This window comes from Crossiella sp. CA198 (genome assembly GCF_052078295.1).
In the GTDB taxonomy this organism is placed as follows: domain Bacteria; phylum Actinomycetota; class Actinomycetes; order Mycobacteriales; family Pseudonocardiaceae; genus Crossiella.
In genome coordinates, this window is the sequence record NZ_JBQJIM010000022.1 from 1 (window position 1) to 190886 (window position 190886).

179 protein-coding genes and 1 riboswitch are annotated in these 190886 nt (G+C 71.3%); of the genes, 83 read left to right on the forward strand and 96 right to left on the reverse strand.

Features of this window, described 5'->3' with window-relative positions:
* The first annotated feature begins 178 nt into the window (after positions 1 to 178).
* From ACTOWY_RS31860 to ACTOWY_RS31875, 4 genes are all read left to right on the forward strand, one after another.
* Entirely contained in the window at positions 179 to 1915 is a 1737-nt protein-coding gene (locus tag ACTOWY_RS31860; protein ID WP_441313310.1) for an Rv3212 family protein, read from the forward strand.
* 50 nt (positions 1916 to 1965) lie between these two features.
* Positions 1966 to 2847 carry an alpha/beta fold hydrolase gene (locus ACTOWY_RS31865; protein WP_441313457.1) on the forward strand — a complete coding sequence of 294 codons (882 nt, stop codon included), beginning with the start codon at positions 1966 to 1968 and terminating at the stop codon, positions 2845 to 2847.
* Between the two features lie 201 nt (positions 2848 to 3048).
* Positions 3049 to 3897, forward strand: coding sequence for a HipA family kinase (locus ACTOWY_RS31870; RefSeq protein ID WP_441313311.1), 849 nt, complete (start codon positions 3049 to 3051; stop codon positions 3895 to 3897).
* Complete coding sequence (locus ACTOWY_RS31875) at positions 3894 to 4280, forward strand: DUF3037 domain-containing protein (protein ID WP_441313312.1); 387 nt, start codon at positions 3894 to 3896, stop codon at positions 4278 to 4280. Before ACTOWY_RS31870 ends, ACTOWY_RS31875 begins: the two co-directional genes overlap by 4 nt.
* Here ACTOWY_RS31875 and ACTOWY_RS31880 read toward each other — a convergent pair.
* Positions 4277 to 7072: an ATP-binding protein gene (locus ACTOWY_RS31880; protein WP_441313313.1), complete on the reverse strand. Its 2796-nt coding sequence runs from the start codon at positions 7070 to 7072 to the stop codon at positions 4277 to 4279. The genes ACTOWY_RS31875 and ACTOWY_RS31880 overlap by 4 nt on opposite strands.
* Before the next feature lie 232 nt (positions 7073 to 7304).
* Here ACTOWY_RS31880 and ACTOWY_RS31885 point away from each other — a divergent pair, with 232 nt between their 5' ends.
* On the forward strand, positions 7305 to 8135 hold the full coding sequence (locus ACTOWY_RS31885) for an NAD-dependent epimerase/dehydratase family protein (protein WP_441313314.1): 831 nt from the start codon (positions 7305 to 7307) through the stop codon (positions 8133 to 8135).
* Here the strand turns inward: ACTOWY_RS31885 and ACTOWY_RS31890 are convergent.
* From ACTOWY_RS31890 to ACTOWY_RS31910, 5 genes are read right to left on the reverse strand one after another with little or no spacing between them, the layout of a single operon-like run.
* On the reverse strand, positions 8132 to 8440 hold the full coding sequence (locus ACTOWY_RS31890) for a hypothetical protein (RefSeq protein ID WP_441313315.1): 309 nt from the start codon (positions 8438 to 8440) through the stop codon (positions 8132 to 8134). The genes ACTOWY_RS31885 and ACTOWY_RS31890 overlap by 4 nt on opposite strands.
* Positions 8437 to 9273, reverse strand: a complete 837-nt coding sequence (locus ACTOWY_RS31895) for a RecB family exonuclease (RefSeq protein ID WP_441313316.1) — start codon at positions 9271 to 9273, stop codon at positions 8437 to 8439. The genes ACTOWY_RS31890 and ACTOWY_RS31895 overlap by 4 nt, the downstream gene beginning before the upstream one ends.
* A gap of 51 nt (positions 9274 to 9324) precedes the next feature.
* The gene (locus tag ACTOWY_RS31900; protein WP_441313317.1) at positions 9325 to 10182 is read right to left on the reverse strand and encodes a PHP domain-containing protein; all 858 of its coding nucleotides are present in this window, start codon (positions 10180 to 10182) and stop codon (positions 9325 to 9327) included.
* 19 nt (positions 10183 to 10201) lie between these two features.
* Positions 10202 to 10762: a PH domain-containing protein gene (locus ACTOWY_RS31905; protein WP_185000006.1), complete on the reverse strand. Its 561-nt coding sequence runs from the start codon at positions 10760 to 10762 to the stop codon at positions 10202 to 10204.
* A gap of 19 nt (positions 10763 to 10781) precedes the next feature.
* Positions 10782 to 10943, reverse strand: a complete 162-nt coding sequence (locus ACTOWY_RS31910) for a hypothetical protein (RefSeq protein WP_185000007.1) — start codon at positions 10941 to 10943, stop codon at positions 10782 to 10784.
* A gap of 140 nt (positions 10944 to 11083) precedes the next feature.
* On the opposite strand from ACTOWY_RS31910, the gene ACTOWY_RS31915 reads away from it, so the two are divergent.
* Positions 11084 to 11533 (forward strand): NUDIX domain-containing protein, encoded by a 450-nt coding sequence (locus tag ACTOWY_RS31915; RefSeq protein WP_441313318.1) that lies wholly within the window; start codon positions 11084 to 11086, stop codon positions 11531 to 11533.
* Here the strand turns inward: ACTOWY_RS31915 and ACTOWY_RS31920 are convergent.
* The gene (locus tag ACTOWY_RS31920) at positions 11530 to 12621 is read right to left on the reverse strand and encodes a DUF2332 family protein (protein WP_441313319.1); all 1092 of its coding nucleotides are present in this window, start codon (positions 12619 to 12621) and stop codon (positions 11530 to 11532) included. The two genes, ACTOWY_RS31915 and ACTOWY_RS31920, sit on opposite strands and share 4 nt — an antisense overlap.
* Before the next feature lie 5 nt (positions 12622 to 12626).
* Positions 12627 to 13130, reverse strand: coding sequence for a MaoC family dehydratase (locus ACTOWY_RS31925; protein ID WP_441313320.1), 504 nt, complete (start codon positions 13128 to 13130; stop codon positions 12627 to 12629).
* 297 nt (positions 13131 to 13427) lie between these two features.
* Between ACTOWY_RS31925 and corA the strand changes: the two genes are divergently transcribed.
* The 3 genes from corA to ACTOWY_RS31940 all read left to right on the forward strand — a co-directional run bounded on the left by corA (position 13428) and on the right by ACTOWY_RS31940 (position 17113).
* Positions 13428 to 14510, forward strand: coding sequence for a magnesium/cobalt transporter CorA (gene corA / locus ACTOWY_RS31930; RefSeq protein ID WP_441313321.1), 1083 nt, complete (start codon positions 13428 to 13430; stop codon positions 14508 to 14510).
* Positions 14511 to 14514: 4 nt separating this feature from the next.
* Positions 14515 to 14916, forward strand: a complete 402-nt coding sequence (locus ACTOWY_RS31935; RefSeq protein WP_441313322.1) for a hypothetical protein — start codon at positions 14515 to 14517, stop codon at positions 14914 to 14916.
* Positions 14917 to 15037: 121 nt separating this feature from the next.
* Positions 15038 to 17113: an MMPL family transporter gene (locus ACTOWY_RS31940; RefSeq protein ID WP_441313323.1), complete on the forward strand. Its 2076-nt coding sequence runs from the start codon at positions 15038 to 15040 to the stop codon at positions 17111 to 17113.
* On the opposite strand, the gene ACTOWY_RS31945 is transcribed toward ACTOWY_RS31940, so the two are convergent.
* Positions 17070 to 18254, reverse strand: coding sequence for an MFS transporter (locus ACTOWY_RS31945; protein ID WP_441313324.1), 1185 nt, complete (start codon positions 18252 to 18254; stop codon positions 17070 to 17072). The genes ACTOWY_RS31940 and ACTOWY_RS31945 overlap by 44 nt on opposite strands.
* Positions 18255 to 18319: 65 nt before the next feature.
* On the opposite strand from ACTOWY_RS31945, the gene ACTOWY_RS31950 reads away from it, so the two are divergent.
* From ACTOWY_RS31950 to ACTOWY_RS31960, 3 genes are all read left to right on the forward strand, one after another.
* Positions 18320 to 19132 (forward strand): alpha/beta hydrolase, encoded by an 813-nt coding sequence (locus tag ACTOWY_RS31950; protein WP_441313325.1) that lies wholly within the window; start codon positions 18320 to 18322, stop codon positions 19130 to 19132.
* A 135-nt stretch (positions 19133 to 19267) separates the two neighbouring features.
* Positions 19268 to 21022, forward strand: a complete 1755-nt coding sequence (locus ACTOWY_RS31955; RefSeq protein ID WP_441313326.1) for a fatty acyl-AMP ligase — start codon at positions 19268 to 19270, stop codon at positions 21020 to 21022.
* The gene (locus ACTOWY_RS31960) at positions 21019 to 27540 is read left to right on the forward strand and encodes an SDR family NAD(P)-dependent oxidoreductase (protein WP_441313327.1); all 6522 of its coding nucleotides are present in this window, start codon (positions 21019 to 21021) and stop codon (positions 27538 to 27540) included. Before ACTOWY_RS31955 ends, ACTOWY_RS31960 begins: the two co-directional genes overlap by 4 nt.
* A 69-nt stretch (positions 27541 to 27609) precedes the next feature.
* Here the strand turns inward: ACTOWY_RS31960 and ACTOWY_RS31965 are convergent, their stop codons facing one another.
* The 6 genes from ACTOWY_RS31965 to ACTOWY_RS31990 all read right to left on the reverse strand — a co-directional run bounded on the left by ACTOWY_RS31965 (position 27610) and on the right by ACTOWY_RS31990 (position 34207).
* Positions 27610 to 28314 carry an MgtC/SapB family protein gene (locus ACTOWY_RS31965; RefSeq protein WP_441313328.1) on the reverse strand — a complete coding sequence of 235 codons (705 nt, stop codon included), beginning with the start codon at positions 28312 to 28314 and terminating at the stop codon, positions 27610 to 27612.
* Positions 28311 to 29576, reverse strand: a complete 1266-nt coding sequence (locus tag ACTOWY_RS31970) for an ABC transporter ATP-binding protein (protein ID WP_441313329.1) — start codon at positions 29574 to 29576, stop codon at positions 28311 to 28313. Before ACTOWY_RS31970 ends, ACTOWY_RS31965 begins: the two co-directional genes overlap by 4 nt.
* 17 nt (positions 29577 to 29593) lie before the next feature.
* The gene (locus tag ACTOWY_RS31975) at positions 29594 to 31315 is read right to left on the reverse strand and encodes an ABC transporter permease (protein WP_441313330.1); all 1722 of its coding nucleotides are present in this window, start codon (positions 31313 to 31315) and stop codon (positions 29594 to 29596) included.
* Positions 31316 to 31510: 195 nt separating this feature from the next.
* Positions 31511 to 32596 (reverse strand): DUF2332 domain-containing protein, encoded by a 1086-nt coding sequence (locus ACTOWY_RS31980; protein ID WP_441313331.1) that lies wholly within the window; start codon positions 32594 to 32596, stop codon positions 31511 to 31513.
* Positions 32597 to 32688: 92 nt separating this feature from the next.
* Positions 32689 to 33618 (reverse strand): superoxide dismutase, encoded by a 930-nt coding sequence (locus ACTOWY_RS31985; RefSeq protein WP_441313332.1) that lies wholly within the window; start codon positions 33616 to 33618, stop codon positions 32689 to 32691.
* A gap of 91 nt (positions 33619 to 33709) precedes the next feature.
* Positions 33710 to 34207: a hypothetical protein gene (locus ACTOWY_RS31990; RefSeq protein ID WP_441313333.1), complete on the reverse strand. Its 498-nt coding sequence runs from the start codon at positions 34205 to 34207 to the stop codon at positions 33710 to 33712.
* 70 nt (positions 34208 to 34277) lie between these two features.
* Between ACTOWY_RS31990 and ACTOWY_RS31995 the strand changes: the two genes are divergently transcribed.
* Together ACTOWY_RS31995 and ACTOWY_RS32000 are read left to right on the forward strand one after the other, a co-directional pair.
* Positions 34278 to 34955 carry a metallophosphoesterase family protein gene (locus ACTOWY_RS31995; RefSeq protein WP_441313334.1) on the forward strand — a complete coding sequence of 226 codons (678 nt, stop codon included), beginning with the start codon at positions 34278 to 34280 and terminating at the stop codon, positions 34953 to 34955.
* Positions 34945 to 35790: a chromosome partitioning protein ParB gene (locus ACTOWY_RS32000; RefSeq protein ID WP_441313335.1), complete on the forward strand. Its 846-nt coding sequence runs from the start codon at positions 34945 to 34947 to the stop codon at positions 35788 to 35790. Before ACTOWY_RS31995 ends, ACTOWY_RS32000 begins: the two co-directional genes overlap by 11 nt.
* Here the strand turns inward: ACTOWY_RS32000 and ACTOWY_RS32005 are convergent.
* The 3 genes from ACTOWY_RS32005 to ACTOWY_RS32015 all read right to left on the reverse strand — a co-directional run bounded on the left by ACTOWY_RS32005 (position 35759) and on the right by ACTOWY_RS32015 (position 39844).
* Complete coding sequence (locus ACTOWY_RS32005) at positions 35759 to 36514, reverse strand: STAS domain-containing protein (protein WP_441313336.1); 756 nt, start codon at positions 36512 to 36514, stop codon at positions 35759 to 35761. The genes ACTOWY_RS32000 and ACTOWY_RS32005 overlap by 32 nt on opposite strands.
* A 223-nt stretch (positions 36515 to 36737) precedes the next feature.
* The gene (locus ACTOWY_RS32010) at positions 36738 to 39068 is read right to left on the reverse strand and encodes an ATP-binding protein (RefSeq protein WP_441313337.1); all 2331 of its coding nucleotides are present in this window, start codon (positions 39066 to 39068) and stop codon (positions 36738 to 36740) included.
* Between the two features lie 41 nt (positions 39069 to 39109).
* Positions 39110 to 39844 (reverse strand): MerR family transcriptional regulator, encoded by a 735-nt coding sequence (locus tag ACTOWY_RS32015; protein ID WP_441313338.1) that lies wholly within the window; start codon positions 39842 to 39844, stop codon positions 39110 to 39112.
* Positions 39845 to 39925: 81 nt separating this feature from the next.
* Between ACTOWY_RS32015 and ACTOWY_RS32020 the strand changes: the two genes are divergently transcribed.
* From ACTOWY_RS32020 to ACTOWY_RS32040, 5 genes are all read left to right on the forward strand, one after another.
* Complete coding sequence (locus ACTOWY_RS32020) at positions 39926 to 41032, forward strand: CaiB/BaiF CoA transferase family protein (protein ID WP_441313339.1); 1107 nt, start codon at positions 39926 to 39928, stop codon at positions 41030 to 41032.
* A 158-nt stretch (positions 41033 to 41190) separates the two neighbouring features.
* Positions 41191 to 42333, forward strand: coding sequence for an acyl-CoA dehydrogenase family protein (locus tag ACTOWY_RS32025; RefSeq protein ID WP_441313340.1), 1143 nt, complete (start codon positions 41191 to 41193; stop codon positions 42331 to 42333).
* Positions 42334 to 42349: 16 nt separating this feature from the next.
* Positions 42350 to 43201: an oxygenase MpaB family protein gene (locus ACTOWY_RS32030; RefSeq protein WP_441313341.1), complete on the forward strand. Its 852-nt coding sequence runs from the start codon at positions 42350 to 42352 to the stop codon at positions 43199 to 43201.
* Positions 43202 to 43298: 97 nt separating this feature from the next.
* Entirely contained in the window at positions 43299 to 44513 is a 1215-nt protein-coding gene (locus ACTOWY_RS32035) for an acetyl-CoA C-acetyltransferase (RefSeq protein ID WP_441313342.1), read from the forward strand.
* Between the two features lie 14 nt (positions 44514 to 44527).
* Positions 44528 to 46699, forward strand: a complete 2172-nt coding sequence (locus tag ACTOWY_RS32040) for a 3-hydroxyacyl-CoA dehydrogenase NAD-binding domain-containing protein (protein WP_441313343.1) — start codon at positions 44528 to 44530, stop codon at positions 46697 to 46699.
* 324 nt (positions 46700 to 47023) lie between these two features.
* Here ACTOWY_RS32040 and ACTOWY_RS32045 read toward each other — a convergent pair whose 3' ends face one another.
* The 9 genes from ACTOWY_RS32045 to ACTOWY_RS32085 form a co-directional block, all read right to left on the reverse strand.
* Positions 47024 to 48214: an ABC transporter ATP-binding protein gene (locus ACTOWY_RS32045; protein WP_441313344.1), complete on the reverse strand. Its 1191-nt coding sequence runs from the start codon at positions 48212 to 48214 to the stop codon at positions 47024 to 47026.
* A gap of 8 nt (positions 48215 to 48222) precedes the next feature.
* The gene (locus ACTOWY_RS32050; RefSeq protein ID WP_247755874.1) at positions 48223 to 49065 is read right to left on the reverse strand and encodes a carbohydrate ABC transporter permease; all 843 of its coding nucleotides are present in this window, start codon (positions 49063 to 49065) and stop codon (positions 48223 to 48225) included.
* Positions 49065 to 49964 carry a carbohydrate ABC transporter permease gene (locus ACTOWY_RS32055; protein ID WP_441313345.1) on the reverse strand — a complete coding sequence of 300 codons (900 nt, stop codon included), beginning with the start codon at positions 49962 to 49964 and terminating at the stop codon, positions 49065 to 49067. Before ACTOWY_RS32055 ends, ACTOWY_RS32050 begins: the two co-directional genes overlap by 1 nt.
* Positions 49964 to 51244, reverse strand: coding sequence for an ABC transporter substrate-binding protein (locus ACTOWY_RS32060; RefSeq protein WP_441313346.1), 1281 nt, complete (start codon positions 51242 to 51244; stop codon positions 49964 to 49966). The genes ACTOWY_RS32055 and ACTOWY_RS32060 overlap by 1 nt, the downstream gene beginning before the upstream one ends.
* Before the next feature lie 221 nt (positions 51245 to 51465).
* Entirely contained in the window at positions 51466 to 51987 is a 522-nt protein-coding gene (locus ACTOWY_RS32065) for a general stress protein (protein WP_185000038.1), read from the reverse strand.
* A gap of 83 nt (positions 51988 to 52070) precedes the next feature.
* Entirely contained in the window at positions 52071 to 53267 is a 1197-nt protein-coding gene (locus tag ACTOWY_RS32070; protein ID WP_441313347.1) for an acyl-CoA dehydrogenase family protein, read from the reverse strand.
* A 101-nt stretch (positions 53268 to 53368) separates the two neighbouring features.
* Positions 53369 to 53533: a hypothetical protein gene (locus ACTOWY_RS32075; RefSeq protein WP_247755870.1), complete on the reverse strand. Its 165-nt coding sequence runs from the start codon at positions 53531 to 53533 to the stop codon at positions 53369 to 53371.
* 98 nt (positions 53534 to 53631) lie between these two features.
* Positions 53632 to 57012, reverse strand: a complete 3381-nt coding sequence (locus ACTOWY_RS32080) for a patatin-like protein (RefSeq protein WP_441313348.1) — start codon at positions 57010 to 57012, stop codon at positions 53632 to 53634.
* 111 nt (positions 57013 to 57123) lie between these two features.
* Entirely contained in the window at positions 57124 to 58083 is a 960-nt protein-coding gene (locus tag ACTOWY_RS32085; protein ID WP_441313349.1) for an HpcH/HpaI aldolase/citrate lyase family protein, read from the reverse strand.
* A gap of 115 nt (positions 58084 to 58198) precedes the next feature.
* Here ACTOWY_RS32085 and ACTOWY_RS32090 point away from each other — a divergent pair, with 115 nt between their 5' ends.
* Together ACTOWY_RS32090 and ACTOWY_RS32095 are read left to right on the forward strand one after the other, a co-directional pair.
* Positions 58199 to 58534, forward strand: a complete 336-nt coding sequence (locus ACTOWY_RS32090) for a hypothetical protein (protein WP_441313350.1) — start codon at positions 58199 to 58201, stop codon at positions 58532 to 58534.
* The gene (locus ACTOWY_RS32095; protein WP_441313351.1) at positions 58531 to 59427 is read left to right on the forward strand and encodes an aminoglycoside phosphotransferase family protein; all 897 of its coding nucleotides are present in this window, start codon (positions 58531 to 58533) and stop codon (positions 59425 to 59427) included. Before ACTOWY_RS32090 ends, ACTOWY_RS32095 begins: the two co-directional genes overlap by 4 nt.
* Here ACTOWY_RS32095 and ACTOWY_RS32100 read toward each other — a convergent pair.
* Positions 59424 to 60263 (reverse strand): PhzF family phenazine biosynthesis protein, encoded by an 840-nt coding sequence (locus ACTOWY_RS32100; protein WP_441313352.1) that lies wholly within the window; start codon positions 60261 to 60263, stop codon positions 59424 to 59426. The two genes, ACTOWY_RS32095 and ACTOWY_RS32100, sit on opposite strands and share 4 nt — an antisense overlap.
* Positions 60264 to 60313: 50 nt before the next feature.
* Between ACTOWY_RS32100 and ACTOWY_RS32105 the strand changes: the two genes are divergently transcribed.
* On the forward strand, positions 60314 to 61609 hold the full coding sequence (locus tag ACTOWY_RS32105; protein WP_441313353.1) for a magnesium transporter MgtE N-terminal domain-containing protein: 1296 nt from the start codon (positions 60314 to 60316) through the stop codon (positions 61607 to 61609).
* Entirely contained in the window at positions 61602 to 62168 is a 567-nt protein-coding gene (locus ACTOWY_RS32110; RefSeq protein WP_441313354.1) for a DUF1003 domain-containing protein, read from the forward strand. The genes ACTOWY_RS32105 and ACTOWY_RS32110 overlap by 8 nt, the downstream gene beginning before the upstream one ends.
* Positions 62169 to 62189: 21 nt before the next feature.
* Here the strand turns inward: ACTOWY_RS32110 and ACTOWY_RS32115 are convergent, their stop codons facing one another.
* A complete protein-coding gene (locus tag ACTOWY_RS32115) occupies positions 62190 to 62681 on the reverse strand; it encodes a MarR family winged helix-turn-helix transcriptional regulator (RefSeq protein WP_247755861.1) in 492 nt (163 codons plus the stop codon).
* 121 nt (positions 62682 to 62802) lie between these two features.
* Between ACTOWY_RS32115 and ACTOWY_RS32120 the strand changes: the two genes are divergently transcribed.
* Positions 62803 to 63948 carry an Mrp/NBP35 family ATP-binding protein gene (locus ACTOWY_RS32120; RefSeq protein ID WP_441313355.1) on the forward strand — a complete coding sequence of 382 codons (1146 nt, stop codon included), beginning with the start codon at positions 62803 to 62805 and terminating at the stop codon, positions 63946 to 63948.
* 27 nt (positions 63949 to 63975) lie between these two features.
* Here ACTOWY_RS32120 and ACTOWY_RS32125 read toward each other — a convergent pair whose 3' ends face one another.
* Genes ACTOWY_RS32125 through sigE form a run of 4 tightly spaced genes read right to left on the reverse strand, consistent with a single transcriptional unit; the run spans position 63976 to position 67185 of the window.
* On the reverse strand, positions 63976 to 64374 hold the full coding sequence (locus ACTOWY_RS32125; protein WP_441313356.1) for a sec-independent translocase: 399 nt from the start codon (positions 64372 to 64374) through the stop codon (positions 63976 to 63978).
* Between the two features lie 36 nt (positions 64375 to 64410).
* Positions 64411 to 65919, reverse strand: coding sequence for a trypsin-like peptidase domain-containing protein (locus tag ACTOWY_RS32130; protein ID WP_441313357.1), 1509 nt, complete (start codon positions 65917 to 65919; stop codon positions 64411 to 64413).
* Positions 65920 to 65977: 58 nt separating this feature from the next.
* Entirely contained in the window at positions 65978 to 66595 is a 618-nt protein-coding gene (locus tag ACTOWY_RS32135; protein WP_441313358.1) for an anti-sigma factor family protein, read from the reverse strand.
* Positions 66592 to 67185 (reverse strand): RNA polymerase sigma factor SigE, encoded by a 594-nt coding sequence (gene sigE, locus ACTOWY_RS32140; RefSeq protein WP_185000052.1) that lies wholly within the window; start codon positions 67183 to 67185, stop codon positions 66592 to 66594. The genes ACTOWY_RS32135 and sigE overlap by 4 nt, the downstream gene beginning before the upstream one ends.
* Positions 67186 to 67478: 293 nt before the next feature.
* Here sigE and ACTOWY_RS32145 point away from each other — a divergent pair, with 293 nt between their 5' ends.
* On the forward strand, positions 67479 to 68129 hold the full coding sequence (locus tag ACTOWY_RS32145) for an O-methyltransferase (RefSeq protein ID WP_441313359.1): 651 nt from the start codon (positions 67479 to 67481) through the stop codon (positions 68127 to 68129).
* Between the two features lie 113 nt (positions 68130 to 68242).
* Here the strand turns inward: ACTOWY_RS32145 and glgC are convergent, their stop codons facing one another.
* Complete coding sequence (gene glgC / locus ACTOWY_RS32150) at positions 68243 to 69457, reverse strand: glucose-1-phosphate adenylyltransferase (RefSeq protein ID WP_441313360.1); 1215 nt, start codon at positions 69455 to 69457, stop codon at positions 68243 to 68245.
* Between the two features lie 28 nt (positions 69458 to 69485).
* Here glgC and glgA point away from each other — a divergent pair, with 28 nt between their 5' ends.
* The gene (gene glgA, locus ACTOWY_RS32155; RefSeq protein WP_441313458.1) at positions 69486 to 70664 is read left to right on the forward strand and encodes a glycogen synthase; all 1179 of its coding nucleotides are present in this window, start codon (positions 69486 to 69488) and stop codon (positions 70662 to 70664) included.
* Between the two features lie 1421 nt (positions 70665 to 72085).
* Here the strand turns inward: glgA and ACTOWY_RS32160 are convergent.
* Complete coding sequence (locus ACTOWY_RS32160) at positions 72086 to 73441, reverse strand: MFS transporter (RefSeq protein ID WP_441313361.1); 1356 nt, start codon at positions 73439 to 73441, stop codon at positions 72086 to 72088.
* Positions 73442 to 73507: 66 nt separating this feature from the next.
* Between ACTOWY_RS32160 and ACTOWY_RS32165 the strand changes: the two genes are divergently transcribed.
* Positions 73508 to 74425 carry a LysR family transcriptional regulator gene (locus tag ACTOWY_RS32165; RefSeq protein WP_441313362.1) on the forward strand — a complete coding sequence of 306 codons (918 nt, stop codon included), beginning with the start codon at positions 73508 to 73510 and terminating at the stop codon, positions 74423 to 74425.
* Here the strand turns inward: ACTOWY_RS32165 and ACTOWY_RS32170 are convergent.
* On the reverse strand, positions 74416 to 75963 hold the full coding sequence (locus ACTOWY_RS32170; RefSeq protein WP_441313363.1) for a leucyl aminopeptidase family protein: 1548 nt from the start codon (positions 75961 to 75963) through the stop codon (positions 74416 to 74418). The two genes, ACTOWY_RS32165 and ACTOWY_RS32170, sit on opposite strands and share 10 nt — an antisense overlap.
* 138 nt (positions 75964 to 76101) lie before the next feature.
* Complete coding sequence (locus ACTOWY_RS32175; protein WP_149848953.1) at positions 76102 to 76269, reverse strand: DUF3117 domain-containing protein; 168 nt, start codon at positions 76267 to 76269, stop codon at positions 76102 to 76104.
* A gap of 162 nt (positions 76270 to 76431) precedes the next feature.
* On the opposite strand from ACTOWY_RS32175, the gene ACTOWY_RS32180 reads away from it, so the two are divergent.
* Complete coding sequence (locus ACTOWY_RS32180; RefSeq protein ID WP_441313364.1) at positions 76432 to 77205, forward strand: PaaX family transcriptional regulator; 774 nt, start codon at positions 76432 to 76434, stop codon at positions 77203 to 77205.
* A gap of 25 nt (positions 77206 to 77230) precedes the next feature.
* Positions 77231 to 78013 carry an enoyl-CoA hydratase-related protein gene (locus ACTOWY_RS32185; RefSeq protein WP_441313365.1) on the forward strand — a complete coding sequence of 261 codons (783 nt, stop codon included), beginning with the start codon at positions 77231 to 77233 and terminating at the stop codon, positions 78011 to 78013.
* Between the two features lie 64 nt (positions 78014 to 78077).
* Here the strand turns inward: ACTOWY_RS32185 and ACTOWY_RS32190 are convergent, their stop codons facing one another.
* Genes ACTOWY_RS32190 through ACTOWY_RS32220 form a run of 7 tightly spaced genes read right to left on the reverse strand, consistent with a single transcriptional unit; the run spans position 78078 to position 82003 of the window.
* A complete protein-coding gene (locus ACTOWY_RS32190; protein ID WP_441313366.1) occupies positions 78078 to 78644 on the reverse strand; it encodes a DNA-3-methyladenine glycosylase I in 567 nt (188 codons plus the stop codon).
* Complete coding sequence (locus tag ACTOWY_RS32195; RefSeq protein WP_247755849.1) at positions 78641 to 79090, reverse strand: SRPBCC family protein; 450 nt, start codon at positions 79088 to 79090, stop codon at positions 78641 to 78643. Before ACTOWY_RS32195 ends, ACTOWY_RS32190 begins: the two co-directional genes overlap by 4 nt.
* Complete coding sequence (locus tag ACTOWY_RS32200) at positions 79083 to 79394, reverse strand: DivIVA domain-containing protein (protein ID WP_247755848.1); 312 nt, start codon at positions 79392 to 79394, stop codon at positions 79083 to 79085. The genes ACTOWY_RS32195 and ACTOWY_RS32200 overlap by 8 nt, the downstream gene beginning before the upstream one ends.
* A gap of 34 nt (positions 79395 to 79428) precedes the next feature.
* A complete protein-coding gene (locus tag ACTOWY_RS32205) occupies positions 79429 to 80079 on the reverse strand; it encodes a hypothetical protein (RefSeq protein WP_441313367.1) in 651 nt (216 codons plus the stop codon).
* Positions 80076 to 80414 (reverse strand): PadR family transcriptional regulator, encoded by a 339-nt coding sequence (locus ACTOWY_RS32210; protein ID WP_086783113.1) that lies wholly within the window; start codon positions 80412 to 80414, stop codon positions 80076 to 80078. Before ACTOWY_RS32210 ends, ACTOWY_RS32205 begins: the two co-directional genes overlap by 4 nt.
* A gap of 28 nt (positions 80415 to 80442) precedes the next feature.
* Positions 80443 to 81375, reverse strand: coding sequence for a glucosyl-3-phosphoglycerate synthase (locus ACTOWY_RS32215; protein WP_441313368.1), 933 nt, complete (start codon positions 81373 to 81375; stop codon positions 80443 to 80445).
* A gap of 10 nt (positions 81376 to 81385) precedes the next feature.
* Positions 81386 to 82003: a hypothetical protein gene (locus ACTOWY_RS32220; protein WP_441313369.1), complete on the reverse strand. Its 618-nt coding sequence runs from the start codon at positions 82001 to 82003 to the stop codon at positions 81386 to 81388.
* Between the two features lie 132 nt (positions 82004 to 82135).
* Between ACTOWY_RS32220 and ACTOWY_RS32225 the strand changes: the two genes are divergently transcribed.
* The 3 genes from ACTOWY_RS32225 (at position 82136) to ACTOWY_RS32235 (ending at position 84807) form a co-directional block, all read left to right on the forward strand.
* Positions 82136 to 83713 (forward strand): CocE/NonD family hydrolase, encoded by a 1578-nt coding sequence (locus ACTOWY_RS32225; RefSeq protein ID WP_441313370.1) that lies wholly within the window; start codon positions 82136 to 82138, stop codon positions 83711 to 83713.
* A gap of 31 nt (positions 83714 to 83744) precedes the next feature.
* Complete coding sequence (locus tag ACTOWY_RS32230) at positions 83745 to 84185, forward strand: VOC family protein (protein WP_441313371.1); 441 nt, start codon at positions 83745 to 83747, stop codon at positions 84183 to 84185.
* A 73-nt stretch (positions 84186 to 84258) separates the two neighbouring features.
* Positions 84259 to 84807 carry a hypothetical protein gene (locus ACTOWY_RS32235; protein WP_247755842.1) on the forward strand — a complete coding sequence of 183 codons (549 nt, stop codon included), beginning with the start codon at positions 84259 to 84261 and terminating at the stop codon, positions 84805 to 84807.
* Here the strand turns inward: ACTOWY_RS32235 and ACTOWY_RS32240 are convergent.
* The 4 genes from ACTOWY_RS32240 to ACTOWY_RS32255 form a co-directional block, all read right to left on the reverse strand.
* Positions 84795 to 85349, reverse strand: a complete 555-nt coding sequence (locus ACTOWY_RS32240) for a TIGR00730 family Rossman fold protein (protein WP_441313372.1) — start codon at positions 85347 to 85349, stop codon at positions 84795 to 84797. The two genes, ACTOWY_RS32235 and ACTOWY_RS32240, sit on opposite strands and share 13 nt — an antisense overlap.
* A 1-nt stretch (position 85350) precedes the next feature.
* Positions 85351 to 86136, reverse strand: coding sequence for a TIGR00730 family Rossman fold protein (locus ACTOWY_RS32245; protein WP_441313373.1), 786 nt, complete (start codon positions 86134 to 86136; stop codon positions 85351 to 85353).
* Positions 86137 to 86212: 76 nt separating this feature from the next.
* Entirely contained in the window at positions 86213 to 87061 is an 849-nt protein-coding gene (locus tag ACTOWY_RS32250; protein WP_441313374.1) for a hypothetical protein, read from the reverse strand.
* Positions 87058 to 87993 (reverse strand): ABC transporter ATP-binding protein, encoded by a 936-nt coding sequence (locus ACTOWY_RS32255; protein WP_441313375.1) that lies wholly within the window; start codon positions 87991 to 87993, stop codon positions 87058 to 87060. The genes ACTOWY_RS32250 and ACTOWY_RS32255 overlap by 4 nt, the downstream gene beginning before the upstream one ends.
* A 135-nt stretch (positions 87994 to 88128) precedes the next feature.
* Here ACTOWY_RS32255 and ACTOWY_RS32260 point away from each other — a divergent pair, with 135 nt between their 5' ends.
* Both ACTOWY_RS32260 and ACTOWY_RS32265 read left to right on the forward strand, forming a co-directional pair.
* Positions 88129 to 89268: a sensor histidine kinase gene (locus tag ACTOWY_RS32260; protein ID WP_441313376.1), complete on the forward strand. Its 1140-nt coding sequence runs from the start codon at positions 88129 to 88131 to the stop codon at positions 89266 to 89268.
* The gene (locus ACTOWY_RS32265; RefSeq protein WP_441313377.1) at positions 89265 to 89927 is read left to right on the forward strand and encodes a response regulator; all 663 of its coding nucleotides are present in this window, start codon (positions 89265 to 89267) and stop codon (positions 89925 to 89927) included. The genes ACTOWY_RS32260 and ACTOWY_RS32265 overlap by 4 nt, the downstream gene beginning before the upstream one ends.
* 105 nt (positions 89928 to 90032) lie before the next feature.
* On the opposite strand, the gene dapE is transcribed toward ACTOWY_RS32265, so the two are convergent.
* Entirely contained in the window at positions 90033 to 91112 is a 1080-nt protein-coding gene (gene dapE, locus ACTOWY_RS32270; protein ID WP_441313378.1) for a succinyl-diaminopimelate desuccinylase, read from the reverse strand.
* Positions 91113 to 91202: 90 nt separating this feature from the next.
* On the opposite strand from dapE, the gene dapD reads away from it, so the two are divergent.
* Both dapD and ACTOWY_RS32280 read left to right on the forward strand, forming a co-directional pair.
* Positions 91203 to 92192 carry a 2,3,4,5-tetrahydropyridine-2,6-dicarboxylate N-succinyltransferase gene (gene dapD, locus ACTOWY_RS32275; protein ID WP_441313379.1) on the forward strand — a complete coding sequence of 330 codons (990 nt, stop codon included), beginning with the start codon at positions 91203 to 91205 and terminating at the stop codon, positions 92190 to 92192.
* A gap of 10 nt (positions 92193 to 92202) precedes the next feature.
* Complete coding sequence (locus ACTOWY_RS32280) at positions 92203 to 93102, forward strand: CHAD domain-containing protein (protein ID WP_441313380.1); 900 nt, start codon at positions 92203 to 92205, stop codon at positions 93100 to 93102.
* Here ACTOWY_RS32280 and dapC read toward each other — a convergent pair.
* The 8 genes from dapC to ACTOWY_RS32320 form a co-directional block, all read right to left on the reverse strand.
* The gene (gene dapC / locus ACTOWY_RS32285; RefSeq protein WP_441313381.1) at positions 93091 to 94197 is read right to left on the reverse strand and encodes a succinyldiaminopimelate transaminase; all 1107 of its coding nucleotides are present in this window, start codon (positions 94195 to 94197) and stop codon (positions 93091 to 93093) included. The genes ACTOWY_RS32280 and dapC overlap by 12 nt on opposite strands.
* Complete coding sequence (gene fdxA / locus ACTOWY_RS32290) at positions 94194 to 94514, reverse strand: ferredoxin (protein ID WP_247755832.1); 321 nt, start codon at positions 94512 to 94514, stop codon at positions 94194 to 94196. The genes dapC and fdxA overlap by 4 nt, the downstream gene beginning before the upstream one ends.
* Before the next feature lie 172 nt (positions 94515 to 94686).
* Positions 94687 to 95142 carry a hypothetical protein gene (locus ACTOWY_RS32295; RefSeq protein WP_441313382.1) on the reverse strand — a complete coding sequence of 152 codons (456 nt, stop codon included), beginning with the start codon at positions 95140 to 95142 and terminating at the stop codon, positions 94687 to 94689.
* Positions 95139 to 96017, reverse strand: a complete 879-nt coding sequence (gene mshB, locus ACTOWY_RS32300) for an N-acetyl-1-D-myo-inositol-2-amino-2-deoxy-alpha-D-glucopyranoside deacetylase (RefSeq protein WP_441313383.1) — start codon at positions 96015 to 96017, stop codon at positions 95139 to 95141. Before mshB ends, ACTOWY_RS32295 begins: the two co-directional genes overlap by 4 nt.
* Positions 96018 to 96133: 116 nt before the next feature.
* Positions 96134 to 97930: an ABC transporter family substrate-binding protein gene (locus ACTOWY_RS32305; protein ID WP_441313384.1), complete on the reverse strand. Its 1797-nt coding sequence runs from the start codon at positions 97928 to 97930 to the stop codon at positions 96134 to 96136.
* A 110-nt stretch (positions 97931 to 98040) separates the two neighbouring features.
* Complete coding sequence (locus ACTOWY_RS32310) at positions 98041 to 99810, reverse strand: ABC transporter family substrate-binding protein (RefSeq protein WP_441313385.1); 1770 nt, start codon at positions 99808 to 99810, stop codon at positions 98041 to 98043.
* A gap of 186 nt (positions 99811 to 99996) precedes the next feature.
* Positions 99997 to 101913 (reverse strand): translational GTPase TypA, encoded by a 1917-nt coding sequence (gene typA / locus ACTOWY_RS32315; RefSeq protein ID WP_441313386.1) that lies wholly within the window; start codon positions 101911 to 101913, stop codon positions 99997 to 99999.
* Between the two features lie 389 nt (positions 101914 to 102302).
* Positions 102303 to 102611, reverse strand: coding sequence for a YciI family protein (locus tag ACTOWY_RS32320; protein ID WP_185000083.1), 309 nt, complete (start codon positions 102609 to 102611; stop codon positions 102303 to 102305).
* 315 nt (positions 102612 to 102926) lie between these two features.
* Between ACTOWY_RS32320 and trpS the strand changes: the two genes are divergently transcribed.
* Positions 102927 to 103898, forward strand: coding sequence for a tryptophan--tRNA ligase (gene trpS / locus ACTOWY_RS32325; protein ID WP_441313387.1), 972 nt, complete (start codon positions 102927 to 102929; stop codon positions 103896 to 103898).
* A 3-nt stretch (positions 103899 to 103901) separates the two neighbouring features.
* On the opposite strand, the gene ACTOWY_RS32330 is transcribed toward trpS, so the two are convergent.
* Genes ACTOWY_RS32330 through ACTOWY_RS32340 form a run of 3 tightly spaced genes read right to left on the reverse strand, consistent with a single transcriptional unit; the run spans position 103902 to position 106834 of the window.
* Positions 103902 to 104732 (reverse strand): (deoxy)nucleoside triphosphate pyrophosphohydrolase, encoded by an 831-nt coding sequence (locus ACTOWY_RS32330; protein WP_441313388.1) that lies wholly within the window; start codon positions 104730 to 104732, stop codon positions 103902 to 103904.
* 30 nt (positions 104733 to 104762) lie between these two features.
* Positions 104763 to 106136, reverse strand: coding sequence for an ATP-binding protein (locus ACTOWY_RS32335; protein WP_441313389.1), 1374 nt, complete (start codon positions 106134 to 106136; stop codon positions 104763 to 104765).
* The gene (locus tag ACTOWY_RS32340) at positions 106136 to 106834 is read right to left on the reverse strand and encodes a response regulator transcription factor (protein WP_247755824.1); all 699 of its coding nucleotides are present in this window, start codon (positions 106832 to 106834) and stop codon (positions 106136 to 106138) included. Before ACTOWY_RS32340 ends, ACTOWY_RS32335 begins: the two co-directional genes overlap by 1 nt.
* Before the next feature lie 144 nt (positions 106835 to 106978).
* On the opposite strand from ACTOWY_RS32340, the gene ACTOWY_RS32345 reads away from it, so the two are divergent.
* Genes ACTOWY_RS32345 through ACTOWY_RS32355 form a run of 3 tightly spaced genes read left to right on the forward strand, consistent with a single transcriptional unit; the run spans position 106979 to position 109982 of the window.
* Positions 106979 to 108124, forward strand: a complete 1146-nt coding sequence (locus tag ACTOWY_RS32345; protein WP_441313390.1) for a LolA family protein — start codon at positions 106979 to 106981, stop codon at positions 108122 to 108124.
* Positions 108125 to 108147: 23 nt separating this feature from the next.
* Positions 108148 to 109107 (forward strand): ABC transporter ATP-binding protein, encoded by a 960-nt coding sequence (locus ACTOWY_RS32350; protein ID WP_441313459.1) that lies wholly within the window; start codon positions 108148 to 108150, stop codon positions 109105 to 109107.
* Positions 109104 to 109982, forward strand: a complete 879-nt coding sequence (locus ACTOWY_RS32355; protein WP_441313391.1) for an ABC transporter permease — start codon at positions 109104 to 109106, stop codon at positions 109980 to 109982. The genes ACTOWY_RS32350 and ACTOWY_RS32355 overlap by 4 nt, the downstream gene beginning before the upstream one ends.
* Here the strand turns inward: ACTOWY_RS32355 and ACTOWY_RS32360 are convergent, their stop codons facing one another.
* Genes ACTOWY_RS32360 through ACTOWY_RS32370 form a run of 3 tightly spaced genes read right to left on the reverse strand, consistent with a single transcriptional unit; the run spans position 109983 to position 113607 of the window.
* Positions 109983 to 111014 (reverse strand): ABC transporter ATP-binding protein, encoded by a 1032-nt coding sequence (locus tag ACTOWY_RS32360; RefSeq protein WP_441313392.1) that lies wholly within the window; start codon positions 111012 to 111014, stop codon positions 109983 to 109985. It abuts the gene before it with no gap.
* A complete protein-coding gene (locus ACTOWY_RS32365; protein WP_441313393.1) occupies positions 111014 to 112624 on the reverse strand; it encodes an ABC transporter permease in 1611 nt (536 codons plus the stop codon). The genes ACTOWY_RS32360 and ACTOWY_RS32365 overlap by 1 nt, the downstream gene beginning before the upstream one ends.
* On the reverse strand, positions 112600 to 113607 hold the full coding sequence (locus ACTOWY_RS32370; RefSeq protein ID WP_441313460.1) for a thiamine ABC transporter substrate-binding protein: 1008 nt from the start codon (positions 113605 to 113607) through the stop codon (positions 112600 to 112602). The genes ACTOWY_RS32365 and ACTOWY_RS32370 overlap by 25 nt, the downstream gene beginning before the upstream one ends.
* Before the next feature lie 44 nt (positions 113608 to 113651).
* Positions 113652 to 113764, reverse strand: a riboswitch (TPP riboswitch).
* A 54-nt stretch (positions 113765 to 113818) separates the two neighbouring features.
* Here ACTOWY_RS32370 and ACTOWY_RS32375 point away from each other — a divergent pair.
* Positions 113819 to 114115 carry a 4a-hydroxytetrahydrobiopterin dehydratase gene (locus ACTOWY_RS32375; protein WP_247756263.1) on the forward strand — a complete coding sequence of 99 codons (297 nt, stop codon included), beginning with the start codon at positions 113819 to 113821 and terminating at the stop codon, positions 114113 to 114115.
* On the opposite strand, the gene ACTOWY_RS32380 is transcribed toward ACTOWY_RS32375, so the two are convergent.
* Complete coding sequence (locus tag ACTOWY_RS32380; RefSeq protein ID WP_441313394.1) at positions 114112 to 115272, reverse strand: alkaline phosphatase PhoX; 1161 nt, start codon at positions 115270 to 115272, stop codon at positions 114112 to 114114. The two genes, ACTOWY_RS32375 and ACTOWY_RS32380, sit on opposite strands and share 4 nt — an antisense overlap.
* A gap of 179 nt (positions 115273 to 115451) precedes the next feature.
* On the opposite strand from ACTOWY_RS32380, the gene ACTOWY_RS32385 reads away from it, so the two are divergent.
* Positions 115452 to 115910 (forward strand): NUDIX domain-containing protein, encoded by a 459-nt coding sequence (locus ACTOWY_RS32385; RefSeq protein ID WP_247755818.1) that lies wholly within the window; start codon positions 115452 to 115454, stop codon positions 115908 to 115910.
* Here the strand turns inward: ACTOWY_RS32385 and ACTOWY_RS32390 are convergent, their stop codons facing one another.
* The 5 genes from ACTOWY_RS32390 to ACTOWY_RS32410 form a co-directional block, all read right to left on the reverse strand.
* Positions 115911 to 118850 (reverse strand): BTAD domain-containing putative transcriptional regulator, encoded by a 2940-nt coding sequence (locus tag ACTOWY_RS32390; RefSeq protein WP_441313395.1) that lies wholly within the window; start codon positions 118848 to 118850, stop codon positions 115911 to 115913.
* A gap of 190 nt (positions 118851 to 119040) precedes the next feature.
* A complete protein-coding gene (locus tag ACTOWY_RS32395; RefSeq protein ID WP_441313396.1) occupies positions 119041 to 119736 on the reverse strand; it encodes a CHAP domain-containing protein in 696 nt (231 codons plus the stop codon).
* Positions 119737 to 119999: 263 nt separating this feature from the next.
* Positions 120000 to 121136: a Fic family protein gene (locus ACTOWY_RS32400; protein ID WP_441313397.1), complete on the reverse strand. Its 1137-nt coding sequence runs from the start codon at positions 121134 to 121136 to the stop codon at positions 120000 to 120002.
* 71 nt (positions 121137 to 121207) lie between these two features.
* Positions 121208 to 122287: a redox-regulated ATPase YchF gene (gene ychF / locus ACTOWY_RS32405; protein WP_441313398.1), complete on the reverse strand. Its 1080-nt coding sequence runs from the start codon at positions 122285 to 122287 to the stop codon at positions 121208 to 121210.
* An 11-nt stretch (positions 122288 to 122298) separates the two neighbouring features.
* Positions 122299 to 122697 (reverse strand): MerR family transcriptional regulator, encoded by a 399-nt coding sequence (locus tag ACTOWY_RS32410; protein ID WP_441313399.1) that lies wholly within the window; start codon positions 122695 to 122697, stop codon positions 122299 to 122301.
* Positions 122698 to 122743: 46 nt separating this feature from the next.
* On the opposite strand from ACTOWY_RS32410, the gene ACTOWY_RS32415 reads away from it, so the two are divergent.
* On the forward strand, positions 122744 to 123325 hold the full coding sequence (locus ACTOWY_RS32415) for a class I SAM-dependent methyltransferase (protein ID WP_441313400.1): 582 nt from the start codon (positions 122744 to 122746) through the stop codon (positions 123323 to 123325).
* A gap of 1 nt (position 123326) precedes the next feature.
* Here ACTOWY_RS32415 and ACTOWY_RS32420 read toward each other — a convergent pair whose 3' ends face one another.
* Positions 123327 to 123827, reverse strand: coding sequence for a methylated-DNA--[protein]-cysteine S-methyltransferase (locus ACTOWY_RS32420; protein ID WP_441313401.1), 501 nt, complete (start codon positions 123825 to 123827; stop codon positions 123327 to 123329).
* Complete coding sequence (locus ACTOWY_RS32425; protein ID WP_441313402.1) at positions 123824 to 125185, reverse strand: DNA-3-methyladenine glycosylase 2 family protein; 1362 nt, start codon at positions 125183 to 125185, stop codon at positions 123824 to 123826. The genes ACTOWY_RS32420 and ACTOWY_RS32425 overlap by 4 nt, the downstream gene beginning before the upstream one ends.
* 119 nt (positions 125186 to 125304) lie before the next feature.
* Here ACTOWY_RS32425 and ACTOWY_RS32430 point away from each other — a divergent pair, with 119 nt between their 5' ends.
* On the forward strand, positions 125305 to 126066 hold the full coding sequence (locus ACTOWY_RS32430) for an alpha/beta fold hydrolase (RefSeq protein ID WP_441313403.1): 762 nt from the start codon (positions 125305 to 125307) through the stop codon (positions 126064 to 126066).
* Here ACTOWY_RS32430 and ACTOWY_RS32435 read toward each other — a convergent pair.
* Positions 126056 to 129013, reverse strand: coding sequence for an AAA family ATPase (locus tag ACTOWY_RS32435; protein ID WP_441313404.1), 2958 nt, complete (start codon positions 129011 to 129013; stop codon positions 126056 to 126058). The two genes, ACTOWY_RS32430 and ACTOWY_RS32435, sit on opposite strands and share 11 nt — an antisense overlap.
* A complete protein-coding gene (locus ACTOWY_RS32440) occupies positions 129010 to 130155 on the reverse strand; it encodes an exonuclease SbcCD subunit D (protein WP_441313405.1) in 1146 nt (381 codons plus the stop codon). Before ACTOWY_RS32440 ends, ACTOWY_RS32435 begins: the two co-directional genes overlap by 4 nt.
* A 57-nt stretch (positions 130156 to 130212) precedes the next feature.
* On the opposite strand from ACTOWY_RS32440, the gene ACTOWY_RS32445 reads away from it, so the two are divergent.
* The 3 genes from ACTOWY_RS32445 (at position 130213) to ACTOWY_RS32455 (ending at position 133372) form a co-directional block, all read left to right on the forward strand.
* A complete protein-coding gene (locus ACTOWY_RS32445; protein ID WP_441313406.1) occupies positions 130213 to 131169 on the forward strand; it encodes a DNA recombination protein RmuC in 957 nt (318 codons plus the stop codon).
* Between the two features lie 178 nt (positions 131170 to 131347).
* Positions 131348 to 132241: a DUF6542 domain-containing protein gene (locus tag ACTOWY_RS32450; protein WP_441313407.1), complete on the forward strand. Its 894-nt coding sequence runs from the start codon at positions 131348 to 131350 to the stop codon at positions 132239 to 132241.
* Positions 132242 to 132436: 195 nt separating this feature from the next.
* On the forward strand, positions 132437 to 133372 hold the full coding sequence (locus ACTOWY_RS32455) for a DUF4436 family protein (RefSeq protein ID WP_441313408.1): 936 nt from the start codon (positions 132437 to 132439) through the stop codon (positions 133370 to 133372).
* A gap of 70 nt (positions 133373 to 133442) precedes the next feature.
* Here ACTOWY_RS32455 and ACTOWY_RS32460 read toward each other — a convergent pair whose 3' ends face one another.
* Positions 133443 to 134417: a 4-hydroxy-3-methylbut-2-enyl diphosphate reductase gene (locus ACTOWY_RS32460; RefSeq protein WP_247755799.1), complete on the reverse strand. Its 975-nt coding sequence runs from the start codon at positions 134415 to 134417 to the stop codon at positions 133443 to 133445.
* Positions 134418 to 134557: 140 nt separating this feature from the next.
* Between ACTOWY_RS32460 and ACTOWY_RS32465 the strand changes: the two genes are divergently transcribed.
* The 5 genes from ACTOWY_RS32465 (at position 134558) to glpX (ending at position 138312) form a co-directional block, all read left to right on the forward strand.
* Positions 134558 to 135202 (forward strand): lipid droplet-associated protein, encoded by a 645-nt coding sequence (locus ACTOWY_RS32465; protein ID WP_441313409.1) that lies wholly within the window; start codon positions 134558 to 134560, stop codon positions 135200 to 135202.
* Positions 135199 to 136464, forward strand: a complete 1266-nt coding sequence (gene xseA, locus ACTOWY_RS32470; RefSeq protein ID WP_441313410.1) for an exodeoxyribonuclease VII large subunit — start codon at positions 135199 to 135201, stop codon at positions 136462 to 136464. Before ACTOWY_RS32465 ends, xseA begins: the two co-directional genes overlap by 4 nt.
* On the forward strand, positions 136445 to 136879 hold the full coding sequence (locus ACTOWY_RS32475; protein ID WP_185000107.1) for a hypothetical protein: 435 nt from the start codon (positions 136445 to 136447) through the stop codon (positions 136877 to 136879). Before xseA ends, ACTOWY_RS32475 begins: the two co-directional genes overlap by 20 nt.
* A complete protein-coding gene (locus ACTOWY_RS32480) occupies positions 136876 to 137103 on the forward strand; it encodes an exodeoxyribonuclease VII small subunit (RefSeq protein WP_441313411.1) in 228 nt (75 codons plus the stop codon). Before ACTOWY_RS32475 ends, ACTOWY_RS32480 begins: the two co-directional genes overlap by 4 nt.
* A gap of 171 nt (positions 137104 to 137274) precedes the next feature.
* Complete coding sequence (gene glpX, locus ACTOWY_RS32485) at positions 137275 to 138312, forward strand: class II fructose-bisphosphatase (protein WP_441313412.1); 1038 nt, start codon at positions 137275 to 137277, stop codon at positions 138310 to 138312.
* A 52-nt stretch (positions 138313 to 138364) separates the two neighbouring features.
* Here glpX and ACTOWY_RS32490 read toward each other — a convergent pair whose 3' ends face one another.
* Positions 138365 to 138580: a hypothetical protein gene (locus tag ACTOWY_RS32490; protein ID WP_441313413.1), complete on the reverse strand. Its 216-nt coding sequence runs from the start codon at positions 138578 to 138580 to the stop codon at positions 138365 to 138367.
* Positions 138577 to 139848 (reverse strand): protein-glutamine glutaminase family protein, encoded by a 1272-nt coding sequence (locus ACTOWY_RS32495; protein ID WP_441313414.1) that lies wholly within the window; start codon positions 139846 to 139848, stop codon positions 138577 to 138579. The genes ACTOWY_RS32490 and ACTOWY_RS32495 overlap by 4 nt, the downstream gene beginning before the upstream one ends.
* Before the next feature lie 245 nt (positions 139849 to 140093).
* On the opposite strand from ACTOWY_RS32495, the gene ACTOWY_RS32500 reads away from it, so the two are divergent.
* From ACTOWY_RS32500 to ACTOWY_RS32510, 3 genes are all read left to right on the forward strand, one after another.
* Complete coding sequence (locus tag ACTOWY_RS32500) at positions 140094 to 140861, forward strand: S1 family peptidase (RefSeq protein WP_441313415.1); 768 nt, start codon at positions 140094 to 140096, stop codon at positions 140859 to 140861.
* Positions 140862 to 141048: 187 nt separating this feature from the next.
* The gene (locus ACTOWY_RS32505; protein WP_441313416.1) at positions 141049 to 141819 is read left to right on the forward strand and encodes a S1 family peptidase; all 771 of its coding nucleotides are present in this window, start codon (positions 141049 to 141051) and stop codon (positions 141817 to 141819) included.
* A gap of 172 nt (positions 141820 to 141991) precedes the next feature.
* Complete coding sequence (locus ACTOWY_RS32510; protein WP_441313417.1) at positions 141992 to 142630, forward strand: L,D-transpeptidase; 639 nt, start codon at positions 141992 to 141994, stop codon at positions 142628 to 142630.
* A gap of 285 nt (positions 142631 to 142915) precedes the next feature.
* Here the strand turns inward: ACTOWY_RS32510 and ACTOWY_RS32515 are convergent, their stop codons facing one another.
* On the reverse strand, positions 142916 to 143911 hold the full coding sequence (locus ACTOWY_RS32515; RefSeq protein WP_441313418.1) for an NAD(P)/FAD-dependent oxidoreductase: 996 nt from the start codon (positions 143909 to 143911) through the stop codon (positions 142916 to 142918).
* 99 nt (positions 143912 to 144010) lie between these two features.
* On the opposite strand from ACTOWY_RS32515, the gene ACTOWY_RS32520 reads away from it, so the two are divergent.
* Positions 144011 to 145408 (forward strand): class II fumarate hydratase, encoded by a 1398-nt coding sequence (locus ACTOWY_RS32520; RefSeq protein ID WP_247755787.1) that lies wholly within the window; start codon positions 144011 to 144013, stop codon positions 145406 to 145408.
* Here ACTOWY_RS32520 and ACTOWY_RS32525 read toward each other — a convergent pair.
* Complete coding sequence (locus ACTOWY_RS32525) at positions 145347 to 146273, reverse strand: DMT family transporter (protein ID WP_441313419.1); 927 nt, start codon at positions 146271 to 146273, stop codon at positions 145347 to 145349. The two genes, ACTOWY_RS32520 and ACTOWY_RS32525, sit on opposite strands and share 62 nt — an antisense overlap.
* Positions 146274 to 146321: 48 nt before the next feature.
* Between ACTOWY_RS32525 and pdxR the strand changes: the two genes are divergently transcribed.
* The 7 genes from pdxR (at position 146322) to ACTOWY_RS32560 (ending at position 152834) form a co-directional block, all read left to right on the forward strand.
* On the forward strand, positions 146322 to 147752 hold the full coding sequence (gene pdxR / locus ACTOWY_RS32530) for a MocR-like pyridoxine biosynthesis transcription factor PdxR (protein WP_441313420.1): 1431 nt from the start codon (positions 146322 to 146324) through the stop codon (positions 147750 to 147752).
* Positions 147734 to 149236 (forward strand): ATP-dependent DNA ligase, encoded by a 1503-nt coding sequence (locus ACTOWY_RS32535; RefSeq protein WP_441313421.1) that lies wholly within the window; start codon positions 147734 to 147736, stop codon positions 149234 to 149236. The genes pdxR and ACTOWY_RS32535 overlap by 19 nt, the downstream gene beginning before the upstream one ends.
* A gap of 13 nt (positions 149237 to 149249) precedes the next feature.
* Positions 149250 to 149573 (forward strand): hypothetical protein, encoded by a 324-nt coding sequence (locus ACTOWY_RS32540; RefSeq protein ID WP_441313422.1) that lies wholly within the window; start codon positions 149250 to 149252, stop codon positions 149571 to 149573.
* A 55-nt stretch (positions 149574 to 149628) separates the two neighbouring features.
* On the forward strand, positions 149629 to 150054 hold the full coding sequence (locus ACTOWY_RS32545; RefSeq protein ID WP_441313423.1) for a DoxX family protein: 426 nt from the start codon (positions 149629 to 149631) through the stop codon (positions 150052 to 150054).
* Positions 150051 to 150371, forward strand: a complete 321-nt coding sequence (locus tag ACTOWY_RS32550) for a DUF4288 domain-containing protein (protein ID WP_441313424.1) — start codon at positions 150051 to 150053, stop codon at positions 150369 to 150371. Before ACTOWY_RS32545 ends, ACTOWY_RS32550 begins: the two co-directional genes overlap by 4 nt.
* Before the next feature lie 137 nt (positions 150372 to 150508).
* Positions 150509 to 151348: an NAD(P)H-binding protein gene (locus ACTOWY_RS32555; protein WP_441313425.1), complete on the forward strand. Its 840-nt coding sequence runs from the start codon at positions 150509 to 150511 to the stop codon at positions 151346 to 151348.
* A 46-nt stretch (positions 151349 to 151394) separates the two neighbouring features.
* Positions 151395 to 152834: a GuaB1 family IMP dehydrogenase-related protein gene (locus ACTOWY_RS32560; RefSeq protein ID WP_441313426.1), complete on the forward strand. Its 1440-nt coding sequence runs from the start codon at positions 151395 to 151397 to the stop codon at positions 152832 to 152834.
* Between the two features lie 48 nt (positions 152835 to 152882).
* Here the strand turns inward: ACTOWY_RS32560 and ACTOWY_RS32565 are convergent, their stop codons facing one another.
* The 6 genes from ACTOWY_RS32565 to ACTOWY_RS32590 form a co-directional block, all read right to left on the reverse strand.
* Positions 152883 to 154112, reverse strand: coding sequence for a cytochrome P450 (locus ACTOWY_RS32565; protein ID WP_441313427.1), 1230 nt, complete (start codon positions 154110 to 154112; stop codon positions 152883 to 152885).
* A gap of 157 nt (positions 154113 to 154269) precedes the next feature.
* Complete coding sequence (locus ACTOWY_RS32570) at positions 154270 to 154455, reverse strand: hypothetical protein (RefSeq protein WP_441313428.1); 186 nt, start codon at positions 154453 to 154455, stop codon at positions 154270 to 154272.
* A gap of 145 nt (positions 154456 to 154600) precedes the next feature.
* Positions 154601 to 155884, reverse strand: coding sequence for a PhoH family protein (locus ACTOWY_RS32575; RefSeq protein ID WP_247756261.1), 1284 nt, complete (start codon positions 155882 to 155884; stop codon positions 154601 to 154603).
* A gap of 397 nt (positions 155885 to 156281) precedes the next feature.
* Entirely contained in the window at positions 156282 to 157169 is an 888-nt protein-coding gene (locus tag ACTOWY_RS32580) for a PfkB family carbohydrate kinase (protein WP_441313429.1), read from the reverse strand.
* A 7-nt stretch (positions 157170 to 157176) separates the two neighbouring features.
* A complete protein-coding gene (locus ACTOWY_RS32585; RefSeq protein WP_441313430.1) occupies positions 157177 to 158412 on the reverse strand; it encodes a DUF885 domain-containing protein in 1236 nt (411 codons plus the stop codon).
* Between the two features lie 29 nt (positions 158413 to 158441).
* Positions 158442 to 159221 (reverse strand): isoprenyl transferase, encoded by a 780-nt coding sequence (locus ACTOWY_RS32590; RefSeq protein WP_308300957.1) that lies wholly within the window; start codon positions 159219 to 159221, stop codon positions 158442 to 158444.
* 40 nt (positions 159222 to 159261) lie between these two features.
* On the opposite strand from ACTOWY_RS32590, the gene ACTOWY_RS32595 reads away from it, so the two are divergent.
* Together ACTOWY_RS32595 and trhA are read left to right on the forward strand one after the other, a co-directional pair.
* Positions 159262 to 159678, forward strand: coding sequence for a CoA-binding protein (locus tag ACTOWY_RS32595; RefSeq protein WP_441313431.1), 417 nt, complete (start codon positions 159262 to 159264; stop codon positions 159676 to 159678).
* A 62-nt stretch (positions 159679 to 159740) separates the two neighbouring features.
* Positions 159741 to 160421 (forward strand): PAQR family membrane homeostasis protein TrhA, encoded by a 681-nt coding sequence (gene trhA, locus ACTOWY_RS32600; RefSeq protein WP_441313432.1) that lies wholly within the window; start codon positions 159741 to 159743, stop codon positions 160419 to 160421.
* Between the two features lie 54 nt (positions 160422 to 160475).
* On the opposite strand, the gene ACTOWY_RS32605 is transcribed toward trhA, so the two are convergent.
* Positions 160476 to 160997, reverse strand: coding sequence for a hypothetical protein (locus ACTOWY_RS32605; RefSeq protein WP_185000133.1), 522 nt, complete (start codon positions 160995 to 160997; stop codon positions 160476 to 160478).
* 117 nt (positions 160998 to 161114) lie between these two features.
* Here ACTOWY_RS32605 and ACTOWY_RS32610 point away from each other — a divergent pair, with 117 nt between their 5' ends.
* The 5 genes from ACTOWY_RS32610 to ACTOWY_RS32630 all read left to right on the forward strand — a co-directional run bounded on the left by ACTOWY_RS32610 (position 161115) and on the right by ACTOWY_RS32630 (position 164918).
* Positions 161115 to 161771, forward strand: coding sequence for a hypothetical protein (locus tag ACTOWY_RS32610; protein ID WP_441313433.1), 657 nt, complete (start codon positions 161115 to 161117; stop codon positions 161769 to 161771).
* A gap of 126 nt (positions 161772 to 161897) precedes the next feature.
* Positions 161898 to 162239, forward strand: a complete 342-nt coding sequence (locus ACTOWY_RS32615) for a hypothetical protein (RefSeq protein ID WP_441313434.1) — start codon at positions 161898 to 161900, stop codon at positions 162237 to 162239.
* Between the two features lie 90 nt (positions 162240 to 162329).
* On the forward strand, positions 162330 to 163049 hold the full coding sequence (locus ACTOWY_RS32620; RefSeq protein ID WP_441313435.1) for a hypothetical protein: 720 nt from the start codon (positions 162330 to 162332) through the stop codon (positions 163047 to 163049).
* A 40-nt stretch (positions 163050 to 163089) separates the two neighbouring features.
* Positions 163090 to 163803, forward strand: a complete 714-nt coding sequence (locus ACTOWY_RS32625) for an ESX secretion-associated protein EspG (RefSeq protein WP_441313436.1) — start codon at positions 163090 to 163092, stop codon at positions 163801 to 163803.
* Complete coding sequence (locus ACTOWY_RS32630; RefSeq protein ID WP_441313437.1) at positions 163800 to 164918, forward strand: hypothetical protein; 1119 nt, start codon at positions 163800 to 163802, stop codon at positions 164916 to 164918. The genes ACTOWY_RS32625 and ACTOWY_RS32630 overlap by 4 nt, the downstream gene beginning before the upstream one ends.
* Here the strand turns inward: ACTOWY_RS32630 and ACTOWY_RS32635 are convergent.
* Both ACTOWY_RS32635 and ACTOWY_RS32640 read right to left on the reverse strand, forming a co-directional pair.
* Complete coding sequence (locus ACTOWY_RS32635) at positions 164871 to 166898, reverse strand: thioredoxin domain-containing protein (RefSeq protein WP_441313438.1); 2028 nt, start codon at positions 166896 to 166898, stop codon at positions 164871 to 164873. The genes ACTOWY_RS32630 and ACTOWY_RS32635 overlap by 48 nt on opposite strands.
* 30 nt (positions 166899 to 166928) lie before the next feature.
* Positions 166929 to 168431, reverse strand: a complete 1503-nt coding sequence (locus ACTOWY_RS32640) for a PucR family transcriptional regulator (protein WP_441313439.1) — start codon at positions 168429 to 168431, stop codon at positions 166929 to 166931.
* A 90-nt stretch (positions 168432 to 168521) separates the two neighbouring features.
* Here ACTOWY_RS32640 and ACTOWY_RS32645 point away from each other — a divergent pair, with 90 nt between their 5' ends.
* The 6 genes from ACTOWY_RS32645 to ACTOWY_RS32670 are packed head-to-tail and all read left to right on the forward strand — an operon-like array spanning position 168522 to position 176608.
* Complete coding sequence (locus ACTOWY_RS32645) at positions 168522 to 169832, forward strand: amino acid permease (protein ID WP_441313440.1); 1311 nt, start codon at positions 168522 to 168524, stop codon at positions 169830 to 169832.
* Entirely contained in the window at positions 169829 to 171169 is a 1341-nt protein-coding gene (gabT, locus tag ACTOWY_RS32650; protein WP_441313441.1) for a 4-aminobutyrate--2-oxoglutarate transaminase, read from the forward strand. Before ACTOWY_RS32645 ends, gabT begins: the two co-directional genes overlap by 4 nt.
* 42 nt (positions 171170 to 171211) lie before the next feature.
* Positions 171212 to 172612 carry a 3' terminal RNA ribose 2'-O-methyltransferase Hen1 gene (locus tag ACTOWY_RS32655; RefSeq protein ID WP_441313442.1) on the forward strand — a complete coding sequence of 467 codons (1401 nt, stop codon included), beginning with the start codon at positions 171212 to 171214 and terminating at the stop codon, positions 172610 to 172612.
* Positions 172609 to 175143 (forward strand): polynucleotide kinase-phosphatase, encoded by a 2535-nt coding sequence (locus ACTOWY_RS32660; protein ID WP_441313443.1) that lies wholly within the window; start codon positions 172609 to 172611, stop codon positions 175141 to 175143. The genes ACTOWY_RS32655 and ACTOWY_RS32660 overlap by 4 nt, the downstream gene beginning before the upstream one ends.
* Entirely contained in the window at positions 175140 to 175832 is a 693-nt protein-coding gene (locus ACTOWY_RS32665; RefSeq protein WP_441313444.1) for a nucleotidyltransferase domain-containing protein, read from the forward strand. The genes ACTOWY_RS32660 and ACTOWY_RS32665 overlap by 4 nt, the downstream gene beginning before the upstream one ends.
* Positions 175829 to 176608: a nucleotidyltransferase domain-containing protein gene (locus ACTOWY_RS32670; RefSeq protein WP_441313445.1), complete on the forward strand. Its 780-nt coding sequence runs from the start codon at positions 175829 to 175831 to the stop codon at positions 176606 to 176608. Before ACTOWY_RS32665 ends, ACTOWY_RS32670 begins: the two co-directional genes overlap by 4 nt.
* A 1-nt stretch (position 176609) precedes the next feature.
* Here ACTOWY_RS32670 and ACTOWY_RS32675 read toward each other — a convergent pair whose 3' ends face one another.
* Together ACTOWY_RS32675 and mca are read right to left on the reverse strand one after the other, a co-directional pair.
* Complete coding sequence (locus ACTOWY_RS32675; protein ID WP_441313446.1) at positions 176610 to 176924, reverse strand: hypothetical protein; 315 nt, start codon at positions 176922 to 176924, stop codon at positions 176610 to 176612.
* Positions 176921 to 177802, reverse strand: a complete 882-nt coding sequence (gene mca, locus ACTOWY_RS32680; protein ID WP_247755758.1) for a mycothiol conjugate amidase Mca — start codon at positions 177800 to 177802, stop codon at positions 176921 to 176923. The genes ACTOWY_RS32675 and mca overlap by 4 nt, the downstream gene beginning before the upstream one ends.
* A gap of 193 nt (positions 177803 to 177995) precedes the next feature.
* On the opposite strand from mca, the gene ACTOWY_RS32685 reads away from it, so the two are divergent.
* Both ACTOWY_RS32685 and greA read left to right on the forward strand, forming a co-directional pair.
* Positions 177996 to 178367, forward strand: a complete 372-nt coding sequence (locus ACTOWY_RS32685; RefSeq protein ID WP_441313447.1) for a DUF4307 domain-containing protein — start codon at positions 177996 to 177998, stop codon at positions 178365 to 178367.
* A 179-nt stretch (positions 178368 to 178546) separates the two neighbouring features.
* Complete coding sequence (greA, locus tag ACTOWY_RS32690) at positions 178547 to 179032, forward strand: transcription elongation factor GreA (RefSeq protein WP_374205616.1); 486 nt, start codon at positions 178547 to 178549, stop codon at positions 179030 to 179032.
* A gap of 52 nt (positions 179033 to 179084) precedes the next feature.
* Here the strand turns inward: greA and ACTOWY_RS32695 are convergent, their stop codons facing one another.
* Genes ACTOWY_RS32695 through ACTOWY_RS32705 form a run of 3 tightly spaced genes read right to left on the reverse strand, consistent with a single transcriptional unit; the run spans position 179085 to position 180797 of the window.
* A complete protein-coding gene (locus ACTOWY_RS32695; RefSeq protein WP_441313448.1) occupies positions 179085 to 179918 on the reverse strand; it encodes a CPBP family intramembrane glutamic endopeptidase in 834 nt (277 codons plus the stop codon).
* Between the two features lie 23 nt (positions 179919 to 179941).
* The gene (locus ACTOWY_RS32700) at positions 179942 to 180289 is read right to left on the reverse strand and encodes a hypothetical protein (RefSeq protein WP_441313449.1); all 348 of its coding nucleotides are present in this window, start codon (positions 180287 to 180289) and stop codon (positions 179942 to 179944) included.
* Positions 180290 to 180305: 16 nt separating this feature from the next.
* Positions 180306 to 180797, reverse strand: coding sequence for an Lrp/AsnC family transcriptional regulator (locus tag ACTOWY_RS32705; RefSeq protein ID WP_407645106.1), 492 nt, complete (start codon positions 180795 to 180797; stop codon positions 180306 to 180308).
* 196 nt (positions 180798 to 180993) lie between these two features.
* On the opposite strand from ACTOWY_RS32705, the gene hppD reads away from it, so the two are divergent.
* Together hppD and ACTOWY_RS32715 are read left to right on the forward strand one after the other, a co-directional pair.
* Positions 180994 to 182154, forward strand: coding sequence for a 4-hydroxyphenylpyruvate dioxygenase (hppD, locus tag ACTOWY_RS32710; protein WP_441313461.1), 1161 nt, complete (start codon positions 180994 to 180996; stop codon positions 182152 to 182154).
* Positions 182155 to 182271: 117 nt separating this feature from the next.
* Entirely contained in the window at positions 182272 to 182517 is a 246-nt protein-coding gene (locus ACTOWY_RS32715) for a hypothetical protein (RefSeq protein ID WP_247755754.1), read from the forward strand.
* Here the strand turns inward: ACTOWY_RS32715 and ACTOWY_RS32720 are convergent, their stop codons facing one another.
* From ACTOWY_RS32720 to ACTOWY_RS32735, 4 genes are all read right to left on the reverse strand, one after another.
* A complete protein-coding gene (locus ACTOWY_RS32720; RefSeq protein ID WP_441313450.1) occupies positions 182518 to 183816 on the reverse strand; it encodes an erythromycin esterase family protein in 1299 nt (432 codons plus the stop codon).
* A gap of 85 nt (positions 183817 to 183901) precedes the next feature.
* Positions 183902 to 185041 carry a cystathionine gamma-synthase gene (locus ACTOWY_RS32725; RefSeq protein ID WP_441313451.1) on the reverse strand — a complete coding sequence of 380 codons (1140 nt, stop codon included), beginning with the start codon at positions 185039 to 185041 and terminating at the stop codon, positions 183902 to 183904.
* Between the two features lie 88 nt (positions 185042 to 185129).
* Positions 185130 to 186263, reverse strand: a complete 1134-nt coding sequence (locus tag ACTOWY_RS32730) for a hypothetical protein (RefSeq protein WP_441313452.1) — start codon at positions 186261 to 186263, stop codon at positions 185130 to 185132.
* Between the two features lie 90 nt (positions 186264 to 186353).
* Positions 186354 to 187724: a cystathionine beta-synthase gene (locus ACTOWY_RS32735; RefSeq protein ID WP_441313453.1), complete on the reverse strand. Its 1371-nt coding sequence runs from the start codon at positions 187722 to 187724 to the stop codon at positions 186354 to 186356.
* A gap of 176 nt (positions 187725 to 187900) precedes the next feature.
* Here ACTOWY_RS32735 and ACTOWY_RS32740 point away from each other — a divergent pair, with 176 nt between their 5' ends.
* The 3 genes from ACTOWY_RS32740 (at position 187901) to ACTOWY_RS32750 (ending at position 190720) form a co-directional block, all read left to right on the forward strand.
* On the forward strand, positions 187901 to 188329 hold the full coding sequence (locus tag ACTOWY_RS32740; protein ID WP_441313454.1) for a hypothetical protein: 429 nt from the start codon (positions 187901 to 187903) through the stop codon (positions 188327 to 188329).
* A 183-nt stretch (positions 188330 to 188512) separates the two neighbouring features.
* A complete protein-coding gene (locus ACTOWY_RS32745; protein ID WP_441313455.1) occupies positions 188513 to 189466 on the forward strand; it encodes an SGNH/GDSL hydrolase family protein in 954 nt (317 codons plus the stop codon).
* A gap of 33 nt (positions 189467 to 189499) precedes the next feature.
* Positions 189500 to 190720, forward strand: coding sequence for an acetyl-CoA C-acetyltransferase (locus tag ACTOWY_RS32750; RefSeq protein ID WP_441313456.1), 1221 nt, complete (start codon positions 189500 to 189502; stop codon positions 190718 to 190720).
* Positions 190721 to 190886: the final 166 nt, after the last annotated feature.

Consider the following 190886-nt stretch of genomic DNA (forward strand, 5'->3'; position numbering starts at 1 on the left):
ACTGGCACGCCAGCGTCGATCATCCTCAGCAGCGTGTCACGGTGCTGGTGAAGGTCCTCCGAAAACGACATGGTCGTTGCAACCCCTCAGATCGAGGTGTTGCAACGACCACGTGAACCCGCCAACGGGGAGGGCCGTTCCGCGTACCCGGGCCGCCGAGGGGACTACGGTGGTCCCCGTGCCGCCCGAGCAGAACGCCGCGCCCGAGGACCCCGCCGCCAGCGACGCCGCCCAGGCCCAGCCGGAACAGCCCGGCACCCCGGCCGACACCGAGCAGCCGAGCGCCGGGCCGGGCGAGCCCGCCGCCGAGGCCCCCGCCGTCCCGGCCGAACCCGCCGCAACCCCGGCTGAGCCCGTGGCCGCCGCGATCCCGGGCGACACCCCCGCCGAGCCACCGACTGCCGTGGCCGAGCCCGAGGCCCCGGCAGCGAAGGCCGAGCCGGGCGAGCCCGCGACCGAGGCCCTCGCCGAACCCGCTGCCCTCCCGGCCGAGTCTGCGTCCGCCGAGGCCGTCCCGGCCGAGCCCGAGCCGCTGCTGGCCGCTCCCCTGCTCCCCGGCGCCCTGCTCGCCGAGCCCGCGACCACCCCCGGCGAGGCCGAACCCCCGCCCCCGGTCTCGCCCCGCTCCTTCGTCACCCGCTGGGACCTGATCGCCACCGCCGTCATCACCGTCACCCTGCTCGTCGCCGGCCTGCTCGTCTGGACCTTCAGCGACGCCCGCGCCACCGTCTCCCAGACCAGCAACCCGCCGCTGCCCATGCTGGACGGCCCCACCGCGCTGCCGCCCACGCTGGCCGAGGTCTGGCGCTCGCCCAGCACCGCGACCCAGAACGCCGTCACCACCAGCCAGGTCGTGGTCACCGCGGACAACGGGGCCGTGGTCGGCCGCGATCCGCTCAGTGGCCAGGAGCGCTGGCGGTATCAGCGCGATCTGCCGCTGTGCACGGTGGCCCCGGCCTTCGGCCAGATCCTGGCCGTCTTCCAGCGCGGGGACACCTGCAGTGAGGTCACCGCGCTGGATCCGGCCACCGGCAAGCGCGGGGCGCAGCGCAACGGGGATGCCGAGGCAGGCACCCGGCTGCTCGTGGACGGGGTGCACCTGACCGCCACCGGCAAGAAGTACCTGGAGGGCTGGCGCTCGGATCTGGTCAAGACCCAGGAGTACGGCCAGGTCAGGGCCATGGTGCAGCCGGGAAAGCAGCTGCGGACCGGGTGCGCGTACGGCTCGGTGGCGGTGACGCCCAACCGGGTCGGCGTGATCGAGCGCTGCCCGGACGACCCGGGTGACCGGCTCACCGTGTTCAAGCCCAACCCCAAGGACTTCGACAAGCCCGAGGCCTCGATGAGTGTGGTGCTCAGCGGCGCGGGCGCCCGGGTGATCGCGCTCGGGCCGGACCGGGTGGCCGCGGCGCTGCCCGACCCGGCGCGGCTGGCCATCTACGACGGCAACGGCGCGCCAGTCTCCGAGGTGCCGCTGAACCTGCCCGCGAGCGACCTCCAGGGTGATCCGGACGGTGGCGTGGCGCCGACGACGACCGCGTTGAGCGCGCGCTGCTCGGACGGCACGGCCACCCCGCTGACCTTCGCCGCGAACACCACCTGCCCGAGCGGGGAACCGGCCGCCACGGTGCCGACCGTCGTCTACTGGTGGACCGGCTCGCGGACGATCGCGCTGGCTTCGTCGACCATGACTCCACTGTGGACGATGGAGAACACGCTCGGCCCCGGCACGCTGTACGCGGGCAGGCTGATGGTGCCCACCCCGGCCGGACTGTCCGTGGCGGACCCGAACACCGGCGCGCTGCTGGGCCGGTTGCCGCTGAACCGGGAGGGCTACCGCGGGCTGGTCACGCTGGCCAGTGCCGGGCCGGTGCTGGTGGAACAGCGCGGCGGCACGCTGGTGGCGCTGCGCTGAGCAGGTTTCGCGATTTCCGGGCTTCGGTGAGGCAGACTCAGCACGTGAGCGTGCCGCCCTACTCCCAGCTCAGCCCGCACCGGGCCCGTCGCGTCGACCTGGCGGGCGACTACGGGCCGATCGCCGCCCTGCACGCGATCCCGGCGGCCGAGGCCGACCGGGGTGCGATCGCGGTGCTGCTGCCCGGCTACACCGGGTCCAAAGAGGACTTCGCGCCGTTGCTGGACCCGTTGGCGGCGGCGGGTTTCACCGCCTACGCCATCGACCTGCCCGGCCAGTACGAATCGCCGGGCCCGGACGACCCGCACGCGTACCTGCCGGCCGCGCTGGGCGGGGTGATCGCCAAACTGCTCACCCAGCTCGCCGCCGGTGGCCGCAAGGTGCTGCTGCTCGGCCATTCCTTCGGCGGCCTGGTGGCCAGGGGCGCGGTGCTCTCCGGCGTGCGGGTGGACGGGCTGACGCTGCTGTCCTCCGGCCCGAACGAGCTGCCCGAGGGCGAACGCCGCCGCTCGCTGGAGGCCGGCGAGCCACTGCTGCGGACAGGCGGGGTGCCCGCCGCCCAGCAACTCCGCGAGGCCCGCGACGCCGCCTCGGCGAACTGGGAGAACACCCCCGAGTCGCTCAAGGAGCTGTTCCGGGTCCGGTTCCTGGAGTCCAGCGCGGCCGGTCTGCTCGGCATGGCCGAGGGCCTGCGCCGCGAACCGGACCTGGTGGGCAGGCTGGCCGCGGCATTGCGCACCGGCGGCACCCCGGCGCTGGTGGTCTGCGGCGAGCACGACGACGCCTGGTCGGTGGCCACCCAGCGGGACATGGCCGACCGGCTGGACGCCGATTTCGCCGTGGTCGCCGACGCCGCGCATTCAGCCAACACGGAGAACCCCGAGGTCCTGCTGGCCACCCTGCTCCCGACCTGGCGGGCCTGGCTGTGTTGAATTGGCGTGCTCCGCACGCTGGATTTTTCGCTCCTAAGTCGCCTCGTCGTGTACCCGCCGCACGCGAAGCAAGCTTCGGATGCGTCGGGCACACGACAAGGCAACGCGAAAAATCGGTACCCCGCCGCTAGTTAAGGGCTCGCCGTGTCGCTGCGCGCCACGCCTTTTCGCGAGCCGTGAAGTGAGCCGTAGGCTGCGACCGTGCTCCGCCACGTCACCGCGACTCGTTACGTCATCCCACTGCGCGAGGGTGGTTCGCTGCCCGGCCTGATGGAGGCCGATGACCTGGGCACCTACGTGGTGAAGTTCCGGGGCGCGGGCCAGGGCCGCAAGACGCTGGTCGCCGAGGTGATCGTCGGCGAGCTGGCGCGGGCGCTGGGGTTGCCGGTGCCGGAGCTGGTGACCGCGCAGGTGGACCGGGCGATGGCGCCGAGTGAGCCGGATGAGGAGGTCCAGGACCTGCTCAAGGCCAGCCACGGGCTGAACCTGGGCATGGACTTCCTGCCGGGCGCACTGGACTTCGACCCTGGCGCGTTCACCGCCGAGCCGGACTTCGCCGGGCGGGTGCTGTGGTTCGACGCGCTGACCGGCAACGTGGACCGGTCCTGGAAAAACCCGAACATGCTGTACTGGCACGGAAAACCGCAGCTGATCGACCACGGCGCGACACTGATCTTCCACCACAACTGGCCGGGCGCGGCGGCCTCGGCGGCCCGCCCGTACAACGCCGCCGACCACCTGCTGATCGAGTTCGGCCCGGATGTCCCGGCCGCCGACGCGGCGCTGGCCCCGCTGGTCACCACGGAGTTGCTCACCGGGGTGCTGGCCAAGGTCCCGGACGACTGGCTCGCCGACGAACCCGGGTTCGACAGCCCCGACGAACTGCGCCGGGCCTACGTCACCCAGCTCAGCGCCCGCCTCGCCGCCCGCGAAGCCTGGCTGCCCGGCTTGGTGGAGACCGCGGTGAACCGGGGAAACGACCGGGTGGTCCCGGAACGGGGCCGCAACCGCCCGGAGTGGCTCAAGCACCTGCCGGGGGACGTGCGATGACCGAGCAGCGCTACCCGTTCGAGTACGCCGTGCTGCGGGTGATCCCGCGGGTCGAACGCGGTGAGTCCATCAACGCGGGCGTGCTGGTCTACTGCCACCGCCTGGACTACCTGGGCTCCCGGGTGCACCTGGACCCGGACCGGCTGCGCGCGCTGGATCCCACCGCGGATCCGGCGGCGATCACCTCGGTGCTGCACTCGGTGGCCGGGACCTGCTCGGACCCGGCGGTCGGCCCGGCGGCGGGACAGAGCCTCGGGCAGCGGTTCCGCTGGCTGACCGCGCCGAAGAGCACGGTGATCCAGCCCGGCCCGGTGCACACCGGCCTGACCACCGATCCGGCCGCGGAGACCGAACGCCTGCTGCGCCTGCTGGTGCTGCCCTAGCCACCCAGTGCCGCGGTCAGTTCGGTCCGGCCGGACACGCCGAGCTTGCGGTAGGCATTCGTCAGGTGCATCTCCACCGTGCGCACGCCCACGGTCAGTTCGGCCGCGATCTGCGGATTGGACCGGCCGTCCGCGGCCAGCGCCGCCACCCGCCGTTCGGTGCCGGTCAGCGCCGCCGGCCCGGTGTGCTCGGCCCGCCGCTGCCGTCCACCGGCCGCCCGCAAACCGGCCCTGGCCCGGCGACCCGTCGCGATCGCGCCGCACTGCTCGGCCACGGCCAGCGCCCGGCGCAACGTCTCCCGCGCCGACTGCTCCGCGCCCAGCCGGTGCCGCAGCAACCCCAGCTCGGTGAGCACCTCCGCGTGCACCAGGCCCACCTCGGCCTGCTCGACCACGGCGAGCGCCTCGGCCAGCAGGGCCTCCCCGGCCCGGCCGCCGGTGACCGTCCCGGCGATCCGCAGCACCGTGCCCAGCGTCCACGGCAGCCCCCACTCCCTGGCCGCGGCCAGCTCGGGTTCGAGCACGGCCAGCGCCTCGGTCCGGCGGCCTGCGGTGTGCAGGGCGAGGGCCTGGTAGCCGCGCCAGGGGATCACCGCCGGGTTGCGCACGTCCCAGGAAGCCAGCCTGCGGCCGCATTCGGTGAAGTCGGCCAGCGCGCCGTCCAGGTCGCCCATGGCCAGGCGCAACCGGCCGCGGACGTCCAGGACCTGGTTGAAGTGCCAGAGTTCCGGGAGTTCGCCGTCCAGTTCCATCCGGTAGAGCAGTTCCAGGGCGTCGTCGGTGCGGTCCAGGGCGAGCAGCACGTCCAGGTAGTGCGCGTAGCGGTGCGCGGCCAGGGGCTGCCAGCCGGGATCGCGGTCGCCGATGGACTCCTCGGCGTCGGCCAGCGCCAGGTCGAGCCTGCCCTGACGGAGCCGGACCTGCACGCGCAGGCAGGTGGACAGGGCGTAGCGCAGGAAGGAGCCCTGCCGCCGGGCGTGCGTGACCGCCTCGCTGGTCACCGCGGCGGCCCGGTCCAGGTCGTCGCAGCGGATCAGGGTCATCACCGCGGACATGTGCGGGCCCCAGTGCTCGGTGTAGAGCGCCGGACCGGCCAGCGCCCGCCGGGCCTGGGCCAGGGCCAGCACTGGCGAGCCGAGCCGGAAGACCTCGTGGCAGGAACGCAGGCCCAGCAGGCCGGACTCGTCCGTCCCGTCCACCTTGGCCAGCCGCCGGGTGATCATCGGCGCGGTGCCGCTGTGCTGCCAGCCCAGGAAGTACAGCTCGCTCTGCAGGTAGCCGTGCGTGGTGCTGCCCTCGGCCGCGGTCACCGCCGCGGTGATCAGGGACAGGCCCTCGGCGCCGCGGCCGACGGTGAGCAGTGCCCTGGCCAGGTCCACGGTCAGCGCCGGGCGGGCGGCGGCGTCGGCGCGTTCGTGCGCGATACCCAGGGTGCGCACCGCGGCCAGTCCGTCGAAGTGCAGCTGCGCCCGTCCCAGCTCGGCGTACAGCTCCGGCTCGACCTCCGGGCCCTCCTCGATCGCCCGGGCCAGGTAGGCGGCACTGGTCTCCGGCGCGCCCCTGGTCCTGGCCACCGCGGCGGCCGCGCGCAACGCGGTCACCCGCCAGGCCACGCCCGCGGGCGCCACCGGCAGCAGGTGGGTGGCCACCTGGTCCGGCCCGGCCCGCTCGAATCCGGCCGCGCGGGCCTGCATCAGCCCGGCCACCCGCTCGTGCAGCGCCGAGCGCGCCCCGGTCGGCAGATCCCGGTAGACCACCTCGCGCACCATGGGATGCACGAACTTCGGACCGTCCACCACGAACAGTCCCAACGCGACCAACCGCCGCACGCAGGCCCGCACCTGCGGCCCGCCCAGCCCGGTCAGCCGCTCGACCTGGGCGAGGGTGGCCGCGGGCCCGAGCACCGCGACCGCGTCGGCCACCTGGCCGGTCTCCGGCGGGCACCGGCGCAGCCGCCCGAGCACCCCGGTGGCGATCGCGGCCACCCCGAACTCCGGCACCAGCCCGGTCTCCTCGGCCGCCCCGGTGACCCGGTGCGCGCGCAAGCCGCGGAGCAATTCGGTCAGCAGCAACGGATTCCCGCCGGTGGAGTCCACACAGGCCGCCGCGAACTCGGCCGCCACCGGCCCGCCCAGCTCGACCCTGGCCAGGTCCCCGGCGGCCGTCGCGGTCAACGGCTCCGGCCGCAGCACCTGACACAGTGGACTGGCCAGGATCTCCTCCACCGCCCGCGGATCAGCGGGCGTCTCGCCCGCGCGCACCGCGAGCAGCAGGCCCACCGGCAGCCCGTCCAGCCGCCGGGCCAGGTAGGCCAGCCAGCGCAGCGAGGACAGGTCGGCCCAGTGCACATCGTCGACCAGGACCAGGAACGGCCCGTGGTCGGCGAATCCGGCCAGCAGCCAGTACAGCCCGTGCAGGGCCGCGCCGAACGCGTCCGCGGGCACCGCGTCCACCGGACCGGGCGCCTCCTCCAGCACCGGCCGAGCGAATCGGGCCGGGCCGGTGAACCACTGCTCCCGGCGGGCCGCCCCGGCCGCGGCCAGCCGCGGTTCGATCAGCTGGCGCACCACGCCGAAGCCGAACTGCCGCTCCAGCTCGCTGCCCACCCCGGTCACCACCGGCAGCCCGGCTGCCTCGGCCCGCGCCCGCACCGAGCGCAGCAGCGTGGTCTTGCCGATCCCGGCCGGGCCGTCGAGCACGACCAGCGCCGAGCCCCCGTCCCGCACCCGGCGCACCAGGTTCTCGAGCACGGCGAGTTCGGCCCCCCGTTCCAGCACGGTCCGTTCCGGCATGCGCTCCCCTCGGCTTTGTGCCGATGCTAGTGAGCCGCCGCCGGTGAGGCCGATCACATTCGTTTTTCGAGTCACCACCCCAACCGAAGGACTTACCGAAGGGATAGACCGCCGCCGCAGGTAGGCGCGGCCGCCTGCCGTCCCGGCGAAACCCGTTGTGCCACCGGCAAACCCCACGGTTGCCCTGGCCGGTCGCCGGTGCCTGGATGGAGGCGGCGGAAAGGACGTGCCGGTGCGAGTGGCGGTGATCGGGGGCGCGGGGTTTATCGGCGCCCGCCTGCGCACCGAACTGACGGCCAGGGGCCACACCGTGCTCAGCCCGGCGGCCCGCGGGATCGAGATCCTCTTCCTCACCGCCCGGCTCAGCCCGGCCATCCTGCGCCGGATCCTGGCCTGCGCGCCACGCCGTCTGGTCTGCCTCAGTTCGGACGCCGCGGTCCAGTACGGCCGGCCCTTGGTCAACGCCACCGAACTGACCCCGCGCCAGCCGCGGTCGCCCTCACCCCTGGCCGCCGCCACCGCCCGCGCCGAAACGACGTTGCTGGCCACCGGCCTGGACACGGTGCTGATCCGGCCGCGATTGCTGTGGGGCGCGGGCGATCCACGCACGCCCCGGCTGCGCGCGGCGGTGCGCGCGGACCGGTTCCGCTGGATCGGCGGCGGTTCCCAGCTGACCGACACCACGCACGTGGCCAACGCGGTGCACGCGCTGCTGCTGGCCGCCCGGCGTGGCCGTCCAGGCGAGAGCTACTTCGTCACCGACCACGATCCGGTGGCCTACCGGCACTTCATCGCCGACCTGCTCGCCGCCGACGGCCTGACCGCCCCGACCAGGACCATCGGCTACGGCCGGGCGCACGCCCTGACCGCGCTCAGCGAGACCGCCTGGCAGGCACTGCGCCTGCCCGGCCCACCGCCGCTGGACTACCTGACGCTGTGGCGCGCGGGCCTGGAAGGCACCCTGGACATCAGCAAGGCCCGCGTCCAGCTCGGCTACGAACCGGTGCGCACCCGAGGTCAGGGGCTGGCCGAGCTACGCGACGACCTGGCCTGCGCGGTCTAACTCCACCACCACAGCCACAACGCCGCTCCCGCCACCACGAACACGCCGATCCCGGCGGCCCAGGCACCGGCCCCGGTCCGCCGGTCGGCGAAGAACTGCAACAGCACCGCCAGCACCGCGGCCACCACGTGCCCGATCACCGCGATCCAGCCCGGACCGGCCCAGGACTCGGTGGCGGCGAAGATCTGCGCGCCGATCACCAGCACCGCCAGCAGCATCACCGCGGCCGCCACCGACCCGCTCAGGCCGCGCAGCACCGCTCCCAGCCGGACCCGGCGCGGCGTCTCCTCCAATGCTCCGGTCATGGGGCCAGCATCGCCCACGGCTCAAGCTCCGGTGCGGCCGCCCGGCCTTCCGGGCAGTGCCTGCGGAAATCGCACCAGGTGCAGTGCCGTCCGGTCACCGGCGGGAACAACGCCTCCCGGTCGCCACCGGCGGCCAGCTCCTCACCGGCCGTGGCCAGCTCGTCGGCGGCCTCCTCGGCCCGGCGGACCTGGCGGGCCAGCGATTCGTCGCTGTGCTCCCAGGACAGCACCTGACCCGTCGGCAGGTGGTGCAGTTCGACCTGGTGGCAGGGCCGCCGCAACGTCCGGGCCGCGGCCAGCGCGTAGAGCGCCAGCGCCTGCGAGCCCCTGGCGTCATCGGTGGTCAGCGCGTGCCTGCCGGTCTTGTAGTCGACGATGACCAGCTCGCCGTCCCGCTCGTCGATCCGGTCCACCCGGCCCTCGGCCACGATCCGCCCGGTCGGCGCGGACACCCAGCGCTCCAGCCCGACCGGCTCGATGCTCACATCCGCGTTGGCCACGTACTCGTGCACCCAGCCACGGGCCCGCTCCCGGTAGATCCCGGCCTGCTCACCGTCCTGGAACCCGTCGCCCTTCCAGTGCCGGACCACCAGCGCCTCGGCCTGTTCCGGGGTGCGCCGGGCCACCGGCAGGTCGAAAAAGGCCCGCAGCGCGTTGTGCACCACCGCGCCCAGCGTGTTGTGCGCCCAGGCCCCGCCACGCGGCAGCGCCGGGCGGTCCAGATAGCTCATCCGGTACCGCCGCGGGCACCCGGTCCAGGTGGCCAGCTTCGCCGGCGTCACCCGCACCAGCTTGCGCGGCATGCCTTCCAGTTCCAGTCCAAGCTGACCCACGACGCCCACGGTACGCACCTCCACCGACACTCTCCGCGTCGGCGGTCACACTCAGCCGAGTACCGGCACCGCGCTCGCCTTGGCCACCAGCGCCTCCAGCTGCTCCGGCGCGGTGGTCTCGGCCGCCAGCCGGACGGTCTTGTTGGTGCCGTGATAGTCACTGGACCCGGTGATCACCAGGTTCTCCGCCTGGGCCAGCGCGCGCAGCTCGTCCCGGTCGGCGGGCTCGTGGTCGGGGTGGTCGACCTCCACCCCGGTCAGCCCGTGCCGGACCAGGTCCCGGATCACCTCGGCCTCGACCACCGGACCGCGCCGGCGGGCGAAGGGGTGCGCGAACACGGTCACCCCGCCCGCCTCGGCGATCATCTCCACCGCGCGCCGCACCGGGGTGTCGGTGCGCGGCAGGTAGTAGGCCCCGCCATCGCGCAGGTACTTCGCGAACGCCTCGTCCACGGTGTGCACCAGCCCGGCCTTGACCAGCACCCTGGCCAGGTGCGGGCGGCCGACCGAGGCGTCAGGGGCCAGCCCGGCGAACATCGCGTCCGGGTCCACCGGCACCCCGTCGGCGGCCATCCGCTCGGCGATCAGCCGCAGCCGGGTGCGGCGCTCGGCACGCAGCCGGGTCTGCTCGGCCACGATCGCGGGCGCGTCCGGGTCGAACAGGTAGGCCAGCAGGTGCACGGTCACCCGGCCGCCGCGGCCGTCCGGCGCGATGCAGGACAGCTCCGCGCCCCTGACCACGCGAAGGCCGGCCGGGCGAGACTGCTCAGCCTCGGCCCAGCCTGCCGTCGTGTCGTGATCGGTGATGGCCACCGCGTGCAGTCCGGCGGCCGACGCCGCGGCCATCAGCTCGGCCGGGGTGTCGGTCCCGTCGGACGCGGTCGTGTGGGCGTGCAGGTCGATGAGCACACCCACGAGTGTGAACCATTCAGCCGATGATCTTCTTACCGGCTGTTTGCTTCTTGGCCTTCATCATGGTGAAGCGCTCGGCCTGGGCCTTCTTGTCACCGAACACCAGCTCGGAGATGGCGTCGTTGATCTGCTCCGGCTTCGGCAGGTACTCGATCTTGTTGAGCGCCTGGATCTGACCGGCCGACTCGACCACGATCGTGCCGTAACCGAGCATCCGCCCGGTCATGGTCCGCTCGAAGGTCAGGTCGGTCACCTTGGTCACCGGCATCATGGCCACCTTGGTGGTGAACACACCACTGGTGATCATGAAGCGCTTGTCCGTGATGACCAGTCGTTCGACCCACCAGTCGATGACGATGTAGGCGAACCGGAGCAGGATGACCAGCGCCGCGTACCACAGGAGGTTCTGGATGATCCAGGCATCCGGTGGCAGCAGGTAGGAGATCATCACTGCTCCGGCGAGCAGCGCCATCGCCTCGAAGATGTCCCAGAGCAGACTGGCCCAGTGCCGGCGCACGCGGATGACGCGTCGCTCGGTGTCGAGCAGGTACTCGTCTGAGTCACGAGGCGAGAACACGTGTGGCTACCCCCGGCCGCTAGTTGAACAGCGACCGGACGAAGGTGATGATCGACTCTGCCGCGCCACGAAGCGTGCCGAGGATGCCGGTGACGCCGTCCGCTGCCTGCGTTGGCTGTGTAACGAGCAAGAAGAGAACCAGAGCAACACCTGCGAAGATCAGGATCTTCTTCAAGTTCATGTAAACCAACCCCGTCCGCTAACGGCCTTGTTGGCGCCTGCGGAACCGTTGTACCGCACTCCGCCGCGCTATGGCAGATTTGTACCGCACTTGGGGCAGCGGATCACGTGGCCTTCCCAGGTGAACTACTCTCCGTGGTCATGCCGGAGGCCCAGGACCAGCGCGTCCGCTGTGTCGGCGCAGTCGTCTTCGACCCGATCGGACGCATTCTGTTGATCCGTCGAGGCCAGCCGCCCTCGGCCGGTTCCTGGTCCATCCCCGGGGGCCGGGTGGAGCCTGGAGAAGATGATCACAGGGCTGTGATCAGGGAGTTGTCCGAGGAGACCGGGCTGACCGGGGCGATCGAGTACTGGATCGGTTCGGTGGAGCGGCCGTCACCGACCGGCGTTTATGTGATCCACGACTACGCCGTACGGGCGAACGCCGGGCTTATCCGGGCTGGTGACGACGCTTCGGCGGTGGCCTGGATCGACGGTGTGATCTTCGACGCACTGCACAGCGCAGGGTCCCTTTCGCCCGGTTTGGCGGAGGCGCTCGCCGAGTGGGGAGCGCTCCCCGCCGGCGCCAGGGCCGGGACCTCGCCCGGCTAGTTCGGACCGAGCCAGGTGAGTCCGTGGGTCAGCCGATCGGCGGTAGCCAGTCTGCGCACCCGGACCGTGCCGTCGACCCAGTTGATCACGCTCAGCACCCGGTCAGCCTCGGCCAGGTGAGTCGCCTCCGCGCGAAGTTCGGCCGGGAAGGCCGGGTAACTCTCCTGGCTGACCCACCACAGTGGACGGTGACTCGCCAGCGTGCGCAGCGCGTCGACCCAGGCCGTCGCGAAGTCCCCGGAACGACCGTCGAGCAGGCCGCAACTGGTGACCACCAGGGGGTTTTCCGCCGGAATCCGGGCCGCGGCGTCCGCCAGTCCGGTGACCGGGTCGGCACGGAGCAGGGGTGGCTTGGCCGCCAAGACCTCGTCCGCGGCCAGCCGGAGCAGCCGCAGCCGCCGGGGCTGATCGGGCCGGACACAGGCCTCCAGCCAGGTCAGCTCGTCCTCGTCGGCCACGTCCACCGGGTCCGCGTCCAGGCCCACCCGCTCGGCGATCACGGGGAGTTTGGCCTGCTTGCCGAAGGCCTCGGCCGGTTTGCCCGCCCGGTCGATGACCTGGCAGTCCAGCACCAGCCGGGCCGTTTTCTTGCCGCGGCTGATGTCCGGTCCGCCGCCCTCGACCGAGTAGCGGAAGCCGTAGCGGTCCAAGACCAGCCGGAACCCGGCCCCCGCCCCGGCCTCGACCAGGCCGATCGGGGTCTTGCCAGCCTCCTTGGCCACCACGGCCAGGCCCGGGTAGAGCAGCGCGGCCGGGCGGACCAGCTCCTCCCGCACCGAGCGCTCGGCCAGCAGCGGGCGGATCGAGTCGGCGCGTTCGAGCACGAAGGAGCGGAACAGCGGCCACAGCTCGCCGTCCGGACCGTCGGCCCCGCCCAGCGCCGGGTAGTAGCGGGTCAGGGCGTGCCAGGGCTCGCGGAAGAGCACCCGCTGGGCCGCGGCCAGGAACAACTCCGGCGAGGACTCGCCCACCAGGGCGGTCACCCCTGCGTCCTCGGCGGCGCCCGCGGCCAGGCATTCATACAGCGGGGAGGCGGCGGACTGCGCCGCCGCGAACTCGCGCAGCCGCTCGGCGGCCGGTGCGCTCATCGGGCTCAGACCTTCGGCTCGGGGCGGCCGGGCTGCTCGCCGCCGCGGGCTTCGCCGTAACTGCGCTTGGGCACCATCACCTTGCGCCGGAACACGCACACCACGGTGCCGTCCTGCTTGTACCCCTTGGTCTCCACGTAGACCACTCCCCGGTCGTCCTTGGACTTGGACTCGGTCTTGTCCAGCACCTCGGTCTCGCCGTAGATGGTGTCACCGTGGAAGGTCGGCTTGATGTGCCGCAGCGACTCGACCTCCAGGTTGGCGATGGCCTTGCCGGAGACATCGGCCACCGACATGCCCAGCAGCAGCGAGTAGACGTAGTTGCCGACCACCACGTTCTTGCCGAAGTCGGTGGTCTCCCCCGCGTAGTGCGCGTCCAGGTGCAGCGGGTGGTGGTTCATGGTGATCAGGCAGAACAGGTGGTCGTCGTACTCGGTGACCGTCTTTCCCGGCCAGTGCTTGTAGACCGCGCCGACCTCGAACTCCTCGAAGTACCGCCCGAACTGCACGCTGCCTCCCAAGGGTGGTGTCCGATCCAGCAAGACCGGGGAGGACAGTCTTGCCTTGGTACGGGTAGTCTCGACAACCGGTCTGTGAGCGAATCCACCGTTCCGGCCACGGCCCCAAGGAGGTGAGATGCGATGAGTACGGACAGCAACCCTCCCAGTACCGACCGCGTCCTCACCGGTGGGCCTGTTACAACGAGGTAGGGCCCATCGACCGGTCGGGACGCGCTCTCGTGCCGGAACCCCAGCCAGGTTCCGGCCGCACACCCGTGTTCGCGTCGCGTTCGACTGGAGCCTTCCATGTCCGTTCTGCCCACGCTCGGCCTGCGCGGCCGTGTCCCCCGTAACGGAAGTGCCATGCCGCAGCAGATTCCCGTGCCGCTTTCCGCTTATGTGGTGGACTGCGGTGTCTACGTAGACGGCAAGCGGTTGCCCGGCCGCTGGACCCACACCGGCGCGGTGGAGGAGGTCCGCAAGCGCGGCACCGGCTTCGTCTGGATCGGCCTGCACGAGCCGGACGAGCAGCAGATCCAGAGCATCGCGGAGACCTTCGGGCTGCACGAGCTGGCCGTGGAGGACGCGGTGCACGCGCATCAGCGGCCGAAGCTGGAGCGCTACGACGACAGCCTGTTCATGGTGCTCAAGACGGTGCGCTACGTCGCGCACGAGTCGCCGACCACGGCGAATGAGATCGTGGAGACCGGCGAGGTGATGGTCTTCGTCGGCCGCCACTTCGTGATCACCGTCCGGCACGGCAAGCACCAGGCGCTGGCCGGGCTGCGCGCCGAGCTGGAGCAGGATCCGGCCAAGCTGATGCTCGGCCCGGCGGCGGTGCTCTACGCCATCGCCGACCACGTGGTGGACACCTACCTGGAGGTCACCAGCGCGGTCGAGGACGACATCGACACCCTGGAGGTGGAGGTCTTCGACCCGCGCAGCGCGGTGGACCCGGAACAGATCTACCTGATGAAGCGCGAGGTCATGGAGCTGCGCCGGGCGGTGGGCCCGCTGGCCACCCCGCTGCGGCGGCTGGCCGAGGGCTACATCCCGCTGGTGCCGGATGAGGTGCGCACCTTCTTCCGGGACGTCGACGACCACCTCACCACCGTGCACGACCGGATCGTCACCTTCGACGAGATGCTGACCACGCTGATCGACGCGGTGCTGGCCAAGATCACCATGCGGCAGAACAACGACATGCGCAAGATCAGCGCCTGGGTCGCGATCATCTCGGTGCCGACCATGATCGCCGGTATCTACGGGATGAACTTCGACGTGATGCCGGAGTTGAAGTGGACCTACGGCTACCCGATCGTGCTCAGCGTGGTCCTGGTCGCCTGCACCGTCCTGTACCGCATCTTCCGCCGCAACCAGTGGCTGTGACGACATGATCATCAAAGCCGTGCGCAGCCTGCGCACCTGGATCGTGCTCTTCGGCATCGTGTGGATCGCCGCGATCATCCTGATGATCTCCAACCGCCCCGAGCGCGGCACCCAGACGGTCGAGGAGCTGGCCGGCCGGGTCACCGAGGCCCTGCGGGCCGCCGACTCGGCCGAGCTGGCCGACCTTGTCTCGCTGAAGTCCGGCGCCGACGAAGCCGCCCAGGCCACCGTGGCCGGCTTCGCCGAGGCCGGGATCACCGATATCTCCGCCCGCTCCGAGCTGATCAGGGGGCGGGTGCAGCTGACGATCAGCTACCAGCGGCCGGAGGGCTCCCGGGGCACGCTGCACGTGCCGACGGTGCACCTGGACGGGCGCTGGACGATGACGCCGGTGTCGCTGCCCTGATCCTGGGGTGATCCGGCGGGCTGTGTGACAGGACACCGGGCGCACCCGACCTTCGGCTGGTCAGCGGGCCGGTGACGGCGTTCATCATCGGGATTCCTCGCCCAGCCGCCAGGGGGTCCCGGTGTCCCGTCTTCGCCTTGTGCTGCCCGCGTTCGCCCTGCTCGCCTGGATCGTGATCGGCGCGATCGGCCTACCTGACCTGGGCAAGCTCTCCCAGGTCCAACGCAATGACAACGCCTCATTCCTGCCGGCGAGCGCGGAGGCGACCAGGGCGGCGAACGAGCAGAAACTCTTCACCGAGGCCGATGTGCTGCCCGCGGTGCTGGTCTTCGAACGCGATTCCGGGCTGACCACAGCGGATCAGGACGCGATCGCGCGGTCGGTGCGGCGGGCGTCCACTGTGGACGGCCTCAAAGGACCGGCGTCGCCGGTGGTTCCGGCCCCCGACGGCAAGGCGGCGCAGGCGCTGGTGCCAGTGGACGGCAGCGACGGGTTCCGGGCCGGGGAGACGGTCAAGGCGTTGCGGGACAAGGTCCGCGAGGGCCTGCCCGTCGGGCTGAGCGCGCACGTGACCGGACCGGCCGGGATCGTCGGGGACTTCGCGGCCACCTTCGGCGGCATCGACGGGTTGCTGCTGGGGGTGACCGCAGCGGTGGTGGCGCTGATCCTGGTGCTGGTCTACCGGAGTCCGCTGCTGCCGGTGGTGGTGCTGGCCACGGCCGGACTGGCGTTGCTGGGCGCGGCCGCGGTGGTCTACCGGCTGGCCAGGGACCAGGTGCTCACGCTGAACGGGCAGAGCCAGGGCATCCTGTTCATCCTGGTCTTCGGCGCCTCCACCGACTACGCGCTGCTGCTGGTGGCTCGGTACCGGGAGGAGCTGCGGCAGGCCGGGCCGCGACTGGCCATGTGGCGGGCCTGGCGGGCCTCCCTCGAACCGATCTGCGCCTCGGCCGGGACCGTGGTGCTGGGCATGCTGTGCCTGCTGTTCAGCGATCTCAACTCGAACAAGGGCCTCGGGCCGGTGGCCGCGATCGGCATCGTCGCCTCGCTGATGGCCGCGCTGACCTTCCTGCCGCCCGCGCTGATGTTGCTGGGGCGTGGTGCGTTCTGGCCGCGGAAGCCGGTGGCGGCCAAGGACGGGATCTGGGGCCGGGTGGCGAACCTGGTGGGCCGCAGGCCGCGCTGGACCTGGGTGCTGACCACCGCGGTGCTGTTGTTCGGGGTGGCCTTCGTGCCACAGCTCAAGGCGGACGGGGTGGCCCAGACCGAGGTGTTCCTGTCCACTGTGGACTCGGTGTCCGGGCAGCAGGCGCTGGGACGGCATTTCCCCGGCGGCAGCGGCTCGCCCGCGGTGATCGTGACCGCTGCGGACACGGTGGAACCGGTGCTGGAGGCGGCGCGCGGGGTGGCGGGCGTGGCCGAGGCGGCGGCGTTGCCGAAGGTGGTGGACGGCCGGGTGGAGATCAACGCCACCCTGCGCTCGGCCGCGGACAGCGAGGCCGCGATCGAGGCGGTGCGTGCGCTGCGCACCGCGGTGCACGCGGTGCCGGAGGCGGCGGCGGTGGTGGGTGGGCCGACCGCGGCCCAGCTGGACGTGCAGGACACCGCGTTGCGGGACCGGGCGCTGATCATCCCGTTGGTGGTGCTGGTGATCCTGGTGGTGCTGGCCCTGCTGCTGCGCTCGCTGCTGGCCCCGCTGCTGCTGATGCTGACCGTGGTGCTCAGCTTCGCCGCGACGCTGGGCGTGTCCGCGCTGGTGTTCAACCACGTCTTCGACTTCCCCGGCGCCGATCCCGGGGTTCCGTTGTACGCCTTCGTGTTCCTGGTCGCGCTGGGCATCGACTACAACATCTTCCTGATGACCAGGGTGCGCGAGGAGGCCGCGCGCCTGGGCACCGAGGCCGGCACCCTGGCCGGGCTGTCGGTGACCGGCGGGGTGATCACCTCGGCCGGGGTGGTGCTGGCCGCGACCTTCGCCGCGCTGGCGGTGCTGCCGATCCTGTTCCTGGCCCAGATCGCCTTCCTGGTCGCCTTCGGCGTGCTGCTGGACACCCTGGTGGTGCGCTCGCTGCTGGTGCCCGCGCTCGCGGTGGACCTGGGCCGGGCGATCTGGTGGCCCAGCAGGCTTTCCCGGCCGCGACCGGTGTCGGTGCTCAGTGCCGCCGCAGCAGCACGGCGAGCGGCGCGCTCAGGATGACGGCGGCCGCGGCCACCAGCACGGCCAGCTGCATCCCGTGGGTGAAGTCGCGACCGCCGTCCAGGATCGAGCCCAGCACGGCGATCCCGGCCAGGCCGCCGAGTTGACCGGCCACCTGCTGCACCGCCGAGGCCAGGCCCGCCTCCTCGGGTGGGGCGGCGGCCAGGATGGCCTCGGTGGCGGCCACCAGGGCCAGTCCGCCGCCCAGACCGAGCGGGCCGGTGGCCAGCGCGACCTGGGCCGCGCCGGAGTGCAGGTCCAGGGTGGCCATGGCGCCCAGTCCCACCGCGACCAGCAGCAGACCGGCGATCGCGGGCGGCATCGGGCCGTACCGGCGAGTGAGCGCTCCGCCGAGCGGGGCGCTGAGCACCACCACGCCGGTCACCGGGACCAGCCAGAGCCCGGCGGTCACCGGGTCAAGGGACTTGAGCGTCTGCAGGTAGAGCGTGAGCAGGAACAGCACGCCGAACAGCGCGCCGAAGTTCACCGCGACCAGGGCCACGCCGACCCGGAACTGCCTGGGGCGCACCAGGTTCAGCACGGTGCGCAGCCGGAGTGCCTGTCCGGAGCGGGATTCCCGGACGAAGGACAACGTCAGCGTGATGGCGAGCAGGCCGACCGGCAGGTTGACGTAGAAGATCGCCGACCAGCCCCCGGCCGCCACCAGCAGACCGCCGAGCAGGGGTCCGGCGGCCAGGCCGAGTGCGGCCACCGCACTCCACACACCGATCGCCGGACCCAGTGTCCTGGTGGGAAAACCGGCCCGGATCAGGCCGAGCGCCGCCGGTTGCAGCATCGCGCTGAACACGCCTTGCAGGGCGCGCAGCGCGATCACCAGCCACACCTGGCCGGACAGCGCGATGGCCAGCGAGGTCAGGGTGAATCCCGTTACCCCGCAGAGGAAGACCGCGCGCCTGCCGTAGCGGTCGGCCAGCGCGCCCGCGGGCAGCAGGGCCAGTGCGGTGGCCAGCAGGTAGGCGTTGGCCACCCACTGCAGGTCGGTGATGGAGGCGCCCAGGTCGATGGCCAGGTCCGGGCCCGCGATGGTGAGCGCGGTGCCGTCCACGCCGGTCATCACCGAGCCCACGGCCACCGCGGCCAGGGTCAGCCAGGGCGATCGAGTCAGTTCCGCGGTATTCACGTATTTATCCCTCACCATGAATGGAGGCTGGTGGCATGCCCAGTGAACGCTGGCGTGACGAACGAGTGGTCGACATCCAGGTGAAATCTTCCGCACTCCGGCGGGAGACGGAACTCACCCTGCTCGTTCCCAAGCAGTGGCGAAAGAGCACGCATAGCTGGCCGACGCTGTACCTGCTGCACGGCGCGGGCGATGACCATACCTGCTGGCTGCGCTGGACAGATATCCTTCGGTTGGCCGACGAGGCGGGGATCCTGGTGGTGATGCCACCGGGCGGCCGGGTCGGACTGTACAGCGACTGGCTCGCGCCGGATCGGATGGGAACGGTCCCACACTGGGATGAATTCGTTTTCAGCGAACTTCCCGCGCTACTGGAAAAGCATTACCGGGCCAGCGAGGTGCGCGCCGGGGCCGGGGTGTCGATGGGCGGTTACGGCGTGCTGCGCGGCGCCCAGCGGCATCCCGGCTTCTTCCGCGCGGTCGCCTCCTACAGCGGACTGCTGCACACCACCCGCCGCGGCATGCCGGCCTTCGCCCGCGCGATGCTCCGTCGCGAGGGGGAAAAGACCAGCTCACTGTGGTCCTCGCGGGCGAGCTGGCTGGCCGAGGATCCCTACCGCAACGCCGAGGCGCTGCGCGGCACCCCGCTCTACCTGAGTACCGGGGACGGTCGGCGCGGTCCGCTGGACCGGCGATTCTCCGGCGGTTCGGTACTGGAATGGATCATCGGCCCCGGCACCCTCGACCTGGCCGCGCGACTCACCGAGCTGGGCATTCCGGCGACCGTGCACGCCTACGCCGGAACCCACACCTGGCCCTATTGGCGACGGGAACTGAACACTTCCTTTCCTTTTCTGCTGGAGGTACTACGAAAGTAGGGTCTGCCGCGTGCGGGGGTTCACATACCCAAGCATCTTGCCATCCACGAAATCCGTTCGACAATGGATTCACACCGGCCATTCGACGACGCGCGGCCAGTACTCCTGCCTCCCTTCCCGAAAAGGGTGACCCCGATGACTCCCATCGAATTCGCCGTGCCCGAACAGCACGACTTCACCGGGTCGATGCCGCTCACCGGATTTCTGCACCGCAACGCCGACAGTGACCGTCCGGCATTCACCTTCGTCGACTACAGCGCGGACCGGGCCGGGATCGAGCACACCCTGACCTGGCGCGAACTGGACGTGCTGGCCAGGGCACTGGCCGCGCAGCTGCGCCAGACCACCGCGCCCGGCGCCAGGGTGGCCATCCTGACCCCGCACGACCTCAACTACGTGGTGGCCTTCCTGGGCTGCCTGTACGCGGGCGTGATCGGGGTGCCGCTGTTCGCGCCCGAGGTGAGCCTGCACGGCTCCCGGCTGGTCGGTGCGCTGGCCGACTGCGATCCCGAGGTGTGGCTGGCCACCGAGCACGCGCTGCCCCAGGTGCGCAAGCTGCTGGACGGCGAACTGGCGCCCAGCCCCAAGCAGGTACTCGCGGTGGACAAGGTGGATCCGCTGGCCGCGGTGGGTTTCCGGCCCGCGGTGGTGGCCATGGACGATCCGGCCTACCTGCAGTACACCTCCGGTTCCACCCGCGCGCCCAGCGGCGCGGTGATCACGCACCGGAACCTGGTGGTCAACTCGGCCCAGATCGCCGCCGCCTACGGCATGGACCAGAGTTTCACCTGCTCCGGCTGGATCCCGTTCTTCCACGACATGGGCCTGATGTCGATGCTGGCGGTGCCGGTGCTGCTGGGCGCGCGCGGGGTGTTCTGCACGCCGTTCGCCTTCCTGCAGCGGCCGGAGCGCTGGCTGCGGCAGCTGGCCGCGCACCCGAACACGCTGACCGCCGCGCCCAACTTCGCCTTCGACTACGCGGCCGCGCGCAGCAGCGCGGAGTTCAAGTCCACTGTGGACCTGTCTCGGGTCAAGGTCATGATCAACGGTAGTGAACCGGTGCGGGCCAAGACGATCGAGCGGTTCAACGCCGCCTTCGGCCCGGCCGGACTGCGGCCCGAGGCGCACCGCCCGTCCTACGGCCTGGCCGAGGCGACCGTGTACGTGACCGCCACCGGCGCGGCCGGACCGACCGTGCTGCGGGTGGACCGGACCGATCTCAGCGCCGGGCGGCTCACACCGTCCACTTCGGACACCGCACTGGCTTTGGTCGGCGCGGGCAGCGGGATCGGCTTGCGGGTGCTGGTGGTGGATCCGGCCACCGGCGGTGCGCTGCCCGAGGGCACGGTGGGCGAGGTGTGGGTGCACGGGCCGAACGTGGCCAACGGGTACTGGCAGAAGCCCGAGGAGTCCGCGGAGGACTTCGACGGCCACCTCACCAACGGGCCGGAGTCGGCCCCGCGCCGCGGCTGGCTGCGCACCGGGGATCTGGGCGCCTTCCACGACGGCGAGCTGTTCATCACCGGGCGGGCCAAGGACCTGATCATCATCGACGGCAAGAACCACTACCCGCAGGACATCGAGGGCACCGTGCACGAGGCGCACCCGGCGGTGCGGCGAGACTACGTGGCCGCGTTCGCGTTGTCGGACAACGATTCCGAGCGGGTCGTGGTGATCGCCGAGTACTCCAGGCACGCATCGGAGGAGGACCGCGATCCCGATCTGGTCGGACTGGCCGTGCGGCAGGCGGTCGCGGCCCACCACGACCTGCGGCTGGCCGATTTCCGGCTGGTGCCGCCCGGCAAGGTGCGCCGCACCTCCAGCGGCAAGATCGCCCGCAACGCCACCCGCGAGCAGTACCTCGGCGGGGTTTACGGGGAGCGGCTATGACCACCCAGCGGCAGCTCCAGGACTGGTTGCTACTCCGGATCGCGGAGGCCACCGGCCGCCCGCCCGAACAGCTCGACATCCACCAGCCCCTTGACAGCTATGGCCTTTCCTCCCGGGACGCGGTCGCGCTGTCCGGGCAGCTGGAGGAGCACCTCGACCGCAGTCTTCCGGCGACGCTGGTCTGGGAGTACCCGACGATCGCCGGAATCAGCGCGGCCCTGCTCGGTGTGGCCGCGCCGAAGGCCGCTGACGCCGCCCCGCCCGCGGCGTCAGCGGCCCCCCAGCACACCGAACCGATCGCGGTGGTCGGCCTCGGCTGCCGTCTGCCCGGCGGGGTGCACGGCCCGAAAGCCTTCTGGGACCTGCTTTCCAGCGGCCGGGAGGCCATTTCCGAGGTACCCGAACAGCGCTGGGCCGGGCACGCCGGCTCGCCGGAGGCGGCCGAGGTGCTGGCCCGCACCACCCGCTGGGGCGGCTACCTGGACGACATCACCGGTTTTGACGCCGACTTCTTCGGCATCAGCCCGCGCGAGGCCGCCGGGATGGACCCGCAGCAACGCCTGCTGCTGGAGGTGAGCTGGGAGGCCCTGGAGCATGCCGGCATCGCGCCCGCCGGGCTGCGCGGCAGCCGGACCGGGGTGTTCGTCGGGATCAGCGGCAACGAGTACGGGCAGCTGGCGATCAGCGAGGCCGAGCGGATCGACGCCTGGAGCGGCACCGGGGCGGCGCTGAGCATCGCGGCCAACCGGCTCTCCTACGTGCTGGACCTGCGCGGACCCAGTGTGGCGGTGGACAGCGCCTGCTCCTCCTCGCTGGTCGCGGTGCACCTGGCCATGCAGAGCCTGCGCGCCGGGGAGAGTGCGGTGGCGCTGGCCGGGGGTGTGAACCTGTTGCTCTCGCCCGGTGTCACGGTCAATTTCGACCAGATGGGCGTGACCTCGCCGGATGGCCGGTGCCGGGCCTTCGACGCGGCGGCCAACGGCATGGTGCGCGCCGAGGGCGCCGGAGTGGTGGTGCTCAAACGACTTTCCGACGCCCGGCGGGACGGGGACCGGGTGCTCGCGGTGCTCCGTGGCTCCGCGGTCAACTCCGACGGCCGCTCCAACGGCATCACCGCGCCCAACCCCGAGGCCCAGGAAGCCCTGCTGCGCACCGCCTATGCCAACGCTGGCATCGAACCGTCCGAAGTGGACTATGTGGAGGCGCACGGCACGGGTACGTTGCTCGGAGACCCGATCGAGGCAGGCGCGCTGGGTGCGGTGCTCGGCGCGGGCCGGGATCCGGCGGCGCCGCTGCTGATCGGGTCGGTGAAGACCAACGTGGGCCATCTGGAGGCCGCGGCTGGCATCACCGGGCTGATCAAGGTGGTGCTCGCGCTGGCCAACGACGCCATCCCGGCCAGCCTGCACTTCACCGAGCCCAACCCGCACATCCCGTTCGACCGGCTGGGCCTGGCGGTGGCCAGTGATTCCCGGCCGTGGCCGCGTCAGGACCGCCCTGCCCGCGCCGGAGTCTCCGGCTTCGGTTTCGGCGGCACCAACGCGCACGTGATCGTCGAGGAGGTAGCCGCGACTGCCTCCACTTCGACGGCGGAGGGGCCGGACGGCTACCTGTTGTCCGGCCCCTCTCCAGAACGCATCCGGGACACCGCGGGCAGTCTGGCCGAATGGCTGGTCACCGCCGAGGCCGATCTGGGCGCGGTGCGGCACGCGCTGCACCGCCGGTTCGCCGGACCGAGCCGGGCCCTGATCACCGCCTCGGACAAAGCAGAACTCCTGGCCGGACTGCGTACGCTGGCCGCGGGCCGGGTCGCGCCGAACATCGCCGCGGGCCGCGGGGACCGGCTGGGCGCGGGTGTGGTGTGGGTGTTCTCCGGGCACGGCTCGCAGTGGGCGGGCATGGGCGCGGAACTCCTGGCCACCGAACCGGCCTTCGCCGACGCACTGTCCGAAGTGGACGAACTGGTGCGGGAGCTGGCCGGGTTCTCGCCGAAACGGCTGCTGCTGGACCGGGCCGAGCTGGACGGTTTCGCCGTGGTGCAGCCGACCTTGTTCGCCGTGCAGGTGGCCCTCGCCGAGCTGTGGCGCTCTTACGGTGTGCGGCCGGACGCGGTGATCGGGCATTCGGTGGGCGAGGTGGCCGCCGCCGTGGTGAGCGGCGCGTTGTCGCTGGCCGACGGCGTGCGAGTGGTGTGCGCCCGGTCCCGGCTGGCCGCGGAACTGGCCGAACCCGGCGTGATGGCGGTGCTGGAACTGCGCGCCGAGGAGGTCGCCGCGGTGGCCGCCGGACTGTCCGATGTGGACATCGCGGTGCACAACGCGCCGGAGCAGACCGTGGTGGCCGGACCGGCCGGGTCGGTGGCGCGGCTGGTCGAGCGAGTCGAGGCGAGTGGGCGGATGGCCCGCCTGGTCAAGGTGGACGTGGCCAGCCACTCCGCCAGGGTGGAACCGGTGCTGCCCGCACTGGCCACCGAACTACGCGGGCTGCGCGGTCGCACACCGGAGATCCCCTTCTACAGCACGGTGTCCGAGCGGCCCGCCTTCGACGCCGGGTACTGGGTGGCGAACCTGCGGCAGCCGGTGCGCTTCGCCGACGCGGTGACCACGGCGCTGGCCGCGGGTTACGGGGTGTTCCTGGAGATCGCGCCGCATCCGGTGCTGGCCCAGGCGATCACCGAGACCGCGCGGGCGCACGGGTCCGAGCCGGTGGTGCTGGCCAGTCTGCGCCGGGACGAACCCGAACGCGCGCAACTGCGGCACGAACTGGGCCGGTTGCGCCTGGCCGGACATCCGTTGCCGCGCACCAAGGGCACGCCTGCCGAGCTGCCGACCACGCCCTGGCGGCATCAGCCGTACTGGGTGGCGCCAAGCCGCCGCCGCGGCGCGCTGCCCGCCGGACACCCTTTCCTGGGCACCCACCTGGAACTGCCAGAGGACGGTCGGCACCTGTGGTCGGCCGAGATCGGCCTGGAGGCGTTGCCCTGGCTGACCGATCACCGGGTGGACGAGGTCCCGGTGCTGCCGGGCGTGGCCTACGCGGAGATCGCGCTGTCCGCGGCGAGTGCGGCCTTCGGCCTGCCGGTCAGCCAGGTGCAGGCCAGCGACGTGGCCCTGCACCGGCCGCTCGCCCTGGGCGCGCGCACCGGGCTGACCACCGTGCTCATCCCCGGCGGCGACCTGCGTGGCCTGGTCAACATCTACAGCCGGGCCGAGGACGACGCCTGGGTGCTGCACGCCACCGCCAAGGTCGCCGCCGCCGAACCAGTGTCCAGTGTGGACATCGAACCCTTTGACGGCTCGGATGTGCTTGCCGGGGAGGGCATCGAGCGGGCCGAGCTGTACCGGCGGCTGCGGGCGCTCGGCCAGCAGCACGGACCGGCCTTCGCCGGGGTCACCGAGGTGCACGCCACCGGCGACGGTTGCGCGGCGGCCAGTGTGGTGCTGCCCGAACAGGCCCCGCCCAACCCGCGCTTCGCCGCGCACCCGGCGGTGCTGGACTCCTGCCTGCAGGTGCTCGGCGCGGCGCTGCCCCCGGCCGCGGACAACGAGTTGCACCTGCCGATGGAGTTCGGCGCGATCCGGGTCTACGGCGAGGTCGGCCGGGGCGGGCTGTGCCAGGTCACGGTGTCCGGCGAGGGCGGCGGGGTACTGGCCGACGTACGACTCAGCGATCCGGACGGCAGGCTCGTGCTGGAGATCAACGGCGTGTTCGTGCGCCGGGTGCGACGCACCGAACTGACCGTGCCACTGGGTGAGCTGCTGCTGGAAACCGTGTGGCAGCGCGCTGATCCGCCACCCGGCCCGGTCGCCGAGACCAGCGGGACCTGGCTGGTGATCGGCGAGGACGACCGGCTGACCTGCGACCTGTCCGACGGCCTGCTCGCCGCGGGCAGGCACCCGATTCTGCTGTCCACTATGGACACCACTCCCGAACTGCTGACCAGTGTGCTCGACCAGACCACACCGGCCGGGATCGTCCTGGTGCAACCGGAACCGGACGGTCCCGAGGGCCTGGACGCGGCACTGCGGCTGACCGTGGCCGCCTCCACCTTGGTCGGCGCGCTCGCCGACCGCGGACGCACGCCCCGGTTGTGGCTGCTCGGCGCTGGCGGCGCGGATGTGGTGGGCGCGGAACTGGTGCGCCCGGCCGCGGCCGCGCTGCGTGGTCTGGCCAGGGTGCTGGCCTTCGAACAACCGGCGCTGCGGGCGAGCTGGGTCGACGTGGACGCCACCGCCGCCGTGACCGAGTTGCTGACCGAACTGCTCGGCGGCGGCACCGAGGACGAGGTGGCCTGGCGCGGCGGGATCCGTTACGCGGCAAGGCTGCGGCGGGCCACCCTGCCCGAACCGGGCGAGGCCCCGGTGGTGCGTTCCGGCGGCGCGTACGTGGTCACCGGCGGACTCGGCGGGCTGGGCCTGGTGCTGGCCCGCTGGCTGGTCGAACGCGGCGCGGGCAAGGTCGTGCTCAACGGCCGGTCCAACCCGAACTCAGCCGCCCAGCAGGTGATCGCCGAACTCCGCGCGCACGGCGCGCTGATCGAGGTGGTCACCGGCGACATCGCCGATCCCGGGGTGGCGGAACAGATCGTGGCCACCGCCCAGGACGGCGCCAGCCTGCGCGGCGTGGTGCACGCGGCCGCGGTGCTCGACGACCGGGTGCTGGGCAGGCTGGACGCGGACAACGTGCGCCGGGTGTGGCGCCCCAAGGCCTATGGCGCCTGGCGATTGCACGAGGCCACCGCCGGACTGCCGCTGGACTGGTGGCTCGGCTTCTCCTCCGCGGCCGCCCTGCTCGGCTCCCCCGGCCAGGCCGCCTACGCCGCCGCGAACGCCTACCTGGACGCGATCACCGCCCGCCGCCGCGGCGAGGGCCAGCCCGCCGCCACCATCAACTGGGGCACCTGGGCCGAGGTCGGCCTGGCCGCGGACCGCGAGGTCGGCGCGGTCGCCCCGATCACTCCGGAGCAGGGCCTGACCGCTCTGGAGGCGGTACTCGCCTCCGGTCGCGCGGCCACCGGCGTGCTGCGCCTGGACGTCCGGGCGCTGGCCGAACTGTTCCCGGCGGCGGCCCGCACCCCGTTCTTCGCCGACCTCATCCCGGCCGCCCCAGCCGCCACCCCGGACTGGCCCGGCGTCGCCGCACTGTCCACAGTGGACCCATCCGAGGCCCGCCGGATCGCGGGTGGCCAGTTGCGGGCCCGGATCGCCGGACTGATGGGCTTCGCCGCCGAGGCGCTGCCCACCGACACCCCACTGACCGGGCTGGGCCTGGACTCCCTGCTCGCGGTCCGGGTGAAGAACGCGGTACAGCACGACTTCGACCTGACCCTGGCCACCGCGCTGCTGCTGCGCGGGGCGAGCCTGGCCGAGCTGGAAAGCTGGCTGTTCACCGAACTCGCCCTCGGCGCAAGGGAATCCGGCCCGGTCAAGCCGGTGCTGGTGCCCCCGAGGGACGCGGCGGAACGCCTGGTCGGCGCGGTGTGGCAGGAGGTGCTGGTACGCCCGGTCGGCGTCACCGAGACCTTCGAGGCCGCCGGCGGCACCCCGGTGCAGGCCGAGCGGATCGCCGCGCTGCTGGCCGAACGCAGCGGTCGCACGCTGCGGGTGGACGAGCTGTTCGCGGTGCCCACGGTGGAAGGCATGGCGCGCTGGGTGCGGGAGCGGGAGGTCGGCAGCGGCCAGTCCCCCCTGCGGGTGCTCCGCCGCGACGGCGGCCAGCCCCCGCTGTTCTTCTTCCACCCGGCAGGCGGCGACACGGCCGTGTACCGGCAACTGGTCGACCTGCTCGACGCCGATCAACCCGCCTACGGCCTGGACCGCGTCGACCACGTACGCGAGCTGACCGAGAAGGCCGGGTGCTACCTGGACCACGTCCGCGCGGTGGCGCCACACGGCCCGTACCGGCTCGCGGGGTGGTCACTGGGTGGATTCCTCGCCTACGAGGTAGCCCAGCAACTCACCGCGGCCGGTGCCGAGGTGGAGCTGGTGGCGATGATCGACTCGCTGAACCCGCTGCCGCTACCGGCGGGCCTGGACGAGGTGCGGCTGGCCGAACTCCGCTTCCGCCGTTTCGCCGACTTCCTGGAAACCAGCTACGGCAGGCGGATCGAGCTGCCCTACGACGTGCTGGCCAGACTGGGCGATGAGGAGCAGATCGACCTGCTGATCGACCAGATGACCACGCACGAGCTGGTCAACGTCGAGGTCAGCACCGCGATCCTGCACCACCAGCGCACGTCCTTCCTGGACACCAGGGTGCTGGAGCGGTATCAGCCGGAGCTGTATGACGGCCGGGTCGTGCTCTACAGTGCCGCGGAGAAGACGCCTGGGGGGTTGAAGGATCCGCGCTTCGACCGGGATGACGCGCCGTTGGGCTGGGACGAATTCTGCCCCGGCCTGGAAGTGGTCCGCGTCCCCGGCCACCACCTCTCAGTCCTCGACCCACCCAACGTCGAGGTCATCGCCACCCACCTCCGCGACCTCCTCCGCTCCCTCACCCCAGCCCCCCACCACCCCTGACGCCGAGTTGGCCCAACTGGTACAGCCAGTTGGGCAAACTCGCCGTACCAGTTGGGCCAACTGGGCGGGCTACAGCTCTGGGTCGGACTCCACTACTCGCCAGCTCACCGAGCTGATGCCGGGTTCCAGGCTCAGGCGGCTGACCGCGCTCTCCAGCTCGGTGCCCTGTTTGCCCTTGCCGGACAGTCTCGCGGTGACCTCGACCTTGCCGGAGGCGCCCAGGTCCTCGCTTTCCAGGCCCTGCAACACAAATCCGGCCGAGGTCACCGACTGGACCACCAGGGCCCGGATGTGGGCCTCCTCGGCGTCGCGGCAGACCGCCTTGAAGTCGTACAGGTAGCGGCGATCCGTTTCGGACTGGGTGCGGTCCACCTTGCGGGCCAGGGAACGCAGGACCACGTTGGCCAGCACGATCGCCACTGCGCCTGCCGCGGCGATCGGGTACAGGCCCGCGCCGGAGAGGCAGCCCACGCCCGCGGCGCCCCAGATGGTGGCGGCGGTGTTGATGCCGCGCAGGCTGACGCCGTCTCGGATGATCACGCCGGCGCCCAGGAAACCGATGCCGGAGACCACCTGGGCGGCGATCCGGGTGGGGCTGCCCTCTCCTGGGGTCAGCACGCTGAGCAGGACGAACAGCGCCGCGCCGGTGGCTACCAGGGCGTTGGTGCGCAGGCCGGCCATCCGGGCCCGCCACTGCCGCTCCAGGCCGATCATCGAACCGAGCACCAGGGCCGAGCCCAGGCGGGCGCCGACCTCCCACCACAGCAATGTCATGACCGCTCCCCGTCCGCCAGCACCAACTCGTGTGCGACCGCGTCGAAGTCGAACAGCTCGCCGTAGCGACCCCAGTCCACCGCCACGGCGAGTTGCCGCATCGCCTCCTGTTGGGTGAATCCGCGCCGCAGCAGATCCAGGAAGAAGGTCTGCCGCAGGCGGCCGGTGCGGCTGGTGCGCAGGGCGTGCGTGATCATGCCGATCAGCGGGGCGTTGGCCTCGGCGAGTTTGGCGAACTGGCGTTTGCTGTCCGGGATGTTGGCCTCGGCCCAGGCCTGGCCCTCCAGGGTCAGGTGCGCGCCCGCGCCCGCCACCTGGACCAGGCCGAGCATGCCTGCCGCGTCCACCAGTGGCATCAGGTCGTCGACCTCGAAGGACAGCTTGGCGGCCAGCTCGGGCAGCTCGGCCCGGCCGCCGCTGCCCGCCACCAGCTCGACCAGCCCGGCCAGGCCGCCGACGGTCGCCTCGGGCAGTGGGCGCATCAGCGGGGTGCGCGGGTCCGGGATCGAGCGGCCCGCGGCCGAGCCGGTGAGCGCGGTGTAGATCTGGTCCACCACGGCCAGGAAACCGGCGCCGCGCCGGTCCCTCGGCCTGCTCAGCGGCACGGTGATCTCCGCGGTGATCCGGCCAGGGTTCGCGCCCAGCACCAGCACCCGGTCGGCCAGCAGCACCGCCTCCTCAATGTTGTGCGTCACCACGCAGATCGCCCTGGTCGGGAACTTCGCGCTGCCCCACAACGCCATCAGCTCGCTGCGCAGATTCTCCGCGGTGAGCACGTCCAGCGCGGAGAACGGCTCGTCCATGAGCAGCGCGTCCGGCTCCAGCACCAGCGCACGGGCGAAGCCGACCCGCTGCCGCATGCCGCCGGAGAGTTCCTTCGGGTAGGCCCCGGCGAACCCGTCCAGCCCGATCAGGTCGATCATCTCCTCGGCCCGCCGCCGCCGTTCCGCGGGCGCGACGCCGCGGGCCTGCAGGCCGAGTTCGACGTTCTCCCGCACGGTCAGCCAGGGCAGCAACGCGAAGCTCTGGAACACCATGGCGGTGCCAGGGTTGGCCCCGCGCAACTGCTCGCCGCGGTAGCTGACCCGGCCGCTGCTGGGCTCGATGAGTCCGGCGATGGTGCGCAGCAGGGTGGACTTGCCCGAACCGGACTTGCCCAGCAGCGCCACCACCTCGCCCGCACGCAGTTCCAGGTTGATGTCGGCCAGCACGGGCAGGCCGGTGAAGTTCTTGGAGACGTGCTCCAGCGCCACGATGGTCATCTCGGTACTCCTTGTGCTCAGAGGCGGTAGCGGCGCTGGGCGTGGGCCTGCAGTGGCCGCCAGCAAAGCCGGTTGAGGGCGACGACGTAGACACTCATGACCACGACGCCGATCAGGATGTGCGGCTGGTTCCCGCCTTCGGTGGCGGTCTTGATGTAGGCGCCGAGGCCGGTGGCGGTGAGCGTGTCCCCGCCGTAGGAGACGTACTCCGAGACGATCGAGGCGTTCCACGCCCCGCCCGCCGCGGTCAGCGCGCCGGTCACCCAGGCCGGGAACACCCCGGGCAGGATCAGCCGCCGCCAGCGCAACCAGCCGCGCAGCCGCAGGTCCGCGGCGGCCTCGCGCAGGTCGGCCGGGATCGCGCTGGCCCCGGCGATCACGTTGAACAGCACGTACCACTGCGCGCCCAGGCTCATCAGCAGGATGCCGCCCCAGTCCAGCGTGACGCCGGTGCCGATCAGCAACGCGGTGACGAACGGGAACAGGAAGTTGGTCGGGAAGCTGGCCAGCACCTGCACCACCGGCTGGGCCAGCCGGGACACCCTCGGGTGCAGCCCGATCCACACCCCGATCGGCACCCACACCAGCGAGGACACCGCCACGATCAGCAGCACCCGGCCGAAGGTGACCAGCCCCAGCCAGGCAGCCTCACCGACATCGGCCCAGCTCGCGGTGCCGGAGAGGTAGCCGACCGCGGACACCGTGCCCCAGCCCAGCAAGGCCAGCACCGCCACCAGCAGCAGCGCGTCCCCGAACCGGCGGCGACCCGGCGCCACCGACCAGTCCGCCCGCGGCCTGCCGAACACCCTGGCCACCCGGTCCAGCCCCTCGCCGAGGGGCCGCGACAGCGCACCCAGACGGCGGGGCAGGCTGGAGCGGCGCAGCAGGTCCAGCACCAGGCTGCGTGGTGCGGTCGCCGCCTCGGCCTCCTCGATCCGGAACCGCTCGGCCCAGGCCGTCAGCGGCCGCCAGAACAGCAGGTTCACCGCCAGCACCAGCAACACCATCGCGCCGATCGCGAGCAGCAGCCGGTCGTCCTGCGCGCGTTCGGTGGCCGCGGCCACGTAGGAGCCGATGCCGGGCAGCGCGCAGGTCTGGTTGAGCACGCTGATCGCCTCTGCGGCCACCACGAAGAACCAGCCGCCGCCGAAACTCATCATTCCGTTCCACAACAGCGGAATCACCGTGCTCGGCGCGTCCAGCTTCCAGAACCGTTGCCAGCGGGTCAGCCGCAGCATTGTCGCGGCCTCACCGAGTTCCCGCGGCTGGGCACGCAATGCCTGATACCAGGCGAAGGTCATGTTCCACGCCTGCGAGGTGAAGATGGCGAAAATCGACGCGCATTCCACGCCCAGGGTGGAACCGGGAAAAAGCCCGATGAAACCGGTGATCGTGATGGACAGGAAGCCCAGGATCGGCACCGACTGGAGAATGTCCAGCGCGGGCAGGATGACCCGCTCGGCCCGCCGGGACCGCGCCGCCAGCGTGCCCACCACCATGGTGAAGGCCAGCGAGAGCGCGAACGCGGCGAACATGCGCAGCAGCGTGCGGCCGGCGTAGTAGGGCAGCACCGCCGGATCAGTGCTGATCTGGGCCAGTGAGTGGTCGGCGGGCAGCGGGTCGAGGGTGCCGGCGCCGAGGCGGATGGCGAGGTAGAGCAGCAGGCCGACGCCGAGTGCGACGGCGGCGTCAACCAGGACGGTACGACGGCGTGCGGGCACGCCAAGGACTGCGAACATGACAGAGTTCCGAACTGTGCGAAAGCCGGAAAAGGGCAGCAGAAGTCACCGGCTACGCCAGCTCAGGGCGCACCGGGAAATAAGGAAAGAAAGAAGTCAGAAGCGACTACTAGGAGGATCACCGAGAGTCATGGGCGATCACCTCCTAGCGCGCGAAATCGAGCAAACCTTCAGCAGGCTAGCAGCGATTCCGCATCAGCTCCAGCGTTGCTCGTCCCATGTGAACGGGATCCCATGTCCGGACCCGCTGCCCAGGTGCAGAGAAATTCCGGCTGGCCACAACCGCAACAACAGGTCGAACCGGAACAATCCGCCCACCCGTTCCCTGGGTTCGTAGACCAGCAGCGCGAGTGGACTCTCCGGCGTGGCCTGTGCGGCCGCCTCGGCCAGCACGGTCCGCCCCTGCGCACGCTGCGCCGGCGAGACGTACTGCCACACCACCGAATGCCAGACCACGGTGAGCACGCCCGGTCGCGGCTGGGCCAGATGCCGCCGCAGCCAGTCCGGTCCGGCGGCGCGTTCCACCTTCACCGGATCGTCCACGGCCAGCCGCATCGCGCGCTGCAACCGGCGCCACCGATCCAGCTGATCCGGCCAGACGAAGGAGGAGAGCTGCCGCTGGCCATCCAAAGTGGACACATCAACCGGTGTGAGGTCACAACCGGCGCGCTCGACGAGTTCCAGCGGCACGTCCAGGTCGGTGGGCGGCAGGCCGGTCCACTCCGGGTCCAGCTGCAACCGGCTGCGCTTGTCCCCGAGCACCCGGCCGTCGGCCAGCCGGTAGCCAACCCGGTGCGGGCGCAGGTTGAGCCCGCCGCTCGCGCCGATCTCCAGCAGCCGCACCGGATACGGCTCGGTGCGCCCGGCGGCCTTGGCGGCCCGGCCCGCGGCCACCAGCAGCCCGCCGTAGAGCGGGGCGGTGCGGCCGGGCTCGTTGGTCTGCACGACCGTGGAGCGCACCAGGCCACGCAGTTCGTCGGCGTACTCGGCGAGCACCGGTTCGGCGTCCGACCAGAGCTTGCCCAGATCGGTGGCACCGCCGACGCTGGGGTAATGCTTTGCCAGGCCGGGGGCCTTGCCCTCCAGCACCAGCCGATGCAGTGAGCCTGCGAATCGCAGACCGGGGACAGTTCCGCGGCGGTCCCGCTCGGATCCGGCCATCACCGACGCCGTGACGCCACCGGCGGCCAGATCTTCGGCAGCGGCGGTCAGCAAGGCGTGGTTGAGCGGACTCCGCTGGCGGCAACCACGGGCGGCATCCTGGAAAAGCTCCACGAGCACAGAGGCGAGGCTAGTCCCCCGGCGCGCTGATCGGCAGTCCCCCCAAGGGTTTTCACCCTGCTGCCCAGCGTCACCGGGGGTGCCGTTGATCACTACCGAATGTCGACCGCGACCGCGTTGTAGGGCGTGGTCGGAGTAGGCGGAGTGGTGAATCGGGCGTTCGGCAGGTACAGCCGGTGACCGAACTGGGCGACGGTGGCCGGCACGTCGAAGCGCGGGTCGGTGATCGAACGGGTCAGCTTGCCGCTGCCGCCGTCGGCGGCGAGCCTGAACTCGGTGACCACGTTGAGCCGGTTCTGCACCACGTAGAGCGTGCGGCCGTTACGCAGCAGGCCGTCGCCGTTGGTCAGCAGCGCACCACCCAGGTCCACCGTGCTGGCCACGCCAGTGCGAGGGTCGACCCGGAACAGCTTGCCGGTGTTGGACTGCACCACCAGCAGCGCGTCCCCGGCAGGCGTGGTGACCAGGCCGTTGGCGTTGACCCCCTCGCCGACCTGGGCGAACTCCCCGGTCAGCGGGATCTTGGTGATCTTGTCCGCGGCGGGCAGCGCGCCATCGCGACCCAGCGGGAGCCGGTACAGCGCCGGGTTGCGCGAGTCGGTGAAGTAGGCCGCGCCCGGGGTCAGCACCACGTCGTTGATGAAGCTCTTGCCCGCCTCGGCGAAGGCGTAACTGGCAAGGACCTTGCCGGTCCGGGTGTCCACCACCCGCGCGTCCCCACCGGTGCCGCCGGAGACGAACAGCCGTCCGCGCCAGTCGGTCTTGAGACCCAGCGAGGGCGTGCCCGGCCCCTTGCTGAACACCGCGCCCTTGCCACTGGCGAGATCGACCCGGTAGATCGAACCGTCCACTCTGGACCCGAAGTAGGCGCTGGCCCCGCCGATGGCCACGCCCTCCGGCTGGAACCCGTTCGGTAGCGCGAACTCGGCCGGGAAGGGCGCCGTTCCGGCCACCGCGACCGGCGCCCCGGCCAGCGCGGTCACCACCACCGCGGTCCCCGCCAACAGTCTCCGCACGCGCATCGCTGGTTCCTCTCACCCATGGCGAAACCTGACGACTGGACCCTGTCGGACCCACCTGATGATCCGCTGAAGATGGTGGCGCGACGGCGATTCAGGGGTTCATGGTGCGCGGTCCGTTGCGTGGAACGACACCCCGCCGGAGGGAATCCTCATGGGTCAGCCGGATCCACAACCGCACCCGAGGACGGCTGAGCAGCACCAGCACCGCCACGCACACCGCGAGCATGACGAAGGTGCCCAGCGCGGGCAGCAGGCCGACCGAAATGCCCCGCATCAGCGAACGGACCAGGCCGATCGAGCAGATCAGGATCGGCAGCGCGGTGGCCAGCTGGGACTGCTGGAGGTTGGGGAAGTCCTGGTGCGCCAGGGAGAACGCGCCGAGCAGGTTGAGCAGGCCGGGACCGGCCACGATGACCGCGATCGGGATCATCACGACCAGACTGCCCTCGCCGCCGATGCTCGCGGCCAGGATGACCGCGCCGAAGGCCAGCATGCCGAGCGCGAGCAGGTAGTTGAGCCCGATCGCGAGCGAGACCTCGCTCGGGCGGTTCGCCTGTCCTGGAAGGACCCGGTAACCCGGCTGCGTCATCGTCTCCCCCTGACTGGACTGCCCCGGCAAGCTACCGCACCCGGCGGCCGAACGGCCTACCCTCGGCCCCATGACGCGGGTGCTGGTGGTCTCCGACGAGGTGGTGGCGCAGCTGTGGACCGAGCAGGTCCGCCAGCACCAGGTCGACCTCATCCTCGGGGCAGGCGACCTGCCGTTCGACTACCTGGAATACCTGGTCAGCGCACTGGACCGGCCGTGCGTGTTCGTGCCGGGCAACCACGATCCCGACCTGTCCGGCTACAGCAACGTGCGCGGGCTGTGGACCAGGGACGGCATGCCCGCGCGCTGGCCGGGCCCGGCCGGGGCGGCCAACATCGACGGCGCGGTGGTGGACGTGGCCGGGTTGCGCATCGCCGGGCTGGGTGGCTCGATCCGGTACAACACCGGGCCCAACCAGTGGACCGAACGCCAGCAGGCCCGGCGGGCCCGGCGGCTGGTCCGGCAGGCGAACTGGCGCAGGCTGCGCGACGGCAAACCGGTGGACCTGCTGCTCACCCACTCCCCGCCGCTGGACTGCGGCGACCGGGACGATCCGCCGCATCGCGGCTTCGCCTGCCTGCACGACACCGTGCACCGGCTGCGCCCACGGCTGCTGCTGCACGGCCACATTCACCCGCACGGTGAAACGACACCCGATCGTCGGCTCGGCGACACGCTGGTGCGCAACGTGGTGGGCTATCACCTGCTGGAGATCGGATCGACCGAGGAGGTTCGGCGTGCGCGGTGACACCGGTTTCCCCCGGGCCGACGCGGAGAACGACTTCCTGCGCGCCCGGCGGCGGCAGGTGCTGTCCCGGCTGGCCGCCTGGCTGCGCCGGGAGCCCGACGACGTGAACATCATGCTGCCATTCGACGAGGTGGTGGCCGCGCTGGGCAGGCAGAGCCAGCGGCGGCTCGGGCTACAGGTGATCCGGCTGGACTCGATCGTCGGCAGCGTGGACCGGACCAGGGATTTCGACCGCCGGTTCCGGCCGACCTCGGCCAGGGTGCGGGAACGGTGGGAGCGGCTGGCGCTGGCCCAGCGGCGCGGGGAGAGCGTGCCGCCGATCGAGGTCTACCGGATCGGCGACCTGCACTTCGTCAACGACGGGCACCACCGGGTCTCGGTGGCGCACGCGCTGGGCCTGCGCACCATCGAGGCCTACGTGACCGAGGTGCGCACCACACTGGATCCCTACGGCGTGCGGCACCGCGGCGACCTGATCGTCAAGGACTACCGGCGGATCTTCCTGGAACGGGTGCCGCTGGTCGGGCAGGCGCGGGCCGCGGTGGTGATGAGCGATCCGTGGGACTACGCCGAGCTGGGCGAGTCGATCGAGGCCTGGGGCTTCCGGCTGATGCAGGACGAGGGCAAGTTCAGCGACCGGGCCACCATCGCGCAACGCTGGTTCGCCGAGGAGTTCACCCCGGTGGCAGGCATGCTGCGGCAGGCCGACCTGGTCGGCGAGCGCACCGAGGCCGAGGCGTACCTGGTGGTCAGCGGCGAGCGCTACCGGCTGATCCGCACGCACCGGTGGAGCGATGAGGTGGTCAACGCGCTGCGGGACCGGATGCGGTCCTAATCGTCGCCCAGGCGACCCGCCTGCCGTCACCGGTGGGCGTGTAGCCCCAGGTGTGCGCGACCGCGGCCAGCTCCCGGCCGCGGTCGAAGCCGCCGCCGAGCTGGGGCAGGAACGGGTCGTCCACCCGCACCGCCACGGTGAGCAGCCCGTCGCACAGCTCCACCCGCAGCAGCAGGCCATCGCTCCAGGAGGCGTCCCCGGCCAGCGCCTCGAAGATCAGCCGCTCGGCCACCGCGGTCGCCGGCCCCGCGGCCTGCGGCACACCCCAGTTCTGGCACACCTCGCCGACCACCTCGGCGATCCACTGCGGGCTGACCCGGCGCACCGGCACGCTGAACCGCACCCGGTCGCGCGGCGCCGTGTCCAGCACCGAGGCCAGCGCCCGCGCCACGGTCGGGAACACCGGCACGAACTCCAGCACGGTGCTGCGTTCCATCACCGCCCGCAGCTCCGGACCGGGCTCGGCCAGCAGCAGCGGCACGCCCGGCCAGCGGGCCACGGACAACCGGACCACGGCGAAGACCGACAGCGGCGCCGGCGTGTGCGCGGCGAGCCCGGACAGGTCGACCACCAGCGCGTGCGGGGCCGGATCCACCGCGTGCAGCAGCACATCGCGCAGCTGCGGGTAGGAGCTGGAATCCAGCAGGCCCCGCACCCGCAGCACCGCGGCGGTGCCCCGGGTTTCGATCTTGGTCGCCAGGACGCTGTCCTCGACCGACATCATCTCCAGCCTCGCTCTCAGGGCGGCCCGCGAGGACTCTGATCAGGGATTAGTGGCGGTGGCGTCGATTCGAGGGGGGAGTTCGGACATCGACGCCACCCGCCTCCGGCACGGCCACGCAGGGGTCAGCAAACGCGTCGCGCCGGTCCAGAAGGCTCCCGGGGGGGTGGAACCCTCTGCCTGACATCGTCGGTCCCGCGCGCCGCCGAAAGGACGGGATAAATACCTATCTTTGGCCCGAACCGCCGGATTGACTACGCCGTTGCGCCACCCAGGCCGCGATCCGGGCCCGCGAGCTGAAGCCCAGTTTCTGCAGGATCCGCTCCACGTGGCCCTCGGCGGTGCGCACCGCGATCACCAGCCGGTCGGCGATCTCCTTGTTGGACAGGCCCTCCGCGACCAGCTCGGCGACCTGCCGCTCCCGCCTGGTCAGCACGCTGGGCTCGGCCGTCCGATCCGGCCGGGGCCGGGCAGGCGGGCGTTCGCCAAGGGCCAGGTCGATGGCGGCCTCGGTGGTCAGGTCCCGGCCGCGTTCGTGCGCGGCGGTGAAGGCGGCCGCGCTGACGGCCGCCCTGGCGGTGTCCGCGCACCGGGCGTGCGGTTCGGTGAAGTAGCGCGAGCCGAACAGCGGGTAGCCGACCGCGCCCCACTGCGCCTCGGTCGCGCCCAGCAGCGCCGCGGCCCGCTCCGGCTGGCCCTGCGCGGCGGCGACCCAGGCCAGCAGCTCCACCGCGAGCACGATGCCGAGCAGGTCGTGGAAGTCCCGCTTGGCCCGCAGCGCGGCACAGGCGCCCTCCCGCGCGGCGGCCAGGTCGCCGCGGCAGAAGTCGACCAGGCCGAGGCAGAAGGTGGCGTAGGCCTGGGCCCAGCGCTCACCGGCCGCGGTGCTCAGCGCGCAGGCGGCGTGGCACAGCTGCGCGGCGCGGTCGAACTCGCCGCGGAAGGCCAGTGCCACGGCCAGTTCGACGTAACACATCAGCACGTGCCCATCGAGCAGGTCGAGCCGGTGGTAGTGCGCCATCGCGGTCTCGAACAGTTCGACCGCCTGGTCCAGGTCGTCGCCGATCAGGCTCAGGCAGCCCTGCCGGTGGATGGCGTAGGCCAGCACCACATCGTCGCCGTCGGTCTCGGCCAGCGCCCTGGCCTCGGTCAGGGCGGCCACCGCGAGGTCCACCTTGCCCTGCAGGGTGGCCACGTAACCGTTGACCCACAACGCTTTGCGCCGGGCCGGGTGATCCGCCGGGCTCAGCTCCAGCGCCCGGCCCAGCCAGTAGCCGCCCTCGGCCAGGTAACCGCAGCCCGCCCAGTAGCACCACAGCGCCCCGGCCAGGCGCAGCCCGTGCTCGGTCCGGTCCGCCTCGGTCAGGCAGAACTCCAGCGCGGCCCGCAGGTTGGCGTGCTCGGACTCCAGCCAGCGGAAGGTCTCCAGCTGCCGCGGCCCGAACCACTCGTGCTCGGCCCGCTCGATCAGCCGCAGGTAGTGCCCGCAGTGCTTGGTCCGCACCGTGGTCTGGGCGGCCGCGCCCAGCTTCTCCCTGCCGAACTCACGCAGCGTCTCCAGCAGCCGGTAGCGGGCGCCGCCGGGATGGTCCTCCCGGCACAGGATCGACTTGTCCACCAGCCCGGCGACCAGGTCGAAGACCTCCTCCACCAGCAGCCCGTCGCCACTGCACACCGCACCGGCCGCGGCCAGGTCGAAGGTGCCCGCGAAGACCGAGAGCCTGGCCCACAGCAGTTGCTCGCGCGGGGCGCACAGCTCGAAGCTCCAGTCCACGGCGGCGCGCAGGGTCTGGTGCCTGGGCAGGGCGGCCCGGCTGCCGCCGGTGAGCAGGCCGTAGCGGTCGTGCAGGCGTTCCTCGATCTCGCCGACGGTCAGCGCGCGCACCCGCACCGCGGCCAGTTCGATGGCCAGCGGCAGGCCGTCCAGCTGCTGGCACAGCCGGGCCACGGTGGGCCGGTTCTCCGCGGTCAGCGCGAAGTCCGGGGCCACCGCGGTGGCCCGTTCGGCGAACAGTGTCAGCGCGGTGTCCGGTTGCGCGGCCGCGGCCGGATCGGGCACGACCAGCGGTGGCACCGGCCAGACCTGTTCCCCGGCCACGCCCAGCGGTTGCCTGCTGGTGGCCAGCACCCGCAGCCCCGGCGCGGCGCGCAGCAGCCGGGCGGCCAGTGTGGCGCAGGCGTCGAGGAGGTGTTCGCAGTTGTCCAGCACCAGCAACAGGGTCCGGGCCCGCAGTTGTTCGGCGAGCACCTCAAGGCGGTCCCGGCCGGTGTCGTCGTGCAGGCCGAGCGCGGTGGCCACCGCGTGCGGCACCAATTCCGGACCGGTCAGGTCGGCCAGTTCGACCAGCCAGACCCCGTCCCGGAAGGAGCGGCGCAGTTCGGCGGCGGCCCGGGCGGCCAGCCTGGTCTTGCCGACCCCGCCCACTCCGGTCAGGGTGAGCAGTCTGGTGCCGCTGAGTTGTCGTTTGACCTCGGCGATATCCGGACGGCGCCCCACCAAGGTGTTCACCTCGGCCGGCAGGTTCCCCGCCGGTCGCGGTGACAGCGCGCTCCCCACGTGACGACCCTAGGTTGCCAGGGGTAGTCAATCAACCACGGTCAGCGTGGTGCGCCCGACCGGTCCACCGCTTCCTTGATCGCCCGGTCGACCGCCTGCTGGAACGCGGTGACCACGGCCCGGGTGGTGGCCGGGCGTAACTTGCGCAGGGCGACGATCAACTGCTCGCGTTCCTCGGGCAGTCCGCCGTGCTCCCGGTAGGGCCGCAACACCCGGTCGGCGAACAGCTTGCGCAGGTCCAGCGCGATCCGGTCGGCGTGCTTGTTGATCACCTCGCCGGCGTCCATCAGCAGCTCGAACGGCATCGGCAGGTCGACCAGCTCCAGTGCCAGGGAGAACTCCACCGCGCTGGCCACCCGGAATCGGCCCGCGCCCAGGTCCTCCAGCACGTGCAGCATGACCAGCCTGCCCAGTTCCGCGTCGGTGAGCCGCCGCCCGGCCCGCCGGTCGACCGCGTCCCGGTCCATCTCCTCGTACTCATCGGCCGCCCAGGGCGCCACCAGCGCGCCGTGCAGGGCGATGTCCTGCACGGTGGCATCCGGTTCCAGCCGGGCCATGTAGCGCTCGACCGCGGCCAGGGTGAAGCCCAGGTTCTGCAGTTCGCGGATCAGGTCCAGCCTGGCCAGGTGCTCGGGGCCGTACAGACCGACCCGGCCGCGCAGTTGCGGCGGCGGCAGCATGCCCTTGCCCGCGTAGAAGCGGACCGTGCGCACGGTCATCCCGGCGCGGGCGGCCAGCTCGTCCACGGTGAGCATCGGATCGGCGGCGTTGAGCACGGATTGGACAATACACCCCTGTTGGTGTGACAGTGATGATGTCACACTCATCACGGCACATTGACCTGATGGAGGTACGGCATGGCTGGCCCGCTGAGCGGGATCCGGGTGGTCGAGCTGTCCGGGCTCGGTCCCGGCCCCTTCGCCGGCATGCTGCTCGCCGACCTGGGCGCCGATGTGGTGATCGTGCAGCGTCCTGGCGGCACCGCGCTCACCGGCGGCGGCGGCCGCTACGACCTGCTCAACCGCGGCAAACGCTCGGTGCTGGCCAACCTCAAGGACCCGGCCGACCGGGACACCGTGCTCGATCTGGTCGAACGCGCCGACGTGCTCATCGAGGGCTTCCGCCCCGGCGTCACCGAACGCCTGGGCCTGGGTCCCGAGGACTGCTGGTCCCGCAACCCCAAGCTCGTCTACGGCCGGATGACCGGCTGGGGCCAGGACGGCCCCTGGTCGGCCATGGCCGGCCACGACATCGGCTACATCGCGGTGACCGGCGCGCTGGGCGCCATCGGCCGCGCCGACGGCCCGCCCCAGGTCCCGCTCAACCTGCTCGGCGACTTCGGCGGCGGCGGGATGTACCTGGTGGTCGGCGTCCTGGCCGCGCTGCTCAACGCCAAAACCACCGGCCAGGGCCAGGTGGTGGACGCCGCCATCGTGGACGGCACCGCCCACCTGTCCACCCTCATCTTCGGCATGCTCGCCAGCGGCGGCTGGCAGGACCAGCGCGGCGTCAACATGCTCGACACCGGCGCCCCGTACTACGACGTCTACCCAACCGCGGACAACCGCCACCTGGCCGTGGGCGCGATCGAACCCCAGTTCTTCGCCGAGCTGCTGGCCAAACTCGACCTCACCGACACCGCCCCGCCCCAGCACGACCCGGCCCGCTGGCCGGAACTCCGCGGCCAGATCGCCACCGCGATCGCCGCCCACCCGCTGTCCCACTGGACCAAGGTCTTCGACGGCAGCGACGCCTGCGCCGCCCCCGTCCTGACCCTGTCCGAAGCCCCCAGCCACCCGCACCTGGCTGCCCGCGACACCTTCACCACCCGCGACGGCGTCCCCCAGCCCGCCGCCGCCCCCCGCTTCTCCAAGACCCCCAACACCCCCACCGCCGCACCCCCCACCCCCGGCCAGCACACCGAGGAAGTCCTGTCGGACTGGGGCGTCCCCCGCCATGCCTGACCCCGCCAGCGCCGAGTTGGCCCAAGTCGTACGCATAGTTGGCCCAACTGGCCGTCCCACTTGGGCCAACTCGACGACCCAGCGGCCCTGGGCCCCACACCACGCCCCTGACACCACTTCCGGCCGCACCGCCGCGGCCGCACCGACTGGAGGGTCCGATGCGCCGCGAGATCTTCACCAGCGAGCATGACGAGTTCCGCGAGCTGGCCCGCACCTTCATCGCCAAGGAGATCGAGCCGAACCACGCCCGCTGGGAGGACAACGGCATCGTCGACCGCGAGGCCTGGCTGGCCGCGGGGCGGATCGGGTTGCTTGGCATGGCCGTGCCCGAGGAGTACGGCGGTGGCGGTGCGCTCGACTACCGGTTCAACACCGTGCTGGCCGAGGAACTCGTGCGCGCCGGCGCCAGCGGGCTGGCCCTGCCGCTGCACAACGACATCATCCTGCCCTACCTGCTGAACCTGGCCACCGAGGAGCAGAAACGCCGGTGGCTGCCCGGGTTCTGCTCCGGCGAGCTGATCAGCGCGATCGCGATGACCGAGCCCGGCACCGGCAGTGATCTCCAGGGCATCGCGACCACCGCGGTGCGGGACGGGGACGACTACGTCCTCAACGGGCAGAAGACCTTCATCAGCAACGGGATCCTGGCCGACCTGGTGATCGTCGCGGCCAAGACCGACCCGGCCGCCGGAGCGCACGGAGTCAGCCTGCTGGTGGTCGAGCGCGGCATGACCGGGTTCAGCCGGGGACGGAACCTGGACAAGATCGGGCAGAAGGCGCAGGACACCGCGGAGTTGTTCTTCGACGAGGTCCGGGTGCCCGCGGCCAACCTGCTGGGCGAGCAGGGCAAGGGCTTCGTCTACCTGATGCAGAACCTGCCGCAGGAGCGGTTGTCCATCGCGGTGGCCGCGGTCGCCGGGGCCGAGCGGGTGCTGGAGCTGACCAAGCAGTACTGCAAGGACCGCGAGGCGTTCGGGCGACCGATCGGCAAGTTCCAGCACAACCGGTTCCTGCTGGCCGAACTCGCCACCGAGATCACCATCGCCAGGGTGTTCGTGGACCGGTGCGTCAGCGAGCACAACAACGGCGCGCTGGCCATCGACGAGGCCGCGATGGCCAAGTGGTGGACCACAGAACTACAGACGAAGGTGGCGGACCGCTGCCTCCAGCTGCACGGTGGGTACGGCTACATGACCGAGTACCCGGTGGCGAAGGCATTCCTGGACGGCCGGGTGCAGACGATCTACGGCGGCACCACCGAGATCATGAAAGAGATCATCGGCCGGACGATGGGGTTCTAGCGGGAAGGATCGCACCATGGGGCGTTACCGGCGGCTGGAGATCATCCGAAGTCTCGACCCGGTCGAGGACCACTGGGAGATCTACCGCCTGTCCGCCAGTTTCGAGTTTCCCTGGGACTACCGGAAGGCGCTGGAGTTCGCGTTGTTCCGCACCTACGCGGTGCCGAGCATCTCCGCGCTACTGGACCGGACGCGGGAGTTCGCGCAGCGCCCGCAGCGGCGCTACGACGACACCCTGCTGCTGATGGGCGCGCTCACCGAGCACGGTTACGACTCCGCGTCCGGCCGGGCCGCGCTGCAACGGATCAACCAGATGCACGGCCGCTACGAGATCAGCAACGAGGACATGCTCTACGTGCTGTCCACCTTCATCTACGAGCCGATCCGGTGGCTGGCCAGGTACGGCTGGCGCGCGTTGCACGAACACGAGCGGCTGGCCGCCTTCCACTTCTACCGCGAGGTCGGCAGGCGGATGGGCATCAAGGACATTCCCACCGGCTACGGCAAGTTCGAGACCTTCAACCGGGACTACGAGCGCGAGCACTTCCACTACCGGGACACCAATCAACGGGTCGGCACCGCCACCGTGGACCTGTTCTGCTCCTGGTACCCCGCACCCGGCAGGCCCGCGGTGCGCCGCGCGCTGTACGCGGCCATGGACGAACCGCTGCTGCGCGCCTTCGGCTTCCCGCGCCAGCCCGCCTGGCTGGAGAAGGCGGTCGAGCGCGGGCTGGCCGGACGTGGCCGCCTGGTGCGGCACCTGCCGGTGCGCCGCCACTCGCGCAGCGCGCGGGACCCGGGCAACCGCACCTACCCTGGCTACCCCGAGGGCTACCGGATCACCGATCTGGGGGTACCGCCCCAGTGAGTTGGGTCTCACCGGCCTCCCGGGGCTACCATGACATCATTACTGTCACATCACCAGTGCACGATTCACGAGCCGCGATCAGGGAGGCTCCCCGCCGATGACGTCAGAGGCCTTTGTCTACGAAGCCGTGCGCACCCCGCGGGGTCGCGGCAAGCAGAACGGATCGCTGCACGGCACCAAGCCGATCAGCCTGGTCGTGGGGCTCATCGACGAGCTGCGCGCCCGGCATCCGAACCTGGACCCGAACTGGATCTCCGACGTGGTGCTGGGGGTGGTCTCGCCCATCGGCGACCAGGGCTCGGTCATCTCCCGCATCGCCGCGCTCAAGGCCGGCCTGCCCGACACGGTGGCCGGGGTGCAGATCGACCGGTTCTGCGGTTCCGGCCTGGAGGCGGTGAACCTGGCCGCGCAGAAGGTCCGCTCCGGCTGGGAGGAGCTGGTCATCGCGGGCGGTGTGGAGTCGATGTCCCGGGTGCCGATGGGCTCCGACGGCGGGGCCTGGTTCCACGACCCGGAGACCAGCTACGCGGTGGACTTCGTGCCGCAGGGCATCAGCGCGGACCTGATCGCCACCATCGAGGGCTTCAGCCGCGATGACGTGGACGCCTTCGCGGTGGAGTCGCAGAGCCGCGCGGGCAAGGCCCAGGCCAACGGGTACTTCGACCGCTCGGTGGTGCCGGTGCGCGACCGCAACGGGCTGACCGTGCTGGAGCGGGACGAGTTCCTGCGCCCCGGCACCACCCCGCAGGCGCTGGCCGGACTGCAGCCCTCCTTCGCCGGGATCGGCGAGCTGGGCGGCTTCGACGCGGTGGCGCTGCAGAAGTACCACTTCGTGGAGAAGATCAACCACGTGCACCACGCCGGCAACTCCTCCGGCATCGTCGACGGCGCCGCGCTGGTGCTGGTCGGCTCCGAGCGGGCGGGTGCCGAACTGGGCCTGACCCCGCGCGGGCGGATCGTCTCGGCCGCGCTCAGCGGCGCGGACACCACGATCATGCTCACCGGTCCGGCCCCGGCCGCCCGCAAGGCGCTCGGCCTGGCCGGGCTGACCGCGGCCGACATCGACCTGTTCGAGATGAACGAGGCATTCGCCGCGGTGGTGCTGAAGTTCATGCGGGACCTGGACATCCCGCACGAGAAGGTCAACGTCAACGGCGGCGCGATCGCGCTGGGCCACCCGCTGGGCGCGACCGGCGCGATGCTGCTGGGCACCGTGCTGGACGAGCTGGAGCGGCGCGGCGGCCGGTACGGCCTGGTCACCCTCTGCATCGGCGGCGGCATGGGCGTCGCGACCATCATCGAGCGACTCTGAGAGCGGAAGGCGACATGTCGGAACACACCTCCACCATCCGCTGGGACGTCGACGAGGACGGCATCGTCCTGCTCACCCTGGACGACCCGGAGCAGAGCGCGAACACGATGAACGAGCGGTACCACCGTTCGATGGCCGAGACCGTCGACCGGCTGGAGGCCGAGCGCGAGCAGATCACCGGTGTGGTGATCACCTCGGCCAAGAAGACCTTCTTCGCCGGCGGCGACCTCAACGATCTGCGCCAGGTGACCCCGGCCCACGCGCAGCGGTTCTTCACCGGGCTGACCGAGATCAAGGCGCAGCTGCGGCGGCTGGAGAAGCTGGGCCGCCCGGTGGTGGCCGCGCTCAACGGCACCGCGCTGGGCGGTGGCCTGGAGATCGCGCTGGCCTGTCACCACCGCATCGCCATCGACGACGGCCGCAGCAAGTTCGGCCTGCCCGAGGTCACCCTGGGCCTGCTGCCCGGGGCCGGTGGCGTCACCCGCACCGTGCGCATGCTCGGCATCGCCGACGCGCTGCTGAAACTGCTGTTGCAGGGCCAGCAGCTGCGCCCGGCGCAGGCCAAGGAGACCGGCATCGTCGACGAGCTGGTGAGCAACCGGGAGGAGCTGATCGCCCGCGCCAAGGAGTGGGTCAAGGCCAACCCGGACGCGGTGCAGCCCTGGGACGTCAAGGGACACAAGATCCCCGGCGGCACCCCGTCGAACCCGAAGTTCGCGGCCAACCTGCCCGCGTTCCCGGCCAACCTGCGCAAGCAGCTCAAGGGCGCGCACTACCCGGCGCCGCACAACATCCTGTGCGCCGCGGTCGAGGGCAGCCAGGTCGACATCGACAACGCGCTAGTGATCGAGAGCCGGTACCTGACCGAGCTGGCCGCCGGGCAGATCTCGAAGAACATGATCAAGGCGTTCTTCTTCGACCTGCAGCACATCAACAACGGCGGCTCCCGCCCGGCGGGCGTGGCCAAGTACGAACCGCGGAAGGTCGCGGTGCTCGGCGCGGGCATGATGGGTGCCGGGATCGCCTATGTCTGCGCCCGCAACGGGATCGAGGTCCTGCTCAAGGACGTCTCGCTGGCCGCGGCGGAGAAGGGCAAGGCCTACTCCGAGGGCATCCTGGACAAGGCGGTCTCCCGAGGCAAGCTCACCGCGGAGAAGCGGGCCGAGGTGCTGGCCCGGATCACGCCCACCGACAACGCCGCCGACCTGGCGGGCGCGGACCTGGTGATCGAGGCGGTCTTCGAGGACGTCTCGTTGAAGCACAAGGTCTTCGCCGAGGTGGAGCCGGTGGTCGCACCGGACGCGCTGCTGGCCTCCAACACCTCCACGCTGCCGATCACCGGCCTGGCCGAGGGTGTGTCCCGGCGGCCGGACTTCGTCGGCCTGCACTTCTTCTCCCCGGTGGACAAGATGCCGCTGGTGGAGATCATCCGCGGCGAGCACACCAGCGATGAAGCGCTGGCCAAGGCATTCGACGTGGTGCTCAAGATCAAGAAGACCCCGATCGTGGTGAACGACAGCCGCGGCTTCTTCACCAGCCGGGTGATCGGCACCTTCCTCAACGAGGGCGTGGCCATGCTGGCCGAGGGCGTGCCCGCGCCCAGCATCGAGCAGGCATCGGCCCAGGCGGGTTACCCAGCCCCGGTGCTCCAGCTGATGGACGAGCTGACCCTCACCCTGCCCCGCAAGATCCGCAACGAGACCAAGGCCGCCTTCGAGGCCGCGGGCCAGACCTGGGTGTCCCACCCGGCCGAGCAGATCATCGACCGCCTGGTCGAGGAGTTCGACCGCAAGGGCAAGTCCAGTGGCGCCGGCTTCTACGACTACGCCGACGGCAAGCGCACCGGCCTGTGGCCGGGCCTGGCCGAGCACTTCCCGGCCACCCCGAACGAGCTGCCGTTCACCGACCTCAAGGAGCGAATGCTCTTCATCGAGGCGATCGAAACGGTCCGCTGCTTCGAGGAGGGCGTGCTCACCTCAGTGCCGGACGCCAACATCGGCTCCATCTTCGGCATCGGCTTCCCAGCCTGGACCGGCGGCGTGATCCAGTACATCTTCGGCTACGAAGGCGGCGCGGAAGGCTTCGTAACCCGAGCCACCCAACTCGCCGAAAAATACGGCACCCGCTTCACCCCACCCCCCATCCTCTCCGACCCCTCAGCCCGAGAAAAACTCCTCGGCGCCTAACCCGCACAACGGCCAGCACCCCGAAGAGCCCGCAAGCTCGTCGGCGTGTTGGCCGTTGTTGTACGGCACGTTGGCCGTTGTGGGTTGGGGTGGTGCACGAGCGAAGATCAAAGGCACAGAGCAGTGCTCGGTGCGGTTCCCCATCCCCGCTGCCTGTTTCGGGCTTCGCCCGACCGCGACGGCCTACGGCGTGCAACAACGGCCAACGTGGTGTCCCACAACGGCCAACACTCCGTACAACAACGGCCAACACTCCGGAGAGCTTGGCGCCCTTCGGAGTGTTGGCCGATTTGGTACGGCTCGTTGGCCGTTGTTGTACGGGGGTTAGGCCGAGTAGGTCAGGTTTTTGCCGGACTGGGGGTCGAAGAGCTGGAGCTTGTCTGGGTCGAACCAGACTTCCAGGTTCTGGCCTTCGGTGGCGGTGGAGGCCGCGGACAGGCGGGTGATGATGGCGCTGCCTTCGGCTGAGCTGGAGCCCAGGTCGGTGAGGCCGGCGTCGGCGGCCAGTTCCTCCAGTTCCGCCGAGCTGGCCCGCTCGCCGGAGACGGTGAAGTAGGCGTACTTGTCCGAGCCCATCGACTCCAGCACGTCCACGTGCGCGGTGAACACCGCGCCGCGGGCCTTGGCGGTCGGGTCGACGACGGCGGCGTCCTCGAAGTGCTCGGGGCGTACGCCCATGATCACCTCTCGGCCCGCGCCCGCCTGTTCGACCAGCCGGCGGACTCGGTCGGACAGTGGGATCTTGCCCAGTCCGCTGCAGGCCCGGCCCTCCTCCAGCCTCGCCGGGATGAAGTTCATCGCGGGCGAGCCGATGAAACCGGCCACGAACAGATTCGCCGGGTTCTCGTAGAGGAACTGCGGGGCGCCGATCTGTTGCACCAGGCCGCCGCGCATGACCACGACCCGGTCGCCGAGGGTCATCGCCTCGGTCTGGTCGTGGGTCACGTAGACCATGGTGGTGCCCAGCTTCTTCTGCAGCCGGGAGACCTCGGTGCGCATCTGCACGCGCAGCTTGGCGTCCAGGTTGGACAGTGGTTCGTCCATCAGGAACGCCTTGGGGCTACGCACGATCGCCCGGCCCATCGCCACCCGCTGCCGCTGGCCACCGGAGAGGTTCGCCGGTTTGCGGTCCAGGTGCTGACCCAGGTCGAGCACCTCGGCGGCCTCGTTGACCTTGCGGGTCACCGTGGCGTTGTCCACCTTGGCCAGCCGCAACGGGAAGGCCATGTTCTCCCGCACGGTCATGTGCGGGTAGAGCGCGTAGGACTGGAACACCATCGCGATGTCCCGGTCCTTGGGCGCCCGTTCGTTCACGCGCTCACCACCGATGCGCAGTTCGCCGGAGGTGATGTCCTCCAGCCCCGCGATCATGTTCAGCGTCGTGGACTTCCCGCAACCAGAGGGACCCACCAGGATGATGAACTCGCCGTCGGCGATCTCGACGTTCACCTCCGAGACGGCGAGCGCGCCGTCCGGGTACTTCTTGGTCACCTTGTCCAACACGATGTCGGCCACGACTCACCTCACCCCTTCACGGCGCCGGACGTCAGTCCGGCGACGATGCGGCGCTGGAAGAACAACACGAACAGAATGATCGGCACGGTGATCACGACCGCGGCCGCCGACGTGGACCCGGTGGGGTCCTCGAACTGCGAATCGCCGGTGAAGAACGCCAGTGCGGCTGGCACGGTCCGCGAGGTCTCGGTGGAGGTCAGCGAGATCGCGAACAGGAAGTCGTTCCAGCAGAAGATGAACACCAGGATCGCGGTGGTGAACACGCCGGGCGCCGCCAGCGGCGCCACCACCTTGAAGAAGGCCTGGCTCGGGGTGGCCCCGTCCATCTTGGCCGCCTTCTCCAGCTCCCAGGGGATCTCCCGGAAGAACGCCGAGAGCGTGTAGATCGCCAGCGGCAGGGAGAAGGTGATGTACGGCAGGATCAGGCCGGGCCAGGTGTCGAACAACCCGAGCGAGCGCTCGATGTCGAACAACGGCGAGACCAGCGAGACCTGCGGGAACATCGCGATCAGCAGTGAGACGCCCACCAGCAACCGCTTGCCGGGGAAGTCCAGCCGGGCGATCGCGTAGGCGGCCATGGTGCCCAGCACCACGGCGATGGCGGTCGCGATGATCGCGATGCCGATCGAGTTGAACAGCGGCCGGAGGAACCCGGTGCTGCCGAAGATCGCGCTGTAGTTCGCCAGCGTCCACTCGGTCGGCCACAGACCACCGTCGGCCAGCGCCTTCTTGGTCTTGAACGAGAGCGACACGATCCACAGCACCGGGAACATCGCGTACACCACGACAATGGTGTTGATCAGGCCCCAGCCCCATTTGCGGCCGGTCGTCACGGCTCCACCGATAGCCATCAACGCCTCCCCTGCGGGTCGCTGCCGGGTGCCGCGGTGCCGAACACCTTGATGAAGACGAAGGCGATGATCGCCACCGCGATGAAGATCAGCACCGACATGGTGGACCCGATGCCGAGGTTCAACCCCTTGATCAGGTTGTTGTAGGTCAGCATCGACACCGAGGACGTCTGTTGGCCGCCGGCGGTGAGCACGAAGATGTTGTCGAAGATGCGGAACGCGTCCAGGGTGCGGAACAGCAGCGCGACCAGGATGGCCGGCTTCATCATCGGCACGATGATCCTGGTGAAGCGCTGCCAGCCGGACGCGCCGTCCAGCGCGGCGGCCTTGAGCAGGTCATCGGGCACCAGCGCCAGGCCTGCCATCAGCAGCAGGGCCATGAACGGCGTGGTCTTCCAGATCTCGGCCAGCGAGATGATCAGCAGCGACGGCACCCGCTCGGTCAGCGGCGCGCCGTCACCGGCGAACCACTCGGCCAGGTAACCGGTGCCGGGGGTCCAGGCGTACTTCCAGGAGAACGCCGCGACCACGGTCACGATGCCGTACGGGATCAGCGCGGCGGTGCGCACCAGCCCCCGGCCGACGATCGTGCGGTGCATGACCAGCGCGAGCGCCATGCCCAGCACCAGTTCCACCACCACGGTGGCCAGGGTGACGATGGAGGTCACCCCGAAGGCGGTCCACCAGTACGTGTTGCCGAGCACCGCGATGTAGTTGTCCAGACCGATGAATTCCTGCTTGTCCGGGAACTTCAGGTCGAACCGCTGCAGGGACAGCCAGACCGAGTAGATGATCGGCCAGCCGGTGACCGCGATCATCACCAGCGCGGCGGGGGCGCACAGCAGCAGACCCAGCCGCCGCTCAGCCCGTTTTCCTTCACTCAGAACAGCTTTTCCCATTACGGCAGCACCCCCTTCGAGTCGATGGCGTCCTGGATCTCGGTCCGCAGCCGGGCCGCGGTCTTGTCCGGATCGATCGCCGAGGGCGGGGACAGCACGGTGGAGAGCACCGAGGAGACGTTCTGCCAGGACGGCGTCAGCGGCCGGTTCGCCGCGTCCCGCAGTTCCTCGCGGATGGTCTCCTTCATCGGGTACGCCTCGATCATCTCCGGCCGGTCGAAGACCGAGTCGATGGTCGGCGGCACCCCGTCGTTGACCGCGGAGAACAGCTGGTTCTCCGGGCTGCGCAGGCACAACGTGGCCGCGAAGGCCAGCTCGGGCTTGCGCGAGTGCTTGCTCACGCCCCAGTTCGCGCCGCCCAGGGTGACCTTGCTCGGCACGCCGGGCACCGCGCCCGGGTAGCGCGCCCACTTGAAGTTCTTGGCCAGCGTCGGGTTGCCCTTCTGCATGGCCGGGTAGACGAACGGCCAGTTCAGCTCGAAGGCCGAGTTCCCTGCCTCGAACTCCCGCTGGATGTCGCCCTCCTCCGAGCTGGTCAGCGAGGCGCTGGCGATACCGGCGGTGGCGAACTCCTTGAGCGTGCGCAGGGCCTTGACCGCGCCCTCGTCCACCACGGCCTTGCTGCCGTCGTCAGAGACGATCTTGCCGCCATAGGAGGCGACCAGGGTGTTGTACTGCACCACCAGGCCCTCGTACTGCTTGCCGGTGATCAGCGCCGTGTGCGGCTTGCCCGCGGCCTTGAGCTGCTTGGCCTGGGCGATCATCTCGTCCCAGGTGGCAGGCGGGGTGGTCACCACGTCATCGCGGTACCAGAGCAGCTGGACGTTGGTGTTCTTGGTGGCCGCGTAGGTCTTGCCCTTGTACTGGGTGGACTGCAGCGGGCCGGCGAGCACCCCGGCCTCGGCCGCCGCCTTGTCCTGGCCGGTCCACTCGCGCAGCCAGCCCGCCTCGGCGAACTCGGCCAGCCAGGGGTTGTCCAGGTAGAGGATGTCCATCTCGGTGTCGTCGGCGGCCAGCCTGCGCACCATCTGCTCACGCTGACCGTCCGCGCCGCGGGGCAGCTTGTTGTACACGATCTGGTACTTGCCGCCCGCCTGCTGGTTGCAGGTGTCGACCACCTTCTGAAAGTTCTGCTCCGGTGCGCCGTAGAGGTTGATGATGTTGCCACCGGACTCGCCGTTGCCGCATGCCGCGAGCACGGGTGCGGCGACCACGGCGGCGGTGAGCAAACCTACGACCCGAGTACGTCTGGACCTAGCGCCTCGCCAGGGGCCATCCATGCGCCCTGCCTCCCTTCCTGCTGAAACCCGGAAGGCAAGCCTGGACCGCGTGCAGACGGCCCGGACCGACAAAGCGAGAAGTCGGGCACCTCGTCGTGCCCTCCGGAGTTGGCACCCGAACCTAGAGCTGCTGATCAGTGGCCGCAACCGGCAAGCAGCAACGATTCAGATACACGGAAGTGGGAAAATTTTCCTACCCGTTCGGCCTAGGAAGTGCCCAGTCATCCGGGCTGCTGCCCCGGCCCGCGCAGGGCGAGCTGGGCCAGCATGTCCCGGCCCTGCTCGGCGTTGCGCGGCGAGCAGAGCACGTCGTAGCGACCGGCCACCAGCTGACTGGCCGAGACGAAGTCCCGCTTGCCGCGCTGGGTGGCGTACCCGGCCGCGGCGAAGATCATGAAGAACACCACGCCGGTGACCAGCGAGATCAGGATCGGCCCCAGCGCGATCCCGTCCTGGTTGAACAGGCTGAGCAGCACACCGACGAACAGGCCGAACCAGGCGCCGGAGGCCGCGCCGGTGCCCAGCACCTTGCCCCAGGTCAGCCGTCCGGTGACGCGCTCCACCAGCATCAGGTCGACGCCCACGATGGTCACGTCCTGCACCGGGAAGGAGCTGTCCGCGAGGTGATCGACCGCGCGCTGCGCCTCCTCGTACTTGACGTAGGAGCCGATCGGCCACCCGGTGGGCGGGGTGGGCAGGCCACCGGGCCGGGCACCGGAGAACGAACTGGTCACGACAAGCACCTCCGCAGGACTGATACCCCAATCCTGCCAAGGTTGCCCGGTTTACGCCGCTCCGACGCGCACGGAACTACCCACGCTGTGTTTCATCCCCTATGGCCATAGTCACGCAACAACCCCCGACTGATGATCGTCTTCTGGATCTCGCTGGTGCCCTCGCCGATGAGCAGGAACGGCGCCTCGCGCATCAGCCGCTCGATCTCGTACTCCTTGGAGTAGCCGTAGCCGCCGTGGATGCGGAAGGACTCCTGGGTGACCTCGACGCAGTACTCGCTGGCGATCAGCTTGGCCATGCCCGCCTCGACGTCGTTGCGCGCGCCGGAGTCCTTGAGCCGGGCCGCGTTGACCATCATCAGGTGCGCGGCCTCGACCTTGGTGGCCATCTCGGCCAGCTTGAACGCGATGGCCTGGTGCTGGGCGATCGGCTTGCCGAAGGTGCTGCGCTGCTGGGCGTAGCTCACCGCCAGCTCGAAGGCGCGGATGGCGATGCCGCAGGCCCGCGCGGCCACGTTGACCCGGCCGATCTCGACCCCGTCCATCATGTGCGCGAAGCCCTTGCCGGACTCGCCGCCGAGGATCGCCTCCGCGCCGATCCGGAAGTCGTCGAAGACCATCTCGGTGGTGTCGACGCCCTTGTAGCCCATCTTGTCGATCTTGCCGGGCACCTTCAGGCCGGGCAGCACCTCGCCGTAGCCGGTGGGCTTCTCCACCAGGAAGGTGGTCAGGTTCTGGTGCGGCTTGGGCGCGCCCTCGTCGGTGCGCACCAGCACGGCGGTCAGGTTGGAGGTGCCGCCGTTGGTCAGCCACATCTTCTGGCCGTTGATCACGAAGTCCTCGCCGTCGCGCACCGCGCGGGTGCGGATGGCGGCCACGTCGGAGCCCAGTTCCGGCTCGGACATGGAGAAGGAGCCGCGCAGGTCGCCGGTGGCCATCCGGGGCAGCAGGTCCTGCTTCTGCGCCTCGGTGCCGTGCTGCTTGACCATGTGCGCCACGATGAAGTGGGTGTTGATCACGCCGGAGACGCTCATCCAGCCGCGCGCGATCTCCTCGACCACCAGCGCGTAGGTGAGCAGGGACTCGCCGAGCCCGCCGTAGGCCTCGGGGATGGTGAGCCCGAACAGGCCCATCTCCTTCATGCCCTCGACGATGTCGGCTGGGTAGCTGTCGCCGTGCTCCAGGGCCTGCGCGTGCGGGATGATCTCCTTGTCCACGAACGAGCGGACGGTGCTGAGGATCTCCTGCTGGATCTCGGTGAGACCGGCGGTCTGGGCAAGCCTGGCCACGACTTTCCCCTCTCTCTACAGCACTGTAGGCGCGGTTTGTTACCGGCGAGTATGGCTGCTGCGGGGTGGTCGCGCGCTGTGAAGGTGCTCACCACAGCGGGTCAGCTGGCGACCAGCTCCAGGCTCGCGCCGCAGTGCCGGCAGGTCTCGGCGAAAACGTGGACCTGGGCGTCGCAATCGCCACAGGGCCGCAGACTGCGTTCCAAAAGATCATCGTCGGTGCGTTTCCGGAAAAAGAACATGCCAGCAGACTCGCTGGTCAGCACCCCCGTAAGGCAAATCAGGTTGCGTTTTCGTGCGCCATCTCACTCATTTCGGCAACAATTAGTATTCGGTCAATTGTGCCGCGTAGTTCGATCATGAATTACCTGGAGAACTCGTGCGGCCGACGCTCCGGCAGCGGGTCGGTGAGGCTGGCCAGCGCGGTGACCGCGTACCCGGCGAGCACCGCGCAGGTGGTGAACCACCACCCGATCGGCAGCGCCTGATCGGCGAAGAGCAGCGCGCCACCGGCGAAAACGGCCGCGCCGAGCAGGGTGGCCAGCACCCGGCGGTCCACCCGCATCCAGCAGGTGGCCAGCCAGGTGGTCAGCGCCGCGCCCACGGTGATCGCGGCCGGGCCGAAGGCCAGTCCGGCCGAGGCCGCGTACAGCCCGCCGACGCCGACCAGCACGGCGAGTCCGGCCAGTTCAGCCGGTCGCCGCACCCCGCCCGCTGACTTACGGCGTACCGCGCGCACCGCGGCCCGCGCGGCCAGGAAGATCACCAGCGCGGTGACCACGACCAGTGCCCAGCGGCCGAAGTCCCAGCTCGTCGGGCCCAGCCGGGTCCACCAGGGGATGTCGATCCAGTCGTCAGGGCGGTGCGCGGTGAGCAGTCCGGCCAGCGCGACCGAGATGGCCAGCAGCGCGCGCTCGGGTGCGGCGAAGAAGAACAGGAAGGCCAGCAGCAGCGGCTTGAACACGGTCATCGCCAGCCGGGTGGCGATCATCGGCACCGTGTAGGACTCGGGTTTGACCGTGCGGTGGGCCAGCAGGCCGAGCCGGATCGCGGTGCGCGCCACCCGCACATCGCCGAGATCCTTGATCTCCTGGTGCCCGACCTCGTACTCGGCGGTCCGCTGCTCCAGCGCGCCCGGCGGCAGCGGCGGCGCGGGCTCGGACACGACCGGGTGCGCGCCAAGCTCAATATCGTCCACAAAGGACAGTTCGGCGGCCAGTACCGCCCACTGCACGCGTTCGGTGAGCGCGGCCCTGGTCTGACGCAACGCGGGCGGCACCGGGTTGGGCGCGAGCACCTCGGCCAGTTCCAGCCGCACCTCCGCCTTGCGGGCCTCGAAGCGCTGGCCGAGGAAACGCCGCCATTCCTTGTCCGGCACCGGATTCGTCGTGCCGAGTTCGGCCGCGCCGGGCGGGGTGGTGGCGATCAGCTCGATGTCGGCGAACAACTCGTCCAGGTCCCGGCCGCGGGCGAACTCGCGCAGCCGGGCCGGATCGGTGAGCAGCGAGACCAGGCTGGCGGCGGCGTCCAGCCTGCCCCACATCCAGTCGTTGGCCCGCCACTTCGCCGAGCAGAACGCGGCGAACGCGCCGAGGTCGGTGCCGCACAGCTTGTCGTCTGGGGTGAGGGTTTCCTTGCCCGCCAACAGTTTCCGGAAGTCGATCGGGGTGGGCGCGTCACTGGCGATGCGCATGAACCTGATCCGGCCGCCCGCGCTCTGCGCCGCGTGCAACGGCGCGGTCAGCGCGACCACCTGGGCCAGCACGATGGGCAGGTCCGGCGTGGTCTCCAGGAGCTGGTGCACCACCGCGTCCAGCTCGTTCTCGGTGCTGCGCGAGCGGCGCGGTGCGGCCTCGGCCAGCCGGGTGGCCGCGGTGAAGACGGCGGGCCAGACCAGGCCGAGCGCGTCCACCGACCGGGGTTCCAGGTCCTCATCCCGCTGTTCGACGCCGTCGGCCTCCAGCTCCTCGGCGAGTTCGAGCAGCCGTTCCTGGAACCGCTTGTTCGCCTCGATCTGCTCCTGCTCGTCGCCGGGATCGGGGGTGAGCGCGGCCTCCAGCACCCAGCCGAGCGGATCGCGCACGCCCGGCCCAAGTTCGCGCTGCGCCTGCCGGTACTCGGTGAACGCGGTCTGCGCCCAGGCCCGCAGGTCGGTCGGCTCGCCGCTCTCCGCAGCGGCCAGCGCGAGCCAGCGCCCGTCGGCGTGATCGGCCAGCACATCGGCGATCTGGCGCAGCCGGTAGAGCACCGCCTTGACCTCGCCGATCGCGGGCAGGTAGTGCTCCTCGGCCCATCGTTCCAGCTCACGGGCCCAGCGAATGCACAGGTCAACGGCCGCGCCCAGGGCGGTGACATCGGTGAAGACGGTCTCCGGGTCCTCGGCGGCCGCGGTGCCGAGCACCTCGGTCAGCCGCGGCGCCAGCGAGCGCCGGGCCTGCGCGGACCAGGCGGCCACCGGATCGTCCTGCAGCGGGGCCCGGCGCAGCAGGCCGGGCGGGCGCTTGGCCGGGTCGAGCAGCACGCCGGTGATCCGCTCGGCGTCCAGGCAGGCCCGCAGGTGCGCGTGCACCGGCCCGACCCGCCCGATGAGTTCGGTGAGCCCGGCGGCGCGTTCGGTGGCGGGCAACGCGGTCAGCGGCGCGAACAGGGCCTGCCGGCGCAGCTCGATCCGGCGCACCTCCCGGTTGTGCGCGTCCAGCTCCTCGATATCGGTGAGCAGCGATTCCTGGTTGTAGCGCGCGGCCAGCGCGGCCAGACCGACCGGCAGCCCGCGCCGCCGCTCGCTGACCGGTTTGGCGGTGGTGCCCACGATCGGTTCCGGATTGAGGTAGACCAGCCAGCGATCGGTCGGCCCGTCCGCGGGCGAGGCCGCGATGGCCTTGATCGCCGCGGCCACCGGGATGTTGTCCAACACCCCACCGTCGATCACTTGGAACGCCTTGCCCTGGGCAGGGGCCGATTCGGAGAAGCAGCCCATCAGGTCGACCTCGCCTGCCGGGGTGTCCGGCTGGGCACGCACGCTCGCGGGTTCGAAGGCCAGCGGGAAGGAGGAGGTGGTGCGGGCGGCCTGGGCGAGCTGGGCCGCGGTCCGCCGCGCCTCGCTGCCGGCGGCGAAGTCCGACAACGGATCCCCTGCCGAACCGCGGTGCCGGAACCGGAACGCGGCCGAGCGCCGCCGCTCCCGGATGGTGGCCAGCCGATCGTCCCAGCGAGTCACCGTCACCGGATCCAGCAACGTCGCGGTCAGCAGCAGATCGACCCGGTCGGCCAGTGGTCCACGCGCCGGTTCGGCGACCAGCTTCTGCAACCGCTGCCGCAGCTCCTTGCCGAAGTACCCGTCACCCTCCAGCAACGACTGCGGCTTGGGCTGGAACATCCGCGGCGTGGCCCGGCACATCGCGTCCAGATCCCCGAGCTGCACCCACAGATCCCGGATAGCGTCGAACCGGAACCCGTACACCAGGCTGGCCGCCATGATCGCGCTGTTCAACCCACCGGCCGAGGCCCCGGTTAGCACGTCGATCCGCACCGACTCATACCCCGCCAGCCCCGCGAGCCCCGCCCACGGATTCCCCGGCTCGTCCGCGGCCAGCGCACACCGCAACCGCGCGATCTCCGAAGCCGCCCCGCCAATCCACACGGCAAGGGACACCCCACCCCGCATGGACAGCGCGAGCCGCAGCTCCTGGCGGTTGTGGCCAGGCTCGGCGGGGACGGTCTCGGCTGCGGGGTCGAGTGGGCCCATGTGGACCAGTGTCTGATCAACGGGACACGTTCGGGTTGCCGCGCGGGAAGTACACACGGTTGGCCGAGCGGGGCCGCGCAGTCGGGTGCCCGATCGGGCAGTGGCAGTGGCTCAGCTCTCCGGCGGCGTCCAGCGATCCGTGCGCGCCATTCCCGCCGCCCGGCCCTTCGCACTGATCACCAGCGCCATCTTGCGTGAAGCCTCGTCGATCATCTCGTCGCCCAGCATGGCCGCGCCGCGCTTGCCGCCCGCTTCCGAGGTGAACCAGTCGTAGGCGTCCAGGATGTTCTCGGCGTGGTCGTAGTCGTGCTGGTTCGGGCTGTAGGACTCGTTCGCGGCGTCCAGCTGGCCGGGGTGCAGGACCCACTTGCCGTCGAAGCCCAGGGCGGCCGAACGACCCGCGACGCGGCGGAAGCCGTCGACGTCCTTGATCTGCAGGTAGGGGCCGTCGATGGCCTGGACGTCGGTGGCGCGGGCGGCCATCAGGATGCGCATCAGGATGTAGTGGTAGGCATCGCCGACGTCGTAGCCGGGGGGTTGTTCGCCGACGACCAGGGACTTCATGTTGATGGAGGCCATGAAGTCGGCTGGGCCGAAGATGATGGTCTCGATGCGGGGGCTGGCGGTGGCGATGGCGTCGACCTCGACCAGGCCCTTGGCGTTCTCGATCTGGGCCTCGATGCCGATCTTGCCGACCTCGTAACCCATGGTCTTCTCGATCTGGGTCAGGGTCAGGTCCAGCCAGGCGATCTGGTCGGCGGTCTGGACCTTGGGCAGCATGATGCAGTCCAGGTTCGCGCCCGCGCCCTCGACCACCTCGACCACGTCGCGGTAGGTCCACTCGGTGGTCAGGTCGTTGACCCGGACCACCCTGGTCTTGCCCTCCCAGCCGCCCTCGTTCAGCGCGGCCACGATGGTCTTGCGGGCCGCCGGCTTCGCCAGCGGGGCGCAGGCGTCCTCCAGGTCCAGGAACACCTGGTCGGCGGGCAGGGTGCGGGCCTTGTCGATCATCTTCTGGCTCGAACCGGGAACGGCGAGACAGGAACGACGGGAACGCCTGCGGTCGACCACTGCGGACCTCCTTGTACCGACCAGTAACAACGCGGTGTGGCCGAATGCTGGCACGCCGATCAAGACTCGGCCACTCCGCTGAGGTCTCTCTCACAACGCGTGCGATGCTGAACCGGTGGAGACCACCCGACTGCTGGACGCGGCCCTCCGCAAAGCGGCCGCGGTGTGGATCGCGCCGCACGGCCTGCGCGCGACCCTGGTGTGGGCATTGTGGCGGGACGGCGCGCTGTGGGTCGCGGTCGGGGGTGGCGAGCAGGAAGTGCCGGGGCTGACCGACGGGGCCGGCTGCACCATCACCGTCCGCTCGCCCAGCACACACTCGCACCTGACCGAGGTGCCCGCCGTCGCCCACCTGGTCGAACCGGATCCGGATCTCCGCGCGGCGCTGGCCGCGGCCCGGCTGAACGCGGAACCGCGCTACACCCAGGTCTTCCGGGTCGAACCGACGTGATCGCGGTACCCGACCGCTTCGCCGCCGAGACCATCGCCAGGCAGGGCGATTCCGCGCGGCTCTGGCTGGACCGGCTGCCCGGGGTGGTGGGCGAGCTGTGCGGGTACTGGGGCGTCGAGCCGGAGGGGCCCGCCACGCACGGCGGGCAGGCGCTGGTGGTGCCGGTGCGCAGCGGCGAGGAGCGCTACGCGATCAAGGTGACCTGGCTGGACGAGGACACCCGGCACGAGGCCACCGCGTTGCAGCGCTGGGCGGGCAATGGCGCGGTCCGGCTGCTCGGCGAGGACCCCGCGCACGGCGCGATGCTGCTGGAACGCCTGGACGAGACCCGGTCGCTGGAACGGGAGCCGCACGACGAAGCCTGCGAGATCATCGGCAACCTGGCCAGGCGGTTGTGGGTGCTGCCCCCGCCGAGCGTGCCCCGGCTGATCGACGAGGCGCTGCTGTGGGCCGCCGACGCGCACCACGAGTGGGACCGGGTCGGCCAGCCGGTGCCGCACCGGCTGGTCGGGCGGGCGGTGCGCGCGCACATCGAGCTGACCTCCGGCGGCTACCGGCCCTCGCTGCTGCACCGCGACCTGGACTTCGCGCACGTGCTGGCCGGCCGCCGCGAACCCTGGCTGGCCATCGACCCGAGACCGATCTCCGGCGACCCGCACTACGAGCTGCTGCCACTGCTGCGCGGCCGGTTCGCCGAACTCGGCGGCGCGGCGGGGCTGCGGCGGCGGATCGCGTTACTGGCCGATGCCAGCGGTCTGGACCTGGCCCGTTCCCGGGAGTGGGCGCTGGCCAGGGCGGTGGACGAGTGGATCAGCGCGGTCGGTCGCGGGCCTGCTGGTGAGCAGCAGGCCGCGGTGGTGCGCACGGTCGCGGAGTGGCTGGCCGAGAGCTAGCCGGGAATCCGGATCCGGCCCGCGCCGACCTCGGCCACCCCGCCCCACACGGTGACCTCGGTGGCCCGGCCACCGGTCGCGGTCACCGTGCAGTGCAGTTCGGACGGACGGCCCACCCACTCGCCCTGGCGCACCAGGTACCCGGCGTGGCCGTCGGCGGGCAGCAGGCCGCGGGCCACCAGCCAGACGCCCAGGCCGAGCGCGGCCGACCCGGTCGCCGGGTCCTCGCCGCCGGTGCCGCGGAACATCCGCACGGTCGCGGTCCGGCCGACCGGATCCCAGGCCACCGGCACGATCCCGCGACCGGCGACCGCGGCGAGCACCTGGTCCGGGCGGGCAGCGGCGGCGGGCAGTTCGGCCGGGTCGGCCAGGAAGTAGTTGAAGTCCAGTCCGCAGCCCGCGATCCCGGCGGCCACCGCCTGCTCGGCCGGGCGCAGGCCCAGTGCGGCGGCCAGCACGGCCGCGTCCAGGTCCGCGCCGAGCGCGGGAGTGCCGCCGGTCAGCCGGGCGCCGTGCTCGTCCACCATCACCGGCAGCAGTCCGGCGCCGCACTCCTGCGTCACCGTCCCGGGGCTGAGCACACCGTCCCTGGCCAGCACCCAGGCCGTGCCCACGCTGGGATGTCCGGCGAAGGGCAGTTCCACCAGCGGGCTGAACGCGCGCAGCCGGTAGTCCGCGCCGGGCTGGGTGGGCGGCAGCGGGAAGGCGGTCTCGGACAGGTTCAGCTCGCGCGCGATGGCCTGCATGGCCGCCGTGCTCAGCTCCTCCGCCCCGTGCACCACGGCCAGCGCGTTCCCGGCGAACGGGGTGCTGGTGAACACGTCCACGAGGTCCATGCGGAGGGTCTTACCCGGTAGTCCCACAGCCCTGACGTTAGCCTGCGGTCATGGCCGGTCCGAACAGGGTTTTCGCCGCACAGCTAGCCGGTTTGACGGTCTTCGGACCGGACGGGGAGTCCATCGGCAAGGTCAGGGACGTGGTGGTGGGCCTGCGGGTGGACCGCTCGCCGCCCCGGGTGCTCGGGCTGGTGGTGGAGTTGATCACCCGGCGCCGGATCTTCGTGCCGATGCTGCGGGTGACCTCGATCGAATCCAGCGCGGTCGCGCTGGCCACCGGCTCGGTGAACCTGCGGCACTTCCACCAGCGGCCGAACGAGGCGCTGATCATCGGCGAGCTGCTGGACGCGCACGTCACGCTGCCCGACGGCGGTTCGGCCGTGGTGGTCGACGCCGGGCTGGAGCCCACCCGCACCCGGGACTGGCTGGTGCAGAAGCTGGCCGTGCGCCAGCGCACCGGCAGGCTCGGGCGGCGCGGGCCGGTGCAGGTGCTGGCCTGGGAGAAGGTCAGCGGACTGGCCCGCGCGCAGATCGCCGAGCAGCCGCAGGGCACCCAGCAGCTGCTGGCCGTCTTCGACGAGATGCGCGCGGTGGACGTGGCCTCGGCCCTGCACGAGCTGTCCACCAAGCGCCGGTTCGAGGTGGCCGACGCGATGGACGACGAACGGCTGGCCGATGTGATCGAGGAGCTGCCGGAGGAGGACCAGAAGTCGCTGCTGCGGCACCTCGGCGAGGAACGGGCCGCGGACGTGCTGGAGGCGATGAACCCCGACGACGCGGCCGACCTGCTGGCCGAGCTGGACGAGACCGACAAGGACCGGCTGCTGGAGCTGATGGAGCCCGAGGAGTCCGCGCCGGTGCGCAGGCTGCTGGAGTACTCCTTCGACACCGCGGGCGGTCTGATGACCCCCGAGCCGATCGTGCTCACCCCGGACGCCACCATCGCCGAGGCGCTGGCCAGGGTGCGCAACAGCGATCTGACCCCGGCGCTGGCCAGCATGGTCTTCGTCTGCCGCCCGCCCAGCGCCACCCCCACCGGCCGCTACCTGGGCTGCGTGCACTTCCAGCGGCTGCTCCGCGAACCACCGTCGGACCTGGTGGCGGGCATGGTGGACAAGGACCTGTCCCGGCTGTCCCCGGCCGCGACCCTCTCCGACGTCACCCGCTACTTCGCCGCCTACAACCTGGTGTGCGCGCCGGTGGTGGACGAGGGCGAGCACCTGCTCGGCGCGGTCACCGTGGACGACGTGCTCGACCACCTGCTGCCGCAGGACTGGCGGGAGAGCGGACTGCCCGACACCGAGGTCACCGAGGATCCGAGCAGGGAGGACCGTTCCCATGCCTGAGCTGCTGCCCCGCCGCAGGCTCGACCAGCCCCGCCAGCCGCGCAGGCTGACCTTCGACGTGGACCCGGAGGCCTTCGGCCGCTTCTCCGAGCGGATCGCCCGGTTCCTTGGCACCGGCACGTTCCTGTTCTGGCAGACCATGCTGGTGATCGTCTGGATCGCGATCAACCTGCTCGCGGTGTCCCTGCAATGGGACCCCTACCCGTTCATCCTGCTCAACCTGGCCTTCTCCACCCAGGCCGCCTACGCCGCGCCGCTGATCCTGCTCGCGCAGAACCGCCAGGACGACCGGGACCGGATCTCACTGGAGGAGGACCGGGCCCGCGCCGAACGCACCAAGGCCGACACCGAGTACCTGGCCAGGGAACTGGCCGCGCTGCGCATCGCGGTGGGCGAGGTGGCCACCCGGGACTACCTGCGCGGCGAACTGGACCGGCTGCGCTCGGACCTGGCCGCGCTCAGCGGCAACGGCGAGCGCAAACCCAAGCGCGACAAGCAGCGGGACAAGACCGCCGACCGGGTCCGCGAGGACCCGCGCTGGGCCGAGGACCGGGTCTAGGGCGAGGCGGCGGGTCTCGCGCTAAGCCTGGGCTCGGCGGTTCGACGCGACTGGTAGCTCGCCGTCGGCGAGCTGGGCGCAGGTGCGGCCCAGTGAGTCCAGTTCCGCGTTGCCCAGCAGGGACACGAAGTGCTTGCTGATGCCGCTCAGGTGGGTGTCCGCGGCCGACCGTAGCCGGTCCAGGCCGCGGTCGGTGAGCACGGCGACCACCCCCCGGCCGTCGCCGTCGGCCCGCTCACGGCAGACCAGCCCGGCTCGCTCCAGGCGGTCGACCAGGCGGGTCACCCCGGAGCGGGAGAGCAGCACGGCTTCGGCCAGCTCGGTCATCCGAAGCTGGCGCTCCGGGGCCTCGGCGAGCTGGACGAGGACGTCGTAGGCGGCAAGGGACAGGCGCTGTTCGGTTATTAGCTCGGCTTCCAGCCAACGGGTGATGCGGGCGTGGGCGCGCAGGAACGCACGCCAGGTCGCCAGCTCGCTGCTGGTGGGTAATCGAGCCGTACCGGGGTCCGACACGATCCACCATGTTACGGAGAGCTGCAAACCGATCGCGGAGTGCCCCGTCAATTCGGTCTGAAAAAGTGGTGGAACCTGCCGGTGGGCGGGGTTGAACTGCCGCTGGACGTAGCATGGACGGGTGACCTCTTCACGTGTCAGCCCGTCCGTCGACGCCATCCGCGAGGCCCTGTCCCACGTCCAGGACCCGGAGATCCGGAAACCGATCACCGAGCTGGGCATGGTCAAGGACGTCGAGGTGGCCGGAGACGGGTCGGTTGACGTCTCGGTCTACCTCACGGTGGCCGGCTGCCCGATGCGCGACAAGATCACCAAGGATGTCACCGAGGCGGTGTCCGCGGTCGCGGACGTCACCGGCGTGCGGGTGCACCTGGACGTCATGAGCGACGCCCAGCGCACCGAACTACGCAAGAGCCTGCGCGGCGGTCAAGAGGAGCCGCGCATCCCCTTCGCCGAACCGGGGTCGCTGACCAGGGTTTACTGCGTCGCCTCCGGCAAGGGCGGGGTGGGCAAGTCCAGCGTGACGGTCAACCTGGCCGCCTCGATGGCCACCAGGGGGCTGTCGGTCGGCATCGTGGACGCCGACATCTACGGCCACTCCATCCCACGCATGCTCGGCGCCACCGGCAAGCCGACGCAGGTGGAAAAGATGATCATGCCGCCGTCCGCGCACGGCGTGAAGGTGATCTCGATCGGCATGTTCACCCCCGGCAACACCCCGGTGGTGTGGCGCGGCCCGATGCTGCACCGCGCCCTGCAGCAGTTCCTGGCCGATGTGTTCTGGGGCGACCTGGACGTGCTGCTGCTCGACCTGCCGCCGGGCACCGGCGACGTGGCCATCTCCGTCGCCCAGCTGGTGCCGAACGCGGAGATCCTGGTCGTCACCACCCCGCAGCAGGCCGCCGCCGAGGTGGCCGAGCGGGCGGGCGCGATCTCGCTGCAGACCCGGCAGCGAGTGGCGGGCGTGATCGAGAACATGTCCTGGCTGGAGCTGCCCAACGGCGAGCGGATGGACGTCTTCGGCACCGGCGGCGGCCAGATCGTGGCCGACTCGCTGAGCACGGTGATCGGTTCCCCGGTGCCGCTGCTGGGTCAGGTGCCGCTGGACCCGCGGCTGCGCGAGCAGGGCGACGCGGGCGAGCCGATCGTGCTGGCCGCACCGGAGACCGCCGCCGCCAAGGTGCTCAGTGGCATCGCGGAAAAGCTGAGCGTGCGTTCCCGCGGCCTGTCCGGCCGTTTGCTCAGCGTCAGCCCCGCTGGTCGCTGAGAGGTCTGATCCCGGGCGCGATCTTTTTCAGGTCGCGTCCGGGTCAAACGGCGGGCGCTCGTTGTAGCCCAGCGGGCGCTGCACTGGCGGCTGAACCACCGGGGCCTGGCCGGACGTGCTGGGCGCGTGGCCGTTGGGCTTGTGCTGGTAGTCGTCTTCCAGGTCGTTGAGCAGGTGCTTGGTGACCGCGCGCCGCGGGTCGAAATCGCGGATCTTGCGCAGGTCCTCCAGCGGCTTGCGGAACTCCTCGAACTCCGGGCCGATCTCGGACTTGAGCTGCTCGCGCGCGCCGGTGGCGTACTCGCGCACCTTGCGCAGTGTCTTGCCCAGCCAGGCCGCGGCGTCCGGGAGGCGTTCCGGGCCGAGGATGAACAGGCCGGCCACGATGAGCACGAGGATCTCGGCCCACCCGATGCTCTCGAACACCCCAAGCCTCCCTAGCCCTTGCCCGACGAGCCCAGACTAGTCGGACTTCAGCGTGACGTTGAGGGTCAGTTGGCGGCCCTGCCTGGCCAGCAGCACCGGCACCGTCTCGCCGATCTTGTGCTGCTGCACCGCGACCAGCAGCTCGTCGGCGTTCTTGATGTTGCGCTCACCCAGCTTGAGGATGACGTCGCCCTCCTGGACGCCCGCGGCCGCGGCCGAACCGTTCTGCACCACGTTCTGCACCTGGGCCCCGCTGACGGTGTTGTTCATCACCGACTTGAGGTTCAGGCCGATGTCCGGGTGCTTGACCGAGCCGCCGCGGATGAGCGCCTCGGCGATGACCTTGGCGTCGTCGATCGGGATGGCGAAGCCCAGGCCGACCGAGCCGCCGCTGCGGGAGACGATCGCGGTGTTGATGCCGATCAGGGCGCCGGTGGAGTCGACCAGCGCGCCGCCGGAGTTGCCCTGGTTGATCGCGGCGTCGGTCTGCACCGCGTTGAAGACCACGTCCTCAATCCGGAACGGCCGGTTGACCGCGGAGACGATGCCCTCGCTGACCGAGCCCGCCAGGCCGAGCGGGTTGCCGATGGCGATCACCTTGTCGCCGACCTGCAGGTCACCGGACTTGCCGATCTGGGCCACGGTCAGGTTGGACACCTCGACCTTGAGCACGGCCAGGTCGTTCTTGGGGTCGCGGCCCACGATCCGGGCCGGGGCCCGCTGGCTGTCGTGGAAGACGACCTCGACCTTGGCGTTCTGCGCGTTAGCCGCCATCTCGACCACGTGGTTGTTGGTGATCACATAGCCCTTGCCGTCGATCACCACGCCGGAGCCGAGGCCGCCGCTGTCGCCGAGGCGGACCTCGATGGAGACCACCGAGGGCAGCACCTTCTTGGCCAGGCTGGCCAGCGAGCCGGGCTCGCGCTCCTTGCCGGGAGAGACCTCGGCCAGGGTGGCGTCCGGGTCGTTGAGCGGGTTGGCGCCCTCCGCGGTGAGCCTGCCGACGATCCCGCCGACCAGGCTGATCACCAGCACGAAGCCGACCAGGCCGAGCAGCGCCGCCGGGGTCAGGCGCTTGCCGAAGGCCAGTTCCCGCAGGCTGAGCCGGGCGCCGGGTCCGGTGCGCACGGGCCGCTCCGACTGCGGCGCGGCGGTGGCCGCGCCGGCGGGCGGGCCGAGCACGGCGCCCGCGGCCGGATCGCGCCAGGCCGGGCCCTCGGGCTGGCCGTTGGCCGACCACAGCACCGGTTCGGGCTCGGGCCGAGGGTCGACCGGTTGATCGCCGGGCGGGCGCTGGAGCAGTTCCGGGGAGCCCTCCGGGCGGCCGAAGGCCTTGCTCAGCGCCTCGGGCGGCGGTGCGGCCAGCCGGATGCCGTTGCCGGGGGTCTCCGGACGATGCGGGTCGAAGGCGCTGGGCACGCCGGTGGGGCGGCTGAACACCGCGGACTGCGCCGGGTCGACGGCGGGACGGTGCAGCGGACGCGGTTCGAGCCGCGGCCGCTCACCCGCGCCGGGCTGACCTGTGCTGGGCTGCTGCTCGCTCATCGTGGTCGAGCCTGCCAAACCGTTGGTGAAGTCCTCGTACGAGGAAGAAGTGTGAGGTTTACCGGCCGGTCAGCTGCGCGGGAATGCCCGCGGGGACCTTGCCGATGAGGCCGCCCTGGGAGGGCTGCTGGTTGACGTCGGCGACCGGCGCGGAGGCGGCCGGGACGGCCAGGGCGAGCGCGCCGAGCATGAAGCCGGAGACGACCATGCCCGCGCCGTTGCGCACCCGGCGGTTGCCGAGACCAAAGCGGCGCTGGCTCCCGAAGGACGGGCCCGCGCCGAACGGAGTGCTCCCACCCAGCACGGGGCCGGAACCGAAACCACTGACCGGGCGGGCCGCGGCGGCCGCGCGGGCGGCGTTGGGCCGCTGCACGGTGACCAGCTGCCCGTCCGCGGTGACCGCCAGCTCATCCGGCATCGCAGGCAGCTCGACCTCCTGCGGGATCGCGCACAGGGAGGCCATCAGGCGGTTGGAGATCCCAGGGGTGCCGGCGGCGCGGACCGCGGCCTGGGCCGAACGCTGGGCGGAGACCTCGGCCGCGCACCGTGGGCACCTGGCCACGTGCGCGGACGCTCGGTCGTGGGCGACCGGCGACAGCTCCCCGTCGACGAACGCGACGATCGCGTCCGGGGTGAGGTGCTGTTCCGACCTGACCCAACCGCGCAGGTCCGTCATCCGTTCTCCTCCAACGAAGCGAGTTCGCGGTGCCGCTCCAGCGCCGCCTTCATTGCCTGCCGGCCCCGGTGGATCCGGCTGCGCACGGTGCCGAGCTTCACGCCCAGCGTCGCGCCGATCTCCTCGTAGGACAACCCCTCGACGTCGCAAAGAACAACAGCGGCGCGAAACTCCGGCGGGACCTCGTCCAGCGCGGCCTGCAGCTCCGGGCTGAGGTGGGTCTCCTCGTAGACCTCCTCCGGCGTGGGGCCGTCGTCGGCGATGCGGTCCTGGTCGTCCGGCAGGCCCTCCATCTTGACCCGCTGCTTGCGCCGGACCATGTCCAGGAACAGGTTGGTGGTGATCCGGTGCAGCCAGCCCTCGAAGGTGCCGGGCTTGTACGCGGTCAGGTGCCGGAAGACGCGGATGAACGTCTCCTGGGTGAGGTCTTCGGCGTCGTGCTGGTTACCGGTCAGGCGGTAGGCCAGCCGGTACACCCGGTCGGCGTGCTCGCGCACCACCTCGTCCCACGTGGGGACCTTCCACTCGGCCACCTCAGCCGGGACGGCGGTCGCCGTGCCGGTGGCCAGGCCTCTCTCCTGGGTACGCATCGTGCGGGTTGGCACCTCCTGCGGGCGGTTGCTCCGCCCTGTCGAGTCAACGCTTCGGGGTTTGTCTTTAGTTCCCAGGACGCGCCACGGGTACTTCTGGTTCACCCTCTGCTTCTTGTTCGACCTACTGTGTCCGAGGCCGGTGAGGGCGGGGTTAGAGCGAGCTGAGAACAGCCTGAGAATCCGCCGGAACCGCCGTCCGGGTGTACTTGCCCGCCGTGCACTGCCCTGATGGGCGTTCGATACGGCGCGTACACCCGCGCGGTGGGTTGCTGCCAGTAACCTTCCCGCTCGTGACACCGGAGACGCCGACCACCTCTGCATCGGCCCTGCGCGACTACGTGGAGGACTACCTCGCCGAGGACGAGGTGCTGGCCGCCGCCCGCGCCCGCGGCCGCGAGCTGGGCTGTATGCCCATCGCGCCCAGCGGCGGCTCGGCGCTGCGCTTCCTCGCGGCCGCCCTGCAGGCCAGGGTGGTGGTGGAGGTCGGCACCGGCGCCGGGGTGAGCGGGGTGTGGCTGCTCCGCGGCATGGCCGCCGACGGCGTGCTGACCTCGATCGACCTGGAGCCGGAGCATCAGCGGGCGGCCCGGCGGGCGTTCGTGGCCGCCGGCGTCAGCCCCGGCCGCACCCGGCTGATCCTGGGCCAGGCCCTTGACGTGCTGCCCCGGCTCACCGACGGCGGCTACGACCTGGTGTTCGTGGACGCGGCCAAGGCCGAGTACCCGCGCTACCTGGAGGAAGGCGTCCGGCTGCTGCGGCCCGGCGGCGTCATCGCCTTCGACAACGCGCTCTGGCACGGCCGGGTGGTCGATCCCGCCTACAAGGACCCGGACACCAACGGCATGCGCGAGGTGGCCCGGCTGGTCCGCGCGGACGAACGCCTAGTTCCGGTCCTGCTCCCGCTCGGCGACGGCCTCCTGCTGGCCGCCAAGACAGGCTGAGGCCCACTTGGCCCAACTCGTACGCCGGGTTGGGCCAACTTGGCGTACCACTTGGGCCAACTCGCCGTGCGACAACGGCCAACACACCGTACGAGTTCGGCCAACACGCGGGGTTAGTCGGCTCGGACGCCCTTGCCTAGGACGACGATGCCGCCTGCTGAGACGGTGTAGCGCTCGCGGTCGGCGGACAGGCTGACGCCGATGCCCGCGCCTGGGGCGACCACCACGTTCTTGTCCAGGATCGCGCCGCGGACCATCGCGCCGCGGCCGATCCGCACGCCGGGCATGAGCACGCTGCCCTGCACCTGGGCGCCTGCCTCGATGAGCACGTCGGAGCTGATCACCGAGTTGCTGACCAGGCCGGAGACGATCGAGCCCGGTCCGACGATGGACTCCTGCGCGGTGCCGCCCTGCACGAACTTGGCCGGGGCCAGTGGCGGGGTGGCGGTGCGGATGGGCCAGGCCTGGTTGTAGAGGTTGAACACCGGGTGGATGGACACCAGGTCCATGTGCGCGTCGTAGTAGGCGTCCAGGGTCCCGACGTCGCGCCAGTAGCCGCGGTCCCGGTCGGTGGCGCCGGGCACGTGGTTGTCGGCGAAGTCATAGACCGCGGCCTGGTCCCGTTCCACCAGCATGGGGATGATGTCGCCGCCCATGTCGTGGTCGGAGTCGGGGTTGACCGAGTCCTGGCGCAACGCCTCCAGCAGGGTCTCGGTGCGGAAGACGTAGTTGCCCATCGAGGCGAAGGTGACCTCGGGGTCATCCGGGGTGCCCGGCGGCTCGCTGGGCTTCTCCAGGAACCGGGTGATCTTGCCACTGGCGTCGGCGTCGATGCAGCCGAAGGCCTTGGCCTCCGCCCGCGGCACCCGGATGCCTGCCACGGTGACCCCGGCGCCGGATTCCACGTGCTGGCGGATCATCTGCGCCGGGTCCATCCGGTACACGTGGTCGGCGCCGAAGACCACGATGTGGTCCGGCCGCTCGTCGTGCACCAGGTTCAGCGACTGGTAGATCGCGTCCGCGCTGCCGGTGTACCAGCGCGGGCCGAGCCGCTGCTGGGCAGGCACCGGGGTGATGTACTGCCCGAGCACGCTGGACAACCGCCACGTGGTGGAGATGTGCCGGTCCAGGGAATGGGATTTGTACTGCGTCAGCACGCAGATCTGGGTCAGCCCGGCGTTCACCAGGTTGGACAGCACGAAGTCGATCAGGCGGTAGTTGCCGCCGAACGGCACCGCTGGTTTCGCCCGGTCCGCGGTCAGCGGGAACAACCGCTTGCCTTCCCCGCCCGCGAGCACGATTCCGAGGACGTGCGGCTGGCCTCTCACGATCACCGACCCTATATGTGACGCTTCGCTGCGACTAGCCTCCCGAAGCGTGCGAGTTGCGTTGCTGACACGGGAATTTCCGCCGGACGTCTATGGCGGGGCTGGTGTGCATGTCGGGTTCCTGACACCGGAACTGCGGTCCATCGTGGAGGTGGACGTGCACTGTTTCGGTGAACCGCGGCCGGATGCGGTCGCGCACTCCGTCCCACCCGGACTGGAACGGGCCAACCCCGCGCTGAGCACGCTCGGCGTGGATCTGTCCATGGTGGACGCGGTCGGCGGCGCGCAGCTGGTGCACAGCCACACCTGGTACGCCAACATGGCCGGGCACCTGGCCGGGCTGCTGCACGGCATCCCGCACGTGATCACCGCGCACTCGCTGGAGCCGCGCAGGCCGTGGAAGGCCGAGCAGCTCGGCGGCGGCTACCGGCTCTCCTCCTGGGTGGAGCGCACCGCCTACGCCGCCGCGGACGCGATCATCGCGGTCAGCGAGGGCATGCGGGCCGACGTGCTGGACTGCTACCCGGAGCTGGACCCGGCCCGGGTGCACGTGGTGCGCAACGGCATCGACAGCGCCAAGTACCACCCGGTCCGCGAGACCGACGCGCTGGAGCGTTTCGGCATCGACCCTGACCGGCCGATCGTGGCGTTCGTCGGCCGGATCACCAGGCAGAAGGGCGTCGGGCACCTGGTCGCGGCCGCGCACCGGATCGACCCGGCCGCCCAGCTGGTGCTGTGCGCGGGCGCGCCGGACACCCCGGAGATCGCCGAACAGACCGCGGCCGCGGTGGCCGGGCTGTCCGCGGTCCGGCCCGGCGTGTTCTGGATCCAGAAGATGCTGGAGCAGCACGAGGTCCGGCAGGTGCTCTCGCACGCCACCGTGTTCGTCTGCCCCTCGGTGTACGAGCCGCTGGGCATCGTGAACCTGGAGGCGATGGCCTGCGGCACCGCGGTGGTGGCCTCGGACGTGGGCGGCATCCCGGAGGTGGTCGACGACGGCGGGACCGGGCTGCTGGTGCACTACGCGGAGGACGAACCCGCGGCCTTCGAGGCCGGGCTGGCCGCCGCGGTGAACGAGCTGCTGGCCGATCCGGCGCGCGCCCGCGCCATGGGCGAGGCGGGCAGGCGGCGGGCCGAGACCGAGTTCTCCTGGGCCACGATGGCCGCGCAGACCGTTGACGTGTACCGACGTGCGCTCGGCCAGTAGTACGCCGAATGGCCGTGACCGTCATCACAGTTTGATCTTTCTGTAACCATACAACCCCGCAACCCGATTCTGCGCCTTAGCCGGTAGAGGGAATTGATCTCCACTACCGGAGGGATTGTCGTGGCGGTGTGTGCCGACGGGGTGCTGCGTACGAGCGTGCTCGCGGTGGTGCTCCTGGGCGCGGGCTGTGCCGCGCCGCCGGAAGCGCCCAAGCCCGACCCCGCGCCGGTGCCCATCGACGTCTCCATCAGCGGCAAGCGGCTCAGCGGCGGCCAGCACCTGCAGGCCGCGGCCGAGGCCTCCATCACCAGGGCGCTGGCCCAGCAGAAGGTGGCCCGCTCCGGGGACGGCAGCGTGCACTGCTGGTTCGCCAAGGTGGACCCGAACACCCAGACCCAGCAGGGCAGGGCGGTCGATGTCACCGACACGCTCTGGTGCGGTCCGGTGCAGGTGCCCGGCACCGGACCGGCGCCGGACTGGATCCCGGTGCCGCTGACCCAGCAGAACGGCCAGTTCGCCGTTGGCGAGCCGAAACTGCCCGAACCGGGCACCTCCAGCACGCCCTCGACCGAGATGGTGCGGGTGGACGGCACCCAGGCCAAGCCCTCCGGGTCCGAGCAGCGCAGCGCCGGTCCCGGCTTCTTCGCGGTGGTCGCGGACAACGGCGGCAAGACCAACGGCGACCTGGGCCTCATCCCGGTGGACGCGATCAAGGTCCGGGACGATTTCCTCAGCGTCAAGGCCACCGGCTGGGGCAACCCGCAGCAGTTCACCCTGCCCGGCGGCGGGGTGCTCAGCCCGGAACCGGGCAGCAGACTGGCGGTGCTGCGCCTGCACAGCGACCGGATCAGCCAGCTGGACCAGGAGCTGACCGAGCTGAGCTGGAGCCGGGGCGCGCCGCCGCGGCCGGAGCTGGCACTGGACCTGCCGGATGGCTGGCACGACGTGCCGGACTCCCAGCTGCCCAACTTCGGCGGCTTCTTCCTGGTCTTCACCCTGCCGGCCAAGGACACCGGCCAGGCCCCGCCGCGGCTGGTGCTGCGCTCCAAACCCAGTCCAGGGGTGGAGCAGCAGATCGAACTGCCCAGCGGCAAGTCGAGCTACCCGCTGCCGGAAGCCCTGCGCCGGGCGGGTTCCGGGGCGGCCCCGACCACCGCCGGTCAGGACCTGACCTTCCAGCACAAAGGCAGCTCCGGCACGGCCCGGCTCACCGTGCAGGGCGTGCGGCTGGGCCTGCAGCGCCCGGTCCTGGACAGTTCGGGACGGCTACAGGTGATCACCGCCGAGCCGGGCAAGGCCCTGCTGGAGATCAGGGTCCGCGGCGAGGGCGCGCTGCCGGAGGCGCTGGGCGGACCGCTCACCGGCGAGCACATCGTGGTGAAGCTGCCCAACGGGACCAAGGCCCCGCTCAAGGGCCTGCGCTACGGCGGGGACGTCTTCCCGACCGCGCTGGTGGTGGAGGTCCCGGCCACCGTGCCCTCGGTGACGGTGGCGCTGTCCTCGGGCACGGTGACCCTGCCCAGCCGCGGCTCGTTCAGCTTCTCCGCGACCAGTCCGGCGATGACCTTGTCCCTGGACTTCTGAGCCAGCCGCAGCCCGCGGTCGGACCGCCAGGCCAGGCCCGCGGCCAGGGCAGCGCCACCGGCGGCCAGCACCCAGCAGCAGGACATGATCACCACGCCGCTCCAGCCGAAGGGCGCGTAGACCAGGCCGCCGAGGGTGCCGCCGACACTGCTGCCCAGGTAGTAGAAGAGCAGGTAGATCGCTGATGCCTGCCCGCGCGCCGCGGCCGGGGCGCGGGCGCCGACCCAGCCGCTGGACACCGCGTGCACCGCGAAGAACCCGCCGGTGAACACGGTCAGGCCGACCACGATCAGCGGCACGTTGTCCGGCAGCGTCAGCAGCAGACCGGTCAGCACGAAGCCGATCGCGCACAGCAGCACCGGCAGCCGGCCACGCCGGTCGGCCAGCTTCCCGGCCAGCGCCGAGCCGCCGCTGCCCGCGGCGTAACAGAGGAAGACCAGCGAGACCACCGCGGGCGCCAGCGAGAACGGGGCGTCGGTGAGCCGGAAGGTCACCACGTTGTGCACCGCGACGAACACCCCGGTCATCAACATGGCCACCGCGTACGGCCCGAACAGCACCGGATCGCGCAGCGCGGTGCGCACCCCGGCCAGCACCGCGGGCAGCCGCAGCCCCGGCCGACCGGCCCGGGAGCGCGGCATCAGCACGATCGCGCACAGGCCGCTGACCGTGGCCAGCGCCGCCGCCGCGGTCAGCCCGCTCTGCCAGCCGCCCCAGCCGGTGGCCAGCCCGGAGATCAGCCGCCCGGACAGTCCGCCGAGCGAGTTGGCCCCGACGTAGCGCCCCATCGCCGCGCCCACCCGGCCCGGTTCGATCTCCTCCGCCAGGTAGGCCATGGCCACCGCGGGCAGTCCAGCCACCGCCAGGCCCTGGGCCGCACGCAGGATCAGCAGCGTGCCGAAGTCCCCGGCCAGCGGGCAGAGCAGCCCGATGGCGATCGCGGTGACCAGCGCGCCGATCATCACCGGCCGCCTGCCCACCGCCTCGGACAGCATGGCCAGCGGCAGCACCCCGACGGCCAGCGCGAGGGTGGCCAGGGTGACCGAGAGCGCGGCCTCCGCCTCGGTCAGCCGGAAGCCGGTGGCCAGCACCGGCAGCACCGACTGCGGCGCGTAGAGCAGCGTGAAGACGGTGAACCCGCCTGCGGCCACGCCGAGGGTCAGCCGGGCCTGCCGCCAGCGCTCCGAGGTCATGGGCCCGACCGTAGGAATCGTTTTCTAATACGTCCAATGTCGGATTGTGCGAGGATCCATACCCTCATGGATGAGTCGACCGAACCGCTGGTCAACGCGCTGGCCCCACGCCTGGAACTGCTGCGCGCACTGGCCGAGCACCGGCATGTGACCCGGACAGCCGAGGCCCTCGGTGTGCCCCAGCCCACAGTGACCCGATGGGTGGCCGAACTGGGCCGCACCCTGGGTGCCCCGCTGGTCACCCGGCAGGGCCGCGGCATCCGGCTCACCAGGGCCGGTCAGCTGCTCGCCGAGGCCGCCACCGAGGCGCTCGCGGTGCTGGAGGGCGGCTGCCGCCGGGCCGCCGAGGAGGTCGATCCGGAACGCGGGCACGTGGCCCTGGGCTTCCTGCACGGCTTCGGCCGCTCGCTGGTGCCGGACCTGCTGCGCCGCTTCCACGCCGAGCATCCCGGCATCCGGTTCAGCCTGGCCCAGGCCGCGCACATCCACATCGTGGCCAAGCTGCTCACCGGCGAACTGGACCTGGTGCTCACCGCCGCCACGCCCAGCGGCTTCCCGGACCGGCTGCACCGGGTGCCGATCCGGCAGCAGCGCCTGGTGGCGGTGCTGCCGGAGCAGCACCCCCTCGCGAGCCGGGCCGAGATCGGCGTGGCCGAACTGGCCGAGGACGATTTTGTGCAGCTCGAACCCGGGTTCGGCCTGCGGCTGATCACCGACGAGCTGTGCGCCGCGGCCGGGTTCACCCCGCGGATCGCCTTCGAGGGGCAGGAGACCGAGACCCTGCGCGGCCTGGTCTCGGCCGGACTGGGCGTGTCCCTGCTACCCCCGGCCGAGCGGACGCCGCCGCCGGGGGTGGTCGAGGTGGAGCTGGCACCCCGGCTGGTCCGGACCGTCGAACTGGTCTGGGCCGCGGGTCAGCGACTGCCGCCCGCGGTCCGCGCCTTCCGGGATTTCACGCTGCGCGCGGCCCCGGCTCAGGCGTAGCCGGCGACCAGTTCCACCAGGGTGCGCGCGGCGAAGCCGGTGGCGCCGCCGGTCACCTCGTCGTAGGCCTTCTCCGCCCGGGCCGGGCCCGCGATGTCCAGGTGCGCCCAGGGCAGTCCGGCGGTGAACTCGCGCAGGAACAGCGCGGCGGTGACCCCGCCCGGTCCCGGCGGGCACTGCCGCAGGTCGGCCAGCTCGCTGCGCACGTCGTCCTCGTGCGCGGCCAGCAGCGGCATCCGCCACCAGGCCTCGCCGACCCGCGCGCCCGCGCCGGTGATCCGCTCGGCCAGGTCCTCGTCGGTGGCGAACAGGCCGCCGGTGCGGGTGCCGAGGGAGACCTTCATCGCGCCGGTCAGCGTGGCCACGTCCACCAGCAGGTCCGGCTGGTGGGTGCTCACGCCGTAGGCGAGCGCGTCGGCCAGCACCATCCGGCCCTCGGCGTCGGTGTTGGTGACCTCGGTGGTGGTGCCGCCGTAGTGCCGGACCACATCACCGGGCCGGTAAGCGGTGCCGGAGACGTGGTTCTCCGCGCACGGCACCAGGCCGGTCACCTTGACCGGGAGCTTGAGCGCGGCGATGCCCAGCAGCGCGGCGATCACCGCGGCCCCGCCGGACATGTCGGTGCGCATCAGGTGCATGCCGGCCGCTGGCTTGATCGAGATGCCGCCGGTGTCGAAGGTGATGCCCTTGCCCACCAGCACCAGGTGCGGCGAATCTCCGGAGCCCTGCTTGCTCAGGGGCGACCCTGATTCGGTGACCTGTTCGGGCCGCCAGGTCAGTTCGACGAAGCGGGGCGGGCGGGATGAGCCGCCGCCGACCGCGAGCACGCCGCCGAAGCCCTGCTTCGCCAGCCACTTCTCGTCCCGGACGGTCACGGTCAGCCCGTCGACGCCCTTGCCCAGCCGGGCCGCGGTGCTCGCCAGCCAGGCCGGGTCCTTGACATCCGAGGGGGTGTTAGCAAGATCACGTGCGATCGAGGTCACCCGGGCGCGTTGCGCGGCGCCGGCGACCGCCGCGGACAGCTCAGGGGCGGCCACGCCCTCGGGCAGCACCAGCTCGACAGCCTTGGTGACCGGGGCCTGCTTGCCGCCGGTGACCTTGAACTTGTAGCCACCCAGCGCGAGGCCGGTGGTGAACGCGGCCACCCGCTCGGCGTCGGCGTCCGAGGGCAGCAGCACCTGCAGCTGCTTGGCCGGGGTGCGGCCGTTCTCCTCATCCGCGGCGGCCCGCGCGTCGGCCGCCCGGACCAGTGCCGCGCCCGCCGAACGCCAGTCTTTCACCGTGCCCGCGCCCAGTCCGAGCACCCAGGCCAGTCCACTGCCGGACTGCGGCACCACCCGGGTCTCGCCTGCCGAACCGGTCAGCGCGAGCGCCTCGCTCCAGCCTGCGGGCAGGTCGAGGGAGTCCGCGCCGGTGCCGACCTCCGGACCCTGTTCGCCCTTGTGCGCCAACACAACCGGCGGCGCGGCCTTACGCCGTTTGCGCGCGATCGTGACTTCGGGCACCGGGCTGGGCGCGGTGGGCACCACGGATGGCACTGAAGGACCTCCAGGGCGAAACGACTGGGAGCGTGCGGCGGAGTTGAACCTTCGCACACCGTCGTGTGAACGTAACAAGTCCCCGGCTTGCGTGACGCAGGCCGGGGACTGAAAGAAAGCGGAACCTGGTGTACGGCGTCAGCCGGCGGCGGCCTTCAAGGCATCGCCCAGGTTGCTTGCCTCCTCCGCCGACATCTCGACGACGAGGCGCCCCCCACCTTCCAGCGGAACGCGCATGACAATGCCGCGGCCCTCCTTGGTGACCTCCAGGGGACCGTCACCGGTCCGGGGCTTCATGGCCGCCATCGCGTGCTCCCTCCGTCAACAACCTTCCCCGCCGGCACATCCCCCGACATACCGGTAGGTCTCCATTGTCCCCCATATGTACGCACCTGCGAAACCGAACCGATCATCTCGTGTCGCGCTCGGGCTGGTCGAGGAGTCTTCGGACTGACAGACTCGGCCGTCGTGCGGGCTCGTTCAGCGTTGTTCGACGTCTATGGCGGACATCTTCGTGCCAGGGGCGGTGCGGCGACCGTCGCCGCGCTGGTCCGGCTGTTGGAGCCGTTGGGTTTCGCCGCTCCTGCCGTGCGTACCGCGGTGTCGCGGACGGTCCGTCAGGGCTGGTTGAAGCCCGTTCGGCTGCACGGGAGCCCAGGTTACGCGCTCACCCCGCGAGCCGAGCGGAGGCTCGACGAGGCGGGTGCGCGAATCTATCGAACGCGTCCGTCCACATGGGACGGCCAGTGGCATCTGATGGTCCTGGAGGAGCTGCCTGCCCGGCCCGAGCGGGCGGAACTCACTTCCTCGCTGAAGTTGCTGGGTTACGGAGAGTTGGGTCCAGTGACTTGGGTCGCACCCCGCTGCTCACCTGAGCTTTCCGAGCTGCTGAGCACCGAGAAGATCGCCGCGCGCACCTTCTTCGCCGCGCATGAGGGCAGCGATGTGGAGCTGGCCGCCAAGGCCTGGGACCTGGGCGCACTGGGTGCGGACTACCAGCAGTTCGTGGCCGATTGGGAGCCCCGACTGTCCGCTGTGGACCCGGCTTCGCCGCCCTCGGCCTTCGCCGCCAGCCAGGAGCTGCTGCACGCGTGGAGAAAGTTCTTGTTTCGTGACCCTGGCCTGCCGCCGCAGCTGCTGCCCGCGGACTGGCCGGGACACACCGCGGCCCGGTTCTTCGACACCAGCACCCAGAAGCTGGCCAGGGGCGCGGTCGCGTTCCTGGAGAGCTGTCTCGACTGACCAACTCAACGCTGAGGAGTCCACTGTGTCGCTGCTCATCGACGATTCCGACGGGGTCCGCACGTTCACCCTGAACCGGCCGGAGTCGTTCAACTCCTTCACCGTGGCGTTGAAGGAGGGTCTGCTGGCCGCCCTGCACGAGGCGGCCCAGGACCCGGCGGTGCGCGCGGTGGTGATCACCGGCGCGGGCAAGGCGTTTTGCGCCGGTCAGGACCTCAAGGAGCACATCTCGCTGCTGGAGCAGGGCGATCCGATGCCGTTGGAGACGGTGCGCAGGCACTACAACCCGATGGTGCGCGCGGTGACCGGGATGCCCAAGCCGGTGATCGCCGCGGTGAACGGGATGGCCGCTGGCGCGGGCGCCTCGCTGGCCTATGCCTGCGACCTGCGGATCGCGGCCGAGTCGGCGAAGTTCCTGATGGCCTTCGCCAACGTGGGGCTGACCGCGGACTCCGGCGCGTCCTGGACGCTGCCCCGGCTGATCGGCTACGGCCGGGCGATGGAGCTGATGCTGCTGGCCCAGCCGATCACCGCGCCGGAGGCCAAGGAGATCGGCATGGTCAACCGGGTGGTGCCCGACGGCGAGGCCCTGTCCGCAGCGCAGGAGCTGGCCGCGCGGCTGGCGGCCGGGCCGACCACGGCCTACGCCATGCTCAAGGAAGCCATGCTGACCGCGGCAGGCGCCGATCTGGAGGCCGCGCTGGAGACCGAGGGCCGCACCCAGGCCGAGGCCGGTCAGACCACCGACCACCGCGAGGCGGTGGAAGCCTTCGTGGCCAAGCGAAAGCCCACCTTCACCGGCCGCTGACCAGTTGGGCCAACTCGTACGCCGAGTTGGCCCAAATTGGCGTACGAGTTGGGCCAACTCGACGTTAGGCGGCGATCCAGCAGTCGGTGAGGTGGTCGTCGACCATGCCGGTGGCCTGCATCAGGGCGTAGCAGGTGGTGGGGCCGACGAAGGCGAAGCCGCGTTTCTTCAGCGTCTTGGCCATGGCGGTGGATTCTGGCGTGATCGCCGGGACCTCCGCCATGGTCTTGGGCCGCGGGCCTGGTGGTGGCGCGAAGGACCACAGCAGCTCGTCCAGGGGCTGGTCGAGTGCGGCCAGCGCGTTGGCGTTGCGGATGGTGGCCAGGATCTTGGCCCGGTTGCGCACGATGCCCGGATCGCCCAGCAGGCGGTCGATGTCGGCCTCGCCGTAGCCGGCGATCAGCACCGGGTCGAACCCGGCGAAGGCGGCCCGGAAGTTCTCCCGCTTGCGCAGGATGGTGATCCAGGACAGCCCGGACTGGAACGCCTCCAGGCACATCCGCTCGAACAGGGCCTGCTCGCCGCGCAGCGGACGGCCCCATTCGGTGTCGTGGTAGTCGAGGTAGTCCGGGGTGGAGGCGCCCCAGGCGCAGCGCAGCCGCCCGTCCGGGCCCGCCACCGCGCCGGTCACGGGCGGCGGTCCCGGCACACCCTGGCGAAGCGGTCCAGCGAGCGCCGCAGACCCCAGGTGAAGGCCGGGCGCAGCAGCGGCCAGCCCGCCTTGCCCAGCGGGCCGTAGGGCAGTTCCAGCCGCTCCCACCAGATGATCTTGGACAGCTGGTCCGTGGTGGGCTCGATCCGGAATCCGCCGAGGCCGCGCAGCAGCTTGCCGGTGTGCCGGACCTCGCAGCTGCGCGGCGGGTCCCAGCCGGTGATCTCCATGGAGTCGAAGAAGCCCAGCCCGGCCACGCCGGTGAAGGCGACCATGGTGGACCCGGCGCTCTGCCCGTCGCCGCCGGTGCGGTGCACCTCGGTGCCGAGCATCCACTCACCCTGGTTGGACCAGTCCGAGGCCACCGCCCAGGCCACCTCGGCGGCGGCGGGCACGGCCACCGTCAGGGTCACTTCCTCACTCACCGGCGACGGCCTCCTGCTTCTGCTCTTCCAGTTCGGCGACCCTGGCCCGCAGCAGGTCCAGCTCATCGGCGGCACGCTGCAGCACCCAGTCCACTTCGGACATCTTGTAACCGCGCACGACCTGCTGGAACCGCACGGCGCGCACGTCCTCGCCGCTGACCTCGCCAGCGGGCAGCTCGGTCGGGGTGGCCCCCGGCGCCAGCGGCGCGAGCTGCTCACCACGGCCGAAGACCAGTGAGGCGACCAGGAACACCACGGCCGCCACGAAGACCATGACGACGAGGTAGATGAGGGCGGTGGTCACGCCTGAGATGGTGGCATGAAGACGCTGTGCTGTCTCAGGCGGCTGACAACACGAAGCAACGGCGGGTCAGATGTACCAGGTAGGCCAGCACGAACGCGGCGGCCAGGGTGGTGAGCAACGCCGAAGGGTGTAGTAGCAGGCCGTCCATGGCCATGCCACCGATCACGATCGGCAACTGCAGCACCAGGTAGCCGCCGAGCATGATGGTCATGAACGCGCCAGCCGAGCGCCCGAGCATCCGGGCCGACACCCAGCGTTGCGCCACCCGTTTACCGACCACCAGGGCGAGCACGGAGAACACCGCGATCAGCACCCAGACATAGTCGATGGCGTTGGTGAGCATCAGGAACCAGTCCGGCGGCAGCGCCCCGCCCTGCCAGAGCGCGCCTTCCCACACCTGGCGGGAGGCCTGGTGGATGACGTGGATCAGCGGGATGGCCAGCAGCAGCGAGCGGATCGCGTGCGTGCCGTGCGCGGCGGCCAGCTCGGCCTGGTATTCGCGGGCGATCATCGGGATCGGGCCGAACTCGCGCACCGCCCGCGCCTCGGCATCGGCGATGCCGGCATCGGAGTACGCCTCGGCGACATCGCGCAGGCTGTGCTCAGCCTCGGCCAGCAGGTCGGCCTTGGCCGCCCGCGGACCGCTCAGTCGCGAGTCCAGCTCGCTCAGGTAGGACTCGATCAAGCCTTTGCAGGCCATGGTCCGCCTCCGAGTACACCCTCGATGGCCGCGGTGAACTCACGCCAGGCGGTGCGTTCCGCGGCCAGTGCCCGCTTCCCGGCGCCGGTCAGCTGATAGGTGCGCCGTTGCCGCCCGGCAACCGTACTCCACTCGCTGCGGACGTATCCGGCCCGTTCCAGCCTGCGCAGCGCCGGGTAGACCGTCCCGGTCGGCAGGTCCAGCGCTCCGCCGCTGAGTAGCTGCAGTGCCTCGATGATCGCGTAACCGTGGAGCTCCCTGCCGTCGAGAGTGGCCAGCAGCAGGGCGTCCAGGTGCCCACGTAGAGCGTCCGACTTCACACGTTGAGTGTAGGGGAGCCTAAGTAGATCAGGTAGCCCCACTACACATGCGATGGATCTCACTCATCGGCGGCCGGTCTACCAGCGCGATCTCGGTGGAATCCGGCAGCCATTCCCCGGCGACCTGGGTGAACTGGATGTAGGGCCCCGCATCCGCTTCCACCTCGCACCGGGACAGCGCGGTGCCCAGGATCTGCCGGGCCATCACGCCGAGCTGGGCGAGCGAGCGGTTGCGGTGTTTGCGCACGCCGAGGTTCACCTGGGCCAGCCCGTTGAGGCCGTACCGGGCGTGCGCGTCCAGCAGCAGACCGATCTCCACGCCGTAGCCGGGGGCGAAGGGCACCGAGCAGAGGAAGTCCCGGCGCGCGGCGTACTCCCCGCCCAGCGGCTGCACGATCCCTGCCAGTTCCGGGCGCAGCGCGTTGAGCACCGGGCGGGCCAGCAGTTCGGTGACCCGGCCGCCGCCCTCGCTCTCCAGCCGCAGCGGGCGCCGGTAGAAGCCCTTGACCAGCGCGACCTCGGGTTCGGTGAGCAGCGGGCCGAGCAGCGCGGGCAGGAAGCCGGGGTCGAAGTCGACCAGGTCGGAGTCCAGGAACACCACCAGGTCGCCGGTGGTGGCGGCCAGCGAGCGCCACAGCGCCTCGCCCTTGCCCGGCCGCGGCGGCAGCTCCGGCAGCACGTCCTCGCGGCGCACCACCCTGGCGCCGGCCGCGGCGGCCACCTCGGCGGTGGCGTCGGTGCAGCCGGAGTCCAGCACCACCAGCTCATCGGCCAGCGGGTGCGGCCCACTGGCCATCGGCAGCAGCGCCGCGACGATCGCGCCCACCGTCTTCTGCTCGTCCAGCGCGGGCAGCACCACGCTCACCGTGCGCCCGGCCTTGGCCGCCACCAGCTCCTCGGAAGTCCACTGTGGACTCTGCCAGGAACGCGCGCCAAACCAGTCCTCGATCCGTTGCCGCACAAGGGTCCTCTCAGGTCAGGGCGCGCAGCACCGCGGCGGGTGGCCGGCTGCCGTGGATGCTGGCGGCCATCTCCAGCGCCTGCCGCACCCTGGGCACCTCGCGGGTGCGGAACACCCGCACCCCGCGCCAGGCGGCCAGCGCCGCCAGTGCCAGCGCCTCGTCGCCAAAGCCGTTGTCCGGCAACGTGATCAGCCGCGGCCAGTCGGTCGACTGGTCGAGCCGCCGGAGCAGGTCAGGCCCTGACGGGCAGTCCAGCAGTACCCCCGCCCTGGGCACCTGCAACCACTGCGACCAGTCGGCCACCTTGGCCGTGGGCGCGATCAGGCCAACGCCGTACTGGGCGGCGGTCTCCGGGATCTCGGTGTCGCCACCGGTGCCGTCGAGCAGGTCGATCCCGGCCTCGCACTGGCCGTACATCTGGCCGGGAGTGGCGGCCAGCACCAGGCGCGGGTGCCGGGCGCGGACCTCGGCGATGAAGTCCGGTTCGGCCGTGCCCAGGTCGAGCAGGTCGGCGCCCTCGGCCAGCGCGGTCTCGACGGCGGTCACGGCCGGGTCGACCACGGCCAGCACCAGCGCGCGGTCGCCCGGCAGATCGCGGTCGGCTGACCCGAAGCGGAGTGGCGTCACCCCTCGATCGTGCCACCCCGCATCGAGTGCGCATTATCGGCGACCTCGCTGTGACTTCAGACACAACAGCGTCACCTTTGTGTCCCCCGTCACTTTGTCCTACTGACCGGTAAGGGTCACTGGAGGTCACACATGCGTCGGTTCGTCCTACTCCTGCTGGCAGCGCTGACCGCGCTGGTGACCAGCGGTTCGCTCGCTCCCGTGGCGAGTGCGGCTCCGGCGGGACCGGAGTTCCTGACCATCACCGGCAAGGACGGGACGAAACTGGGGGCGCACGTCTTCCGCCCGGCCGGGCCCGGACCGCACCCGGCGGTGGTGCTGATCTCCAGCTGGAGCGTCAACAACCTGGAGTACATCGCGCAGACCCGCAAACTGGCCGAGGCCGGTTATGTGGCGCTGAGCTACACCACCCGCGGGTTCTGGGAGTCCGGCGGCACCATCGAGGTGGCCGGTCCGGAGGACATCTCGGACGCCTCCAGCGCGATCGACTGGGTGCTGGCCAACACCAGCGCCGACCCGGGCAAGATCGGTCTGGCCGGGGTGTCCTACGGCGCCGGGATCAGCATGCTGACCGCGGCCAAGGACAAGCGGGTGCGCGCGGTGGCCGCGCTGAGCGCCTGGGCCGACCTGGCCGCCGCGCTGCTGCCCAACCAGACCTGGAGCCAGCAGGCGATCGGCCTGCTCGCGCTGGCCGGCAAGCTCACCGGCCGTCCGGGCCAGAAGCTCAACGACACCCTGGCCGCCTACGACCGCAACGACCGGGTCGAGGCGATGAAGCTCGCGCCCGAGCGCAGCCCCGCCCAGCAGCTGGCCGGGCTGAACGCGAACAAGCCCGCGGTGCTGATCGCCAACGGCTGGTCGGACAGCCTGTTCCCGGCAGGCCAGATCGCCGATTTCTACACCAGGCTCCAGGTGCCCAAGCGGCTGGAGTTCCAGCCCGGTGATCACGCCGTCCCGGAGCTGACCGGCCTGATCGGCCTGCCCAACGACACCTGGACCTCGGTGCACCGCTGGTTCGACCGGCACCTGCGCGGCGCGGCCAACGGCATCGACAAGGAAGCCCCGGTGCAGGTCCGCCCGACCCTGGGCGGCAACTGGAAGGGCTATGACAGCTGGGCCGCGCTGGAGGCCGCGCCGAAGAAGCTGTACCTCTCCGGCCTGACCCCCGTGGTGGACCGCACCGGCGAGCTGACCGGCTCGGCCCGCACCGGCTGGTCGCACGAGATCGGCGCGGGCATCGACACCATCGCCAACGGCGGCACCGCCATCCTCACCGGCGGCGCGGAAGCCCTGGGCATCCCGCAGTTCGCCTGGATCCCCGGCGTGCTGCGCACCAACGCCGGCGTCTGGCAGACCCCGGTGCTCACCAGTCCGGCCACCGTCCGCGGCACGCCGAAACTGCACGTCACGGTGACCCCGAGCAGTGCCCGCAGCACCGTGGTGGCCTACCTGTACGACGTCGGTGTGACCGGCACCGGCCGCCTGCTCACCCACCAGCCGCACACCCTGCTCGACGTGGCTCCTGGCGCCGCCAAGACCATCGACATCGCGCTGGACCCGCTGGTGCACCCGGTGCCGGCCGGTCACCGGATCGCGGTCGTGCTGGACACCGTGGACGGCCTCTACCGCGGCGAGAGCAAGATCGGCGGCTCGGTCACCTTCAGCTCCCCCGCGAACAACCCGTCCCGCCTGGACCTGCCGCTGGGCTGAGGCTGTCGGTGGCCGGGTCTAGCGTCGCGCCATGCCGACCACCTGGAACCTGACCATCGACTGCCGGGACGCGGTCACCATGTCCGCCTTCTGGGAGGTGGCGCTGCGCTACGTGAAGCAGCCACCCCCGGAAGGCTGGGCCAGCTGGCAGGCGTTCTTCGACTTCAAGGGCTACCAGGACACCGACGACTTCTTCGACGGCGCCTACCTGTGCGATCCGGCGGGCAACCGGCCGAACATCTTCCTGCAGCAGGTGCCGGAAAAACATGCCGGGAAGAACTGGATCCACCTGGATCTCAAGGTCAGCGGCGGGCGGACCAGGCCCGCGGCGGAGCGGGCGCCGCTGATCGAGGCCGAGGTGGCGCGGCTGGTGGCCGCGGGTGGCCGGGTGCTGCGGCGGGTGGAGTGGGACGGCGAACTGGACTTCGTGGTGCTGCTGGACCCGGAGGACAACCAGTTCTGCGTGGCCTGAGCAGTGGCCACGCTCCGCCATCAAGGGGGTTCACCCGTCCGGGGAAAGGGCTGGGTTCCTAGAGTGCGGGCCCATGTCGCGCAGCTTCCGGGTGGACATTGAGCTGGCTGAGTCGCGTCACGAGGATGTGGCGCTGAGTTGGGGTGGGTGGTCCTCGCAGCGGCGGCGGGATGTGCCGGGGTTCGGCTGGGATGTCGAGCTGCCGGTGGTGGTGCGGTTGCTGGAGGCGATCGAGGGTGGGCGGACCTCGGCTGCGGAGGCGCGGGCGGAGTTGCTCGCGGCGGCGCGGGCCTGTGTGCCCAACAGCGGGTGCTGTCCACGGTGTGAGGACCGGGCCGAGGGGTACCGGCGGGCGCTGGCCGAGTTCGAGCAGGCGCGGCGGCGGTTCGCGGACGCGGGGCGGTATCCGTTCCTGGTCAACAGCGGGACCCTGCACCGCTGGGACTGCCCGACCGTGCCGGGCGCCGGGCCGACGCATCCTGGGCGCAGCCTGCAGCAGTACGTGCACGAGGCGCGGTACTCCTGGCACCCGGGACAGCGGCGGCTCAGTGACGCCGAGGCGGCCCGGTTGGCGCCGGACCGCCACTGCGTCACCTGCCGACCGCTGAGTCAGCCGGGCTGACCCGCGCCACGCTCGGCGAAGGTCTTCAGCGCGCGCAGCGGGTCCTCCTCGACGAAGACCAGGTCGCGGTACTGGGGCGCGACGAACTCCTCCTCGACCGCGTGGTTCACGAACTCGCGCAGCCGCTGGTAGTAGCCGTCCACGTCCAGCAGCGCGATCGGCTTGCGGTGGATGCCGAGCAGCGCCCAGGTCCAGACCTCGAACAGCTCCTCGAAGGTGCCCAGGCCGCCGGGCAGCGTGATGAAGGCGTCCGAGAGGGCCGCCATCTTGGCCTTGCGCTCGTGCATGTCGGCCACCACGTGCAGTTCGGTGAGCCCGTGGTGGGCCACCTCGCGGTCCCACAGGCCCTGCGGGATCACGCCCTGCACCCGCCCGCCCGCGGCCAGCGCGGCGTCGGCCACCACGCCCATGGTGCCGACGCTGGCGCCGCCGTAGACCAGTTCCACGCCCTGTTCGGCCAGGACCGTGCCGAGCCGCTTGGCGGCCTCGACGTACTTCTCGCCCTTACCCGGGGACGAACCGCAGAAGACGCAGACCCTCATGTCAGTGCGCGTCTTCCCAGGCCTTGTAGGCCTCCTCGACCACGCGTACCGCGTCGTTGATGTCGTCGGTCAGGTGCAGCAGGGCGAGGTCCTTGTCCCCCACCTTGCCGGACTTGGCCACCGAATCGCGCAGCCAGTCATACAGGCCCTGCCAGTACTCGGTGCCGAAGAGCACCACCGGGAACTTGGTGACCTTCTTGGTCTGCACCAGGGTGAGCGCCTCGAACAGCTCGTCCAGGGTGCCGAAGCCGCCGGGCAGGCAGATGAACGCCTGGGAGTACTTCACGAACATGGTCTTGCGGGTGAAGAAGTAGCGGAAGTTGACGCCGAGGTCGACCCAGGGGTTGAGGCCCTGCTCGAACGGCAGCTCGATGCCGAGGCCGACCGACTTGCCGCCCGCTTCCTGGGCGCCGCGGTTGACCGCCTCCATGGCGCCGGGGCCGCCGCCGGTGATCGAGGCGAATCCGGCCTCGGCCAGCGCCTTGCCCAGCTGCCTGCCGGTCTCGTACTCCGGGTGGTCCCTCGGGGTGCGGGCCGAGCCGAACACGGTGACCGCGCGCGGCAGCTCGGCCAGCGCGCCGAAGCCCTCGACGAACTCGGCCTGGATGCGCATCACCCGCCACGGGTCGGTGTGCACCCAGTCGGACGGACCGCGCGAGTCGAGCAGGCGCTGATCGGTGGTGGTGTCCTCCACGCTGCTGGAGCGGCGCAGGGTGACCGGGCCTCGCTGCTTCTCGCGGACATCGACTTCGGGGCTGGACGCGAGGTCCTTGGGGTCGAGCGTCATAGCACACAGCCTAGTGAGACCGGCGAACGCGGACCGGCCCCGGGCGTCCTCGCCCCGGGGCCGGTCTCCCACGGATTCAGCCGACATCCCTACGACGCACCAGCCACACCGTCAGCGCGGCGAAGGCCAGGGTGTACCCGCAGGCCAGACCCACCGCGGGCCAGGCGGTGAGGGTGTCCACCACGCCGGGCGCGCCGCCCTGGGACACCGGGGTCGCGCCGAGCGCGGCCACCAGCGACCCGGCCACCGAACCCGGCAGCACATCGGTGACCGGCGCCAGCCAGTCCAGCGCCCCGGCCACCCCGCGCAGCAGGTTCTCCACCGCGAGCACCCACACCACGCCCAGGCCGACGGCCAGTGCCGGGCTGCGGGACAGCGTGCCGAGGGCGACCCCGGCCGAGGTCCACATGCCCAGCACCAGCAGCGCCCCGGCCACCGCGCGCAGCACCTGACCGATGCCCGGGTACACCAGCTCCTGGCCCTCGGCCAGCGCGACCGCGGTGGAGATGCCCAGGTCCACGACCAGGGTAGTGAGCACGACGGTCAGCACCACCAGGGCCAGCCCGGCCACCATGCCCGCGAGCACGCTCAGCCGGCCGCGGCCCTGGGTGAACACGGTTTTCCAGGTGCCCCAACCGAATCCGCTGCCCGCGGCGAGCGCGCCCAGGGTCAGCATGATCGCGCCGCCGAACATCGGCGTGCCCTGGGCCAGCCCGACCGGCACCCCGGCCGGCAGCAACCGCTCCAGCAGCAACTCCTTGGGCGTGCCCGCTGCGAAGCCGGAACCGTCCACATAGGACAGGTAGTTGAACACATAGACGAAGATGATGTTGAGCACCAGCCAGGCGCCGCCGATCACCCAGACCGCCGGCCACTTGCGCAGCCGGAACAGTTCCGCCCGGCTGGTCGCCACCATGGCGTTCATCGGTTGTCCTCCTTGGTCATCTCGAAGAAGACCTCTTCGAGCGAGCGTTCGGACGGCCGGATCTCGTGCACGTCCACCCGCGCGGTCACCAGCGCGCGGTTGATCTCGGCCGCACGTTGCGGGTCCACCCGCAGCTGCAGCGCACCGTCCACAATGGACACGTTGTGCTCACCGGCCACCCGCATGCCCACGGCCAGCGCGACATCCAGCGGATCGGCCCGCACCAGCAGCCGCCCGGAGCCGCGCAGCTCGCCCACGGTGGACTCGGTGACCAGCCTGCCGCGGGAGATCACCCCGACCCGGTCGCAGATCTCCTGCACCTCGCTGAGCTGGTGGCTGGAGAGCAGCACGGTCTGCCCGGCCGCGGACAGCCCGGCGATCAGCGCGCGCATATCGCTGACCCCGGCCGGGTCAAGGCCGTTGGTGGGCTCGTCCAGGATCAGCAGCTCCGGATCGCCGAGCAGGGCCGCGGCCACGCCGAGCCGCTGCTTCATGCCCAGGGAGTAGGAGGTGAACCGGTCCTTGCCGCGACCGCTCAGGTCGACCTTGTCCAGGGCCGCCTCGACGTGGGCGTCCGGCAGGCCGCGGTGCCGGGCCAGCGCCCGCAGGTTGTCCCGGCCGTTGAGGTAGGGGAAGAAACCCGGCCCCTCGATCAGCGCGCCGATGAGGCGGTTGGCCGCCGGGGTGCCCGCGCGCTCGCCGAGCACGGTCGCCGAGCCCGAGGTGGGCCGGACCAGGCCGAGCACCATCCGCAGGGTGGTGGTCTTGCCGGCGCCGTTGGGGCCGAGGAAGCCGTAGACCTCGCCCCGGCGCACGGTCAGCTCGACCCCGTCCACCGCGAGGTGCGCGCCGTAGCGCTTGGTCAGTTTCCGGGTGCGCACCGCCGGTGTCTCCGGCGGCGCCAGGGTTGGTGCGCTCAGCTGCGTTGTCATGCCGAGAAGCCTGGGCGCGGCGGTGCTGCCGGGTCGTCACCGTGACGGCGGCTGCTCGGCTACGCGGGATCGCGTAGGCCGGGTACGCGCCGGTGGGGACGCCGGATCGGGCCCGCGCTCCTATCGTCTGCTGACGTGAGCACCGAAGCCGACCGGCCGACCCTGTGGGACGTGTGGCCCGCCCTGCCGTTCCTGGCCGCCGGCCTGATCGGCACCCAGGCGGCCGCCTTCTTCCAGCCCGAGGCGGCCAGGCCGGATTTCCTGGCCTACCTGCTGATCGTGCTGGCCGCGGGCGCGCTGGCCGCCCGGCACTGGACCGCGCCCGCGCTGGCGGCCAACGGGGTCGCGGTCACGCTGTACCTGACCCTGGGCTACCCGTGGGGGCCGATCCTGTTCACCGTGCCCGCGATCGTCTGCCTGGTCTCGATCCGCTGGCCGGTCCGGCGCGCGCTGGCCGCGGTGGGCGCCTACCTCGGCGTGCTGATCATCGCGATGTTCACCAAGCACCTGCAGGAGAACACCCTCGGCGACCTGGTCCGGCTGCTCACCGTCACCCTGGTCTGGGTGCTGATCCTGGCCGCCGCGCTGGTGCTGGGCACCGCGATCCGGATGCGCCGGGCCGCCCGCGCCGACGTGCGGGTGGCGCAGGCCCGCCGGGTGGTCTCCGAGGAACGGCTGCGGATGGCCCAGGACCTGCACGATTCGATCGGGCACGGGCTGGCGGTGATCGCCATGCAGGCCGGGGTGGCGCTGCACGTGCTGGAGCGCAGCCCTGGCGAGGCGCGGGCCGCGATGGAGGCGGTGCGCGCGACCAGCCGGGAGTCGCTGGAGAACCTGCGGTTCGCGCTGGAGGCGCTGCGCAGTCCCGGCGCGGCCGAGCTGCGGCCCGCGCCCGGCCTGGCCGACCTGCCCCGGTTGATCGACCGGGTGCTGGCGGGCGGGGTGGAGATCACCCTGGACGGGGCGGCGGGCGAGCTGCCGCAGCCGGTGGACGCGGCCGCCTACCGGATCGTGCAGGAGGCGCTGACCAACGTGCTCCGGCACGCGCTGGGCGCCACCGCGCACATCAGCCTGACCCGGACCGCGGCCGAACTACTGGTCGAGGTGACCGACACCGGCGGCGCGGGCGGCGGGGTCCCGGCAGGCGCGGGCACCGGCATCCGCGGCATGCACGCCCAGGCCGGGGCGCTGGGCGGCACACTGTCCGCGGGCCCCCGCGCGGGCGGCGGCTTCGCGGTCGCGGCGCGGCTGCCACTGGACGGGGAGGGCGTGTGAAGGTCATCCGGGTGGTGGTCGTGGACGACCAGGCGCTGGTGCGGGTCGGCGTGCGCACCCTGCTGGGCAGCGAAGAGGACACCGAGCTGGTCGGCGAGGCCGCGGACGGGATCAGTGGCGTGGCCAGGGTGCGCGAGCTGAGGCCCGATGTGGTGCTGATGGACATCCGGATGCCAGGGCAGGACGGGCTGGCCGCGCTGCGCGAGATCACCGCCGACCCCGCGCTCAACGAGGTCCGGGTGGTCATGCTGACCACCTTCGGGCTGGACGAGTACGTCTTCGAGGCACTGCGCTGCGGGGCCAGCGGGTTCGTGCTCAAGGACGCCGAACCCGAGGAGATGCTGCGCGCGGTCCGGGTGGTGGCCTCGGGCGGCTCGCTGCTCTCGCCCTCGGTGACCAGCAGCGTGATCGCCCGCTTCGCCCGCCCCGGCGGCCCGCCGCGGGTGAGCCACCCCGGCGTGGCCCACCTGACCGAACGGGAGCGCGAGGTGCTCGGCTGGGTGGCCACCGGCATGTCCAACGACGAGATCGCCGCCCAGCTGGTGGTGAGCAGCGAGACGGTCCGCACGCACGTCAGCCGCGCGATGCTGAAGATGCAGGCCCGCGACCGCGCCCAGCTGGTCGTCTTCGCCCTCCAGTCCGGCCTCGGACCGGCCTAGCCACCCTCTCTCCCGCCGACTTGGGCCAACTCGTACGCCAAGTTGGCCCAACCGGGCGTACGACTTGGGCCAACTCGTACGCCCGGTTCGGCGAACCCGGGTGGGTCAGCCGGTGACGAAGCGGCGGAGGACGTCGGCGCAGTGGGTGATCTTGGCTGCGGGCACGTGTTCTTCGGGGGTGTGGGACAGGGACGGGTCGCCGGGGCCGAAGTTGACCGCGGGCATGCCCAGGGCGGCGAAGCGGGCCACGTCGGTCCAGCCGAGCTTGCCCACCGGGTCGGCGCCGGAGGCGGCCAGCAGCTGCTTGGCCTCTGGCGCGTGCAGGCCGGGCAGCGCGCCGGGAGACACGTCGACCACCTCGACCTCGAAGCCGGCGAACAGCTCGCGCAGGTGCGCCTCGGCCTGCTCTGGGGTGCGGTCCGGGGCGAAGCGGTGGTTGATGGTGACCACGCAGTCATCCGGCACCACGTTGCCCGCGACGCCGCCGCCGACCTTCACCGCCTGCAGGCCCTCGCGGTAGGTGCAGCCGTCGATCTCCAGCACCCGCGGTTCGTACCCGGTGAGCCGGTTGAGCACCTCGCTGGCGGCGTGGATGGCGTTGCTGCCCATCCAGGCCCGCGCGGTGTGCGCGCGCTTGCCCCTGGTGCGCACCTCGATCCGGATGGTGCCCTGGCACCCGGCCTCGATCACCGCGCCGCTGGGCTCGCACACGATGGCCAGGTCCGCGGCCAGCCACTCCGGCAGCTCGCGCTCGATCCGGCCGAGGCCGTTGCGGACCGCCTCGATCTCCTCGCAGTCGTAGAAGACGAAGGTCAGGTCGTAGGCGGGCTCGGTGACGGTGGCGGCCAGGTGCAGCATCACCGCGTCACCGCTCTTCATGTCCACCGTGCCGCAGCCGTGCAGCACCAGGTCCGCGCCGGAGCCGGTGCGGCGGTGCGGCACGTTGTCCACGATCGGCACCGTGTCCAGGTGCCCGGCGAAGATGATCCGGGAGGACCGGCCCAGGTTGGTGCGGGCCAGCACGGTGTCGCCGTTGCGCAGCACCTCCAGATGCGGGGCCTGTTCGCGCAGCGCGGCCTCCACGGCATCGGCCAGGGCGGCCTCGTTGCCGGAGACGCTGGGCACGTCCACCAGCGCGGCGGTCAGCTCGATCGGGTCAGCGGCGAGGTCAAGGCGCGTGGTCACGCCCGGCAGGCTACCCAGCGCCGGGTGTCCCGGGCGGTTGCGGACCCCCGGTAAGGACCGCTACCCCGGTGCACCAGTTACCATGCTCCGGTGAGCACCGAGCAGACCACTGATCCGCAGGTCACCGGCGCGTACGGCGTCGGCCTGGCCACCATCGCCGCCGACGGCACCGTGCTGGACACCTGGTTCCCCGAGCCCAAGCTCGGCGAGCCGGGCCAGGGCGGCACTGAACGGCTCTCCGCCGAGGACGCCGCGACCGCGCTCGGTCCCGACGTGGCCGCGCTGCTCGGCCCGGACGCCGCCCGCGGCGTCGAGGTGGTCGCGGTGCGCACCGCGATCGCCAGGCTGGCCGACAAGCCGCTGGACGCGCACGACATCTACCTGCGCCTGCACCTGCTCTCCGCCCGGCTGGTCCAGCCGCACGGGCAGAACCTGGACGGCATGTTCGGGCTGCTGGCCAACGTGGTGTGGACCAACCACGGCCCCTGCCCGGTGCCCGGCTTCGAGGCGACCCGGCTGCGGCTGCGCGGGCGCGGCCCGGTGACCGTGTACAGCGTGGACAAGTTCCCGCGGATGGTCGACTACGTGCTGCCCGCCGGGATCCGGATCGGCGACGCGGACCGGGTCCGCCTGGGCGCGCACCTGGCCAGCGGCACCACCGTGATGCACGAAGGCTTCGTCAACTTCAACGCGGGCACCCTGGGCGCCTCCATGGTCGAGGGCCGGATCTCCGCCGGGGTCGTGGTGGACGACGGCTCCGACGTCGGCGGCGGCGCCTCGGTCATGGGCACCCTCTCCGGCGGCGGCAAGCAAACCATCAGCATCGGCAAGCGCTGCCTGCTCGGGGCCAACGCGGGCATCGGCATCTCCCTCGGCGATGACTGCGTGGTGGAGGCCGGGCTCTACGTCACCGCGGGCACCAAGGTCGCGCTGCCGGACGGGTCCACGGTCAAGGCGGGCGAGCTGTCCGGGTCCAACGGACTGCTGTTCATCCGGGACTCGGTGACCGGCGCGGTGATCGTGAAGGCGCGGAAGGGCACCGGCGTGACGCTCAACTCCGCTTTGCACTCCAACGACTAGCATCGGCCGGGTGCCGAAGATCACACGGAAACCCACGCTCGGGCCGGGCGATCCGGTGCACCTGCACGTGCGGGCGGCACTGGCGGCCCGGCTCGCCGCGTTGCAGGAGCACGAGGCGGGCACCCGCTCCGGGGCCGATGCCGAGGACCTGCACCAGATGCGGGTCGCGGTGCGGCGGCTGCGGGCCATGCTCAAGGCGGCCCGGCCGTTCCTGGACCGCAAGATCGCCGACCGGCTGCGGGCCGAACTGGGCTGGCTGGGCCGGGCGCTGGGACCGGTGCGCGATCTGGACGTGCTCCTCGAACGGCTCACCGCCGAGGCCGAGAACTTCCCGGACGACGAACGCGCCGCCGTGCACACCCTGGTCGCCGGACTGCACGCCGAGCGCGAGCAGGCCCGCGCCGCCCTGCACCAGGCCCTGGACGCCAAGCGCTACCAGCGGCTGCTGAGCGCGCTGGCGGCCGAGGCGGCCAGCACCGAGCCCGGACCACCCGTGGACACGCTGACCGCGCTCTCCGGGCTGGTACGGGGCGAATTCGACCGGCTGGCCCGCGCGGTGGCCAAGGCCGGACCGGATCCGGTCGACGACGTGCTGCACGCGCTGCGCATCGACGGCAAGCGGCTGCGCTACACCGCCGAACTGGCACTGCCCTTGCTGGGCAAGAAGATCCGGCCGCTACTCAAGGCGACCACCGACTTCCAGGACGTGCTCGGCGAGCACCAGGACGCCTGCGTGGCCCAGGACCGGGTGCGGGCACTGCTGGGCGCACACGGCGAGGTGATCGACTTCGACCTGGCCTTCGTGGGCGGCAGGCTGGTCGAACGGGAAGAAGCCCGCCGGGTGAGCCGCCGGGCCGCCTGGTGGACGGTCTGGCTCACCCTCGAACAGACCGGCCGCTCAGCTCTGTAGCCGCTCCGCAGCAGCCGCCACCCGCTCGTCCGAGGCGGTCAGCGCCACCCGCACGTGCTTGCCGCCACCGGGCCCGTAGAAGGTGCCGGGAGCGACCAGGATGCCGCGCCGCGCCAGCCAGGACACCGTGTCCCAGGCGTCCTCGCCACGGGTGGACCACAGGTACAGGCCGGCGGTGGAGTGCTCCACGGTGAACCCGGCCGCCTTCAGCGCGGGCAGCAGCACCTCGCGCCGGGCCCGGTACCGCTCCCGCTGGCGCGCCACGTGCTCGTCGTCGGCCAGCGCCGCGGTGACCGCGGCCTGCACCGGCCGGGGCACCATCATCCCGGCGTGCTTGCGGATCTCCAGCAGCCGCGCCACCAGGACCGGGTCCCCGGTGAGGAACCCGGCGCGGTAACCGGCCAGGCTGGAGGACTTGGACAGCGAGTGCACCGCGAGCAGCCCGTCCAGGCCGCCGTCGCGGACCTCCGGGTGCAGCGCGGAGACCGGTTGCGCGTCCCAGCCCAGCGACAGGTAGCACTCGTCCGAGGCGACGACCGCGCCGACGGCTCTGGCGGCGCGCACCGCCTCGGCGAGCTGGCCGGCCGGCAGCACCCGGCCGGTGGGGTTGGACGGGGAGTTCAGCCACACCAGCTTCGTGCCAGGCGGCGGGGCCTGGCCATCGGCCAGCCGGACCACCTCGGCCCCGGCCAGCCGCGCGCCGACCTCGTAGGTCGGGTAGGCCAGCTCGGGCAGGGCCACCACATCGCCGGGCCGCAGCCCGAGCAGGGTGGGCAGCCAGGCCACCAGTTCCTTGGACCCGATGGTCGGCAGCACCGCCGCCGGGTCAAGGCCGGTCACGCCGAACCGCCGGGCCATCGCGCCGACGGCGGCCTCGCGCAGTTCCGCGGTGCCGTGCGTGGTCGGGTAGCCCGGGATCCCGGCGACCGAGTTCAGCGCGGCCTGGAGCTTCCCGTCAACCTCGTCCACGGGGGTGCCGACGGACAGGTCGACCACCCCGCCCTGGTGCGAACGCGCCTGGGCGGCGTGGCCGGCGAGCGAGTCCCACGGGAAGTCGGGCAGCGTGAAGCGGTCCGGTGTGGCTGAGGTGCTCACTCGCCCCTGGGCTCCAGCGCCTTGATGAAGTCCGGGTCAGCGGAAACCTTGCCGACCTTCGAGGCGCCACCCGGCGAGCCAAGCTCGCTGAAGAAGTCCACGTTGGCCTTGATGTACTGGTTCCACTGATCCGGGGTGTCGTCTTCGTAGTAGATGGCCTCCACCGGGCACACCGGCTCGCAGGCGCCGCAGTCGACGCACTCGTCCGGGTGGATGTAGAGCATCCGGTCGCCCTCGTAGATGCAGTCGACCGGGCATTCCTCGATGCAGGCCTTGTCCAGCACGTCGACGCAGGGCTCGGCGATCACGTAGGTCACAGCAGGTCTCCTGCTCCTTGGTCCGTTCCAGCCACGCTGTCGGGCTCAGCGCGACACCAGGCAAGTATTCCTTGCCCGCCGGTGACAATCACACCTGGTGGGCTCGCTCACAGCGAAATTAGGTGCGCCTATCTTCTGCCGCCAGAAGAACAAAGAGGTGATAGTGCCCAGGTCAGCGGGGCTGCGGCAGGGTAAGCCGGGTGCCTAGGGCGGCCGCTCCGGCCAGCGAACCCACTGACAGAAGAACCAGCGAGCGCCAGTCGTCGGTCAGCAGCACGTCCCCGCCGGGCCCGGCCACGCCGAAGACGACCACCGCGCCGAGCCAGGCCAGGAACGGCAGCGCGACCACGATCATCCGGCTGCTGCACCGGGCCGCGGCCAGCACCAGCCAGGGCGTGGTGACCGCCGCGATGAGGATGGTCACCGGCAGCGGCCAGTTGTAGGCACGCGGCACATCCGGCCAGAAATCCCACACCCGCAGCGGCAGGAAGAGCAGCTCCAGCCAGGCCAGCAGCACCGCGTCCAGGATGAGCACCACCAGCACGACCGGGTTGGCCAGCACGGCCACGCGTTCGAGGAGCGGCCGTCGTGCGCGCTCTTCGACCGGTAGCTCCTCGACCTCGGTCACCGTGTCCCGCCTCCGTCCGTACCGGGTGCACCTCCCCCGCCGAAGAGGTCGGTGGCGATCCCCTCGGCGCTGCCGCGGGCCAGCACGAACTGCTCGGTGGCCAGCACCGGCTGGGCGATGCCGTTGGACAGGGCGTACGCGGCCGCGCCGTCGTTGCCCTGCCACACCTGCACCTGGGTCGCGTGCGCGCGCAGCGCACTGAGCTTGGCAGGTACGTGATCGGTGATGTCCACCGAGGTGGTGATCAGCGCGTCGTCCACCGCGGGCAGCTCGCCGTCCGCTGGCAGCCGGAAGGGCAGGCTGTCCAGCTCCTTCAGCCCGGCCACCCCGAGGTCCAGGTGCGCCCGCGCGGTCACCGTGTGGAAGACCCGGTCGATGCCGGGCACCTCGGCGGTGGCCGCCATGGTGACCTCGTGCGCGCGGATGTGGTCCGGGTGGCCGTAGCCGCCGAAGCTGTCGTAGGTCACCACGACCTGCGGCTTCACCTCGCGCAGGATCGCGGCCAGTGCCGTGGTCTGCTCGTCGAGGTCACCGGCGACGAAGCTGCGCGGGTGCTTGTTGGCCGCGGTCCCGGCCATGCCGGAGTCCCGCCAGCGGCCCATGCCGCCGAGGAAGCGGTGGTCGATCACGCCGAGGGCGGCGCAGGCCCCGCGCAGTTCGCCGACCCGGTAGCCGCCGAGCTGGTCGGCGGCCTCCGGACCCAGGCCGCGCAGGCCTTCGGGGATGACCTCGCCCTCTTCGCCCAGGGTGCAGGTGACAACGGTCACATGCGCGCCATAGGCGGCATAACGGGCGATGGTGCCGCCGGTCCACAGGCTCTCGTCGTCCGGATGAGCGTGTACCAGCAGCAACCGTGGTGGGGCGGTCAGTGTCACCGGAATAGCCTAGTGGCTCAGAGTTGAACCGTTTTGCCAGATGTCACCACAGCGCGGTAACTCTTCAGTGTGACGCTGCGCGACATTCAGCCATCAGGGTGCGGCCGGTACGCCACCTAGTCGCTGACTTCCCACTCGGCCACGTTCCAGGTCACGCCCAGCCGAGGGTGGTAGGTGACCTTGTCGATGGTGTCCCGGTAGCCGACCATCGTGGGCACCTGGAACAGCGGCAGCGAGGTGATCTCCTCGGCCAGCGTGCGGTCCACGTGCTGGAGCAGGTCGGTGCGCTTGGCCGCGTCCAGCTCGAAGCCGACCTGGTTCAGCTCGGCGTCCACGGTCTGGTTCGACCAGCCGCTCCAGTTCTGCCCGCCGGTGCTGGCGTACATGCCCTTCTTGTCCGACTTCCACTGGGTGCCCACCCAGCCGAAGAGCGCCACGTCGTAGTCGCCCCGGCTGTTGCGCCCGTCCAGGAAGGCCGGATCGGTGTCATCAACGATCTTGATGCCGGCCAGTTCGCAGGAGGACTGGATCAGCTCCACGGTCTGTTTGCGCCGGGGCAGCCCGTTGTGGCTGATCCGGATCTCCAGTGTCTTGCCGCCCTTGTCGAAGTACCGGCCGTCCCGCCGCCAGCCCGCGGCCAGCAGCGTCTTCACCGCCTCCTCCGGGCTGTCCAGCATGAAGTTGCCGTAGTTGTCCCGGTAGCCGTCCTCGCTGGGCAGGAACAGCAGGCTGTTCAGCGGTCTGGCCGAGGGGTCGACGCCGCGCACGACCTTCTGCACGATCTCCCCGCGCCGCACGCACTGGGCGAAGGCGTGCCGGACCGCCTTGTCCTGGAACAGCGCCCGCCGCCAGTTCAGGTCAAGGTGCTCGAAGGTGAGCCCGCCGCCCGCGGAGTACTTCACGCCCTGGGCGCCCAGCCCGCGCAGGGTGGCCGCGGTGTTCGGATCCGGCTGCGGCGCGATCACCTGCATCTTGTTCTCCTGCAGGGCGCGCACCTGGTTGGCCGGATCGGCCTCGCTGCGCAGCACCACCGAGGCCGGGCCGCCCCGGTTGCCGATCCACTTCTCGTTGCGCACCAGCCGGACCTGTGAGCCCGGCTGCCAGCTCTCGATCCGGTACGGCCCCGAGCCGGGCATCAGCCGCGGGCTGAACCCGGTCCAGCCGGTGTTCCAGAACTTGGACACCTTCTCCAGCTCGGCGTCCGGGGAGTTCGGGCCGACCTTGGTGATGTCGGCGATGCCGGTCTCCCGCTCCAGCACGTGCGCGGGCATCAGGTGGGTGGCGTCGAAGCGGCTCTTGTAGTCAGGGAAGGGCTTGTCGTAGGTGGTGACGAAGGTCAGATCGTCCTTGCACCGCGGGGTCATCAGCTCATAGCCAGTGGTGGCCGCCGGCCGGAAGTACTTGGCTGGCTTGCCATCCGGGCCGGAGACGGGGGCGCCGGTGGCGTCGTTGCGCACCGCCTTGCCGCTCTGGGCCAGCCAGGCCAGGTAGAAGTCGTCGCAGTCCCACGGCGCGCCGTCGGACCACTGCACGCCCGGCCGGATCCGGTAGGTGACCACCTGCGGGGCGGTGGAGGTCAGCTCCACGCTGAGCATCACATCGGTGTTGAGCAGCGGCAGCAGCGTGTCCTCGTGCACGAACGGACCGGCCAGCACCGGGGTCAGCGCCAGGGTGTTGTTGAAGTTGCCCGCGTCGGCGACCTGGTTGTTGAACACGGTGTAGGGCAGGTCGTGGCCGATGACCACCTCGCCGCCGGAGCGCACCGCGGGCAGCTTGTAGCGGTCGGCGCCTGGCTCGCGGCCCTTGGCGCCGGTGCGCTGGCTGTCGCCGTTGAGGCCGGCGTCGTCCGTCGCGGAGGAACAGGCGCCCGCGACCAGCGCGAGGCAGGTCAGGACCGCCACAAACGCGCGCACGGGTACTCCTACCGTTGACAGGGACACGTGCGGAGGTTATGGAGACCCGCAGCGGCGGTCACCATCAGGCCACGGATCGTGACCAAAGGGTGATGCCGTTATGCGGAGCGTTACTTGGGCAGGTTGCGCTTCCAGGTGTTGGCCGTGGTGAACGGACCGGCGAACGGCGGGCCAGGGTCCACCCCGGTGACCTCGGTCCCGGTGGCGAGCACGTCGGCGAGCTGGAACAGCGGCACCGCGATCACCTGCTGCCACAGCGTGGTCTCGATCCCTGGCAGCACCTGGGCCAGTGGCGCGGCCCCGGTCAGCGCGGAGTCGATCACCGGTTGCAGGGTGCGGTCGCAGAACCCGGCCGGGTTGGCAGGCGGATCCGTCTGCACGGCGGGGCAGCCGAAGCCGGAGGCCAGCACGGTGGCCGGATCGCCGTCCACCACCTGCGGCACCACCGCCAGGTCGACCACGCCCGCGTCCACGCTGGGCGTGCCGGTGGCCGAGGTCGGCGGGGCGCTGGTGCTGCTGCTCGGCGCGGTGGTGCTGGTGGCCGTGGGCGGGGTGCTGGGCAGCATCTCGCCGAAGAGCTGGTCGCCACCCGAATTGGTGATCTTGGCGTCGATGCCGAAATCGGCCAGCTGCCGCCGGATCAGGCCGGCCAGCGAGGCGTAGGGCTCGCGGTCGGTCGGCGCGCCGATGGTGATGCCCAGCGGCCGTCCCTCCCTGGCCCACTTGCCTGCCGCGTCCCGCCGGTAACCCAGTTCGGTGAGCAGCGCGTCCGCCCGGCCGTGATCCGGCCGCGCCGCCGGGCTGTCCGCTGGCATGGTCGGCGCGTAACCGGCCTGCACCGGCCCGTAGACCTGGGCGTCGGCCCGCTGGCTGGCTGCCGGGCCGTTGCCGGTGCCCGCGGCGATCAGCGCGTTGCGGTCGATCACGCTGACCAGCGCGGTGCGCATGCGGACATCGGCCAGCACCGGGCTGACCGGGCGCAGCAGCAGCTGCACCGTGCTGCCACGCGGGATGGTGGTCAGCTTGGCCACCGGTCCGAGCGCGGCCAGCTGCTCCATCGCGGCCTGGTCGGGGGTGAGCACCAGGAGCTGGTCGTTGCCGCTGCGCAGCGCCCCGGTCAGACCGGGCACGTCGGTGCGGCGCAACACGATCCGGCCCAGCGTGGCCGGGGTGCCCCAGTAGCGGTCGTTGCGCTCCAGCGCCACCTCGCCGCGGACCAGGTCGAGCTGCCGGATGGAGAACCGGCCGCCGGAGGCCGGGAAACTGGTGTCCAGCACCGCGTTCCAGCCGCCGAAGGCGTCCTTGAGCAGATGCGCGGGCAGCAGGTTGCGGAACAGCGAGCGCCAGCCGGGGTAGGGCTTGCTGAAGACCACCTCGACCGTCTTGCCGCTGTCCCTGGAGACCACGTTGCTGATCAGCCGGTAGCCAGCCGGGTTCACCGTGCCCGGCTGGGTGGTCATCTGCCGCCACAGGTAGTCGAAGTCCTCGGCCGCGATCGGCCCGCCGTCGGACCAGGAGGCGTCCTTGCGCAGCGAGTAGGTGACGGTGAACGGCTCGCTCTTGGTGACCTGGGCGCTGTTGAGCACCGCCGGATCGGGCCGCGGCACGCCGTCAGGGCCGGGCCGGAAGGCCGAGGGCAGGATCAGCGTGGCCAGCGCGGTGGTGGCCACCGACTGGTCGGCCAGCACGTGCGGGTTGAACCCGCGCGCCAGCCGGTCCACCCCGACCAGCACCTCGTTGACGTCGATCACCTTGGTCGGCGCGCCCTGCGCGCCGGAGGTCACCAGCGGTGGCGGCGGGGTGCTCGTGCAGGCGGCCAGCACGCTGACGCCCAGCAGGACGAAAGCGCAACGCCGTGTCCTGGATGCGGCCGAGCCCACTCGGCACTCCTCCCTAGATGATCACCCCAGCCAACGCCAGGCTGGTGGTGCAGAGGCTCCCAGACCGTAGCCGAAGCCCTGTGAACGGGACGTCTGAACCCCGGTTCAGGTTGTGCGGGATGCCCTTCGAAAAGCGGACGCCCCCGCGAACAGCGGCCCGCGGGGGCGTCCGGTCAGACTTTCAGATCACGCCTTGTCGCGAGTCTTGGCGCGGGAGCGCTCGCGGCCGCGCAGGGTCGAGTCCAGGATCAGCTTGCGGACGCGGATGACCGAGGGGGTCACCTCGACGCACTCGTCGCTGGAGCAGAACTCCAGGGCCTCTTCCAGGCTCAGCTTGCGGGGGCGGGCCAGCCGCTCCAGCTCGTCGCCGGTGGAGGAGCGCATGTTGGTGAGCTTCTTCTCCCGGCAGACGTTGACGTCGAGGTCCTCCGAGCGCGGGTTCTCGCCCACGACCATGCCCTCGTAGGCCTCGGCGCCCGGCTCCACGAAGAAGGTGCCGCGGTCGGCCAGCTGGATCATCGCGTAGCTGGTGACCGCGCCGGTGCGGTCGCACACCAGCGAGCCGGTGTGCCGGGTGCGCAGTTCGCCCACCCACGGGAAGTAGCCCTCGAAGACGTGGTTGGCGATGCCGGCGCCGCGGGTCTCGGTGAGGAACTCGGTGCGGAAGCCGATCAGGCCGCGCGCCGGGATCACGTAGTCCAGCTTGATCCGGCCGGAGCCGTGGCCGGACATGTTCTCCATCCGGCCCTTGCGGTTGGCCAGCAGCTGGGTGACCGAGCCGAGGTGCTCCTCGGGGGTGTCCACGGTCAGGCGCTCGAACGGCTCGCAGAGCTGGCCGTCGATGGTCCTGGTGACCACCTGCGGCTTGCCCACGGTCAGCTCGTAGCCCTCGCGGCGCATCTGCTCGACCAGGATGGCCAGCGCCAGCTCGCCACGGCCCTGCACCTCCCAGGTGTCCGGACGCTCGGTGGGCAGCACCTTGATCGAGACGTTGCCGACCAGTTCGGTGTCCAGCCGGGCCTTGACCAGGCGGGCGGTCAGCTTGTCGCCGCCGTTGCGGCCTGCCATCGGGGAGGTGTTCACACCGATGGTCATGGAGATCGCGGGCTGGTCCACGGTGATCCGGGGCAGCGGGTCCGGGTTGTCCAGGTCGGCGAGGGTGTCGCCGATGGTGATCTCCGGGATACCGGCGATGGCCACCAGGTCACCGGCGGAGGCGAACTCGGCGGGCACCCGCTCCAGCGCCTCGGTGATCAGCAGCTCGGTGATCTTGACTCGCTGCGTGGTGCCGTCCTCACGGCACCAGGCCACCCACTCGCCCTTGCGGATCTGGCCAGCGTGGATGCGGCAGAGCGCGATCCGGCCGAGGAAGGCGGAGGCGTCCAGGTTGGTGACCAGGGCGCGCAGCGGGGCCTCGGCGTCGCCGGTGGGCGGCGGCACGTGCTCCAGCAGCACGTCGAAGAGAACGTCCAGGTTCTCCGCGTCCGGCATGCCGCCGTCGGCGGGCTGCTCCAGGCTGGCCTTGCCCGCGCGAGCGGAGGCGTAGACGACCGGCAGGTCCAGCACGGCCGACATGTCCAGGTGCTCGACGCCCTCGGCGTCCAGGTCGGAGGCCAGCTCCAGCAGCAGGTCGTGGGTTTCCTCGACCACCTCGGAGATGCGCGCGTCCGGCCGGTCCACCTTGTTGACCACGAGGATCACCGGGAGACCGGCGGCCAGGGTCTTGCGGAGCACGAACCGGGTCTGCGGCAGCGGGCCCTCGCTGGCGTCCACCAGCAGCACCACACCGTCGACCATGGCCAGGCCGCGTTCGACCTCACCACCGAAGTCGGCGTGGCCGGGGGTGTCGACCACGTTGATGGTCATGACCCCCTCGGGGGTGAGTCGCTTCACGGCGGTGTTCTTGGCGAGAATGGTGATGCCCTTCTCGCGCTCCAGTTCACCGGAGTCCATGACGCGGTCGACCAGCTCGGCGCGGGCGGCGAAGGCCCCCGACTGCCGGAGCATCGCGTCGACGAGAGTGGTCTTGCCATGGTCGACGTGCGCGACGATGGCGATGTTGCGAAGATCGGTCCTGACGGTGGCCGGCGCGGCGGTGGGCACGCGAAACTCCTCGGAATCTGCCTGTTGGGAGATGGCCACCGGCTTCTGCGCCGCTTCGTAGCCCACCCCATGCTATCCGCCCGGAAGCACCTCGCCGGACGGATCCCCTAGTTGATCAGGTAAGCCTAACCTACTATGAGGCAAACCTAGGGGAGTGGGAGCCGCCGCGTGGGCAAGGTCAAGAAGAAGTGCTGTCGCTCAAAACCGCGTTGTAAGCGATGTCCGGTACTGGCTCTCAAAAAGGCCAAAGAGAAGTTAAAGAAATAGCAAGAAACATGGAGTTGTGGCCCCGCCGGGCACAGCGGACAGGAATACCTGCCGGGGGCTGCCGACGGGAGCCGGCGAATGGTGGACGTAGCGGTGTGACGGGCCGCAACGGACTGCTGAACTCAGCTCGCGAGCAACTCGTTGTAGGCGAGCAGTGCGGGCGCGGTGCGGGAGGCTTCGAAGTCGATCACCTCGTGGCGGACCACTCGGCGCAGCTTGAAGGGGTCGGTGGCCAGGATGGCGTCCAGGTGACCGCGCACCATGGGACGGGTGACGATCAGTCGGTCATGACGGGCGCCCAGGGTCCGGCAACGGCCGGAGAGCAGGAAGTTGCCTGCCGCGTACTGCCGGTCGAGCCACGCTGCATGCTCCGGCAGTACCAAATCGACCTCGTCGGTCGAGACGGTGTAGTTCAGCAGCACGATGTACATAACTTGAAAATACGCCCGTGCACCGAGTTTGGATCACATGGCCATTTCGACTTATACGCTTTCTTAACACCCCCCGGCCGGGGTACTACCACCGTGTCGGCGAGCACGATGTGTCATCGGACACGTTCGGCCGAACCGTGATGGTCTAGGATGCTCCTCATGCGCTTGATGTCCAGTCTCTGGCGGGCCGCCCACCGGCGGCCCTAGTCACGCGCACCCATCCTGACCACAGGCCGCCGCTGCGAGGCGGCCTGTGGTGTATGTGCAGCACATCCGGTCCCCGCGGCGGCGCACGAACCCGCGAGGAGACCCTCGATGACCCAGTTCTCCGGCATCCAGCCAACCGGCCTGACCCACCTCGGCAACTACCTCGGCGCGCTCCGGCAGTGGGCTGCCCAGCACGGTCCGGATGATCTTTTCTGCGTCGTTGACCTGCATGCGATGACCATTCGACACAACCCGAACGTGTTGCGAGCCCGTGCCAGAGAGCAACTGGCGATGCTCCTGGCGGCCGGCGTGAATCCGGACATCGCGTGTGTTTTCACCCAATCGGACCTCATCGAGGAGCACGGCGCCCTGACCTGGGTGCTGGAGTGCGTGGTGTCCTACGGCGAGCTGGCCCGGATGACCCAGTTCAAGGAGAAGGCCAAGGGCCAGGACGGGGTGCGGGCCGGGTTGTTCACCTACCCGGTGCTGATGGCCGCGGACATCCTGCTGCACGGCGCGGACGAGGTGCCGGTCGGCGATGATCAGCGGCAGCACCTGGAACTGGCCCGCACGCTGGCCAAACGCTTCAACTCCACCTATGGCGAGGTGCTGACCGTGCCCAGGGCGGTGACCCCGCGAGTGGGTGCCAGGGTGGCCGATCTGGCCGCGCCGGAGAAGAAGATGTCCAAGTCCAGCGGCGACCAGTCCGGCACCGTGCTGGTCATGGATCCGCCGGAGCTGGTGCGCCGCAAGATCACACGCGCGGTGACCGACCAGTTCGGCGAGGTCCGGCACGACCCGGCGAACCAGCCGGGCGTGACCAACCTGCTGGACATCCTCGGCGCCTGCACCGACCGGGATCCGCGGCAGCTGGCCGGGGAGATCCGGGGCTACGCGGAGCTGAAGGAGCAGACGGCGGAGGCGGTGGTCGAGGCATTGCGGCCGGTGCGCGAGGGCACCACCGCGTTGCTGGCGGATCCGGCCGAGCTGGACCAGATCCGCGCGCACGGCGCGGAACGGGCCAGGGCCCGCTGCCGGCACCGGCTGGACGCGGTGCTGAAGGTCACCGGCCTGCGCTGAAGGTCACTGCTGGTCCGCGCTGACCTGCTCGGTCAGCGCGACCAGGGCGGGCACCAGCACCCGGTCGGCGGCCACCCAGTCGAGTCCGGCCAGGTGCGCCGCCGCCACCCAGCGCACCGCCCGGTGCTCCACCGCGCGTGGCTGGACGTCCGCGGCGTCCAGCCACGCGGTGTGCGTGCGCAGCAGGCCAACCCCGGGCAGCGGGATGTCCGGGCCGAGCCTGCCCAGCGGGCGCACCACCACGCCCATCTCCTCGTGGCACTCCCGGACCAGCGCCTCGACCTCGGTCTCCCCCGGCTCGACCCGGCCGCCGGGCAGTTCCCACTTGCCTGCCAGGCTCATCGGGTAACTGCGTTGCTGCACCAGCAGCTTGCCCTCGCGCACCACCGCGGCGGCCACCACGATCTTCGCCGCGGCCAGCTCCAGCGAACGCAGCTCCACCTGGGTGCGGTGCGCGGCCAGCAGGCGCAGCACCAGCCTGCGGAACATCAGCAGATCGCCGAGTTTGCCCAGCGGGTTGTTCCAGCTCAGGCTCTCGGTGACGAGCACGCCGCCACCGGTGTCGGCCACCCGCACGGTGACCCCGCCGCCGTTGTCGGTGACCAGGCTCAGCCCGTGCTCGTCCACGTGGTCCACCCGCAGCCGCTGCGCGGGCAGCAGCGGGAACCCGCACTTCAGCTCATCCCCCAGGACCAGCAGCGCACCCTCGGCGTTGACCTGCAACCGGCCACCGGCGGCGGCCACCGCCTGCCCCCAGGTCGTGACCTCCCGCAGCGCCGCCGCTACCGTCCGCACCGGCGCGTCGATGAGGACCGTGGACCGCAACACACCCATGCCCGAATCCTGTCAGCCGCGCCTGACAGGTCAGGGTTTGGGCCAGCGGATCTCGAACCGGGCGCCGCCCTCCGGGGAGCCCGCGGCCCGCACGGTGCCACCGCGCCTGCGGACCAGATCGGCCACCAGGGCCAGCCCGAGACCGGCTCCGCCGCTGGCCCGGTCCCTGGCCTCGTCCACCCGGTGGAAGCGGTCGAAGACCTGATCCCGGTGGTCCTCTGGCACGCCGGGGCCGTCGTCCTCCACCAGCAACCGGCCCTGCGCGCCCGCGGGCAGCACCAGCACCCGGACCAGGGCGCGGGCGTAGCGGGCGGCGTTGCGCAGCACGTTGTCCACCACCAGCTCGACCTCGCGGGGGGCGGCCAGCACCAGCACCGGGGTTGGCGCCTCCACCCGGACCACGATGCCGCGCTCGCCCAGCCGGGCGGCCGAGGCCCTGGCCACCGCGACCAGGTCCACCGGCTCGGCCTCGGGCAGGTCCACCGCGTCCGCGCGGGCCAGCATCAGCAGATCGTCGACCAGTGCGGAGAGCCGCTCGGCCTCCACCGCGATATCGGCCAGCGTCTCCTGGGCCAGTTCCGGATCGGGGTGGGCCACCGCGACCTCGGCCTGCACCCGCAGCGAGGCCACCGGCGAGCGCAGCTCGTGCGCGGCGTCCCCGCTGAACCGGCGCATCCGCTCGGTCGCCTCGTCCCGCCGGGCCAGCAGCGCGTTCAGCTCCTCGGCCAGCGCGCGCAGCTCGTCCCTGGCCTCGGGCACCGGCAGCCGCTGGCCGGGTGGCAGCGCGCCCGCGGCGGCCCGCATCCGCTGCACCGGGCGCAACGCCAGCCGCACCGCCACCCAGGCGGTGCCCGCCACCGCGAGCATGGACAGCAGCGCGCCGGGCAGGAACCAGTAGCCCGCGCGCTCGAAGACGCTGAGGTAGGCGGTGAACTCGGTGCCGACCACGACCAGCCGCTGCACCCCGTCCGGCCCGCTGACCACCTTGCCGACCCAGCGCACCGCGGGTCCGAACCGCTCCTCGCCCTCGGCCTCGTCCTCATCCGGGCTGAAGAAGCCGGGGAAGACCGACACGCCCTGACCCGCGCGCAGCTGCCGGACCTGCCAGTCGTGCAGCAGCACCGGCGGCAGGCCGTCGGCGGCGCCGCCGGAGGTGTCCAGCACCCGGATCCGCTGGTCCCGCTGTCCGGCCCCGGCCGGGCGGCCCGCGGTGATGTCGGCGGAGACGCTGTCCAGGGTGGCCCGCAGCTGGCCGTCCACCTGGTCGGTCAGCGCGGAGGCGAAGATCGCCGAGGTCACCTGGGCGATCCAGCCGAAGACCAGCAGCGCGACCGCGGCGACCACCATGGTGATCCGGGCGCGCAGCGTGCGCCGGACCCACCACTGGCGTATCGCCCGGAACATCACGCCTCCCGCGGGGCTTCGGCGCTGGCCAGGTAGCCGTGCCCGCGCACGGTGCGCACCAGGTGCCCGGCGCCCACCGCCTCCAGCTTGCGCCGCAGGTAGCCGACGTAGACCTCCACCGCGTTGCGGGTGGCCGCCTGCTCATCGCCCCAGGCCGCGCGCAGCAGCTCGTCCTTGCTGACCACCACGCCCGGCCGCCCGGCCAGGGTGGCCAGCACCGCGAACTCGCGCGGGCTCAGCGCGACCGGCGCACCGGCCCAGCTCACCTCGCGCACCGCCCGGTCCACGATCAGCTCGCCCAGCCGCAGCACGTCGCGGGGTCCGCTGTCCGCGCCGCTGCGCCGCAGCAGCGCCTTGACCTGGGCCACCAGCACCACGAAGGAGAAGGGTTTGACCAGGTAGCCGTCCGCGCCCAGGTCCAGCCCGTCGGCCTGGTCGACCTCGCCGTCCTTGGCCGAGACCATCAGCACCGGGGTGCGCACGCCCTCGGCGCGCAGCCGCTCCAGCACCCGGTAGCCGGACAGGCCGGGCAGCATGATGTCCAGCAGCACCACGTCGAAGGAGCCGGTCAGCGCCGCGCGCAGGCCGGAGTTGCCGTCGGGGGCGGTCACCACCTCCATGCCCTCCGCGCGCAGGCCGCGTTCCAGCGCCCGGCGCACCCCAGGTTCGTCGTCCACCACCAGCACTCGTGCGCTCACCGGGCAAGCATGCCGGTGTTCGCGCAGGTCGTGCGGGAGGCTCTCAGTGCTCTCTCAGCGAAAGGGCGGCATTCTCAGTGGTGTCTCAGCAGGGCGGGGCCAGTCTCGGCTGCACGGGACGACCCCGATTCGCAAGGAGGAGACATGGACCGAAGGAAGGCCACAGTCACGGCGGCCACGGCCGGCGCGATGGCCGGTGTCGTCGGGCTCGCGCTGCTGGCGCTGCCCGGTGGGGCCGGCGCCGCGCCGACGTTGCCGTCGGTGGCCGCCGAGGACCTGGTGCAGTCGGTGCTGACCACCACGCCGCCCGCGCTCGGGGGCACCGTCGAGGTCACCAACAACCTCGGCCTGCCCGCGATCCCTGGCGCGCCCCAGGTGGCCACGGGCAACAGCAAGCTGCGGGTCTGGACCGACGGAGCGGGCAAGAGCCGGGCCTCGGTGCCGGACGGCCAGAACGAGAAGACCATCGTCCAGGACGGCACCACCGTCTGGAGCTGGGACTCGGCCGAGCGCAAGGTGACCAAGTCCAGCGTGGACGCCAAGACGCTGGAGCAGAAGAAGGCCGAGTTCGACAAGGACAAGAAGGTCCAGCCCACCGATCCGGCCAGTGCCGCCCGGGAGCTGGTGAGCCTGGTCCGCCAGCAGAGCGACCTGTCCGTGGACGGGACCGCCGAGGTGGCCGGGCGGCCAGCCTACGAGCTGGTGCTGACGCCGAAGCCGAACGAGCGCACGCTGCTGCGTGGCGTGCGGGTCGCGGTGGACGCGGAGAAGCGCATCCCGCTGCGGGTGACCGTGCTGACCAACGGCACCGACGCCCCGGCACTCCAGGTGGGCTTCAGCCAGCTCAACGTGGGTCCGCAGGACGCGAACCTGTTCAAGTTCACCCCGCCGGCCGGGGCCACCGTCGAGGAGCGCAAGCTCGACGACAAGGTCAAGGAGCACAAGGCTCCCACCCCGGCTGAGCTGGACAAGGCCAGGAAGGAAGCCGAGAAGGCCTTCCAGGTCGTCGGCGAGGGCTGGGACACCACCATCGTCGGCAAGCTGCCGGAGCAGGCGCTGAAGCAGGCGCCCAAGCCGGCCGAGGGCAGCCGGGGTCAGCGTGGCGGCAACGCCGCGGGCAACCCGCTGGACCTGGTCAAGCAGCTGGGCAAGGAGGTCAACGGCTCCTGGGGTTCGGGCTGGGTCATCGAGACCAAGGTCGGGACCGCGCTGGTCACCTCCGATGGCCGCTTCGCGGTCGGCGCGGTGCCGCAGCAGGTGCTCACCGAGGCGATCGGTCAGGTGAAGTGACTGCCGGACTGGCGGGCACGGAGATCGGACAGGCGGGGGTGGCTCCGGCCGCCCCCGCCCCCTCCGGCACCCTGGCCGCCCGCACCAGGGGACTGCGCAAGGTCTACGGCAAAACCGTCGCGGTGGACCGGGTCGACTTGGACGTGCCGCAGGGCGCGGTGCTGGGCATGCTCGGCCCCAACGGCTCCGGCAAGACCACCACCATCCGGATGCTGCTCGGCCTGGTCCGGCCCACCGCCGGTGAGGTGGAGCTGCTGGGGCACCGGATGCCGGATGGCTCGACCGCGGCGCTGGCCCAGGTCGGCGCGCTGGTCGAGGGACCGGGCTTCCACCCGTTCCTGACCGGCCGGGACAACCTGCGCAGGCTCGGCGCGGCCGAACCGCTGCTGGAGACCAGGGCGATCAAGGGCGCGGTGGCCGACGCGCTGGAGCGGGTGGGGCTCGCGCACGCCGCCGACCGCAAGTTCCGCGGTTACTCCCTTGGCATGAAGCAGCGCCTCGGCCTGGCCGCCGCGCTGTTGGTGCCGCGCAGGCTGGTGGTGCTGGACGAGCCCACCAACGGCATGGATCCGGCCGGTACCAGGGAGATCCGGAAGGTGATGGCGCAGCTGCACGCGGTCGGCACCACCGTGGTGGTGTCCTCGCACCTGCTCGCCGAGGTCGAGGCGACCTGCACGCACGTGGCCGTGCTGCACCAGGGCACCGTGGTCGGGCAGGGGCCACTGGCGGATCTGCTGGAGGCGGGCGCGCCCACGCTGACGGTGTCCACGCCGGACATCGCCGACGCGGTGGAAGCGTTGCGCTCGGCCAGGATTCCCGCGCGGGCCGCTGACGGCGGTGTGCGGGTGGAGCTGACCGGCGCCGAGGCGCCGAAGGTGATCGAGACCCTGGTTCGGGCGGGGGTCTCGGTGCACGAGGCGCATCGGGAACGCACCGGTCTTGAGGAGCTGTTCGCCCGGCTCACCGAGGAGGACGGGGCATGACCGCCACACTCGCCGAACCGACTCCCGCGGCCACCCCGGTCGCGGTGCACACCGGCCCCAAGCAGGCTTCCGCCTGGCGGCTCTACGCCTCCGAACTGCGCTGGATCCTGCGCAGGCCGCGCACCATCGTCGCGCTGGTGCTGATGTCGCTGGTGCCGATCGCACTCGGCATCGGGGTCACCGTGATCGGCGGCAGCATGCCGGGCCGCGGGCCGGGGATGATCATGGCGGCGGTGGGCAACGGGATGGTGCTGCCACTGGCCGCGCTGACCATCTCGATGACCATGCTGCTGCCGCTGGTGGCCACCATGTCGGCCGCGGACGCGCTGGCGGGCGAGGCATCCCACGGCACGTTGCGCGGGCTGCTGATCGCCCCGGTGAGCCGGGTGCGGCTGGTCGCGGTGAAGGCCGCGGGCGTGGCCACCGTGATCGTGATCGCGGTGTCGCTGATCTCGCTGCTGGGCATGCTCACCGGGGTCATCATCGTGGGCGGCACCGAGGTGGTCTCGATCTCCGGCACCACGCTGCCGATCGGGGAGGCCATCGGCAAGATCGGCCTCGCCACCGGCTGGGCCGCCTTCCAGATGATGGCGCTGGCCGCGATCGCGCTGGCGGTCTCCGCGCTCACCGAACACCCGCTGGTGGTGCTGGCCGCCACCCTGGGCGGGCTGATCGTGGTGCAGGTGCTGGGCGCGATCCCTGGCATGGAGTGGCTGCAGCCGTACCTGCTGCCCAACGGCTGGACCGCGGTGGCCGATGTGCTGCGCGATCCGATGCCCTGGGACGGTCTGCTGGACAGCACGGCCAAGGCCGCCTGTTACCTGGTGATCGGGTTGTCGCTGACCTTCCTTCGCATGTCCACAAAGGACGGATGATCAGGCGGGCAGCACCGCGACCGCCTCGGGATCCAGGCGCAGCCGCACCGGATCCCCGGCGGGCGGTGCACCGAGCACCGGCCCGACCGCCTCGACCTCGCTGATCTCCGGCAGATCGGCGAGGTCGAGGCGTACCACCAGGCGGATGTGGTCGGTGCGGTGCACCCGGCGCACGACCAGCCCGCTCAATGGCCCGTCGGCGTCGGTCCGCAGCGCGGCCGCGCGCAGGCCGAGCCGGGCCGGGCCGTCCGGGAAGTCCTGTGCGGCAACGGATCCGACCGCGGAGTCGGCCACGCCGTCGCGCACCAGCGCCGGGATCAGCGTGCCGCAGCCCAGGAACCGGGCCACCTCGACATCGGCGGGCGCGCGCCAGACCGATTCGGGGGTGCCGAACTGGCGGATCCGCCCGGCCGACATCACCGCGACCCGGTCTGCCAGGGTGAACGCCTCGTCGTGGTCGTGCGTGACCACCAGCGCGGTCGCGCCCGCCTTGCGCAGCAACGTGGCCAGGTCCATCGCCAGCTGCTCGCGCAGGGCCCGGTCCAGCGCGGAGAGCGGTTCGTCCAGCAGCAGCAACCGGGGCCGGGGCGCCAGCGCGCGGGCCAGTGCCACCCGCTGCGCCTCACCGCCGGAGAGTTCGGTGACCCGCCGCCCGCCGTAGCCGCGCAGCCCGACCAGTTCCAGCAGTTCCTCGATCCGGACCCGCTGCTCGGCCCTGGGCACCCCGTGCATGCGCAGGCCGAAGGCGATGTTGCCCGCGACATCGCGATGCGGGAAGAGCTGGCCGTCCTGGAAGACCAGGCCGAATCCGCGCCGGTGCACCGGGATCGGCGCCAGGTCGTCGCCGTCCCAGCAGACCGTGCCCGCGGTGGGTTGTTCGAGTCCGGCGATGGCGCGCAGCAGGGTGGATTTGCCACAGCCGGACGGACCGAGCAGGGCGAGCACCTCACCCTCTGCAATGGACAGATCAACCCGGTCCACCGCGGTGGTCGCGCCGTAGGTGACGGTCATGCCGTCGACAGTGAGACCCATCAGAACTCCCCGGTGCCGACTCTGAGCTTCTCGATCACCAGCACCGCCAGGCCGGTCACCACCATCAGCAGGGTGCAGGCCGCGTAGGCCATCGCCTCGTTGAGTTCGCCGGGCCGGGCGATCAGCCGGGCGATGGCCACCGGCAGGGTGGGCGCCTCCGGCCGGGCCAGGAAGCTGGTCGCGCCGAACTCGCCCAGTGCCACCACAAAACCGAACCCGGCGGCGGCCAGCATGGACCGCAGCGCCAGCGGCAGGTCCACCTCCCGCCAGACCCGCAGCGGCCCGGCGCCCAGCGTGGCGGCGGCCTGGCGCAGCCGGTCGTCGATGGCCCGCAGCACCGGCAGCACCAGCCGCACCACCAGCGGGGTGACCACCAGCGCCTGGGCCAGCGGGACCAGCAGCGGCGAGGTGCGGAAGTCGCCGGGCAGGGCGTCCATGGTGACCAGGTAGCCGAAGCCGACGGTCACCGCGGACACACCCAGCGGCAGCATCAGCACCAGGTCGAGGGCCTCCCCCGCGCCACGGCGGCGCACGCGGGAGAGCACGATCGCCGCCAGCAGGCCGATGACCAGCGCGAGCAGGGTGGCGTCCCCGGCCGCGCGCAGCGAGTTGAGCGCGGCCTCGAATCCGGACACGGCCAGCGTGCCCTGGGTGCCGCCGGTGGCCAGCGCCCGGTAGCCGTCGAAGCTCCAACCGTCCGCAGTGGACAGTGAGCGGAGCAGCAGGCCGAGGATCGGCACCAGCAGGGCCAGCACCACCAGGGCAGCGCCCGCGACCACGAACCACTCGCCGCCGTGCGGCTTGCGCAGGCTTTCCTCGGCGGCGCGCAGTTTCAGCTGTGCCTCCCGGCGGCGGCGCGCGACCGCGCCGATGACCAGGGCGGCGATCACCGCGGCGAGTTGCAGCAGGGACAGCGCGGCCGCGCCGGAGAGGTCGAGCAGGTTGACCGTGCGCAGGTAGATCTCGGTTTCCAGGGTGCGCAGCCGGGAGCCGCCCAGGATCAGCACCACGCCAAAAGCGGTGGAGCAGAACAGGAACACCACCGCGGCGGCCGAGCCGATGGCCGGGCCGAGCGCGGGCAGGGTGACGCTGAGGAAGGTGCGCCAGCGGGAGGCGCCCAGCGCGCGGGCGGCGTCCTCGGCCCTGCGGTCCAGGTGCGACCACAGGCCGCCGACGGTGCGCGCGACCACGGCCACGTTGAAGAAGGCGTTGGCCAGCACGATGCCCAGCGCGCCCGCGTCGCCGAGCACCGCGCGGAAGGCCAGGCCCACCACCACGGTGGGCAGCACGAACGGAATGGTGATGGCCAGCCGGACGAAGCCGCGCCCGCGCACCTGGCAGCGGGCGAGCAGGTAGGCCACCGGCATCCCGGCCAGCAGCGCGACCGCGGTGGCCGCGGCGGCCTGGCCAAGGGTGAAGGCGACCAGGTCCCAGGTCGCCGGGTCGGCCAGGGTCTTGCCGACCCCGGTGCGACCCAGCCCCAGCCCGATGATCGCGGCCACCGGCCAGGCGAAGAAGACGGCCAGGAAGCCCAGCGGCACCGCCGCCGCGACACTGAGTCCGATGCGGGCCGCCCGCCCCGTAGCTAGCCCTGAACGAGCTTGCGCCACTGCTCCACCCAGCGCTCCCGGCCCTCGGCGATCTTGGCCGCGGGCAGCGTGGCGGCCGACTGCGGCTGCGGCGCGACCTGCTGCCACACCGCGGGCAGCGCCACACCCTCGCGCGCCGGGTAGACATACATCTGCTCGGCGACCTGGGCCTGGAACTTCTCGCCCAGCAAGAAGTCGACCAGCTTGCGCGCGGCCTCGGGCTGCTTGGCGCCCTTGAGCACGCCGGTGTACTCGACCTGCCGGTAACAGGTGTCCAGCAGCGCCTTGGTCTTCGGCTTGCCGTCCGGCCCGACCTCGGCCGCGGGTGAGGAGGCGTAGGAGAGCACGATCGGCCGGTTTCCCTTGCCGCCCACCGAGAACTCCTGCTTGTAGGCGGTCTCCCAGCCGTTGACCACCTTGACCCCGTTGGCCTTCAACCGGTTCCAGTAGCCCGGCCAGCCGTCCTCGCCGAACTTGGCCACCGTGTTGAGCAGGAAGGCCAGGCCGGGTGAGGAGGTCGCCGGGTCGGAGACCACCAGCAGGTCCTTGTACTTCGGGTCGGCCAGCTCGTCCAGGGACTTCGGCTCGGCCAGCCCCTTCCGCGCGAAGTAGGCCAGGTCGACGTTCATGCACACATCGCCCAGGTCGACCGCGGACAGCGCGCCGGAGCTGTCGGCGGCGTAGCGCTGCGGGCCCTTGGCCGCCTCCGGGCTCTGGTAGGACTCCAGCAGGCCGTTGTCGATGGCCCTGGAGGCGAAGGTGGAGTCCACGCCGAAGACCACGTCGCCGAGTGGGTTGGCCTTGGTGAGCACCAGCTGGTTGGTCAGCGCGCCCGCGTCGCCCAGCGCCCGCTGCTCCACGGTGATGCCGCTCTGCTTCTTGAACTCGGCGAACAGGCCCTCGCTGACCGCGAAGGACTCGTGCGTGAGCAGCACCACCTTGGTCTCGCCGGGTGGGGCCGGGGTGGTCCCGGAACCGCCGATCAGCGAGCAGCCGGTGAGCATGGCAAGGGTGGTGACCAGCGCGAACGCGGTCGTGGTGCGACGCAAAGTTCCTCCTGACGCAATCCCTACACCGGCATGATCCGGATCAGGTGCGGACGGTCGAGAGCTGACCGCTCTCCTCTCAGCCCGGCTACACCGGACTCCCGTGGCATCTAGGGGCTAGACCTTACGCCGGGTCGCGCGCGGGCACCCGCACGAGGACCATGAAGGCATGGCCGAACTGCTGAGCGATGACCAGATCCACGACCACCTGCTCCGGCTGCCGCAGTGGCTGGCCGAGGGCACCGCACTGGTGCGCACGGTCGAACTGGACAGCTTCCCGCAGGCCATCCAGGTGGTGAACCGGGTGGCGGAGATCGCGGAGAACGACAACCACCACCCGGACATCGACATCCGCTGGCGCACCCTGACCTTCCGCTGCTCCACCCACTCCAAGGGCGGCATCACGACGCTGGACGCGGCCCTGGCGCAGGAGATCGACGGTGTGATCGAGGCGATCGCGGGCTAGCTCCGGAACGGCCCGGTGACCTCGTAGGTGATGCCACCGCTGCTGGACCCGCTGGTGCCGCGCTGGGAGGAGAAGTAGAGCCGGTTGCCCGCCGGGCTGAACGCGGGTCCGGTGATCTCCGACCCGCTCTGCCCGGTGATCCGCAGGAACGGCGCGACGATGCCTGCCGGAGTGATGAGGCAGATCTCCATGTTGCCGCCGTCCTCGGCCACGAACAGGTCGCCGCTGCTGGTCCCGGTGACGTTGTCCACCCCGGTCAGCGGCGCGGCGCCGCCGGTGACCAGGTTGTCGTCGTAGGTCAGGCTGATCGAGCTGGTGCCGGCGTGGTACGCCCAGACCCGGTTGTCGCCCTTGGTGGTGAACCAGCAGGTGCCGCCCGCGTAGTAGCAGCCCTCACCGCCGTTGAAGCGTTTCGCGCCGACGACCTGGTTGCGGGTCGCGGTCGGGCTGCCGTCGACGTCGCCGACAACACCCCAGGTCACCGGGCCACTGGTCTGCGAACTGGTGCCCTTGAGCACCTCAAGGGTGCCACTGGAGAGGTCGCCCCAGGTGGTGGGCTTGAAGCGATAGAAGCAGCCGTCCGGCACGTCCTCGGTGAGGTAGACGTAGCCGTGGTCGGGGTCGGCGGCGCAGGCCTCATGCTTGAACCGGCCCATCGCGGGGCGGCGGATGGCGGCCTTGACGCCCCACGGGTCGGTCTCGTAGACGTAGCCGCGGTCGACCTCCTCACAGGACAGCCAGGTGTTCCAGGGGGTGGCGCCCCCGGCACAGTTGACGTTGGTGTTGGCCAGCGTGCGGTAGGCCCCGGTGATCTGGCCACTGGCGTTGAACTTGACCGCGCCGACCCCGCCGGTGCTGGACACCTCGCTGTTGGAGACGTAGATCCAGCCGCTGCCGTCGACGAAACAGGCCCCGCCGTCCGGCGCCGGGTGCCAGGTGTAGCCGGTCCCGGCCACCTGCTGCCCGGTCCGCGCGATGACCCGGCTGGTGAAGCCCTGCGGTAACTGGATGCCGTTGCCGTCCGCGGCCAGCAGTGGACCGTACGGACTGGCCCCCGGCTGCGCGCCATCGGCGAAGGCGTCCCGCCAGGCCGCCCCGCCAAAGGCGGCGGCCGCGGCGCCGACCACGGCGACCCGCAAGAAGTTGCGTCGTTGCACGGTGAACTCCCGTCAGTTCGGGTGACACTCAGGAGTCTTGCGAGCGCCAAGGGTCACCGGTACCGGCAAAAGTCCGGTGAACGAAAGGTGAAGCGCGACACAAGGATGGCCGTCGGCGAAGCACTGTCCACAGTGGACACAGGGGGACAGGCACGCCGAGTTTGGCTATGGTCGTGGACGTGTCTGAACCCGAGCGTCAACTCGTCAGGCCCACTGTCCACGCGGTCGTCCTGCACGGCGACCGCCTACTGGTGCGGCGATCCAGTGATGCCCCGGAGGGCACCGGCTACGCCTTCATCGGCGGCCAGTGCGCCCCGGGCGAGACCTTCGAAACCCGGCTGCGCCAGGCGATCGACGAGCAGACCAGCACCCGGTTGGTCCAGTCCGAGTACCTGTTCGTGGTCGAGCACTTCTTCACCGAGGCGGACCAGCCCGCGCACGCGGTCGAGCACTACCTGTGGGCCTCGGTGGACCGGGTCGCGGTGAGCGGCCGCACCCCCGGCCACGACTACGAATGGCTGCCACTGGCCACCCTGGCCGAGTCCGACCTGGCCCCGCACCCGGTCCGCGACCTGATCGCGGCCGGCAGGCACCGGGACCCCAGGCACCTGGTGGTCCGGGACGGCGAACTGGCCTGATCAGTTCACGCACGGGCAGGCCCAGCGGCGATGCCAGTGCGGGGCCTCGGCCGACTCCCGGATGCCGAGCCGGTCGAAGACCTCCCTGGCCTCCCGCCAGGCCCGGTGCGCCGCGGGCTGGTCGCCTGCCGCCGCGTGCGCCGCGCCCACGTCCCGCAGGGTCCGGGCCCGCCACGCCGGCAGCCGCAGCTCCGCCCAGCCCGTCAGCGCCAGTTCCAGGTAGCGCAGCGCGGGTTCGACCTGGCCCTGGGCCAGCCTGCTCTCGCCAAGGGTGCGGTGCAGCAGGGCCAGGCCGAAGGTGTCGTGCAGGGCCTGGCTGGTCTGGGCGGCGCCGAGCAGGGCGGCCTCGGCCTGTTCGGGGCGGTGCTGGCGGATCCAGACCTTGGCCAGGGCCTGGGTGGTGTAGCAGCAGAGCAGGTCGTCGGCGACCGCGCTGACGATGCGGTGGCTGCGGCGGCAGTACTCCTCGGCCTCGTCCCAGCGGTCGGCGGCGCGGTGCACCAGGCCGATGCCGCGCAGGGCCAGCGCCTCGCCGCGTTCGTTGCCCGCGGCGCGGTAGGAGCCCGCCGCGGCGGTCAGGGTGTCGATGGCCTCGGGGTCCTCGCCGAGTTCGCGGTGGGCGTAGCCGATGCCGTACAGGGCGTGCGCGACGCCTTCCTCATCGCCACTGGTGGCCAGCATGTCCCTGGCCCGGCGCAGGGCAGGCAGCGCGGCGGCGTGGTCGGCGAGTTCGCGGCCGACCATGCCGATGCCGTTGAGCGCGACCGCCTCGCCCCTGGTGTCGCCGACCTCGGTGAACAGCGCCCGCGCGGTGCGGAAGTGGGTGCGGGCCAGTTCGTAGCGGTCCCGTTTGTAGTGCAGCTGGCCCAGGCTGCACTCCAGCGCGGCCTCGCCCCTGCGATGGCCGGTGCGGCGCAACGCGCTGATCGCGGCCTCGTGCGTGCGGGCCCAGCCGTCGTAGCGGTTGCGCACCGCGAAGAAGCTGAACACCAGCGCCTCGGCCAGTGCCGCCGCCAGCTCGGCCAGGTCCAGTTCGGCGGCCCTGGACACCGCGGCCACCAGCGCGGGCTCCTCCTGCTCGAACCAGCGCTCGGCGCCGGTGATCCGCGGCCGGGGCTGGCTGCTCAGGTCGGTGTGGCAGAGCCGGGGCACCGCGGGCGGCAGCGGCTCGGCCAGCTCGTCCACCGCGGCCAGCAGCGCGGTCACCGCCCTGCGCACCGCCTCCCGCCGCTCCCCCGCGGTGTCCTCCAGCTCGGCGCGTTCCCTGGCGTGCAACCGGACCAGGTCGTGCATCCGGTAGCGCAGCGGCTCGGCAGGCGCGCTGCTGACCTCGATCAACTGGGCGTCCACCAGCTGATCGAGGACGTCCTCGGCGGTCTCCTCCGGCTCGCCCAGCAGCGGCGCGGCCAGCCAGCCCGGCAGGTTGCCGTAGCCCAGCGTGCCCAGCAGCCGGTACGCGCGCCTGCTCGGCTCGTCCAGGCCCAGGTAGCTCACGGCCAGCCCGGTGCGCACGGCCAGATCGCCGACGGACAGCTCGTCCAGCCGCCGCTGCTCGTCCCGCAACCGGCCCAGCAGCCGGGACACCGGCCAATGCGGGCGGGCGGCCAGTTTCGCCCCGGTGATCCGGATCGCCAGCGGCAGGTACCCGCACAGCTGCGCCGCCTCGGCCACCGCCGCGGCCTCGGCACTCACCCGCTCCGCGCCCAGCAACCGCGTGAACAGCTCCCGCGCGTCCACCGGCGGCAGCACGTCCAGCGCGACCCGGCGCACCCCCTCCAGCCCGGACATCCGGTGCCTGCTGGTCACCAGCACCAGGCAATCCGCGCCGCCGGCCAGCAGCGGCCGGACCTGGCTGGCCCGGGCGGCGTCGTCGAGCACCACCAGCATCCGCCGCCCGGACAGCTCGGCCCGCCACAGCGCGGCCCGCTCCCGCAGCCCCTCCGGAATCCGCTCACCCGGCACCCGCAGCGCGCGCAGCAGCGCGTCCAGCACCTCCTCCGGCGCGAGCGAGCCCAGTTCGACGAAGAGCTGCCCGTCCGGGTAGCGCGGGGCCAGCCGGTGCGCGGCCCGCACCGCCAGCGCGGTCTTGCCCACCCCGGTCGGCCCGTCCAGCCACCACACCGGCAGCACCCCGGAGTCCCGGCCACCCACCGCGCACAGCCGGGTCAGCTCGGCGGCGCGGCCGGTGAAGTCCGGCACATCACGCGGCAGGTGGTTGCGGCTGACCGGCGCGGGAGCGGACGCGGGACGGGGTTCGGCGAGCAGTTCGCGGTGCAGTCGTTGCAGTTCCGGGCCGGGTTCCACGCCGAGTTCGGCCACGGTCAGCGCGCGGGCCTCGTGGAAGACCCGCAGTGCCTCGGCCCGCCGTCCGCCGCGGTGCAGCGCGGTCATCAGCTGGGCGCGCATCCGTTCCCGCAGCGGGTGTTCGGCGAGCAGCGCGGGCAGTTCGGTGACCAGTTCGGCGTGCCGGCCCAGCCGCAGGTCCGCGTCCATCCTGGCTTCCAGGGCGGCCAGCCGTTCCTCTTCCAGCCCGGCGAAGAACCGCTCCCGCATCCGGTCCGAGCCGATGTCGGCCAGTGGCCTGCCCCGCCACAGCGAGAGCGCCCGGCGCAGCAGGATGCCCGCCTGCTCGGGATCGGACTCGCGCCGGGCGGCCGCGGTCCAGGCCCGGAACCGGTGCAGGTCAACCTGATCCGGCCGCACCGACAACACGTAGCCGGGCGGACTGTGCCGCAGTGGCACGGCGAGCAGCTGACGAAGGTGCGAGATGTGCACCTGGAGGGCCTTGCGCGCGTTCGGCGGCGGCGACTCGCCCCAGACCGCGTCGATCAGCCGGTCGGTCGGGGTGATCACGCCGGGGTTGAGCAGCAGCAGGGCCAGGATCTGCCGGGCGCGCGGCGGCGGCTGTTCCTTCGGCAGCCCGGATGACCAGATCTCCACCGGACCGAGAATGCGAAATTCCTCCACCATTGGCCCCCGGCGCAGACGGCTGAACGGCCATTGTTGGGCCCGATTCAACCGGTTGTCTGCCCCCGAGGGTCGCCCCGCGCACTCAAGAACCTGATATCGAAACGATCAGCCGGGCGGATTCGAGACCCCAGCCGCCCGGCTGACCATTCCCGCGCTGCCCTTACGGCCTGGTGCCGCCGTAGAAGGTGCTCCCGCTGAGCGTGCGGGTGACCCGGCGGACCGCGTTCTGCTGATTGCCCTCGATCATCTTCACCGTGCTGCCGGAGCGGGATTCGATGATGCCGATGTGCGTGCTGGTGGACGGGGACGACGGTCCCGTCCCGAACAGCAGCACATCACCCTTGACCGCCGAACCCAGGTTCGCCTTGCTGTAGGACTTGCCGTTGCGCTGGCCCCACTTGTAGACGTCACCGGTGAACGGGTACTGCGGGATGCTCACCCCCGCCTTGCGCCAGACCCAGGTGCTGAACAGGGCGCACCAGGCCACACACATCGAGGAGTACTTGGTGCAGTTGCTGCCCGCAGGCCGTTCCCCATTGCCCAACTCGGCGGCGGCGAACCGGATGATCTGGTCCCGGTTCGCCAGCGTGCCCGCGGGCGCGGCGGCCACCGGCACGGTGTCAGGCTGGGTGGCCGTCGTCCTGGCCGCGTCCTGGGCCAGAAACTCCCGCAGCGCCTCACCGGTGAGCGGGCGGCCGTCCAGATCCTCGACCGCGAGCACGGCGGGCGCCACGGTGTCCGGATCCTCCGCCGCGATCGCCGGGCCGGTGACCACGGACGAGGCCAGCACCAGGCTGACCCCGACCCCCAGTACGGTCAGACCGCGAACGAGGCGCCGCGGGATGATCTTCTCCATGGCAGGTTTCCCCTCATCGGCATCACCGCGCTTTCCGCGGCGAAGTCAGGGTCGACCAGCCCGCCTAATACCCAGCAAAGAAACGGTTAAGCTCCCGTTCGGGTGAGGCCCGGCAAGTTTGCGCACTGAAGAAGGACTGGCACTGAGAGCGCTCCCCAACGATTCGCCCACGTGTGCCCGCCGCCGCCTTTCGCCGAGGTCGCGCTGAGCACGTTCTGCTCGCTGGATGGGTGGCTCAGACGTTGAACCGGAACTCCACGACGTCAGCGCTTGTACGGATCGATCAGTGTCAGTGGTGTCCGGGCTGATTCCAGGGCTGAAGCCGGAAAAGCGGAGCCGACGGTGTAGAAACGGGCGCGGGTACGACCGACCGGTGTCAGGATGCCTGCCATGACCAGGTCCCGCAGGTCACGTTGGGCTCGCTGCAACCCCAGGTCCTCGGCTCGTTCGTAGCGCGTCCGGCGCACCCGGCCCGACATCGCCACGTCATGCAGCGCCGACACCACCCTCTGCTCCAGCCCTCGGGCCTCCGCGAACTCACCGAGCAGAACCCACACCCGGCTCGAACGATCCAGTCGGCCACGCACGGTCTGCGCCTGCTGGTGATACGCGGTGAGATTGAAGCGGACCCAGTCAGAAACGTCCTGGCCGGGGAGGTAGGTCGCCCCTCGGTGCTGCAGTTCGCGGTAGTACTCCCAGGTATTGCCAGGCCGCCCCAGCCAAGCCTCGATTGAGGAGAACTCAGGGGCCAGTTCTCCCTCTCTCGCGATCATGAGTGTTTGGAGGGACCGGGACATGCGGCCGTTGCCGTCCGCCCACGGGTGAATGGAAACGAGATGCAGATGCGCCATGGCAGCCCGTACCAGCGGATGGCTGCCGTCATCCGTGTTCAGCCACTCGACCAGCTCACCCACCAACGACGGCACGTCGACCGCATCCGGCGCCGTGTACACCGCGATGCTGGGGTCACGCGCGTCCGTCACGTACACCGCACCATGGCGCCATTGCCCGGCCGGCTTCCGCCGAGTGTGCCGGTGCCCCTGCAGCATCCAGTGGAGCGAGTTGAGGAACTCCTTGCCATAACGGAAGTCCGAGACATCGTGAAGCGTCTGAATGTAGGTCATCATCCGCTGATAGGCGAGCGTCTCGTCGCGATCTTCCTCGGAGACGTCGACGTCCCGCTCGCCCTCCAGGAGGTCCTCGACATCGACCGTGGACACTTTGAAGCCCTCGATCGAATTGGAGGCCGCAACCGCGTCAGCTGTCAAGAACTTGCGCAACCCCTCAGCCCATTTGGCCGGAGTGTTCCGCACCTGCTGGTGCAACGAGCGACGAAGGCCGTCGATCTCCCCAAGGACGCGCTGGTCCTCAGCGTTGAGAGCAGGTGTGGGGTAAAGCATGCCCCAACGATAGATTGACGCAATCATTACGTCAATGCGTCAGGCCGGACCGCGAGGCCCGCCCCTGCCCGTCAGACGTTGAACCGGAACTCCACCACGTCGCCGTCGACCATCACGTAGTCCTTGCCCTCGATGCGCACCTTGCCCGCGGACTTCGCGGTGGCCATCGACCCGGCCTCCATCAGGTCGGCGAAGGAGACCACCTCGGCCTTGATGAAGCCGCGCTCGAAGTCGGTGTGGATGACGCCGGCGGCCTGCGGGGCGGTGGCGCCCTGCGGGATGGTCCAGGCGCGCGATTCCTTGGGGCCTGCGGTGAGGTAGGTCTGCAGGCCCAGGGTGTGGAAGCCGGCGCGGGCCAGGGAGTACAGGCCGGGTTCGTGCTGGCCGATGGACTCCAGCAGTTCGGCGGCGGACTCCTCGTCCAGTTCCAGCAGTTCGGACTCGACCTTGGCGTCCAGGAAGACGGCGTCGGCGGGGGCGACGAGTTCGCGGAGTTCCTTGAGGCGGGCCTCGTTGGTGAGCACGGACTCGTCGGCGTTGAAGACGTAGAGGAAGGGCTTGGTGGTGAGCAGGCTCAGCTCGCGCAGGTCCTCAAGGTCGACTTCCTTCTGCGCGGCGAACATGGTCCGGCCGCTGTCCAGGATGTCCTTGGCCTGCTTGGCCGCTTCCAGCACGGGGCGGCGGTCCTTCTGGGTGCGGGCTTCCTTCTCCAGCCGGGGGATGGCCTTCTCCAGGGTCTGGAGGTCGGCCAGGATCAGCTCGGTGTTGATCGTCTCGATGTCCGAGCTGGGGTCGACGCGGCCGTCCACGTGCACCACGTCCGGGTCGTCGAAGACCCGGATGACCTGGCAGATCGCGTTCGCCTCGCGGATGTTGGCGAGGAACTTGTTGCCAAGGCCCGCGCCCTCGGAGGCGCCCTTGACGATGCCTGCGATGTCCACGAAGGACACCACGGCCGGGACCTCACGTTCGGAACCGAACACCTTCGCCAGCTGGCCGAGGCGCGCGTCCGGCAGCGGGACCACGCCGACGTTGGGCTCGATGGTGGCGAACGGGTAGTTCGCGGCCAGGACGTCGTTGCGGGTCAGCGCGTTGAACAGGGTGGACTTGCCCACGTTGGGCAGGCCGACGATGCCGAGGGTGAGGCTCACGACCAGCCAGTCTAAGGGGTGGCCCGCAGCCACTCGTCCAGCAGGCCACGCAGGTGCTCGCACTCGGTCGCCGGGTGCTCGGCAACGCAGTTCAGTGGATGCCGGAGCAGGTCGCTGGCGCGCTGGGCGCGGGCGATCCGGGCCTGGAGTTCGGCCACGTGCGCCTCGATGATCCGCTGCCATCGCGCGCGGTCGGCCAGCAGCAGCGCGCCCAGGTCGTCCAGGCTCAGGCCGAGTTGCTGACCGGCCTGGATGAAGGCCAGCCTGCGCAGGCCGTCCTCGTCGTAGTAGCGCGCGTTGCCCCGGCGCTGGGCGGGGGTGAGCAGGCCACGGCGTTCGTAGTAGCGCAGGGCCGAGGTGGCCAGGCCGAGGCGGGCGGCGGCCTCGCCGATCGGGACCAGGGTGTCCATCCCGGCATCTTGACTTGAACCCGGGTTCAAGCGGAAGCCTCGGGGCATGTCATGGATGACGGATCGCCCGCTGAACCAGTTCGCCCTGCCGCGTGGCTGGCGCGGCAGGCTCGCGGGCTGGGTGATGGCCAGGACGAACGGGACCGAGATGGCCGAGGTGCTCGGGGAGCTGGGGCCGGTGCGGGGCCGGGCGGTGCTGGAGGTCGGGTTTGGACCCGGACTCCTCAGCAAGGCGCTGACCGGCGCGGATGCCCTGGTGACCGGAGTGGACCCGTCCAAGGTGATGCTGCGGCAGGCCCGCCGCCGCGCCCCTGACGCCCGGCTGCGGCTGGGCAGCGCGCAGCGGACCGGGGGTGCGGACGGTGAGTTCGAGGTGGTGGTGTCGATGAACAACCTGCCGATGTGGCCCGACCTGGACGCGGCACTGGACGAACTGCACCGGGTCACCCGGCCGGGTGGGCGGCTGGTGCTGGCCTGGCACGGCGGCACCGAGCCGGCCAGGCGGACCCTCGGCATGCTGCTGCCAACCGAGGCCGCCGAGCGGGTGCTCGCGGGGCTGCGGGCCCGGTTCGCGAGCGCGGAGCTGACGAAAACCAAGCACTGCGAGATCTTCGTCGGCACCCGCTGAGTCAGCTGCCCTCGTGGGTGAGCAGCCAGCGCTTGACCTCCGGCCCCCAGCGGAACCCGCCAAGGCCGCCGCCGGTGCGCAGCACCCGGTGGCAGGGCACGAACAGCGCCGCGGGGTTGCGGGCGCAGGCGGTGGCGGCGGCGCGCACCGCGGCCGGGCGGCCGGCCAGCGCGGCGTACTCGGCGTAGCTGACCGGCGCTCCGGCGGGCACCGTGCGCAGCACCCGCCAGGCGGCCTCCATGAACTCGCCGCCGCGCTGGCGGACCGGGGTCTGGGCCACCGCGGCCAGGTCGCCTTCGTGGTAGGCGATCACCGCCTTGGTGACCGCGCCCAGGTCGGCGCGGGTGATCAGCTCGGCAGGGCGGATCGAGGCGTGGATGAGCGGGTGCAGGGCGCCGGGGTCGGCGGTCCAGCCCGAGGCCAGCACCGCGCCGTCGGTGTCGACGATGGCGCTGAACGGACCGGCCTCGGTGTCCACTGTGGACACGGCTGCGGTGGTCATGCGGTTCTCCTGTCAACGTTCTCCGCACCGGTGGTGCGCAGCAGGTGGGCGGTGGCATAGGAGCGCCATGGCCGCCAGGCCCGGGAGCGGGCGGTCAGGGCCGGGTCGGGCACCCGCCAGACATCCGGCGCGCCCAGCACCCTGGTGACGATCTCCGCGGCCATCGCGGGAGTGATCGCGGGGTAGGACAGCAACTCCGCGGTCAGCTCGTCGGTGTCGCGGCCGAAGTGCACGTCCAGCGAGCCGTCGGCCAGCGCGGTCACCACCTCGCGGTCGGCCGCGCTCAGCTCGATCGCCAGCACGGCGGCCGGCGCCGGGAACAACGTGGTCAGCCGTCCATCCGAAGTGGACAGTGGTTCGCCGGGAGGCAGCTCTGGCAACAAGGTTCGCAGCACGGTCTCGGCGCCGTCGACGCTGCCGGGCACCCGGATGCCGGGGGCGGCGGCCACCAGCGGGGCCAGCAGCGGGTCGGCGCCGAGCAGTTCGTCCACCGCGCACGGGTCGGCGTCCAGGTCCAGCAGACGCCGGACCCTGGACACCGCGCTGCCCAGATCACGCAGGTCGGTCAGGGTCAGGGTGCAGGCCACGTGGGTCGGACCGGGTTCCAGCCAGACCGTGGCCGGGCCGTGTGGCAGCCGCAAGGTGCGCCCGTACCGGCCGGGCTCGGCCTGCTCGATGCCAGGGATGGCCTGGGCGGCCAGGGTTTCCAGCAGGCCGGCGGCGTCGAAGGGCGGCCGGAACGGCAGCCGCAGGGTGATCGCGCCGGGCGGGGCAGGCAGTTCCCGGCGGCGGCGGCGCAACGCTTCGGCGCGCAGCTGGGTCGGGTTGACCGCGAACACCGCGCGAATGGTGTCGTTGAACTGCCGCACACTGGCGAACCCGGCCGCGAAGGCGACATCGGCGAAGGTCAGCTCGGTGGTCTCGATCAGCAGCCGGGCCGCGTGTGCCCGGTGCGCGCGGGCCAGCGCGAGCGGACCGACGCCCAGTTCGGTGGTCAGCACCCTGGTCAGGTGCCGTTCGGAGTAGCCGAGCCGGGTGGCCAGGCCGGGCACGCCGTCGCGTTCGACCACCCCGTCGGTGATCAGCCGCATGGCGCGGGCGGCCAGGTCGGCGCGCAGGTTCCACTCCGGGGAACCGGGCACCGCGTCCGGCAGGCAGCGGCGGCAGGCGCGGAAACCGGCGGTCTGCGCGGCGGCCGCGGTGAGGTGGAATTCGACGTTGCGCCGCTTGGGGGTGACCGCGGGGCAGGACGGGCGGCAGTAGATGCCCGTGGTGCGCACCGCGAACACGAAGCAGCCGTCAAACCGGGCGTCGCGGGCGGCGACGGAGCGGTAGGCGCGTTCCGGATCGAGGAGCATGACACCGATCCTGCCAGCGCCAACGCCTGCCCGCTGGCGGTAATCGGACACCACCCTCAGCGTGATCCGGGGCACCCTGAGTTGACCTTGACACTAACGTCAAGGTTCAGGCTCACGGCATGACTGACGCACCTCTTCCCTACCTGATCCGCGGTTCCGGCCCCGGTCTGCTGCTCGCCCACGGCGCGGGCGGCGGCGCGGCGGCGAACTGGACGCCGGTCCTGGACGGCCTGGCCGAGCACTTCACCGTGGTCGCGCCCGACTACCCCGGCTCCGGCGACAACCCGCGCGCCACCGAACCGCTCCAGCTCGACCAGCTCGCCGATGACCTGGTGGCCACCGCGGTCGCGGCAGGCCTGGACGAGTTCGCCATCGCCGGGTACTCGCTGGGCACCGCGGTGGCCACCACCGCCGCGGTCCGGCACCCGGGCCGGGTGCGCAAACTCGCGCTGATCGCCGGGCTGACCCACGCCGATCCGTGGCTGCGCCAGGCGATCCGCACCTGGCAGGCGCTCTTCGACGGCGATCCGGTGCCGCTGGGCCACTTCAGCGTGCTGATGGCCGCGGGTGCGGACGCGCTGGCCGAGGGCGTTTCGGACGAGCTGGCCGCCACGGTGGGCGCCTCGCTGGCACCGGGCGTGCCCGAGCAGTTCGACCTGGTGTCCAGGGTGGACATCCGGCCGCTGCTGCCGAGGGTCGCGGTGCCCACGCTGGTGCTGGCCACCGGCCAGGACAACCTGACCGCGCCGCACTTCTCCCGGGCGCTGGCCGACAGCATCCCGGACGCGAAGCTGGTCGAGCTGCCCGCCGGGCACAACGTGTTCATCGAGGCAGGCCCGGCATTGCTGGCCGCGCTGCTGGAGTTCCTGCCTACACGGTGATCTCCAGGGTGGAGCCGGTGCGAGCCTTGCGCACCCGCAGCCGGGTGGGGATCCGGCTGCGCAGCTCCTCCACGTGCGAGACCAGGCCAACCACCCTGCCGCCCGCGCGCAGCTCGTCCAGGGTGTCCATGACCAGGTCCAGGGTGTCCGCGTCCAGGGTGCCGAAGCCCTCGTCCACGAACAGGGTGTCCAGCACCGCGCCACCGGTCTCCGCGGCCACCACGTCGGCCAGGCCCAGCGCCAGCGACAGCGAGGCCAGGAAGGACTCGCCGCCGGAGAGGGTCTTGGCCGGGCGGCGCTGGCCGGAGTAGTCGTCGAGCACGTCCAGCCCGAGCCCGCCACGGGTGCCGCGCGGACCGGCCTCATCGCTGTGCACGAAGGAATAACGCCCCTGGCTCATCCGCCGCAGCCGGTGCGTGGCCGCCTCGGCGACCTCTTCCAGCCTGGCCGCCAGCACGTAGGAGCGCAGCGACATCTTGCGGTTGTTCTGGCCGCGCCCGTTGACCACATCGGCGAGCGCGGCCAGTTCGGCGTGCGCGGCCTGCACCGGGGCCAGCGCGGCCAGCGCGTGGGTCAGTCGCGCGGCCAGCTCGTCCACCTGCCGTTTCCGCTCCGCCGCCGCCCTGGCCAGCGCCACCGCCGCTTCGGCGGCCTCGCGAGCCAGCCGGACGGCCTCGCGCGGGGCGTCCAGTTCGACCTCGGTGTCCGGGCTGATCCCGGCGAGTTCGGTCAGCACCGCCTTGGCCGCGGCCTCCCGGTCGTCGAATCCGCGCAGCCGCCGCTCGACCTCGGCCACCTCGGTCTCGGCCCGCACCGCGGCCAATGCTGTTGGCAGGTCGGGGAATCCGGCCGCGCTGACCGCCTCGGCCAGTTCCCGCCGCTGGTCCTCGGCCCGCCGCCGGGTGTCCGCGAGCGCGGCGCGGGCCTGGGCGAGGGTCTCCACCACGGTGGCGAAGTCCAGCAGGTGCTGCCGCCGGGCCGCCACATCGGAGTGCTCGCCACGCGCCTGTTCCAGCCGATCCGCCCGCGCCGCAATGGTTTCGGTCAGCGCAGCCTGCTCGGCCACGACCGTGGCTACCGCCCGCTCGGCCACCCCCACGTATGCCCGTAGCCGCTCGGCATCGGCCTCCAACTCGGCCACCGCGCCGACCTTGGCGGGCACAGTGGCCTTGGCCGCGGTCACCAGGCGCAGCGCGGTCTCGGCTTCGACGAAGGCCGCTTCCAGCGCGGCAGATTCGTTGTCCCCCAGGCGTTCCCGCAACGCGGCCAGGTCCTGCTCAGCCTGCTGGGCGGCCCGTGCGGTCTGGTCCCGGCGTTCGCCGGTGCGGGCCTCGTCGACCTCGGCGGCGCGTTCGTCCTCCGCGCGCACCCGGTCGGCCACCGCACCCGCGGGCGCCGGGTGTTCGGTGCCACCGCACACCGGACAGGACTCCCCGGCCCGCAACCCTTCGGCGAGTTCGGCGGCCATGCCGTCCAACCGCCGCTGCCGCAACAGCTGCCGCTTGTCCCTGGCCGCCTGGTGCTCGTCCACCGCGTGCCCGTGCGCATCGGCCGCCCGGACCGCCGCCGTCTCGGCCGCGGGCAGTCGCCGCGCGTCGGTGCGCAAGGTGGCCAGCTCTTCCCGTCGGGCCGCCACCCCGTCCAGCCTGGCCGCGGCCTCCTGAGCCGCTTCCAGCGCTGTTCTGGCCGTCAGCAGCCGCTCCGGCAGCGTGCCCAGGTCCGCGCCGACCTGCTCGACCTGCCGCCGCGCCTGGTCCGCCTCGGCCCGCACCTGGGTCAGCCGCCGCTGGTCGACCTGCTGCCGCTGCGCCTCGGCCACCAGCCCGGCCAGCTCACCCGCCGACTCCCGATGCCCAGCGGCCAAAGCCCGCAGCCGCACCGCATCACTGTCCACAATGGACTCGTCAAAGCGGGCCACCGCCGCCCGGCCCCTGGTCGCCTCGCCGTCGGCCGCGCCCAGTTCCCGCTCGATCCGGACCAGCACTCGCTGCGCCGCCTGCACCGGCAGGGCCCGCCGGGCCTGGGCCAGTTCCGCGGTCCAGGTGGCCCGGTTCGCCGCGGCGGCCTCGATCTCGGCCAGTTCCGCCCCGGCCCGCCGGACCCGGCGCACCCGCTCGGCCAGTGCGGTCCGCTCGGCCAGCAGCTGCTCGGCCGCCTCCCGCTCGACGCGCGCTTTCCCTTCCACCACAACGGTGTCCGCGAGCTGCCCGGCCGCCTCGGCGGTGACCGCGGCCAGCCAGTCCTGCTCGCTCTGCTCCTCGGCGGGATCGCTGCCTGCGGCCTGGGCGAGCCGGGCGATCAGCGCCCTGGTGTCCTGCTGCCGCTCCTCCAGTGTGCGGGCGGAGTCCTGGCGCTGGTTGGTGAACCACTGTTCGATCTCGCCGAAACGCTCGGTGCCGAACAGCTTTTCCAGGAGCTTCTGCCGTTCGTCGGTGTCCGAGCGCAGGAACCGGGCGAACTCGCCCTGGGGCAGCAGCACCACCTGGAAGAACTGCTCGGCGGTCATGCCGACCAGGCGTTCCACCGTGCGCGCGATCTCGTCGATCCGGGACAGGCCCTCGGCGCTCTGCCCGGACGGGGCCTGGCCGATCCAGGTCAGCGAGGCTTTGGCCTGCTGCTTGGTGAACCCGGTGCCGCGGGACTTGGGCCGCTGGTACTCCGGCGAGCGGGCCAGCCGCAGCCGGTGGCCCTGCACGGTGAGTTCCAGCGCGACCTCGGTGGGATCGCCGGGATCGGCGTAGTCGCAGCGCAGCCGCTTGGCGTCGTTGCGCGCGCCGGGGACCTTGCCGAAGAGGGCGAAGGCGACCGCGTCCAGCAGCGTGGTCTTGCCCGCGCCGGTATCGCCGTGCAGCAGGAACAGCCCGTCGATGCCCAGCGCGTCGAAGTCGACGGTCTCCCGCCGTGGGTAGGGGCCGAACGCCTCGACCTCCAGCACGTGCAGCCTCATGCCTCCCGCCCCCGCACCGATTCGATGGCCGAGGTCAGCAGGGACAGCTCGCGTTCGCTGGGTGGCGCGCCGCGGCAGTCGTCCACGAAGCGTTCGGCGATCTGGTTGTCGGTGCGGCCGCGCACCGCCTCCAGGTAGCGCAACTGGCTGGCGCCGCCGCCGTCCGGCCGGAAGTCCAGGTGCACCGCGTGCGGGAAACGTTGCTGCAGGCGGCGCATTGCTTCCAGGGGGCGGACCGGGTCGGTGAGGGTGAGCGAGAGGTAGCAGTCCTCCAGTTCGGCGTAGTCCGGTTCGGTGAGCAGCTCGTCGATCCGTCCGGTCGCGGTGGCCAGCTTCCGCGGCACCGGCAACGCCTTGCGCGCCACCCCGGCCAGGCCGTGCGCGTCCAGTTCGACCAGCCAGACCGCCTTGTGGTGCCGGGCCTCGGAGAAGGAGTAGGCCAGCGGACTGCCCGAGTAGCGCAGGTGCTCGGCCAGGACCTGCGGGCCGTGCAGGTGCCCGAGCGCCACGTAGTCCACCCCGCTGAAGGTGCCGCCCGGCACGTGTTCCACCCCGCCGACGGTGATCCGCCGCTCGGACTCCGAGGCCTCGCCGCCGACCACGAACGCGTGCGAGAGCACCACCGAGCGCACCCCCGCGCCGCGGCCGGCCAGGTCGGCGCGGATGCGGCGCATGGCCTCGCCGAGCACCGCCTCATGCCCGCGGCCGCCGGTCAGTTCGAGCGCGTGCAGGGCAGGATCCGGGTCCAGGTAAGGGATTCCGTAACAGGCGACCGGCCCGTGCGCGTCGGCCAGCAGCACCGGCGCGCTCAGGGTGGCGATCCGGGTGCACAGGTGCAGCCCGCCCGCGCGGGCGAAGCCGCCGAAGGCGCCCAGCCGCTGCGCCGAATCGTGGTTGCCGCTGATCAGCACGATGTCCGCGCCCGCGGCCCTGATCGCGGTGAGGATGCGGACGCAGGTCTCCACCGCCTCGGCCGAGGGCACCGCGCGGTCGTAGAGGTCGCCCGCGATCAGCACCGCGTCGATCCGCTCGTCCACCACGACATCGGCCAGTCCGGTGAGCACCGACTCCTGTTCGGCCAGCAGATCGCGGCCGTGGAAGGTGCGACCGACATGCCAGTCCGAGGTGTGCAGGAGCCGCATAGCGAACAAGGTAGGCCGCTGGCGAACACTGTCGGTGGGTGGGTCCATCATCGAGGGGTGACCGAAGTGATCACCACCGCGCTGGTCGTCCTGACGCTGGTTCTCGTTGGGGCGCTGGTGCTTCTGTGGCGGCTGTACAACGACTCCGTGCGCCGAACCGACGCCGCGATGGCCATGGTCGAGGGTGAGCGGGAGCGGGCCGCGCAGCACCAGCGGGCCTTGCACCGGTGGGAGGTGGCGTTCTCCTCGGTCACCGGAAGGGGTGAACTTGGCGAGCAGGTGCTGGTGGAGACCGCCCGTGCGCTGGGCCTGCGTGAGGGGCTGCACTTCTCCGTGCAAACGGACCTGGCCGGTGGTGGCACGGCAAAACCCGACCTGGTGCTGAATGTCGGCGGCGGACGGCAGGTGCCGGTGGACGCCAAGGCCAGTCTCGCGGTGTGGATGGAGGCGGCCGAGACCGACGACGCCGGCGAGCGGGCCGAGGCACTGCGGGTGCACGTGCGCAACATCCGGTCCAGGGCTGCGGATCTGGCTGGCAAGGGTTACCAGCGCTGGGCGGATGCCATCTACGGCACGATCATGTTCGTGCCCTCGGACGCGGCCGTGGTCTCGGCCATGGACACCGACCCGAACCTGTTGCCCTGGCTGCTGGACCGGCGGATCTTCCTGTGCGGGCCGACCGGGTTCGCGGTGCTGGCCTCGGCCGCGTTGTTCGCGGCCACCGAACGGACGCTGGCCGCGGACGTGGAGGCGGTGCGCGGGCACGCGATGAAGGCGCACCGGGCGGCCAGTGGCGCGGTGGACGCGGTGAACCTGTCCAGCACGCACCTGCAGCGGTTCCTCTCCGCCCGGCGGCGGGAGCTGGACGCGCTGGAGAGCTTCCGCGGCGCCGCCCAGCCGCTGACCGAGGCGGCGGCCAGCCCGACACCCGTTCCGGGGATCCGCCGGGCCGAGGAATTGACCGTGGGCGGGGTCACCGCCGGGGAAGACGAGGGGGACCAACCAGCGAGTTGATCTTCCAACTGAATATCCGCGCTGTTCAGGGCGTTCTGGACGTGCTGACTGAGGTCCGATTCGGGCCTGTTGGGTAGAAGCCGGTTGCCCTACTCGGCGGTTACCCAGCAGACTCGATCGCACCCAGTCCAGCGCGCGTCCGGGCACACCCCTTACCGGACGGGCTAACGTGTCACGCGTGACCACCACCCGCGACCGTCGAAGCGACGTGGAACAGGACCGCGCGGAGTCCGACTGGGCCTACCTGTCCCTGTTCGGCTCCTCCCGGGGCGTGCCCTGGTGGGCAGCGGCGTTGCTCGCCTTCGGGGTGTCCATCCTGACCGCCTTCGTCAGCCGGGCGCCCAACGGCCAACTCGGCTGGCTCTTCAATGGCGGCTACTTCCTCAGCTGCGTGCTCGCGGTGTGCTGGGTGCAGCGCAAGAGCCTGTTCGGGCCGATGGTGCAACCGCCGCTGGTCGCGGTGGTCGTGGTGCCCACGGTCGCCCTGATGACCGCCAACACCCCGGCCTCTGGCGGGATGACCGCGCGCCTGCTGACCGTGGCCCAGCCGCTGGTCACCTCCTTCCCGGCGATGGCGGTCACCACCGCGGCCACGGTGCTGCTCGGCGTGGTCCGGATCTTCCTGCAGAAGCGCCCCGCCGCCCCGGCCGAGCCCGCGCGCGGCACCCGGTCGCGACCGGCCCGCGACGAGGACGAACCCGTGCGCCGCCCGGCCCGGCCCGCGGCTGACGAGCGCCGTCCGGCCGCGGGCCGCACGGCCGCGCCACCCCCGCAGTCCGGTGGCCGTCCCGCGCCACGCGACGGCGGCCCCGCCCCACGTGCAGGCGGCGGTGCGTCCCGTGGCGGCGCGGCAGGCGGCGGTGCCGCGGGCCGTGGCGGCGCGGGTGGCGGTGCCGCGGGTGGTGCCGCTCCGGGTGGTGGCCGTCCGGTGCCGCCGCGCGGTGGCCAGCCCGGCCGCCAGCAGCCGCCCCCGCCCCAGCGCGGCGGTCCCGCGCCCCGTGGCGGCGGTCAGCCGCCGCGGCAGCAGCCGCCCGCACCCCGCCGTCGCCCGCCGCGCGAGGACGATTACTAGGCGTTCGCCAGGCACCGCGGGTCACCGGGAATGCGCTATGGGTGATCTTCGGGAACAGCCGCTGAACTGGGGAAATCCCGGCAAAGCTGTCGGTTAAGCTGCCGCTCCGCCACTCAGCACCACGGGCGGCGGCTCCCCGGGAATGCGCTTTCCAGCTGAGCCGCCGCGCGCTTCCCGAAGGGTAAGAAGCCTCAGATGGGTCCCCGTTCCCGCCCGGTCCGCAATCCGGCGCTCAAAGTGATCGTGTTCGCGATCGTCATCGCTCTGCTCACCGCGGGCAGCATCGTGGTCTACCTGCTCGAACGGCAGGACGGCCAGAGTCAGATCACCCTGGGCGAGCAGAACTCCCCGGACCGCGTCGACATCAGCGTCTTCGTGCAGAAGACCGACCCGGTGCTGCAGGAACTCTCCGCGCAGGTGGAGATCGACCCGGTCGGCGCGCTCGCCGACGAGGACGGGTTCCCGCGCCAGGACATCACCGTGCACACCAACGGCGTCCGGGGCGACACACTGGCGTTCAAGGCCGGCCGCAGCCCGAGTGTGGCCGACCTGCGGGTGGCGCTGAACGACGGGGTGATCACCGACTACCCGTTCGACAGCTACCAGATCGACTTCGGCTTCGCCGCCGAGGTCGCGGGCAAGAACGTGCCGATCAGCCTGAGCTTCGTCAACGCCGACTCGTTCTTCAAGATCAAGCCGAAGGACGTCAAGGACCTCGGCGGCGGGCTGGTCTTCGCCGCCGAGGCCGTCCGCTCCACCGGCACCTTCGCCTTCGCGCTGTTCGTGATGGCGTTCATGTGGTTCCTGAGCCTGGCCGCGGTCATCGCCGCCTGGTTCGTGATCAGGGACCGGCGCGGCCTGCTGTGGCCCTCGATGAGCTTCATGGGCGCGCTGCTGTTCGCGCTGGTGCCGCTGCGCAACGCGGTGCCGGGATCGCCGCCGATCGGCTCGGTGGTCGACTTCGGCTCGTTCTTCATGGCCGAGGCGCTGGTCTCGCTGTCCCTGATCACCACCGTGATCACCGGCTACCGGGTGGAGCGGGCCAACGCGCGCGCCGCGGAGGCCGCCGCCGCTGCCGAGGCTGAGACCGAGGCTCCGCCTGCCCCCGCGCTCGCCGGTGCCGCCAAGTAGCGGAGGCGCCAACGCGAACCGCCCGGCCGGGGATTCCCCAGCCGGGCGGTTCAGTGCTCAGGACGGCCGATCAGGACTCCTTGGCGGCCTTTTCCTTCATTTCCTTGCGCAGCTCCCGCGGCAGCGAGAAGGTGATCTTCTCGTTGGCGGTGGTGACGGTTTCCACGTCGGCCCAGCCACGCTCTTCCAGGTGCACCAGCAGCTTCATGACCAGCTCGTCCGGCACCGAGGCGCCCGAGGTGACGCCGATGGTGCCGACGCCCTCCAGCCAGGCGTCGTCGACCTCGTGGGCGAAGTCGACCAGGTAGGAGGCCTTGGCGCCGTAGTCGAGCGCGACGTCGACCAGCCGCAGCGAGTTGGAGGAGTTCGTGGAGCCGACCACCAGGACCAGGTCGCACTGCGGCGCCATCACCTTGACCGCGGTCTGCCGGTTGGAGGTGGCGTAACAGATGTCGTCACTCGGCGGGGCCTGCAGCTCAGGGAACCGGCCCTTGAGCTGGTTCACCCGCACCATGGTCTCGTCGACCGACAGCGTGGTCTGGGACAGCCAGATGACCTTGTTGGGGTCGCGGACGGTGACCTTGTCCACGTCCTCGGCGGTGTCCACGAGCTGCACGTGGTCGGGGGCCTCACCAGCGGTGCCCTCGACCTCCTCGTGCCCCTCGTGGCCGATCAGGAGGATGTCGTAATCCTCCTTGGCGAAGCGCTTGGCCTCCTGGTGCACCTTGGTGACCAGGGGGCAGGTGGCGTCGATGGTGCGGAGGTTCCGATCTGCCGCCTCCGCGTGCACCATCGGGGACACGCCGTGTGCCGAGAAGACCACCATGGCGCCCTCGGGCACCTCGTCGGTCTGGTCGACGAAGATCGCGCCGCGCTCACGCAGCGTGTCCACGACGTGCTTGTTGTGCACGATTTCCTTGCGGACGTAGATGGGAGCGCCGTAGGTCTCCAACGCCTTCTCGACGGTGATCACGGCCCGGTCCACGCCGGCGCAGTAGCCGCGAGGGTTGGCCAGCAGCACGCGCTTGGGCTTGGCAGTGGTCATGGTGTCCAGGGTACGGAGCGTTTTGGCGGCAAGTCGATTCGATCGGTTGACCAGAAGAATTAGGGTGCACCCCGCCCAGTCACCCGGATGGCCCAGCGAAGAGTTTCCCTGATCCGCCGGACTGCGGCAGGCTGTACCACATGAAACCGCTGCCACTGCCGGTCCGCGTGGCCGCCGGGCTCGCCGCGGCCGCCGTGGAGCAGGCCCGCAAGCTGCCGCGTTCACTCGCCGGACTGCCCGTCACGGTGGCCAGCACCGCGATGCAACTGTCCATGCGAGCCCAGCAACACGTGACCGAACTCGCCATCAAGGGCGATGAGATCCTGGCCACGCTGCGTCCCGCCGAGGAAACCCCCGAATGGGCGACCTTCGACGAGGACCTGGACGACGCGCCCGCCCCGCCCGCCGTGGCCGAGCGACTGCCCGGCCGGAAGAAGGCAGGCGAGGTCGCCGTCGAGGAGTCGGACACCCCCGCCGCCAACGGCGCCGCGCGGCCGGGTGGGCGCAAGAAGGCGGGTGAGGCCACCGCCACCGGCGAGGTCGAACGGCTGCCCGGCCGCCCCAAGGCGGGCGAGGTCAGTGCCGCGGCCGAGCCGTCCGATGTGGACGGGCCCGCGGGTGTGCCCGGTTACGACGACCTGTCCCTGGCCCAGGTGCGCGCCCGGCTGCGCTGGCTCTCCGTCGACCAGCTGGAGGAGCTGCTCGCCTACGAGCTGACCGGCCGGGGTCGCGAGGAGTTCGTCCGGATGCTGACCCGGCGGATCGCCACCGTGCGCGAGTCGTGACCGCGCCCAGCACCGCTGAGCAGCCGTGGCCGGTCCGGACCGTGGCGCGCAAGATCGCGGAGTGGATCGCGCGGCTCGGCTCGGTGTGGGTGGAGGGTGAGGTCACCCAGATCTCCAACCGGCCGAACACCTCGACCGCCTTCATCACCCTGCGGGATCCCTCCGCCAACGTCTCGGTGACGGTGACCTGCGCGACCGCGCTGCTGCGGAGCCTGGAGACGCCGCTGACCGAGGGCGCGCGGGTGATCATGCACGGGCGGCCGGTGTTCTACGAGGGCCGCGGCACGATCAGCCTGCGGGTGGACGAGATCCGCGCGGTGGGCATCGGCGAGCTGCTGGCCCGGATCGAACGGTTGCGCAGGCTGCTCGCGGCCGAGGGCCTGTTCGAGCCGGGACGGAAGCGGAAACCACCGTTCCTGCCGCAGTGCGTCGGACTGATCACCGGCCGGGCCTCCGCGGCCGAGCGGGACGTGCTGACCAATGCCAAGCACCGCTGGCCCGCGGTGCACTTCCGGGTGATCAACGTTGCGGTGCAAGGACATCTGGCCGTGCCGCAGGTACTGGAAGCGCTGTCCACACTGGAGGCCGACGCCGGGGTGGACGTGATCGTGATCGCCCGCGGCGGCGGCAGCGTGGAGGATCTGCTGCCGTTTTCCGACGAGGCGCTCTGCCGGGCGGTCGCGGCCTGCCGCACCCCGGTGCTCAGCGCGATCGGGCACGAGCCGGACACCCCGCTGCTGGACCACGTCGCCGACCTGCGCTGCTCTACTCCGACGGACGCGGGCAAACGGGTGGTTCCGGACGTGGCGGAGGAAACGGCCAGGATCGGCCAGCTCCGCGACCGGGCCCGCCGGGCACTACACGGCTGGGTGGATCGGGAACACCGATTGCTGGCTCAATTGCGTTCCCGCCCAGTGCTTTCCGACCCGTTCGGTCCATTGCAGCGCCGAATGGAGGACGTGCACGCGTTGCGCGAGCGGGCCCGCCGGGCCACGCTCTCCCGGCTCGGGCACGAACAGAGCGGGTTGGACGGTGTCAAAGCACGCTTGACGACCCTGGGACCGGCGGCCACTCTGGCCCGCGGATACGCAGTCGTGCAGCGCGTCGCCGACGGCGCCCCGGACGGGGTGCTCCGCTCGGTCGCCGACGCGCCGCCGGGAACGCTGCTGCGGGTCCGAGTCGTTGACGGAGCGGTGCACGCGATCGTGCCCGAAGACACCGATGCGGTGAACGGAGGTAGCGGTGGCGTCGCTGGCCCATGAGCCGACCTTTCTCCCGCTGACCGTCGCCGCGGCCAGGACGGCGGCGCAGAGCCAGGCCGACCCGCCCGCGCGGATGGCGGCCGGGGTGGTGCAGCGCAGGGCCGAGGAGGCCAACTCCGCCGCGGCCGAGTGCTGGGCCGCGCTGCTGGCAGGCTGCGACGCCCCCGGCAGGCGTGCCCTGCCGTCCCGGCTGCGCGCGCTCTCGGAGGCCACCTCGGGCTACGTGGGCAGCCACTGGTGGTTCAGCACGGGGTCCCCGCACCGCCGCCGGGTGAGCGAGGCGGAGAATCGCATCGACGAAGCCGCCATGGAGGGCGACGGCGCCGAGTTCGCCGAAGCCTTCATCGGCTACGACCAGGCGGTGGCCACCGCCGTGGTCCGGGTGCAGAGCACGATGGGGAGCCCCACCGCGTGACACAGAACAACACCGACGCCGCGCTCGGTTACGAGGCGGCGCGCGAGGAGCTGGTCGAGGTCGTCCGCAAGCTGGAGGCCGGCGGTCTCTCGCTGGAGGACTCACTCGCGCTGTGGGAGCGCGGCGAGACCCTCGCCAAGGTCTGCGAGAAGCACCTCGCCGGAGCGCGGGAACGGGTCGAGCAGGCACTGGCCACAGTGGACAACGCTGAGCCGAACGGTTGACCTGACACGGTTCCGAATCACGGTCGATCCTGACGAGCAGATCTCCGAAATCGGTTCAGTGAGTGCGAATCGTCACTGTCACCCCTGCTCAGCTCACGCTCCGTCGTCACGGTCTGCCAGGATCGACAAGCAGTTTCAGCGTCGACCTGCGCAGACCTCTGGAGGCGGAACATGGCCGCGAACACTGCCCCGCGACGTCGTGAGGCGCCCGATCGCAACCTCGCCCTCGAACTGGTCCGGGTCACCGAGGCCGCCGCGATCGCGGCCGGCCGCTGGGTCGGCCGCGGGGACAAGAACGGCGGCGACGGCGCGGCGGTGGACGCCATGCGCAAGCTGATCGGCACCGTCTCCATGCGCGGTGTGGTGGTCATCGGGGAGGGCGAGAAGGACGAGGCCCCGATGCTGTTCAACGGCGAGCAGGTGGGCAACGGGGACGGCCCGGACTGCGATGTCGCGGTGGACCCGATCGACGGCACCACGCTGATGGCCAAGGGCATGCCCAACGCGCTGGCCGTGCTGGCGGTGGCCGAGCGGGGCGCGATGTATGACCCGTCCGCGGTGTTCTACATGCAGAAGCTCGCGGTCGGCCCGGACGCCGCGGACGTGGTGGACCTGGACGCGCCGGTGGCGGAGAACATCCGCCGGGTGGCCAAGGCCAAGCACACCGACGTGGCCGACGTGACCGTGTGCATCCTGGACCGGCCCCGGCACGAGGCCCTGGTCAAGGAGGTCCGCGAGGCGGGCGCCCGGATCCACTTCATCAGCGACGGCGATGTGGCCGGCGCGATCTCCGCGGCCCGGCCGAGCACCGGGGTGGACCTGCTGCTGGGCATCGGCGGCACCCCGGAGGGCATCATCGCCGCGGCCGCGCTCAAGTGCATGGGCGGGGCGATCCAGGCCCGGCTGTGGCCCAAGGACGACGAGGAGCGCGAGCGCGCGCTGGCCGCCGGGCACGACCTGGACCAGGTGCTGACCACCGACGACCTGGTGCGCGGGGACAACGTGTTCTTCTGCGCCACCGGCATCACCGACGGCGACCTGCTGCGCGGCGTGCACTACCGCTCCGGCGGCTGCACCACCCAGTCCATCGTGATGCGGTCCAAGTCCGGCACGCTGCGGATGATCGACGGCTACCACCGGCTGACCAAGCTGCGCGAGTACTCCTCGGTCGATTTCGGCGGCGACCCGGAAGTGCCGCCGCTGCCCTGAACGAGCAGCTGAACCGGGCCGCCCATCGACTGACGGGCGGCCCGTTCCGCACTCAGTCCTCCTGCTGCGGCGCGGCTCCCGCGTCCACCGGTCCGGCCTCCGCGACCGCGAGGCTCACCGGGGCCGCGCCCGCGTCCTGGTCCTCGCCGAGCACCTGGGCTGCGGCCTGCTGCCCGGTCCGTTCCTGGCCGATCCGGATCACCAGACCGGCCGCGATCTCGGCGCTGTCCAGCTCGATCTCGATGCGCATGCTCTTCTCCCCGCTCACGCGTTCAGGATCGCGTAGCGACCCTCGAAGGTGACCGGGATCCCGGTCAGGTTCCGGACGGTGATCCAGTACGTGCACAGCGCCGCACTGGTCCGCTCGACGGCGACGTCCCAGTCCAGCTCGGGTCCGCCGGTCACCGGGGTGACCGGCATCAGGTGCCAGATCACGTGCTGGGCGGCGTTCCAGCTGTGCGTGAACCAGCGCGCGGTCTGCCCGCCGGCCAGGCTGCCGCGGAACTGCACGCCAGGGGCGGCGGGCTGGCAGTGCGCGTACGGCGGCGGGCCGGACGCGGAGTTGGACCGCAGCTGGAGTTCGGCTCGGTAGCGGGCCAGCACCTCGTTGGTGAGGCGGTAGTCCGGGTCGACCCGGTGCGGTGCGTAGAAGTTGTGGAAGATGTCCCAGCCGGTGGGCTCCAGCCGGGCGGCCGGATCGCCCTGCACGCCCTTCCAGGTGTCCTGGGTGACCGGGCCGTCGAACAGCGCGGGGTCGATCACGTAGGTGACCCCGCCGGCCACCAGCGTCGGGGCCACGTGCCAGCCCCAGCCGACCACGCAGTCCGGCTTGTTCGCGCTGTTCACCCGCAGGCTGCCGCGAATCCAGACCTTGTCCGGGGTGATGCCGTTGGCGATCATCAGCCGGGCCATCTCGTGCGCCCGGCCCCAGCAGCCGTCGTCGGGGTAGGTGAACGGGATGCCGGGCGCGGTCGGGTTGGCCGAGCAGGCGGTCTGACCGGCCACCAGCCGGTACATCTGCACGACCTGGGCGTAGCTGACCGGTGTGCCCAGCGCTGCCGGGACACCCTCGGTGAGCTGCTCAGCTACGGCTTCTTTTGGGGCCGGGCGGACATCGATGATCGCGTGCTTGTCGAGGGTCTCGGTGACCAGCACGGTGTGCTGGCTGTCCCTGGCCGCTTCGAGCAGGGCCAGCAGTTCCGCGAAGTCCGGGTTGTCCCGGCGCAGGTAGTGGTGGGCCTGCGAGGGCTCCAGATCGACCTCGACCAGGTCCTCGCCGGGGCTCAGCGCGATCACGGCGACCTGGTGCGGCACCAGCACCTCGGTGACCAGGCCGGTGTCCGGATCAAGTTCGACGTAGACGTCCAGGCCGGCCGCGCGCAGTTCGGTGAACGCGCCGACCCAGCCGCGGGCCCGGGGGTCCCGCAGGTCCACCCGGGCCGCCCGGCCACTGGAGAAAGCGATATCCAGGTAATTTCCCGCCGACTCCGCGGCGGCCGTCATGGCCGCCGGCGGATCGACCAGTGTGTCGACCAATGCATTTATTCGGGGCACGGGATCAACGATTTTCCACCTGGCGAGATCAAATCAACCGAATGCCCCAACCGCTGACCACCTGTTTGCCTTATCGCGCTATTCGCCTAACATCGGACCGCTGCCCACACGACCGCCCGAAGGGGCATGCAACAGCGGCCATCAGGCGGTACCACGCTCCGATTACGGACGATTACCGTCCGTGTCAGCTCCGGCAGAGGGCGCCGGGGCTGAGAGGAGAAATCCCTGTGCGAGCGAAAAGAATGGTCGTCGGGTTACTCGCGGCCGTGGCCACCGCGTTTGCCGGGCTGAGCGGGACCGCCACCGCGTCCCCGAACACCTCATCCGATGTCGATCCACTCATTGTCGGCGGCGTCAACGCCACCCAGGTCTACAGCTTCATGGTGTCGCTGCAGAACACCACCGGCGGCCACTTCTGCGGTGGTTCGCTGATCAAGTCCAACTGGGTGGTCACCGCCAAGCACTGCGTCCAGGGCAAGGCGCCTGCCTCCGTCCGGGCGCGGATCGGCACCACCAACCGCACCGCGGGCGGCAGTTACGTCGCCGCCGCGGCCATCCACCTCAACCCGACCAGGGACATCGCCCTGGTCCGTCTGGCCGCGGCGGTGCCGCAGGCGCCGATCGCGGTGGCCGCGGCCTCCGGGCCGGTGGGCACCGGGACCCGGCTGCTCGGCTGGGGCCAGACCTGTCCGTCCCCCGGCGGCTGCGGCGCGCCGGTGATCCTGCAGCAGCTGAACACCTCGATCGTGGCCGACGGCCTGTGCAGCGGGATCTTCGGCGCCCAGGAGATCTGCACCAACAACCCAGGTGGCACCAGAGGCGCCTGCTACGGCGACTCCGGCGGCCCGCAGATCAAACTGGTCGGCAACGGGTGGCAGCTGATCGGGGCGACCAGCCGTTCCGGCGGCGGCTCGACCTGCGCGGTGAACCCGTCGATCTACGTGGATGTGCCCGTCTTCCGCCCCTGGATCAGCGGAATCGCCGGTCCCGTATAACGAATCGATAGCCAACGGGCCCGCGGTGTTTCGCCGCGGGCCCGTTCGGTCAGCGGCCATACACCGTTTTATGGGGACACAAAGCCGGTCGGCCGCCCTACTTATGCAGGGTTCTCGGTTGTGATCAGAACTACTTACGGTGCACCTCACCTCCGGCGGATCCGCCGGAAGTTGAGAGGAGAGAACCGTGAGGGCACGTTCTCTGATCGTCGGAATCCTGGCCGCGGCCGCTACCGCGCTCGGCGGGCTCGCGATGCCGGCCGCCGCGGCGCCGGCGACCACCGCCGGTGACGTCGATCCGTTGATCGTCGGCGGCACGAACGCGACCGAGACCTACAGCTTCATGGTGTCCCTGCAGAGCACCTCCGGCAGCCACTTCTGTGGTGGCTCGCTGGTCAAGGCGAACTGGGTGGTCACGGCCAAGCACTGCGTCCAGGGCAGGCAGCCGTCCTCGATCCGCACCCGGATCGGCACCACCAACCGCACCACCGGTGGCGTCACCGCCGGCGTGTCCCGGATCATCAACCACCCCAGCGCCGACCTGTCCGTGCTGCAGCTGTCCAGCTCGGTGACGGTCGCGCCGATCTCCATCGCGCCGGAGTCCGGCCCGGTCGGCACCGCGACCCGCATCATCGGCTGGGGCCAGACCTGTCCCACCCGCGGCTGTGGCTCCGCGCCGATCAACCTGCAGGAACTCAACACCTCGATCGTGGCGGACAGCCGATGCTCCGGCATCAGCGGTTCCTCGGAGATCTGCACCAACAACACCGGCGGCAACAAGGGCGCCTGCTACGGCGACTCGGGCGGCCCGCAGGTGAAGGGCACGGCGGGCAACTGGACGCTGGTCGGCGCGACCAGCCGCTCCGGCGGTGGCGCGACCTGCGCGACCGCGCCGTCGATCTACGTCGACGTCTCGTTCTACCGCTCCTGGGTGAGCACGAACGTGGGCGGGCTCTGACCCCTCCGCGACACCTGACCGAACGGCCCGCCGCCTCCTGTAGCGGCGGGCCGTTTTGTCACAGTTCGAAACGGGTACGCCGTTCAGGCAACCTCGGGATCCCAAGGGACGTCATTCTCGTTGCTGGAGTGATTAGCCGCCCGCATGCCGGGCGAAGAACTTGGGGTGAGCGATGCGAGGCAGGAAAAGCTCTTTGGTGCTGGCGGTGACCGCGACCTTCGGTCTGCTACTGGCCGCGTGCGGCACGCCGGAACAACCGCAGCTGGCCGGGAACACCGGTCCGGCCGCGAGCAACAGCTCGTCGGCGAGCGCGGCCCCTGCACCGTCCACTTCGGAGCCGGGAAGCAGTCAGCCGTCCTCCTCGACCACCAAACCGGCGCCGCCGACGACCACGCCACCCAAGCCGAAACCCAAGCCAGAGGCGAAGAAGGACACCCCGGAACCGGTGTCGGACAACGCCACCCCGTGCAAGAACGCGGCCGCACGGGCCTGCATCGACCTCTCCGCCAACCGGGCGTGGATCATGTCCGAGGGCAAGGTCGTGCTCGGTCCGGTGCCGATCACGCACGGCCGCAAGGGCTGGCTGACCCCGCCCGGCACCTTCAAGGTGAGCTTCAAGAACCGCCACCACAAGAGCAGCATCTTCGGCAACGCGCCGATGCCGTGGTCGGTGTTCTTCAACGGCGGCATCGCCTTCCACCAGGGCAGCCTGCGGGAGAAGTCGCACGGCTGCATCCACCTGTCGCCGTCAGCGGCGCAGCGCTTTTTCGGGCACCTCTCGGTGAATGACATCGTTCAGGTCGTGCCGTAACTGTGTTGAATTGGCGTGCTCCGCACGCGGGATTTTTCGCTCTGAGTCGCCTCGTCGTGGCCTCGCCGCACGCGAAGCAAGCTTCGGATGCGTCGAGACCACGACAAGGCAACGCGAAAAATCGGCACCCCGCCGCTGGTTAAGGGCCCGCCGTGTCGCTGCGCGCCACGCCTCTTTCGCAACAAGTTGGGTCTGGTCAGGGATTGGGCGTTCGCGCCTGAAACCTTGGTCCACAAAGGATGGACGGCCCCGGTCATTGTGACCGGGGCCGTTTTTCGTTGGGGGTCAGGGGAGGTTGCTGGAGTGGCCGGGGAACAGGTGTGCGTTCGGGTTGAGGGCGACCGCGATGTTGTTCACCGCGGTGGCCGCCTCGCCGAAGCCGGTGGCGATCAGCTTGACCTTGCCGGGATAGGTGGCCACATCGCCCGCGGCGTAGACCAGCTCCCGGCTGGTGCGGCAGGTGCTGTCCACCGCCACCATCCGCTTCTCCAGGGTCAGGCCCCAGCTCTCCAGCGGGCCGAGGTCGGCGAGGAAACCGAGCGCGGCGACCACCGCCTGGGCGGGCAGCACCTTGCGGTCACCGTCCTTGAAGGACAGTTCGACCTCGGTGATGGTCTCGCCGCCGCGGATCCCGGCCACCTCGGCGTCAGTCAGGATCTGCACGCCCAGCTCGCGGACCTGCCGGACGGTGGCCTCGTGCGCGCGGAAGAGCGCCCGCCGGTGCACCAGGGTCACGCTGCGCGCGATCGGGTGCAGGGCCAGTGCCCAGTCGAAGGCGGAGTCACCGCCGCCGACCACCACCACGTCCTGGTCCCGGTGCACCTCCAGCGAGGGCACGAAATAGGACAGCCCGCGCCCGGCCCAGTCCTCGCCCACCGGTAGTGGCCGGGGACGGAACTCGCCCATCCCCGCGGTGATGAGGACCGCGCCCGCGCGGATCACACTGCCGTCGGCCAGGCCGACGTCGAACCCCCCGCCGTCCACTGTGGACAGCGTGCGGGCCTTGCGGTTCAACAGGTAGTTCGGTTTGTACTGGGCAGCCTGCTCGACCAGCGCGTTGACCAGATCCCGGCCGCGGACCGCGGGGAAACCGGCCACGTCGAAAATCATCTTCTCCGGATACATCGCGGTGACCTGGCCGCCCGGTTCGGGTAGCGAGTCCACCAGTGCGATGGACAGGTCCCGGAAGCCCGCGTAGTAGGCCGCGAACAGCCCGGTGGGTCCGGCTCCGACGATCAACAGGTCTACCTCGGTATGGCTGTGCTCGGACGGTGCGCTCATCGACACCTTCTCGCTCTCTGCCAGTCCTGGGAACCCGATCCAGCGTAGGTGGTGCGCACCACGGTGCCCAGCAACGCGCAGTAAGCGCAGAATTCGGGTATGAGCGACGAGGCATTCCGGATCGAGCACGACACCATGGGCGAGGTCAGGGTGCCCGCCGACGCGCTGTGGCGGGCGCAGACCCAGCGCGCGGTGCAGAACTTCCCGATCTCCGGGCGGGGCCTGGAGCGGGCCCAGATCCGGGCCCTTGGCCTGGTCAAGGCGGCCGCGGCCCGGGTCAACGGGCGGCTGGGCGTGCTGAGCCCCGAGGTGGCCGCGGCCATCGCGACCGCCGCGGACGAGGTCGCCGCCGGCGGGCACGACGCGCACTTCCCGATCGATGTCTTCCAGACCGGCTCGGGCACCTCCTCCAACATGAACGCCAACGAGGTCATCGCCACCCTGGCCACCCGCGCGCTGGGATCCGAGGTGCACCCGAACGACCACGTCAACGCCTCGCAGTCGTCCAACGACGTCTTCCCGACCACCATCCACCTGGCCGCCACCGAGGCCGTGCTGCGGGAGACCATCCCCGGCCTGGCGCACCTGGCCCAGACCCTGGAGCGGCGGGCCGCGGACTGGGCCGAGCTGGTCAAGGCCGGGCGCACGCACCTGATGGACGCGGTGCCGATCACGCTGGGCCAGCAGGTCGGCGGCTGGGCCCGGCAGGTGCGCCTGAGCGTGGACCGGCTGGACGGCACACTGCCCCGGCTGGCCGAACTGCCCATCGGCGGCACCGCGGTGGGCACCGGCATCAACACCCCGGCCGGTTTCGGCGCGGCCGTGGTGGAGGAGCTGATCAAGTCCACCGCGCTGCCGGTGACCGAGGCGGTGGACCACTTCGAGGCCCAGGGCGCGCGCGATGGCCTGGTGGAGGTCTCCGGGCAGCTCAAGACGGTCGCGGTGAGCCTGTTCAAGATCGCCAACGACCTGCGCTGGATGGGTTCCGGCCCGCGCACCGGCCTGGCTGAGCTGCACCTGCCGGACCTGCAGCCGGGCTCCTCGATCATGCCGGGCAAGGTCAACCCGGTGATCTGCGAGGCGGCCATGATGGTGGCCGCCCAGGTGATCGGCAACGACGGCACGGTGGCCTTCGCCGGCGCGGCGGGCAACTTCGAGCTGAACGTGATGATGCCGGTGATGGCCCGCAACGTGCTGGAGTCGGCCCGGCTGCTCGGCGCGGTGGCCCGGCTGCTCGCGGACAAGGTCATCGTGGGCGCGGAGCCCGATGTGGCGCGGCTGCGCGAGTACGCCGAGTCCTCGCCCTCCGTGGTCACCCCGCTCAACCGCTACCTCGGCTATGAGGAGGCCGCCGCGATCGCCAAGCAGTCGCTCAAGGAGCGCAAGACCATCCGCGAGGTGGTGCTGGAACGCGGGCACGTGGACAACGGCAAGCTCACACTCGCTCAACTGGACGAGGCCCTGGACGTGCTGAAGATGGCGCACGGCGGCCGCTGACCAGCCGGGCGCGCTGACCGAGGGCACAGCCCACGGCAACGGTCAGCGCGCCCGCCGCCGCGGTCATCGTCAGCGGCTGCGCACCGAGCAGCACCGAGACCGCGAGCCCGGACACCGGGATCACCCCGGCCAGCACCCCGGAGCGCTCCGGGCCGACCACCGACACGCACCGGTAGTACAGGCCGAAGGCCACCGCGGTGACCAGCAACCCGAGCACCACCAGCGCACTCCACTCCACCACGGTCGGCATCGGCCATGGGTCCGCGGCGAAGAACGGGCTCAGCACCGCGCTGCCGACCGCCGCGACCACACAGGCGTACGCCGAGGTGGCGATCCCGCCGATCCGGCGCACCACGCCCACCGCGAACAGGGTGAAGCCGGCCTCGCCGAGCATGGCCAGCAACGCCAGGCCCAGCCCCGGCAGCGACCAGCGCCCGCCGCCGGAGATCACCAGCACCCCGGCGAAGACCAGCCCGGCGCCCAGCACCGCGGTCAGCCGCGGCCGCCTGCCCAGTGCCAGCGGCACCACCAGCGCGATGACCAGCGGCGAGCCGCCGATGATGGCGGCGACGAACCCGGGTTCGGCGTAGCGCTGGCCCTCGATGATGGCCACGTTGAAACCGACCATGCCGGTCACCGCCAGCGCGAGCAGCGCCAGCAGGTCCCGCCCGCCGACCCTGGGCAGCCCGCCCCGGCACAGCAGCCAGCCCAGCAGCGCCAGCGCGCCGATGGCGTACCGGATCGCCTGCGCGGACAGCACCGGGTACCCGCTCAGCAATCCGTTCACCGGCACCGCGCCGCCCACCAGGCACAACGCGGCGATCCCGCCGCCAATGGCCAGGGCAGGAGACTTCGAGGTGGTCATGGCGGACAGCCTGGACCGGAAAGTGGTCTGGCCATAAGCTCCACTTCAATGGCGAAGGATTGGACCACTTTGCGGGAGCTGCTGCTCCCCGCCGTGTCCGGACCGGGCGCCCGCGGCAAGGCCCTGGAGCAGGCGATCCGGGAGGCGGTGCGGGACGGCCGGTTGCGGCCGGGCGTGCGGCTGCCCTCCAGCCGGGACCTGGCCGCCCAGCTCGGGCTGGCCAGGGGCACCGTGACGGCGAGCTACGAGCAGCTGGTGGCCGAGGGCTACCTGACCGCCCGGCACGGCTCCGGCACCCGGATCGCCGAAGCCGTCGGCCCGGCCGAGTCCCCGGCGCCCGCGCCCGCGATCGACCCGCAGTGGCGGTTCGACCTGCGGCCGGGCCTGCCCGCGCTGGGCGCCTTCCCGCGCGCGGCCTGGCTGGCCGCGACCAGGGCGGCGCTGACCGAGATGCCCGATGCCGCGCTCGGCTACCCCGACCCGTGCGGACTGGCCGAACTGCGCGCCGAACTGGCCGGGTACCTGGGCCGGGTGCGCTCGGTGGTCACCGATCCGGCCGGGATCACCGTCACGCACGGGGCCGCCGAGGCCCTCGCCCTGCTCGCCCAGGTGCTGCGGGATCGCGGGCTGCGCGAGATCGCGGTGGAGAACCCCAGCCACCCCGGTCAGGCCGAACTCCTTGCCGCGCAAGGACTCCGGCCGGTCCCGGTGCCGGTGGACTGCGACGGCGTCCAGGTCGACGCGCTGGCCCGCACCGGCGTGCGCGCGGTGCTGGTCACCGCCGCGCACCAGTTCCCGCTGGGCACCGCGCTGACCGCGCCGCGCAGGCACGCGCTGCTGGCCTGGGCGCGCGAGCGGGACGCGGTGATCATCGAGGACGACTACGACGCCGAGCACCGCTACGACCGGCCCACCGTGTGCGCCACCCAGTCCCTTGACCCGAGCCGGGTGGCCTACATCGGCAGCGTCAGCAAGATCCTCGCGCCCGCGCTGCGGCTGGGCTGGCTGGTGCTGCCCGCCGACCTGCGCGGCGCCATCGCGGACCGGAAACGCCTGCACGACCTGGGTTGCGGGCCGATCCCGCAGGCCGCGCTGGCCCGGTTCCTGCGCGAGGGTGGCTACGACCGGCACCTGCGGCGCACCCGGCTGCTCTACCGCGGCCGCCGGGACGCGCTGCTCTCCGCGCTGGCCGAGCACCTGCCGGACTGGCGCACCGTGGGCATCGCCGCCGGCCTGCACCTGGTGGTCCGGCTGCCCGAGGACATGGACGACGCGGCGCTGTCCGCCCGGCTGGCCGCGGCCGGGATCAACGCGCCCGCCCTGTCCGGCTACGCGCATCCGCCGATGCCGGCGCCCTACCCCGGGCTGGTGCTCGGCTACGCCGCGCTCAGCACCGACCGGCTGCGTGCGGCGGTCGGCGAGATCGCGCGGATTGTCGGTGCCTTGGCGAAGATGGAGGCATGCGCCTCGCCGAGCTAGTGCACACCTCCGCCACGGTCGCGGGCACCCGCGGGCGCAAGGCGAAGATCGAGACCCTGGCCGCCCTGCTGCGCGGCGCCACCGACGCCCGCGATGTCCGGCTGGCCACCGCCTACCTCATCGGCGTGCCACCCCAGGGCCGCACCGGCGTGGGCTGGCGCGCGCTGTCCACCCTGGACACCCCACCGGCCGCCGAATCGAGCCTGACCCTGCACGCGGTGGATGACACTCTGGAGGCACTCGCGCACACCTCCGGCAGCGGGTCGGCCCAGCGGCGCAAGGACCTGCTCACCGCGTTGTTCGGCCAGGCCGGTCAGCCGGAACAGGACTTCCTGATCCGGCTGCTCACCGGCGAACTGCGCCAGGGCGCCCTCGAAGGCGTGATGGCCGACGCGGTGGCCGCCGCCTTCGCGGTGCCCGCGGCCGTGGTGCGCCGGGCGCACATGCTGCACGGCGACCTGGCCGCGGTGGCCGAGGCCGCGCGCGAGGGTGGCGAGGCGGTGCTGGCGGAGTTCCGGTTGCAGGTCGGGCGGGCGGTCCGGCCGATGCTGGCCTCCCCAGCCGAATCCCTGGACAGCGCGCTGACCGAGCTGGGCGAGGTCAGCGTGGAGTACAAACTGGACGGCGCCCGGATCCAGGTGCACCGCGACGGCGACGAAGTGCGGGTGTTCACCCGGACCCTGCGCGAGATCACCACGTCCGTGCCCGAACTCGTCGAGGTGGTCCGCGGCCTGCCCTGCACCTCGGTGGTGCTCGACGGCGAAACCCTGGCACTGACCGACGACGGCCGCCCACGCCCGTTCCAGGAGACGATGAGCCGCTTCGGCGCGACCTCGGCCAGGGAACTGTTGCTGCACCCCTATTTCTTCGACCTGCTGCACCTGGACGGCGTGGACTACCTGGACGCTCCCCTGCGCGACCGACTGTCCACTTTGGACACAATTGCGGGCGGTCACCGCATACCGTCCACAATGGACCCGACCGCGGCGGCCACCCTGCTCGACGACGCGCTGGCCGCCGGGCACGAAGGTGCAATGGTCAAGGCACTGGACTCCGGCTACGCCGCGGGCAGGCGCGGGAAGTCCTGGCAGAAGGTCAAACCCGTGCACACCCTGGACCTGGTGGTGCTGGCCGCGGAATGGGGGCACGGCCGCCGCACCGGCTCGCTGTCCAACCTGCACCTGGGCGCCCGCGATCCGGACGGCGGGCCGCCGGTGATGGTGGGCAAGACCTTCAAGGGCCTCACCGACGAACTGCTGGCCTGGCAGACCGCGGCCCTGCGCGAACTGGCCACCGGCGCCGACGAGTACACCGTGCACGTGCGGCCGGAGCTGGTGGTGGAGATCGAACTGGACGGGGTGCAGGTCAGTCCGCGCTATCCGGGCGGGGTGGCGCTGCGTTTCGCCAGGGTGCTGCGGTACCGGCCGGACAAGGAGGCAGCCGAGGCGGACACCATTGATTCGGTCCGGGATTTGCTGCCCTGATAGGTTGGCCGCAATGCGCAGGATTCCGGTGGTATTCGCGGTGCTCATCGCACTCGTGCTCGCCGCCGTGCCGTTCGCGCCCGCAGCCTGCCCGGTGGCACTGGCCGCGGCCAAGTCCGCGGGCGTCCACCTGAGCCAGCCCCAGCCCGTGCCGGACTGCGCGGTGGCCGCAACAAACCAGCAGGTCAAGGCAGCTGCACCGCACAGTCCGGACAAGGTGTTCGCGGTGTTGTCAGCGCCCATCGCACCGGCTCCACACGCCTTGCCCGCCCCGCCGCAGGCCAGGGGCACCCCGCACGCCGTGGATCTGCACGTTCTGTCCGTGTTGCGGATTTAAACCGACCCGGTTTTCCGCAAGCACCCGACGACGCCCATTTCCAGTGGAGTGTGTGATGAAACTCGACAATTTCGCCTGGCTGCCCAATCTGCTCGCCCGTCTGACCGTCGGCTTCATGTTCGCCAGCGGGGCGGTGGGCAAACTCGGCGGACTCGGCAAGTTCACCGCCGAGTTCCGCGGCTGGGGCATCCCGCTGCCCGAGGTCACCGCCCCTGCCACCGCGGTGGTCGAGCTGGTCGGCGGCCTGGCGCTGATGCTCGGCCTGGCCACCCGGATCGCCGCCCTGCTGCTGGCCGGGACCATGCTCGGCGCGCTGGTCGTGGCGGTCGCGCCACCGCTGCTGGCCAAGTACCCGGACGCGTGGAACTTCCCGAGCTATCTCTTCTACAGCCCCGAATGGCTGCTGATCTGCCTGCTGGCCCTGCTGACCTGCGTCGGAGCCGGAAAGGCCAGCCTGGACCGCCTACTGTCGCGGACATGACACGGTTCTGCGCGGTGATCATCCTTTCCTCGCACGTCGGGGACGCCGCTCCGCTGTACCAGGAGAACATCGTGCTGCTCGACGCCGACTCACTCGAGTCGGCGCGGGCACGCGCGGAAGCGCACGGCCGGGCAGGCGAGCACGAGTACCGCAACGCCGACGGCGAACTGGTGGTCTGGCGGCTGACCGCGGTGGTGGACGTGGCCGAGGTGGACGACCAGGCCCTTGGCGACGGCGCCGAGATCTACACCCGCCATTTCCGCGACTACGCCGCCTATCGCCGATTCGAGCCGCTCCTGGGCGGCGAACCGCTCTGACACACACCCGTAGACAGCATAAATCGCGATCTGTCAAATAGTTCAGCCGGATTTGTTTTAGCAAAGTCCTATGTGCGTATAGCGTTCTTTTTCCTCTACGGTCGGCGGCCGAGGGAATCGAAAGCACTGGAGGACTCATGACAATTCTGGTGACCGGCGCGACCGGCTCGGTCGGCAGGCACGTGGTGGACGGCCTGCTGGCCAAGGGGCAGCAGGTCCGGGCCACCACCAGGGACCCGCAGACGGCCGGGCTGCCCGCGGCGGCCGAGGTGGTCCAGGCCGACATCACCGACCCGGACACCTTCCTGCCTGCACTGGAAGGCGTGGAGAAGCTCTACCTCTTCCCGCACTTCGAGCGCCTGGAATATTTCCTGGAGGCGGTGCGCAAGGCCGGAGTGCGCCGGATCGTCACCCTGTCCTCCTCCTCCACGGTGCAGCGGCTGCGCACCAACAAGGAGGCGGGCGACGAGCACCTGCACGTGGAACAGGCGGTGGAGGACACCGGTCTGGAATGGACGCACCTGCGGCCGGGAATGTTCGCCGGGAACACCGGCGAATGGGCCGAGAGCATCAAGTTGAACGGCCTGGCCTATGGTGCCTATCCGCAGGCCAGGATGGTGCCCATTCATGAACGGGATATCGCGGACGTCGGTATCGCGGCATTGCTGGAGGACAGCCACCTTTATGCCAGGTACAGCCTGACCGGCCCGGAACAGCTCAGCAGGGTCGAGCTGGTGCAGATCATCGGCGAGGTGCTCGGCCGGGAGCTGAAGTTCGTCGAGCAGACCCCGGCGGAGGCGGTGGCCTTCTTCCTGGCGCAGGGCTGGCCGGAGGACGTCATCACCATGATCGAGGGCTACCGGGCCGAGGCCACCCAGCGGGCGGACGAGGTCAGTGACGTCACCGAGCGGGTGCTGGGCCGCCCGGCGCTGACCTACCGCGAGTGGGTGCGGGACCACGCCGACTGGTTCCAGTGAGCTGATCCCCGTCCAGGTCGCGCGCGAATCCGTATCCTGGACTCTCGTGCGCTTCCTGGACGGGGTCAGCCCCGGATATGACCTGACCTACGACGACGTCTTCCTGGTGCCCCGCCGCTCCGGCATCACCTCCAGGTTCGACGTCGACCTGTCCACTGTGGACGGAACGGGTGCCACGATCCCGATCGTGGTGGCCAACATGACCGCGGTGGCAGGCCGCCGGATGGCCGAGACCATCGCCCGGCGCGGCGGCATCACCGTGCTGCCCCAGGACGTGGCCCCGGAGGCGGTCGCCGAGATCGTCTCCTGGGTCAAGGGCAGGCACCCGGTGTGGGACACCCCGCTGGTGGTGGCGGCCGGCGCGGCGGTGGCCGACGCGCTGAACCTGCTGCACAAGCGGGCGCACGGCGCGGTCGTGGTGGTCGACGCCCAGGGCGTGCCGCTGGGTGTGGTGGACGAGGCCGCCTGCACCGGGGTGGACCGCTTCGCCAGGGTCGAGGACGTGCTCAACGAGGACCTGCTGGTGCTGCCGCTGACCGCGCAGCCGCGTGAGGTCTTCGAGCGGCTGCACGGCCGTCCGGCCAAGGTGGCCCTGGCCGTGGACGGCGAGGGCAGGCTGGCCGGGGTGCTGACCGAGGTCGGCGCCCTGCGCGCGGACATCTACCGCCCGGCGCTGGACGAGCTGGGCAGGCTGCGGGTGGCCGCGGCCATCGGGGTCAACGGCGATGTGGCCGCCAAGGCCGCTGAACTGCTGGCCGCCGGGGTGGACACGCTGGTCGTGGACACCGCGCACGGCCACCAGGACAAGATGCTCACCGCTTTGAAGGCGGTGCGCGCGCTGGACCCGGCGGTGCCGCTGGTGGCGGGCAACGTGGTCACCGCCGAGGGCACGCGGGACCTGATCGAGGCCGGTGCGGACATCGTCAAGGTCGGCGTCGGCCCCGGCGCGATGTGCACCACCCGGATGATGACCGGGGTGGGCCGCCCGCAGTTCTCCGCGGTGGCCGAATGCGCCGAGGAGGCCCGCAAGTACGGCAAGCACGTGTGGGCCGACGGCGGCGTCCGGCACCCCCGCGACGTCGCGCTCGCACTGGCCGCGGGCGCCGCCTCGGTGATGATCGGCTCCTGGTTCGCGGGCACCTACGAGTCGCCGGGCGACCTGCACCACGACGAGCAGGGCAGGCTGTACAAGGAGTCCTTCGGCATGGCCTCCAAGCGCGCGGTCAGCGCGCGCACCCGCACCGACTCGGCCTTCGACCGGGCCCGCAAGGGACTGTTCGAGGAGGGCATCTCCAGCTCGCGGATGCGGCTGGACCCGGCCCGGCCGGGCGTGGAGGACCTGCTGGACGCGATCTGCGCCGGGGTGCGCTCCTCCTGCACCTACGCCGGTGCGACCACGGTGACCGAGTTCCACCAGCGGGCGCTGCTGGGCGTGCAGTCCGCGGCTGGCTTCGCCGAGGGCAGGCCGCTGCCGACTGGCTGGTAGCCGGACCCGGTGTGGTCGGCGCGAGGTCGCGCCGACCACACCGCGGGACTACTCGGCCGTCCCGGTCCAGGTGACCGGCAGCTCGTGCACGCCGTAGATCCGCATGTTGGTCCGCAGCTTCACCTCGCCGGCCGGGATGGCCAGCTCCAGGGTCGGGAACCGGCGCAGCAGCCCGGCGAACCCGGCGCGCATCTCGATCCGGGCCAGCTGCTGGCCGAGGCACTGGTGGATGCCGTGGCCGAAGGCCTGGTGCCCGCGGGCCTTGCGGTGGATGTCCAGCGCGCCGGGGTTCTCGAATCGCTGGGGATCGTGGTTGGCGGCCAGCAGGGAGACCAGCACGGTGGAGCCCCGCGGGATGGTCTCGCCGCCGAGTTCGAGGTCCTCGGTGGCGTAGCGGAAGAAGATGTCCGCGATGGACAGATAGCGCAGCAGTTCCTCGACGGCCTCGGGCAGCAGCGCCGGGTCGGCGTGCAGTTCGGCCAGCTGATCAGGGTGCTCCAGCAGCGCGAAGGTGCCCAGCGCCAGCATGTTCGCGGTGGTCTCGTGCCCGGCCAGCAACAGCAGGAAGGCGATGCCGGTCAGTTCCTCGATCGTGAGGTCTTCCTGGCAGGCCAGGTCGGAGAGGATGTCCTCACCGGGAGCGGCCCGCTTGCTGGTGACCAGTTCGGCGAGATAACCGGTCAGCGCCATATACGCGGCGATCTTCTCCTCGAACGGCAGGCTCATGTCCATGAACCGGTTCGAGTTGACCTGGAAGGTGTCCCGGTCGGTGTAGGGCACGCCGAGCAGTTCGCAGATCACCAGCGAGGGCACCGGCAGCGCGAACTCGGCGACCAGGTCCACCGGCGGGGTCAGCCCGGCCAGGTGATCGAGCTGGCGCTCCACGATCTCGCCGATGTGGTCCTCCAGCTGCTTCATCCGCCGGACGGTGAAGGCGCCGGTGAGCCTGCGGCGCAGCCGGGTGTGATCCGGCGGGTCCATGGCCACGAACACGCCCGGCACCTGCGGGGAGGGTTCGGTGGCCACCGGCATGCCGGGGATCTCGAACGGTTCGTGGATCACGCCGAGGTCCAGCCGGGAGCTGAACCTGGTGTCGGCCATGACCTGGCGGACCGCGTCGTAGCCGGTGACGATCCAGCCCTGGTGGCCGTCGGGGAAGACCAGCGGGCTGACCGGACGGGTTTCCCGGAGCCGGGTGCGGTGGCTGGGCGGGGTGAAGGGACCGGCGTCGCGTTCGGTGGGCAGGCCCGGCGTGGTGGGAGCGGGGTGGCGCGTCATGCGACCAGGCTCCAACCCTGACGCTGCGTCAAGGTCAACCCATTCCGGCGAACAAACTCCGGTCAGCGCGAAAACGGACCCCATGCCTCCCCCCGAAGGAGGCATGGGGCCCGTGGGTGGCGAGCTGCCCCGAGCAGCTCGTAGTTGGTTCTTACCCTCAGACGGCGACCGGACCCGCGGCGCGAACCACGGGCTGCACCCCGGTGTGCTCTTCCGGCCCCCGAGCCGGCTTGGCGAGCTTGACCGTCCGGCCCGTGCCGGAGACGACGACCGGGAGCAGCATGAGCAGCACCACGAGCACGCTCAGCACGGCTCCGGTCCAGGTCAGCACCATCTCGATCATCGGTTCTCCTCGGGCTCGCTGTGTTGTGCGTTCAGCTTCGCCCAGGACCGGGGACCGGCGGATCGGCACTACGGCCACTGTGCACCCGGCCGATCGGCCACCCTGCTCAGCCGATCGGCCGATCGACTGAGCAGGGGCGCGACGATCAGCTCAGGTAGTCGCCCTCCAGCATCTCGGTGACCAGGGCCGCGATCGGGGAACGCTCCGAGCGGGTGAGGGTGACATGCGCGAACAGCGGATGCCCCTTCAGCTTCTCGATCACCGCGGCGATGCCGTCGTGCCTGCCGACCCGCAGGTTGTCCCGCTGGGCCACATCGTGGGTCAGCACCACCCTGGAGCCGGTGCCCAGCCGCGAGAGCACGGTGAGCAGCACGTTGCGCTCCAGCGACTGCGCCTCGTCCACGATCACGAACGAATCGTGCAGCGACCGGCCGCGGATGTGGGTCAGCGGCAGCACTTCGAGCATGCCGCGGTCGAGCACCTCGTCGATGACGTCCTTGCTGACCATCGCGCCCAGGGTGTCGAACACGGCCTGGGCCCAGGGCATCATCTTCTCGTTCTCGCTGCCCGGCAGGTACCCGAGTTCCTGCCCGCCGACGGCGTAGACCGGCCGGAAGACCACCACCTTGCGGTGCAGCCGCCGCTCCATCACGGCTTCCAGACCGGCGCACAGCGCCAGCGCGGACTTGCCGGTGCCCGCTCGCCCGCCGAGCGAGACGATGCCGACCTCGGGGTCCAGCAACAGGTCGAGCGCGATCCGCTGCTCGGCCGAGCGCCCGTGCAGCCCGAAGGCCTCCCGGTCGCCGCGGACCAGGCGCACCCGCTTGTCCGGGGTCACCCTGGCCAGCGCGCTCGCGGTGCCCGCCAGCAGTCGCAACCCGGTGTGGCAGGGCAGATCCCTTGCCTCGTCCAGGTCGACCACGCTCTCCTTGTAGAGCGTGTCCACGATGTGCGCGCCGACCTCCAGGTCCGCCGTCCCGGTCCAGCCGGACGGGGTGACGTCCTGGGCCCGGTACTCATCGGCCGCCAGACCCACCGCACTGGCCTTGACCCGCAGCGGCATGTCCTTGGTGACCAGGGTGACCTGGTTGTTCTCCGCCGCCAGGTTCAACGCGCAGGCGAGGATCCGGGCGTCGTTGGAATCGGTGCGGAAGCCGGAGGGCAGAACATCCGGATCCGAGTGGTTCAGCTCCACATGGAGGGTGCCACCGTCCTCGCCGATCGGAACGGGCGAGTCCAACCGCCCGTGCAGGACGCGGAGGTCATCGAGCAAGCGCAGTGCCTCGCGAGCGAACCAGCCCAGCTCCGGGTGGTGTCGTTTCCCCTCCAGCTCGCTGATCACCACGAGCGGCAGCACCACCTGGTGCTCCGCGAACCGGGTGATCGCCCAGGGGTCGGACAGCAGCACCGAGGTGTCCAGCACGTACAAACAGCCCTTCGAGGCTGTCGCACGGCGGGCACCGCTGCGGGCGGAACGGGTCGAGGACTGTGCTGGGGACCGTCGTGCGCTCACGGCAACTCCCTCACGAACGCGGCACCCGCGTTCGGTGCTCGGTGGGCCAGGCACTACCCTGCGGGTCGGTGTTCCTACGCCGATGGCTTCGGCGCCGGGAACACACGGCCACGAGAGCCGGGTGCCGGCCCCCGCGTGCGCGTCAACGTCACGACCAGGGCCTCCCTGGACGAGTCGATCGGGTCGACCCGTCAATGGCAAGCTACCTGCGGGCACTGACAATCGGCATGAAGCCACACAGGTGATTTGTTTAATTGTCACCGCAACGCTACGTACTGCACACATACCGCGACCGCGAGCAGCGATGATGTCCTTATTGTCGGCTTTCCGTCACTCTCGGTACGTGTTCCAGCCAGTCCCGCGGCCCGATGTTCCGCACCCGGATCGCCGCCACCTCCGCCGCGAAGTCCAGGTGCCGGACGAACTCCGCCGGGTCCCAGCCGCTGTGCGCGACCGAGGCTGCGAACGCCCCATGGAAAGCGTCTCCCGCACCCAGCGTGTCCCGCACCGGTACCCGCGGCACGGCCAGTTCGCCGGTCCCGCGCTCGCGGTCCCAGTGCGTGATCGGCTCGCCGCCGCGGGTCATCGCGCCGGTGCGGGTGATCCGCCGGAGTTCCGCGATGGTGCCCTCGGGACTGTCCTGACCTGGTAGCCGGTAGTCGCCGGAGCAGATGACCACGGTGGCGGCGGTCAGCAGCTCCTCGTGCTGCGGGCGGTAGCGGCCCGCGTCGAAGACCACCGGCGCGCTGCCCCGGACGGCGGCCGCGGCCAGGGCCGGATGGTGGCCGTCGATGAGCACGACGTCGGCGTCGTCGAGCAGCGCGGGCAGGTCCGCGGGGGGCTGGGCGTCGACGCCGCCCGCGTCGGTGGAGACGATGCTCCGGTCCCCCGTCCGCTCGTGCACGGTGATCGCGGAGACCGCCGGAGACTCGCGCCGGTCCGGCGTGCAGTCACGCACGGTTATGCCGAAACCAGCCAGTTCCTGATGCACGAGACGTGCCAACGGGTGATCTCCGAGTGCGGTCAGGAGAGTGACGGCCGAGCCAGCCACCGCGGCGGTAACCGCGGCGTTACATGCCGGACCACCTGCGGCAATGTCCTGTCGAAGTGCCGTGACCTTGTCGTTGGCGGCCGGGAAGCGCGGGACGCGGTGCAGCAGGTCGACGGTGGCCAGTCCGACACAGAGCAGGCGGCCGGTCATCCCGGGTTCACCCGACTCGCGGCACGGCCGGGATGTCCGCGGCGATCTCGGCGCGGATACCCGCCGGGATCAGCGGCTCGTCCAGCAGCCGCCGGTACCGCTGCGCCACCGTCTGGCCGGAGGGCCGCGCGTTGAGCCAGGTCCGCAGCAGCCGGTAGCCCTCGACATAGGTCGTGGTGTAGGCCCGCCACAACGGATCCGACAGGAACCGGATCATCTGCCGGGCCCGCGCGTCGGTGCACAGCAGCCAGCGGCGCAGGAACATGGCCACCTCGTCCACGTCCGCGCCGCGGTCGTGCAGCATCAGCGCGGCGTCCTGGCGCACGCTGGCCAGTTTGCCGAGCGCGCCTTCCATCCGCTCCTGCTGCTCGCCCTCCATCCGCAGCCCCAGGTCGCCGACGATCTCCTGGGTCCAGCGTCCCCAGCCCGCGCCGATCACCGCGTGCAGGCCCAGATCGGCCAGCCCCTCGGCCATCAGGCATTGCGGGGTGTTGACCAGGAAGATGGTCTGCTCGGCCTGGCCCTGCTTGGCCACCAGGCCGGATTCCTTGCGGCAGTGCTCGGTGTGGTGCCCGGGGTAGGACTCGTGCGCGACCAGGTGCGGCAGGTTGGCCATCCGGTGGCCGAGGTCGGCGTTGATGGCGACCTTGGAGTGGTAGCCGCCCAGGTAGTAGTTGAAGCCGCTCCAGGGTTTGTCCGTGACGATCTCGTACTCGACCACCTCCTCCTCCGGCAGGCCGAAGGTGCCGCGGACGGTGTCCCGCAACGTGCTGGAGAGGGCGCGCACCACCGGTTCCAGCTTCTCCGGTGGGACCAGGTCCCGGCCGCGGAAGGTGTTCAGCCGGGTTTCCAGCGAGGACTCACCGGGCAGCAGCGCGGACAGTTCGGCGTGCGCGGCGCGGTACTCGTCCTGATCGCCGGGGGTGATGCGGACCTGGAAGTAGGACTCGACCTCCTCGACGAAGGAGACCGCTTCCCCGGCCAGCTTGCGGCCGGAGCACTCCAGCGCGATCAGGTGCGCGTCCAGGAAGGCGACGCGTTCCGGCTCCAGGTTGATGCCCGGCAGCTCGGCCCGCAGTTCCCTCGCCCTGGCGGCCAGCGCGGCCGGGTCCGGGCGGGGTTCGGCGCCGACCTGCCTGCGCAGCAGCGGATCACCGGTGTAGGCGTCCACGAATCCGTCGACCAGGCGGTCGAAGCGCAGGCCGAGCAACAGGTACTCGCGTACGAGCTGGTGTCCCTCCACCGCGCGGACCCTACGCCAGCGCGGCCGGACTACGAGCCGAAACGCCGGTGCCGCACCGCGTAGGCGCGCAGCGCGCGCAGGAAGTCGATGCGGCGGAACTCCGGCCAGTACGCCTCGCAGAACCAGAACTCCGAGTGCGCGGACTGCCAGAGCAGGAAGCCGGAGAGGCGCTGTTCGCCGGAGGTGCGGATGAGCAGGTCCGGGTCGGGCTGGCCGGAGGTGTAGAGGTGTTCGGCGATGTGGTCGACGTCGAGCACCTCGGCCAGTTCCTCGATGGTGGTGCCAGCCTCGGCGTGCTGCAGCAACAGTTTGCGCACCGCGTCGGCGATCTCCCGGCGGCCGCCGTAGCCGACCGCGACGTTGACCTCCATGCCCTTGCGGTCCCTGGTCCGCAGGGCAGCGGCGGAGAGCCGGGCCGCGGTCTCGGTGGGCAGCAGGTCCAGCGCGCCCACTATCCGCACCCGCAGGCCGGTGGCGGGTTCGGTCAGCTCGTCCACCACGCCGGCGATGATCTCCAGCAGGGGGTTCAGCTCCTCCGGCGGGCGATCCAGGTTGTCGGTGGAGAGCAGCCACAGGGTGACCACCTCGACGCCGACCTCACGGCACCAGCCGAGCATCTGCTCGATCTTCATCGCGCCGATCCGGTGCCCGTCGTTGACGTCGGCGAACCCGGCTTCCTTGGCCCATCTGCGATTGCCGTCCAGGATCACCCCGACGTGCCGGGGATGTTCCATCCCGACCATGCCGCGGCGCAGTCGCCATTCGTAGCCGATTTCGAGAAGGTCGCGGACCCGCTGACGTACACCCACGTCCGCGCAGCGTACGCCGACACCCGGGCACACTGTTCGTGTGCACCCCCAGTGGCAGGACCCCGAGGTGATCGCGCGACTCGTGCGCACCGCCCGCACCGTGGCCGTGGTCGGCGTCAGCGCGCGACCGGACCGGCCGAGTCACCAGATCGCGCACTACCTGCACCGGCAGGGGTTGCGGGTCTTCCCGGTGAACCCGGCGCTGCGCGAGGTGTTCGGTCTCCAGGTCTACCCGGACCTGGCCGCGGTGCCCGAGCACATCGACATCGTGGACGTCTTCCGCCGTTCCGAGGTGGTGGCGCCGGTGGCCGAACAGGCGATCGAGGTGAAAGCGGGCGCGCTGTGGCTGCAACTGGGCATCGAGGACGAAGCGTCCTGCGCGAAGGCTGCGGCGGCCGGACTGGACGTGGTGGTGAACCGCTGCCTGATGGTCGACCACCGGAACCTGACCGGCTGAGCGCGTGTGGACCTGACCACAACATAACCGGTGCGTAACCTACGGTGCCGTAACCTTGACAGGTGCCAGCCGCGACCCTCCCACCCACTGCCCCGGCCCAGTACGACAAGCCGTTGATGCGTGGCCGGATCCACCAGTGGTCGTTCTTCGTCTCGCTGGTCGCGGGCGCCACCCTGATCGCCGTGGCCGCCAGCACGGTCTCCGCCCGCGCCGCCCTGGCCACCTCGATCTACACGGTCACCATCCTGGGCCTGTTCGGCATCAGCGCGCTCTACCACCGCCGCACCTGGCTGACCGAGGGCGCGCTGCGCTGGATGCGCCGCCTGGACCACTCGATGATCTTCCTGTTCATCGCGGGCACCTACACCCCGTTCTGCCTGCTGGCCATGGATCCGGGCCTGGGCAACGTGATCCTGGCCGTGGTCTGGGGCGGCGCGCTGGCAGGCGTGACCCTGAAACTGGCCTGGCCGGAAGCCCCACGCTGGCTGGGCGTGCCGATCTACATCGCCCTGGGCTGGGTCGCGGTCTTCGTCCTGCCCGAACTCGGCGCCCGCGGCGGGGTGACCGCCCTGGTGCTGCTGCTGGTCGGCGGCCTGTTCTACACCGTGGGCGGGATCATGTACGGCATCCGCAGGCCCAACCCGTGGCCGAAGGTCTTCGGCTTCCACGAGTTCTTCCACGCCGCCACCGCGCTGGCCGCGCTGAGCCACTACATCGCGGTCTGGCTGGTGCTCTACCCCTGATGCCAGCCGGGGTGCGGGCACCCGCCGCCTGCCCGCACCCCGGCAACCTCTTCGCTACAGCCCCGGGCCCTTCGCGCGCAGCTCGTCCACCTTGGTCATCGCCTCGCGCAACTCGCCAAGCCACTCGTCCGCGTGCTTGCCCACCAGCCGCACCGCCCAGGCCAGCGCCTCCGAGCGGGAGCGGGCGACGCCCGCGTCCACCAGGGTGTCCAGGATCAGGCGTTCCGGCTGGCGGAGGCGGGTCATGACCGGGACGGACAGGCGGGTGAAGCGTTCCTCGGTGCCGCCGAGGCGGGCGGCCCAGGCGACCTTGCGGCCGTAACGGTGCTCGGCCTGGCGGGCGATGTCGATGCGTTCCTCGCGGGTCTGCTCACGCCAGCGGGCGATCCGGCCAGCCTCGGCCGCGGCCCGTTCGGCGTCGTCGGTGTACTCGCCGTCCAGGGCCGGGAGTTCGCCCAGGATAGTGATCTCCTCGCGGTCGACGATGACCTCCGGGGCGCTGGTGAACCAGCCGTCCGGCAGCCTGCCTGCGAACCAGCCCGCTGCTTCCTTGCCACTCTCGTATCGGTGCCCCATGGCTTGCTCCTCTTGTCCTCGTTGCTCTGATTACATGCTTACACCTTTTCCAACGCCGGTGGCGAGTACTTCGTTTCGCGGTCGCGTTCGCCCGTGGAGAACAGCGAAGATGGAGGCATGGGGTCGGACTGGGACTGGGAGATGCACTACGCCGAACCGTGGACACCTGCCCGGATCGAACAGATGCTGGAGCTGTTCGCCGACGGCGGTTGGCAGCTCTGGCCGACGATCCACCCGCTGAGCCCGGAGGACGGTCCGGAGGATGAACTCCGGCAGGCCAGTCGGGCGGAACTCGTCATCGGACTGGCCGAGGCGCGCTGGGGCATCTCGCTGTGGGACGCCGAGGAGGACTGTGTCTTCCTGCGCACCACCCGTACTTCGGTGAGCCTGACGCTTTCCGGCGGGACCTGGCGCGAACCCCGGCCCGAGGCGGATGGGTACCGGCTCCGGCACCGCGGGCTGACCGAGTTGTGGGTGGAGCTGGGTGAGCGCTTCGACGGGTTGTTCGGGCGGGTCGAGGACGAGTGGTCGCTGGAACAGGTGTGGTCGCTGCTGCCCGACCCGCTCGGTGACGACGTGCCGCCGCCCGGCCAGTGGCCGCACCGGCTGGGCTGGTGGACCTACTTCAACGCCGAGCGCGCCGACCTGCTGCCCAACCCGCCAGCCGGGCTGCGACTGACCCCGCGCGGGGCGGTGCTGGCACTGCTGGATGATCCGGCGGCGGTGGACGTAATGGAGTTCGAACGCATCCACCTGGGCATGCTGGCCCGCTGAGGCAATTCGATCAAGGAATTGTTGGTCATTCAACTTGATGACCGGCCGGTAACCCGATGGGGTTGTTCTGATTGCCGGGGGCGTGTCGTAGTGTCCTTACTCTCGACCGTCGAGAAAGGACACCGGATGGCACCTCCCGATTCCGGGGCCACCATGCGGATCAGTCCGGAAAGCGCCGCCAGGCTGGCGGCGCGGCTGCGGCTGTTGCTCGATCGCCTTGAGGTGCTGCGCAGCAGGGGGCTGCAGGCAGCCGGGCTGGCGCCACCAGCGAAAGACCCGGTCAGCGCCCTGGCCATGGCCAGATACCGGGATCTGGTCGATCGCGGGCCGGACTCCTTCCTGGCCGAGATGGACCAGGCGATCATCGAACTACGACGGCAACTCAGCGCCGCCACGGCCATGGCAACCGACTACCGGATCGTCGAGCGTGACAATTCGCACGTTCAGGGTTTACCCGGCGACAACTAAGCCGAGCACGGGGGGCGGGAAATCTTGACTACCTGGAATGAGGGAATCATCTGGTGGCCGGAAGCGCCGATCGCGCGAATCTGCGCTGACGTGCACACCGGCACTGGATCTGCTCCGCTGTACCTGACCGCGGATCACTGGCACCGGATCTGGGCCGAGCTGGACGAACTGCGCGGCGACTACGACCGGGCCTTCGCCGAGTTCACCCGGCACAACACCGACCGCGGCGCGGCGGTGGCCACCGACCTCGCCTCGACCACCAGCGCGCTGCTGGTCGACGCGCACGCCCAGGCCGCCGCGGCGCGGGAGCTGCTGTCCACCGTGGCCACCGAGTTCGATCTGGTTCGGAACAGCGTGCCCACCCAGCTGCCGCCGCCACCCGCGCACAGCACCGGGTTCCTGGACACCACCGGTGCGGCCTGGCTGCACACCCCGGACCTGCACGGGGCGGAGCTGCAGGTCCGGCAGGTCACCGACCGGGCGCGGGACGTGCTCGGCGGGTACGAGCGGGCGGTGCTGTTCGGCTTGCCCACCCGGCCCACGGTGGTCCGGACGCGCCCGGCCCCGCTGCCGCCCGTACCCCGGGTGGTGCGCGCGGCCGAGGCGGAGACCGAACCGATTCCACTGCCGGGCAGCTTCGGGCCACGGGGATCGCGGCCGGTCGCACCCCCGCCTCCGCCTGCCCCCGCACCTGCTCCGCCACCGCGGTGGGAGGAGCCGGAACAGCACTACCTGCGGCACCTCGCGGCGGATCCGGACGATCCGTTCAGCACGGATCTGACGGTCGCGCCCCCGGTGATCGGCGAGTAGCCGGGCTATGTCGTACTTCAGCCGAGAACCCTTGTCCCGCTTGGGTTTCAGCACGCTCTGGCACGCCGTGCACGAGGACCGGCCGCAGCCGGTGGTGCTGGACGTGGCCCCGGAGAGCGGCGACTATCCGGACCGGGCGGCGAGCCAGCGCCAGGGCATGGACGAGCTGGCCGCCAAGGGATACCGGGACGATCGGCGGATCGCCGAGGACGTGCTGTCGCTGGTCCGGCTGCTCGCCGAGCACAGCCGGTCGCTGGACCTGCGGCTGGTCGGCCGGGGCGGCTGGGTGCGCGCGCTGGCCGCCGCGGGCGGGCCGGACCGGGCCGGGCTGGCCGTGCTCTCCCCCGCCGGGCTGACCCTGCGGACGGTGCGGGACACCGGGCTGGCCACCGCGTTGCTGGCCGAGCTGCCCGAGCACCCGCGCGGCACGCTGCGTCAGCTGTCCGTGCCCACCACCCAGCTGCGCGCGTTCACCGTGGGCGGCCCCGACCCGTGGGACCGGCCGCTGTCCAAGGCGGACCGGGGCGTGCTGGCGCCGCTGGTGGCCGATCCGGTGGTGCGCCGGGCGCAGATCGGCGGCACCGTGCGGGCCTGCTGGGACACCCCGCGGCGGATCGAGCGCCAGCTGCTGGTCAACGACGGCGAGCGTTACGGCAGGCACCTGGTCTACGCCGCGGGCACGCACACCACGCTGGTCAGGGCCGACCCGAAGCTGCTGGCCCGGACGGTCGGCGAACTGCTGGACCCGCGATGACCGGGCGGTGGATCGAGGGCCGCTGGCGGCGGGAGCGGCTGCCGCTGGCGGTGATCGGCATGACCTTCCTGCCGCTGCTCGTCGTGGTGCCCTGGCTGCTGATCACCGGCCAGGAGTTCGGCCAGAGCCCGATGCTGACCAGCACCGCGCTGGCCACCATGGTGCTGACCGGGTACACCGCCTGGCTGGCCGACCGGCGCAGGCGGGTGGAGGAGGAACGCGCGCAGCTGGACCGGGAGAAGGCCGAGACCGAGCGGCAGAAACAAGCGCTGGAACTCCAGCGGCACGAACTGGACCAGCTCAAGCACGAGCAGGAGCGGCAGCGGGTGGCCGATGAGAGCTTCGTCGGCACGGTGGAGTTGCTGGGCAACGCGGCCGCGCAGGTGCGGGTGGGCGCGCTGTACGCGCTGGCCGGGATCGCCGCGGCCCGCCCGGCCATGGCGCAGCAGGTGGTCGACATCGTGTGCGTGTTCCTGCGGCAGGCGATCCCGGCCGAGGAGCCGGGGGCGCGGCACCTGCGCCGGGAAACGCAGAAGGTGCTGGACAGGGTGCTGCGGTCGGCGCCGGGTCAGCTGGTGCTGGACCTGTCCGACACCGTGCTGGACGGGCTGACCCTGGCCAGACTGTCCTTCACCAGTGTGGACCTCAGCCGCGCGGTGCTGCACGGCCCGACCAGCCTGCGCGAGGTCCGGGTAACCAGACGGCTGACCCTGTGCGACGCGGTCTTCCACGGTCCGGCGCACTTCGAGCAGGCGCGGCTGGGCGAGCTGACCGCCGACCGCGCCGAGTTCCGGCAGGCCGCCGGGTTCGCCTCGATCAAGGTGCGGGAGCAGGTGAAGCTCGCCCAGACCCGGTTCGAGCGGGCCGCGGAGTTCCGGCAGGCCTGCTTCGACGGCCCGGTGCACTGCATGGCCGGGTTCGCCGACCGGACCGACTTCGCCGACTGCCGGTTCGCCGGACTGGTCAGTCTGACCGGTTCCTGGTTCGCCCGGCGACCGGACTTCAGCAGCACCTTCTTCGCCGCGCCGCTGCGGCTGGACGGGGTGCGGATCGGTCCGGACCCCGACTCAGCTCCGGACCGCGCGGCGGATCGCGCCGGTCAGCTCCACGACTGAGGTCACCGGCCGCTCGCAGACGTAGCCCCGGCACACGTACCCGGCGGCGGTGCCGTTGACCAGCGGGCGGGCCGTCAGCAGGGGCACGCCCGGCTCGTCCGGCTCGCCGCCGATCAGCACCGCGCCCGCGGGCAGGGCGGAGCGGGCGGCGGCCATCAATTCCCAGCGGCGGTTGTCCGCGCCGGAGCTGACCACCGCGACCTGCACCGGACCGTGCTGCACCGCCTCGGCCACGGCCAGCCACCAGCCGGCGAACCTGGGCGCGCGGGCGGCCAGCACGCCTGCCCGGCTCAGCGCGCTCTCCGCGGCCACCCGGTAGGTGCTCGCCCGGTCGGAGCCTGCCAGTACGGAGGCGGTCAGCAGGGCGCCTGCCAGTGCGGCGGCGCCGCTGGGGGTGGCGTTGTCGGAGACGTCGCTGGGGCGGCGGACCAGTTTCTCCGCGTCGGCGGCGGTGTCGAAGAAGACGCCGGGATTCTCCGGGTCGGCGAACTGTTCCAGTGCGGTGTCCAGCAGGCCGCAGGCGTGGGTCAGCCAGCGGGACTGGCCGGTGACCTGGTGCAGCACCAGGAATGCCTCGGCGGTGGTGGCGTAGTCCTCCAGCACGCCGACCGCGGCGCCCGCGGTGCCCTCGCGGGAGCTGCGGCGCAGCCTGCCCTCCACCAGGTGGGTGCCCAGCAGCAGGTCGGCGGCGAAGACGGCGGCGTCGATCCACTGTGGCCGGTCGAAGTAGGCGCCGCCCTCGGCCAGCGCGGCGATGGCCAGGCTGTTCCAGGCGGTGACCACCTTGTCGTCCCGGCCGGGCTGCGGGCGGGCGGCCCGCGCCGTGCGCAATACGGTGCGGATCCGTTGCCAGCGCGCCGGATCGTCCGGGTCGGCGAGCAGCTGGAGGGTGGACATGCCGTCCTCGAAGGTGCCGGAGTCGGTGACCCGCAACAGGTTCGCGGCCCAGGGCCCGTCCTGCGCGCCGAGCAGCTCGGTGAGCTGGGCCGGGGTCCAGGCGTAGGTCAGGCCCTCCACGCCGTCGGTGTCGGCGTCCAGTGAGGAGGCGAAGCCGCCCTGCAGTGTGTGCAGGTCGGTGAGCAGGAACTCCGCGGTCTCCACCGCGACCCTGCGGGCCAGCGCGGAGCCGGTGCGGCGGGCCAGGTGGGTGTAGACGCGCAGCAGCAACGCGTTGTCGTACAACATCTTCTCGAAGTGCGGCACCACCCAGGCGGCGTCCACGCTGTACCGGGCGAAACCGCCGCCGAGCTGGTCGTACAGGCCGCCGCGGGCCATTGCCTCGCAGGTGCGCTCGGCCAGCGAGAGCGCCTCGGGCGAGCCGGTGCGCTCGTGGTGGCGGAGCAGGAACTCCAGCACCATCGACGGCGGGAACTTCGGCGCGCCACCGAATCCGGCGTGCACCGGGTCGAACTCCTGGGACAGCGCGGTCACCGCCTGCGCCAGCACTTCACTGTCCACAGTGGACTGTGGCAGCGGCCGGGCGGATTCGGTCAGCTGGGCCACCACCGAGCGGGCCGCCTCGCGCACCTCGTCCCCGCGTTCGGTCCAGGCCTCGATCACCGCGGCCAGCAGCTGCTGGAAGGACGGGATGCCGGGGCGCGGCTGCGGCGGGTAGTAGGTGCCGCAGTGGAACGGCTCGCCCTCGGGGGTGAGGAAGCAGGTCATCGGCCAGCCACCGTGGCCGGTCATCGCCTGGGTGGCCTCCATGTAGACCGCGTCCACATCCGGCCGTTCCTCGCGGTCGACCTTGACGTTGACGAACCCGGCGTTCATCAGTTCGGCGATCACCGGGTTCTCGAAGGACTCGTGCGCCATCACGTGGCACCAGTGGCAGGCCGCGTAACCGACCGAGAGCAGCACCGGCACATTCCGGCGGCGGGCCTCCGCGAACGCCTCGTCGCACCACGGCCACCAGTCCACCGGGTTGTCGGCGTGCTGGAGCAGGTACGGGCTGGTCGCCGCGGCGAGGCGGTTCGGCATGAGTGCGTCTCCCGAGCGTCGGTGGCGAGTTCAGTCTGGCCGATGCAGGTGCAGGGCGAGCCACAGCTCGGCGCGGATTCCGGGTGATTCCAGGTCCTTGCCCAGCAGATCGGCCACCCTACGCATTCGGTTACGCAAGGTGTGCCGGTGGACACCAAGCTGTTGCGCGGCCGGGTCCCACTGTCCATGGTGGCCGAGCCAGACCCGCAGGGAGGTCAGCAAGTCGCCGCGGCCGGTGGCATCGTGCGTGCTCAGCGGACTGAGCAAGGCTTCGGCGAAGGCGGCGGCGCGGCGCGGGTCGAGCAGCCCGAGCAGTCCGGAGCCCGCCAGATCGGCGAATTCCAGGACCACCCGGCCGTGTCGGCGGGCGGCGTCCGCGGCGGCCAGGGCCTGCCGGTGGCCTTCGGCGACCTCGGTGACCGGGCCGGAGACGCCCAGGGTCAGGCCGGGCACCCGGGCAGGCAGCTCACGGCACCAGGCCAGCAGCGCGGGTGATGCGGCCAGCACCAGCACCCGGTCCTCGACCTCGGCGAAGAAGCAGGGTTCGGCCATGCCCTGGGCGCTGAGCAGGTCGGCCGCCGCGGTGCGGGCCGGGGCGGCGCCGGTCAGCGCGAGCACCCGCAGCGGCGGCGCGGGCAGCGCGCCCCACAGTGGCCGGACCACCTCGGCGACCAGCTCCCGCTGCCCGGCGGCGAGCAGCTCGAACAGTCCGGCACGCAACCGGCGCGCGGCCGAGTCCAGGCCGCCGGTCTGGGCCAGGGCCAGCGCGAGCAGCGAGGCGGCCGCGCCGAGCAGGTGCTGTTCGGCCACCGTCCAGGCGCGGGCACTGCCCAGCAACAGGAAGGCCCTGGTCCGCCTGCCCGCGCCGAGGGCCTGTGCGGTGACCCGCTCGCCGTCAGCCTGCACGGTGACCGCGGCGGGCGGCCGGGCCGCACGCAGCCGGTCCAGCAGTTCGGCGGCCCCGGCCACCCGGCCGCGGGCACTGGCCGGGGCGGCCCGCAGCGGTTCGCCCGCCACGTCGAGCAGCACCACCCAGGCGTCGAGTTCGCGGGCCAGCCGCCGCAGCACCGCGCCGAGTCCGTCCACCCCGGTGGCCGCACCCGCCAGGGCCTGCAACGCGCCGCTCATCCTGGTCGCCTCGGCATGTGAGTCGGCGGCCAGCGACCGGCTGACCGCCTTGGTGACCGCGATGAACGGGGTGGCCCTTGGCACCTCCAGCAGCGGGAAATCCCGCGCCCGCGCGGCTTTCACCAGTTCGGCGGGCACCTGCTGGTGACTCAGCCCGGTGCCGAAGGCCAGCCCGGCCGCACCCGCCGTGGCCAGCCGGTCCAGGTAGGACCGCCGCTCCCTGGCACCGGGCGGCAACGCCAGTCCGGTGCTCAGCAGCAGTTCGCCGCCTTCCAGGAACGGCGTCGGATCGGCCAGTTCGCTGACGTGCGCCCAGGGCAACGGCCGGTCCAGGCCCGGCTCACCGGCCAGCAGCCGGAGGCCCAGATCGGGCAGCTCCAGCAGCGCGCGCAGGGTCAGCGGCACGAGAACCTCTACACAGTGGAGTGGTGACGAGACCAACCTAGCCACTTTGTCGACTTCCCGCCGGGTGTGGCGGCTCGCACACTCGGGCCCATGGCCACCCTGGAACGCACCCTGCGGCAGCGGCACCTGTCGATGATCGCCATCGCCGGGGTGATCGGCGCCGGGCTGTTCGTGGGCTCCGGCGCGGCCATCGCCAAGGCCGGTCCGGCCGTGCTGATCTCCTACGCGGTGGCCGGGCTGCTGGTCGTGCTGGTGATGCGGATGCTCGGCGAGATGGCCGCGGCCACCCCGGAGACCGGCTCCTTCTCCACCTACGCCGACCGCGCGATCGGCCGCTGGGCCGGGTTCTCCATCGGCTGGCTGTACTGGTGGTTCTGGGTGGTCACGGTCGGCATCGAGGCCACCGCGGGCGCGGCCATCGTGCACCGCTGGCTGCCCGCGATCCCGCAGTGGGGCTGGGCGCTGGCGCTGATGGTGCTGCTCACCGCGACCAACCTGTTCTCGGTGCGCTCCTACGGCGAGTTCGAGTTCTGGTTCGCCTCGGTCAAGGTCGCCGCGATCACGGTGTTCCTGCTGCTGGGCGTGGCCGCGATCGCGGGCACCCTGCCCGGGATCACCTCCCCCGGCACGGACAATCTCGTTGGCCACGGCGGGTTCTTCCCGAACGGGGCCGCGCCGGTGTTCTCCGCGATGCTGGTGGTGGTGTTCTCCTTCTTCGGCGCGGAGATCGCCACCGTGGCCGCGGGCGAGTCAGCCGATCCGCAGCGCGCGGTGCGGATCGCGGTGCGCTCAGTGGTGTGGCGGATCCTGGTGTTCTACCTGGGTTCCATCGCGGTGGTGGTGACCCTGCTGCCTTACGACGACGCCAGTGTGGCCACCAGTCCCTACGTCGCGGTGCTGGCCCGGCTCGGCCTGCCGGGGGCGGCCACCGTGATGGACGTGGTGGTGCTGACCTCGGTGCTGTCCTGCCTCAACTCCGGCCTGTACACCGCATCCCGGATGGCCTTCTCGCTGGCCGGGCGCGGTGAGGCGCCCCGCTCCTGGCAGCGGCTCAGCCGCAGTGGTTCGCCGCGCCGGGCGGTGCTGGTCTCCACCGTGTTCGGCTTCGGCACGGTGGCGCTCAACTACTTCGCGCCGCAGGACGTGTTCACCTTCCTGGTCAACTCCTCCGGCGCGATCGCGCTGCTGGTGTGGCTGGTGATCGCGGTGTCGCACCTGCGGTCGGTCCGGTCCAGGGCGATGCTGACCTGGCTGAGCATCCTGGCCATGGTCGCGCTGCTGATCGGCATGCTCTTCGACCCCGGCGCCCGCCCGCAGCTGCTGGTCAGCCTCGGCGTCGCCGCCATCGTGCTGATTGTTTCCCTTCTGCGCCAACGAAACCAGAGGAGCGTCACGTCATGACCCGACAGGCCGGACCGCCCCAGCAGCGCACGCTGGCCACCGCCCTGCCCGGCCCCAGGTCGCAGGAACTGTTGGCGCGCAAGGAGAACGCGGTCGCGCCAGGCATCGGGGTGACCGTGCCCGCCTTCGCCGCCGAGGCTGGTGGCGGGGTGCTGGTGGACGTGGACGGCAACTCGCTGATCGACCTGGCCTCCGGCATCGCGGTGACCGGGGTGGGCAACGCGGACCCGGTGGTGGTCGCGGCCGTGGCCGAGCAGGCCGCCCGGTTCACCCACACCTGCGTGATGATCAACCCGTATGAGAGCTACGTCGAGGTGTGCGAGCAGCTCAACGCCATCACCCCCGGCGAGTTCGACAAGCGCTCGGCGCTGTTCAACTCCGGCGCGGAGGCGGTGGAGAACGCGGTCAAGATCGCCCGCTACGCCACCGGCCGGGCCGCGGTGATCGTCTTCGAGCACGCCTACCACGGCCGCACCAACCTCACCATGGCCCTGACCGCCAAGAACATGCCGTACAAGCAGGGCTTCGGCCCGTTCGCGCCCGAGGTGTACCGGGTGCCGATGTCCTACCCGTACCGGGACGGACTCACCGGCCCCGAGGCCGCGGCGCGGGCGATCGAGGCCATCGAAACCCAGGTCGGCGCGCGGAACGTGGCCGCGGTGCTGATCGAACCCATCCAGGGCGAGGGCGGCTTCGTGGTCCCGGCCGAGGGCTTCCTGCCCGCCCTGTCCACCTGGTGCACCGCCTCCGGCGCGCTGTTCATCGCCGATGAGATCCAGACCGGCTTCTGCCGCACCGGCGACTGGTTCGCGGTCAACCACGAGCACGTGGTGCCCGACCTGATCACCACCGCCAAGGGCATCGCGGGTGGCCTGCCCCTCGCGGCGGTCACCGGCCGCGCCGACGTCATGTCCGCGGTGCACCCCGGCGGCCTCGGCGGCACCTACGGCGGCAACCCCCTCGCGTGCGCCGCCGGGCTGGCCACCATCGCCCGGATGCGCGAACTCGACCTGGCCACCGCCGCCCGCCGCATCGAAGCCCTGGCCGGGACCCGGCTGCGCGCACTCGCCGCGACCACGCCGAGCATCGGCGAGGTGCGCGGCCGGGGCGCGATGCTGGCGATCGAGTTCGTCCGCGACGGCGGCGCCCCGGACGCGGCGCTGGCCAAACGGGTCGCCGCGGACTGCCACGCGGCCGGGGTGATCGTGCTCACCTGCGGCACCTTCGGCAACGTCATCCGCCTGCTGCCGCCGCTGGTGATCGGCGAGGATCTGTTGGCCGAGGGCCTGGACGTGCTGGAGACAGCGATCCGGGAAGCGGCTTCAGAAGCTGCTTAATGCGAGAGCGGGGAGCAGCGCGAGCGGGGATACTTCCCGCTCGTGCTGTTCACCCTGACCACGACCCACCAGCCGGCGACGGACCTCGGCTTCCTGCTGCACAAGCATCCCGGCAAGGTGCAGACCTTCGAGGTCGCCGCCGGGACCGCGCACGTGTTCTACCCACAGGCGGAAGAGCATCAGTGCACGGTCGGGCTGCTGCTGGAACTCGACCCGATCGAACTGGTGCGGCGGGGCCGGGAGAACACCGCGTTCAGCCTGGGCCGCTACGTCAACGACCGGCCCTACGTGGCCTCCTCGATGCTCGCGGTGGCCCTGGGCAAGGTCTTCCGCACCGCGCTGGGCGGTCGCTGCGAGGCCAAGCCGGAACTGGCCGCCACCCCGCTGCCACTCCAGGCGCACCTGCCCGCGGTGCCCTGTCACGGGCCTGCCGACCTGGTGAGCAGGCTGTTCGAGCCGCTGGGCTGGACCGTGGACGCCCGGCCGATCCCGATGACCGGCTGGGGCGACTCGCCGTATGTCGACCTGCGGCTCACCGGCACCCTGCGGCTGGCCGAGGCGCTCAACCACCTCTACGTGCTGCTCCCGGTGCTGGACAACGTCAAGCACTACTGGGTGGCCGAGGACGAGGTGGAGAAGCTGCTGCGGGCCGGCGCGGACTGGCTGGCCGGGCACCCGGAGCGCGACCTGGTCAGCCGTCGTTACCTGCGGCACCGCCGCGGGCTGGTGGACGCCGCGCTGACCCGGCTGGCCGAGGCCGAGGACACCGAACCCGAGGCCCTGGACAACGCCCTGGACCCGGCCGTGATCACCGAGACCCCGGCCAGGGAACCGCTCGCGGCCACCCGGCGCGACACGATCATGGCTCTACTCAAGGAGATCGGCGCCAAACAGGTGGTCGACCTCGGTTGCGGTGGCGGGGCGCTGCTGCGTGGGCTGCTGGCGGATCTGCACTTCACCCGCATCCTCGGCGTGGACGTCTCCGCGCAGGCGCTGGCCAACGCCGAACGCGGGCTCAACCTGGACCGGATGTCCGAGCACGTGGCGGCGCGGCTCACCCTGCGCCAGTCCGCGCTGACCTATGTGGACGCCGGACTGCGCGGCTTCGACGCGGCGGTGCTGATGGAGGTCGTCGAGCACGTCGACCCGCCGCGACTGCCCGCGCTGGCCCGCGCGGTCTTCGGTACGGCCAAACCCGCATCAGTGCTGGTCACCACGCCCAACGTGGAGTACAACGTGCGCTTCCCCGACCTGCCGGCCGGTGAGTTCCGGCATCCGGACCACCGTTTCGAGTGGACCCGCGCGGAGTTCCGGGACTGGGCCCAGGACATCGCCCAGCGCTACGGCTACCACGTGGAGTTCCGCCCGGTCGGCCCGGAAGACCCCGAGGTCGGACCGCCGACCCAGCTCGCCCTGTTCCGCCGCACGGAGGTGGCCCGATGACCGAACTGTCCATCCCGGACAAGTCGCTGGTGCTGCTCATCGGCGTCTCAGGCGCAGGCAAGTCCAGCTTCGCCGCCAAGCACTTCAAGCCGACCCAGGTGCTCTCCAGCGACTACTTCCGCGGTCTGGTCAGCGATGACGAGAACAACCAGGAGGCCACCGCGGACGCCTTCGACGCGCTGAACTACGTGGCGGGCAAACGACTGGCCGCCGGACTGCTCACCGTCGTGGACGCCACCAACGTGCAGCCCGGCTCCCGGGCCACCCTGATCGCACTGGCCAAGCAGCACCACGTGCTGCCGGTGGGCATCGTGCTGGATGTGCCGGAAGCGGTGTGCGTGCAGCGCAACGCCGCACGCGCCGACCGGACCTTCGGCGCCGACGTGATCGCCCGCCAGCGCTCCCAGCTGCGCCGCTCGCAGAAACACCTGGTGCGCGAGGGCCTGAAGAAGGTGCACACCCTGCACGGCCAGGAGGAGATCGACGCGGCCACCATCGTGATGCAGCCGCTGATCAACGACCGCACCGGGCTGACCGGGCCGTTCGACGTGATCGGCGATGTGCACGGCTGCCGCGGCGAACTGGAGTCGCTGCTCACCGAGTTGGGCTGGGACCTGGAGTGGGAGAACAAGAAGGCCGTCGGCGCCAGCCACCCGGAGGGCCGGATCGCGGTCTTCGTCGGCGATCTGGTCGACCGCGGCCCGGACACCCCCGGCGTGCTGCGGCTGGTGATGAACATGGTCGAGGCGGGCACCGCGATCTGCGTCTGCGGCAACCACGAGCAGAAGCTGCACCGCGCGCTCACCGGCCGCAAGGTCACCGTCTCGCACGGCCTGGCCGAATCCCTTGACCAGCTCGCCGGGCAGCCCAAGGAGTTCCAGACCAGGGTGGCCGAGTTCTGCTACGGCCTGGTCTCGCACTACCTGCTCGACGGCGGCGATCTGGTGGTGGCGCACGCCGGCCTGCCGGAACGCTTCCACGGCCGCGCCTCCGGCCGGGTGCGCAGCTTCGCGCTCTACGGCGACACCACCGGCGAGACCGACGAGTACGGGCTGCCGGTGCGGTATCCGTGGGCCAACGACTACCGCGGCCGGGCCATGGTGCTCTACGGGCACACCCCCATCCCGGAGGTGGAGTGGGTCAACAACACCCTGTGCCTGGACACCGGCGCGGTCTTCGGCAACAAGCTGACCGCGCTGCGCTACCCGGAGCGCGAGATCGTCTCGGTGCCCTCGGTGAAGGTCTGGTACGAGCCGACGAAGCCGCTCATCCCGGCCGCGCCGCCGGAGCGTGAACCGGATCTGCTGGAACTGTCCGATGTGGCCGGCAAGCGGGTGATCGAGACCAAGTTGCACGGGCGGGTCACGGTGACCGCCGAACACGCCGCGGCCGCGCTGGAGGTGATGAGCCGGTTCGCCCTGGACCCGCGCTGGCTGCTCTACCTGCCGCCGACCATGGCCCCGGTGAACACCTCGGCCGTGCCGGACCTGCTGGAGCACCCGGCCGAGGCCTTCACCGCCTACCTGGCCGACGGCGTGCGCGAGCTGCTGTGCGAGGAGAAGCACATGGGCTCGCGCGCGGTGGTGCTCATCTGCCGCGATGAGGACACCGCGCGCAAGCGGTTCGGCGTGGCCGGGCCGGGCGTGATCCACACCCGCACCGGGCGCGCCTTCTTCGCCGACAAGCGAGGGGACGAGCTGCTCGCCGGGGTCAGGGACGCGATCGGCGCGGCCGGGCTGTGGGCCGAGCTGGACACCGACTGGCTGCTGCTGGACGCCGAACTGCTGCCCTGGAGCGCCAAGGCGGGCGGGCTGATCCGCGAGCAGTACGCCGCGGTGGGCGCCGCGGCCACCGCCGCGCTGCCGGTGGCCGCCGACACCCTGCGCCAGGCCGCCGGACGCGGGCTGGACGTGGCGGAGTTGCTGGCGCGCACCGAATCCCGGCTGGCCAACGCCGCCGCCTTCGACCTGGTGCACCAGCGCTACTGCTGGCCCACCGACGGCCTGGACGGCCTGCGGCTGGCCCCGTTCCAGCTGCTGGCCTCCGAGGGTCGCAACCACGCGGGCACCGCGCACGCCTGGCACCTGGCCCAGGCTGACAAGATGATCTCCGTGGCGCCCGGTCTGTTCACCGCCACCCGCACCATCGCGGTGGATGCCGAGGATCCGGCGTCCGTGGCCAAGGCCGTCGCGTGGTGGGAGGAGCTGACCGCCACCGGGGGCGAGGGCATGGTGGTCAAACCGGCGGCGAACGTGAGCCGGGGAAAGCGAGGACTGGTGCAGCCGGGCTTGAAGGTGCGCGGGCGGGAATACCTGCGGCTGATCTACGGACCGGACTACACCGAACCGGCCAACCTCCAGCGGGTCCGCCAGCGCAAGATCGCCGGCAAGCGGTCCCTGGCGCTGCGCGAGTACGCGCTGGGCATGGAAGGCCTGGACCGGCTGGCCGCGGGCGAACCGCTGTGGCGGGTGCACGAGTGCGTGTTCGCGGTGCTCGCGCTGGAGTCCGAGCCGGTGGACCCGCGACTGTGATCGTCCTGGACCTGGTGCGGGAGCACACGATCCTGTCCGCGGTGATCGGCTCGCACGCCTACGGGCTGGCCGGGCCGGACTCCGACGTCGACCGGCGCGGGGTCTACGCCGCGCCCACCGAGCTGTTCTGGGGCATGGTCAAGCCCCCGGACAGCGTGGAGGGCCCGGAGCCGGAGCGGATGAGCTGGGAGGCCGAGCATTTCTGCCTGCTCGCGCTCAAGGCCAACCCGAGCGTGCTGGATCTGCTCGCCGCCGACCGGGTCGAGCAGTGCACGGAGGCCGGCGCGGAGTTACGCGCGCTGCTGCCCGCCTTCCTGTCCCTGCGCGCGGTGAAGACCTTCCGCCGGGCCACCGAGCAGCAGTTCACCCGCGCCCAGGCCAGCATGGCCGAGGGCGGGGACCCGAAGTGGAAGCAGGTCATGCACGGGTTGCGGCTGCTGCTGGCGTGCGAGCACCTGGTGCGCACCGGCGAGCTGAGCATCGACGCCGCGCCGTACCGGGAGGAGTTGCTGGAGATCAGATCCGGCGGCCGGGACTGGGAATCGCTGCGCACCAGGGTGATCGGTGTGCAGGCCGATATCGAGCTGGCCGAGCGAAAAAGCCCGCTGCCGCCGATGCCGGATCGGGCCGCGGTGGAACGCTGGCTGGTCTCGGTGCGTCGACGGTCCGTGGAAGGAGAGCTGACGTGAGCTTGCAAGACCTGAGCACCGCCAACCTGGACGCCGCGGCGCTGACCGGCATCGTGGCCGAACAGGACCGCCCGCTGGTGTTCGCCACCGTCTCCGGGGCGCACCTGTACGGCTTCCCGTCGAAGGACTCCGACGTGGACCTGCGCGGGGTGCACCTGCTCGCCACCAGCGAGCTGGCCGGCCTGCGCTACGGCCCGGAGACGGTCGAACGGATGTGGGAGCACGAGGGCACCGAACTGGACCTGGTCACCCACGACATCGCCAAGTTCGCCCGATTGTTGTTACGCCCCAACGGCTATGTCGCCGAACAGCTGCTCTCCCCGCTGGTGGTGCACAGCACGCAGGCGCACCAGGAGCTGATCGCGCTCGCGCCGGGGTTCCTGACCAGCAGGCACGCCCACCACTACCGCGGCTTCGCCAAGACCCAGTGGCGGCTGTTCGAGCGCAATGGCGAGCTGAAACCGCTGCTCTACACCTTCCGCGCGCTGCTCACCGGGGTGCACCTGCTGCGCACCGGCCAGGTGCTGGCCCACCTGCCCAGCCTGATCGAGGCCCAGGGCGGACCCGGCTACCTGACCGAGCTGATCACGGCCAAGGTCGAGGGCGAGCACCGGCCGCTGGACTCGGTCTCCGGCGCGCCGGACGCGGAGACCCTCGCGGCGGACCTGCTCAGCTGGCTGGAGTGGCTGGACGTGGCCGAGAACGGCTCCGCGCTGCCGCAGGAGCCGTCCGTGCACGAAGAAATGCACCAGCTGGTGCTGCGGCTGCGGCCCTAGCTCAGGACGCGCCGGAGGTGGCCTCCGGCTTGGCCTTGGACTCGGCGGGCTTCTCCTCCGCCGGTTCCGGGGCCGCCGGGGTCTCCTCGGCCACCGGGGCGTCCTTGTCGAAGCTGGCCGGCAGCTTGCGCAGGTGCTTGTTCATCGAGCGCACCAGGAAACCCACCGCGATGAAGAACAGGATCAGCAGGACCAGCCCCACCGGGCTGGACTTGCCGAAGTCCTCGCCGCGGCCGCCGGGCTCCTCCGGCTTCTTCGGCTGAGCCACCACGAGAGCGGTCGTCTCGTGGTGGCCAACCGTGTCGAGCAAAGTCATGTACGCACCTGGGTCAGGACGCCGGCGAACAGGTCATCCTCCGGCAACGTGGTGTCGACCAGCGAGCGGGCCAACTCGTACTCCTCGGTGGGCCACACCTCCCGCTGGAGGTCCAGCGGGACCGCGAACCACCTGCTGGTCGGGTCGATCTGGGTGGCGTGCGCCTTCAGCGCCTCGTCCCGGACCTCAAAGTACTCCCCGCACTCCACCTGGGTCGTCACCCGCTCCATCACATCGGGCTTGTCCGAGTCCCAGTGCTTGAGCCACTCCTCATACGGCGACTCCAGCCCGCGCGCGAGCAGCGTCTCGTGGAAGGTGATCAGCTTCTTCCTGGAGAAGCCGTGCGAGTAGTAGAGCTTCAGCGGCTGCCAGGGCTCCCCTGCCTCGGGGAAGCGGTCCGGGTCGCCCGCGGCCTCGAAGGCGGCCACCGAGACCTCGTGGCAGCGGATGTGGTCCGGGTGCGGGTACCCGCCGTTCTCGTCATAGGTGATCATCACGTGCGGCCGGAACTCGCGCACGATCTTGACCAGCTCGGCGGTGGACTCCTCCAGCGGCACCAGCGCGAAGCAGCCCTCGGGCAGCGGCGGCAGCGGGTCGCCCTCTGGCAGGCCGGAGTCGACGTAGGGCAGCCAGTGGTGCTGGACCTTGAGGATCTCCGCGGCCCTGGCCATCTCCTCGCGGCGCACCGCGGCCAGGTTGTTCACGATCTCCGGCCGGTCCATCGCCGGGTTGAGGATGCTGCCCGCCTCGCCCCCGGTGCAGGTCACGACCATGACCTCATGCCCGTCGGCCACCAGCTTCGCCGTGGTGGCGGCGCCCTTGCTGGACTCGTCGTCAGGGTGGGCGTGCACCGTCATCAGGCGCAGCTTCTCTGCCATGGGTGTTCGTGGTCCTCTCGTCAGCCCGGCGCGACCCCCAGTCGGCGCGGTCATGGATACTCAACGCGGGCGTCGCAGCCCATTGTTCCCTGCGGGTACGACAAAGACGGCCAGGAGGTCCGCGTCGATGGGTGAGCGTCCACTGCCGGAGGGCCGTTATGGCCGGTCCTCCGATCGAAGGACACCCCCATGGGTGCGGGTGGCACTGCTGGTCGCGGGCCTGTCCGTGGGCGGGGTGCTGGCTTTTGTCGGCTACCGCAACCTCGGCGTCACGCCGATCGAGGGCAAGCAGACCGCGTACGAGGTGCTCGACAACACAGCGGTGAAGATCAGCTTCGAGGTCGCGCGGGACCAGCCGGAGCGCCCCGCGGTGTGTGTGGTCCGGGCCCGGTCCCAGGACGGCGACGAGGTCGGCCGGCGCGAGGTCTACGTCGCGCCGAGTGAGAGCACGGTGATCGAGTCCGCCGTGATCAAGACCTCCCGGCCGGGCATCACCGCGGTGGTGTTCGGGTGCTCATACCAGGTCCCGGAGTACCTGTCGACCACCACGCGGCCAAGCGGGTGAACTGCGCCTGCCAGCGGTCCTCGCCAGCCGTAATTTCCACCCGCTGAACGCGTAACCATGTTACCCTCGCCTGACAGCACGGCCCCGGTGTGGGCCGTGTTTTTCCGTTTCCTGGTGCAGCCCTGCCAGGAGCGACCAGCCCACAGCCGTGGGCCTGGAGGAGACGAGGAGTGGTGACCGTGGCCGAGACCGTGACCTGGCTGACCCAGGATGCTTTCGACCGGCTCAAGCACGAGCTGGACGATCTCATTGCCAACCGTCCGGTCATCGCCGCGGAGATCAACGCCCGCCGTGAGGAGGGCGACCTCCGGGAGAACGGCGGCTATCACGCCGCGCGCGAGGAACAGGGCAAGCAGGAGGGCCGGATCCGGCAGCTCCAGGAGCTGTTGCGGCAGGCCAAGGTGGGTGAGGCGCCCACCGACTCGGGCATCGCCCAGCCGGGCATGGTCGTCACCATCCGCTACGACGGTGATGACGAGAAGGAGACCTTCCTGCTGGCCACCCGTGAGGAGGGCTCGCACGGTGACCTGGAGGTCTACTCGCCGAGTTCCCCGCTGGGCGCGGCGCTGCTGCAGGCCAAGGTCGGCGAGACCCGCGAGTACGCGACGCCGAATGGCCGCACCATGAAGGTCACCCTGCTGGACGCGGTGCCGTACCAGAGCTGACCAGCGCTTTCACTGAGCGGGCCCGGGGCTTTCCCGGGCCCGTTCGGTGTGTTCAGACCAGCCAGAGCAGGCTGAGGTGGTTGACCCCGGCATGCAGCGCGATCACCGCCCACAGGTTGCGGTACCGGCTCCACAGGTAACCGGTGACCAGCCCGAACACGCCCTGCACGGCGATCACCGCGGCCAGCGTGTAACCAAGATCACCAAGGATGGCCAGCCGGGTCGGCAGGTGCATCAGCGCGAACAGCAGCGAGCCGAGCAGGATCGCAGGCCAGCGGCCGAGCAGCGCCTCCAGCCTGGTCTGCAACAGTGCCCGGTAGAAGACCTCCTCGCCCACGCTGGCGGTGAGGAAGACCAGGAACACGGTCACCACCAGCGTGCTCAGCGAGCTGACCTCCAGGGCGTCCTCGCGCTGGCCGAACGGGCCGTGGAAGAGCCACAGGTAACCGACGATCGCGGGCACCGGGCCCAGCCAGCGCCACACCGCCGCGGGCCGGATCCGGGGCAGCCGGATGCCGCCGCTGAGCGCCAGTCCGGCCAGCGGGGCGATGAAGAACATCAGCAGCTTGATCAGCAGGCCCAGGCTGCGATCCAGGTCCAGCGCGACCAGCAGCCCGAAGGCCAGCGGGGTGAGCACCGCCAGTCCGAGCAGCAGCCAGGTCTGGCGCAGCAACCGGGTCCGGTCCAGCCGGCGGAAACCACCGTCGAGTTCCGGCGGCACCAGCCGGATCAGCAGTAGGGCGGCCGCCGCGGTCACCGCGCTGCCCAGCACGGACACCCCGATCGCGCCCTCGCCCGCCACCGGCACCGAGCCGTGCCCGGTCAGCAGCAACCCCAGCGAGCTGAGCCCGAACGCGGCCCAGCCCGCCGCCAACCACCACCGCACCAGGGCTCCCCGCGAAAGTTCGGTCAGGCCACCGGGAACAGCCAGCTCACCGGCACCGTGACCGACTCCATGGTCGGCCTGCTCACCAGCGCCCCGGACGCGGCGTCCACCAGGACGCCCTGCACCAGATAATCCACCCCCGGCGGCAGGCCCATCCGCCGGGCCTGTTCGGGCGGCAGCGGCAGGCTGACGTTGTGCCGGTCGATCACCCGGACACCGACCACCGCGGACACCTCACCCAGCATCGCGCCGGCGCCGGTGACGGTCAGCTCGAACTCATCCGGTCCGCTGAACAGCCAGGCCAGGGTGCCGTGGTCGTGCTGCGGCCGAACCTGGTAGGTCGCGCCGATCTCCACCTCGTGCGCACGCATACCTCCCAGGATGGGCTCAATGCCCGTCGCCGACCAGCCGTTCCAGCAAAGGTCTCACTCTGGTGCGGACCGGGGTGGACAGCGCGATCGAGGTGGAGGTGCGCCGCACGCCCTCCACGTCGACCACCTCGTCGATCACCCGCTGCAGGTCGTCGTTGTCCCTGGCCACCATGCGCACCAGCAGATCGCCCTGGCCGGTGGTGGCGTGCACCTCGCACACCTCGTCGATCGCGGCCAGGTGCGCGGTCACCTCGCCGCGGTGGCCCTGGGCGATCTCCAGCACGGCGAAGGCGGTCAGGCCGTAGCCCATCGCGGCCAGGTCCAGCGCGGGCGGGAAGCCGCCGAGCACGCCCCGGCTGACCAGCCGGTCCAGCCGGGCCTGCACGGTGCCGCGGGCCACGCCCAGCCGCCGGGAGCACTCCAGCACACCCAGCCTCGGCTCGTCGGTGAGCAGCAGCAACAACCGGGCGTCCAGCGCGTCCAGCGCCTCGTCGTCGGCGGGAAGCACCCACACCTCCTGGTCAGTCTGCTCACTCTGATCGGATATTACCCGATGGTACTGAGCAGATTGCCCAGTGAATTTACTGAGTGTTGCACAGCTTGTCACGCGACCTCATGCTGCGGACACCGAATTGACCGCCAGGGCAGTTGGAGGAAACGTGACCGAGACGATCAGCCACAGCCCGGACAAGAGCATCGACGACGTGAGCTTCGACCAGCTCCGCCAGCTCGTCGGCCTGGTCGACTACGACGAGAGCCGGGACCCGTTCCCGGTGAAGTCGATGGACGCGGTGGTCTTCGTGGTCGGCAACGCGACCCAGACCGCGCTGTTCTACCAGGTGGCCTTCGGCATGGAGCTGATCGCCTACTCCGGCCCGGAGACCGGCAACCGGGACCACAAGTCCTATGTGCTCAAGTCCGGCTCGGCCCGCTTCGTGATCACCGGCGGGGTGCGCCCGGACAGCGCGCTGCTCGACCACCACCGGGCGCACGGCGACGGGGTCACCGACCTCGCGCTGGAGGTCGCCGACGTGGACAAGTGCATCGAGTGGGCGCGCAAGCAGGGCGCGACCGTGCTGGACGAGCCGCAGGACGTCTCCGACGAGCACGGCACGGTGCGCATCGCCGCCATCGCCGCCTACGGCCAGACCCGGCACACCCTGATCGACCGCAGCCGCTACACCGGCGTCTACCTGCCCGGCTACCAGCCGAGGAAGGGCGCCTACCGCAAGCCCGAGGGCGCGCCCAAGCGCGTGTTCCAGGCAGTCGACCACTGCGTGGGCAACGTCGAACTCGGCAAGATGGACTACTGGGTCGAGTTCTACAACCGGGTCATGGGCTTTGTGAACATGGCCGAGTTCATCGGCGACGACATCGCCACCGACTACTCGGCGCTGATGAGCAAGGTGGTCGCCAACGGCAACCACCGGGTGAAATTCCCGCTCAACGAGCCTGCGGTGGCCGCGCGCAAGTCCCAGATCGACGAGTACCTGGAGTTCTACGGCGGCCCCGGCGTGCAGCACATCGCGCTGGCCACCAACGACATCCTGGCCACCGTGGACCACATGCGGGCCGCGGGCATCGAGTTCCTGGAGACCCCGGACTCCTACTACGACGACCCGGAGCTGCGGGCCAGGATCGGCAACGTGCGGGTGCCGATCGAGGAGCTGAAGCGGCGCAAGATCCTGGTCGACCGGGACGAGGACGGCTACCTGCTGCAGATCTTCACCAAGCCCACCGGCGACCGGCCGACGGTGTTCTTCGAGATGATCGAGCGGCACGGTTCGCTGGGCTTCGGCAAGGGCAACTTCAAGGCCCTGTTCGAGGCCATCGAGCGCGAGCAGGACCGCCGCGGCAACCTCTGACCAACTGAACCGCGCGGCCGGCCGGACCGTTCCCTGGGATAGCGATCCCGGGGAAGGTCCGCCCGGCCGCGCGGTGTTCGGTAGGCTTACGCGAGGGATGGGCTCGGAGGTGGCCGGATGGCACGAGTGCGAAGCAGCGGTGCGCTGCCGCTGGCGGTCGCGCTCAGCACCGCCGCGCTGCTGACCGGGGCCGCGGTCTTCACCGTGGTGCGGGTGAGCTGCCACGATCCCGGCCAGTACGTCCAGCACAACGGCATCGTCGAGCTGATCGGCGGCTGTGTGGAGCGGGACGACCTGCCGGTGGGCCCCAAGCAGCCCGAGCCGGTCAAACCGGCCGAACAGCAGTCCCCGCCCGGCGTCTGATCACTTCGGCAGCTCCGCTTCCCGCACCTCGTGCAGGTGGATGAGCACGTCGTAGGAGCGGGCGAGCGCGACCGTGTGGTTCTCCTGGGGGAAGACGGTGCCGATGCCACGGGTGGGCCGGGCGCCGGCGAGCCAGGCGCGGGCGGCGGTCGGCGCGCTCCGCAGGTCCAGGTAGAAGTCCCGGTGGCGGACCCGGTCCAGGGTGTGCTCGTTCATGCCGGGCTCGGCCGCGCCCACGCTGAACTTCCGCCAGGCGCCGCCGAGGGCGCCGTCGGTGGACAGGAACGAGCCCCGGTCGAAGGTGAAGCCGATCGGCAGGTAACCGGCGCCCAGCTGGTCGCGCAGGAAGGCCCCCTGCGACTTGGGGTAGGCCGCCGGGTTGTCCGCGACGTAGGCGATGTGGCTGTTGTGCGCCGACACCAGCACCTTGTGCCCGGTCTGCCGCTGCCACCAGAGCACGTTGCGCGCCATCACCTCGTCCCGGAAACGCTGGAACCGCGCGAGCCCCGCCGGGTCGCCGAGGTCCACGGTGAGGAAGTGCGCGGTCTCGGCGATGGAGCGGGCGTTCTGCACCGCCAGCTCGAACTCCGGGCCGCGGCGGGGCAGCCCGCTGATCCGGTCCAGCGCCTGCTGGGCCAGCTCGGCCTGCCGCTCGCGCTCTGCCACCGGCTTGCGGAGGTAGGCGAAGACGTCGTCCAGCGGGCGCAGGCCGGTGTAGTACTCGCCGAGTGCGGGCAGGTACCCGGTCACCCGGTCGAAGAACTCGTCACCGACCCTGGGCGCGCCGAGGTCATCGCCGACGAAGTGCACGGTGCGGCCAGGGTTGCGGCGGTTGTGCTCGCGCATCCACTGGATGAGGCTGACGAACTCCTCGCGGTCCCAGGGTGAGCCGCTCAGCGTCTCCTTGGCGATCGCGCGGGCATCGCCCTCGCCGGTCTGCAGGAACTCATTGATCTTCAGCCCGGCCGGCCAGCTCATCTCCAGCGCGAAAGCCCGGAAACCCTTCTCCTGCACCAGGTAGCGGAAGACCCGCTCCTTCATGGTGAAGAACTCGTGCGAGCCGTGGGTGGCCTCGCCGAGGCCGACCACCTTGGCTTCGCCGATCATGCGGCCCAGGGCCCGCAGGTCGGCGTGGCCGCGACCCGGTTCGGTGCGGTGCAACGGATGCGCGGCCTGGTCGAGCGCGCGCACCGGGTCCGGTGCGGCCTGGGCCGCGACGGGGGTGAGCAGCGCCCCCGTCGCGAGCACCGCGGTCGCGAGCAGTGCCCGCCTGCTGAGCTGAGTTCGCTGACTTGCCATGCGGTCAATGCTGGTCGGCGAGCCCGCGCCGGGCACTGGCGCGGGCTGCCGACCTCCTCCGGGGGCAGGCTCTACCCCCGCGTGCTCAGTCCAGCGCCTGTAGCAGGTCGGCGACCAGGTCGGCGCCGTCCTCGATGCCCACCGAGATGCGCACCAGGTCGGCCGGGACCTGGAGCAGCGAGCCCGCGGTGCTGGCGTGCGTCATCTTGCCGGGGTGCTCGATCAGCGACTCCACCCCGCCGAGGGATTCGGCCAGGGTGAACAGCCGGGTCTTGGCGCAGACCTCCAGTGCGGCCTGTTCGCCGCCGGTGACGGTGAAGGAGATCATCCCGCCGAAGCGGCGCATCTGCTTGGCCGCCACGTGGTGACCGGGGTGGTCGGGCAGGCCCGGGTAGAGCACCGCGCCGACCCTGGGGTGGTCGAGCAGGGCCTGGGTGATCAGCTCGGCGTTGTCGCTGTGCTTGTCCATCCGGACCGCGAGGGTCTTCAGGCCGCGCAGGGTGAGCCAGGCGTCGAACGGGCCGGGCACCGCGCCCGCGCCGTTCTGGATGAAGGCGAACTGCTCGGCCAGCTCGTCGTCGCTGGTGATCAGCGCGCCGCCGACCACGTCGGAGTGGCCGCCGATGTACTTGGTGGTGGAGTGCAGCACCACGTCGGCGCCGAACTCAAGGGGGTTCTGCAGGTATGGGGAGGCGAAGGTGTTGTCCACCACCAGCTTCGCGCCCGCGGTCTGGGCCACGCCTGCCAGCGCGGCGATGTCGGCGATGTTGAGCAGTGGGTTGGTGGGCGTCTCCACCCACAGCAGCTTGGTGCTGGGCCGGATCGCGGCCCGCACCGCGTCCACGTCGGAGACCGGGACCGGGGTGTGTTCGATGCCCCACTGCGAGAGCACCTTGTCCACCAGCCGGAAGGTGCCGCCGTAGGCGTCGTCCGGGATGACCAGGTGGTCGCCGGGGCGCAGCACCGAGCGCAGCACCGCGTCGGTGGCGGACATGCCGGAGGCGAACGCGCGGGCGTGCCTGCCGCCTTCCAGCGAGGCCAGGCAGGTCTCCAGCGCGGTCCGGGTGGGGTTCCCGGTGCGGGAGTACTCATAGCCGCCGCGCAGTCCGCCGACGCCGTCCTGGGCGTAGGTGGAGGTGGCGTGGATCGGCACGATGACCGACCCGGTCGTCGGGTCGGGGTCCTGGCCGGCGTGAATGGCCCTGGTCGCGAAGCCGTCGTTCATGGGGCCGAGCCTACGTGCCCGGGAAACGATCAGCCCCCGGCCTTGGCGGGCCGGGGGCTGAAGTTTCGTTTACGGTTTTCGCTACGGCTCAGTAGCCGGGGTAACCCCCGCCGCCACCGCCGTAGGGCGGCTGCTGCGGCGGCTGGCCGTAGCCACCCATCGGCTGCGGCCGCTGGGCCTGCTTGAGCTTCATGCCCGCGGTGGTGGACGGCAGCCACCAGACCGCGATCACACCGCCCCAGACCAGGATGCCGAGAATGGCGGTGAAGCCTGCCGCGGCGACGCCGATCAGCGCGAAGATGAGCCCGATGCCTGCCAGCACCGTGATGGTGATCCGGGCCCAGCCGGCACCCTGCGAGCCGGCCAGGAAGGCCATCACACCAACGCCGATGACCATCAGCAGACCGATGATGACACCGGCCCAGAGCCCACCGGTGACAAAGCGCGACGGCAGGCTCAGCAGGTTGATCAGGCCGATCACGTTCAGGATCAGCTGGAGACCGACCAGCCCGATGGTGATCCACATGGCCAGCGCGAGCGTGTTGCTGCCGCCTGCCTGGCCGTACGGCTGCGCGCCGTAGCCCTGCTGCTGGCCACCCCAGCCCTGCTGCGGCTGGCCGTAACCCTGCTGCGGCTGCTGCTGGCCCCAGCCCTGCTGCTGACCGGGCTGCGCCTGGGGCTGGCCCCACTGCTGCTGCGGCTGCGGGCCGGTGCCCGGCTGCTGACCCCACTGCTGCTGGGGCTGGCCGCCGGTCTGCGGGTACCCGGGCTGCTGCTGGGGCTGCTGGCCCCACTGCTGCTGACCGGGCTGGGCCTGGGGCTGCTGCCCCCACTGCTGCTGCGGCTGGGCCTGCGGCCCGGTCGGCTGCTGCGGCGCGGGCTGCGGCTGGGCGAAGGACGGCGGCGCGTACTGCGGCGTCACCGGCGGCTGCTGGCCCGGCGGCACCACCTGGGTGGCATCCGGCGCGGGTGCGGCCGGCGCGGCGCCGCCCGGCTGGACCACCTGGGTGGCCTCCGGGTTGGCGGGCTGCGCAGACTGCCCCGCGGATGCGCCCAGCGCCGAGGAGATCACCTGAGTGGTGTCGGCGTGCGGCGTGTGCGTGGTCGTCGGCAGACCCTGCGCCGGGGACGGCGTCGGGTCGGCCGCGCCACTCTGCGGATCAGCCTGCGGCTGCCCACCCTGGCCTGGATACGGCTGCTGGGGCGGCTGCGGAGCGCTCATCGGGTTCCTTACCCCCTTCGGGGTGGCTGGCCGTCGTGTGGTTGCGGCAACGCTATCGGATGCTCCGAACGGGCGTAGTCCCAACGCGCATTATCGGCCCGCGAGAAAGCCCAACACGTCCTGTCGGGTGACAACACCGGCCGGTTTGCCGTCGATGAGCACCATCGCGCCGTCCGCGTCGGTCAGCGCCTTCATCGCGGTGCTGATCGACTCGCCGGCGCCGATGGTCGGCAGCGGCGGCGACATGTGCGTCTCCACCCGGTCGGCCAGCGCGGCCTCGCCCGCGAACAGCGCGTCCAGCAGGTCCTTCTCGTTGACCGCGCCCGCCACCTCGGCGGCCATCAGCGGCGGCTCGGCGTTGACCACCGGCATCTGCGAGACGCCGAACTCGCGCAGCACCGAAATGGCGTCCGCGACGGTCTCGTTCGGGTGCACGTGCACCAGCTCGGGCAGGGTGCCGTCCTTGCGCCGCAGCACATCGCCCACCGAGGCGCTGCTGTGGTCGGCGGTCAGGAAGCCGTAGGAGGCCATCCAGGAGTCGTTGAAGACCTTGGACAGGTAACCGCGGCCGCTGTCCGGCAGCAGCACGACCACCACGTCGTCCTCGGTCAGGCCCTCGGCCAGCTTGAGCGCGGCCGCCGCGGCCATCCCGCAGGAGCCGCCGACCAGCAGGCCCTCCTCGCGGGCCAGGCGGCGGGTGATGTCGAAGGAGTCCGCGTCGGAGACCTCGATGATCTGATCGCACACGGTGCGGTCGTAGGTGGTCGGCCAGAAGTCCTCGCCGACGCCCTCGACCAGGTAGGGCCGCCCGGTGCCGCCGGAGTAGACCGAACCGTGCGGGTCGGCGCCGATGACCTTGACCTTGCCGCCGGAGGCGTCCTTGAGGTAGCGGCCGGTGCCGGAGATGGTGCCGCCGGTGCCCACGCCTGCCACGAAGTGGGTGATCCGGCCGTCGGTCTGCTTCCACAGCTCGGGGCCGGTGGAGTGGTAGTGCGACTCCGGGTTCTGCGGGTTGGCGTACTGGTTGGGCTTCCAGGCGCCGGGGATCTCGGTGACCAGGCGGTCGGAGACGTTGTAGTAGGAGTCCGGGTGCTCCGGCGCGACCGCGGTCGGGCAGACCACGACCTCGGCCCCGTAGGCCTTGAGCACGTTGCGCTTGTCCTCGCTGACCTTGTCCGGGCAGACGAACACGCAGCGGTAGCCCTTGCGCTGGGCGACCAGGGCCAGGCCGACGCCGGTGTTGCCGGAGGTCGGCTCCACGATGGTGCCGCCGGGCCGCAGCTCGCCGGAGGCCTCGGCCGCCTCGATCATGCGCAGCGCGATGCGGTCCTTCACGCTGCCGCCGGGGTTGAGGTACTCCACCTTGGCCAGCACCAGCGGCTTCAGACCCTCGGTCAGGGAGTTCAGCCTGACCAGCGGGGTGTTGCCGACCAGGTCCATCACGTGCTCGGCGTACTCCACCGCGCGGTCCTCCCAGTAGTTGAGACGTCCGGGTCAGCGTAGCTGGCGCAGCGTCACCCGATCGCTGCTACTCCCTGGCACGGGCCACTCTTGGACACCCTCGTCCACCGCCAGGTCACGTATTCTTGGCCTGTCGGAAAGATCCGTTCTGAGCCGGTCTCGCGTCGGGGGTAGCCATGAAACTCACGGTGCACCTGTTCACCACCGACGCCCTCTCCTTCGGGGACGCCCTCGCCCTGCCCGGCCGCGGCCAGCCGGACATCGTGTGCCTGCTCCCCCGCGCTGAGCTGGACTTCTCCTGTGCGCTGGCGGTGCGCGCGCAGGACGGCGAGCCGGGTCCGGAGGAGCTGGCCGAGCACTTCACGCTGGCCGGGACGGGCGGCGCCGACTCCGCCCTGCTGGCCGAGGTGGACGGCCGCCTGTTCGCGCTGACCTTCGGGCGCGGCGCCGAACTGCTGGAGCCCGCGCTGCTGGAGCCGGAGTTCGAGGGCAAGGCCATCCCGTTCCCGCTGTCCGGGCTCGGTCACCAGCTGTCCGCGCTGCTCGGGCACTATGACGACCCGCTGCACCGGGCCGAGGTCCCCTTCTCGGCCGAGCGCGCCTGAGTCGAAGCTCACGATCAGGCTAATCCCGTTGGGCGGCTTCGAATTTGTTTGCCTCACCCGAAAGTGGGAAGTAAAACCATCTACCCTCCGTTAACCCGTTTGGCCTTATGTACGGAACACTGGGTGAACAACTGGTGTGTGGGGCCATTGGGGGAACCACCAGGCGGAGGGGAGGCACGAGCCGTGTTCGGACTTCGTATTCTCCGCGCCGCGGTCTTCACCGCGGGTGCGGTCGGCGGACTGTCCGGCGCCGCGTACGGGCTGCTCACCGAGCAGTCCAAACGGGCTCGGAAGATCATCGGAGTGCCGGCGGCGCCACTGCGCGCCGACGGCGTGTACCTGTCCGACGGCAGCGGCCCGCTCGCGCCGGCCGACCCGCGGATCACCGGCGATCCCCTGGTCTTCGCCGTGCTCGGCGACTCCTCCGCGGCCGGGGTCGGCTGCGACACCACCGAGGAGCTGCCAGGGGTGCTGCTGGCCCGCGGCCTGGCCGAGGAGTCCGAGCGCCCGGTGCACCTGCTCACCCACGCGATCAGCGGCGCGACCAGCCGGGAGCTGGCCGGACAGACCGAGGCCGCACTACTGACCCCGCCCGATGTCGCGCTGGTGATCATCGGCGGCAACGACGTGACCGCCCGGCTGGGACCGGCCGCCTGCGCGCTGATGCTGGGCGCCGCGGTGCGCTCGCTCACCGGGACCGGCGCGGCCGTGGTCGTGGGCACCTGCCCGGACCTGGGCGCGATCCGGCCGATCGCGCAGCCGCTGCGCGCGCTGGTGCGTTCCTGGAGTCTCACCCTGGCCAGGGCCCAGCGCCGGGCCGTGCAAGCAGCGGGCGGACGGCCCGTGGCCCTGGCCGATCTGCTCTCGCCGGAGTTCCTGACCCGGCCCAGCGAACTGTTCAGCAAGGACATGTTCCACCCCTCCGCGGCCGGGTACGCCGCCGCGGTGGGTGTGCTGCTGCCCGAGCTGTGCGTGGCCGCCCGGGTCTGGGACGGCGGTCCGCTGCCCGCCCAGCCCACCCGTTCGGCCGCCGCCGAGGCCCGGCGGCCCACCGCGAAGCTGGTGGCCGGGCTCAACCGGCGGCTCAAGCAGGTGCCCCCGGCAACGTCACACTCCGCCGCCGTTACCGGACAGTAGGCTGCGCTTCAGGCGAACAAAGGAGTTCTCGACATGCCTGAAGCCGTGATCGTGGCGACGGCCCGCTCCCCCATCGGCCGCGCCAACAAGGGCTCCCTGAAGGATGTCCGCGCCGACGACCTGACCGCGAAGATGGTCAAGGCCGCACTGGCGAAGGTGCCCGAGCTGGACCCGCGGGAGATCGACGACCTGATGCTGGGCTGCGGGCTGCCCGGCGGTGAACAGGGCTTCAACATGGCCCGCGCGGTGGCTGTGCTCGCCGGGTACGACCACCTGCCCGGCACCACCGTCACCCGCTACTGCGCCTCCAGCCTGCAGACCACCCGGATGGCCCTGCACGCGATCAAGGCTGGCGAGGGCGACGTCTTCATCAGCGCCGGGGTGGAGATCGTCTCCAGCTACGCGCGCGGGAACTCCGACGGCTGGCCGGACACCCAGAACCCGCTCTTCGCCGACGCGCAGGCGCGCACCCAGCACGCCGCCGAACACGGCGCGAGCGAATGGGTCGACCCGCGCGAGTCCGGGCTGCTGCCCGACGTCTACATCCCGATGGGCCAGACCGCGGAGAACCTCGCCCTGACCAAGGGCGTGACCCGCGAGGACATGGACCACTTCGGCGTCCGCTCGCAGAACCTGGCCGAGAAGGCCATCGCCAACGGCTTCTGGGCCCGCGAGATCACCCCGGTCGAACTGGCCGACGGCACCGTGGTCAGCACCGACGACGGCCCCAGGGCAGGCACCAGCTACGAGAAGGTGTCCACCCTGCAGCCGGTGTTCCGGCCGGACGGGCGGATCACCGCGGGCAACTGCTGTCCGCTCAACGACGGCGCCGCCGCCTTGGTGATCATGAGCGACACCAGGGCGAAGCAGCTCGGCATCACCCCGCTGGCGCGGGTGATCTCCACCGGCGTGTCCGCGCTGTCCCCGGAGATCATGGGCCTTGGCCCGGTGCAGGCCTCCCAGCAGGCACTCAAGCGGGCCGGGCTGACCGTGGCCGACGTGGACCTGGTCGAGATCAACGAGGCCTTCGCGGCCCAGGTGATCCCGTCCTACCGCGACCTGGGCATCCCGCTGGAAAAGGTCAACGTCAACGGCGGCGCGATCGCGGTCGGCCACCCCTTCGGCATGACCGGCGCCCGGATCACCACCACCCTGCTCAACTCGCTGTCCTGGCACGACAAGACCATCGGTCTGGAGACCATGTGCGTTGGCGGCGGCCAGGGCATGGCCATGGTGCTGGAGCGCCTCAGCTGAGCTGAGGCGCCCCGGACAACGAGGAAGGCCCCCGGCGAGGGCGGTTTCAAGGGGTCGTTGCAACACCGCTGTGGTTTAGGCGGTGAGTAGATCACGCAGACGCTCGGCTGGGGTGGCCCAGCCGAGCGTTTTGCGTGGACGGCCGTTGAGTTCCTGAGCGACGTGC

What these genes read in the sequence shown, in the direction of transcription:
- ACTOWY_RS32725 (WP_441313451.1), bottom strand. Translation starts at nt 185,041, where the DNA reads ATGAACGACGGCTTCGCGACCAGGGCCATTCACGCCGGCCAGGACCCC.
- ACTOWY_RS32720 (WP_441313450.1), bottom strand. Translation starts at nt 183,816, where the DNA reads ATGGCAAGTCAGCGAACTCAGCTCAGCAGGCGGGCACTGCTCGCGACC.
- ACTOWY_RS32565 (WP_441313427.1), bottom strand. Translation starts at nt 154,112, where the DNA reads ATGACGCGCCACCCCGCTCCCACCACGCCGGGCCTGCCCACCGAACGC.
- ACTOWY_RS32375 (WP_247756263.1), top strand. Translation starts at nt 113,819, where the DNA reads ATGGCCGAACTGCTGAGCGATGACCAGATCCACGACCACCTGCTCCGG.
- ACTOWY_RS31975 (WP_441313330.1), bottom strand. Translation starts at nt 31,315, where the DNA reads ATGTTCGCAGTCCTTGGCGTGCCCGCACGCCGTCGTACCGTCCTGGTT.
- ACTOWY_RS32635 (WP_441313438.1), bottom strand. Translation starts at nt 166,898, where the DNA reads ATGCCGAACCGCCTCGCCGCGGCGACCAGCCCGTACCTGCTCCAGCAC.
- ACTOWY_RS32555 (WP_441313425.1), top strand. Translation starts at nt 150,509, where the DNA reads ATGACAATTCTGGTGACCGGCGCGACCGGCTCGGTCGGCAGGCACGTG.
- ACTOWY_RS32135 (WP_441313358.1), bottom strand. Translation starts at nt 66,595, where the DNA reads ATGACGGACCTGCGCGGTTGGGTCAGGTCGGAACAGCACCTCACCCCG.
- ACTOWY_RS31990 (WP_441313333.1), bottom strand. Translation starts at nt 34,207, where the DNA reads ATGACGCAGCCGGGTTACCGGGTCCTTCCAGGACAGGCGAACCGCCCG.
- ACTOWY_RS32730 (WP_441313452.1), bottom strand. Translation starts at nt 186,263, where the DNA reads ATGAGCGCTCCGCAGCCGCCCCAGCAGCCGTATCCAGGCCAGGGTGGG.
- ACTOWY_RS32050 (WP_247755874.1), bottom strand. Translation starts at nt 49,065, where the DNA reads ATGGCTATCGGTGGAGCCGTGACGACCGGCCGCAAATGGGGCTGGGGC.
- ACTOWY_RS31910 (WP_185000007.1), bottom strand. Translation starts at nt 10,943, where the DNA reads ATGAACTTGAAGAAGATCCTGATCTTCGCAGGTGTTGCTCTGGTTCTC.
- ACTOWY_RS32515 (WP_441313418.1), bottom strand. Translation starts at nt 143,911, where the DNA reads ATGAGCGCACCGTCCGAGCACAGCCATACCGAGGTAGACCTGTTGATC.
- ACTOWY_RS32540 (WP_441313422.1), top strand. Translation starts at nt 149,250, where the DNA reads ATGCGCAGGATTCCGGTGGTATTCGCGGTGCTCATCGCACTCGTGCTC.
- mca (WP_247755758.1), bottom strand. Translation starts at nt 177,802, where the DNA reads ATGGCAGAGAAGCTGCGCCTGATGACGGTGCACGCCCACCCTGACGAC.
- trpS (WP_441313387.1), top strand. Translation starts at nt 102,927, where the DNA reads ATGACCCAGTTCTCCGGCATCCAGCCAACCGGCCTGACCCACCTCGGC.
- ACTOWY_RS32435 (WP_441313404.1), bottom strand. Translation starts at nt 129,013, where the DNA reads ATGAGGCTGCACGTGCTGGAGGTCGAGGCGTTCGGCCCCTACCCACGG.
- ACTOWY_RS32130 (WP_441313357.1), bottom strand. Translation starts at nt 65,919, where the DNA reads ATGAGCGAGCAGCAGCCCAGCACAGGTCAGCCCGGCGCGGGTGAGCGG.
- ACTOWY_RS32020 (WP_441313339.1), top strand. Translation starts at nt 39,926, where the DNA reads ATGGCTGGCCCGCTGAGCGGGATCCGGGTGGTCGAGCTGTCCGGGCTC.
- ACTOWY_RS32040 (WP_441313343.1), top strand. Translation starts at nt 44,528, where the DNA reads ATGTCGGAACACACCTCCACCATCCGCTGGGACGTCGACGAGGACGGC.
- ACTOWY_RS32235 (WP_247755842.1), top strand. Translation starts at nt 84,259, where the DNA reads ATGTCGCGCAGCTTCCGGGTGGACATTGAGCTGGCTGAGTCGCGTCAC.
- ACTOWY_RS31890 (WP_441313315.1), bottom strand. Translation starts at nt 8,440, where the DNA reads ATGACCGGAGCATTGGAGGAGACGCCGCGCCGGGTCCGGCTGGGAGCG.
- ACTOWY_RS32675 (WP_441313446.1), bottom strand. Translation starts at nt 176,924, where the DNA reads ATGACTTTGCTCGACACGGTTGGCCACCACGAGACGACCGCTCTCGTG.
- ACTOWY_RS32240 (WP_441313372.1), bottom strand. Translation starts at nt 85,349, where the DNA reads ATGAGGGTCTGCGTCTTCTGCGGTTCGTCCCCGGGTAAGGGCGAGAAG.
- ACTOWY_RS32400 (WP_441313397.1), bottom strand. Translation starts at nt 121,136, where the DNA reads ATGCTTTACCCCACACCTGCTCTCAACGCTGAGGACCAGCGCGTCCTT.
- corA (WP_441313321.1), top strand. Translation starts at nt 13,428, where the DNA reads ATGTCCGTTCTGCCCACGCTCGGCCTGCGCGGCCGTGTCCCCCGTAAC.
- ACTOWY_RS32060 (WP_441313346.1), bottom strand. Translation starts at nt 51,244, where the DNA reads ATGGATGGCCCCTGGCGAGGCGCTAGGTCCAGACGTACTCGGGTCGTA.
- ACTOWY_RS31920 (WP_441313319.1), bottom strand. Translation starts at nt 12,621, where the DNA reads ATGAGCGCACCGGCCGCCGAGCGGCTGCGCGAGTTCGCGGCGGCGCAG.
- ACTOWY_RS32245 (WP_441313373.1), bottom strand. Translation starts at nt 86,136, where the DNA reads ATGACGCTCGACCCCAAGGACCTCGCGTCCAGCCCCGAAGTCGATGTC.
- pdxR (WP_441313420.1), top strand. Translation starts at nt 146,322, where the DNA reads ATGGCGAAGGATTGGACCACTTTGCGGGAGCTGCTGCTCCCCGCCGTG.
- ACTOWY_RS32550 (WP_441313424.1), top strand. Translation starts at nt 150,051, where the DNA reads ATGACACGGTTCTGCGCGGTGATCATCCTTTCCTCGCACGTCGGGGAC.
- ACTOWY_RS32320 (WP_185000083.1), bottom strand. Translation starts at nt 102,611, where the DNA reads ATGTACATCGTGCTGCTGAACTACACCGTCTCGACCGACGAGGTCGAT.
- ACTOWY_RS32035 (WP_441313342.1), top strand. Translation starts at nt 43,299, where the DNA reads ATGACGTCAGAGGCCTTTGTCTACGAAGCCGTGCGCACCCCGCGGGGT.
- ACTOWY_RS32025 (WP_441313340.1), top strand. Translation starts at nt 41,191, where the DNA reads ATGCGCCGCGAGATCTTCACCAGCGAGCATGACGAGTTCCGCGAGCTG.
- ACTOWY_RS31960 (WP_441313327.1), top strand. Translation starts at nt 21,019, where the DNA reads ATGACCACCCAGCGGCAGCTCCAGGACTGGTTGCTACTCCGGATCGCG.
- ACTOWY_RS32110 (WP_441313354.1), top strand. Translation starts at nt 61,602, where the DNA reads ATGCCTGAGCTGCTGCCCCGCCGCAGGCTCGACCAGCCCCGCCAGCCG.
- ACTOWY_RS32370 (WP_441313460.1), bottom strand. Translation starts at nt 113,607, where the DNA reads ATGCTCACCGGCTGCTCGCTGATCGGCGGTTCCGGGACCACCCCGGCC.
- ACTOWY_RS32520 (WP_247755787.1), top strand. Translation starts at nt 144,011, where the DNA reads ATGAGCGACGAGGCATTCCGGATCGAGCACGACACCATGGGCGAGGTC.
- ACTOWY_RS32330 (WP_441313388.1), bottom strand. Translation starts at nt 104,732, where the DNA reads ATGGGTGTGTTGCGGTCCACGGTCCTCATCGACGCGCCGGTGCGGACG.
- ACTOWY_RS32420 (WP_441313401.1), bottom strand. Translation starts at nt 123,827, where the DNA reads ATGACCACCGCAGCCGTGTCCACAGTGGACACCGAGGCCGGTCCGTTC.
- ACTOWY_RS32750 (WP_441313456.1), top strand. Translation starts at nt 189,500, where the DNA reads ATGCCTGAAGCCGTGATCGTGGCGACGGCCCGCTCCCCCATCGGCCGC.
- ACTOWY_RS32440 (WP_441313405.1), bottom strand. Translation starts at nt 130,155, where the DNA reads ATGCGGCTCCTGCACACCTCGGACTGGCATGTCGGTCGCACCTTCCAC.
- ACTOWY_RS32230 (WP_441313371.1), top strand. Translation starts at nt 83,745, where the DNA reads ATGCCGACCACCTGGAACCTGACCATCGACTGCCGGGACGCGGTCACC.
- ACTOWY_RS32455 (WP_441313408.1), top strand. Translation starts at nt 132,437, where the DNA reads ATGGGTCCCCGTTCCCGCCCGGTCCGCAATCCGGCGCTCAAAGTGATC.
- ACTOWY_RS32535 (WP_441313421.1), top strand. Translation starts at nt 147,734, where the DNA reads ATGCGCCTCGCCGAGCTAGTGCACACCTCCGCCACGGTCGCGGGCACC.
- ACTOWY_RS32250 (WP_441313374.1), bottom strand. Translation starts at nt 87,061, where the DNA reads ATGAACGCCATGGTGGCGACCAGCCGGGCGGAACTGTTCCGGCTGCGC.
- sigE (WP_185000052.1), bottom strand. Translation starts at nt 67,185, where the DNA reads ATGCGTACCCAGGAGAGAGGCCTGGCCACCGGCACGGCGACCGCCGTC.
- ACTOWY_RS32395 (WP_441313396.1), bottom strand. Translation starts at nt 119,736, where the DNA reads ATGGAGAAGATCATCCCGCGGCGCCTCGTTCGCGGTCTGACCGTACTG.
- ACTOWY_RS32410 (WP_441313399.1), bottom strand. Translation starts at nt 122,697, where the DNA reads ATGGACACCCTGGTCCCGATCGGCGAGGCCGCCGCCCGCCTCGGCCTG.
- ACTOWY_RS32360 (WP_441313392.1), bottom strand. Translation starts at nt 111,014, where the DNA reads ATGGGTCTCACTGTCGACGGCATGACCGTCACCTACGGCGCGACCACC.
- ACTOWY_RS32335 (WP_441313389.1), bottom strand. Translation starts at nt 106,136, where the DNA reads ATGTTCCGGGCGATACGCCAGTGGTGGGTCCGGCGCACGCTGCGCGCC.
- ACTOWY_RS32255 (WP_441313375.1), bottom strand. Translation starts at nt 87,993, where the DNA reads ATGACAACGCAGCTGAGCGCACCAACCCTGGCGCCGCCGGAGACACCG.
- ACTOWY_RS32740 (WP_441313454.1), top strand. Translation starts at nt 187,901, where the DNA reads ATGAAACTCACGGTGCACCTGTTCACCACCGACGCCCTCTCCTTCGGG.
- ACTOWY_RS32605 (WP_185000133.1), bottom strand. Translation starts at nt 160,997, where the DNA reads ATGGGGCACCGATACGAGAGTGGCAAGGAAGCAGCGGGCTGGTTCGCA.
- ACTOWY_RS32425 (WP_441313402.1), bottom strand. Translation starts at nt 125,185, where the DNA reads ATGCTCCTCGATCCGGAACGCGCCTACCGCTCCGTCGCCGCCCGCGAC.
- ACTOWY_RS31955 (WP_441313326.1), top strand. Translation starts at nt 19,268, where the DNA reads ATGACTCCCATCGAATTCGCCGTGCCCGAACAGCACGACTTCACCGGG.
- ACTOWY_RS32005 (WP_441313336.1), bottom strand. Translation starts at nt 36,514, where the DNA reads ATGATGTCGGTCGAGGACAGCGTCCTGGCGACCAAGATCGAAACCCGG.
- ACTOWY_RS31970 (WP_441313329.1), bottom strand. Translation starts at nt 29,576, where the DNA reads ATGACCATCGTGGCGCTGGAGCACGTCTCCAAGAACTTCACCGGCCTG.
- ACTOWY_RS32105 (WP_441313353.1), top strand. Translation starts at nt 60,314, where the DNA reads ATGGCCGGTCCGAACAGGGTTTTCGCCGCACAGCTAGCCGGTTTGACG.
- ACTOWY_RS32055 (WP_441313345.1), bottom strand. Translation starts at nt 49,964, where the DNA reads ATGGGAAAAGCTGTTCTGAGTGAAGGAAAACGGGCTGAGCGGCGGCTG.
- ACTOWY_RS32510 (WP_441313417.1), top strand. Translation starts at nt 141,992, where the DNA reads ATGCGAGGCAGGAAAAGCTCTTTGGTGCTGGCGGTGACCGCGACCTTC.
- ACTOWY_RS32080 (WP_441313348.1), bottom strand. Translation starts at nt 57,012, where the DNA reads ATGGGCCCACTCGACCCCGCAGCCGAGACCGTCCCCGCCGAGCCTGGC.
- ACTOWY_RS31875 (WP_441313312.1), top strand. Translation starts at nt 3,894, where the DNA reads ATGACCGAGCAGCGCTACCCGTTCGAGTACGCCGTGCTGCGGGTGATC.
- ACTOWY_RS31985 (WP_441313332.1), bottom strand. Translation starts at nt 33,618, where the DNA reads ATGCGCGTGCGGAGACTGTTGGCGGGGACCGCGGTGGTGGTGACCGCG.
- ACTOWY_RS32355 (WP_441313391.1), top strand. Translation starts at nt 109,104, where the DNA reads ATGACCGCCACACTCGCCGAACCGACTCCCGCGGCCACCCCGGTCGCG.
- glpX (WP_441313412.1), top strand. Translation starts at nt 137,275, where the DNA reads ATGGCCGCGAACACTGCCCCGCGACGTCGTGAGGCGCCCGATCGCAAC.
- ACTOWY_RS32175 (WP_149848953.1), bottom strand. Translation starts at nt 76,269, where the DNA reads ATGGCGGCCATGAAGCCCCGGACCGGTGACGGTCCCCTGGAGGTCACC.
- ACTOWY_RS32165 (WP_441313362.1), top strand. Translation starts at nt 73,508, where the DNA reads ATGGATGAGTCGACCGAACCGCTGGTCAACGCGCTGGCCCCACGCCTG.
- ACTOWY_RS32100 (WP_441313352.1), bottom strand. Translation starts at nt 60,263, where the DNA reads ATGGACCTCGTGGACGTGTTCACCAGCACCCCGTTCGCCGGGAACGCG.
- ACTOWY_RS32465 (WP_441313409.1), top strand. Translation starts at nt 134,558, where the DNA reads ATGAAACCGCTGCCACTGCCGGTCCGCGTGGCCGCCGGGCTCGCCGCG.
- ACTOWY_RS32610 (WP_441313433.1), top strand. Translation starts at nt 161,115, where the DNA reads ATGGGGTCGGACTGGGACTGGGAGATGCACTACGCCGAACCGTGGACA.
- ACTOWY_RS32525 (WP_441313419.1), bottom strand. Translation starts at nt 146,273, where the DNA reads ATGACCACCTCGAAGTCTCCTGCCCTGGCCATTGGCGGCGGGATCGCC.
- ACTOWY_RS32715 (WP_247755754.1), top strand. Translation starts at nt 182,272, where the DNA reads ATGGCACGAGTGCGAAGCAGCGGTGCGCTGCCGCTGGCGGTCGCGCTC.
- ACTOWY_RS32615 (WP_441313434.1), top strand. Translation starts at nt 161,898, where the DNA reads ATGGCACCTCCCGATTCCGGGGCCACCATGCGGATCAGTCCGGAAAGC.
- ACTOWY_RS31995 (WP_441313334.1), top strand. Translation starts at nt 34,278, where the DNA reads ATGACGCGGGTGCTGGTGGTCTCCGACGAGGTGGTGGCGCAGCTGTGG.
- ACTOWY_RS32570 (WP_441313428.1), bottom strand. Translation starts at nt 154,455, where the DNA reads ATGATCGAGATGGTGCTGACCTGGACCGGAGCCGTGCTGAGCGTGCTC.
- ACTOWY_RS32415 (WP_441313400.1), top strand. Translation starts at nt 122,744, where the DNA reads ATGTCATGGATGACGGATCGCCCGCTGAACCAGTTCGCCCTGCCGCGT.
- gabT (WP_441313441.1), top strand. Translation starts at nt 169,829, where the DNA reads ATGACCCGACAGGCCGGACCGCCCCAGCAGCGCACGCTGGCCACCGCC.
- ACTOWY_RS32225 (WP_441313370.1), top strand. Translation starts at nt 82,136, where the DNA reads ATGCGTCGGTTCGTCCTACTCCTGCTGGCAGCGCTGACCGCGCTGGTG.
- ACTOWY_RS32345 (WP_441313390.1), top strand. Translation starts at nt 106,979, where the DNA reads ATGGACCGAAGGAAGGCCACAGTCACGGCGGCCACGGCCGGCGCGATG.
- ACTOWY_RS32545 (WP_441313423.1), top strand. Translation starts at nt 149,629, where the DNA reads ATGAAACTCGACAATTTCGCCTGGCTGCCCAATCTGCTCGCCCGTCTG.
- ACTOWY_RS32580 (WP_441313429.1), bottom strand. Translation starts at nt 157,169, where the DNA reads ATGACCGGCCGCCTGCTCTGTGTCGGACTGGCCACCGTCGACCTGCTG.
- ACTOWY_RS32645 (WP_441313440.1), top strand. Translation starts at nt 168,522, where the DNA reads ATGGCCACCCTGGAACGCACCCTGCGGCAGCGGCACCTGTCGATGATC.
- ACTOWY_RS32030 (WP_441313341.1), top strand. Translation starts at nt 42,350, where the DNA reads ATGGGGCGTTACCGGCGGCTGGAGATCATCCGAAGTCTCGACCCGGTC.
- ACTOWY_RS32460 (WP_247755799.1), bottom strand. Translation starts at nt 134,417, where the DNA reads ATGACCACTGCCAAGCCCAAGCGCGTGCTGCTGGCCAACCCTCGCGGC.
- ACTOWY_RS31880 (WP_441313313.1), bottom strand. Translation starts at nt 7,072, where the DNA reads ATGCCGGAACGGACCGTGCTGGAACGGGGGGCCGAACTCGCCGTGCTC.
- ACTOWY_RS32160 (WP_441313361.1), bottom strand. Translation starts at nt 73,441, where the DNA reads ATGACCTCGGAGCGCTGGCGGCAGGCCCGGCTGACCCTCGGCGTGGCC.
- ACTOWY_RS32630 (WP_441313437.1), top strand. Translation starts at nt 163,800, where the DNA reads ATGACCGGGCGGTGGATCGAGGGCCGCTGGCGGCGGGAGCGGCTGCCG.
- ACTOWY_RS31965 (WP_441313328.1), bottom strand. Translation starts at nt 28,314, where the DNA reads ATGACATTGCTGTGGTGGGAGGTCGGCGCCCGCCTGGGCTCGGCCCTG.
- ACTOWY_RS31915 (WP_441313318.1), top strand. Translation starts at nt 11,084, where the DNA reads ATGCCGGAGGCCCAGGACCAGCGCGTCCGCTGTGTCGGCGCAGTCGTC.
- ACTOWY_RS32700 (WP_441313449.1), bottom strand. Translation starts at nt 180,289, where the DNA reads ATGCGTGCGCACGAGGTGGAGATCGGCGCGACCTACCAGGTTCGGCCG.
- ACTOWY_RS32430 (WP_441313403.1), top strand. Translation starts at nt 125,305, where the DNA reads ATGACTGACGCACCTCTTCCCTACCTGATCCGCGGTTCCGGCCCCGGT.
- ACTOWY_RS31935 (WP_441313322.1), top strand. Translation starts at nt 14,515, where the DNA reads ATGATCATCAAAGCCGTGCGCAGCCTGCGCACCTGGATCGTGCTCTTC.
- ACTOWY_RS32660 (WP_441313443.1), top strand. Translation starts at nt 172,609, where the DNA reads ATGACCGAACTGTCCATCCCGGACAAGTCGCTGGTGCTGCTCATCGGC.